This window comes from Paenochrobactrum glaciei, assembly GCF_039522165.1.
GTDB lineage: Bacteria > Pseudomonadota > Alphaproteobacteria > Rhizobiales > Rhizobiaceae > Paenochrobactrum > Paenochrobactrum glaciei.
The window spans coordinates 458,718-660,728 of the sequence record NZ_BAAADE010000002.1; the positions used below are offsets into that span (position 1 = coordinate 458,718).

A 202,011-nucleotide genomic window follows, 5' to 3' on the forward strand; every position below is an offset into this window, starting at 1 on the left:
CATTTTCTGGGAAACGCGCCCGGGGATAGAAATAAACGAAGGTTTTGAAAGCCCATGACGGCAAGTTCTAAATTGTTTGGCGCCGCATCAGCGATCGCCATGTCCGTGGCTCTGGCAGCCTCAGGTTCTGCGGTTGTGTCACTGGCATCCGTTGCGAGTGCTCAGGCAGCCGTAGCCAGCCGTATTGATGTTCGCGGCAATCAGCGCGTTGACGCGCAGACCATCCGTGACAATGTCAATATCCGTCCGGGTAAAGCTTACACCAGTGCAGATGTGGACGAGGCTGTGAAGCGCCTGTTCGGTATGGGCTTGTTCTCCGATGTGAGAATCACCCAGTCCGGTGGCGCTCTGGTTGTTCATGTCAGTGAATATGCCGTCGTTAACAATGTTCTCTTCCAGGGTAACAAAAAGGTCAAAGATGCGCAGCTGGAACGTGCCGTTCAGTTGAAGCCACGCAGTGCTTTCGATCCTGCTATCATGGAAAATGATCGCGACGCGATTAAGGCCGCTTATGGTCATGTTGGTCGTAGCGATGTTACTGTTAATGCTCGTACAGTTGATCTGGGTAGCGGTCGCGTAAACGTTGTTTATGAAATTGCTGAAGGCTCGCGCACCAAGATTGCGAATATCAACTTCGTCGGCAATAATGCTTATGGTGAGCGTCGTCTGCGCGATATCATCTCGACCAAGCGTTCAAACCCATTGTCATGGCTGACCCGTAGCGACATTTATGATGAAGGTCGCTTGCAGGCGGATGAAGAAGCACTGCGTCGCTTCTACTACAACCGTGGTTATGCGGATTTCCGCGTTCTGTCTTCGGAAGCTGTGCTTGACGAAGCAACGAACGAATACACCATCACCATTAATGTTGATGAAGGTCAGCGTTATACATTCGGTGATGTGCAGATTGAAAGCACAGTGGACGGCGTTGAACCTGAAGCACTCAACGGTTTGATTGCAACCCGTTCAGGCCGCAACTATAGTGCAAAAGATATCGAAAAGACTGTTGAAGCGATCACAGATCGAGTTGCCAGCAGCGGTTATGCTTTTGCCAAGGTTGAGCCGCGCGGTGATCGTAACTTCGATAATCATACAATTTCCGTGGTTTACAATGTTGAACAGGGCCAGCGTGCTTATGTTGAACGTATTGAAATCCGCGGCAATGATAAAACCCGTGATTATGTTATCCGGCGTGAATTTGATCTGAATGAAGGCGATGCTTTCAATCAGGCTATGATCCAGCGTGCAAAACGTCGTCTTGAAGGTTTGGATTTCTTCCAGTCCGTTAACATCTCCACCGCTCAGGGCTCAGAGCCTGATCAGGTTGTGCTGATTGTTGATGTGATGGAAAAGTCGACCGGTGAGTTCTCCATTGGTGCAGGTTATGCGACCGGTGGCGGTACACCTGGTGCATCCGTTGAAGGTTCTGTAACCGAGCGTAACTTCCTCGGTCGTGGTCAGTATATCCGTTTTGGTGCCGGTATCGGTCAGAACGATATGCGTAACTACAACTTCTCCTTCACCGAGCCTTATTTCCTTGGCAACCGTATCTCTGCCGGTTTTGATGTTTTCCGTCGTAGTCACCGCGTTGATCGCGACTATGATGTGACACAAACTGGTGGTTCGATCCGCTTTGGTCTGCCAATTACTGATAATTTCTCTGCCGGTATTGCTTATAATCTGGTTGAGGAAAAATATAAGCTTGATAAAAAGAAGCTGGCCGCTGGTGATTACGCGCCGGCTCTTGCAGAAGCTGCTGAGTATAGCCCATGGTTGCGCTCATCGATCAGCTACTCGCTGGTTTATGATAGCATCGACAATAAACAAAACCCGCGTGATGGTATCTTTGCTCGCTTCACACAGGAATTTGCCGGTCTTGGTGGTGATGCGAAGTTCTTGAAGACAACTGCTGATGCAAAATACTATCAGACCTTGCATGAAGATGCTGACCTGATCGGTATGTTGGGCGTTGGTGGTGGTTACATCCATGCTTTCAAAAATGATGGCGTGCGCATGTTTGACCTGTTCAAAAATGATCAGGATTTGATCCGCGGCTTCAAATATAACAGCATGGGGCCTTATCAAGAGGCTTCGAATGGTAGCGGAGAGCGTTACTGGCTTGGTGGTACAACCTACCTGAAGGCAACTGCTGAATTGCAGTTCCCGATGCCGGTTATCCCGGAAAGCTTCGGTATTCGTGGCGCATTGTTTGCTGATGCCGCAATGCTTTATGGGTCTAAAGGTAGTGGTAAGGTTGAAGGCGATGACAAGAAGATTCGTTCTTCTGTTGGTCTCAGCCTGATGTGGGCTTCACCATTTGGCCCGCTGCGCTTTGACTATGCTGTACCAACTTCCAAGGCTTCTTCGGATAAAGTACAGAACTTTAACTTTGGTATCTCGAGCAAGTTCTGATCGATTTGCCTTCTCCCGGAACCATATGGAGCCGGGAGAGAAAGTGTTTTGATGGCAGATCCTGTTTTCTTCCCACTTGATCGTCCCGTAACAATCGGTGACGCTGCTGAATTAACCGGTGCTAAACTGCATAATGTGCAGTTGGCATCGCGTTTTTTTGCGCGCCTTGCTTCTATTGATAATGCTTCAGCGGATGCTGTGGTGTTTGCTGAGGGGCGCAAGAATGCACCTCAGCTGAATGCTTTAAATGCTGCCGGTGTGTTCTGCACCGAAGATATGGTATCTTCTGTTCCATCTGGTGTTGCAGCTCTGATCATCAGGCATCCGCATCGTGCATTTGCACAGCTGGGTCGTAAATTATTTCCCGCATCTTCATTCCCTGAGCCATGGATGGGTGAGGCAGGTATTTCGTCTTGTGCCAATATTCATGCCACTGCTGTGATCGAAGATGGCGCTACCATCGAGGCAGGCGCTGTTATCGGTAAAGGTGTAACTGTCGGCACAGGGTCGCGCATTTGTGCAACAGCCGTTATTGGTGCCAATTGTCAGATCGGGCGTCATACATATATCGCGCCGGGTGTTTCTGTGCAGTGCGCTTTCATCGGCAATCATGTGATCTTACATCCGGGTGTGCGTGTGGGGCAGGATGGTTTCGGCTATCTGCCGGGGCCCGCTGGTCTTGAAAAAGTGCCGCAGCTTGGGCGCGTGATCATTCAGGATCATGTGGAAGTTGGTGCTAATACCACGATTGATCGTGGCTCTTTGAGCGATACCATCCTTGGTGAAGGCACAAAAATCGATAATCTGGTGCAAATTGCACATAATGTAAAAATTGGTCGTTACTGTGTCGTAGCGGCGCATTGCGGGATTTCCGGCAGCGTTACGATTGGTGATATGACCATGCTGGGCGGACGTGTGGGCCTGGCAGACCATCTGACTATCGGATCGAATGTGCAGATCGCCGCAGCAAGTGGTGTAATGCGCGATATACCGGATGGCGAGAAATGGGGCGGTTTTCCTGCCCGACCTATCAAGCAGTGGTTCCGCGAAGTGGCAACCCTGCGCAGCTTTGGACAACCTAAGAAGGAGCAATCCTCTGATGACTGAGATCAACGAGGTTAAGCTTGAAGCGGCAGATATTCACCAAGTTTTGAATGCACTGCCGCATCGTTATCCGTTTTTGATGATTGATCGCATTATTAATATCAACGGTGACCAGTCGGCTACCGGTGTTAAAAATGTGACCATTAATGAACCGCATTTTATGGGGCATTTCCCAGAAAAGCCGGTAATGCCGGGCGTTTTGATCATTGAAGCAATGGCGCAGACCGCAGGAGCAATTGTTGTTCTTGCTAATGGTCAGGGCCGTCCTGGTCTGGTTTATTTCATGACCATCGACAATGCCAAGTTCCGCAAGCCTGTTGTGCCGGGTGATCAACTTTTATTGCACGTCAATAAGTTGAAACAACGCGGCAACATCTCTAGATACCAGTGTATTGCTGAAGTTGACGGTGTCAAAGTCGCAGAAGCAGAAGTTTCTGCAATGACCCATGTCCCAGACGGGAAAGAGTAAAACATATGGCCGAGACCATTATTCACCCAACCGCACTCGTTGAGGATGGAGCACAGCTAGGCGCTGGCGTATCTGTCGGGCCTTTCTGCCACATCCAGTCAGGTGCGGTTATCGGTGATGGTTCTCAATTGATGAGCCACGTTGTGGTGACCGGTGCCACAAGACTTGGTGCTCAGGCACAGGTTTTCCCGCATGCTGTACTCGGTTGTGAGCCGCAAAACGGTAAACATACCGGTGGCCCGACCACATTGGAAATCGGTACCCATTGCACGATCCGCGAAGGCGTGACCATGCATTGTGGTTCTGATACCAGCCGTGGTCGCACCATTGTCGGTGATCACTGCACATTCTTGGCTTATGCGCATGTTGCCCATGACTGCATTGTCGAAGACCATGTAACATTTGCCAATAATGTGATGGTTGGCGGTCACTGCGAAATTGGCCATCGTGCCATTTTAGGTGGCGGCTCTGCTGTGCATCAGTTCACCCGTATCGGCCACCACGCTTTTGTGGGCGGTATGGCTGCGGTTGCCGGTGATGTTATCCCATTTGGCATGGTCATTGGTGTTCATGCACATTTGGGTGGCCTGAACATTATTGGTATGAAGCGTTCCGGCATGGACAGAAAAGAAATTCATGCTGTTCGTCATGCGTCACGTATGTTGTTCGATCGCACAAAACCTGTGCAGGATCGCGCTAATGACGTGAAACTTGCTTATGCTAACTCTAAAGCAGTAGCTGATCTGATTGATTTTGTGACAGCAGATTCAAAGCGTGCTTTCTGTACGCCTCTGATCAAGTCAGCAAAAACCGCCCGTGAGGATAACGGTGGCGAGCAATAATCGTCATTCGATAGCAAATCAATCCGTTTCCCCTCGCACTGCGATTATCGCGGGAAACGGACTGTTACCGATTGAAGTTGCAAAATCTTTAGCTGCCAGCGGCAATGCGCCGTTTATCTTTGCCCTGCGAGGCGAAGCAGCACCTGAATTGTATCAATTTGAGCATCAGGAACTTTCAATCGTCGAATTTGCAAAGTTCATCAAGACGATGAAAGCGCATAATATCCCACAGGTTATTTTAGCAGGTGGTGTGCTTAATCGTCCGCATTTATCTGATTTGCGCTTTGATATGCCGACTTTGCGCGCGTTGCCGAAAGTGATCGGCGCATTGGGCAAGGGCGATGACGCATTGCTGCGTGCTTTTATCCGCTTGCTTGAAGATTATGATATTAAGGTGATCGGTGCACATGAGATTGTGCCTGATTTACTGTCGCCAATGCCCGCACAAAGTTTGACCAAGGCACGTCCTGACAAGCGTGAACAGCATAATATTCAGCTTGGCGCTGAGGCTGCGCGTTTGCTGGGTGATCTTGATGTCGGGCAGGGCGGCGTTGCTGTTGGTGGCCGTGTGGTGGCGCTGGAAGGCGCAGAAGGCACTGATCTGATGCTGATCCGTGTGGCTGAGCTTCGTGCATCAGGGCGTATTCCGCCGCGTGGTGGTGTGTTGGTAAAATGCGCCAAACCTTCGCAGGAAGAGCGTGCTGATTTGCCAGCCATTGGTATCCACACCGTAATCAATGCTGATAAAGCCGGCTTGGCAGGAATTGCAGTTGAAGCAGGGCGCAGTTTTATGCTTGGCTATCACGAGACGATAGTCGAGGCCAATAAACGTGGCCTGTTTATTGAGACATTTGTTCGAGCACCCGTTGAGTGAGGTCTGAAGCTGATGAGCAAGCCGGTGATTACCCGTCCGCAATCGCAACACACACCTCTCAAGATTGCAATTGTTGCAGGTGAAGAATCAGGTGATCTACTTGGTGCTGATCTGATTGATGCACTGCGTTTGCAAACAGATCGTCTGGTGGACATCGTTGGTGTTGGCGGCGTACATTTGCAAGAGCGCGGCCTGAAAACGCTGTTTAATCCGCATGAAATATCGCTGATGGGGCTGGGCGCAGTTTTAAAAAATCTGCCGAAACTGATCATGCGTATTCGCCAGACCGCAAAAGCAATTGTCGCTGAAAAGCCTGATTGTCTAGTGATCATTGATAGTCCGGATTTTACGCATCGCGTTGCTAAGAAAGTGCGCCTTTCCGATCCGTCGATTCCAATTATCAAATATATCGCGCCAACCGTTTGGGCATGGCGACCGCGCCGCGCCAAAGAAATGCGCGACTATATTGACCATGTGCTAACGATTTTGCCGTTTGAAGTGGATGTGCTTAAAAAACTGCATGGGCCGGAAGCAACTTATGTTGGTCATCGTTTGGCAGGATTGCAGCCGATCTTGGATGCGCGTGAGAAACAGAAGAAGCGCGGCGTCCTGAAGGATGCCACAGCACCACGGCAGGTTTTGATTTTGCCAGGTTCACGTCGTTCTGAAATTCAGGGTCTGATGCCGGTTTTTGGCGAAGCACTGAAAGAACTAGCGCTACGCTTTGAAAGCATTGAGGCGATTTTGCCGACCTTGCCGCATCTGGAAGAGATGGTGCGGGAGCAGTCCAAAAACTGGCCGGTAAAACCTAAAATTGTTGTTGGTGATGAAGCCAAATATCTGGCTTTTTCGGAAAGTGATGCCGCACTTGCCGCATCTGGCACAGTGTCACTGGAACTGGCTTTGGCACAGGTGCCGACAGTGCTGGCCTATAAAACGGATTGGTTCGCACGGCAGTTTTTATTGCCGCGTATTACCATCTGGAGTGCAGCGCTGCCGAACATCATCACGGATGAACCAATTTTGCCGGAATATTTCGACCATTATATGCGGCCGGGTGCTTTGGCACGGCAATTGCAGCGCTTGCTGATTGACGGGCCTGCTCGTGAGGCGCAAATCAAGGGCTTTGAAGAGGTTGCCGAACTGATGGCGACAGATCAGCCATCGGGTGAACTGGCGGCCTCTGTGGTGCTTAAATTGGCAACGGCCAGACAAAACGCTTAAGAGTAAAAAATAAGCCGCACTGACAATCAGCGCGGCTTTTCTACATTTATATAAGACGGCCTGTTCCCACTGGCCTCTAATGTTTTTTAATCAGGCTTCGTCTGCCGGTGCTGCATTGAGCAGACCATAGCGTTCTTCACCGATTTTACCGAGCAGTTCCAATTGTGTTTCGAGGAAGTCGATATGGCCTTCCTCGTCTTTCAGAAGCTCGTCAAAAAGCTGCTTGGTGACATAGTCGCCAAGCTGATCGCAGATTTCACGTGATTTTTTGTAGGATGTACGGGCATCAATTTCGCCCTGCAAATCGCATTCCAGCACTTCCTTGACATTTTGACCGATGCGCAGTGGTGCTACCGACTGAAGGTTTGGATGGCCTTCAAGGAAAATGATGCGTTCAATAATACGATCCGCATGTTGCATTTCTTCGATGGATTCTTCGCGTTCTTTTTTTGCAAGACGCGCATAGCCCCAATCGTCAAGTAAGCGGTAATGCAGCCAATATTGGTTGACTGCGCCGAGTTCCAGAAACAGTGCCTCGTTAAGCCGCTCGATGACCTGTGGTTCGCCCTTCATGCTTTATTCTCCCAAATTTTTCACGCAAGGATCTGACTTGATCAATGAACAATATGACATTCTCATCATTCTGATTATGACGAAGATGATATTCTTCAGTGACCTTTATGATCGTTTCTATGACATTTGGGAAGCACCCGCTGCACCGACCGCGGCGAGACATCGCATGGTAAATAGTTGAAGGCACAATCAAGCGCCAGCAATCTTCGTCCAGAAGTTCAATAATTGTATCTTCAATTTGTTTTTGAGTAATAAAGTTGCAGTGGCATACAAGCATTTTACAGCGCTCCTTCAGCAAAGGTCAGCTGTTCATTCATGCTGATGTGATTATAGACTGCTGTGTAAGCGAATTTTACATTTCGCTTTGCAAAAACAACGCTGCTTTTATTAATCAGCGCGCTATTTATATTATTATCAGAATTTGAACCAATCATTGGTTCCTCCAATAGCTCAGGGTAAAGGCCTGAATATTAAAGGTTGAACTAAATTTAGATCATATATGCAAAATTAATGTAAAAATTGTCAAATGCTATGATTTTGAATTGTTCTAAAAAACAATGACTTAGAATAAATCTAAAGATGAGTTAAATGCCCATATTAATGGAGAAATTTGGCTTTTGGGAAGATTTTTCAGCTGAAATCAGCCCTTGGTTTATTCATGTGGTATTTTGCCTCACAGGCGCAGATCAGCATAAAAGACAGCATTTTTAACAATGTGCAGACGCATTTTGTAGGCTGATCACTCGGCTAAAGGCGCATTATCGATGTCGGAGCTGTCTTCCGGCAGATCGAGAATAGGAGCGCCACAGCGGCGATACATAAAATCAGTAGCAAGGTCTTTAAGGCCATTGGCAAAGTGCCATTCGCGATGGGCAATTTCATCAACGCCCATGCACCACTTGATCTCGTCTTGAGACAAGCCGTAATTGGTCTCGAGAAAGGAGAGGGCATAATCAATGCCTTCCTCACAGGCGTCGGTTTCACAAAAGCCGCCATCGCGCGCTAAGAGTTCAAGCGACTGTGTACCGAGCTTTTCCACATAAGGGCGGATCATAAAGGGGGCTGCACCTAAGACTGCAATGACAACTAAACCGCCGATAATGATTTTGACAGGTCTTTGCATAGGGGCTCTTTCAAAGGCGGTGACGGATGAGGTGTGAAAGCTTTTACGGACAGAGACTAACGCTAGTTATTAAAAGTGTTCTTAACAGGGATGTGCGTTAAAACTGGTTGATCTTTTATTTTCAGGCGCATGATTTGTTGATTTTATTTGACTGATACGTAAAAGGAAGTTCTGCTGATTGTGAGCAATAAGTTTCGTCAGCTATTGTGATTTTGATAGGAAGGTCAAGGTTTGCATCGCGAATATTATACCATTACCGAATTAACGCGTGAATTTGGTATTTCGACGCGAACCTTGCGTTTTTATGAAGATGAAGGCTTGCTGCAACCGGAACGACGAGGGCGCACCCGATTGTTTCGCCCTGCCGACCGGCATTTGCTGCGGCAGATTTTGCGTGGGAAGCGGCTTGGATTTTCAATTGCTGAAATCCGCGACATTATTCGTATGTATAGCGAGCCGCCATCCGATATCGAGCAGCTGAAGTTGTTGGTCAGACATGTGAATGAAAAACGTGATGAACTGACGCAAAAGCGCCGTGATATTGAAGAAACGCTCAGCGAATTGGAGCGGATTGAAGAAATCTGCATTGAGCGTATTGCGGAGCTTGGTGTTTCGACCTGAAATTATTCAGACGCTGGCAGCATTTTGACCGAGCAGAGTTGTGCACTCTCCTGCAATGACTGGTTCAGTTCTTCCGTTATCGCGCCGTTATAAATCTGCTTGGCGATATTTTTGTTCTGAAGGTCATCGGTAACACAAGCGCAGAACTGCGCGCATAATTGCGGATCACCTTCCAGCGCGCAATTGGTCTGGCAAGCTTGCATAAAAGCGCGTTCCGGCCCTGCTGGCGGCACAATAAAAGTGATACCGTAAATGATTGCCATCAGCACAGGCTGGTGGATCAGATAAAAGGCCAGACTATGTTTTCCGATAAAGGTAAGCGGTTTGGCAATTTGTGCCTCTTTGGCAGAGCTTTGCAGCCACGCACTTAGATTAAAAGTCTGACACAGTTTGGCAAGTGCGATACCGGTGAGCACAGCGCTCAACCAAGGAAAGAGCGGCACATAATCATTGGATAATGGTGTGATGGTGCCAAGGCCGATAAAGCCAAGCAACGGCGCGTTAAAGAAATCTGATCTGGCATAATCAGGTGCGATAAAGATCAGCAAGGCAACGACCAGAATAAGCACTGCTGGCAAGCGCAAAAACAGCAAGCCCAGCACACTGGCCAATGCAATTTGATGCAAAATACCAAAAAAGATAAATGAATCGGGTGATGTATAATATGTCAGGCCGGTGATTGCGGCTGCCGCAATGACAATCATTGCAAGGCGTTTGCCAAATGAGTGCCAGCGGATAGCTTTGCCATGCGCCAGATAAAGGCTGAAGCCGACGAGAATCAAAAAGCTGCTGGCAATCAGGCGGGCAAAGAGTTTCCAGCCGCCATGCGCTGTGGTGCCCGGATCCATATAGCCAAAGAATTCCAGATCCCAGCCGGTATGATAAATCGCCATTGCAATGAGGGCGAGGCCACGGGCAATATCAATACGGTTGAGGCGGGAGGAAGAAATATTGGCACTCATGATCAAAAATGAACCGCCTTGGCAAGCTACAGGAAAAAAATCTGTTTATCCGTAGCACAACATGGAGTGGCAGATAAAGAGTGCGGTCTGTCTGTTGAGCTTTGCTGGTTGACACATTTATTGGCTGCATAAAAAAGCCCCCGAACTGGTCGGGGGCTTTTTGTTTTTAAACTTATTTGCGTTTTGCAACAGGCACGTAATCGCGTTCTGCTGCACCAGTGTAAAGCTGGCGCGGACGACCGATTTTCTGCTGTGGATCTTCGATCATTTCTTTCCACTGTGCGACCCAGCCAACTGTACGGGCAAGAGCGAAAAGCACGGTGAACATTTCGGTCGGGAAGCCGAGAGCCTTCAGCGTAATACCGGAGTAGAAATCGATATTCGGGTAGAGCTTCTTCTCGATGAAATATTCGTCGGTCAGAGCAATGCGTTCCAGTTCCATCGCTACGTCGAGCAACGGATCATCTTTGATGCCAAGCTCTGCCAGCACTTCATGCGTGGTTTTCTGCATGATTTTAGCGCGTGGATCGTAGTTTTTGTAAACGCGGTGACCAAAGCCCATCAGACGGAACGGATCGTTCTTGTCTTTTGCTTTCGCAATATATTCAGGGATACGGTCAACAGTGCCGATTTCAGCAAGCATGTTCAGTGCTGCTTCGTTGGCGCCGCCATGTGCAGGACCCCAGAGACAGGCTACACCAGCTGCGATACATGCAAACGGGTTGGCACCTGAAGAACCGGCCAGACGCACTGTCGAGGTCGATGCGTTCTGTTCGTGATCGGCATGCAGGATGAAAATACGATCCATTGCACGGGCAAGCACAGGGTTAACCTTGTAATCTTCACAAGGAACCGCAAAGCACATGTGCAGGAAGTTTGAAGCAAAATCGAGATCGTTTTTCGGATAAACGAATGGCTGACCGATGTGGTATTTATAAGCCATTGCAGCCAGTGTCGGCATTTTTGCGATCAGGCGGATGGAAGCAACCATGCGCTGATGTGGGTCGGTAATGTCTGTTGAGTCGTGGTAGAAGGCGGACATTGCGCCGACGCAACCGACCATTACGGCCATTGGGTGGGCATCACGGCGGAAGCCGGTGAAGAAGCGTGTCATCTGCTCATGGAGCATTGTGTGACGGGTAACACGGTAGTCAAAATCGGCTTTTTGTGCCTGTGTCGGCAGTTCGCCGTAAAGAAGAAGGTAGCAGGTTTCTAAGAAGTCGCCGTTTTCGGCTAATTGATCAATCGGATAGCCCCGATAGAGAAGAACGCCTTCATCACCATCAATATAGGTGATTTTGGATTCACATGATGCGGTAGAAGTAAAGCCCGGATCGTATGTGAAGGAATTTGCATTCTTATATAACGGACCGATATCGACAACATTTGGACCAACGGTGCCCGCTCGCACCGGCAGCTCAAAGGTTTTTCCGTCGAGGGTAAAACTAGCTGTCTTGTCAGACATCGGTATTCCTTTCATGTCCACTATTGCTTTTGCGCCGCTTGGGTACGGCAAGTATTCAAGCAGATTTAGTGCATGTTTGTCCAATTATCACTTAGTCTGCCGTGTGAATAACTGGCCGCCAAACTATCCCAAAGTACCAATGTTGCAATGCTAAAAAGCTACAACTTCAGCAAGTTTTCGTGTTTGGCGGCAAATTTTTAAAACTTAAACGATTTGATCGCGAATTCGGCCCAATGCTTCTTCGCGTCCAAGCACTTCCAGCACATCAAAAACGCCTGGCGATGTGGATTTACCCACTAAAGCTGCACGTAAAGGTTGTGCAACCTTGCCAAGTTTGAGGTTTTTTTCTTCTGCAAATGCGCGTGCAGTAGAATCAAGTGCTGCGGCAGTCCACTCAGTTGTTGCTTCCAGTGCCGGCAAAACATCTTTAAGAAGAGCGCGGCCTTCATCATTAAGAATGGTTGCGGCTTTTTCATCCAGTGTGAGCGGACGCTGTGCAAACAAGAATTGTGCGCCATCCATCAGCTCAACCAATGTCTTGGCGCGATCTTTCAGACCCGGCATGGCCGCCAAAAGCTGTGCACGTTTTGTGTCATCGAGAGCGGCAAGCATTGCTTCGCCACCTTCAAAATAACCGAGTGTGTCGATCAGCGTGTTGGCCAGCTCTTCGCTGTCGCGTGCACGGATATATTGGCCGTTGATGGCTTCCAGTTTCTGGAAGTCAAAGCGTGCTGCACCTTTATTGATGTCGACAATGTCAAACCATTCGATCATCTGTGCAATCGACATGATTTCATCGTCGCCATGGCTCCAGCCAAGACGGGCAAGATAATTGCAAAGCGCATCCGGCAGATAGCCCATGGCGCGGTAAGCATCGACACCCAAAGCACCATGACGCTTGGAAAGCTTCGCACCATCGGCACCATGAATGAGCGGAATATGGGACATGGACGGAACGTCCCAGCCCATTGCATTATAAATGACAGTCTGGCGTGCCGCATTGGTGAGGTGATCATCACCACGGATGATGTGGGTGACGCCCATATCATGGTCATCAACAACAACAGCGTGCATATAGGTTGGTGTGCCGTCCGAACGCAGAATAATGAAATCATCCAGATCTTTGTTTGGGAAGCGCACTTCGCCCTGAACCGCATCATCAACGAGGGTTTCGCCGGTTTGCGGTGCTTTAATACGGATAACCGGTTTTACGCCTTCAGGCGCTTCATCGGCAGAGCGATCTCTCCAGCGGCCGTCATAACGTGGCGGACGACCTTCTGAACGCGCCAGTTCGCGCATCGCATCCAGTTCTTCCGGCGTGGCATAGCAATAATAAGCCTTGTCGTTGGCAACCAGCTCTTCTGCGACTTCACGGTGACGCGGGGCACGTTCAAACTGGGAAATGGCTTCGCCTTCCCATGTCAGACCGAGCCATGTCAGACCGTCCAGAATGGCGGCTGTGGCGGCATCGGTTGAACGCTCACGGTCGGTGTCTTCAATACGCAGCAGCATCTTGCCGCCACGGTTTTTGGCATAGAGCCAGTTGAAGAGTGCAGTGCGTGCACCGCCGATATGCAAATAACCGGTAGGGGATGGTGCAAAGCGGGTAATAACAGGCTTGGACATGACAGCTCCGCTGTAATTTTTTATCAACAAATAGCACAATGACGGGCAATTTGCTGCATGGTAATTATATTTCTTGTAAAACTCAGATCCAGATTTCAGCGCTGGTCAAAGCGCATATCAGAATAGGACTTCGGTTTTTTATAAAGCTCATGTAGCATAGGCAGCATCGTGTGCAAGTGTGCCGGTCAAGTTTTTATAAAAGAGTGCGTTACATGGTGGGGGCTGTGTATGGGGAGTAGGGGGACTGAGCCGGGGGGCGAATACTGATCAAGATAGGGCGATTACGCCAGATATTGATGAACGTGCGCTGTTAAAAGAGCTGTACGGAAACCCGTCTTATTCGCCTTTTTTACCTGACCCTGCAATTTACAATCATCCGCTTGAAACGCCACAGGCTGAGCCGTTTGAAACTCATACTGAAACCGGATTTCAGGCACGCATACAAACCTATCTTATTCAATTGCAATTGGCGTTGCAGGCCGAGCGCGAACGGGGCACCGGTTTTTTACTGCTGCCGGTTAGCGCCGGTGCCGGTGTCATTACCTATTTTACCAGAGCGCAGGAAACCGGCTGGCTACCGCTGCTCTTGGCCTTATGTCTTCTGGGCGTCGTGCGCTGGTGGCTGCGAGAGCGCTATTACTGGTCGTCAATTGTTCTGCTGGCGATCTTTTTTCAACTTGGAATGCTTGGCGGCAAGTTTGAAACATGGCGTTATTCTACGGCTATGGTCGGCTCCGATGTTACAACACGGCTCACTGGACGCGTTGTCGGTTTGGAAGCGCAATATAGCGGCGGCTGGCGGTTGACGATTGATGTATTGTCGACGCAGCGACCCGTTTTGCGCTATGCGCCTGAGCGGTTGCGTATGACAGCCCGTGATATTCCGGCGCAAACCGAAATAGGTTCAACACTCACCGGTCTGGTGCGGTTGCGTCCGCATTCAGGGCCGGTCAGACCTGGCAATTATGATTTTGCTTTTAATGGCTTTTTTAAAGGCAATGGCGGTAATGGTTTTTATCTCGGCACCCCATCCTTGGCGGAAAGCAGCAGCATTGATGGGGTGGAGGCAGCCTTATCTTATGCGATTGCCACACTCAGACATATTGTCGGCAGTCGTGTCACCAGTGTGGTGAGCGGGGAGGACGGGGCAATTGCAGCCGCACTCATTTCGGGGCAGCGCGATGGTATAAGCGAACACACGAATGAGGCACTGCGCAATTCCGGTCTTGCGCATGTATTGTCGATTTCGGGTCTTCATCTGGCTTTGGCCGCAGGGGTGGTGATTATCGGCTTTCGCATGATCGCCAGCCTGTTTCCTTCCTTTGCGGCACGTCATCCAATTAAAAAATATGCTGCTACGGCTGCTTTGTTCAGCTCTGCTTTTTATTTGGCGCTTTCGGGAGCCGATGTGGCAGCGCAGCGCAGTTTTGTAATGATTATGGTGATGCTGGTCGCATTACTGTTTGACCGTGCCGCACTCAGTATCCGCAATCTGGCAATTGCTGCGTTGATTGCTTTCATCAGTGCGCCGCATGAAGTATTGGGGCCAAGTTTTCAAATGTCATTTTCGGCAACCGCCGGATTGATTGCAGCTTTTGCATGGTGGAGTGATCGAAATTCGACACTTTACAATCAGGGAAAACGCCAGAAACGCAAACAAGCTTCACGGATTAAAAAATGGCTGGTACCGGTTGTAGCAACGGCTGCCACCTCTATCGTTGCAGGTGTGGCAAGCGGCATATATTCAGCCTATCATTTTAATAATACAGCGCCTTTTGGCTTGCTTGGCAATGTGCTTTCGATGCCGGTTATTTCGATCATCATCATGCCATTTGCAGTTTTAAGCCTGTTGTTGATGCCGTTGCAGCTGGATTGGTTGCCATTGCAGATCATGGGGCTTGGTGTTTGGGCGATGCGCCAGATTGCCGAATTTGTTTCTTCCATCGCACCAGCAGGCAATCCGGGTATTATTTCATCCGGCGCGATTTTAAGCTGGACCATCGGGCTGGTGATTGCGGTAATTTGTACAACACGTCTACGTGCCGTTTCGCTCATTTTCGTGCTGGCTGGTTTTGTATTTTATTATAGTGAAACTGACCCTGATATTATCATTGCTGAAGATGCAAAACTGTTAGCCGTGCGTCTTGCCGATGGCTCCTTGGCAGTGAACCGCCCGCGTTCATCAAAATTCACCATTCAAAACTGGGCAAAAGCCTATGATGCTCATGCCATTGTGCCGCCGGTGATCGCTGGTTCGAAGAAGAATGGCATTTATCGTGAGGATGCATTTTATTGTGAGGATAAAGTCTGCTCAATCACGCTGAAAGACGGGCGTATGCTTAGTTATACCGATGAACCGGCAGCGGTGGAATTTGCCTGTAATATCGGCGATGTGGTGGTGTTAGCTGTTGCGGGTAAAGAGCTTAAATGTCCGACTGATGGCAAGCTTATTGTGACACGGCGTGATTTAGCGTTGAAAGGCTCTTTGGAAGTAAGGCTTGGTTCACAAAGTGCCGGTTCACACACGATACGAAAATCAATCTCTGCAGGACAGTCTGTTACGCCGGTTTTTGAGCCAGCCTATGAACGGGGCTTCGATCCCGATAATGAATTTTTAGAAGATGATGTCGAGGTGGCACTGACAGATATAAGCAAAGACATGAAAGCGCTTGAAAATGCACATAGTGCTGCTGATGCCAGTAATACGCTAATCTCGGCCACCGATGCTGGTAATGCGCTAATCTCGGTCACGGTGCCAGCTAGTATGGCAGATGCTGCAAGATCGCTGCACTATAATGACCGGCTGATATATTCAGTTGGCGAGCCACAACGCCCTTGGCATCTCTATCGCCTCTATTCGCGTGCTGCGCGTGGCCTTGCTGATTATGTGGCACCTAAAAAAGCAAAAACTGCACAAAAACCTTAGCAATAAGGGGGGGGACAGATAGCGCTAAGAACAATCATTTATCGTATGAATAAAAGGCGCACATTATTACCACATGCTTTGAATGAGGCTTTAAAAGCCCATGCAATTGGCGCTCATAATCTAGTTTTTGTAATGGAACAGCATCTATCTGTACTTCTCGCCAGCCAAAGAAAAATGATTGGTTGGCTGGCTCCGATATTCTCATCATGATTTGTTGGTCGGATTAATAGCGGCGTATTAATCCGACCAGTTTGCCCTGAACCTGTACGCGATCAGGGCCAAAAATTCTGGTTTCATAGGCAGGGTTAGCCGCTTCCAATGCAATGGATGCGCCTTTTCGGCGAAAACGCTTTAGCGTCGCTTCTTCATCATCCACCAGTGCCACAACAATTTCCCCCGGATTGGCGGTGTCGCCACGGCGGATCAATACTGTGTCGCCTTCAAAAATTCCGGCCTCGATCATCGAGTCGCCTTTAACTTCCAGCGCATAATGCTCGCCTGAGCCGATCATATCCATCGGCAAGCTAATTGTGCGGGTCTGGTTTTGAATGGCAGAGATCGGCACACCGGCTGCAATACGCCCCATAACAGGCACGGAGATCGTGTCATTATTATCGGCTGCAATATTAACAGGAGCTGTTTCAGCTTTAGCAGGCGTAGCAGGTTTGCCCAAACTACCTTCAATCACGCTTGGCGAAAACTTTTTTTGGCTGTTTAGCCCCGGTGCAATAGAATCCGGCAGACGGATGACTTCCAATGCTCTGGCACGGTTTGGCAGTCGGCGGATAAACCCGCGTTCTTCCAATGCGGTGATCAGGCGATGGATACCTGATTTGGAGGCTAAATCCAGCGCGTCCTTCATTTCATCAAACGAGGGAGGAATACCGACTTCCTTTAAACGCTCGTGAATGAAAAGGAGTAATTCATGCTGCTTGCGGGTCAACATACGCTAAAGCCCCCAGAGTTAAGAATCAATTTAAAAAACAAATGCAGAACAAACACTATCTGTTCCAGTCTTGTTCTGCAAGTGTCTCGCTATATTATTTTATTGAAGTAAATATTGTGTGCTTGCGGAACGATAAAATTTGGTTTAGAACAAAATAAGAACTTGATATTTTGTGCCATATCTCTTGTGGAAACAGGCGATAAATGGTGCATCTTGCATTGGATGAGATGTGCTAAATCATTGGCGGCTGTTATCTGTAGCAGTCAACCAATAGAAGATAAGGTGGAGTTAAGCGCATGGCAGGTAGTGTCAACAAGGTTATTCTGGTCGGCAATCTTGGTGCGGATCCGGAAGTAAGACGTATGAGCTCCGGTGACCCTGTCGTTAATTTGCGTATTGCGACTTCTGAAAGCTGGCGCGACCGTCAGTCCGGTGAGCGCCGCGAAAAGACCGAGTGGCACAGCGTCGTTATTTTTAACGAAAATCTGGCGAAAGTTGCCGAGCAATATCTGAAAAAGGGCGCCAAGGTTTATCTTGAAGGTGCTTTGCAGACCCGCAAATGGCAGGATCAGAACGGTAATGAACGCTATACGACTGAAATCGTATTGCAGAAATTCCGTGGTGAATTGCAGATGCTTGACAGCCGCGGTGAAGGCGGTGGACAGGGACGCTCTTTTGAGGGCGGCGGTCGTTCGCAGATGTCTGATTATTCCGGCGGTGGTTCATCGGGCGGTTCGGATTTCGGTAACTCAGGACCTTCATCAGGCGGTGGTTTCTCACGCGATCTGGATGATGAAATTCCGTTTTAATGCAAAAAATCTGATAAAAACGGGCAATTAATTGCTGTTTTTGTGTCAGATTTTGCATAAATAATTAAGAAAATGCGCAAGTTTTGATGAAACTTGCGCATTTTTTTGTGTTTTTTGAATTATCGCTGGTCAATTGAGTGTTGTTTTTTGATGAATGTCGACTTTAAAAAAATTAAAAAAATGCAATCTGTTTGCTATTCGTCAATGTTCTGCGTTTAAAATGGCTGTGGATGAATGGAGTTTTCTCGATTCCATAATAAGTCTATGCGCTTGCAAATAAGCCGGAAAGCCTGTGCGCTGAGGGAAGTTTGATGATTAAGAAAGTGATGATCGTTGAGGATAATGAGCTGAACATGAAGCTCTTTCGCGATCTCATAGAAGCCCATGGCTATGAAACTATCCGCACCCGCAACGGGCTTGAGGCGCTGGATCTGGCGCGTGAGCATCGTCCGAACCTGATTTTGATGGATATTCAGTTGCCGGAAGTTTCAGGTCTTGAAGTGACCAAATGGCTCAAGGATGATGAAGAGCTGAAGGTCATTCCTGTTATTGCCGTCACTGCTTTTGCGATGAAGGGCGATGAAGAGCGCATCAGACAGGGTGGCTGTGAAGCTTATATTTCCAAACCGATTTCAGTGCCGCGTTTTATCGAGACAATTAAATCTTATTTAGGCGACGCTTAAAACTGGTCTTAAAAAATAGCGCTGCGGTTTTTTTAAGCTAAGAAATGCGATAAAATCTAACGCAAGACCAGAATTTTACAGCTTGCACCCGCATCAATGGCAGGTGCATTGGCTTCTCTGATAATCAGCGCATTGGCGCGCGCCAACATTCCAAGCATGGACGAATCCTGCACGGGCAGGGGATGGACAATAAGATCGCCTTGATCGTCAAGGATATATTCCGCACGCACATAATCACGGCGATGATCATTTTCCGGCATATGGGTTGAGAGCGTGGCTTTGCGGATATCGGCGCGATAGGTGCGGCCAGTTAATTTGGCTATCAATGGCACTAAAAACAAATGCCCGCAAACCATGCTGGAAACCGGATTGCCCGGCAGACCAAGCACATGGATAATACGGCCATTGGCGGCAGTCAGACTACCATGCATCAGCGGCTTGCCCGGACGCATGGCAATTTTCCAGAAATCCAGCTTCATGCCGCAGGCGGTAAGTGCTTTATGCACCAGATCATGATCACCGACAGAGGCACCGCCAAGCGTTACCAGCACATCGACGTTATCATTCATCGCCTGTTTGATGGCGGCGATGATTAAATCTGTCTGATCCGGCACAATGCCTAAATCAATCGCCGTTGCATCTTGTGCACGCACCAGTTCGGCAATGCCGCTGGAATTGGATGAAATGATCTGGTCTTCTGCCGGAATTTGGCCAGGTGCGACAAGCTCGTCACCGGTTGCCAGAATGGCCACGCGCGGGCGGCAGGTGACTTGCAGCTTGGCATTGCCGCTGGCGGCTGCGAGCGCTAATGCTGCGGCATCAAGCTTGCGCCCGGCAGGCAATAATTCTTCGCCGAGTTTGAAATCAAGACCGGCGCGGCGAATATGTTTGTGTTTGATGATCTCGCCGCTGACTTCGATCATGTCGCCATTGCGGATGACATTTTCCTGAATGACAACACTATCGGCATCTGCTGGCACCGGTGCACCGGTGAAAATGCGGATGGCTTCACCTTCAGCAATTTGTCCAAGATAGCGTTTACCTGCTGCGGCTTCACCGATCACACGAAATGTCGTTGGATAGCTGCCATCTTTATTGGCGCGCACCGCATAACCATCCATAGCGGAGGCATCAAAAGGCGATTGCAGATAATGGGCAACCATAGGCGCGGCGAGGGTGCGCCCGCCTGCCTGATCGATAGAAACTGTTTCACTTGGTCCCGTTTGGACATTTTCAGTCAGGCGCTGCAAGGCCTCATCAACGGGTAAAAGTGCCATTTTTATTTGTCCTTGGAGGATGCGAACCAGTCACCGGATTTGCCGCCGTGTTTTTCAACAAGACGGATGTTTTGAATGGTCATGTCTTTATCGACGGCTTTCGCCATATCGTAAATGGTGAGGCAGGTGACAGAAGCTGCGGTGAGTGCTTCCATTTCAACGCCAGTGCGGCCTTTAAGGCGCGCACTCGCCGTTACTTTCAAGCCGGGCAGGCTTTCATCCGCTTCGATTTCAATGCCGACTTTGGTGAGCATCAACGGATGGCAAAGCGGAATGAGGTCAGCGGTTTTTTTAGCGGCCATAATACCGGCAATGCGTGCTGTTGCCAGCACATCGCCTTTGGCTGCATTGCCGGAAAGTATAAGAGCAAGCGTTTCTGGCTGCATGATAATGGAGGCTTCGGCGACAGCTAAACGCTCGGTTTCCTGCTTGTCGCCGACATCGACCATATGGGCATGTCCGGATTGATCAAGATGGGTCAGCTTGCTCATGGTTTTTTACTTCAGGCTGTCTGGCCGGTCAGAAGGGTGCGTGTTGCGGAGCTCACATCCTGCTGACGCATCAGGCTTTCACCGATCAGGAAAGTTTCGATGCCTGATTTTTGCAGACGCAGGCAATCTTCATGGGTGAAGATACCGCTTTCGCCAACCAGCAGATAATCATCCGGCACCATAGTTGAAAGACGTTCGCTGACTGCCAGATCCACTTCGAAATTGCGCAAATTACGGTTGTTAACACCGAGCATCTTCGACTGCAATTTGAGCGCACGTTCCATCTCAGCTTCGTCATGCACTTCAATCAAGGCATCCATGCCGAGCGAGAAAGCGGCCTGTTCAAGTTCTGCGGCCAGTTGATCATCAACACTTGCCATAATGATGAGAATGCAATCAGCACCCCAGCTGCGTGCTTCATAAACCTGATATGTATCAAAGAGAAAATCCTTGCGCAGCGCTGGCAGTGAGCAGGCATTGCGTGCCGCTGTCAAAAACTCAGGCGCACCCTGAAATGAAGGTGTGTCGGTGAGAACGGACAAGCAAGCCGCGCCACCTTCTTCATAGGCTTTGGCCAGCAATGGCGGGTCAAAATCCGGACGGATCAGACCTTTGGACGGGCTGGCTTTTTTAATTTCTGCAATCAGGCCAAATTGCTTGTTGGCTTTCTTTTGCAGCAAAGCATTCAGAAAGCCGCGTGTCGGCTGCTGATCAGCAATTTTGGCTTTAAGTTCGCTAAGCGGGATTTGAGCTTTGGCAGCTGCAATTTCTTCGCGCTTATAGGCTTCAATTTTCTTTAAGATATCAGTGCTCATACCGTATCCTTATTCCGCTTGCTCATTGGAAACCTGAACGAGCTTATTCAAGACATTCAGTGCTGCACCGCTGTCGATGGAAAGGGCTGCTTGCTCAACGCCTTCTTTCAGGTCTTTCGCTTTGCCAGCGATAAGAAGGGCGGCACCTGCATTCATCAGCACGATATCGCGATAGGCATTTTTTGCGCCTTTAAGCACTTCACGCAATGCTTGCGCATTATAAGCGCCGTCGCCGCCTTTCAGTTCAGCCGGTTCTGCACGGCGGATACCGACATCTTCAGGGCTGATTTCAAAGCTGCGGATGATACCATCTTCCAGCGCACTGACATGGGTGATGCCGGTGGTGGTAATTTCATCAAGGCCGTCACCATAGACAACCCATGCGCGTTCAGAGCCCAGCTCTTTCAGCACATGTGCCAATGGCTCTACCCATTCCTGTGCATAAACACCAACAAGCTGACGTTTGACATGGGCAGGGTTGGAGAGGGGGCCAAGCAGGTTGAAAATCGTACGGGTGCCAAGTTCCACCCGTGACGGGCCGACATGGCGCATGGATGAGTGATGGTTAGGCGCAAACATAAAGCCCAAGCCCGCTTCATAAATGCAGCGGCTGATGAGATCGGCATCTGCTTCAATATTAACGCCAAGTGCCAGCAGCGCATCTGCTGCACCTGAGCGCGAGGAAAGCGCACGATTGCCGTGTTTAGCAACAGGAATACCGGCACCTGCAACCACAAAGGCCGAGCAGGAAGACACATTGTAAGAGCCGGACTGATCGCCGCCGGTGCCAACAATATCAATGGCATTGTCGGGCGCTTTGACTTCTGTAACGCGCGACATCATCGAGGAAACTGCACCGCTGATTTCCGGTACTGTTTCACCGCGTACACGCAATGCCATCAAAAAGGCACCGATCTGAGAGGGCGTTGCACGCCCTGTCATCATAATATCGAAAGCTTGCTTAGATTGTTGCGAATTCAGCTGTGTGCCAAGTGCGACTTTTGCAATGAAGTCTTTAAAATCAACCATAGCCACCCCTAAAATGCCATCGCATTGTTGATCGCGGTCTGGTTCACTTTAACCGGATATTGTTTTTGCAATTCGGCAATAAGCTGTGTCAGCAGGTCATCAGACAAGCCATTGGCAGCAGCTTTACGGCGATCTTCAGTGATTGATTCTGCGCTGATACCGGCAGGCTCAACCACATCGGTTACTTTAAACAAGATCTGTGCATCATTGTTTGGTGTCGCGGCAGTGCCGATATGGCCATTGGCGCCACGGAAAACTGCTGCAACGGCAGCCGAGCCAAGCTCGATATCATTGGTAGAACGGGTCACACCTCGCTTGGTGTTTTTCTCTAAGCCCAGTTCTTCAGCCAGCGCTTCCAGCGTGTTGCCGTCCTGAACTTTTTTCTTCAGTTCATCGGTTTTGGCAATCAGATTCTTGATCGCTTCATCGGCCTTCCATGCTTCAACGAGCTTGTCCTTTACCTCATCAAGGGTGCGGTCGCGGGCTGCGATGATGTCGTCAGCCTGATACCAGAGGAAGCCGTTGGTGCCGATGGAAAGCGAGTCATTATCGATGCCTTTGTCGGTCTGGAACAGGTTGGAGATGAGCTGTGCCTGTAACGGTAAATTCTCAACCGGCTTTTCGCTCATATCATTGCCTTCGGCATCGATGGCATCAACGGTTACAGCCTTGAGGCCAGCCTTAGTTGCGGCTTCAGCTAAAGGTACGCCGTTGGAAATATCTTCTTCCAGCTGATCGCGCACATTGGAAATAGCGGTGGCAGCAATGGTCGTTGCGATGCTCAAGCGGATTTCCTGCTCAACTTCTGCAAGCGGCTTGGTGTGTGCGGCATCAATATCGGTCACACGCAGGATAACAGGGCCAAAAGCACCTTTCACCACATCGCTGGCCTGATCTTTGCTCAAACCAAAGGCGGCTTCTGCGAGAACCGGATCAGGCAGGGCAGATTTTTCAAAAGTGCCGAGCTTGATGTCTGCGGCCGATTTGTCGAGTTCTTTGGCCAGATCATCGAAGCTCATGCCGTTTTTAAGCTTTTCGGCTGCGGCATTGGCGGCAGATTCATCAGCAAAACTCAGCTGTTCGATGGCACGCTTTTCAGTGGTTGAATAGCGGCTCTGGTTCTTTTCGTAATAGTCGCTGATTTCTTCAGGGGTTATCTGGCTTGGATCAGCAATATCGGATGGCTCCAGCTTAACGTAAGTCAGCTTGCGATATTCAGGTGCAGCATATTGGGCTTTATTGGTTTCAAAATAAGCCTTCAGCGCATCAGCTGACGGAGCGGCGATATCTTCTGCTTTTTCGGGCTGAATGGTGATGTAATCAAGGTCACGGCTTTCACCTTCATAAAGGGCGAGCGCTTTCAGCAATGTATCAGGAACGCTCATGCCGTCGGTGACAGCTTCAACGATCTGCTGACGGCGCGCAACCTGTGTGCGGCTGTCTAGATAATCCTGAGCACGAATATTGGATTGACGCATCACTGCATCAAATTGTGCAGGGCTGAAGCGGCCGGACGCATCATGGAAGGACGGATCACTGGCAACCAGACGGGCGATTCCGTCTTTAGTGATTCCCAAATTCATCTGGCGGGCTTCTTCATCCAGCACAACGCCGGCGGCCAGCTGCGAGATGACCTGACTTTCCACACCCAGTGCCTGAGCCTGTTCTTTGGTCAGGCGCTGCTGGAATTGCTGCGACAGACGCATCATCTGCTGTTCATAGGTAAAACGGTATTCAACCGCGCTAACCTCGGACTTTCCGGCACTTAATGCAGCGGATCCGCTCATGTCTTCACGGAAAATATCGGCGATACCCCAAGCGGCAAAGCTTAAGACGAGCATACCAAGCAATAGTTTTGCAATCCAGGTTTGAGTGGCGGCGCGCAAGCTGTCGAGCATGGAGGTACCTTTTATTAATTGAAAGCGTTAGTTCCAGATGTATGGGAATAGCCCTAAGCATAGGCGCGATGCAAGGACTCATTGAAAGGAAAGCTGCTTTCTTGACCGGTTAATGTGCACTCTTTAAGTGTTGCATTCGCGTGTGAATTTGTTAGTCAGGTGCAAATTCATAAAAACCGTCCGCCTGCGTTCATAAAAATAAAGCGCGACGACACGGTGGTAGAGCATGGCGAGGAGAAGCGCATGACACCGGGAATTCGCCCTTTAGTAGCGGGCAATTGGAAAATGAACGGCACAGGGGAATCCCTGACCGAATTGCGTGCGATTGCTGCGGGCTTAAGCTCTGACTATGGCCGCAAGCTTGATGCTGTTATCTGCGTTCCGGCAACTTTGCTTTCACGAGCAGCTGAAACTCTTGAAGGCGAAAGCGTTGGTCTTGGTGGTGAAGATTGCCATATGGCGCAATCGGGTGCTCATACAGGCGATGTTTCTGCACTCATGCTGAAAGATGCCGGTGCAAGCCATGTGATTGTCGGCCACTCTGAGCGCCGCACGGATCACCGTGAAACCAATGAAATGGTGAAGGCAAAGACCTTGGCTGCATGGCAGGCGGGTTTGGTTGCCATTGTTTGTGTTGGTGAAACCGCCGATCAGCGCCACGCAGAAACCACATTGGATGTGGTGGGTGAGCAGCTTGCAAATTCATTGCCGGATGGTGTGAGTGCTGAAAATACCATTATTGCTTATGAGCCTGTCTGGGCAATCGGTACTGGTCTGACACCAACCGTACAGGATGTGCGCACAGTGCACGCCTTTATGCGCGAGACATTGATTGAGCGTTTTGGTGCGCAGGGCGCGCATATGCGCTTGCTCTATGGTGGCTCGGTCAAACCTGCCAATTCTGTTGAATTACTGGGTGTGGCTGATGTTGACGGCGCTTTGGTTGGCGGTGCCAGCCTGAAAGCGGCTGATTTTCTGGCAATTTGCGAGGCCTATCGCAGCCTGTAAAATGAGCGGTTGATTGATCCGCCCCCTTTAAAAGCGCCGGGATGTGTTATAGATATATAGTCACTATATAACTTGGCGCTGATAAGGCTTGCTAAATGGGGGTTGGATTATTCTCCAATACCGTGTAGAGAGCCGCGACGTATTAAGACCGCGATCTATAAAGAAAGCAGACCAGATTCCATGCAGCATGTACTCATTGTCATTCATCTACTGATTGTTATCGCGCTTGTCGGCGTTGTGCTTATCCAGCGTTCTGAGGGCGGCGGGCTCGGTATTGGCGGCGGTTCCGGCTTCATGACCGCGCGTGGCGCAGGAAATGCGCTCACACGTATGACAACGATTCTTGCGGCTGCTTTCTTCGCAACATCGCTGGTTCTCGGCATTATGGCTAATTACGGCGAACGCCCGACAGACATTTTAAACCGTATTCCGGCAGCGGGCGGGCAGGCACCGGCAGCGGGCGAGGGCTCAACCGGCGGCGGCATTCTCAACCAGTTGGGCGGCGCATCATCGCGCGGCGAAACACCGGCTCCGGCAACAGAAGATGTACCGGCAGCACCAGCTAATCCGGTTCCAAGCTCACAGTAAGTTTTTACTTTAAAGCTTTTGAAGTCTTTAAATCCCGATCTCTTTGAGGTCGGGATTTTTGTTTGTGAGCGTTATTGCAAATTCTTGGCAGTTAAGAGTGTATCGTGCTTCATCGTAACCATAGCAGTCACCCTAACATTTTATATTTTTACGCATGTCTTTAACCCAAAACCGGTGCCTACTTTTGGGAGGCATGCTTTAGTGTTGCAACCATGCCATAGCGGGCATGAAAACATGCTGTGGATAAAATCCACCTGTTGAGTATGACAAGTTGATGTCGTAATCACAGATCAAAGACGGGCATGAGTTGATGTGCTGTCGCCCTCACGTTTTGGGTTTATTTTCGGGAAATTCAAATGTTTTTACGCCATATCATTCTCGCTGGTATTGCAGGACTTTGCATGGCAATGCCTGTGCAGGCTGCGCCGAACGATGCTGCTCCGGCAGGTAAGACCTATGTATCGCAGGCAGAAAAGTATAAGATTGCGCCACGTTTTCATGCGCAGACTGTTGCTTTCAGCGGCTACAAGCCGGGCACAATCGTTGTCGATCCGAAAAACTATTTCCTTTACCTCGTAGAGACCTCAACCACTGCACGCCGTTATGGCATTGCTGTTGGTAAAGTCGGTCTTGAATTTAAAGGCACCGGCACCATCAACGCAAAGCGTGAATGGCCGCGTTGGATTCCAACCAAAGAAATGGTTCAGCGCAACCCAGCCCATTACGGCCGCTTCAAAAACGGTATGGATGGCGGACCAAGCAACCCGCTCGGTTCCCGTGCGCTTTATTTGTTCCAGGGCAACAAAGACACCTATATCCGTATTCACGGCACAGTGCAGCCTTGGACAATCGGCAGTGCCGCTTCAAACGGCTGCTTCCGTATGTTGAATGAAGATGTGCTCGATCTTTATGAGCGCGTTAATCTTGGCACAGAAGTTGTGGTGCTTTGATTGAGATTATAAGGCGCTGACAAGCCGGGCGCAGGCCCGGCTTTTTTGTGTTTTATTATGGCCATTTGAAATGGCACGCAAACCGCTTCTATGTTTGATTATAACGGGTTAACCGGCATGGCAGAAGAGGCGGGGAGTATAAGAACTGGGCTGGAAAGTTGTCGGTTATTTAACAACCGGATTTTCTCATTTTAATTTATTCCGTCCGCCAATGCGTGAAGATGCGTGAGCGGCAAAAAATGAGCTTGTGGTTTTGCCTCTTTATAACGGGGAAAAACCAACTATTTTATATAGGACTTCATTTTTTAGTGGCGGAATCAGTCAGGAGAGTCTAACGACATAAGCCCATGGCGCGATATGTTTTCATCACAGGCGGCGTGGTTTCTTCCCTTGGAAAAGGCATTGCCGCAGCAGCATTGGCTGCACTCCTTCAGGCACGTGGATACCGCGTGCGGATTCGTAAACTCGACCCTTATCTGAACGTCGATCCGGGCACGATGTCCCCTTACCAGCATGGTGAGGTGTTTGTGACCGATGATGGTGCAGAGACAGATCTTGATCTGGGTCATTACGAGCGGTTCACCGGTCAGCCTGCTACCAAGCAGGACAATATTACGACTGGTCGTATCTACCGCAATATCATCGAAAAAGAACGCCGCGGCGATTATCTCGGTGCGACAGTTCAGGTTATTCCTCATGTCACGGATGAAATTAAAAACTTCATCACCTCTGGCAATGACGAATATGATTTTGTTCTTTGTGAAATCGGCGGAACGGTTGGCGATATTGAAGCCATGCCGTTTCTGGAAGCAATCCGTCAGCTGGGCAATGAATTGCCACGCGGAATGGCGGTTTATATTCACCTGACCCTGATGCCGTATATTCCAACGGCCGGTGAGTTGAAGACCAAACCGACACAGCACTCTGTTAAAGAACTGCGTTCTATCGGTATTGCTCCTGATGTTCTGCTTATCCGTGCAGACCGTCCGATTCCGGAAAATGAACGCCGCAAGCTGTCCTTGTTCTGTAATGTGCGCGAAAGTGCCGTTATTCAGGCGCTTGACGTCAAGTCTATCTATGATGTGCCGGTGGCTTATCATAATGAAGGCTTTGACGCGGAAGTGTTGCGTGCATTCGGCATTGATCCGGCACCTAAGCCGCAGATCGAGCGCTGGGAAGAAGTCTCCCGTCTTATCCATAATCCGGAAGGCGAGGTTACGATTGCAGTTGTTGGTAAATATACCGAGCTGAAAGATGCTTATAAATCTCTGATTGAAGCATTGCAGCATGGCGGTATGGCTAACAAGGTACGCGTTAATCTTGAATGGATTGAAGCGGAAGTCTTTGAAGGCGAAGATCCTGCTCCGCATTTGGAAAAAGTTCACGGCATTTTGGTGCCAGGTGGCTTTGGCGAACGTGGTGCGGAAGGCAAGATCAAAGCAGCTAAATTTGCCCGCGAACGCAAGGTGCCTTATTTCGGCATTTGCTTTGGCATGCAGATGGCTTGCATTGAAGCTGCCCGCAATCTGGCTGGTATTGAAGACGCTTCTTCAACAGAATTTGGCCCGACCAAAGAACCTGTTGTTGGCTTGATGACCGAATGGCTGAAGGGCGATCTGCTCGAAAAACGCAGCCAGTCCGGTGATCTGGGCGGTACGATGCGCCTTGGTGCATATGAGTCGGAGCTGAAAGCCGGAACGCGTATTGCTGAGATTTATGGCGATACCACCATTTCCGAGCGTCACCGTCACCGTTACGAAGTCAATGTCGATTATAAAGATCGTCTTGAACAGTGCGGTTTGGTGTTCTCAGGTCTTTCACCGGATGGCGTTCTGCCTGAAACCGTTGAATATGCCGATCATCCGTGGTTCATCGGTGTGCAATATCACCCCGAATTGAAATCACGTCCGTTCGAACCGCATCCATTGTTTGCGTCCTTCATTGCCGCAGCATTGGAACAGAGCCGGATGGTCTGATCGCAAATGTGTGATTGCCTGATGTAAAAATCAAAAGAAGCGCCATATGTGATAAACAGTGGCGCTTTTTTATATGGTCACTGAGGTTTATAGTGAGACAAGTTTTGTGCCGGATTCTATCCGGCTGCGGGCAAGCTTTGAGCGACCCAACTCTATGATAATGAAGGTTGAGCAACCATGACGACAGCAAATTCGATTATTCGCGTAGGCAATGTGACTTTTGGCAATGATCAGCCATTGGCGCTGATTGCCGGGCCTTGCCAGATGGAAAGCCGTCAGCATGCGTTTGACATGGCAGGACGATTGAAAGAGCAGACCGACAAGCTTGGGATTGGTCTGGTTTATAAATCCAGCTTTGATAAAGCCAACCGTACATCATTAAACGGCAAGCGCGGTATTGGCCTTGAAACAGCGATGGAAGTATTCGCTGATCTGAAAAAAGAATATAATTTTCCAGTACTGACCGACGTTCACACCGAAGAACAATGTGCGCTGGTGGCTGATGTCATCGACGTTTTACAAATTCCTGCTTTCCTATGCCGACAGACAGATTTGCTGATTGCAGCTGCTAAAACCGGCTGTGTCGTCAATGTTAAAAAAGGCCAGTTTCTGGCGCCGTGGGACATGAAAAATGTGCTGGCGAAAGTGACCGAAAGCGGCAATCCAAATGTGATGTCCTGTGAACGCGGTGCATCATTTGGTTATAATACGCTGGTGTCTGACATGCGCTCGCTGCCGATTATGGCAGGCTTTGGTTCGCCGGTTATTTTTGATGCAACCCATTCCGTGCAGCAGCCGGGAGGTCAGGGTGGTTCATCTGGTGGTCAGCGCGAATTTGTTGAAACATTGGCGCGCGCCGCTGTTGCCGTTGGCGTTGCAGGTCTTTTCATCGAGACCCATGAAGACCCGGACAATGCGCCGTCAGATGGCCCGAATATGGTGCAGATCGACAATATGCCGGCTTTGCTGGAAACTTTGATGGCCTTTGATCGCTTGTCCAAAGGTTTGTGACCTTCAGGCTATATAAATTGAGAGTTTTGCCCTGTGGAAGGGTGCGGTAATGTTTTACACGCACCCGCAGTTGGCATAAGTAGAATGGGTAAATCGGATGGGCTGTAAGGTGCATTCGAGGCGAGTTTCTTGAGAAAGCATGACTGATCGGGATATCAGCCATGCCGGTGGTTTGAAAAAGTGGAAGGACGAAGTCTGTATGACTGCGATTATTGATATTGTCGGCCGCGAGATTCTGGATAGCCGTGGCAATCCGACTGTTGAAGTTGATGTGTTGCTGGAAGATGGCGCGTTTGGCCGTGCAGCAGTTCCTTCCGGTGCATCCACCGGTGCGCATGAAGCGGTTGAACTGCGCGATGGCGGCAGCCGTTATTTGGGTAAAGGCGTTGAAAAGGCCGTTGCTGCGGTTAATGGTCAGATTTTCGACGTGCTGGCTGGCATGGATGCCGAAAACCAGATCCATATTGATCAGACTTTGATTGACCTCGACGGCACTGCCAATAAGAGCAATCTGGGTGCCAATGCGATCCTCGGCGTTTCCATGGCTGTTGCCAAGGCTGCTGCGCAGTCTTGCGACCTGCCGCTTTACCGCTATGTCGGTGGTGCTAATGCCCACATTCTGCCGGTGCCGATGATGAACATCATCAATGGTGGCGCACATGCAGACAATCCGATTGATTTTCAGGAATTCATGATTCTGCCGGTTGGCGCGAATTCGATGCGCGAAGCTGTGCGTTATGGCGCAGAAGTGTTCCACACTTTGAAGAAGCGTCTGAAAGATGCCGGCCACAACACCAATGTGGGCGATGAAGGCGGTTTTGCGCCTAATCTGCTTTCTGCTGAAGCTGCACTTGATTTCGTTATGGAATCCATCGTTCAGGCTGGTTTCAAGCCGGGTGAAGAAATCGCTATCGGTCTTGATTGCGCTGCAACTGAATTCTTCAAGGGCGGCAATTACGTCTATGAAGGCGAAGGCATCAGCCGTGATCCGCGCGCGCAAGCTGAATATCTGGCCAAGCTCGTTGGCGATTACCCGATCGTAACCATTGAAGATGGTATGAGCGAAGACGACTGGGAAGGTTGGAAATACCTGACCGAACTCGTCGGCACCAAAACCCAGCTCGTTGGCGATGATCTCTTCGTGACCAACTCCGCACGTCTGCGTGACGGTATCAAGATGGGCGTTGCCAATTCGATTCTCGTCAAAGTAAACCAGATCGGTACTTTGAGCGAAACTTTGGATGCCGTTGAAACCGCTCATAAGGCTGGTTACACCGCTGTGATGTCACACCGCTCCGGTGAAACAGAAGATTCCACCATTGCGGATCTGGCTGTTGCAACCAATTGCGGCCAGATCAAAACCGGTTCGCTGGCGCGTTCAGACCGTACCGCAAAATATAACCAGCTCATCCGCATCGAGGAAGAACTGGGCTTGCAGGCACGTTATGCCGGACGTTCAGCACTGAAATTCCTTTAATGGATTTGAAGCGCAGTGAGGCTTTCGCCTTACTGCACTGAAATATGAAAGCGGGGCAGCAATGCTCCGCTTTTTTGTTTTTACGGGTTTTGTGGCAGGCTGTGTGGCAGGCGTCCGTCACACTGTGTTTAATAAAGTTTTGCTTGTGTTGCCTTTGAGTAAGGCTCTGTTAAGCAAAATAATGTTTATTAGTACGATCAGAATGCGGGTGTATGGCGTGGGTGCTTGTGTTGGCTGTCACGCGGCCGTTTACTGAACTGCTGCCATTGTATCGGCGGCACTGCTTAAGTTGCGCGTAAAATGAGTAATCGGGCTTTTTAAGATGTTTCGACGGAAACTTAAAAAGGCTCAAAGGATGTGTTGAGTATGTGGACCAAGCAAAAGCGTAAGTCTATTCGCGGACGATTTGTGTTGCCGTTACTGGCCATTGCTTTCCTGTCTTATTTTGGTTTCCACGCCTATCACGGCGAATATGGCATCGATTCAAGTGCGCGCTTGCAGCAGCAGGTTGCTCTCTTAAACGCACAACTTGAAGAGCTGACCATTGAGCGTCAAGCAATGGAAAAACGCGTCTCGCTTTTGCGTGATGGCTCCATTGAAAAGGATATGCTTGACGAACAGGCACGACGAGCGCTTAATCTCTCCCATGAAAACGAACTGACAATAATTATTTCTCGTGAAGATGCGTCTGATTAACTGAAATCCGGTTAATAGTCTTTTTAATGAGTGAAATTAAAGACTTAATAACATAGCTGCTATGCCCCTGTTGCATATTGTAACTTGTTTGACAGCCGTTTAAGGTTATTTCAGTAAGACAATAGGGAGCAAATTATGGCATCGAGGTCTAACAAGGCGCCTGTGACCAAAACACAGTCGGCTTCAAACACTGCACCTAAGACCCCCAAGCCTGCTGATTTCACTAAAGAACAGGAAATGAGCAGCTACCGCGAAATGTTGTTGATTCGACGTTTCGAAGAAAAAGCTGGACAGCTTTATGGTATGGGTCTGATCGGTGGTTTCTGCCATCTCTATATCGGACAGGAAGCTGTCGTTGTTGGTATGCAGATGGCACAGAAGGAAGGTGATCAGGTTATCACCGCCTATCGTGATCATGGACATATGCTGGCAACAGGCATGAGCGCCCGCGGCGTGATGGCTGAACTGACCGGACGTCGTGGCGGCTTGTCGAAAGGCAAGGGCGGCTCGATGCACATGTTCTCGAAAGAGAAGCATTTCTATGGCGGCCACGGTATCGTTGGTGCGCAGGTTCCGTTGGGCGCAGGTCTGGCCTTTGCCAACCGTTATCGCGGCAATGACAATGTATCTCTGACTTATTTCGGCGACGGCGCTTCCAATCAGGGGCAGGTCTACGAAACATTCAACATGGCAAAGCTTTGGAATTTGCCGGTTGTCTTCATCATTGAAAATAACCGCTATGCAATGGGTACATCAGTGACCCGTTCTTCTGCGGAAACAGACTTCTCCAAGCGCGGTTCATCTTTCAACATCCCTGGTATTCAGGTTGATGGTATGGATGTGCGTGCAGTAAATGCAGCTGCTGAAATGGCGCTCGAATGGGCACGTTCCGGCAAAGGCCCGATCATTCTTGATATGCAGACCTACCGCTATCGCGGTCACTCCATGTCCGATCCGGCAAAATATCGCTCAAAAGAAGAAGTTCAGAAGGTACGTGCCGAGCACGACCCTATTGAACAGGTCAGACAGCGTTTGCTCGATAAGGGCTGGGCGACCGAAGAAGAGCTGAAAAATATCGATAAGGAAGTGCGTGAGATCGTTGCCGATTCGGCTGATTTTGCGACGCACGATCCGGAGCCGGAAGTGTCCGAGCTCTACACAGATATTTTGCTTTGATTCGAGGAAGGTGTAGAAATGCCTGTAGAAATTCTCATGCCCGCCCTTTCTCCGACAATGGAAGAAGGCAAGCTCTCCAAATGGTTGGTTAAAGAAGGCGATAAAGTTACCTCCGGTGACATTCTGGCCGAAATTGAAACTGACAAGGCAACAATGGAAGTTGAAGCTGTTGACGAAGGTACCATTGGCAAGCTCGTGGTTGCTGAAGGCACCGAAGGCGTCAAGGTTAACTCCGTGATTGCTGTTCTGCTTGGTGACGGCGAAAGCGCTACTGATGCAAGTGCATCTGCTGCTCCTGCGGCCAGCGCTCCGGCTGAAGCGCCTGCTGCTGATGCGTCTGCAAAAGAAAGTGCACCTGCAACACCGAAGGCACCTGTTTTGGATGTCGCCAATGATCCGGACATTCCGGCCGGCACCAAAATGGTTTCGACCACTGTGCGTGAAGCATTGCGCGATGCAATGGCTGAAGAAATGCGCCGTGACCCTAACGTCTTTGTTATGGGTGAAGAAGTTGCTGAATATCAGGGTGCTTATAAAGTAACTCAAGGTCTTCTCGACGAATTCGGTGACAAGCGCGTTGTTGATACACCAATTACCGAACACGGCTTTGCCGGTATCGGTGTCGGTGCAGCATTTGCCGGTCTTCGTCCGATCGTTGAATTCATGACCTTCAACTTTGCTATGCAGGCAATTGACCAGATCGTAAACTCTGCTGCCAAGACACTTTATATGTCCGGTGGTCAGATGGGTGCGCCGATGGTGTTCCGCGGCCCATCCGGTGCTGCTGCTCGCGTTGGTGCTCAGCACTCCCAGTGCTATGCAGCATGGTACAGCCATATTCCGGGTCTTAAAGTTGTCATGCCTTATTCGGCAGCAGACGCTAAAGGCTTGCTGAAAGCGGCTATCCGCGATCCAAATCCGGTTGTATTTTTGGAAAACGAAATTCTCTACGGTCAGCATTTTGATGTGCCGGATATGGAAGATTTCGTATTGCCAATCGGTAAGGCCCGCATCCACAAAGTGGGTAGCGATGCAACGATCGTATCCTTTGGTATTGGTATGACCTATGCGATTAAAGCTGCTGAACAGCTGGCCGCAGAAGGGATTGATGTGGAGATCATTGATCTGCGCACCATCCGTCCGATGGATATTCCGACCGTGATTGAATCGGTCAAGAAGACCGGTCGTCTGGTAACGGTTGAAGAAGGCTTCCCGCAGTCATCCGTTGGTACAGAAATTGCCGCCCGCGTTATGCAGCAGGCATTTGATTATCTCGATGCGCCAATCATGACCATCGCAGGTAAAGACGTGCCAATGCCATATGCGGCGAATTTGGAAAAACTGGCTCTGCCAAGCGTGGCGGAAGTTGTCGAGGCGGTGAAAGCCGTCACATACACCGCCTGAGGAGGCTCTTAGGACATGCCGATTAAAATCACCATGCCTGCGCTTTCCCCAACCATGGAAGAGGGCAACCTCTCCAAATGGCTGGTTAAGGAAGGCGACAAGGTATCGTCCGGCGATGTAATCGCCGAGATCGAAACCGACAAAGCAACGATGGAAGTCGAAGCTGTTGATGAAGGTGTTGTGGCCAAACTGATGGTTCCGGCCGGCACTGAAGGTGTGAAGGTCAATGCAGTTATCGCAATCCTTGCCGAAGAAGGTGAAGATGTAGCTGAAGCTGCTAAGGGCGGCGATGCTGCGCCAGCAGCAGCCCCAGCCTCGGCACCGGCCCAAGCACAGGCAGCAACTCCGGCGGCGACTCCGGCTCCGAAAGCAGAAGCACCAAAGGCTGAAGCTGCGCCCGTAGCTGCCGCACCTGCATCGACCGGCGACCGCGTGTTTGCTTCACCGCTTGCACGCCGCATTGCTAAAGATGCCGGTCTGGATATTGCTGGCGTGACCGGTACTGGTCCGCGTGGCCGTATCATTCAGAAGGACGTGGAAAAAGCGCTGAGCTCCGGTGCAACTAAAGCACCAAGTGCTGCTCAGGCACCTGTTGCAGCCGCTGTTCCGCAGGGCATGTCAGATGAAACCGTTCTCAAATTGTTTGAGGAGGGTTCATATGAGGTGGTTCCGCATGACGGTATGCGTAAGGTTATTGCGCGCCGCCTGATGGAATCGAAGCTGACAGTTCCGCATTTCTATCTGACTATTGATTGTAATCTGGATGCATTGCTTAGCTTGCGCAGTGAAATCAACGCGTCGGCACCTCTCGTGAAAACCGAGAAGGGCGAAGTGCCTGCTTACAAGCTTTCGGTCAATGATATGGTTATCAAGGCAACTGCACTTGCGCTGCGCGATGTGCCGGATGCCAACGTATCATGGACTGACAGCGGCATGATCGTGCACAAGCAGTCTGATGTTGGTGTTGCGGTTTCCATTCCGGGCGGTCTGATTACTCCGATCGTTCGTAATGCAGAAAGCAAAACCCTGTCGGTCATTTCCAACGAAATGAAAGATATGGCCAAGCGCGCTCGTGATCGCAAGCTGAAGCCTGAAGAATATCAGGGCGGCACCACTTCGGTGTCAAACCTTGGTATGTTCGGCGTGAAAGACTTTGCGGCCATCATCAATCCGCCACATGCAACAATCTTTGCAGTGGGCGCTGGTGAACAGCGTGCAATCGTTGAAAATGGCGAAGTGAAAGTGGCAACTGTCATGTCCGTGACATTGTCAACCGATCACCGCGCCGTTGACGGTGCATTGGCTGCCGAACTTGCTCAGGCCTTCAAGCGCCGCATCGAAAATCCGATGGGCATGCTGGTATAAGCATTAAAATCAGTGCTGCGCTTTGGGATAGCTCTCAAAGCGCAACACCGGAGACGCTTTGATGACACAACATATTTCCATCCGTCCGGCGCATAAACGTGATGCGGCAGAGATCGCCATTCTGGTTGATCTGTCGTCGCATGGCTTTGCCAGCTGGATCTGGAACAGGGCTGTGTTGAACGGCGAAGCGGATACGCCATTGGAATATGGTGCATGGGCGCTGGCACAGGCAGGATCAGAAGGTTGGGAAAACACCGCTATTGCGGAAATTGACCACGAAACCGCCGGTCTTTCAGTTGGCTATACGATTGAAGCCGGTATTTTGGATCAGGAAGCTGATCATCCGGTTTTTGCGCCTTTGCTGCAATTGCAACAGCAAATGATCGGTCATCGTTTTATTGACAGTGTGGGCGTTTATAAACGCTTCCGTGGCAAGGGACTTGGCCGTTTGCTGGTGACATATGAGATTGAACAGGCTGAAAAACAGGGCAATCATGCCGTCAGCCTGATTACGGAAAGCCACAATCATGCGGCACTTTCCCTCTATAAATCGATGAATTTCAAGGAAGTCAGCAGGCTCGCTCACGTGCCGCACTTCGAAGATTGTAACAAACACGACTGGGTGTTTTTAACCCGCAGCGTGATGTGAACAAAGGCAGGAACGATATGGCCGACATTTATGATGTGATTGTTATCGGATCTGGCCCTGGCGGCTATGTAACTGCGATCCGCGCAGCTCAGTTGGGGTTGAAAACCGCAATCGTTGAGCGCGAACATTTGGCAGGTATTTGCTCCAACTGGGGTTGTATTCCGACCAAAGCATTGCTGCGCTCTGCTGAAGTGAAGCATCTGGCCGATCACGCCAAGAATTATGGCCTCAATATTGAAGGCACAGTGACCGCCGATATTAAAGCTGTTGTTGCCCGTTCACGCGGCATTGCCGAGCGTATGAATGGTGGCGTTGGTTTCTTGATGAAGAAAAACAAGATTGATGTCATCTGGGGTGAAGCAAAGCTCGTCAAAGCCGGTGAAATCTCTGTTTCCAAAATGACAAAAGCTGCCATGCAGCCACAAGCGCCACAGCCTAAAAATACTTTGGGCGAAGGCACTTATAAAGCTAAGAACATCATTGTTGCGACAGGTGCCCGTCCGCGTGCACTGCCGGGCATTGAGCCGGATGGCAAGCTAATCTGGACTTATTTTGAAGCGCTGATCCCGCAGGAACTGCCAAAAACCATGCTGGTAATGGGTTCTGGTGCAATCGGTATCGAATTTGCCTCCTTCTATCATGATATGGGCGTTGATGTGACAGTGGTTGAGCTGATGTCACAGATCATGCCGGTTGAAGATATTGAAATCTCGACTTTTGCCCGCAAGCGTCTTGAAAAGCGCGGCCTTAAAATCATCACCGATGCCAAAGTGTCGAAGGTTGAGAAGGGCGCCAATAATGTGACCGCTCACATCGAAACCAAGGATGGTAAAGTGCAGACACTTACCGTTGACCGGATGATTTCGGCTGTTGGTGTTCAGGGCAATATCGAAAATATCGGCCTTGAGCAGCTCGGCGTGAAAACTGACCGAGGTTGCGTGGTGATTGATGCTTATGGCAAAACCAATGTTGATGGCATTTATGCGATCGGCGACGTAGCTGGCCCGCCAATGCTCGCCCATAAAGCCGAGCATGAAGGCGTGATCTGCGTTGAGAAAATTGCTGGTCTGCCAAATGTGCATCCGCTTGATAAGAGCATGATCCCGGGCTGCACCTATTGTAACCCGCAGGTGGCATCGGTTGGTCTGACAGAAGCCAAAGCCAAAGAGCAGGGCTACGATATCCGCGTTGGCCGCTATCAGTTCGTGGCCAATGGTAAGGCTGTTGCGCTGGGTGAAGATCAGGGCATGGTAAAAACCATCTTTGACAAGAAAACCGGTCAGCTGCTTGGCGCACACATGGTTGGTGCGGAAGTAACCGAACTGATTCAGGGCTTCGTAATTGCGATGAACCTGGAAACCACTGAAGAAGAGCTGATGCACTCCGTCTTCCCGCATCCGACCATTTCGGAAGTGATGAAGGAAAGCGTGCTTGATGCCTATGGCAAAGTGTTGAACGCTTAAAAAGTGAGGAGAAGCGCTATTCCGCTGATCAAAAACGGCCATCCGTGGCGTGCTATGGCATGGCCGGTATTGAAATGGGCAACAGTTATCGGGGTGCTACTTGGCTTTGGTGCCGGCACCTTGAGTATGTTGTCCGGCAATATTATATCGATTAACGGGACAGCGATTTCCGGTTGGTACGGCGTTTGGTCGCTGACCCTAGCGCTCGGAATTGCCGGTTTTCTTTTTGGTCTGATCGGCGCATTACTGGTGCGTGCGGTTGGTATCGCCGCCGAAAAGTAAGGAGAAACCATTGGAAAATCAATTAGTTGTCTTTGATGGCTATGGTTTCTTCGGCACGCTGCTGATTGGCTTTCTGGCCGGGTATATCGCCAATAAAGCGATGAAGCGAAACTATGGATTCCTGATCAGTATTCTGTTAGGGATCGCCGGAGCATTTGTAGGGACGGCACTTGCGCAAGCCTTGTCTTTCAAGGTTTGGGGCTTTGCCAGCAATCTGATTGCCGCGACCGCAGGTGCCATCATTATTCTTTGGGTGTTTGACCTGTTGAACGGAAAACGGTCAAAATAAGAGGACAGGCAGGGTTTAAGTTATGGTTACAGTTCTTGATACGGTTGCCAGAGACATGCGTCCGCGCCACCCTGAGAAGGCGCATCGGCCGGATAATGCAATTCTTAAAAAACCGGATTGGATCCGCGTTAAAGCGCCTGTCACCAAAGGTTATAATGAAACACGCGAGATTGTCCGCTCGCACAAGCTGGTAACGGTTTGTGAAGAAGCAGGTTGCCCGAATATCGGCGAATGCTGGGATAAAAAACACGCAACTTTCATGATTATGGGTGAAATCTGCACCCGTGCCTGCGCTTTCTGTAACGTTGCGACCGGTATCCCAACCGCGCTCGACAAGAACGAACCTGCAAGCGTTGCCAAGGCCGTGAAAGAAATGGGCTTGAAGCATGTGGTAATCACGTCTGTTGACCGTGATGATCTGGCAGATGGCGGTGCACAGCATTTTGCTGAAGTGATCCATGCCATCCGTGAAGCAGCGCCCGGCACAACAATTGAAATTCTGACACCCGATTTCCTGCGCAAAGAAGGCGCCTTGGAAGTGGTCGTCAAAGCACGTCCTGATGTGTTCAATCACAATCTGGAAACTGTGCCGTCGAAATATCTGAAAGTGCGTCCGGGTGCGCGTTATTTCCATTCCATCCGCTTGCTTCAGCGCGTTAAGGAACTGGATCCGACCATTTTCACCAAATCCGGCATTATGGTTGGCTTGGGTGAAGAGCGTAACGAAATCCTGCAATTGATGGATGATTTGCGTTCAGCCGATGTGGATTTCATGACCATCGGTCAGTATTTGCAGCCAACCCGCAAGCACCATCCGGTTATTCGTTTTGTGAAGCCTGATGAGTTCAAGTCATTTGAAACCATTGGCCGCACCAAAGGCTTCCTGCTGGTTGCCTCAAGCCCGCTGACCCGTTCCTCGCACCATGCGGGTGACGATTTTGCAAAACTGAAAGCCGCGCGTGAAGCGCAGGTGATGGCACGGGCATAAGAACCGCATGCCGAGTTTTACCAATACACGGCGCGTTGCGCATCGCGCCGAAAACATGTTCAAGCTGGTTGCGGATGTGGAAAGCTATCCGCAATTTCTGCCGATGTGTGAAGCGCTGACCATCCGCTCGCGCAAAGAGCGTGACAGCAAAACACTGCTGATCGCTGATATGACGGTCGGCTATAAACTCATCCGTGAAACATTCACCAGTCAGGTTTTATTAAAACCCGACGACAATGTGATTGAAGTGAAATATATCGACGGGCCATTCCGCTATCTTGATAATCGCTGGACGTTTATTCCGGCTGAGGGTGGGGAAGCGTGCGATGTCGAGTTTTTCATCGATTATGAGTTTAAGAGCCGTACATTGGGGCTTTTAATGGGCTCGATGTTTGATCTGGCATTCCGTAAATTTTCGGAAGCATTTGAAAAACGCGCGGATCAGATTTTTAAAGCCTGATCCGCTTTAATTTTGACTGATATTTTCCAAAATCAAATCAAGTGCTGTAAGCACAGTTAAGTGCCGGATTTCTGCGCGCGTTTTGTCCGCTCCAAAACGGCATTCACGATGCAGGACTGTGCTTTTCCTGCGCAGAGCGCTGGCAATATGCACAAGGCCGACAGGCTTTGCATCCGAGCCGCCGCCCGGGCCTGCAACGCCAGTTACCGCCACGCTGACAGATGCTTTAGATTGTTGCAGCGCACCTTGCGCCATGGCAAGAGCGACTTCTTTGGAAACGGCACCTTTGTCATTAATGAGTGCGGCGGGAACGCCAATCATTGTGGTTTTAGCCGCATTGGAATAGGTGATAAAGCCGCGATCCACCACATCGGATGATCCGGCAATATCCGTGAGGCTCGCTATAATCATGCCGCCTGTGCAAGATTCAGCCGTTGCCACCATGAAACCTGCCTTACGGCAGGCTTCCAGCACTTCATTTGCTTTTACCTCAGCGATGAGTTCGCTCATAAAACATCCTCATGAGCTGGCACTTCACCCGGATAGACAACAGTTGCAGTCACAATCGCAGCAATACCTTCACCACGGCCTAAAAAGCCGAGCTTTTCATTGGTGGTGGCTTTGACCGAAATACGATCAGCACTGATATTGAGAATTTGAGCGAGGCTTTTCGTCATGGCAGGGCGGTGCGGGCCAATCTTTGGTTCTTCGCAGATCAGCGTCACATCGGTATTGGTGATGCGGCCACCGGCTTCACGCACTAGCTTCACAGCAAATTCGAGAAAAATATGCGAAGCGGCACCCTTCCACTGCGGCTCGGATGGCGGAAAATGTGTGCCAATATCGCCGGCGCCACGGGTGGCAAGCAGCGCATCAGTGAGCGCATGAAAGCCGACATCAGCATCGGAATGGCCGGAGAGCTTTTTATCAAACGGAATTTCAACGCCGCATAAAGTGACAAAGTCACCTTCTTCAAAGGCATGCACATCGTAGCCATTGCCGGTGCGCACATCCGGGAAGAAGCTTGGCGCATTGTTTAAGCGCTGATTGGCCATTTCAATATCCTTTGCCCATGTCAGTTTGGTGTTGTCGGCAGAGCCTTCAATAATGGTAACAGCCAGCCCATGCCATTCGGCAATGGCGGCATCATCGGTAAAATCAGTTAAACCCGCTTTGAGCGCTTTGCTATGGGCTTCAAAAATCGGCGCATAAGGGAATGCTTGCGGGGTTTGTGCGGCATAGAGACCGGCGCGTGGCACAGTTTTTTGTACCATACCATCGGTGTCTGCCTGCTTGAGTGTGTCTGATACAGCAAGGGCTGGTAATACACCGCTTGATGGCTGCAAATTGCTGATGATGCGGCCAAGCAAATCCAAAGTTACAAACGGGCGCACACCATCATGAATCATCACATAATCAGGCTTGTCTTCAGCCAGTGCCAAAAGGCCAAGCTGGGTGGATTCCTGACGGGTCGGGCCGCCGGTGACAACCAGAATGCGCGGATCTGTAATAGGGCAGGCCGCCTGATAAAGCGCTTTATCATCAGCATGGATGACAATGACAATTTTGGAGAGGGCATCACATTGCAAAAATGTTGCAAGCGTGCGCATCAAAACTGCCTGATTGCCGATGCGGCGATATTGCTTCGGGCCTTCAACGCTTTGTCCGGCGCGTTCCCCGCGTCCGGCAGCGACGATCACTGCTGCTGTCTTCAAAGTTGCATTGCCTTCAATTAAATTAAGCCTTAAGAGCGATTTAAAGCTTAGAGAGAAAAAATGCCAGCCAAGGAATGTATTTAGGCACATAAGTGTGGGTGTTTTATTGCGTTTGGATCGTGTATTGCTTAAATAATAGGCAGTTTTAAAACTGCCCAAATAACAGGCACTCCTAAAGATAAGTGACAACAGGCAAGAATGACACTCCTTAATCAACCCATTTCGATTGCAGGCGTTGAGCTGCCGAACCGCGTGTTCTTGGCGCCGATGTCGGGTGTGTCGGATTTGCCGTTTCGCCGCCGTGCGGCGGCTGCCGGTGCCGGTGTGGTGGTGTCGGAGATGGTGGCCAGTGCTGAACTGTGCGCCCGCCATTCTGAAAGCATGTTACGCCTTAATGGCGAGGGGCTTGGTACGCATGTGGTGCAGCTGGCCGGACGTGAAGCCCATTGGATGGGCGAGGCCGCTAAAATTGCTGAAGGCGAAGGCGCAGACATTATTGATATCAATATGGGTTGCCCTGCCAAAAAGGTGACAGGTGGTTATTCCGGCTCGGCGCTGATGCGTGATCTTGATCATGCCATGACGCTGGTGGAAGCAACGGTGAATGCCGTGAACGTGCCGGTGACATTAAAAATGCGTCTCGGCTGGGATGAAAACAGCATCAATGCGCCGGAATTGGCAAAGCGGGCGGAAGCTGCCGGCATTGCGATGATTACCGTGCATGGGCGCACCCGCAATCAGTTTTATGAAGGCCATGCCGATTGGGATGCTATTGCGGCGGTGCGGGCAGAAATCAAACTGCCACTGGTTGCCAATGGAGATGTGGGCACGACAGCGGATGCGCAGGAGATTTTGCGTCGCTCTGGCGCTGATGCGGTGATGGTGGGGCGCGCAAGTTATGGTCAGCCTTGGCTGGCAGGGGCTATTGCTGCCGATGCGCCACAGCATTTTTCTGATAAAAACGAAATTTTATCATATATTATAATGCATTATGAGGACATGCTGAAGCATTATGGCGACCGCACCGGCATTCGTCATTCGCGCAAGCATCTGGGCTGGTATCTGGATCGCCATATTGGTGCTCAGCTCCTTCCGGCAGATCGCGCCAGCATTATGACCCTGACTGATCCGCACCAAGTCATTGCGTTGCTCACCGAGATTTTCAATAAAACCGCTGATATGGCGGCTTGAAATGGACGCAGTGCCATTAAGCTTGCTCGTACTTGATAGCCTTAATCAGGCGATTATCGTGCTGAATAAGCAAAATCATATTATCTATGCCAATCTGGAGGCAGAAGTTTTCTTCAAAACCGGTGCGGCGATGTTGCGCCGTCAGGAACTGGCACAGCTTTTGCCTGTGGGTTCGCCGCTGATTGCGATGGTGGAACAATCGCGCGCGCGTGATGTTCCGTGTCAGGAGTATAGGCTCGATCTTTCATCGCCGCGGCTGGGTGATGATAAAATCACCGATATTTATATGCGTCCTCTCGTGGAAATGCCGGGGCATATGCTGCTGGTTTTTAAAGAAAAGACCTTGGCTGAGAAAATCGAGCGGCAATTATCCTATCGGGGTGCGGCGCAATCGGTGTCGGGTCTGGCTTCTATGCTGGCACATGAAATTAAAAACCCGCTTTCAGGTATTCGTGGTGCGGCGCAATTGCTGGAAACTGTGGTGGAGCCTTCCGATCAGCCGCTGACTGTGCTGATCCGCGATGAGGCTGACCGGATAGTTAAACTGGTTGATCGGATGGAGATTTTTTCCGACGAGCGACCGGTGGAAAAAGAGCCGGTGAATATTCATAATATTCTAAGCCATGTGCGCGCATTGGCGGTGCATGGCTTTGGCAAGTCTATCGATTTTATCGAGGATTATGATCCCTCATTGCCGCCGGTTCTGGCCAACCGCGATCAGCTTGTGCAGGTGGTTTTAAATCTGGTTAAAAACGCTGCCGAGGCGATTGGCAAGCGCACGGACGGTGAGATCATTTTAAAAAGCGCTTACAAGCCTGGTTTGCATTTTGTACGCACAGAGCAGCAGCAAAAAGTCTCACTGCCGTTGGAAATTACTGTCAGCGATAATGGTGGTGGTGTGCCAGCTGATATGCTGCCGCATTTGTTTGATCCTTTTATAACCGGCAAAACCAATGGTTCTGGTTTGGGGCTGGCGCTGGTGGCAAAGATCGTGCGTGAACATGGTGGCGTGATTGAATGTGATAGCCAAAACGGGCGCACTCTATTCCGCATGCTTATGCCGATGTGGACGGGTGAGATGGGACAAACGGACAGGTCGGGGAGTGCGAGATGACCAGCAAAGATCAGTTGAACACGATTATTGTGGCTGATGATGATGGTGCGATCCGAACCGTTTTGAACCATGCGCTTACCCGTGCCGGTTACCGCGTTTTATTGGCGGAAAATGCGGCAGCACTTTGGCAATTTATGCTGGCCGGTGAGGGCGGCTTGGTTATCACCGATGTAGTGATGCCGGATGAGAATGTGTTTGATGTTATTCCGCGCATTAAAACCCTGCGGCCTGATTTGCCGATTGTGGTGATGAGTGCGCAAAACACCTTCATGACGGCAGTGCAGGCCAATGAGGCAGGCGCATATGAATATTTGCCCAAACCATTTGATCTCAATGAATTGTTGCAGGTGGTTGAACGTGCCTTAGCGATGAAGGCACAAAAATTAAGCGCTAATACGCCTGATGATCTGGCTGAACCCATGCCGCTCGTTGGTCGTTCGCAAGCCATGCAGGATGTTTACCGCGTTGTTGCGCGGATGATGGGTTCTGATCTGACCGTGTTGATTACCGGTCAATCTGGTACGGGGAAGGAACTGATTGCCCGTGCCCTGCATGATTATGGGCGCCGTGCCAAAGCACCGTTTGTGGCGGTCAATATGGCGGCTATTCCGCGTGATCTGATCGAATCGGAATTGTTTGGTCATGAAAAAGGTGCGTTTACCGGCGCTTTTCAACGCGCCAGCGGTCGTTTTGAACAAGCGGAAGGCGGCACGTTATTTCTGGATGAAATCGGCGATATGCCGATGGAAGCGCAAACGCGGCTGTTACGCGTGTTGCAGCAGGGCGAATATACGAGTGTGGGCGGTCATAAGCCGATCAAAACCAATGTGCGCATTGTGGCGGCAACCAATCAGAACCTAACCCAATTGATGAGCCGTAATCTGTTCCGTGAAGACCTTTATTACCGGCTGAATGTGGTGCCGCTTAAAATTCCGAGCCTGCGTGAGCGGTGTGAGGATATACCCGATCTGATCCGGCATTTTTTCCGTTTAGGGCGTGCACAAAATCTTGAAGAAAAGCAGATTTCACCCAAAGCGATGGAACTTCTGCAACAGCATAGTTGGCCGGGCAATGTGCGCGAACTGGAAAATCTGGTGCGCCGCCTGAGTGTGCTTTATCCGCAAAATGAAATCGGCGAGGATGTCATTAAAGCTGAATTGAGTGTCGGCTTTGAAGGGCAGGGTATCAGCGCTTTTGCGGGCAATGCAGGGCTGGCAGCAAGTGAAGTTGATTTCACAACTCTGCTGGAACATCACATGCAGGCTTTGTTTGATCAGGGTTTGCCGGAAAGCGGTCTTTATCAGCGCATTATTGAAGAGGTGGAGCGGCCATTGATTGCCGCCTGCCTGCTGGCAACACGCGGCAACCAGATTAAGGCGGCAGATGTATTGGGGCTTAACCGCAATACATTGCGCAAAAAAATCCGTGATCTGAACGTGGATATTTATCGTGAGAATGGCTCAGAGTGATTTTTTAAGGTCGTTTTTGGGTAAGACCGGCTCTGTTTAATAGAATCATTCTGAAAACAGCCCCACGCATTCATGATGATTCGTGCAGTGCGTGCGGAATACGCGCTTGCAAAAAATTGCTGCATCCACAGGGGATATTTTGCAAAAATAATCAAAAACGCAGTTCATTTTAGAATTTTGAACAAACTGTCATTTAAGGGGTTGCGTTTTGATTATGTTAATCCTATAAAAACAGTGTCATTAAGAGGTTTTTGCGTAACTCCTTGTAAAGCAAGGGGATTATGCATTTACCTCATTTTGCAATGCGAATATTGCATAGGATTTGAATATCACTTCGGTGGAATTTGGACAAAAAAAAGCAAGGCTTTCGCCTTGCTATTAAATTCGCGCCCGATCTGTACCCGTTTCCGGTGGCAGCGTAATTCGCGCCTAGATCAATCCTCCCAAGACTTTGACCGCGTAGTAAGAGTAGTTTGTTCTACTCTCTCAGTTGTATTTAGAAATTAACCTACATTTCAATGTTTGTCACGGAAAATCTTTAGTCGCGTCACATTTTAGACATGATTAAATTATGTTGAGCCCTATATACAGGATATTAGTGACAGCTTAAATTCTGTCTATTCTGATAGTTGATCGGCTTTATAAGCATAGAGCCAGTCCAGATCGCTGAGCAGGGATTCAGGTGAGCGCAACTTGAAAACCAGATTACGCGCAATGGCGACAGCACCGCTGGCATTATAAGCAAATTTATTGAAAGCGCCCCGTTTGGCGACAGACTGAATACGTTTCAATCGTGTGGAATTATAAGTGCTTAGCGCCTGCGGCCAGAGATTTTGGTTCAAGGGCAAGTACGCAGCAAGGCTGAAGGCGTCTTCAATCGCCATAGCAGCCCCTTGCGCAGCGAAAGGCGTAACGGCATGAGATGCGTCACCCAGCAGCACAAAGCGGTTGCTGACGACGAAATGCGGTTCTGCCATCTGAAAGAGCGGCCAATATGTCCACTGTTTGTTTTGCGCGATAATATCCCGAATAGCCGGATGCCAGTTTTGATATTCGGATGTTAGTTTTTGATGGTCGCCTGATTTGTCCCAACTTTTATCGCTGACCTGACCGCGGGTAATGGCGACAAAATTATAAGCGCTGCCGGCTTTGACCGGATAGGCGATAAAATGCCGGTCAGCTCCAAGCCATGCAGAGACGGCAGTTTGCTGGTTGATGGCTTGTAGAAAGCTTTGCGGCAGACCGGCTTTTTCAACGCTTAAGCGCCATGCTATATGGCCGCTGAATTCCGGTGCCGGTAAGGGTGAGCGTAGTTTAGACCATACGCCATCGCAACCAAGCAGCAGAGCGCCGTCATACTGCTCGTCTAAGCCATTATGAAGGACGGTGAGGCTGATGCCATTGCTATGTTCTTGAAATTGCACCGCTTCGCAGCCAAGCCGGATACTGATATCGGGATTGTCCTGACAGGTGCTTAAAAGAGCCGATTGTAAATCGGCGCGGTGGCATACAACATAAGGCGCACCCCATCGATGCACTGCCGCATCCAACGACATAGATGTCAGCGTTTTGGCGCTTTTGCCATCTTTGAGCAGGAGCGCTTGTGGTGTCACGGCTAAAGGTGTGAGTTTTTCCATCACGCCAAGGCGCTGAAGCAGCCTTGTGGCATTTGGCGCCAGTTGCAGACCGGCACCAATTTCTGAAAATTCAGCCGCTTTATCAAAAAGACAAACAGAAAAACCCTTATTCGCAAAAGCCAGTGCTGCTGTCAGACCGGCAACGCCGCCACCAGCGATGAGAACGGTTGGTTTTGCAGTGTTTTTCATTTTTGTTGTCGTTGCTGTTTAAGCAACCTTTGCTGTGTCGCTCACATAGGCGCAGCCAGCCGGCACAGTGGTGGTTGCATCAAGCTTGCTGTTGTAGCGGTAATGTGTGGAGCAATAAGGGCATACGGCCTCTGCCTCTGCACCCATATCGATAAACACATGCGGATGATCAAATGGCGGATTAGCGCCAACGCACATAAATTCCTTAACACCGATTTCAATAGCACGATGGCCGTCGCTGTTTTGAAAGTGAGGGATGATATGATCGGACATTGATAGCTCCGTTGCTTTAACCACGGTAATTAAAAAGTCTGTTGTTTGCCTGTAACCCGCCTGTAGCTTGGCTGCAACCAGCTTGACTTGTTTTGAGAAGCGATTTTATCTCTTCTAACTATTATTTGTCATTTTTGCTATAAAACTGTCATATGAAATGTCCATAGGTTGCAAACAATACCCAAATCAGGTTGCAACGGGATGGTTAGATCATGAATGATACGGCAGTGATGCAAAATTCGGAGCTGGAAATGGTGAATTCTGCTGAGGTCGTCGTTGCGGAAGAGCCGGTTTCTCTGGCGCATAGTCCGGCGAGATTCGTGAACCGGGAATTTTCCTGGTTACAGTTTAATCATCGGGTGCTGGAAGAAGCCTCAAATAAACGCCAGCCTCTGCTGGAACGGGTGCGTTTTCTTTCTATTTCTGCCGCCAATCTGGATGAGTTTTTCATGGTGCGCATTGCAGGTCTTGCAGCGCAGGTGCGTGAAGGCGTGGTGACACGTACGCCCGATGGCCGCACGCCGGAAGAACAGCTTGATTTTATTTTGTGCGAAGTGGGCAAATTGCAGCATGCGCAGCAGGTCTGCTTGTCAAACCTGCGTCAGGAATTGCTGGCGGAAAAAATCGAGATCGTCCGTCCTAATGCGATGACCAAAAAAGAACAGAAATGGCTTGAAACCCATTTTCAGGAAACCATTTTTCCGGTTCTCACCCCACTGTCGATTGATCCGGCGCATCCGTTTCCGTTCATTCCGAATTTGGGCTTTTCTATTGCGTTGCAACTGAGCCGCCAAAAAGATAAGCGCAATATGACCGCTTTGTTGCGTTTGCCGATTGCATTGAAGCGCTTCATCCAGTTACCGAATGAAAAAAGCCATCGTTTCGTGACTTTGGAAGATACGGTGAGCTTGTTTATTGGCAAACTGTTTCCGGGTTATGAAGTGGCTGAAGCGGGAACATTCCGCATCATTCGCGACAGCGATATTGAATTGCAGGAAGAAGCGGAAGATCTGGTGCGCTTGTTTGAAAGCGCTTTGAAACGCCGCCGCCATGGCGAAGTGATCCGCATCGAGTTTGATTCCGATATTTCCGAAAATTTGCGCGATCTGGTGGCGACCGAACTGGGTGTCTCGCAAAAGCGTGTCAGCGTTCTGGAAGGGTTGTTGGCACTCAATACTATTTCGGAGCTCATCAATGTTCCGCGTAATGATTTGAAATTCGTTACTTATAATCCGCGTTTCCCTGAGCGTATTCGTGAGCATGGCGGCAATTGCATGGCCGCTATTCGTGAAAAAGATATTATTGTTCATCATCCTTATGAGTCTTTTGATGTGGTGGTGCAGTTTCTGCGCCAAGCGGCACAAGACCCGGATGTGCTAGCGATCAAACAAACGCTTTACCGTACCTCCAATGACAGCCCGATTGTGCGTGCTTTGATTGATGCGGCGGAGGCCGGAAAATCAGTAACGGCTTTGGTTGAACTGAAAGCCCGCTTTGACGAAGAAGCCAATATTCGCTGGGCGCGTGATATGGAACGTGCTGGTGTGCAGGTGGTTTTCGGCTTTATTGACTGGAAAACGCACTCAAAAATGTCGCTGGTGGTGCGCCGTGAAAACCAGAAATTGCGCACCTATGTGCATCTGGGCACCGGCAATTATCATCCGGTAACCGCTAAAGTTTATACGGATTTGTCGTTTTTCACCTCTGATCCGGTGATCGCCGGTGATGTTGCCAATATTTTCAACTTCATCACCGGTTATACGCAGCCATCCGACGAGATGCAGATTGCGATTTCACCGCTGACCTTGCGTGGCCGTATTCTCAAGCATATTGAAGATGAGATTACTCACGCCAAAGCAGGGCGCAAAGGCTCGATCTGGATGAAGATGAACTCGCTGGTTGATCCGCAAATCATCGATGCGCTTTATCGTGCCAGCACGGCGGGCGTTGAGATTGAGCTGGTGGTGCGCGGCATTTGCTGTCTGCGTCCGGGTGTGCCGGGTCTATCTGAAAATATCCGCGCCAAGTCGATTGTCGGTCGCTTTTTGGAGCATAGCCGGATATTCTGTTTCGGTAATGGTCATGAGCTGCCGTCCGAACACGCGATCGTTTATATTGGCTCGGCTGATATGATGCCGCGCAATCTGGATCGTCGTGTCGAGACCTTGGTGCCGATTACCAATCCGACCGTTCATCAGCAGATTTTATCGCAGATCATGCTGGCAAATGTTGTCGATAATCAGCAAAGCTATGAGTTGCTGGCTGATGGCACATCACGCCGGATAGAAACAGCAGAGGGTGAAGAAGCCTTCAATGCACAGGAATATTTTATGACGAATCCGAGCCTTTCCGGCCGTGGCAAGTCGCTTAAATCTTCTGCACCGCGCTTGATTGCGCTGCGAAAACGGGCACAAGCCGCACAAGCTGCCCAAACCGAAAGAACCTCAAGCTAATGTCCAACCCTCCGTCTGCTCAAGGTCGCCTCAAAGGCTTACGTCCGGTTGCCGTTATTGATATTGGCTCCAACTCTGTCCGTGTTGTGGTTTATGAAGGGGTAGTGCGGTCGCCGACCGTATTGTTCAACGAAAAAATCCTCTGCGGACTGGGTAAAGGCTTGGCCAAAACAGGGCGGCTGAACGACAAGTCGGTTGAAGATGCCTTGCGGGCGCTGAAACGGTTTCGCGCTTTGGCCGAACAGGCCGGCGCGATTTCGCTGCATGTGATTGCGACAGCGGCGGCGCGTGAAGCGGAAAACGGGCCGGATTTTATTGCGCAGGCAGAGGCTATTTTAGGCCGTCATATTGAAGTGCTGAGCGGCAAGGAAGAGGCGACCTATTCGGCAGATGGGGTGATTTCGGGTTTTTATAATCCGCATGGCATCACCGGTGACTTAGGCGGTGGTTCGCTGGAACTGGTGCAGGTAAGCGGCCATGATATTGGTGAAGGCATTACGCTGCCGCTGGGTGGTTTGCGTTTGCAGGATATGTCAAATGACAATCTGGAAGAGGCGGCCAAAATTGCCCGCTCGCATTTAAGCAAAGCGGATTTGCTCAAAAAGGCGCAAGGCCAGATTTTCTATGCGGTTGGGGGAACATGGCGTAACCTTGCCAAGCTTTATATGACATCGAAAAAATATCCGCTCAATGTCATGCATGGCTATGAAATTCCGCTGAAAGAAGCGCAGACCTTTTTAACGCGGGTGGCCAAAGGCGATGTTGATAAAATGCGCGGCATTGAAGCGGTTTCAAAAAACCGTCGTCAATTGCTGGCCTTTGGTGCGACAGTGCTTTTGGAAGTCTTGCGCCGCATGAAGCCGTCAAAGATTGTTTTTTCGGCGCTTGGTGTGCGTGAAGGCTATCTTTATTCGCTTTTGCCGAAGAATGAGCAAAGGCTTGATCCGCTATTGGCTTCAGCCGAAGAACTCGCCATTTTGCGTTCGCGTTCGCCGCGCCATGCGCGTGAGCTTGCAGCATGGACAACCATGTCGCTTAAAGCGCTTGGATATGATGAAACCGAAGACGAGGGGCGCTATCGGCAAGCCGCCTGTTTGCTGGCAGATATCAGCTGGCGCGCACATCCTGATTATCGCGGTTCGCAGGCTTTAAACATTATCGCGCATAGTTCCTTTGGCGGCATTGATCATGCGGGGCGCTCATTTATGGCGCTTGCCAATTATTATCGCCATGAAGGCTTGGTCGATGATGATGTGGCACCGGAAATTCTCACCCTTGCTACGCCGCGCTTACGTGAACGTGCGCGTTTGCTGGGTGCGTTGCTGCGTGTGGTTTATTTGTTGTCAGCTTCGATGCCGGGCGTTATTCCGCGGCTCTATTGGGTTGGCAGTGGCGATGAATATGCACTGATGGTGCCGGCTGATCTGGCTGATCTTGTTTCCGACCGCCCGATTGGCCGTTTGCAGCAATTGGCTAAAGTGACAGGCAAGAAACTGTCATATGAAATAGAAGTCGAACTCGACAAAGCCGATTAGAGTATAATTTTGAAATATGAGAGCGACCTTTGTGTGCCAAGTCTGGCACACGGTGTTTTAATGAAAAAGCCGCATCAAGATGCGGCTTTTTTCATAATCCGATTGCTTGATTAAAAATCAAGATTCAACGGTGGTGATGCTACGGTTTTCAAACTTGATGCTGAGTTTACCATTAATCAGATCAAGGGCTTTCTGGCCGAAAACCTCACGACGCCAGCCGCTTAAAGCTGCCACTTTGGCTTTTTCGCCTTCGCTGGCAATTTTGTCGATATCATCCGAATTGGCAACGATTTTAGCCGCAACGCCATGTTTTTCGGTGGTGAGTTTTAACAGCACTTTAAGAAGATCGGCCGCCGCAGCAGAACCTTCCTGCGAATGGGTTTGCTTTGGCAATTTCGGCAGCTCTTCTTTAGGAATTGCCAGCGCTGTTTGAATAGCAACCAGCAGACTTGCGCCTTGTGCTGAGCGTTCCCAACCCTTTGGAATGGTACGCAAACGGCCCAAGGCTTCCAGATCACGCGGCTGTTGCTGGGCAATTTCGCCGATAGCGTCATCCTTGATGACACGGCCACGCGGCACATTACGTTCACGCGCTTCACGTTCACGCCATGCAGCAACCGATTTCAAAATGGCCAGTTCCATTGGCTTGCGCACGCGATATTTAACGCGCTTCCACGCATCATCAGGATGGAGATCATAGGTTTCAACGGCAGTTAGAATTGCCATTTCTTCCTTGACCCAATCACTGCGACCGTCTTTTTCAAGCTGTTCTTTCAGATGCAGATAAACATCGCGCAAATGCGTGACATCAGCCAGCGCATAATCAAGCTGCTTGTCGGTCAGCGGGCGACGGCGCCAGTCGGTAAAGCGTGAGGTTTTGTCAATATGAGCACCGGTGACTTTGGAAACCAGTGCGTCATAAGAAATGGCATCACCAAAGCCGCAAACCATCGCGGCAACTTGTGAATCAAACACCGGCTCAGGGATGAGATTACCCAAATGATAGATGATTTCGATGTCCTGGCGCGCGGCATGAAAGACTTTGACAATGTCTTTATTGCCCATCAGCTTGAAAAATGAACTCAAATCCAGACCGGGCGCCAGAGCATCCACCAAAGCGGTTGCATCCGGCGAGGCCATCTGGATCAGGCACAGTTCTGGCCAGAAGGTTGTTTCACGGATAAATTCCGTATCAACTGTGACGAAATTAGATTTCGACAGTGCTTCAATTGCCTCTTCGAGGTCTTGCGTGGTGGTGATCAGTGTCATGACATTTTCTATAAAGAAAGCGGCGTGCTTTGTCGCGCCTGTTTGTATAAAAATGGTGTATTATGCACTTTATAAGGTAAAACTGCTCAACTTCACAAGGTAAGATAAGCACTGCGCACTTGACAAAAGTGAGCCAAAATGCGCTTGTCCGATAGAATTTGCAGCCTCTTGCCTGCACAGAGTTTTTTATATTTAAAAGGCAGACATCATGCACCCTTATCGCAGCCATACCTGCGCAGCCCTTCGTAAAGAGGATGTTGGTTCCAACGTCCGTTTGTCCGGCTGGGTTCATCGCGTCCGAGACCATGGCGGGATTCTTTTTATCGATCTTCGTGATCATTATGGTCTGACCCAGATTGTAGCCGATCCTGAATCACCTGCATTTAAAGTCGCGGAAACCGTACGCGGCGAGTGGGTTATCCGTGTGGATGGTGAAGTTGTTGCTCGTGCAGACGATGCAGTAAATGAAAATCTGCCAACCGGTGCTATTGAAATTGTTGCCACCAATATCGAAGTTCTGGCCGCTGCCAAAGAGCTGCCATTGCCGGTATTCGGTGAACCTGACTATCCGGAAGATATTCGTCTGAAATACCGCTTCCTCGATTTGCGCCGCGAAACGCTGCACAAAAACATGATGAAGCGCAGCAAGATCATTGCTTCGATGCGCCGTCATATGAACGAGCTCGGCTTCAACGAATTTTCGACACCGATTCTGACCGCTTCTTCACCGGAAGGCGCACGCGACTTCCTCGTGCCGAGCCGTCTGCATGAAGGTGAGTTTTACGCTCTGCCACAGGCACCGCAGCAGTATAAGCAGCTGTTGATGGTTGCAGGTTTTGACCGTTACTTCCAGGTCGCACCGTGCTTCCGCGATGAAGACCCGCGTGCTGACCGTTTCTACGGTGAATTCTACCAGCTCGATCTGGAAATGAGCTTTGTAACTCAGGAAGAAATCTGGGATACAATGGAACCTGTGATGCGCGGCATTTTCGAAGAATTTGCTGAAGGCAAGCCGGTTACACAGAAATTCCGTCGTATTGCTTATGATGATGCTATCCGCACCTATGGTTCGGATAAGCCTGATTTGCGTAACCCGATCGAAATTCAGCAGGTAACTGAACATTTTGCCGGTTCCGGCTTTAAAGTTTTCGCCAATATGATTGCCAACGACCCTAAAGTGGAAGTTTGGGCAATTCCTGCGAAAACCGGTGGTTCACGTGCATTCTGTGATCGTATGAACTCATGGGCGCAGGGCGAAGGCCAGCCGGGTCTTGGCTACATCTTCTGGCGTAAAGAAGGCGACAAGCTGGAAGGCGCTGGTCCGATTGCTAAAAACATCGGCGAAGAACGTACCGAAGCAATCCGCGTTCAGATGGGCCTTGGTGATGGTGATGCCTGCTTCTTCGTGGCTGGCGACCCTGCTAAGTTCTATTCCTTCGCAGGTGCTGCCCGCACACGCGCTGGTGAAGAACTGAACCTCGTTGACCGTGATCGTTTTGAACTGGCCTGGATCATCGATTTCCCGTTCTACGAATGGGACGAAGACAATAAGAAGCTCGACTTCGCGCACAACCCGTTCTCCATGCCGCAGGGCGGTTTGGATGCATTGGAAAACCAAGATCCGCTCAGCATTAAAGCTTACCAGTATGATCTGGTCTGTAACGGTTATGAGCTGGCTTCGGGTTCGATCCGTAACCAGTTGCCGGAAGTTATGGTCAAAGCCTTTGAAAAAGTGGGCTTGAGCCAGCAGGATGTTGAAGAGCGCTTTGGTGGCCTCTACCGCGCGTTCCAGTATGGCGCACCTCCGCATGGTGGTATGGCTGCTGGTATCGACCGCGTTGTAATGCTGCTTTGCGGCGTGCAGAACCTGCGTGAAATTGCGCTGTTCCCGATGAACCAGCAGGCTGTTGATTTGCTGATGGGTGCACCTGCACCAGCAACACCGGCACAGCTGCGCGATCTGCATATCCGCCTCAATCCTGCTCAGAAGAACTGATTGTAAACAATTGTTTTTACAAAATAAAATGGCCGCGTAAGCGGCCATTTTTTTATGAATAATATTTAGATTAAAAAAACCTCCGCTTAAGAAAGCGGAGGTTTTTGTTTTTGACAGATTAGTCGTTAGCCGAGATCGAAACTTTGAGAAGCTGGATGATCTTGGTCGGATCAATCGTTGCTGTTGCAACGAGGGAAGCGATCGAAACAGCTTTGTCCGGTGAAGCCTTCAGGGTGAAGGACTTTGGATCGTCAAAGTATTTTTCTGCTGCAACTTTTACGCTTTCAGCAAATTCAGGATTGTTCAGCTGCATAGCCATCAAAGGCACGAGCATCTTAGCCTGTTCGCGCAGCATCTGCGGTTCAGTGCCCTGCTGCTGTGCGTAGAAGTCAAACAATTTGTTAGTCAGCGACTGGTCTTCAAAGCGGATGGTAAGGTCTTTGATGGTCAGCTGTTCGGCAAGGCCGAGCAGGGCAAGGCCGCTTGCTGCATCATCAGTACCGGCTTCCAGCATTGTTTCCTGTGTTTTCTGCACAGCTTCAACAAATGCCAGATCATAGCCGCCGATTTCACTGGTCAGGGACAGCTTACCGAGGTCTTTGATGTCTGCATCAAATTTGTCGAGAGTAGCAACGCCGGTTTCCGGCAACCATGTACCATTGGAAGCAATCGTTGCATTCAGCTCATTCATGCCGAAATCAGGCATGCTGCTGTCTTTTTCGATGTTTTCCAAGTTCATGTGAATGCGGCCGACATTCCAGCTATAGTCGATCTTTTTGCCGTCTTTGTTGCTGAAAGTGGCCTCAATGCCTTCCATCAGCAGGCTTACATCATCTTCACCGATGATTTCGAGCTTTTTGATGTGGGCTGTGTCATAGAATGACATTTTGTCGAGAGCGGATTTTGCATTTTCAGCAGGCACGGTGAAACCGGTTGAGCTGACACCTTCGATAACCAGTTTGCCGGTTTTCTTGCCTTCGTCCTGCAGGTCAGCAGACATGTCAGGAATAATCAGCTCGCCAATGCGGTAGCCGCCATCTTTGGTTTCTTCGACATTCTTCAAAGTGACATCGCCAACTTCGAAAGTTTCATCCGGCAGGGCGGTCATGGCAACTTTAACGCCGCGCAGCTGCACAGCCGAAGCATCGCCTTCAGCAGCGGTGTAGCTGATTTCCGCGCCTTGCTTGGAGTAAAGGGATTTGATGCGTTCAGCGACAGCATTTGCATCCAGTGCAAATGCCGACGTGCTCATCAGCAATGAAGCCGCAGTGGCTGAAATAAAATATTTCATTTTCATTTTTATTGACCTGTTAATATTGGAAGGATGTCAAAGTCAAATTGTTTGATAGTAACTTATTTACTTTTTTCCTACTCATAAATTAGGATGAGTTGTTAACTGTCGTGATTTTTGACAATTCCGGCCATAGAACATGAAGTTAGAAACAGATTTATGACTTTAAACTGTTGGCTTGATCGGTTCTTGACTTGCCGTCGAATCGCCTAATTGGTATTCATTTCACATGGGAAAAAGTTTGATTCCGCCTGGTGGCGGCGATAATCACATTGAGCCGGTTAATTTAAAATCAGCTCTGGAAGAGCGGTATCTCGCTTATGCACTGTCCACGATCATGCATCGTGCGCTGCCGGATGTGCGCGACGGTTTGAAACCCGTCCATCGGCGCATTATCCACGCTATGCGCTTGCTGCGTCTCAATCCTGATCAGGCCTATGCAAAATGCGCCCGTATTGTCGGTGACGTGATGGGTAAATTCCATCCGCACGGTGATGCGTCGATTTATGATGCCTTGGTGCGTCTGGCGCAGGATTTTGCTGTGCGCTATCCGTTGGTGGACGGGCAGGGCAACTTCGGTAACATCGACGGCGATAATGCGGCGGCGATGCGTTATACCGAAGCGCGTATGACGGAAGTGGCAACACTTCTGATGGAAGGCATTCAGGAAAATGCCATCGACTTCCGCCCGACCTATAATGAAGAAGATGAAGAGCCGATTGTTTTGCCCGGCGCTTTTCCAAATCTTCTGGCCAACGGCTCGTCCGGTATTGCTGTTGGTATGGCGACATCCATTCCGCCGCATAATGTGGCTGAGCTTTGCTCGTCGGCGCTTTATCTGATTAACCATCCTGATGCTTCTGTTGAAGATCTGATGACTACGCAAGAACAGTGGGAAGCGATCAAACAGGAAGCTGTGACTGATCCTGATGCTTTGCTGAAAACCAAAGTGCGCGGGCCGGATTTTCCGACCGGCGGTGTATTGGTTGAAACGCCAGACAATATTCTGGAAGCCTATCGCACCGGACGCGGCGCCTTCCGCACCCGTGCGAAATGGGAAAAGGAAGAGGGTAATCGCGGCACTTGGGTGATTGTGGTTACTGAAATTCCGTATCAGGTGCAAAAGTCGCGCTTGATTGAGAAGATCGCCGAACTTTTGATCGCCAAAAAGCTGCCGCTTCTTGACGATGTGCGCGATGAATCTGCGGAAGATATCCGGCTTGTGCTGGAGCCTAAGAACCGCACGGTTGATCCGGAATTATTGATGGAATCACTGTTCAAGCTCACCGAGCTTGAAAGCCGGTTCTCGCTCAATCTCAACGTGCTGTCGCATGGTAAAGTGCCGAATGTGCTTTCTCTTGACGGTGTGCTGCGTGAGTGGCTTGAGCACCGCAAAGAGGTGCTGATCCGACGCTCAGAATATCGTAAAGCCGAGATTGAAAGACGCCTTGAAGTTTTGGGCGGCTATCTGGTCGCTTATCTCAATCTGGATGAAGTGATCCGGATTATCCGCGAGGAAGATGAGCCGAAACAAGAGTTGATGCGCACTTTTGAGCTCAGCGATTTGCAGGCTGAATCGATCCTCAACATGCGGTTGCGCTCTTTACGCAAACTCGAAGAGTTTGAAATCCGTAAAGAACATGACGGCTTGTCAAAGGAGAAAAAAGAGATTGAAGAGCTGCTCGCTTCCGGCACCAAGCAATGGAAGAAGATCAGCAGCGAGATCAAAGCCGTTCGTGAGAAATATGGTCCTAAAACTCTGTTAGGGGCGCGCCGTACGCATTTTGCTGAAGCGCCAAGCCATGATCTGCAAGATATTCAGCAGGCGATGATCGAGAAAGAACCGGTCACCATTGTGGTTTCTGAAAAAGGCTGGTTGCGTGCAATGAAGGGGCATTTGCCGGATTTCAGCACGCTGGCTTTTAAGGAAGGTGACAAGCTGAAGCTGGCTTTCCATGCGGAAACGACAGACAAGATCTTGTTCTTCACCACTGGCGGTAAGTTCTACACGCTGGGTGCCAATACGCTGCCGGGTGGACGTGGTCACGGTGATCCGATCCGTATTCTGGTGGATATGGAAAATGATCAGGATATTCTGACCGCTTTTGTGCATGATCCTTCGGCTAAATTGCTGCTGTCATCGCATTTGGGCTATGGTTTCATCATTCCTGAAAGCGATACGGTTGCTAATACCCGTAAGGGCAGACAGATTATGAATGTCAAAGCGCCGGATGAAGCAAAAATCTGCATGCGCGTTGAAGGCGATCATGTGGCTGTTATCGGTGAAAACCGCAAAATGGTGGTCTTCCCGATGAGCGAAATTCCGGAACTGACCCGCGGTAAGGGCGTTCGGTTGCAGCGCTATAAGGATGGCGGCGTATCCGACATTCGTGGCTTTGCGATGGATGCTGGTTTGTCATGGCAGGATTCTGCCGGACGTACCTTCACCCGCTCCAAGGAAGAGCTGCTTGAATGGATGGGCGCGCGTGCCACTGCCGGTCGTGTGGTGCCGAAAGGTTTCCCGCGTTCAGGCAAGTTCTGATCGGCTGGCAATAAAAATTGAAAAAGCGGGATATGGCGACATGTCCCGCTTTTTTTATATGTCTGCTCAGGCGAAGGCTTTTCGGCGAGCCCGATGTTTGCGCAATTGCCATGTGGAATGGCTGAGCAATGCAGTGATCATGATTGCGCCGCCTGTAAGCGTGGCGGTGCTTGGCACTTCCTGAAAGATCATCCAGACCCAGATCGGCGCTAAAATTGTCTCAAGCAGATAGAACATCGCAACTTCCGGCCCTGAGAGATAGCGCGGGCCGGTGGCAAGACAGATGAAGGCAACGGGCAAAATCAGTGCGCCATCAAGTGCGATCCATTTGACATCATTGATCTGATAGCCGGTTTTCGTCACAACGAAATAGAGGGCGACCGCGCAGGGCAGGCAGGTGGCGATAATGGCGGCAAGCCCCATCTCTTTACTGGTGGTGCGGCTGATCGTAATGGCTGAGGCAAGGCAGGTGGTTGCCAGAAGAGCTACCATGTCGCCGAACCAGCCACCGGAAGAAACGCCATCACTGACGATAATCAGCACGCCGATAACCATAAAAAACATTGTAATAAAAGTGGCGCGGCTTGGGCGTTCTTTTAAAAATACCCAGCCTAAAATGGCCGAAACCATCGGGTTGAGCGCAAGGATGAAAACCAGATTGGCGGTTGAGGTATTAAACACTGCGGTGACAAAACAAGTGGCGGAAAGGCCATAGAGCAGGGCAACGATAATGCCGGTTTTGCCGGGTATTAATGTTTGTTTTTTGCCGGTCAGCAATGACCAGACAGCCCAGATGACAAGGCTTGCGATAAAGGTGAGGCCTGCGCGCACCATAATGACCGACCATGCATTGCCGTCGGCCAGTTTGATCAGTGGAATATCAACCGTTAAAAATAAACCGCCTATCGCGGTGATGAGCAAACCTTTGACATGATTGCCACTCTTCTGAACTGAGCCAGACAAATCTCCCCCTCATGTTTTTTTATGGGTCTTGCGCCCTTTGTTTTATGCGTTGGATCGCATGTTTTTTAACTTATTCCACGCGCTCCCAGCCGCGCGGTCCTAATTGCTCCTGCGGGCGAAAACGGATTTTATATTCCATTTTACGTGAACCATTAACCCAATAACCGAGATAAACATGCGGCAGCCCATATTGGCGCGCACGCTGTAAATGGTCGAGGATCATATAAGTGCCAAGCGAGCGTGTGTGCAGCTCCGGTTTATAGAAGGAATAAACCATCGAAAGACCGTCGGTGAGCACATCGGTGAGGGCAACGGCAATCAGCTCGCCTTCACCTTTGCCGGTGATGAAACTGTCAGGGCCACGGCGGCGATATTCAATCACTTTGGTGTTCACATGGGTGTCTTCCACCATCATGGTGTAATCTTGCACCGACATGCCGGACATGCCGCCATCGCGGTGGCGGGCTTCAAGATATTCATGAAATAAAGAATATTGATCGCTATTGCTAACAGCGCCATTAACAGTGCCAACCAGATCGCTGTTATTTTGCCATATACGCTTCATCGAACGGTTCATTTTGAACTCGTCGGTAATAATGCGCACGGATACACAGGCCTGACAATTTTCACATACAGGGCGATAGGCAATATTTTGCGAGCGACGAAAGCCGCCTTGCGTCAGAAGATCATTGATCTCAGATGCTTTGGAGCCGGTTAAATGCGTAAAGACCTTACGCTCGACCTTATCTTCCAAATAAGGGCAAGGGGCGGGAGCCGTCAGAAAAAACTGCGGTGTGTTCTGGATATGCTGGGTCATGCATTAACCGTGATAAATGCCAGGACTGAAATCATCATGGTCGCCTGTTCTTAAGATAAGTTCACCCTAATTTATTATTATATTATAATAAGATATGCGGATTCGTTGATGCTCATGCTCCGCATGCACTCATGTGCTTAGAATGATACGACTATTTAAAAGGTCAAGTAGGAATTATTGCTTAGGCTTTTGCAATATGCGTTTATTGCCTTTAACGCAGACCTAACCTGTCGGAACGGACAACCACTGTGCCAAGCAAAAGATCGTGCAAAGTGCGTTTGCGATCAAGAAACAGGGTGGCAAACAGAATCAGTGGCGTCAGAACGGTATTGAGTGCCCAGAACAAAACGCTATGCACGATAGCCAGCATGCCGTCAACGCGCTGACCATCAAGGCGCATCAGGCGGATATTCATGGCGCGCATGCCAAGAGTTGCCTGCTGCTGACCGCCCATCGTATAAGCGATATAGCTCAGTGCAACCAGCGGGAAGATGATGGCGTAAAGCATCCAGCCAAGGCCGAGTGTTAACACACCCAAAATGGCAATGATGATTGCAGCCGGAATGGTAAGCATGAAAATAATGGCATAATCGATCAGAAAAGCGAAAATTCTGCGCGTACGCACGCCGTCGAATAAAGCGTAATTCGTCAGCTGTGTATCCTGCATGTCATTTCTGTATGTCTGGTAAGACATTGGCCATCTCTCATTAAAAAACAGCCGCACCAAATCGTACGGCTGTTTAAAGATGGTTTGTTTATGTGCCTTTTTCAAGGGAAGCAGTAAAAGTGCGGTTTTATTCACGCATCCGATTATTTGCCGATATGCCAGCCCTGATGAATTTTCTCAGCAGCTTCAAAGGCATAATAGGTCAAAATACCGTCGCAGCCTGCACGTTTAAAAGCCATCAGGCTTTCCATCATGGCTGCTTCTTCATTGATCCAGCCATTGCGGCCTGCGGCTTTGATCATCGAATATTCGCCGGATACCTGATAGGCAAAAGTCGGCACATGGAATGTGCTTTTCAGACGATGGATGATGTCGAGATATGGCAGACCCGGCTTGACCATCAGCATATCTGCGCCTTCCATCAGATCCTGCTCGGCTTCGCGCACGGCTTCGTCGGTGTTGGCCGGTGAAATGTAATAGGTTTTCTTATCACCCTTCAAAAGGCCAAGCGTGCCGATCGCATCACGATATGGGCCATAGAAAGCGGAGGCGAATTTGGTGGCATAAGACAGGATTGGAATATCCTGAAAACCGTTGGCATCAAGCGCATCACGGATAAGACCGATACGGCCATCCATCATATCGGAAGGGGCGATAATGTCCGTGCCGGCTTCAGCCTGCGCCAGTGCGCCGCGCACAATCATTTCCGCCGATTCATCATTGACGATAATACCGTCGCGCAAGATACCGTCGTGACCATGAGTGGTGAAGGGATCAAGAGCTGCATCGGTGATGATGCCCAGTTCCGGCACTTCTTTTTTAATCGCACGGATGGCGCGGTTAATCAGATTGTCCGGATCAGCTATATAGCTGCCATCGTCTGATTTAACATCGGCGCTTTCACGCGGAAAAGGAGCAATGGCCGGAATACCAAGTTTGGCTGCTTTTTCTGCCATGCGTACGGCCATATCTACAGAATAGCGCGAAACGCCCGGCATGGCTTCAATCGGTTCTTCAACCTTTTCGCCGCCGGTGAGGAAAAAAGGCAAAATCAGATCATCGACCGACAGATGATTTTCCTGCACCATACGACGCGACCAGCCGGTTTTACGCATACGGCGCAAACGGCGGCCTTGCGTGGTCTCATCAATGGCTTGGGTGGTTGCGGATGGTGTCTTCATGGAAGCGGGTTTAGTCATTATCGGTCCCCCTGTAGATGATGGGATACAATGTCAAACTGCTGCAAAAATCATTTGCGAGGTCATTTTGGCGTGAAAAAACAATAAAAAGAACCGGCCAAATTCTTGAAGAAGAGCGAGTCCGGTTCAATTGCCCCTTGCTTATCATGGGAAAACTGCATTATCCAAGAATAATATTTTTAGCGGCATTGGCACAGTAAAGTTTGCTTTTTACTCCCGCAGTTTAAATCATGAGAGGAAGAAATGCAGATTAACTTTGGCGCAGATGATCAAATCCTCTTTGAACAGCACGGAACAATCGGACTGATCCGGTTAACGCGACCTAAATCGCTGAACGCGCTTACCCATGAAATGATCAAAGCCATCCGACGCGCTTTGCAGGCGTGGAAAGATGATCAGTCTGTTACGGCTGTTTTGATTGAAGGCGAGGGGCGCGCTTTTTGTGCCGGCGGCGATGTGGTTGAGGTTTATCATCTTGGTCGTCAGGGCACATATGAATTTCAGATGTTTGCCGACGAATATAGCATGAATGCAGAGATTGCAGCTTTTCCGAAGCCTTATATCTCGCTGCTGGACGGCATTACGATGGGCGGTGGCGCTGGTGTTTCTGTGCATGGCACACACCGCATTGTGACGGAAAACACTAAATTTGCGATGCCTGAATCAGCAATCGGCTTTTTCACCGATGTGGGGGCGAGTGCATTTTTGCCGCCGTTGGAAGGGCATTTTGGCACTTATCTGGCCTTAACCGGTAATATCATCCTCTGGGGCGATTGCTTGCAAAGCGGCATCGCCACCCATGCGATGAAAAGCGAGCAGGTGGCGGAGTTCCGCCGTGTGTTGTTTGCTACCGGTGATATTGATCAGGCATTGGTGCATCTTGAATATCCGGATTTTGAAACATCTGTTGATGATCGTGCACTCATTGCTGATTGTTTTGGCCATGATACTTTGGCGGCTTGTTTGTCGGCTTTGAAAGATGCAGCCACGACAAGCTCATTTGCTGCCAGCGCTTTGGACGTACTTGCCAAGCGTTCGCCAACCAGTGTGGCGGTTATTTTTGAACAAATGAAACGGGCAAAGTCGCTTTCATTCAAAGAGCGTATGCAGATGGAATATCGCCTTGCTTGCAATATGATCGAAAAGCCTGATTTTTATGAAGGTGTGCGGGCAGCATTGGTTGAAAAAGGTACGCAGCCAGTTTGGACACCTGCAAACCTTGATGATGTGAGCCCCGACATGGTCAGCCATTATTTTTCACCCTTGAGCCACGGGGAACTTGAGCTTTGATGCACGAAGAAACATTGCGCCAGAGTTTGCGCCCGACAATGGCTGAAACAGGCTTGCTTTGGTTCATCCGTCTGCTGGCAATATATTCAATTGCGTGCGGTCTTTATTACTGGGTGCGCTTGATCGGTGTTTATCCGGGGCTGTTATGGCGCTTTGATCTGATGCCATGGCAATGGCAGACCGCTTTTGTTGGTCTTGCAATTTTGTTTCCGGTGGCTGCAACGGGGCTGTGGTTGCGCGCGGCCTGGGGACCGGTGATCTGGTTTGTCGCTGCAAGCATAGAAATCGGCATTTATAGTTATTGGGCGCGGATGTTTGAATACAGGCCGGAGATCGTTGCTGTTAATGTTGCCTGTATTTTGCTTTATATTGTTTTACGTGGCATTTTGTTCTGGCAAAAAAGACAGCAGAATAATTTCCGTTTTACCGATTAAGGTTGATCTACGCTAATGTGGTGTCACTATGTGTCAGATTTGCAACAAATTGCGGGCACATGAAGATAGAAGGCACCTGAGCGGGGTTTGCGCGTTGTTACTGCTTGAAACCTGCATGACAGACATTAATAAGCCATAAAATAAAGCCTAGCATAAAACCTGTGGTTTATACTTATATCTTGGCTAAAGTGGCGGGTCTGACAGGCTTTTAAAAGCTGCTGTGAGCTTCGGGAATTGAGCAATGTTTAAATCAGGCATGAAATCAGGAAAGAGTACCGCTATGTCTCAACTGGACAGACGTATGTTTTTGCGCGGTGCCGCAAGCCTTGGCGCGGCAGGTCTCGGGCTTTCAATGGCCGGAACATCCGCTTTTGCGCAAAATGCTCTTAATGATATTATTTCCGCTCCGCGCCGTGGCAACTGGGATGACCAGTTTGATGCCCGCGCCAGCACCAGCAGCCAGCAGCAAGTTGCAACCAATCAGCCGGTGATGAGCCCGCAGACGGTTTCTTATGTGCAAAATGCGATTGCTGAATATGGCAATATTGCCATGCAGGGCGGCTGGCCGCAGGTGCCGGGCAATGCCAAGCTGAAACTGGGGGTGAGTGATCCGGCAGTTTCCGTTTTGCGCAAGCGCTTGATGATTACCGGTGATCTGCCGCAGAGTGCTGGTCTGTCCGGCTCTTTCGACTCTTATGTGGATGCAGGTGTCAAACGCTTCCAGTCGCGTCATGGCCTGCCTGCTGATGGTGTGATGGGGCAATTTACCTATTCTGCCATGAATATTCCGGTGGATGTGCGCCTTGGTCAGTTGCAGACCAACCTTAGCCGTTTGAACGAGATTGCTAATGTGAATGCACAGCGCTTCGTGATGGTCAATATTCCGGCCGCACTGATTGAAGCCAACGAAAATGGCCGTGTTTCGCAGCGTCATACAGCTGTGGTCGGTAAGATTGATCGTCAGACCCCGTTGCTGGTGTCTAAAATCCACGAAGTTATTCTTAATCCGTTCTGGACAGCGCCGAAGTCGATTATCCTCAAGGATATCATTCCGGTGATGCGTAAAGACCCGACCTATCTGACGCGCAACAAAATCCGTCTTTATGATGCGCAGGGACAGGAAGTGCCGCCTGAGAGCGTTGACTGGAACACGGATGAGGCCGTGCGCCTGATGTTCCGTCAGGATCCGGGCAAGATCAACGCCATGTCCTCGACCAAAATCAACTTCCATAACAGCCATGCTGTTTATATGCATGACACGCCGCAGCAGAGCTATTTCAACAAGATGATGCGCTTTGACTCGTCCGGTTGTGTGCGCGTGCAGAATGTGCGCGATCTGGATGTGTGGCTGTTGAAAAATACGGCTGGCTGGGATCGTCAGACCATCGAGAACACCATCAAGTCGGGTGAAAACCGTCCGATCCAGCTTGCTGATCCGGTTCCGCTGCATTTTGTCTATGTATCGGCATGGTCAACCGGTGACGGCGTGGTGCAGTTCCGCGATGATATTTACAAGATGGATGGTGCGGCAGAACTGGCAATCGGCACTGATGCCTGATTTTTCTGAGCAAAATTGATCAAATCAAAGCCTGTGTGAGAATAAGTCGCACAGGCTTTTTTGTTTCTTTTGTCGGAAACCCGCTTTTCGTGCGCCTTTGCATTGGCGCTTGTCGGGCAAATATGATAATCCGCGCTCTTAACTACCAAGCAGCTTTGATCGGCAACCGGAGGGATTCAAACCATGTCGCAGGCAAATCTAGATGCTTTTTTCAACAAGCCACTTGAAGAAGTTGATCCGGATATTTTTGGTGCAATTCGCAACGAACTTGGCCGTCAGCGCCATGAAATCGAGCTGATTGCTTCGGAAAATATCGTTTCACGCGCAGTTCTTGAAGCGCAGGGTTCAATTCTGACCAACAAATACGCCGAAGGCTATCCGGGCAAGCGCTATTATGGCGGCTGCCAATATGTTGACGTGGTTGAAGAACTGGCAATTGAACGTGCGAAAAAGCTGTTCAATGTTGAATATGTCAACGTACAGCCAAACTCCGGCAGCCAGATGAATCAGGCCGTTTTCCTCGCGCTGTTGCAGCCGGGTGATACATTCATGGGTCTGGATCTGAATTCCGGCGGTCACTTGACCCACGGTTCACCGGTTAACATGTCCGGTAAATGGTTCAATGTTGTTTCCTATGGTGTGAGCGAAGAAGATCACCTGATCGATATGGATGAAGTTGAGCGTATTGCACGCGAAACCAAGCCTAAGCTGATCCTTGCTGGTGGTACTGCTTATTCCCGCGTTTGGGACTGGGAGCGCTTCCGCAAAATCGCTGATGAAATCGGCGCATATCTGATGGTTGATATGGCGCATATTGCTGGTCTCGTTGCTGGTGGCCAGCATCCGTCACCAGTGCCGCATGCGCATGTTTGCACCACCACTACGCATAAATCCCTGCGTGGCCCGCGTGGCGGCATGATCATGACCAATGATGCTGATCTGGCCAAGAAGTTTAACATGGCTGTTTTCCCTGGTCTTCAGGGCGGTCCGCTGATGCACGTCATTGCCGGTAAGGCGATTGCATTGGGCGAAGCTTTGCAGCCTGAATTTAAAACCTATGCCAAGAACGTGGTCGACAATGCCCGCACTTTGGCAAAGGCTTTGCAGGGCAGCGGTCTTGATATCGTTTCTGGTGGCACCGACAACCATTTGATGCTTGTTGACCTGCGCCCTAAAAATGCAACCGGTAAGCGCGCAGAAGCAGCTCTTGGCCGTGCCAACATAACGTGCAACAAAAACGGTATCCCTTTCGATCCTGAGAAGCCTTTTGTAACATCCGGTATTCGTCTGGGTACGCCGGCTGGTACAACCCGCGGCTTTGGCGCAGCAGAATTTACCGAAATCGGTAATCTGATCGGCGAAGTACTGGATGGTTTGAAAGCCTCCAACTCGGATGAAGGCAATGCCGCCGTTGAAGAAGCGGTCAAGAACAAGGTTGTCAGCCTGACCGACCGCTTCCCGATGTATGGTTATCAGGGCTAAATGCTCAGGTAATTGTCTAAGTTTGAACCCTGCGTGATCAACCGGTTGCGCAGGGTTTTTCTTCTCCACATTATTTTACCGCTTTGATTATGTGCTTCTCAGGTGATCGGTTATCTTGGGAGACCAGAATCACAATCAGCCTTCATGCTGAGCGGTTATGAAAGTTGCCCATGCGCTGTCCTTTTTGCCAGTCTGATGACACTCAGGTTAAAGATTCCCGCCCAGCAGAGGATGGTGCCGTTATTCGCCGCCGTCGTGTCTGTCCGGTTTGTGCGGGGCGTTTTACCACCTTTGAGCGCGTCCAGTTGCGCGATCTGATGGTGCTGAAAAAGAGTGGCCGTAAAGTGCCGTTTGACCGCGATAAGCTTACCCGTTCCATTCAGGTGGCTTTGCGTAAACGCGATGCTGACCCGGAACGGGTGGAACGTGCGATTTCAGGTATTGTGCGCCAGCTTGAAAGCTCAGGCGAGGCGGAAATTCACTCGGATGAAATTGGCCGTCTGGCGATGGATGCTTTGAAGGGCATTGATGATATTGCCTATATCCGTTTTGCTTCTGTCTATCGCAATTTCAGTGAAGCACATGATTTCCATAATGTGATTGACGAGTTGAATGATGATGCTCCGGCAGCAACTGCTGTCAAGCAAACGGACGATTAAATGCCGGATCGTGAAGGGCTTCATCGAGATGAAATTACGGCGCAGGATTTGCGCTTTATGGCGGCGGCGATTCGTTATTCGCGGCGCAATCTTGGGTTGACCTCCACCAATCCGTCAGTCGGAACCTTGATTGTCAAAGATAATGGTTTTGGCCCTGTTATCATCGGGCGCGGTGTTACCGCTCTTGGTGGCCGCCCGCATGCCGAGCGCGAAGCTTTGGCGCAAGCGGGCGAAAATGCGCGCGGTGCCACAGCCTATGTCACGCTGGAGCCATGCGCCCATCATGGCAAAACACCACCTTGTGCCGAGGCGCTGATCAGTGCTGGCATTGCCCGTGTGGTTGCCGCAGCCAATGATCCCGATGATCGGGTGAGCGGCAAAGGCTATGCGATGTTGCGTGCAGCGGGCATTGAGGTGCAGGAAAATGTGCTTGGGAGTGTCGCTGCCAATCAACTTGCAGGTTACCTCATTCGTTCTTTTAAAAAACGACCGGAAGTTACTGTAAAATTAGCACTTTCTGATGATTATTTCATCGGTATCCGTGGTTCCGGACAGGTGGCAATTACCGGTTCGGTTGCGCGTTCGCAAAGCCATTTGATGCGCGCGGAAACTGATGCCATTTTAATCGGCATTGCAACGGCGCTGGAAGATGATCCGGAACTCACCTGCCGGTTGGATGGGATGGCGCATCGCTCGCCAATCCGCATTGTACTGGATAGTGCATTGCGCTTGCCACTTGCCTCAAAGCTGGTGCAGACGGCGGGACACGTACCTTTATGGATTGCCTGCGGCGTTGATGTGCCGCTTGAAAAACGCATTCAATATCAAAATGCCGGATGTCATATTATTGCAACCGATACGAGCGATGGTCAGATTGCCTTGCCGGAATTGCTTAATGATTTAGGTGAGCTGGGCGTTGCCACTTTGCTAGTGGAAGGAGGGGCTGCCATTGCTGCTTCATTCTTACGTGAAGGCTTGGCAGATCGTCTGGCGCTTTTTGAAGCGCCGGTTAAAATTGGTGCAGATGGTATTCCTGTTGAGGGTTTACAACACTATATAGACACTGAATTTACGCAAATACGCAGTGCTGATTTTGGCGCTGATTATTATTCAGAATATGTGAGGAAGTCCTGATGTTTACGGGTATTGTCACAGATGTGGGCAAAATTGGTCGTGTTAAGCCTTTGAACGAAGGCGTTTTGCTGCGCATTGAAACCGCCTATGATCCGTCCGAGATTGATCTGGGGGCTTCCATTGCCTGTTCCGGCGTCTGCCTGACTGTGGTTGCGTTGCCTGAAAAGGGCAGTAATGCCCGTTGGTTTGAAGTGGAAGCATGGGAAGAGGCGCTGCGTCTGACCACGATTTCTGAATGGAAAACCGGCACTCCGATCAATCTTGAGCGTTCATTGAAGCTTGGCGATGAAATGGGCGGTCATCTGGTTTCTGGCCATGTTGATGGCAAAGCGGAAATTATTGCATGTGAAGAAGAAGGCGATGCCGTTCGCTTCACATTGCGTGCGCCTGAAGCCTTGGCACCATTTATTGCGCAAAAGGGTTCCGTGGCGCTGGATGGTACATCTTTGACCGTCAATGGTGTTGATGGTAATGAATTTGACGTGCTTTTGATCCGTCATTCGCTGTCCGTAACCACTTGGGGGACACGCAAAGTGGGCGATATGATAAATATTGAGATAGATCAGCTTGCTCGTTACGCTGCACGTCTTGCGCAATTCTCAAAATCGGCTTAGAGCCTGTTTGAAATATGATGCAGCCCATATCGGGCTTGCAGGATAAAGAGATGAACGTATCCCGAAAACTGTAAAGCGGTTTTCGGGATACGTGCGTTTTTGTTTAAAAAGAGCATTTAAGTGATTTCACAGGAACACGAAATGCTCTAGCAAATATGGTATGCTGTTTTTCAGCATGGGTTATAATGAGATTTTACAAGAAACTTTGGAGCGCGAATTAATGACATCCTCGAATGATGGGCAACCTGTAGCCTCCGCTCCGCGTACAGCAAACAAGCGCGGCGTAGCGCGTCTGGCCGCCGTGCAGGCACTTTATCAAATGGATGTGGCCGGAACGGGTATTTCGGAAGTTGTTGCCGAATACGAAGCTTTCCGTTTGGGCAAAGAAGTGGATGGCACGCAATATCTGGATGCCGATCCGCAATGGTTCCGCGCAATTCTGGCCGGTGTTGTTGCCGAGCAGCGCGTGATTGATCCGATGATCCATGAAGCACTGAATGAAGACTGGCCGCTGTCACGTCTTGATTCCACTTTGCGTGCAATTTTGCGTGCCGGCATCTGGGAATTGAAAACTCGCAAAGATGTGCCGACTGCGGTAATCGTTTCGGAATATGTCGATATTGCCAAGGCTTTTTATGGCGAAGAAGAACCAAAGCTGACCAATGCGGTGCTGGATCGTCTGGCCTTTACACTGCGCGGTGAAAGCCGTGGTGCGGCTGGCCGCAATAAACGATAATGATCCCTGCTGCCGGTTTTGACAGCTGGCAGCATTGGCCTCAGGCCGGTTTCAACTTCAGCTTGACCTTTAGGTATAAGTTCCGCATCTTTCATGTGTAACGGCATGTGAAAGATGCTGAATGATGGGTTGGAACAAGGTTTTGTCTTTTAAGCTCACATTTCAAATCCATTAATCAATTGGTGATCCGGCAAGGCTTCATCAGCAAGGCACTCTCATGCCGATAAACCGATCCGCTTAAAGGGGAACGGATCGCAAAGAAATGGGAGTTAGCTTAATGGAAGTTGGCATAGGGGTTCTTCTTCTTGTTATCGCATGCGGCTTATTTTCAGTGGTTTATGCCGTATTTGCGACCCGTTCAGTTCTTGCCGCAGATCAGGGCAATGCCCGCATGCAGCAAATTGCCGGTGCCATTCGTGAAGGCGCGCAGGCCTATCTGACACGACAATATACAACAATTGCGATTGTAGGTGCTGTGGTCTTTCTGGCTGCATGGTATTTACTTTCGATCACGGCAGCTATCGGTTTTTTGATCGGTGCTGTGCTTTCAGGCGTAACCGGTTTTATCGGCATGCATGTCTCGGTGCGTGCCAATGTGCGCACGGCACAGGCTGCTTCGTTCAGTTTGGCGAGCGGCTTGGAGCTTGCCTTTAAGTCCGGTGCTATTACCGGCATGCTGGTGGCAGGTTTGGCGCTGCTTGGCGTTTCACTTTATTATTTCGTGCTGACTTATTATCTGGGCTATGCGCCATCAGATCGCGTGGTGATTGATGCGCTCGTATCCCTTGGCTTTGGTGCTTCACTGATTTCCATTTTCGCACGGTTGGGCGGTGGTATTTTCACCAAAGGTGCTGATGTCGGCGGCGATCTGGTCGGTAAGGTGGAAGCAGGTATTCCGGAAGATGATCCGCGTAATCCGGCAACAATTGCTGATAATGTCGGCGATAATGTCGGCGATTGTGCCGGTATGGCCGCTGATTTGTTTGAAACCTATGCGGTGACGGTTGTTGCCACCATGGTGCTGGCAGCAATTTTTTTTGGCGGTAATGCTGAGCTTTCAACCATCATGCTTTATCCGCTGGCTATTTGCGGTGTCTGCGTTTTAACATCCATTGCCGGTACATTTTTTGTCAAACTTGGCGTGTCGGGCTCCATTATGGGCGCGCTTTATAAAGGGCTGATTGCCACCGGTATTCTGTCAATTATCGGTATTGCCGTTGCCAATATGCTGACGATTGGTTGGGGCGAGGTGGGTACGGTAGGCGGCCTTGTGATTACCGGCACCAATTTGTTTATCTGTGGTGTTATTGGTTTGGTCGTCACTGGGCTGATTGTGCTGATCACGGAATATTATACCGGCACCAATAAAAGGCCGGTCAATTCCATTGCGCAAGCCTCTGTCAGTGGTCACGGCACCAATGTCATTCAAGGTTTGGCGGTATCATTAGAGGCAACGGCTTTGCCGGCCTTGGTGATTGTCGGCGGGATTATCGCCACCTATCAGCTGGCAGGGCTTTTCGGCACGGCAATTGCGGTGACAGCCATGCTCGGCATTGCCGGAATGATTGTGGCACTTGATGCATTCGGGCCTGTTACGGACAATGCCGGTGGTATTGCCGAAATGTCCGGCCTTGATGGTGAAGTGCGCAAGGCTACCGATGCACTGGATGCGGTGGGGAACACAACCAAAGCTGTGACCAAGGGTTATGCGATTGGTTCGGCAGGGCTTGGTGCCTTGGTGCTCTTTGCAGCCTATTCCAATGATTTGGCGTATTTTGCCGCGCATGGTGAGCAATATCCGTATTTTGCCAATATGGGCGAAGTGTCGTTTGATCTTTCCAACCCTTATGTGGTGGCAGGGCTGATCTTCGGCGGGCTTATTCCTTATCTCTTTGGCGGGATGGCAATGACGGCTGTCGGACGTGCTGCCGCGTCAGTTGTGCATGAGGTGCGCCGTCAGTTCCGTGAGCAACCGGGCATTATGACCGGTGAGGAGCGGCCAGATTATGCGCGCGCGGTGGATATTTTAACCAAAGCCGCCATCCGCGAAATGATCCTGCCGTCATTATTGCCGGTGCTGGCACCATTGGTGGTTTATTTTGGCGTGTTGTTGATTTCCGGCTCGAAGTCAGCAGCTTTTGCAGCACTTGGTGCTTCTTTGCTGGGTGTGATCGTCAATGGCTTGTTTGTGGCCATCTCCATGACATCAGGGGGCGGAGCATGGGACAATGCCAAGAAAAGCTTTGAGGACGGCTTTACCGATCAAGACGGTGTGCTGCACTTGAAAGGATCGGAAGCGCATAAAGCATCGGTTACCGGTGATACGGTGGGCGATCCTTATAAGGATACGGCAGGGCCTGCGGTTAATCCGGCAATCAAGATCACCAATATTGTGGCGCTCTTGCTGCTGGCAGTGCTGGCGCATTCTGTGTGATTGATAATCGAACAATAAAAAACCCCGCCGAAAAGCGGGGTTTTTTATGCATGTTATTTCACACCTATCACATACCCGGAAGAGAGGTAGGCGCTTTACCCACACCTTGAATAATCTGGCTGAGGAAGGTCTGATCCTTACCACCAGTCGGTGTCGTGCGGGAAATGAAATCAAACAGCTTGCCATCCTGAAGGCCATAATTGGCGATCTGGCTGACTTTACCGTCTTTATCAAAGTAAATCGCCAGAATCTGACGGTCGGTCACTTTAGGTGGCATGAACTGGGCTGCGCGATAACGCTTTTGTGAAATATAATAGAATACTTCATTATCGAATGTCGCGGTGGAAGACGGAGTTCCCATCGCCATCAAAACCTGCTCACGGCTGGAACCTACCGGAATGGAATCGAGTGCCTCTTTATCGAGCACATAGCCTTCGGTCATTATTTCAGACGGGTTCAGGGTTGATGCGGTATTACATCCTGCTAAACCTGCTGATAAGAGAACCACAGTGCTAGCAAGCATCGCGCCTCTTGTTCGGGGGCTTGTAAAAAATCGCTGCAACAATGACATCTCCATGATCTAAATCAGGGCGGCTCTTTCGCCGTTGAAAGAACTTCGGTAAACCACCTTGCAACTGGATGCAATAAGAACGGTCGTCAGATTATGATTCTTCAACTTTTTCGACGTAAATCGAAGGCTAATGAAGCCATTACGCTGCATATTTATGAAAATATTGTGATGGCAGCACGTCAAAAATATTTTTATGCACAGTTTCAAGTGCCCGACACACCGCTCGGACGCTATGAAATGTTGTCATTACATTTGTTTTTGACGCTTCACCGGCTCAAATCTGATGGTGTTGAAAATAAAGTGCTGGCTGCATTGGGACAGGATCTGGCCGACGAGTTCTTTAAAGACATCGATCATTCACTGCGTGAATTCGGCATTGGTGACCAATCTGTACCAAAACGCATGAAAAAACTGGCGCGGATGTTTTATGGTCGGGTTGCCTCTTATGGCATTGCGCTTGATTCTCATGATCGGGCGGCACTCAGTGCTGCTTTGGCACGCAATATTCAGCCTGATCTTGAAAACTGGCCGCAAGCAGACGATCTTTGCACATATGTGTTTGCGAGCCGTGATCATTTGTCAAAATTACAGGATCAGGATATTGCAGCAGGCAGATTAACATTTTTGAACGCGGAAGATTTAACTTCGACCGTGCAAATTGAGACAGCGTAATGCAAGAAGCAGTTTTGAGTTTTCCGGTTTCGGTACAGCATGTGCCGCATAAAGGCATTGAAGTAACACTGAAAAGTGACGACAGAGAGCGTGAAGCCTTGGCCGAATCTCATGGTCTGGAAAAGGTTTTGAGCTTTTCTGCCGATTTTATCATTACGCCATGGAAAAAGAGCGGCATTAAAATTCGCGGTAAAATTCAGGCGCAGATCGTGCAGTCCTGTGTTGCTACATTGGAACCAATCGAGAATCAGATTGATGAAGATGTGGAAATTGTACTGGTGCCGGAACATTCACGCCTTGCCCGGATTCCGGTGGATGAGAGCGGTGAAATGCTCATTTCTGCCGATGGCCCTGATATTCCGGAAACATTTTCCGGCGATAAAATTGATATTGGCGCGATTGCTGAAGAGTTCTTTGATCTGGCAATTGATCCTTATCCGCGAAAAAGTGATTTGGCTGATTCTGTGGTTGTTACAGTTGGCGAAACTGAAGACGCGGCCGATAATGGTGTTGTTTCACCATTTGCAAACCTTGCGAATTGGCAGAAGAAGGACTGATTTAAGCTATTTGCCAAATTTCAGTTGTACGGCTGAATAAAAAAGCTATTTTCGCCTAAATCTTGAAGCTTAACCGCTGATTTTTGTAAAAAAGCTATACGAGCAACAGGGACCTCACAGGACAATCCAGAGTGATAAGAATTTCAATTGACGCCATGGGTGGCGATTTTGGCCCTGAAGTAGTCATACCCGGAGCGGCAATAGCGCTTGAGCGTCATCCGGATATCCGCTTTGTAATTTATGGTCTGGCAGATCGGGTTGAGCCGATTTTGGCCAAATACCCTAAGCTTCAGGCCGCATCCGAGTTTCGCGTCAGTGAAATGGCTGTGCGTATGGACGACAAGCCGGGACAGGCTTTGCGTAACGGACGTGGTAAGTCTTCGATGTGGCAGGCTCTTGAAGCCGTCAAAGACGGTGAGGCGGATGCCTGCGTGTCTGCCGGTAATACCGGCGCGCTGATGGCGATGTCCAAATTTTGCCTGCGTATGATGCCACAGATTGAACGTCCGGCAATTGCGGCGATCTGGCCGAATTCGCGCGGCGAGGGCATTGTGCTTGATGTTGGCGCAACCATTGGCGCGGATGCACCGCAGCTGGTGAATTATGCCGTTATGGGTGCCGGTATGGCGCGCGCGCTTTTTGAAGTGAAGCGCCCGACGGTTGGCCTTTTGAATGTGGGTGTTGAGGATGTGAAGGGTCTTGATGAAATCAAGGAAGCCGGACAGATCCTGCGTGACACTCCGTTGGAAGGCTTTGAATATTACGGCTTTGTTGAAGGTAATGACATTGGCAGCGGCACGGTTGACGTGGTGGTGACCGAAGGTTTTACCGGCAATATTGCATTGAAAACCGCTGAAGGCACAGCGCGCCAGATTGCAAATCTGCTGCGTCAGGCCATGAGCCGCACATGGCTTGCCAAGATCGGCTATTTATTTGCCAAAGGTGCATTTGATCGCCTGCGCGAAAAAATGGATCCGAACAAGGTCAATGGCGGCGTGTTTCTGGGGCTCAATGGTGTTGTGATTAAAAGTCACGGTAGCGCCAATGCGGATGGCATCGCTGCTGCCATCGAGGTGGGCTATGATATGGTGCGTAATAAACTTTTAGAGAAAATTACCGCCGACATGTCGCATTTTCAGCATAGTGCTCCGATAAATGAAAATAAAGAAGAGACGGCACTTTCTGATGAAAATCAGGCGTAATAGCCCGCATTTAATGTAAGAAACTTGGCGTTTTTCATAAAGAATGCTAGCTGAGAACAGTTGGTTTTTTGTGAAAAACGCATATGGGCTTTCTAGCCTCTGACTTAATGATAAGCGCTCCCCGTCTGGGGTGTCGATGTCTTGGAAAATGGAAAAAGCGATGATTAGATCTGTCGTTAAGGGTATCGGAACCGCACTGCCGGAGCGTATCGTTAAGAATTCTGATTTGGAAGGTATGGTTGAAACGTCGGATGAGTGGATTGTGCAGCGCACAGGCATTCGTCAGCGCCATATTGCCAATGAAAATGAAACAACGGTTTCGCTCGGTGCTGCTGCGGCGCGTGCGGCATTGGAAAATGCTGGACTGACACCTGATGATATTGATCTGATCGTGGTCGCAACTTCGACCCCGAATAATACATTTCCGGCAAGTGCTGTCGAAATTCAAAAAGAACTCGGTATGACGCATGGTTTTGCATTTGATATGCAGGCCGTTTGCTCCGGTTTCATTTATGCGATCAGCACGGCTGATCTTTATATCCGTGGCGGTATGGCACAGCGCGTACTGGTCATTGGTGCGGAAACCTTCTCGCGTATTCTCGACTGGAATGACCGCAGCACCTGCGTTCTTTTTGGTGATGGCGCAGGCGCGATTGTGCTCGAAGCCGGCGATGGCAAAGGCTTGACCTCTGACCGCGGTATTTTGTCAGCCAATTTGCGCTCCGATGGTTCGCATAAGCACAAGCTTTTTGTTGATGGTGGCCCTTCAACCACGCAGACCGTTGGTCATTTGCGCATGGAAGGCCGCGAAGTTTTCAAACATGCTGTTGGCATGATCACTGATGTGATCGAGGCTTCTTTTGAAGAAACCGGCCTGACTGCTGATGATATTGACTGGTTTGTGCCGCATCAGGCGAATAAACGCATTATCGATGCCTCGGCTAAAAAATTGAATATTGCTGAAGAAAAAGTTGTTATCACTGTTGATCAGCATGGCAATACATCTGCTGCATCCGTACCGCTTGCTCTTGGCGCAGCCGTTAAAGACGGCCGTATCAAGGAAGGTGATCTGGTGCTTTTGGAGGCAATGGGCGGCGGCTTTACTTGGGGCGCAGTGCTGCTTCGCTGGTAACTTCAGCATTTTAAATTAAGTCGCGTGAAAAAGGCTGCTTGACCGAAACCATTTTATTTGTGTAACCTGCTGTCAGTTAAGGATAATATTAGTCCAACGCTAACCAGGTAGGTTCCGTCATGGGGGGTAAGACAGTCACACGCGCAGACTTGGCAGAGGCTGTTTACCGTAAGGTAGGTCTCTCGCGCACAGAGTCAGCAGCACTTGTTGAGATGATTCTCGATGAAGTGTGTGATGCTATTGTGAATGGAGAGACCGTCAAGCTGTCATCTTTTGCCACTTTTCAGGTGCGTGAGAAGAATGAGCGTATTGGCCGTAATCCGAAAACCGGTGAAGAAGTTCCAATTTTGCCGCGCCGGGTTATGACCTTCAAGGCTTCCAATGTCTTGAAACAGCGCATTCTTGAAGAACATCAGAAGAGAAGCAAACAGGCGTCTCACGCCGAATAATCAGCTGCAATCGATAATGCTCCTTTAACAGTCAGCTTAAATGCTTGCCTGTAAATAGCTGATATTGCATGTTCATTATATAAGTGATTCGTACGGTTTTCCGCGCTGAGACGACTATTCGTTTCAGCATTCGGCTGCCGTCATGTATAATGATAATTCTGAAACTTTGTGATTTGTTGCAAACACAAAGCAGAGACAAACTGTAATATCAGAAGGGGCAGTATATGGATAAAGGTCCAGATGCTTTCAGGACAATCAGTGAAGTTGCTGATGATCTTGATTTGCCGCAGCATGTTTTGCGCTTTTGGGAAACGCGGTTTACACAGATCAAGCCTTTAAAGCGCGGTGGCGGTCGTCGTTATTACCGCCCGCTTGACGTTGAATTGCTCAAAGGCATCCGTCATCTGCTTTATGATCAGGGCTATACGATTAAAGGCGTTCAAAAGCTTTTACGTGAAAATAATGTGCAGTTCATCATTGCGCTCGGCAATGGTGATGTGGCTGCTATTGATGCGATTACCAAGCAAAAACAGGCTGAAGCCAGCCGTCATGCCGAAGCTGATGCATTTGATGAAACATCATTTCCTTCCGGCATCAAAGCGCCGGCTGCACCGCGCAAACTCTTTGGCTTGTTGAAAGGTGAGGAATCCGGCCCTGTGGGTGCGGATGATCGCCGTGCATCAAAAGATAATCGCAGCCTGTTGCAGGAAGCTTTATTTGACTTGCTGGAATGCAAACGCCTGCTGGATCAGGTGCGCTAAAGCATGTCTCCCAAAGGGCTATGCTCTGCGGTGAAGATAAAAATAAGCGTGAGCAATTCGAAACTGCAAAATGGCAGCACGCTTTAAGCTTTGAGTGAAAGCTATTTAAAGTTCTGAAACAGCCTTAAGCTTTGTTTGAAAGAGCAGCTTAAGGCTCTTTTTATGGAGTGATGAGCATGAGTGATGAAGTTATCGTCAGAGACAGCAATGGCACCCAGATCAATGAAGGTGATTCCGTCACCTTGATTAAAGATCTGAAAGTGAAAGGCACCTCGGAAACCATCAAGCGCGGTACATTGGTTAAAAATGTTCGCCTTAACGGTAATCCGGGCGAAGTGGAATGCAATACCAAGCAGGTTAAAGGTTTGGTGCTGAAGACCGAGTTTTTGAAGAAAGCCTGAGGCTTTTAATTGAATCCAAAAAAGGGCATTTGCGGTTGGCGCAAATGCCCTTTTTGTTTTTGTATTATGTGGCTTTCAAATTTCAGCTTTCGCCGAAGACAGTACGGAATGTTTTAGCCAAAGCCACGTCTAGATCATCCATCGTGACCGGCAGGCCGAGATCCACCAAACTGGTCACGCCGTGTTCGGTGACGCCGCAAGGCACAATACCGCCGAAATTTTCAAGCTCTGGTTCAACATTGAGCGCAATGCCATGAAAACTGACCCAGCGGCGAAGACGAATACCGATAGCGGCAATTTTATCTTCTGACATGGCACCATTGGCAAGGCGTGGTTTTTCAGGGCGCGTGACCCAAACGCCGACGCGATCTTCGCGGCGTTCGCCTTTGACATTAAATTCAGCCAATGTCTGAATAATCCATTCTTCCAGCGCGGCCACAAAGGCGCGCACGTCTTCACGGCGGCGCTTTAAATCAAGCATGACATATACAACACGCTGACCGGGGCCATGATAGGTATATTCGCCTCCGCGTCCGGTTTCATAAACCGGAAAGCGATCAGGGGTGAGAAGGTCGGAAGCATTGGCACTGGTGCCTCCGGTATAAAGGGGCGGATGCTCAAGCAACCAAACCAGTTCCGGCGCACCATTATCGCGGATGTCTTTCACCCGCTCTTCCATGAAATTCAGCGCATATTCGTAATCCGTCAATCCCTCAGCTACAAGCCACTCGACCGGCCGGATATCGTCCGTCTGGGCGTGAAAATACGTATTGAGATGATCGCGGGAAAAATCAGACATAGAAAAGCTCGGTTATAAATGCGGGTATTGAACTTTCATTATGGGGTTTGAAAGTAGCAATTGTTAGATGGCAATTTGCCTCTGCCTGTCAGCTACAAATGAAAACCCCAAAAGATAAAAGGCTGCGTTTTGAAACGCAGCCTTTTGTTTTTAAAACCCAATTTGGTTTATTCGGCAGCTTCAACGCCGTTCATATAGTTCGGGAACCAGCCTTCATAGGCAGTTTTCAGCGCATCGACTGAAACCTTGCAGGCATCACCGAAGCTAAGCTCTGTGCCGCCTACGGTGCCGAGGATACGGAACGGAATGCCTGAACCTTCTGCATTGAGTGCCAGAAGTTTGGCAGTTTCAGCAGAGGTTGAAACAACATAACGTGCCTGATCTTCACCAAACATCAGTGCATGGCGTGCGCCTTCACCGAGTTCGATGCTTGCACCTTTGCCGGATTTGATTGCCATTTCAGCAACTGCCAATGCCAAACCACCGTCAGACAGATCGTGACAAGCTGTTACCTGATCATTGCGGATAGCAGAGCGAACGAAATCGCCGTTGCGCTTTTCAATGCTCAAATCAACAGATGGAGGCGGGCCATCGGCACGGTCAAACAGATCGCGCAAGTAGATCGACTGGCCAAGATGCGTACCATCACCACCGAGCAGGATCAGCACATCGCCATCCTGCATGCCGCCGATTTTAGCCATCTGTTTCCAATCAGGAATGAGGCCGACACCAGCAATGGTTGGGGTAGGCAGGATCGCCTGACCATTGGTTTCGTTGTAAAGCGACACATTACCGGAAACGATCGGGAAACCGAGCGTGCGGCATGCTTCACCGATACCTTCAATGGCTTTAACCAGCTGACCCATCACGTCCGGCTTTTCAGGGTTGCCGAAGTTGAGGTTGTCGGTGGAAGCCAAAGGCTCTGCACCAACAGCGGTTAGGTTACGCCAGCATTCTGCAACAGCCTGCTTGCCGCCTTCAAACGGATCAGCTTCGCAATAACGCGGTGTGACGTCTGATGAGAAAGCAAGTGCTTTGGTTTCATGGCCGTCAACGCGGATCACACCAGCATCACCACCAGGAATTTGCAAGGAATTGCCCTGAATGATGGTGTCGAACTGTTCGTAAACCCAGCGACGTGAAGACTGATCGGCAGAGCCTACCAGTTTCAAAAGCGCATCGGCATAATCTTCAACTTCCGGAACAGAAGCAAGGCTCAGCGGTGCATGACGGCCTGGTTCTTTCCATGGACGATCATATTCAGGTGCTTCATCGCCGAGTTCTTTAATCGGCAGATTAGCAACTTCAACGCCCTGATGGAGAACGCGGAAGCGCAGATCATCAGTGGTTTTACCAACGATTGCAAAATCCAGACCCCATTTAACGAAAATGGCTTCTGCTTCTTCTGCCTTTTCAGGTTTCAGAACCATCAGCATGCGTTCCTGACTTTCAGAAAGCATCATTTCGTAAGCGGTCATGTTTTCTTCGCGCACAGGCACATGATCAAGGATCAGTTCGATGCCGAGGTCGCCTTTGGCGCCCATTTCGACAGCTGAACAGGTAAGACCTGCCGCACCCATATCCTGAATAGCGATAACCGCACCGGATGCCATCAGCTCAAGGCAAGCCTCGAGCAGGCATTTTTCAGTAAACGGATCACCAACCTGAACGGTTGGGCGCTTTTCGTCAATGGTTTCATCGAATTCAGCCGATGCCATTGTCGCGCCGCCCACACCGTCACGACCGGTTTTCGCACCCAGATAAACAACCGGCAGGCCAACGCCTTCAGCTTTTGAGTAGAAAATCGCGTCGGTTTTCGCCAGACCAGCAGCAAATGCGTTGACGAGGATATTGTCGTTATAACGCTTGTCGAAATCGACTTCACCGCCAACAGTCGGCACGCCGAATGCATTGCCGTAACCGCCAACACCGGAAACAACACCGGAAACGAGGTGGCGGGTTTTTGGATGGGATGGCTCACCAAAGCGCAGCGCATTCATGGCTGCAACCGGACGCGCACCCATGGTGAAAACGTCACGCAAAATACCGCCAACACCTGTTGCCGCGCCCTGATAAGGCTCGATATAGGATGGATGGTTGTGGCTTTCCATCTTGAAAACGATGCAGTCGCCATCGCCGATATCAACAACACCGGCGTTTTCGCCAGGGCCCTGAATGACGCGCGGGCCGGTTGTCGGCAGCGTACGCAGCCATTTTTTAGATGATTTATAAGAGCAGTGCTCATTCCACATGGCAGAGAAAATGCCAAGCTCTGTATAGCTTGGCTCACGGCCGATAAGACCGAGAATGCGCTGATATTCATCCGGCTTCAAGCCGTGCGCTTCGATCAGTTCTGGCGTGATTGCCTGATTGTTTGTGATATTGGATGAGGAATTGGTCATGGAAACAGAAAACCCACCGAAAATCTAGTGTTTCAAGCGGCTTCTTTACCGCAAGTTGATGAGGAGTGCGAGTATAAAAAGCCTGAATTTCAGGCTTTACCGCGGTTTATTCAGGAACATTGTTTTTGCCCTTCAGCCCAAAGCTTTACATCATGGGCAATTTTTGAACCGACGGGTTGCCCCATCATTGGTCCGAAAACTTGAATCTTGGCCGGATTGCCTTCCGCCTGCACAACGAGCAGCGGGCGGGCAGTCGGGTTTTTAACCGGCACTAATAAAAAGCGCGGCCGGCCGGAAAAAGAATTGAGTTCTGCGGCCATTTTATAGGCGCGGAAATCAGCATTCTTTGTTTTGAACCAGCAAGCGGTGGCTGCCTGGCTCATCATCTCCATCGTCGGCAGAGCCGATTGCGAGGAGGTGAGTGTTAAAGGGCCAGGGCCCGGCTGGCGGGCTGACTGGCAGGACGATAAGAACAATAAAGCTGACAGACCCAAGGCTGTCGCGAGATGAAACTTGAACAAATGCGGGCTCCGCCAGCTTATAAAATTCTAGGCCAGATGTGGTTTAAAGGCGACGAGACCGTCATGCATTTCATTCCAGACGGTGGCAAGCGCATCGTCCTGACGGGCATTTTGCGCATAGGCGTCAAATTTCGGATAATCGTCAAAGAGTGTCGGGCAATTGCTCAGCTTTTTGATCGGCTCCAGAAAGAAGCGGATCGGCAGCAACCAGCAATCAGCAAGCGTTGCATGGTCGCCAAGCGCATAAGCTTCCCCTGTCATGCGTTCTTCGAGGATGGCAAGGCCACGTTTCATGACAGCGATTTGCGCGTCAATCTTCTGCTGACGATCAGCAGCATCTGCGGGCAATTTGAAGATATTGAGAGCTGGTACAAGCACTTCGAGTTCTGCCATGCGCGCTATTAAGCGTGTGAGGGCGCGGTCTTTCGGGTCTTGCGGCAGCAATGGGATATCGGTAAATTTTTCTTCCAGATATTCCGCAATGATGATGGCTTCAAAAAGTGATGTGCCGGAACCTGTAACCAGCACCGGTACGCGCTGTACCGGTGTGATATCAGCGATCAGCTCCTGAAACGGGTAGGGCAGATCGATCAGTTTAAGCGGAATATTTTTCAGATAAGCAGTGGCGCGGATTGCCGCTGCATAAGGAGAAAGTGGCCGGGAATAGAGTTTCATGGGTCGCAGTCTCCTTAATGCTTGAGCGCTTTGATGGTGCGTTTTAACACTTACACCGTTTCAAACGAAAACAAGTTTATCTGATCTGAAAGACGGTTTACGTCAATCAGGCAGCCAGTCCGAGGGCACCAGCAAATAATGCACGTCCGTCATTACCGCCATGTGCTGCTTCGATCAGGTTTTCCGGATGCGGCATCATGCCGAGCACGTTGCCGCGTTCGTTCATAATACCTGCGATATTGTTGACAGAGCCGTTCGGGTTCGTGCCTTCCGCATAGCGGAAGAGAACCTGACCATTGTCTTCCAAACGCTTCAATGTTTCTGCGTCAGCAAAGTAATTGCCGTCATGGTGGGCAACAGGGCAGCGAATGATCTGACCGGCCTGATAACCACGGGTGAACACGGAAGTGGCATTAGCAACTTCGAGTTTAACTTCACGGCAGACAAATTTCAGCGATGTGTTGCGCATCAATGCGCCTGGCAGCAGACCTGCTTCGAGCAGAATCTGGAAGCCGTTGCACACGCCCATAACTTTGACGCCTTTTTCAGCTTTTTCACGCACAGCCTGCATAACAGGCATACGTGCAGCAATGGCGCCGCAACGCAGATAGTCACCGTAAGAAAAGCCACCCGGAATGACGATGAGATCAACATCATCAGGGATGCTTGTATCAGTCTGCCAGACAGTGACAGGTGCCTGACCGGTGATCTTTGTTAAAGCGGCAATCATATCGCGGTCGCGATTGAGGCCCGGAAGGAGAATGACAGCGGATTTCATGACACCAATCGTCCTATTGTTCATATAACAAAAGTGAAAAGACCGGCTTGGGAATATCCCAAGCGATCTGATCAATGGTCAGAGAATAGTGATACTATAATCTTCGATGACGGTATTGGCGAGAAGCTTTTCGCACATCGCTTTGAGGTTGGTTTCTGCGGCAGCTTTATCAGCGCCTTCCAGTTCAACATCAAAAACCTTGCCCTGACGGACAGAGTTGACGCCATCAAAACCAAGGCTGCCCAATGCGCCAACAATTGCTTTGCCCTGAGGGTCGAGAACGCCGTTTTTTAATGTAACGGTGACACGTGCTTTGATCACTGTTTTATCCTGTAAAAAAGATTGCCGTAAAAGCTGTTTTAGAAATCATAGAGCCCGCCTGATGTTTTCAAGACGGGCTTTATGAGATTTTATTTCACCAGAACGGGGCCGGACGGACGCGATGGCTCATTTTCATTCATGATGCCAAGGCGACGGGCGACTTCCTGATAGGCTTCAACCAAACCACCCATATCGCGGCGGAAACGGTCTTTGTCCATCTTTTCATTGGTGTTGATGTCCCATAGGCGGGCGGAATCCGGTGAGATTTCGTCCGCAATGACGATGCGCATCAGTTCGCCTTCCCAGAGGCGGCCACATTCGATCTTGAAGTCCACCAGCTGGATGCCGATGCCAAGAAATAGGCCGGTGAGGAAATCATTGGCGCGGATTGCGAGCGTCATAATATCATCGAGTTCCTGCGGGCTTGCCCAGCCGAACGCGGTGATGTGTTCTTCAGATACCATCGGATCATCAAGCGCATCGGCTTTATAATAGAACTCAACGATGGAACGCGGTAAAACTGTGCCTTCTTCAAGGCCAAGGCGTTTGGCCAGAGAACCGGCAGCCACATTGCGAACCACAACTTCCAAAGGAACGATTTCAACTTCCCGGATCAGCTGCTCACGCATGTTGAGGCGCTTGATAAAGTGGGTAGGGATGTTGATCCGGTTCAAAAGCTGAAAAATATGCTCGGAAATACGATTGTTCAGCACACCTTTGCCATCAATAACTTCGTGTTTCTTGTTATTGAACGCAGTGGCATCATCTTTGAAAAACTGGATGAGAGTACCTGGCTCAGGTCCTTCATAAAGAATCTTGGCCTTACCCTCGTAAATACGGCGGCGACGGTTCATGGTTTTTCCTGGATATGGAAATCTGTGATGCGCGGTATATAAGTTCCGCAGTGTATGCGCGCTACCTATAGCAAATTAACGATTTTAACAATGGCGCATTGGGCGGATTGTTAAAATTTAATGAATAAGCGGTGATCTGTCGCGAGGAAAAATCGGGCGGGTGCTATGCCTCTTTGTTTTCCGTGTTAAAAGCAGACATAGTATTTTGCATTCTATGCGTGTTGAAGAGGCTTCATGTTTTTCAGTCTGTCTAAAATCATCTGGCTCTTCATGCAGCCTTTGTCGGTGCTGCTGGTTTTGTGCGCCTTTTGTGTTGTTGCGCTTTATTGCGGCTGGAAAGCTTTGGCGATAGTGTCGATGCTAATAGCTTGTTTTATCATTATATTATGCGGCTTTACTACTTTGGGTTCTGTGCTGCTTAATCCTTTGGAGGAGCGCTTTCAGCGCCCGCAGGAGCTGCCCGAAAATATTGACGGGATCATTGTTCTTGGCGGCTATATGAGCGGTGAAGTTAATGCGGCGCGCGGTGGCACAGAGCTTAACAGTGCCGGAGACCGTATTGTGGAAACCATGCGGTTTTCTAAACATTTTCGCGATGCAAAAATTGTAGTGACAGGTGGTGAGGGTACATATTTTAGCCGCTCAATACCAGATGCCGAGAGTACGCGTGCGCTTTTCAAGGCATTTCAGGTCGATGACAGCAATGTGGTTTATGAGGCGCAATCACGCAATACGATTGAAAATGCACAAATGACTTATGATCTGGTCAAGCCGGAAAAAGGGCAGAACTGGCTGTTGATTACCTCAGCCTATCATATGCCACGTTCGGTCGGGGTTTTTAGAAAGGCGGGTTTTGATGTCATCGCCTGGCCGGTTGATTATAAAACCGTGCCGGATACCCAATTCCGTTTTTATTTTCAAAATGCCAATGAGGCGTTTTCACGAAGCTCAACCGCATTTCATGAGTGGTTGGGTTTGGTTATTTATTGGTGGAACGGCAAGATAGATCGACTGTTTCCGCAGCCATAGATGGCTTATTTTTGCCGTATTAATTACAGTTTTATTAATGTGAGTTAAAAATTAAATATATGATTTTATTTATCTATTCGCTGTCAATTCATGTTTGTGCATAGCTTGCACCACATTTATGCCTTAAACAGCGATTGCGTAAAACATATGCCCGTTCTATAGAAGGGGCAGAAATTTTATTCAGCAGAAAAGATGCGCATAAAAATGGACGAAACTGTTCAAAAATCTTGCTGGGGCGTTGCTCTTTGGGGTGCCGTAGCTTTGTTCTCAGTTATTATTTTGGCCTATTTATTTTCAGTTTAAATTTTTTATAAAAAGCGGGCGCTTGGCAATATGATGCCAGCGCCCGTTTTTTTGTGCCTGCGAGTGATCGAATCGCTCGAAACTAATCTTTATTAATAAATGATAAATCTGTGAGTTTGCGGTTTGAATTGTCGCTAAGGGATTCTCAAATCGTTAATAGTTCGTTACTTTAGTCCCACAAGATTCGCTACGACTTGCGAGAATATGGGATACAAAGACTATGGCACAGGCATCAAGCGCGGCTCGTGAGCCTTCAATGGAAGAAATCCTCGCTTCTATCCGTCGTATTATCGAGGATAGCGATGTGACACGGCAGGACCCGGCAGAAACGGCGCAGGCAGAAAAACCTGCTATGCGTAATGAGCCTGTCACGCGTGGTGAAGTTGCCCCGTTTCGTCGTCCTAATGCGGAAATGCCTGAACAAGTTGCACCTGTTGCGCCAGCCGCATCTGCTGCTGCACCTGTTCGCAATTACGAGCGCCCTTTATTGCAGGAAAAGCCGGTGAGCGCACCGGTCGCCAAGCCTGATGCTGTACGCAGCTCCGTGATGACTGCGGTGTCTGCTGCGATTGAACAGCCGGAACAGCCAAATGCTGACGCTCCGGTGCTGGATGGCAATATGAGCCTGCGCGGTTCATTTGATATGGATCAGGAAACCGCTGATTATGTGGCGGTTAAGCCGGTTCCGGCCAATGATGCTGCTAAAACTGCGAAAAACACTGTCGAGGCTCAGCCTGAAATGAAGGCTGGGGTCGCTGATTTCAACATCAGAGAGAAAGTCGAGCAGAGCGTGGAAAATGATATCCATAAGATTATCTCGGAAATGATGGAAAAGCAGCCGGAAGTAGCTCCTGAAGAGGCGGCAGCTAAACCGGCAGCCCCTTTGGCATCGGCTTCAACCAAGCAACAGGTTTCGGCGTCTTTTGAACAATTGTCGGAAGCTGTGCGTCAGGAGCGTATCCGCTCGCTGGAAGAGCAGGCGGAAGCGCTCTTGCGTCCGATGCTGCAAAACTGGCTGGATGAAAATCTGCCAAGCATGGTTGAGCGTCTTGTGCGTGAAGAAATTGAACGCATGGTTCGCGGTGACCAGTACTGATTTATAAAGATAAGTTGGAATGCGTTAATCCCGTCATTATATATGGCGGGATTATTGTTTTTTGACACAAAACCCATGGCGGTTTAAGAGGTCAATCAAAGTGACTCTCATTTAGGCTTGCTTATTGAGTGAAGGCGGCAAACTGCTGAATTAATCTTCATTCTTTGCACAACGACCGGACAGTTTGATGCTAGAAAAAACATATGATGCAGCGGCAACAGAGCCGAAAATTGCAGAGCGATGGGAAGAGGCAGGCGCATTTAAAGCGGGTGCCGGTGCGAAAGAAGGCGCGGAGCCGTTTACAATTGTTATTCCGCCGCCAAATGTCACCGGTTCTTTGCATATGGGCCATGCGCTGAACAACACGATTCAGGATATTCTGGTTCGTTTTGAACGTATGCGCGGCAAAAATGTGCTGTGGCAGCCAGGCTTCGACCACGCGGGTATTGCAACGCAGATGGTTGTTGAGCGTCAGCTGGCTGAGCGTAAAGAGCCCAACCGTCATGCGATGGGACGTGAAAAGTTCGTTGAACGCATCTGGCAGTGGAAGAATGAATCCGGTGGTATGATTTCCAATCAGCTGCGCCGTCTTGGGGCATCTTGCGATTGGTCACGTGAACGCTTCACCATGGATGAAGGTCTTTCCAAAGCGGTTCTGGAAGTGTTTGTAACCCTTCACCGCGAAGGCTTGATTTATAAAGACAAGCGTCTGGTTAACTGGGATCCGAAATTGCTGACCGCGATTTCCGATCTGGAAGTTGAACAACGCGAGATTAAAGGCAATTTGTGGCACTTCCGCTATCCGCTGGAAGGCGTGACTTTTAACGCGGAAGATCCAAGCACCTATATCGTTGTTGCTACAACGCGTCCTGAAACCATGCTGGGCGATAGCGGTGTTGCGGTTAATCCGGAAGATGAACGCTATCAGGCACGTATCGGCAAGTCCGTTATTCTGCCGCTGGTTGGCCGTGCTATTCCGATTGTCGGTGATGATTATGCTGATCCGGAAGCCGGTTCCGGTGCGGTTAAAATTACGCCTGCGCATGATTTCAACGACTTTGAAGTTGGCAAGCGCAATGATCTGCGCAAAATCAACATCATGGCGCCTGATGCCACCATCTGCCTGAAAGATAATGAAGACTTTCTGGAAGGTGTGGCTGCCAGCGCCACGCTTGATGCATTGATTGCTGAGCTTGACGGTCAGGACAGATTTGCTGTTCGCAAGGCCATTGTTGCCAAGATGGAAGAGGGCGGCTATCTCGAGAAAATCGAAGATCACACCCATATGGTTCCACATGGCGACCGTGGTGGCGTGCCGATTGAGCCGCTTTTGACCGATCAGTGGTATGTTAATGCGGCCGAAATGGCCAAGCCTGCGATCGACAGCGTTCGTGAAGGACGCACTGCGATCGTACCGAAAACATGGGAAAAGACCTATTATGACTGGATGGAAAACATTCAGCCATGGTGTATTTCCCGTCAATTGTGGTGGGGACACCAAATCCCTGCATGGTATGGCCCGGATGGCGAAATTTTCGTTGAGAAAAGCGAAGCAGAAGCATTGGCTTCGGCAGAAAAGCATTATGGCAAGCCGACTGAACTGACCCGTGATCCGGACGTTCTGGACACATGGTTCTCGTCTGCTTTGTGGCCGTTCTCGACCCTTGGCTGGCCCGACAAAACACCGGAACTGGAAACCTATTACCAGACCGACGTTTTGGTGACCGGTTTTGATATTATCTTCTTCTGGGTTGCCAGAATGATGATGATGGGTCTTCATTTCATGGATGAAGAACCGTTCCACACCGTTTATGTTCATGCGCTGGTGCGTGATAAAAACGGCGCGAAAATGTCGAAGTCCAAAGGCAATGTCATTGATCCGCTGGAACTGATTGACGAATATGGTGCAGATGCGCTGCGCTTTACGCTGGCTATTATGGCGGCACAGGGACGTGATGTTAAGCTCGACCCTGCACGTATTGCCGGTTACCGCAATTTCGGCACCAAGCTGTGGAATGCGACCCGTTTTGCGCAGATGAACGGCGTGAAGGCAGATAAAAACTTCAAGCCGGAACAGGCAAAACTGGCGGTTAACCGTTGGATTTTGACTGAACTGACACAGGCCGCTAACGCCATCACTGCCGGTATTACCAGCTATCGCTTCAATGAAGCGGCTTCGGCTGCTTACCGCTTTGTCTGGAACCAGTTCTGTGACTGGTATCTGGAATTGCTCAAACCAATTTTCATGGGCGATGATGAAGCTGAAAAAGCGGAAGCACAGGCCTGTGCGGCTTATTGCCTTGACGAAATCTATCGTCTGCTGCATCCGTTTATGCCGTTCATGACCGAAGAGCTTTGGGCTCTGACCGCCGGTGAAGGGACTGAGCGCGACAGCGTGTTGGCTTTGGCTCAGTGGCCGGAATTGTCTTTTGAAGATAATGAAGCTGCAACCGACGTTAACTGGCTGATTGATCTGGTGAATGGTATCCGTTCGGTTCGCTCTGAAATGAACGTACCGCCATCAGCTAAGGCGCCATTGATTGTGCTGGAAGCCAATGCACAGACCAAAGAGCGTTTTGAGCGTCACGATGCGGCGATCAAACGTCTGGCACGCGTGGAAAATGTTGAATTTTCTGATGCAGCGCCAAAAGGTTCGGCACAGCTGGTTATCGGTGAAGCAACGGCATGTATGCCGCTTGGCAGCCTGATTGACCTGAGTGCGGAAACTGCCCGCCTGACCAAAGAAGCCGGCAAGATCGATGCAGAAATGCAGAAGATTAATGCCAAGCTTTCGAATGAAAAATTTGTTGCCAATGCACGCGAAGACGTAGTGGCAGCAGAACGTGCCCGTCTTGTTGAATTGCAGGAAGCCGCGGAAAAAGTGGCACTGGCACAAAAACGTATTCAGGAAGCTGGCTAAGCTGCTCTGAAAATTTAATAAGCCCGCGATGCAACTTTGTGGAATTGCATCGCGGGTATTTTTTTGTCTATTTTTAGCTGTTGATTTTAATTCGTTGTTTTAATTGTGTGATTTATTGCCTCATCTACAACTAAAGTTTGAAAGTCAGGAGACTCTCATTCATGGTGCACTGGGGAATTTATAAAAATATGCCGGTTACGGGACAGAACCGCAGGGAACATATATGTGCAAGATAATAACTAGAACGGCAAAGACTTCACCTGTCCTGCTGGTAACGCTTCTGGGCGGAACATTTTTTGCACACGCAGGTGGCTTTGAGCGCAGCTCGCAAGATTTCGATATTTTGTTTGAAGAGGGTAATCTGGTGGAAAGCGGCGCGACTTTTGTGGCGCCTCAACGCAAGTTAAAAAATATCAGACCAACCACCACCGACTTACCGCTTGTTGCTAATGATACAGTCAATGAGGGCAAATCCTACTGGGTTCCCAAGGTTTCAGCACGTCTACAGCTTGCTGATGATGTGGCATGTGCGGCGCAATATCGCCAGCCTTGGGGCATTGTCATGGACGTCGGCAAAGATACTTTGCGTGCCTATAGTTCAATTGAACAAGAAATTTCATCACATGATATTGGTGTGAATTGTTCTTATCGTATCGAGGCTGGTGAGAAGGGATTTGTTCGTCTGCTTGGCGGGTTGAGCTATCAGGAGCTAAGCGGCTATCAGACCAAAATGCTGCGTAACCAGGCAATCGCAACTTTGGACGTTGACGGGCGCTCCTGGGGCTGGCGATTGGGCGCTGCTTATGAAGTGCCGGAGTTGGCCTTACGCGCCAGCGTGGTTTATCAATCCAAGGTCAAATATGATTTGAGCGGTACGATTGAGGGCGTGATACCTCAGACATTGAATGTTGGTTCCGATGTAAGCCTGCCGCAATCTGTCGAGTTCAAATTTCAAACTGGCATTGCCCAAGACTGGATAGCGCTGGCATCGGTGAAGTGGACGGACTGGAAAAGCATTCAAGTTGTGCCCTTTGCGCTCAAGGAGGCCGTTCCGATTTATGGGCTTCCTATCGGTCGGGTGATGAGCTCACTTGATCTATATTTCCGCGATGGCTGGACAGTCACCGGCGGTGTTGCGCATAAATTCAACGACCAATGGTCGGGTGCAGCAACCGTGACATGGGACAGAGGCACGACAACGGGATGGACATCGCAGACTGATGTCTGGTTGTTCGGGGCAGGCGCTAATTACAAAGCAACCGATCATCTTGATATTAAGCTTTCCGGCGCTTTGGGCCTTCTGAAATCCGGTGTCTTTCACGATAAAATCAGCACCAGTGATTTTGGCACGGATTTGGTCAAAGCATTTTCTGTCGCGGCCAAGCTGAAGTTTTAGAGCAGGGCTGTAACATAGAGCAGGTATAAAAAAGCCTCCGGTTTGATCAAAACCGGAGGCTTTTGATTGGAAAAGCGTAAAGCCTATTGGGCTGGCTTTGGCGCTTCTTCAGTTGCAGGTGCGGCAGCCTTTGCCTGTGCGGCAAGGGTTTCGCCAACACCAACAGCCAGATCACGGCCAATGCCGTTCTGCCAGATGCCGGCAGCTTTGATCACTTCACGGGTGACAATCGGGCCTTCTGCAATGAGTTTCTTGCCGCTTTCTGAATTGTAGAAAGTTGCAATAGCTTCAAGGTCAGCCTGCGAGAACGAATTTGCATAGGCGCGGGCGGCTTCTGTTTCCAGATCAGCGCGGCGTGCTGCCAGTGCAATAGCTTTATCATCAACGGTTTTGGTGATGAGTTCTTCGAGGTTTGGATCTTTCTGGATCAGTTCTGCTTTCAGCGATGCAGCAGCCTGTGGCAAAATAGCATCGAACTGCTCTGTTGCGCCAATGGCAGCAATCGCAGAACGCGCAGCATTCAGATGTGCTTCTGAAACGTCCTGAGCATTTGCTCCTTGTAAACCTGCCAGAATACCAAGCGCAGCCAATGGCGCTATCAGACGGTGTAAGCCTGTTGTCTGGTTCATAAGGTCGTCACTCCGTAATTTAAATTTTAGACGGTTTAATTGTCCGGATACCATCAGCGCCCGCTATAATAGTGGTTTCCGAAAGTCCGATGAAAAGTCCGTGCTCCACAACACCCGGAATGGCGAAGAGAGCGTCTGATAATGCTTTTGAATCGGGAATGCGGCCAAAAGATGCATCAATGATGTAATGACCGCCATCAGTCACAAAAGTTTTTCCGTCTTTCTGACGTAAAACCAATGCGCCGCTCAAACCGAGTTCGCTGGCTGCTTTTTCGATGGCGCGGGTTGTTGCGCCCAGACCAAAGCTGTTGACTTCAATCGGCAGCGGAAAGCGGCCCAATGTGTCAACCAGTTTGCTTTCATCTGCAATGACGATCATGGCATCCGAAGCAGCTGCTACGATTTTTTCGCGCAGCAAGGCACCGCCGCCGCCTTTGATGAGTGTCAGTGCAGCATCAACTTCGTCAGCGCCGTCAATGGTCAGGTCAAGATGCGGTGTTTCTTCCAGCGTGGTGAGCGGAATATTCAGCTCTTTGCAAAGTGCAGCTGTACGCTCTGAAGTCGGCACACCGATGACTTTAAATCCGTTGGCAGTTTTTTCACCCAGCAGACGAACAAATTCTTCTGCGGTTGAACCCGTGCCGATTCCAAGACGCATACCATCTTTGACATGTGTCAAAGCTTCTGCTGCGGCCGCGATCTTAAGTCGACGGGCTTCATCCATAGTTACATTCCTTTTGAGAGCTGCCCTTTGTGAGAGCCGTAAGGATTCTCGATATTTTGAAGCTTACATTTAGCATGGACTGATCAAGAGACAAAAGCACATATTCACTTTGTTTTGAAAATGCTTATCGAAGTTTTTAAAAAATGGCCGCTATTTGAAAAATAATGACCGAAGTTTTGAATAAGTTAAGCAAAAAACAGATTTTATCGTTTTATTTGCTAACATCCGATATTGGGAACGAATCCGGCTTGAGAGCAGGGCGCTCATCGGCTAGGCATAGAAATGAATTTGATCACCACTATCGGATATATGAATGTTGAAACCTATAATAGTCTTTGACCTTGACGGCACTTTGGTCGACACGGCAACAGATCTTCTGGAAAGTCTCAATCATTGTCTTGATGTGGGAGGATTACAGCAAGCCGATCCGGTTTCATTGCGTCGCTATGTGGGCTTGGGCGCACGCGTGATGATCGAGCGCGCTTATCAGGCGCAGCAAAAACAACTGAAATCTGATCAATTGGATCAGCTGGTTGCTGTTTTTCTGGAACATTACGCGCAGAATATGCCGGGTAAAGCCAGAATTTTTGATGGTGCTATTGAAGCATTGGATCGTTTTGCCAGCCGCGGTTATCTTCTGGCTATCTGCACCAATAAATTTGAAGGGCTGGCAGTCAAATTATTAGACGGTTTGAACCTATCTGATCGTTTTGGAGCTATCAGCGGTTCCGATAGTTTTGCTTTTCGTAAGCCTGATCCGCGCCATCTGACACAAACGATTGCAGCTGCCGGTGGCGATGCCGACCGCGCCGTAATGATTGGTGACAGCCGCACCGATATTGATACGGCTAAAGCTGCCGGTATCCCTGTAGTAGCAGTGGATTTTGGTTATACGGATGTGCCGGTTAATGTTTTAGGCCCAAGCCGGATTATTTCGCATTATGACGAGCTGACCATTTCAATGGTTGAGCAACTGACCGGCGCGGTAATGCCGCGCTGATTGTTACATTTTACCTTTAAGTTCCGGCCTTGTTTGCAAGGCATAAAAAAGAGGCGTTTCAAACGCCTCTTTTTTATTATTCATTGTTGCTTCAAGCTTAGTTACCAGCTTTAGCTTTGTCCTGTTCAGCCTTCATCTTGGCTTCGAACTCTTTCTGACGCTTCTGAACTGCATCTTGCAATTCTTTCTGACGTTCTTCGAGTTCGTTCTGCTGCAAGCCCGGGCCTGTCAGGGCATCGGAGAAGCCGCTGAGCGAAACGGAAATCGGGTTTGGCTGATTCTGGAAGTTGACCGAAGTCAGAACCATTTTGCCGCCTTTTTTGAATGAATTTACCAATTCATCAGTCAAAGGTGCTTCAGCGATGCAGCGATCCGGGAAGCAGATGCCGTATTCGACCTTAACTGCTTTGTTGTTGTCAATCTGGAGACCAACACCAGCAGGAATCAGACGTCCGGTCGGAACCGAAACCTGAAAGATTTTGCGGTTAATCTTACCTTTGATTTCGATCAGATTAACGGCGGTCAGCAGCTGGCCGGAATTGGCGGTTACGATATTCTGCGTGTTGCAGATGTCGTTTTCTTCCTGCTTGGAGCAAACCTTGAACCAGCCTTCAGGAGGCTGCTGGGCAGAAGCCGGCATGGATGAAGCTGCAAGCAAAGCGAACACGCCAGCCAGTGCAGATGAGGCCGCGATCGTCTTTTTGCTGGACATGATCAACAGGTTCCTTTCAACGCTTTCGTTTTGGGCTTTAATCCCGATTACCCCTTTCAGGGCGGTCAGCTATTGCTTAAACATCTGCAAACTCAATTGTTTAAAAATGAGGCGAGAGCGTGACCAATATGCTTAATGTTGTGTTACACTGACTTATCGGTGTAATCCAGAGGCCGTTTAAGCACAATTCATTGCAATTGTTAAAAAAATCACATTCGTTTGCGAATGTCACTCTATTGACACGCTTTTTAAAGACCAAAAGCCTTAACTTATGCATGATTGTTTACGAATCGTTCTGGTGCAAAAAATATCTACCGGAGCTTATGTCAGGTGAATTTGATGATGATTAAAACGATAACCTATTCCGCTTTGCTGACGGCGGCAGTCTCATTGAATCTGACTACATTGACGAGGGCTGAGCCATCCCACTCGCTTGCGATGCATGGTACAGCGGCACTGCCAAGTGATTACGCGTATTTTCCATATGTGAACCCCGATGCGCCGAAAGGCGGGCAGGTGCGCTATGGTGTTGTGGGTACTTTCGACAGCCTTAATCCGTTTGTCTTGAAAAGCATGCGCACCACGGCGCGCGGCCTTTTTATGGATGGTGATTTCGGCAATCTTGTTTTTGAAAGCCTGATGCAGCGTTCACGCGATGAAGCTTTTGCGCTTTACGGACTTTTGGCTGAAAAAGTCGAAACGGATGAAGAGCGCCACTGGGTGGAATTCACGCTTAACCCGCAAGCCAAATGGTCGGACGGCCAGCCGGTGACGGTTGAAGACGTGATCTTTACCTATGAGGTGCTGACCGAAAAAGGACGTCCGCCCTATAGCAGCCGGATGAGTCGCATCGAGAAAATTGAAAAAACGGGCGAGCGTAAAGTGCGCTTTACCTTCAATGATAAATCCGATCGCGAATTCCCGTTATTGATTGCGTCGACCATGCCGGTTTTGCCAAAACATGCCATTGAAATGGATAGTTTTGGCAATGCTTCGCTCAAAGCACCTGTTGGCAGCGGGCCTTATAAAGTAGCGCATGTTTCCCCCGGTCAGTCGATTATTTATGAGCGCGACACGAATTACTGGGCGAAAGATCTGCCGGTCAAACGTGGCTTTGATAATTTCGACAAGATCAGCATTGAATATTTCCGCAATGAAACGGCCTTGTTTGAAGCCTTTAAAAAAGGCGTGGTTGATGTTTTTCTTGAGGGCAACCCGACCCGTTGGCAGACATCATATAATTTTCCGGCCGTGAATGACGGTCGTATTATCAAAGCCGGATTTACGCGCGGTATCCCGGTAAATTTGTTAGGTTTTACCTTTAATACGCGTCGCGAAATCTTTGCAGATCCACAGGTTCGCCATGCTTTGAGCCTGTTATTTGATTTTGAATGGGCTAATCGCAGCCTGTTTTCAGATCAATACCGGCGCACCGAAGGTTACTGGTTTGGCTCCAGCCTTTCCGCAGTTGGCGTTAAGGCTGATGAGCGCGAACGGGCATTGCTTGCCCCTTTTAAAAATGCAGTGCGCAGTGATGTGATGGAAGGCAAATGGCATGCTTCGAGAACGGATGGCAGCGGTCATGACCGTAAACTTGTCCGTGAAGCGATGCGCCTGCTGAAAAAAGCCGGCTATCGATTTGAAAAGGGCAAGGCTATCGGCAAAGATGGCAAGCCGTTTGAATTTGAAATTATGACCCGCTCGGTGGATGAGGAAAAAGTCTCGCTCGCCTTCAAGCGTAATCTGGAGCGGCTCGGCATTCAGGTGGTTGTGCGTACAGTTGATGATGCCCAATATCAGCACCGGATGCAGACTTTTGACTATGATATGCTGCTTGGTGCATTGACCGGAACGCTGGCACCAGGCAATGAGCAGTGGAACCGTTGGGGCAGTGCCTCACGCGATGCTCAAGGCAGTTTCAACTATGCCGGTGCTGCCGATCCGGCGATTGATGCGATGATTGAAGCTATGCTTGCTGCGCGTGAACAGGAAGATTTTGTCAGCGCTGTGCGTGCGATGGATCGGGTGTTGATTTCAGGTGATTATTACATCCCGCTTTATCACTTGCCACAGCAATGGGTGGCGCATTGGGGGCGGGTTAAATATCCTGAAAAGACCTCGCTTTTCGGCTATCAGCTGCCTGCATGGTGGGCTGAAGATGCCCAGAAATAAGTGATGCAAATGAAAAGGCCTTGGAAAGATATTTCCAAGGCCCTTTTTTAATTGGCGATCAGTGATTTGACACCGTCAGCCACGAATTGCACCGCAAGGGCTGCGAGAATGACACCGAGAAGTCGGGTGAGAATTGAGCGACCGGTTTCGCCTAAAAAACGATCTACGCGCTCTGCCAGCAAAAGCGTGACATAGGTAATGACCATACAGGCCAGAATCACCAGAATGAGCATTGAGCGCTCAACGGGGGCGTGAAAGCCGTCTGAGAGCAGGATGACAGCCGAAATAGCGCCGGGCCCTGCAATCAGCGGAATAGCAAGCGGGAAGGCGGCGATATTGTGGATGTGATCTTTGGTGATGGCAACTTCAGCGCTTTTTTCTTTGCGCTCGGTGCGTTTTTCAAAAATCATTTCAAACGCAATCCAGAACAGGAGCAGGCCACCGGCCACGCGGAATGCGCCGATGCTGATGCCAAAGAGGCTCATGATCTGTGCGCCTGCTATGGCAAAGATGGTGAGCAGGATGAAACCGATAATGGTTGCACGTTTGGCAACTTGATTGCGCGCTTGCCGGTTCATGCCCGGTGTCAGCGCTAAAAACAATGGAGCTAATCCGGGAGGGTCAATTGTTACAAGCAGTGTGACCAGAGCACTCAAAATTGTATCAATGAAACCCATGGGGTCTTAGTCCTCCGGTTGAAGTCACGACTCAAATTGTTAAAGTAACGCTTATGTTAGCTTAGTTGCCGCTGCAGGTCGATGAACTGCCTTTTCGACTATAGAATGAAGTTTGGACATATCCTGTGGAAAGGTGATTGGCGCATAACTTCTTGTGCCGGGGTTGAATTGTGAATATCTTTCAAAGTGTTGAATTTCATTCACATTTCAGTAGTCGCAAAAAGCAGGTAAATTGGTGTTTTGCGAGTTTTTCCTATATAAGTTGTGTTTACCGATTCTGTTAAGAAAGACCTTTGAATAGTGTCAAATCTAACTCCGCCACCCGGTTCAGATGATGCCAATGGTCCAATTGGGCCGAGCGGTATTGAACCGATTTCAATCGTTGAGGAAATGCAGCGTTCCTATCTCGATTACGCAATGAGCGTTATCGTGAGTCGCGCGCTTCCTGATGTGCGCGACGGGCTGAAGCCTGTTCATCGTCGTATTATGCATGCGATGAATGAAATGGGGCTCGCCTGGAACAAACCATATCGTAAATCCGCCGGTGTCGTCGGTGAGGTTATGGGTAAGTATCACCCGCATGGTGATGCTTCTATCTATGACGCACTCGTCCGTATGGCGCAGGATTTCTCGCTCCGCGAGCCGTTGATCAACGGGCAGGGGAACTTTGGTTCCATTGACGGTGATCCGCCGGCTGCGATGCGTTATACTGAGTGCCGTCTGCAAAAAGTTTCTGAATATTTGCTGGCCGATATCGATAAAGATACGGTTGATTTTCAGGACAACTATGATGGCCGAGAACACGAACCGCGCGTTCTGCCAGCCCGTTTTCCAAACCTTCTGGTCAACGGTTCCGGCGGTATTGCTGTTGGTATGGCGACCAATATTCCGCCGCATAATCTGGGTGAAATTATCGATGGCTGCGTTGCGCTGATCGATAATCCGGAAATCAGCCTTGAAGAAATGATGGAAATCATTCCGGGCCCTGACTTCCCGACGGGCGGTATCATTCTTGGTCGTTCCGGCATTCATTCAGCCTACAGCACAGGCCGCGGCTCTGTGATCATGCGTGGTCGCACTGCTATTGAACCGATGCGTGGTGATCGCGAAGCTATTGTTATCACCGAAGTTCCTTATCAGGTGAATAAGGCTTCGATGATTGAAAAAATGGCTGAATTGGTGCGCGATAAGCGTATCGAAGGCATTTCTGATCTGCGTGACGAATCTGATCGTGACGGCTACCGCGTTGTGGTGGAGCTGAAGCGCGATGCTGTTGCTGATGTGGTGCTGAACCAGCTGTTCCGTTACACCCCGCTGCAAACGTCATTTGGCTGCAACATGGTTGCGCTGAATGGTGGTAAGCCAGAACTGATGGTTCTGCTTGATATGCTGCGCGCATTTGTGTCCTTCCGTGAAGAAGTTGTCACCCGCCGCACCAAGTTCCTGCTCAATAAAGCCCGCGAACGCGCCCATGTCTTGGTTGGTTTGGCGATTGCTGTTGCCAATATTGACGAGATTATTGCGCTGATCCGCCGTGCGCCGGATCCGACAACTGCACGTGAGCAGTTGATGGAACGCCGTTGGCCTGCGGCTGATGTGGCACCACTGATCCGTTTGATCGATGATCCGCGTCATAAGATCAACGAAGACAGCACTTACAATCTGTCGGAAGAGCAGGCGCGTGCAATTCTTGAATTGCGCTTGCAGCGTCTGACCGCTTTGGGTCGTGATGAAATTGCCGATGAACTGAACAAAATCGGCGAAGAAATCCGCGATTATCTCGACATTCTGGCCTCGCGTGAACGCGTGATGACCATTGTGAAGGATGAGCTTAAGGCTGTTCATGACGAATTTGCTACCCCACGCCGCACCGAGCTTGGTGCCGGTGGCGCTGAAATGGACGATGAAGACCTGATCGCACGTGAAGATATGGTGGTGACTGTCAGTCACGCCGGTTATATCAAGCGCGTGCCATTGGCCACTTATCGTGCGCAGCGCCGTGGCGGCAAGGGTCGTTCCGGCATGACAACGCGCGATGAAGATTCGGTCACACGTCTCTTCGTTGCCAATACGCATACGCCTGTTCTGTTCTTCTCTTCACGCGGTATCGTTTATAAAGAGAAGGTCTGGCGCTTGCCGATCGGTACGCCGCAATCACGCGGTAAAGCGCTGATCAATATGCTGCCATTGCAGCAGGGCGAACGTATCACCACCATTATGCCATTGCCTGAGGATGAAGATTCATGGGCAAATCTGGACGTGATGTTTGCAACCACGCGCGGTACTGTGCGTCGTAACAAGCTGAGCGACTTTGTTCAGGTTAATCGCAATGGTAAAATTGCGATGAAACTGGAAGATGACGGCGACGAAATCCTCTCAGTCGATACATGTACCGAGTTTGACGATGTGCTTCTGACAGCGGCTGGCGGCCAGTGTATCCGCTTCCCTGTTACTGATGTGCGTGTCTTTGCCGGACGTAATTCGATCGGTGTTCGCGGTATCAATATGGCTGAGGGCGATCGCATTATTTCGATGGCAATTCTTGGTCACGTCGATGCAACGCCGGCTGAGCGTACTGCCTATCTGAAACGTGTCATTGCGGAACGTAGAAATGCGGCCGGTGATGATGTTGAAGATGTGGTGGCACTGGAAGAGGGCGTCGAAGATACAGAGCTTAATGATGAGCGCTTTGAAGAGCTGAAAGCCCGCGAGCAGACTGTTTTGACGGTTAGTGAGTTTGGTTACGGCAAGCGTTCTTCATCTTATGAATTCCGTATTTCAGGCCGTGGCGGTAAGGGTATCCGCGCAACCGATACATCGAAAACTGATGAAATCGGCAAGCTGATTGCTCTGTTCCCGGTTGAGCCAAGCGATCAGATTCTGTTGGTTTCTGATGGTGGACAGCTGATCCGCGTACCGGTTGAAGGTATTCGTATTGCCGGACGTTCCACTAAGGGTGTGACGATTTTCAACACAGCCGATGGTGAGAAGGTCGTTTCTGTCGAGCGCATTTCCGAAACGGAAAGCGACGATGAAGATGAGGGCGATGTTGCAGTTGAAGGTGGTGAGGGCGCACAGGCAAGTGCTCCTGAAGCGTCTCAACCGGCACCGGACGCCGAATAAAGTAATAAACTAAAAAAGAAGGGCGGTGCTTTAAAAGCGCCGCCCTTTTTAAATGCCAAGACTGGAGGGAATTGGCTGTTTCATCGGAATTAAAATCTTGTCAATTCTTACGAATTGAATTTAATATTATGTTTAAAATCAATAGTTTATTTTGTTTTTCTTATAATGCGATTCATGCAGAATTATGTGTTTAAGGGTGGTGAGTGCAGCTGGGGCAAGATGACTTAAAAGTGGGGGCTTTTATGCATTGCTTGCCAGTAAAAAGCGCCATTCGATTTGTTCTGACGCTTGGATGCACGTTCTTCCAGCAGCAAAATAATTGCTGAGGCTGCCATTGCGATCATCATGGATAAAGCGAGTAGAAAAATCATCATCTCAGTTTCCTTTCATCAGAGAAACGCAGAAACTGACAATTGGTTTCATTGTGGTTGCAATTATTTTTAAAATAATGCGAAGAAAGATTTTTGTATCTTTTCGAAAATACAAATTTTAAAAGTGCTGACCATTTCAGTAAGGCTTGTGAATTTTGATTGAAACCGTGCTGCAATTGCAGGATAGATTTGTTTTTCCTTATTCGGCATGTTGAAAATGATGCGCAAAAAGGTTAGCTGACAGATATGACAACAGCGATTTATGCGGGCTCATTTGACCCGGTCACCAATGGCCATATGGATGTTTTGAAAGGGGCGTTGCGTCTTTCTGAGCATGTTATTGTTGCCATCGGCATTCACCCCGGAAAAAAACCGCTTTTCACTTTTGAAGAGCGCGTATCGCTGATTGAGCAAGCCGTTTCCGAAATGCTCGGAAAAGAGGCTGTTTCACATATTTCTGTTATTTCATTTGATGGTCTGGTGATTGATGCTGCGCGCAAACATAATGCACAATTGATGATGCGTGGTTTGCGTGATGGTACTGATCTTGATTATGAAATGCAGATGGCCGGCATGAACGGCATTATGGCACCGGACCTGCAGACGGTTTTTTTACCGGCTGACCCGGCTGTTCGAACGATTACTGCCACATTGGTTCGTCAAATTGCAGCGATGAAGGGTGATATCACACCTTTTGTACCCGCTTGCGTGGCAAGTGCTTTAAAAGCCAAATTCAAATCCTGACATCAGGGAGACCCTTAATATGTCATTTCTGCATTCGGCTCTGGCCGCAACAACCCTCATGGCTATGGCGTTTTCATCGTCAATCAATGCCCATGCGGCAGATCCGGAAAATACTGTTGTCCTGACCCTGAAGGACGGCGATGTAGCGATTGAACTGAACCCTGATGTTGCACCAAAACATGTTGAGCAGATCAAAAAGCTCGTACGTGAAGGCGCTTATGACGGTGTTGCATTTCACCGCGTTATTCCGGGTTTCATGGCTCAGACCGGCGATGTGAAGTTCGGTAATCTGGACAAGAATTACAACGCAAATCGCGTTGGTACCGGCGGTTCGCAATATGCTGATATTCCGGCTGAGTTTTCGGATAAGCCATTTGTGCGCGGCACAGTCGGCATGGCGCGCAGCCAGAACCCAAACTCCGCCAATTCACAGTTCTTCATCATGTTCAATGAAGGTTCCTTCCTGAACGGCCAATATACGGTCATTGGTGAAGTTACCAGCGGCATGGAAGCTGTCGATAAGATAAAGAAGGGTAATGAAGCTGATAATGGTTCAGTTGATAACCCGGACAAGATCGTCAAAGCGATTGTTTTGAGCGACCGTAAATAAGACCTGTGCGGCCAATTTGTTTGGCCGCATCTCTTTAAAGAGTTTTGCCGCTGATACAGAGTTTGCATAAAAAGCGGCCAAGATAAAACGAACAGGAGAGGCCAGATGGCTTACAAAGATCCAGAAAACACGCTCATTCTCGAAACCACCAAAGGTAATGTAGCGATTGAGCTGTTCCCAGATTTGGCACCTGGCCATGTTGCACGTATCAAGGAACTGGCACGCGAAGGCGCTTATGACGGCGTTGTTTTCCATCGCGTTATCAATGATTTCATGGCGCAGACCGGCGACGTGAAGTTCGGTAAGCAGGGGGGCGCAAGCTTCAATCCGGCACGCGCCGGTATGGGCGGCTCTGACAAGCCGGACCTGAAAGCTGAGTTCTCGAATGTAAACCACAAGCGTGGTACAGCTTCGATGGCACGCAGCCAGAACCCGAACTCCGCGAACTCGCAGTTCTTCATCTGCTTGGCAGATGCCCCTTGGCTCGACCGTCAGTACTCCGTATGGGGTCAGGTTGTAGAAGGTATGGATGTTGTTGATCTGATCAAAAAGGGCGAGCCTGTTGTTGATCCGGACAGCATCGTATCGGCTAAAATTGCTGCCGACGTTAAATAAGCCCGCATTGGATAAATGTGGCATTAAATAAGAATTGAATAAAAAATACTGGATGGCTCCGGCAGTTGCTTTATAAGCACTGCCGGAGCCGTTTCTTTTTTGATGTTGTTTGGATGAAAAATAATGCGCGTTGACCTGTTTGATTTTGACCTTCCGGAGCAGAATATTGCACTGCGCCCAATGGAGCCGCGTGATCATGCGCGTTTGCTTCATGTGCAGCCGGATCAGGATGAAGCGAATAATTTGCAGGATTTGCGCGTTGATGGTCTGGTTGATTTATTGCAAGCAGGCGACGCTCTGGTTTTCAATGATACAAAAGTTATTCCGGCACAGCTTGAAGGTGTGCGTGAGCGTGATGGTAATGTGGCGCAGGTCAGTGCAACATTGCATATGCGTGTAGGTCCTGATCGCTGGAAGGCGTTTTTGCGTCCCTCAAAGCGCGTCAAGCAAGGAGAGCGTATTCGTTTTGGCCATAAGGGCGAAGCTTGCAGTCATGGCACTTTGGAAGCGGTGGTTGAAGAAAAAAGCGAGAGCGGCGAAGCGCTGTTGGTATTTGACTATTCCGGTGTGTTTCTTGATGAGGCGATTGCACTGGTCGGCCATATTCCGCTGCCGCCTTATATTGCCTCCAAGCGCCCTGAAGATGAGCGTGATCTGACGGATTATCAGACCGTTTATGCACGCGAAAAGGGTGCGGTTGCAGCGCCGACCGCCGGATTGCATTTTACACCTGAGCTGTTGGAAAAGCTGAAAGAGCGCGGTGTTGAACAGCATTTTGTGACGCTGCATGTGGGGGCGGGTACATTTTTGCCGGTTAAAACCGATGATACGGCTGACCATAAAATGCACTCCGAAATCGGTTATGTGTCGCAGGAAACTGCTGACGCATTAAATGCAGTTCATGCGCGTGGCGGACGGGTTATTTGCGTTGGCACCACTTCTTTGCGCCTGATCGAAAGTGCGGCAACCGAAGACGGGAAAATCCAGCCTTGGTCTGGTGCGACCGATATTTTTATTACCCCCGGCTATAAGTTCAGAGCCGTTGATTTGTTGATGACCAACTTCCATCTGCCGCGCTCGACATTGTTTATGCTGGTTTCAGCTTTTGCCGGTATGGATATGATGCATCAGGCCTATAAACATGCGATTGAAAACGGCTATCGCTTTTATTCTTATGGCGATGCAAGCTTGCTGAAGCGCGCTTGAGAAGCTTTAGGCTTTGGTACTTTCAAACCATTTGTAAATGCGGTATGGCGTGATTTATGACAAGCGAAAATTTTAATTTTAAAGTTCTGGCTCGTGACGGCAATGCCCGTCAGGGCGAAGTTTCCATGCCGCGCGGTACCGTGCGTACCCCTGCATTTATGCCTGTGGGAACGGCTGGCACCGTGAAAGCCATGTATATGGATCAGGTGAAGGATTTGGGCGCGGATATTATCCTCGGCAATACCTATCATCTGATGCTGCGTCCGGGTGCTGAACGTGTTGCCCGCCTTGGCGGCTTGCATGAATTTGGCGGCTGGAAAGGCCCGATTCTCACCGATTCCGGTGGTTTTCAGGTGATGTCGCTGGCCAAATTGCGTAAATTAAACGAGCAGGGTGTGACCTTCCGTTCGCATATTGATGGTCGCGCTTACGAAATGTCGCCGGAACGTTCCATTGAAATTCAGGGCTTGCTGGATAGTGATATTCAGATGCAGCTTGATGAATGTGTGGCGCTGCCTGCTAAAACCAGCGAAATTGAACGCGCAATGGAATTATCATTGCGCTGGGCTGAGCGCTGCAAGGTTGCCTTTGGTGATCAGCCGGGCAAAGCAATGTTTGGCATTGTGCAGGGTGGCGATGATCAGCGCTTGCGCGAGCGTTCTGCTCAGGCACTCAAAGACATGGATTTGAAGGGCTATTCGGTTGGTGGTCTGGCTGTGGGTGAACCACAGGAAGTCATGCTGGATATGCTGGAAGTTGTCTGTCCGATTTTGCCAGCCGACAAGCCGCGTTATCTGATGGGGGTTGGTACGCCTGATGATATTTTGAAGTCGGTTGCCCGCGGTATTGATATGTTTGACTGTGTTATGCCGACCCGCGCCGGACGTCATGGTCTGGTCTTTACCCGTTTTGGTAAAATCAATTTGCGCAATGCGCGTCACGCTGATGACCATCGTCCGCTTGACCCTGAATCAGCTTGTCCGGCTGCGCGTGATTACAGCCGCGCTTACCTGCATCATCTGGTTAAATCCGGCGAAACACTGGGCTCCATGTTGCTGACATGGAACAATCTTTCCTATTATCAGGACCTGATGAAGGGTATTCGTGCTGCTATTGCTGAGGGACGTTTTGCCGAATTTTCTGTTTTAACTACAGAAGCATGGGCTAAGGGTGATATTCCTGCGCTCTGATTAGTCGTCAACTGATGTATATTAATAATAAGGCAGTAGTGTTTGCGAAAATGGTGCTGCCTTATTTCTTTTTTAAAATATAGCTATCGTCAAAATTATCACATTTCTGTGAACTTAAGCATTGTGACATCATATATATTGATGACCATCATATTATTATTTGAATAAAATTACAGATGTTCTTTTGCTTAACTCTATGACGATAAAGCACAATAGTCAGAAGATAGCGTCTTTTATTTTACTCTTTTTTAATCTATTCTCCGCGCAACGTTTAGGCCGGTAAAATCGGCCGGATCGCACAAGTTATGCGCACATGTTTTAAAATAAAAACCAATGTACTTGCTTATTCTCAGCCAGTGACCCTTCGGATGGTTTCGGACAAGTAAGTGCGCCAAAGCACATCGGGAGTGCTAAAAGTCGATGATTAAACGCCTGTTACTGGCAATTGTATTTCTGGCAATCGTTGTTGGCGGTCTTGTTGGATTTAATCTTTTCCGTTCGAAAATGATTGCGGATTTCTTCGCAAATATGCCGCAGAAAACCATGACCGTCTCAACAATTACAGTGGAACCAGCTGTCTGGACACCAGGGCTTGAGGCTATCGGCTCGGTCAATGCGTCGGAAGGTGTTGATCTGACATTTGAAGTGGCTGGTGTGGTTGATAAAATCAAGTTTAAAGCCAATGAAAAAGTCCAAAAAGGACAGGTCTTGGTACAGCTTGATGATAGTATTCAGGTGGCTGATCTGGCTGCTGCTAAGGCCTCTGCCGTTTTAAGCGACCAGAACCTGAAGCGCGCACAGACATTGCGTACACAAGGTGTTGGTGCTGTTTCCAATGTGGATAGCGCTTCGGCATCATCTGAATCTGCCCGTGCGCAGGTGGCAAAGCTAGAGGCTGTGTTGAAGCAAAAAACACTTATTGCGCCATTTACCGGCACAATGGGTATCTCCAAAGTGGATGTCGGCCAATATGTAACACCAGGTCTGGCAATCGCTACTTTGCAGAATATGGACACAATGCGGGTTGATTTTACTGTAACCGAACAGTCGATCAATTTGCTCAAGCTCGGCCAGACTATTCATATTTATCCAACCAAGGGTGAAGAATTTACCGGTAAAATCACTGGTATTGATCCGAAAATCGATCCTTCAACCCGTCTGGTTTCAGTGCGTGGTGAGATTGAAAATGTAAACGGTCAGCTTAATCCGGGTCAATTTGTGCAGGTTTCTGTGCAATTGCCGGAAGAAGGCAACATTATCGCTGTTCCGCAAACCGCTGTGGTTTCAAGCCTTTATGGTGACTATGTCTTTGTTGTGCGTCCGGTGAAAACCGAAGGTGCGGCTGCTGATGCAGATGTAAAAGAAACACTGGCTGTTGATCAGGTTTTCGTACAGCTTGGCCGCAAGGTTAAAGGTGTTGTTGAAATCACTAAGGGCATTCAGGACGGCGACATTATTGTTTCGGCGGGGCAGAACAGACTTTCACCGAAGATGCATGTCGTGATCGACAATACTGTCAATCCTGCCAATCCGGCAACAGCGCAATAGGCGGGCCAGATGAGCTTTTCTGATATCTTTATTAGGCGACCGGTTCTGGCGACGGTAACGTCGCTATTGATCCTCTTGCTCGGTGCGCAAGGGATTTTCCAGCTGACCGTGCGTGAATATCCGAAAGTGGATGAAACTGTTATTACGGTTTCAACCGCTTATGCGGGTGCGAGTGCTGATCTTATTCAGGGCTTTATCACCGCGCCCATTGCACAGTCTGTCGCGACCACTGAAAATATTGACTATGTCACTTCATCCAGTAGCCCGTCATTGAGCACGGTGACTGTGCAGATGAAGCTTGGTGCCAATCCTGATGCAGCGCTGACGGAAGTGATTGCCAAGGTTAATCAGGTGCGCGGTAAGCTGCCGTCTGAATCCGATGATCCGGTGATAGTGAAGGGGACAGGGCAGAACTTTGCGACCATGTATCTGGCTGCACAAAACCCGAATATGACGGGTGAGCAGATCACAGAATATCTGGAACGTGTAATCCAGCCGCGTATGTCGACCATTGCCGGTGTTGCGGAAGCACAGATTCTTGGTGGTAAAGTTTACTCGATGCGCGTCTGGCTGGATCCGATCCAGATGGCGGCGCGCGGTATTACCGCTTCTGAAGTGCTGGGTGCGATTAAAGCTTCCAACTTCTTGTCGGCACCGGGTAAAACCAAAAACGAATATGTCGCCAGCTCCATCACCATGCAGTCTACCTTGCAGACACCTGAAACATTCGGTGCCATGCCGGTTAAAACGCGTGGCGATGATGTGGTGCGTCTGCGTGATATCGCTAAAGTTGAACTTGCTTCAAAAAGCAATGATACAATCGTTTCGTTTAACGGCAGCGAAGGTACTTTCTTGGGCGTAATGCCGACACCGGCTGCAAACCCGATTGATATGGCTAAGGCCGTTAACAAGGAACTGCCATCAATTCAGGCATCTTTGCCTGAAGGGATGACGATTGTACTGGTTTACGATGCGACCGAGCAGATCAGCTCATCTATCCGTGAAGTGTTTACCACGATTGCGGAAGCGATGCTGATCGTTGTTCTGGTGATTATCGTCTTCCTTGGTTCGTTCCGTTCGGTTCTGATCCCGATCGTCACTATTCCGATTTCGATGATCGGTGTGTGTTTCTTCCTTTATGTGCTTGGTTTCTCGATCAATCTCTTGTCACTGCTGGCGATGGTTCTTTCCATCGGTCTGGTGGTGGATGATGCGATTGTGGTTTTGGAAAATATCCACCGCCATATCGAGGAAGGCCTCAAGCCGATGGATGCTGCCTTCAAGGGTATGAAGGAAATTACCAGCTCCATTGTGGCGATGACGATTACATTGGCTGCGGTGTTTGCACCGCTTGGCTTTACCGGTGGTTTGACCGGCTCGCTGTTCCGTGAATTTGCTTTCACGCTGGCGGGGGCTGTGATTATTTCCGGTTTCGCTGCGCTGACCATTTCGCCAATGATGTGCGCACGCATGTTGAAACATGGTGAGCAGACACGTTTCCAGAAATTCATTGATCATTATTTTGGTCGTCTGGAAGCAGGCTATGAACGTCTGGTTTCAGGTTCGCTGAATTATCGTCCGGTGACATTGCTGATTACTGTGTCACTGGTGGCGCTCACAGGTTTCCTGTTCGTCAACACGTCCAGCGAATTGGCACCGGAAGAAGATTCAGGCGCCTTGTTCTCGATGTTTAATGCGCCGCAATATGCGACATCGGCCTATACTAACCTTTATGCCAAGCAGATTGATGAGCTGACGCAAGACTTGCCGGAATTGCAAACACGTTTCAATATTGTCGGCATGGGTGGCGGTACGACACAGGGTATTGCGCTTTGGGTTCTGGATGACTGGAAAGACAGAACACGTAGTCAGAAGGAAATTCAGACAGATCTGACCAACCGTATTGATAAAGTAGCTGGTGTGCAGGCGTTCATCTTTGCGCCGCCTTCATTGCCGGGTACTGGTGGCGGTCTGCCGATTTCTATCGCATTGCAGTCAACCGGTCCTTCTGATTTGGTTTTTGAAATCGCTGAAGAGATCAAAAATGCTGCTCAGGCTAAGGGCGAGTTCATTATCGTTCAAAACTCGCTTTCTTATAATGCACCGCAAACCACGGTTTCCATTGACCGTGACCGTGCAGCTGCATTGGGCTTGAATATTAGTGAAATTGGCTCAACCCTTGGTGTGCTGACCGCAGGGGCTTCCTTCGTGAAGTTTGACCGTGATTCACACAGCTATGATGTGATTACGCAGGTGCCTGATGAATACCGTGCCAACCCTGAAAAGCTGGGAGACTATTATGTTCGCAGTGCTTCAGGCGAAATGGTGCCGCTGTCAGCTGTCATCAATGTGTCGGAAAATGCCTCTCCTGCGGCGATTGAGCAGTTTAACCAGCTGAACTCCGCAACCATTTCCGCCTTGCCAATGCCCGGTGTTACAACCGGTCAGGGGCTGGCGACATTGCTGGAAGTTGCGCGTGACAAGATGCCGGAAGGTTTCTTCATCGACTATTCCGGTCAGTCTCGTCTTGAAGTGGAGCAGGGCAACACCATTGCGATTGCTTTCGGTTTGGCTGTTATCGTGATTTATCTGGTGCTGGCTGCGCAGTTTGAAAGCTTCCGCGATCCGCTGATCATTATGATGTCAGTGCCGTTGTCGATTTTCGGTGCGATGGTGCCTTTGAATCTGGGACTGGGTACGCTCAATATTTATACGCAGGTAGGGCTGATCACGCTGATCGGGTTGATTACCAAGCACGGTATTCTGATGGTGGAATTTGCCAATCAGCAGCGTGAACTTGGTCTTTCCCGCCGTGAAGCGATCATTAAGTCGGCTGAAACCCGTCTGCGTCCGATTTTGATGACAACCGCTGCTATGGCGCTTGGTGTTGTACCGTTGATTCTGGCGTCGGGTGCAGGTGCAGCCGCCCGTTATTCGATGGGCCTGGTGATCTTCACCGGTGTGACCGTTGGTACTGTCTTCACCCTGTTTGTGGTGCCGATGTTCTATACGTTCATTGCGAAAAAAGACGTAGTGCCAACAACGGAAAGTGCTGCAACAGGACATGAGAATACGGATGCTTCGCCGTCACAGGCTTAAGTGACCGGAATGTCAAAATATTAAGAAGGCGGGCTGGTTAAACAGCCCGCCTTTTTTGTTGCACATAAAAGTCATATTTTGGTGAGGGGCACTTGTATTGTCTTTCATGCAATCCATATGAAACACATGACACCTTTATCCGTTCTAGACCTTTCCCCAGTGCCTGCTGGCAGCACGCCGGCTCAGTCTCTGCGCAACACCGCAGAACTCGCACAACTTGCAGAAAAACTCGGCTACCATCGTTATTGGCTGGCCGAGCATCATAATATGCCGGGCATTGCCAGTGCCGCGACTTCCGTTGTCATTGGCCATGTGGCGTCGAAAACCAGTACTATCCGTGTGGGTGCTGGCGGCATTATGCTGCCCAACCACGCGCCATTGGTGGTAGCCGAACAGTTCGGTACGCTGGCCTCGCTCTATCCGGGCCGCATTGATCTAGGCCTTGGGCGCGCGCCCGGTACAGATCAATTTACTGCACATGCACTGCGCAGAAACCTCAACAGCGATGCCAATGCTTTTCCGCAGGATGTGGTGGAGCTGATGGGCTATTTCCGCCCCGTTGAAGAAGGTCAGCGGGTACAGGCAGTGCCGGGTGGTGGGCTTGATGTGCCGATCTGGATCTTGGGTTCCAGCCTTTTTGGTGCGCAATTAGCTGCGATGCTGGGCTTGCCTTATGCTTTTGCATCTCATTTTGCACCGGCAGATATGGAGCGCGCGATCGATATTTATCGTGAGCGTTTTGAACCGTCGGAATATCTCGATAAGCCATATGTTATGGTTGGCCTGAATGTGATTGCCGCCGACACAGATGAAGAAGCACAGTTTCTGTTCTCGTCACAATTGCAGGCTTTTGTGAATTTGCGCACCGGTAAGCCGGGGTTACTGCCGGCACCTGTTGAAGGCTATATGCAAAATCTGGACGCATCAGCGCAATCGGTGATCCAACATGCGCTTTCTTGTCGTGTTGTGGGGGATGCGGAAAGCGTTGGTGCTGGTATTCGCGATTTTGTCAAACGCACCGGCGTTGATGAATTGATGCTGACCGGCATGATCTATGATCATCAAAAGCGTATGCGTTCTTATGAAATTGCTGCGCAGTCTTATGCCAAAGTGTCTGCCGCTTCCTGATTGACTTCCGTTCCGCTGATTTCGGAGAGAAGCCAGTTTTTAAATGCCTTCACTGTTGGCGGTTGCTGACGGGTTTTGGGCGTTACAAAATAATAATGGCTAAGGCTTTTAATCTTATGTGGCCAGACAGCAACAAGTTGTCCGGCCGCAATTTCTGCATGGATCAAAAATTCAGGCATCAGAGCAATGCCAAGACCGGCAATGCAGGCCTGACTGACATTGGAAAACTGCTCAAATCGCATTGAACTATGCGGTGGCTGCTCAATGCCCAGTGTTTTAAACCAGTGTGCCCATGCATTGGGACGTGAAGCCAAATGGAAAAGCGGCATTTTAAGAAGATCAGCCGGATCATGCACGGGATGCGCCTGTAAAAATGCAGGGCTGCAAACCGGCAACACTGTTTCATCCATTAAAAACTCAAAATCAGCATCCGGCCAGTCAGGTTGGCCGATATGAATGGCGGCATCGAGTTTTTCTTTTTCGAAGTCCACTTTGCCAATACGGGTCGAAAAATTAAGAATAATATCAGGATATTGCGCGACAAAGCGCGGTATTTTCGGGATCAGCCAGCGTGTGCCGAAAGTGGGCAAAAGGGCTAAATTCAGCGTATTGCTGCCCATATGGCTCATCATGTTTAAGGATGCTGCGCGAATAGCAGCAAGGGCAGGCCGTATGGCTTGCAAATAGATGCGACCGGCCTCGGTTAAGGTAACCTGCCTGCTATTTCTCTCAAATAAAGCAATATTAAGCTGTGCTTCAAGAGCGGCAATCTGGCGGCTGACAGCTCCTTGCGTCAGGCTGAGTTCATCTGCCGCTTCAGAAAAACTTTCATAGCGGCTGACGGCATCAAATGCTGCCAATGCCTTGGTGGATGGGAGGAGCCGTCGCGATACTGATGTCATTCATCTATGATTAAACGGAATAGATGAATGAGTAAACATAGATTGCCGAAAATACTGACTGATTGCATAATCGGCTATTATTTTTGGAGAGGCAGGAACTATATGTCACGCGCAAGTTTTGTTTGGGATGATCCGTTATTGCTGGATGACCAATTGACTGAAGATGAACGGATGATCCGTGATTCAGCCAGAGGTTTTGCCGCTGATGTGCTGATGCCGCGTATTGAAAAAGCCTATATGGAAGAATCAACCGATCCGGAACTGTTCCGCATGATGGGGCAGGCTGGTTTGCTCGGTGTGACATTGCCGGAAGAATATGGCGCGGCCGATGCCAGCTATGTGGCTTACGGGCTGGTGGCGCGCGAAGTCGAACGTATTGATTCCGGTTATCGCTCGATGATGAGCGTACAGTCCTCCTTGGTGATTTACCCGATCTATGCTTATGGCTCTGATGAGCAGCGCAAGAAATATCTGCCGGGTTTGGTTTCCGGTGAATTGATCGGTTGCTTTGGTCTGACCGAGCCTGATGCGGGTTCTGATCCGGCAGGTATGAAAACCCGTGCCGAGAAAATTGATGGTGGTTATCGTCTGACCGGCACCAAAATGTGGATTTCCAATTCGCCGATTGCTGATATTTTTGTGGTCTGGGCGAAGTCTGCTGCACATGACAATCAGATCCGTGGTTTTGTGCTTGAAAAAGGCATGAAGGGGCTGTCTGCACCAAAAATTGGTGGCAAATTATCGCTGCGTGCGTCTATCACCGGTGAAGTGGTGATGGACGGTGTAGAAGTCGGAGAAGATGCATTGTTGCCGAATGTTTCTGGGCTGAAAGGGCCGTTTGGCTGCCTTAACCGCGCGCGCTACGGTATTTCATGGGGTGTGATGGGCGCGGCTGAAGATTGCTGGCATCGTGCGCGTCAATATGGACTTGATCGCAAGCAGTTTGGTAAGCCATTGGCCGGAACCCAACTTTATCAAAAGAAGCTGGCGGATATGATGACCGAAATTACCCTTGGTCTTCAGGCAAGCCTGCGGGTTGGTCGCCTGATGGATGAAGATCGCATGGCACCGGATATGATTTCGCTCATTAAGCGCAACAATTGTGGCAAAGCGCTCGATATTGCCCGTCATGCCCGTGATATGCACGGCGGTAATGGTATTCAGATTGAATATCATGTGATGCGCCACGCTCAAAACCTTGAAACCGTGAATACTTATGAAGGCACGCATGATGTTCATGCGCTGATTTTAGGCCGTGCGCAGACAGGTATTCAGGCTTTTTACTAAGTTTACCATGACCGGTTGGTGATTGTGCCCGCTCGCAACATTGCGGGCGGGCTTTTGTTTTAAAAGGGCGTTTGAGATGGAAAATACACCGCTGGCAGGGCTGAAAGTGATTGAGCTTGCCCGTATTTTGGCCGGCCCTTGGGTGGGGCAAACTTTGGCGGATTTGGGCGCTGATGTCATCAAGGTCGAAAGTCCTGAAGGTGATGATACGCGCACATGGGGGCCGCCTTATTTCGACGTTGAGGGCGAGCAATCAGCGGCTTATTTTCAAGGCTGCAATCGCGGTAAGCGTTCGGTTACTGCTGATTTCCGCAACGTACAAGGTCAGGAACTGGTGTGTGAATTGGTCAGTCAGGCCGATGTTTTGATTGAAAACTTCAAGCTTGGCGGCTTGGAAAAATACGGGCTTGATTATGAAAGCCTCAAGAAAATCAATCCGCGGCTGATTTATTGCTCGATTACGGGTTTCGGCCACGATGGGCCTTATGCGGAGCGGGCAGGTTATGACTTTATGATACAGGGCATGGCCGGTATTATGGATTTGACGGGCGAGCCGGATCGCGAGCCACAGAAAATCGGCGTGGCTTTTGCTGATATTTTTACCGGTCTTTATAGTGTGATTGCCATTCAGTCAGCACTGATGATGCGCGAGCGCACAGGTCATGGGCAACATATTGATATGGCCTTGTTTGATTGTATGACAGCTGTGCTGGCCAATCAGGGCATGAATTATCTTGCAACGGGCAAAGCACCAAAGCGCATGGGCAATGCGCATCCCAATATCGCGCCATATCAGACATTGCCGGTGTCTGATGGTTATTTCATCATAGCTTGTGGCAATGACGGACAATTTGCAAAATTGGCCAAACTGCTCGGACTTGATGGCGTGGCGGAAGATGAAAACTATGCCACCAATGCAGCGCGCGTTAAAAATCGCGCAAGTCTGACCGCCATGCTGGAAGAAAAAACGCGGGGCTGGAGCCGTGATGCTTTGTTAGCGGAGCTGGAAAAAGTAAAGGTTCCGGCGGGGCCGATTAATTCGGTTGCAGATGTTTTTAGCAATCCGCAATTTATCGCGCGCAATATGCAGATCAAGCCGCAAAATGTGCCGGGTTTGCGCACCCCGATCAAGTTTTCCGATGCTGTCTTAAGCCTCGATAAACGCTCACCCATGCTGGGTGAACATAATGCAGAAATTGCTGAGCTTCTTAAAAAGGGTAGTTGAAACAAAAAAGCGGCCTGAAATTCAGGCCGCTATAAAAAAACTAGTGATAGCTTGGTGCTTCTTCATCTTCGTCTTCATCAGGGTCGATGATGTCGGCAAGACCATATTCTTCAACATCGGCCAGAAACGCATCCCATGCTTCCTGATCGGTTTCAAACAGGTCTTCATAAACAAAAGAAATGTCATCTTCATCAATGACTTCCAGTGTCCAGCCGTCTTCCTCTTCAAGGCGATAAATATCGACCTGAACAGTAATGTCGTCTTCCGTAAATTGCTGGGACAAGGCGGAGAGAATGAGATTGGAATCTTGTTCGGTCATATCATTTTCCAAAAGCGGTTGTGAACGGTTGCATCTTTTAAAATGACTATAACATTTTGTTTATGTTTTATAAATTGATATTCGTGTTTTCTAAAGACTATATGACTGTCATCTTGTTGATGAGATGAAAAAAGCCGGAGCAATGAACGGCTCCGGCTCTTTGAAATTGCTGCATAAAATGACGGCTTGTGATTTGCCGACACAAAACAGATTATTTTTGTTTTATTTCTCAGGAAGTGCCTTGATGAAGGCTGAAACGACAGCTGCGGAATTTGCAGAAGCCAAGCCCATAAATGTGCCCATTTCGTTTTCGCCGTCACCGCCACCTGCAAGGTCGGAGAGCGAGCGGAAGGCGATGAATGGCACGCCATTGGTATCAGCAACATGTGCTACAGCGGCAGATTCCATATCCAGCACTGTGGCTTTAAAAGTGGCGAATGAGTATTCGCGGAAATCAGCATTATCGACAAATGCAGTGCCGGTCACACCATTGCCACCTACGTGAATGACAGGGGCTTTGGAGAGGCACTTATTTTCTGCGACGCAATCTTTCAGCTTCACTTCTGCGGCCACTTTAGTGGCTGTCTCCAGCAGTTTGCCATCGGCTTTGAACCAGAATTTCTTTTCCATCTGGCCGCCATCGCGTGCAACGCTCACTTCACGCGGGAAGATCATACCGTAATTTGGCAGCGTTGTTGGCATGAAGGAAGGGGTGGAGAATTTGCCGTCGGTTTCGCGTGCGAAAACTGCTTCGAGATATTGTCCCCATTGTTCCGGCACAATCACGTCACCGATATTGAGGGATGGGTCAACGCCACCGGCAATACCGGAAAAGACAATCGCATTGATGTTGAATTTGTCGATTGCCATCTGGGTTGTCATGGCTGCATTGACCATGCTGACACCGGAGAGGAAGAGCACGACATCCTTGCCCTCAATCTTGCCGGTCAGAAACTTGGTGCCGTTCAGTTCAATTTCCTGACGGTCATTGAGCTTTTCTTGCAGGACAATCCACTCGGGTTCAAAAGCCGACATCACCGCGATGCGTGATGTGTCATCAGCAAAAGCCGATGTGCTGACAGTCAGGGCGAGGAGCGCAGGAATAAACTTCATCTCAATGTCTCTTCATGAGTTGGTGCAGGTGATTATTATTGGCTGATAGTCGTGGTTGAAATCAAGCTTTAAGGCCGATGCCGTATTCTTATTGATACGCTTCATTTCAATTTAATGTTATTTAGAAATAAAAATACTCCCATAATATCAATATGATGGGAGTATTTTCTATAAAGTTAATTTAAATCCGAAAAGTCCGTATAAGATGGTTTCTTGCCGGATTTTTGTGCCGATTATTTATCGCCGAAAACGCGATTGAAAATCGTATCCACATGCTTGGTATGGTATGCAAGGTCGAACTTTTCGCGGATTTCTTCTTCGCTGAGAGCTGCGCGAACTTCTGCGTCAGCCAGCAATTCTTCCAGGAAATCTTTGCCCTGTTCCCAGACCTTCATCGCATTGCGCTGAACCAAACGGTATGAATCTTCGCGGCTGATACCAGCCTGTGTGAGAGCCAAAAGCACGCGCTGTGAATGAACAAGACCACGGAATTTGTTCATGTTGGCCATCATGTTTTCAGGATAGACCAGCAGCTTTTCAATCACGCCGGTGAGGCGTGCAAGTGCAAAATCAAGCGTGACTGTTGCGTCAGGGCCGATCATGCGCTCGACCGAAGAGTGCGAAATATCGCGCTCATGCCAGAGGGCGACATTCTCCATCGCAGGCAGTGCGAAAGAGCGAACCATGCGGGCAAGGCCGGTGAGGTTTTCGGTCAGTACAGGGTTGCGCTTATGTGGCATCGCTGATGAGCCCTTCTGGCCAGGTGAGAAATATTCCTCAGCTTCCAGAACTTCGGTGCGCTGCAAATGACGGACTTCAACAGCAAGGCGTTCAACCGATGAAGCAATAACGCCAAGGGTTGCAAAATACATCGCGTGACGGTCGCGCGGTATCACCTGCGTCGATACCGGCTCGGCCTTCATGCCAAGCGCTTTGGCGACATGTTCTTCAACGCGCGGATCGATATTGGCGAAGGTGCCGACTGCACCGGAGATGGCGCAAGTGGCAATTTCTTCACGCGCTGCAACGAGGCGCTCACGGCAGCGTTCAAATTCGGCATAGGCCAGCGCCATTTTGAGGCCGAATGTAATCGGCTCAGCGTGGATGCCATGGCTGCGGCCGATGGTGACGGTGTCTTTATGCTCATAGGCGCGGGTTTTAAGCGCTGCCAGCAGCTTGTCGAGGTCGGCAAGCAGTAAGTCGGAGGCGCGCATCAGCTGCACGTTAAAGCAGGTGTCCAGCACGTCTGACGAGGTCATGCCCTGATGGATGAAGCGTGAGTCAGGCCCCACAAATTCTGCCAGATGGGTGAGGAATGCAATCACATCATGCTTGGTGACAGCTTCGATTTCATCAATACGAGCGACATCAAACTTTGCCGCACCGCCTTTTTCCCAGATGGTTTTAGCGGATTCTTTCGGGATAACGCCGATTTCGGCCAATGCATCACAAGCATGGGCTTCAATTTCAAACCAAATGCGGAATTTGGTTTCCGGCGACCAGATGGCAACCATTTCAGGGCGGGAATAGCGCGGGATCATGTGCGTTTCCTAATGTGTACTCGACGAGAAAACCAGTTAGGGGAGTAACCGGCGGTTTTAAATGAAATCAGGCGGATATTGCTATCCGCCTGTGAGAATTCAATTAAGCGCGGCCTGTTTCCGCAGCCTTGCGGATGGCCTCGATATTGGCACGGTAACCTTCCAGATTGCCGGCCTTGTAAACAGAGGAGCCTGCGACAAGCGAATTGGCACCGGCTTTCGCAGCAGCGCCTGCATTGTCCGGCGTCACGCCGCCATCGATCTGCAAATCAATTGGACGATTGCCGATCAGTGCATTAACCTGAGCAATTTTTGGCAGCATCGAGGTGATGAACTTCTGACCGCCAAAGCCTGGATTAACTGTCATCACCAAAATGAGATCAACATCATCAATGATGTTTTCGAGCGCTGAAACAGATGTGCCCGGATTGAGCGCGACACCGGCTTTTTTGCCAAGACCACGAATGGCCTGCAATGAGCGGTGCAGGTGAGGGCCTGCTTCTGCATGAATGGTGATAATATCTGAACCGGCTTTGGCGAAGCCTTCAAGATAAGCATCGCAAGGCGCGATCATCAAATGAGTGTCAAACACGGCATCGGTGTGGGGACGAATAGCTTTGACCACGTCTGGGCCAAAAGTGATGTTAGGCACAAAATGACCATCCATCACATCAATATGGATCCAGTCCGCACCGGCGGTCACAACATCTTTGATTTCCTGACCAAGCTTGGAAAAGTCGGAAGCGAGAATAGAAGGTGCAATGATAATCGGGCGGGACATCAGATAATCCTTGTTTGAAAAGCCTTGATCAGGCTCTGTACCGTTGCTTTGGCGGTTAACATGCTATGTCTGTGCATACAAGCTTGTGTAAGGTCGCAGGACGCTTATCCGCCAGTTAACCCCAGAGTTAACCCCAGCGTTTATGGAACCACATCCACTGGCCGGGATATTCGCGTACCCATTCTTCAACTGTATCATTTAAAAGCTGTGCAGTCGCGGCAATATCTACCTGACCTTGCGTGTCGCGCGGCAATTCCATGCGCTCTTTCAGCTCCAAACGATAGCGCCCGCCGGGGAGCCTGATGCAGCGTGCCGGATAGACATCGCAATCATATTGGCGCGCTAGTTTGGCTAAAAGCGGATTGGTTTTAACCGGACGATCAAAGAATGTGCTCTCAACGCCGCGATGGAATTTTTGGTCAACCAAAACACCAACATTACCGCCATCGCCTAAAATACTGGCCAGAGACCATGCAGCACCAGCCTTGGAAGGCACAAGGTGCCCCATATTGGTGCGGCGTGCCTGAAGCACGCGCTTGGCGATATAGGGATTGTTTGGCGGACGGAAAAGCGCTGTGACATCCAATCCGTAAGTTGCCGCACAAATCGGCAGAAGTTCGAAATTGCCCGTATGCGCGGTGAAGAAAATATGTGGTTTCTTTTCATCGCGCAGACGTTCAAAAATCGGAATACCATCAACTTCGACTAAACCTTTTGTTGTCGCATTCGGGTCGAAGTCAAAAATGGCATCAAGGAAAATATATTCAGCAAACAGCCTTGCCATACTGTCCCACATTTCGCGGGCGATAGCCTGAACCTCATCTTCGGATTTTTCCGGATAAGCATGGCGCAAATTATCGACTGCCACTTTGTGACGTGGCGTCAAAGGGCCAATTATACGGGCAAACCATGCACAAAAGCGGATGGCCGCATTGGCAGGCAACAGCCGCAAAACCGCAAAAATCACGAAAATTATCTGCGCCAGCAGCCAGTAATTAAACTGTTTTAATTTCTGGCTGTAGCGAAAGGCAAGGAGTTTAAGCTTGAACATATTACTCAATAGTCAGGATAATCTTGCCGAATACGTCGCGGCCTTCCATGCGCTTGAGCGCGGTGTCGATTTCATCAAAACCAACAACGGTATCAATCACTGGTGATACAATGCCCTGTGCCATTTTTTGCATGGCATCGGCCATGTTTTCCATACGGCAACCAAATGAGCCGAGAAGCTTCAGCTGCTGCTGGAACAGCATCATCAGATTCATGCTTGTTGATACACCGGAGGTGGAGCCGCAAGTAACCAGACGACCGCCGCGCTTGAGGCTGAGCATCGAGCCTGCCCAAGTGTCTGCGCCCACATGTTCAAACACCACGTCGACGCCTTTTTTCTTGGTCAGCTTACGCATGACGCCTTCAAAGCGGTCTTCGCGGTAGTTGATGACGTGATCGGCACCAAGTGCCTTGGCTTTTTCGATTTTGTCGTTGGAGCCAACAGTGGTGTAAACGGTGCAGCCCATTTTTTTAGCCAGCTGAATAGCGGCAGTACCGATACCCGAACCACCGGCCTGAATGAGAATGGATTCACCCGGCTGCAATTTGGCATTGTCAAAAAGCATATGCTCAACGGTGCCAAAGGTAACAGGGGCAACAGCTGCACCAATGGCATCAACACCCGGAGGTGCAGGGATGAGAAGGCGGGCTGGCAAGTTTACTGCTTCACAGGCAAAACCATCAAGATGGAAACCATGAACGCCGGAGACATGTTCGCAAAGATTGTCGCGGCCTTCGCGGCAAGCTTTACAAAGGCCGCATGTGCGTGCGCCATAAATGGAAACGAGCTGACCTGGCAGCAAACCTGCAACGCCGGGGCCGATAGCTGATACAACGCCGGAAGCTTCTGCGCCGATTACGAGCGGCATCTTACGCTTGGCAAATGCCATGCCGCGCCAGCCCCAAACGTCGATATGGTTAAGCGCAACGGCTTTGATGTTGACGGTGACTTCACCCGCAGCTGGCGGGGGTGGAGGGGCCATATCGGTGATCTCAAGACGACGATCATCAAGAAGCTGCAAAGCGCGCATGAAATTATCCTCTAACCTTGGGCTTTAATTGTCCCAAAATAGTTTTTTGCCCCAAGTCTTTATGCTTTTATGGGCAAGATATTTGAAAGTTTAATCCCGGAAAGCATCTGCTTACCGGGATTTTATTTAAATTACGGTCAATGACAGCCGGATTTTACTTTGGTGCGGCTGTCAAAATAAGACTGGTATTCTGGCCACCAAAACCAAACGAGTTGGAAAGCACAGAAGTGACTTTGCTTTCGCGTTTCACATTCGGCACCACATCCAGCGGAATGGACGGGTCAGGATTGTCATAGTTGATGGTTGGCGGCAAAGTGCCGGTCTGGATCGTCAATAATGAGAAGACGGCTTCAATTGCACCAGCAGCTGTCAGCGCGTGACCGATCATCGACTTGTTGGATGAAACAGGAATATTTTCCATTCTGTCACCAAACACGGTTGAAAGCGCCAGATATTCCATCTTGTCATTTTCAGGTGTCGAAGTGCCGTGGGCATTGATGTAAGAAATCTGATCAATGGTCAGGCCGGCATCTGCCAATGCACCGCTTACAGTGCCGATTGCCGGTGAGGCGTCAGGCTTGGAGCGGGTGCGGTGGAAATCATCGGCTTTTTCGCCGCAACCAGCCAGAAGACCAAGCACTTTTGCACCGCGTGCAAGTGCTGATTCCAGCGATTCCATGACCAATGCGCCGGAGCCTTCAGCCATTGCAAAGCCGTCACGGTCTTTGGAAAACGGACGGGAGGCTTTTTCAGGAGCATCATTATGGGTGGAAAGGGCGGAAAGCAGCGAGAAGCGGATGAGCGCTTCTGCGGAAACCGAACCATCAGTACCGATTGCCAAAACACGGTCGCTTTCGCCGCGGCGAATAGCTTCTGCACCAAGCTGAATAGCTGTGGCACCGGATGCGCAAGCGGTGGACAGGGTGACCGGCAGGCCGCGTGTGCCAAAATGATTGGCCAGCTGCTCGGCAATATAGCCAAATTGGGTGGTGTTGAAGAATTCCTGCTGACGCTGATTGCGGCAAGCCTCCAGCAGCAATTGATAGCTGGCAGGCCCTTTGTCTTTTACGCTTGCATCAAGGGCAAAGCGGCTTTTCCAGTCCAGTTCAACCGGTGGCGCAGCCAAAAACATTGGGCCGCCAAAATTTGAGACAGAAAGACCGGACTGTGCAATGGCTTCTTCACCGGCAAGGCGTGCAAGCGCTTGTGAAAGAGCCGATGCGCCCACTTCGCTCTCGGTCAGAAAATCGACCGTACCGGCAAAACGGGTTTTGAGATTATCGGTTGGAAAACGATTGATCGCATGGATGCCGGATTTGCCGCTTGTCAGCGCATTCCAGTTATCCTGTTTGCCCTGACCAAGGGATGAAACAACACCGGCACCGGTGATTGCGACCAGAGGACGACCGAGGTGATCGAGATATTTTGTCATCATCCTCTTCCTTATGCTTTAACCAGTTTGGCAATGCCTTCAGCGCGTGAAGCGCCGATTGTAGTAGCAAGGGCAGAGGCAATGTCTGTCTGATCTGCCAGAGCTTTACCCTTCCAGACGCTCAATGCAGCCAAGGCAACAGTCAACGGGAACTGTGCTTCGCGCAAATGGCCGGTCAGGCTGGTGACATCCTGATGATTGATTTTTGCAGCTTCAAGGGCTGCTTTTTCAGCCGCAGTTGCCTGATGCGCACCTGATACACCGGAAATGGTGACATCGGCACTGCCTGCACGCGCCAGCATATCGCTGATCACTTCTTGCAGATCGCTGTCAGCGCGCTGAATTTGTGAGGTTAACACTTCTGCAATTTCGGCATAGGCGCGTGCATCACGCGCTTTGGCATGGGCTTCGCTTTCAAGCACGAGGAAGACGCCGCCGGAGCCGGAAATCATGCCGCCGCCTGCAGAACCTTCACGCGACCAGACCGGTGCCCAGCCATCATGTTTGAGCAGGCCGCCAAGTTCATGGCCGAGAATCATGTCGAAATGTTCGGCATTGTAAGAGCCGCCCACCAGCGCATGGGTGCTCTGACCAGAGCGGATGCGTGCAGCAGCGGTTTCAATCGCCGAAATACCGGAGCCTTCTTCCCCCATAAAGGTGCGGGAAGAACCGGTTACTTTGTGAACGATAGAAATATTTCCGGCGAGCAGATTGGAAAGCTGCGCCAGAAATAAGGTTGGCCGTAATTCCGTTGACAATTTGTCATTGAGCATCAGACCGCGGTTTTCATTCACGCGGCCTTCGTCCAAAATTTGAGTGTCAACGGAAATATCACGTTCGCCGCCACCAGCACCGACCACCATATCCATGGTCGCGCAAAGGTTCTCATTATCCTTGATACCGGCATCTTCCAGCGCAAGACCGGCAGCATAAGTGCCGAGCCTCTGCCATGTTTCCATCTGACGCTGATCGCTGCGCTTTGGAATTTGGCAATTCCAGTCAACTTCACCAAGCTTGTGCACCACATATGGCGCAAATTCAGTTGTTTCCAACTGCGGCTTTGTATCGGTTGAGCTGAAAGCATTCCAATGCGCTTCAAGACCTTCACCAAGGGAGGAAATGATGCCAATTCCGGTTATGAGAACTTTATTGCTTTGCATGGTGGCTTCGTATGATCTCCACGGCTGATAAGGCGTTTAAACGTAGGCTTCAGGCAATTAAGCCTTAGCAGCAACCAGTTCGTCGATTTTTGCGCAGAGGTTTTTCAGCACAAAATATTCTTCGGTCGGCGCTTTGCCTTCGTTTACTTCCTGAGTCCACTGTTCAAGCGGAATCTTGATGCCGAATGCTTTGTCGATTGCGAAAACGATATCAAGGAAATCGAGGCTGTCGATGCCCAGATCGTCAATCGTATGGCTTTCTGGAGTGATCGTATCGCGATCGATTTCACTGGTTTCGGCAATAATATCTGCGACTTTGTCAAAAGTTGAGGACAAGATCTGTTTCCTTTTTAGGCTTTTGCCTTCCGGCTTTACGAATTTTCGTTCGCAATATGCAAACATTTAACGCGTATGTAGCGCTTTTCTCAAAATAGGGAAAGCCTCAATACGCACCGGATCATACGGTTGGGTATAATCCGGTTTAACTATGTTCATTATAGCGCAGTTCATGCTCAGAGCATTTATAGTGTCTGTTGAGACATTAAAAATGCTCTCTTCATGGCTTGCGCATTTCATCTATCTGAAAACCGCTACATAGGCTTCAGGATGCGACCTATATAATTGCTGTTTAGCGAATTTGAAGCAAATTCTAATAAATTATGTCCTTTTTCGCGTGAATTTGATCTTTAGACAAATATAAATTGAACAAAGATGCAAAAGTGAGGCGCTTTAGGCGTTTATCTCATAAATAAATCGTGAGCTGTCTGCATTGGCATCAGTGCGCCACGACATTCCACAACGCGGGCTGCCACCTGATGCGCTTGTGCTGCGGCTTCCTCTGCTGTGGCACCTTTCAAACGGGCTGCCAGATAGCCACCATTAAAGCTGTCACCCGCGCCTGTTGTATCAATGGCATTGGCTTTGACGGATGGCACCAGCACCTGTTTGCCCTCAAACTGCACAATTGCCGGATCGGTGCCGTCTTTAACAATGATTTCCTTAACACCAAGACCTGTGAGGCGCGCAGCGCAAGCCTGACCATCCGCATCGCCGAAAAGTGCCTGTTCATCCGGCAATGTCGGCAGAGCAATATCACTGCTACGCATTGCTTGCGTGATTAATTCACGGGCAAGATTATGATCCGGCCACAGGGCGGGACGGAAATTAGGATCAAAAGCAATTTGCGCACCCTCAGCGCGGCATTGTTTGATGACCTCAAGGAAGGACTGGCGGTGTTCAGGCAAAATAATGGCCAAGGTGATGCCGGAAAAATAGATCATTTTCCGTGTTTTCAGGCTTTCCAGCAGATGGGCAGGATTTTCAGCCAGACGACGGGCAGCAGAATCATTACGCCAATAGGTGAAAGAACGCTCGGCTCCGGTCAGTGTGATGGCATAGAGGCCGGGGCGGGCACCTTTGATGATCGGGCTTTTATTGGTGGCAATGCCGTTTTCATTGAGAAAAGCCATTTGCTGGTTGGAAAAAGCATCATCGCCAAAGGCGGTAATATAATCGACAGCAAAATCAGGTTGCGTCAATGCGCGAACATACCAGGCCGTGTTTAACGTGTCGCCGGCAAATCCCATATGCCATTGCGTGTCGTTTTGGCCGGAAAGTTCGATCATACATTCACCGACAGAGGCAAAGCCGTGCATAATACTACCCTTTTGTATATGTAGTTTTCCCGATTATAATTTTGGATAAGCCTATAAGCGATTATTACACTGCTGTCACCTTCGTCAGCCTGTCTTATTTAATATGTAAAGGCATCCTTTAGAAAAGGAATCATTATGCGCTACGCTATTTATTTTACGCCTTCCTCCACGGATGCTTTGCTGAAAATTGCCAATAATTGGCTGGGGCGAAATGCTTTTACAGGCGAGGCGGTGCGTCGTCCCGCGATCAGTGGCCTGTCGGTTGAAGAGCTGGATAAGATGACGATGTCCGCGCGGCGTTATGGTTTTCATGCGACCATAAAAGCACCGTTTTATCTGGCACCTGATTACAAGGAAGATGATTTACTGCGCGCATTGATGCATTTCGCCTCCTCGCTTGCGCCGGTCACATTGCCGCGGTTGAAGATTACAGCGCTCGGCTCTTGTTTTGCTTTGATGCTGAAAGAACCGGTTCCGGCCTTGCAACAGCTGGCCAATGACACTGTGACAGCATTGGACAAGTTTCGTGCACCTTTAAGTGATGAGGATTTTGCCCGCAGAAACCCGCAATCACTTGCACCTGCTCAGTTGCGCAATCTGCAACAATGGGGCTATCCTTACGTATTCGACGAATTCCGGTTTCATATGACGCTGACGGATAAAATCGAAGAGCAGGACAGGCCAAAAATTGCCGGTATTTTAGATCATTTCTTCGCACCGGTTTTAACCGATAGTGTTGAGATTAATAATCTGGCTTTGTTTGTCGAACCGGAGCCGGGCGCGCCATTTGAAGTGCATTCTTTGCATCCATTGGCAAAAGTGAAGGTTTCGGCGCCTTTAGCAGGTCAGAGATAAGCTAAAGGCAATGGTTGGTTATTGAGCAGGATTGGATAGGATGACGGAAACTGTATTAAAAAATGCCCGGCTTATATTGGCTGATGAAATTGTGTCGGGAGCTGTACAGTTTCGAAATGGGGTGATTACGGATATTTCCAGCAATGGCAGTGCTGTTGGTGAAGATATGGTGGGGGATTATATCACGCCCGGGCTGGTGGAGCTTCATACCGACCATCTGGAAGGCCATTATGCGCCGCGCCCGAAAGTGCGCTGGAACCCGATTGCTGCCGTACAGGCGCATGATGCGCAGATTGCATCTTCAGGTATTACCACGGTTTTTGATGCGTTGCGCGTCGGGCTTGATGCGGAAACAGAAATCGGCATCGCGGATATGCGCAAACTGGCGCAAGCGATTAAGCAAGGCGTGCAGGACGAGCGTTTGCGCGCAGACCATTTTTTGCATTTGCGCTGCGAAGTATCAGCTGATGATTGCTTGGATGCGTTTCATTATTTCGACAATGAGCCGCTGGTGCGCCTTGCCTCGCTGATGGATCATGCCCCCGGTCAACGTCAATTTATGGATGTGGAGACTTATAAGGTCTATTACATGCGTAAGCTGAAAACGAGCGAAGAGGAATTTCGCCGTTATTGCAATAAGCGGATGGATGATTCTAAGCGTAATTCGGATAAAAACCGTAAAGCGCTTTCAGCACTCTGCCATGAGCGCAATATTATTTTGGCAAGCCATGATGATGCAACGCTTGCTCATGTGGAAGAAGCGGTGGAGCAGGGTATTCGTATTGCGGAATTCCCGACCACTCAGGTGGCTGCCGAAGCATCGAAAAAGGCTGGCCTGTCTGTGTTGATGGGCGCGCCGAATATTGTGCGCGGTGGTTCACATTCCGGCAATGTTGCTGCACGGGATTTGGCCAGCACCGGCAATCTGGATATTATTTCATCCGATTATATTCCTTCAAGCCTGATGCAATCGGCGTTTCATCTGACCCTTGATGTGCCGAGTGTATCTTTGCCGGAAGCCATGCGCATGATCAGCTATAACCCAGCGCAAAAGGTTGGTTTGACTGATCGCGGCGAGATTAAACTTGGCAAACGTGCCGATCTGGTGCGGGTCAAGCTGGTGGATAATATTCCGATTATCCGCACGGTTTGGCGCGAAGGTTCGCGTGTGATTTAAATCCGCTTAAAGCTTTAGCCTTTTGCGTTCGGATAATGCGGTTGTAAAACAGCGCTTAAATTTTATTGCTTTTGCTGCCCGCTTATAATGTGTATGAGCGGGCAGTTATTTTTGTTGTTATAATCTATATGCAGGCCAGACTGCCGGAGAAAACTGTGTCGTCAATAGCGCAATTATATCAGGCTCAATCAGCATCAGCATCGCAGAACTGGCCGCAAAACTGGCCACGTCTGTCGATCGCGCCGATGCTCGATTGGACTGACAGACATTGTCGTTTTTTTCATCGCATCCTGACTAAAAACACATTGCTTTATACTGAAATGGTAGTGGCTGATGCCGCTATTCACGGGCGTCGTGAGTTTTTGCTGGGCTTTGATGACACACAGCATCCGGTTGCTTTGCAGCTTGGTGGTTCTGATCCGAAAAAGCTGGCGGAAGCTGCCAAAATCGGTGCGGATTTTGGCTATGACGAGATTAATCTCAATGTGGGTTGCCCGTCTGATCGTGTACAGTCCGGCACATTTGGCGCTTGCCTGATGCAAACACCGGGTGTTGTCGCAGCTTGCGTCGCGGCGATGAAACAGGCAGTTTCTATTCCTGTGACGGTCAAATGCCGCATTGGTGTGGATGAGCAGGATACGGAAACAGCACTTGGCGAGCTGGCGCGGTTGACAATCGGTGAGGGCGTGGATGCTTTGTGGGTGCATGCGCGCAAAGCCTGGTTGCAAGGCCTGTCACCAAAAGAAAACCGTGATATTCCGCCTTTGGATTATGATCGCGTCTATCGCTTGAAACAGCAATATGGTGCGCAGTTTATCGGCATTAATGGCGGCATCAATAATTTGCAGGAAGGCTTGGAGCATCTGCAAGCAGTTGACGGGGTGATGATTGGTCGTGCGGCCTATCACAATCCGCTTTTGCTGAGAGAAGCTGATGCACTGCTTTATGGCGATGCGCATGAGCCGGTAAGCGATGCAGAACTCATTGATGCAATGTGTAACTATTGCGACAGGCATATCGCGTCAGGCGGTAAGCTCAATCAGGTCACACGTCATATGGTCGGGCTTTTTGCCGGACAGCCGAGTGCGCGTCGTTTCCGCCAGATATTATCTGTTGAAGCGCCAAAGGCCGGTGCGACCAGCGACGTGCTGCGCGCCGCCTATCAGGTGATTGTTGAGGCACGTGAAGAGGCCGAGGCGTATGAGTGCGGGCTGGGCGCTCTTAATCCAGCAGAATAAGCCTGTCGCCACGCACATTGAAACCATGCAAGGTTTCTAAAAAACTCATGCCAAGCAAGCTGCCGCGCATCATGTCGGGCTGGGTGACAAGCGCATGCACATTCTCGCGTTTGATATCGCCGATTTGTAATGTATCAAGGCGCGCATGTGCGGCTTTTGATGTGCCATTGGCGGTCATAATGGGCGCGGTGAAATTGAGGTTGTCGGTGTTAATGCCGGTTTTTTGTGCATCTTCATATGATAAAACGATTGAAGATGCGCCTGTATCTATCAGAAAATGCACATATTTTCCGTTTACCTTGCCGTTAACTTCAAAATGCCCGCCTGAGGATTTTGTTAAAGTTACGGTCAAAGTGCCATCATCGGACAAGCTGGAAATAGCGCTTGCCGGAATAAGCCCTGCCGTGACGCGACTGCCGATATCCTGCAATTCATAGCGATATTGATAACCGGCGACCAGTGCCAGAATGATCACCGCCCAGATCATCAATTGCCGTACGGAATCGACAAGACTGATGCCGGAACCAAGCAAGCCGGCAGCAAGTACAATGCCCCAAATGCCCATATAGGCAGCACGAGCAAAAGCATCATTATCATAGCCTGCGGTCATGCCGCTTTCATGATTGGAAACAAGCAGCAATGTGACCACTGCAATAGCTGCGATAATAATCCAGAGTAAACGACCCATCAGATATCTTTTGCCTGTAACTGTCTGTGGCGTGCCGGTAAGAGCGCCAGTACTTCTTCTTTATGGGCTGCACTCATTGTTGACCAGCGTGCAATTTCGTCCAATGTGCGGGCGCATCCCAGACACAGGCCTGTGTGAATATCCATATTGCAAACCAACACGCATGGCGACGGGGGCGATGAAATGGTTTGCTCCTGATTTGTGTGCATTGTTTCCATATTAAAAAGATGCGCATTTCACAGGCTAATAACAAGTGCCAATAATAGCGATAGGACGGTTATTTGTTGGGCAGCGCCAAGTACATCGCCGGTTTGTCCGCCAATTTTGGCAAGGCTTAAATGGGCAAAGCCCCAAAGGCTGAGGATCGCCACCAGCAAAGCAAAGAGAAATGTCGCGACACTGGCAATTATGGTGAAGCCTATGCCCAAGATTCCGACCCCGATAATGAGGGCTGTTTGAGTGGCCTCCAGCGAGGGGGCGCCAATCTTGTCCGATAAACCGCCGGAGCGTGCGGATGGAAGTTTATACCAGAGGCTCATCATGGCTGCGCGACTGGCTGCTTCAATGGCGATGATTGCCAGAGCTGCCGATTGCGCCCCTGATTTTTCAATGATCGTTGCCAAGAAGATGGTTTTAAGCCCAATCGTGCCGATAAGCGTAATGGCGGCAAAAGTGCCGATATGGGAATCTTTCATGATTTCCAGCCGGCGCGTCTGTGTTGAGCCGCCAAAGAAACCATCTGCTGTGTCGCCTAAGCCATCTTCATGCAAAGCACCAGTGATGAAGGCCAAGGTTAAAAAAGTGATGAGTGCCGCGCCCATTGGCGGTAAGCCCAGCTGGCTGGCAATGATTAAGCTCAAAGCACCGATTGCGCCCAGCACAGCACCGGCAAGCGGAAAAGCGTAAGCGTGATCCTGCAATGATTCGTCCGATCCGCCATACCAATGCGCCGGCAATGGCAGGCGGCTTAAAAAGCCGAGTGTATGGACGATAGAACGGCTGATCGTTGTTTTTGTCACGCAGCTTCTCCGGTCATTTTCAGGACGAATAGTCACTTTACCTCTATAGGCCGTTTGAAAATCGGCTTCAAAGGCTTATAGGAGATCAACAATAAAATTACATCCATCCTGTTTATTTCCCAAGAGCGACTGGACTGAAAGATTATGAGCACAAGCGGCCTGCCTTTTGATGATTTTCGTGAGCTGATCCGTAACCTGCCGGGGCCTAATGAAGATGCGGTTGCGCAGGTTAAAGCGCGCGAAGCACAACTTACCAAGCCTGCCGGTTCGCTGGGTCGTATGGAAGAGCTGGTGGAGTGGCTTGCAAGATGGAGCGGTTTGGGCAAACCGCAGGTTACACGTCCATTGGTAGCGGTTTTTGCCGGTAATCACGGTGTGACTGCGCAAAATATCACCCCTTATCCGGCAAGTGTCACCGCGCAGATGGTGGAAAACTTTGCTGCCGGTGGCGCTGCTATCAACCAGATTTGCATTGCATATGATCTGGGGCTCAAGGTTTTCGATCTGGCGCTGGAATATCCAACAGCTGACATCACTGTGGATGCAGCCATGGATGAGCGCAGCTGTGCCGCAACCATGGCTTTCGGCATGGAATCGATTGCTGGCGGCACCGATCTTTTGTGCGTTGGTGAAATGGGCATTGGCAATACAACCATTGCAGCGGCGATTGCCTGCGCCCTTTATGGCGGAACGGCTGAAGATTGGGCAGGTCCCGGCACGGGTTCAACCGGTGAGCTGATGGATCGCAAACTGGCCGCCATCAATAAGGCCATTGCGCTGCATCAGGATCATTTGAAAGATCCGCTGGAAGTGCTGCGTCGCTTGGGTGGTCGTGAAATTGCGGCAATGGCCGGCGCTATTCTGGCTGCACGCATGGAAAAAATTCCGGTTATCATTGATGGTTTTGTCGCAAGCTCTGCCGCTGCAATTTTGCATGCGCTTGACGCTTCAGCGATTGATCACTGCATGTTCGGTCATGTTTCTGCCGAGCCGGGTCATCGCCGTATGCTTGAAAAATTGGGCAAAAAACCATTGCTGGAAATGGAAATGCGCCTTGGTGAAGGCACCGGTGCTGCTTTGGCTGCCGGTATTGTGAAAGCTGCTGCTCTTAGCCATGCAGGTATGGCAACATTTGAACAAGCTGGCGTAACAAGTTCAAATTAATAGTAATTTCCTAATTAAAATGAAAAAAACCGGCTGATATTTCAGCCGGTTTTTTTAATGATCTGATCAGGAGTTTTCTTTATCGAGAACCATATAATCAAGCGGTAGCTCGGTGGTGTATTTGATCTGCTCCATCGCGAAGGAAGAGGAGACATCGCGGATTTCGATGCGGTTGATGAGGCGCTTATAGAAAGCGTCATAGGCAGCAATATCCGGCACAGCGACGCGCAAGAGGTAATCAATATCGCCGCTCATGCGGTAAAATTCGATCACTTCCGGAAATTCCTGCACCACTTCTGAAAAGCGCTTCAGCCATTCATTGCTGTGCGAATTGGTGCGAATGGAAACAAACACAGTCACACGGGCATTGATTTTAGCCGGATCAAGGATCGCAACGCGCCGTTTGATGATGCCGTCTTCTTCTAACTTCTGGATACGGCGCCAGCAAGGGGTGGTGGACAGCCCGACCTTTTTAGCAACATCTGCAACCGCAAGGGTTGCATCTTCTTGCAGCAAACGAAGAATTTTTCTGTCAAGCCTGTCCATGCGCTCAATTTCCCTTAAACGAAACCCATATTATCATTTGTGCAGTTTCTTTGAAACTTGATACTCTTATGGAGAGCATAAGGCAAAAAGAACAGCAAATAAATTCTACTATTCGCTATATATGTAGAACTTTAATCTGGATTTGGCAAAAGTTCAGCCGTGAGCTTTTGCAATTCGGGTAATAAGTCCCGCTCAAACCACGGATTGCGTTTCAGCCAGCCGCTATTGCGCCATGACGGATGAGGGATTGGCAGGATGCGGCGTCCGTTTCCGTCCGGCGCTTCAAAGAAGTCCCGCCAATGCAGAACTGTTTCGGTCAGTGATTTATGACGTCTTTTGCCTAAATGATAGTTTTGCGCATATTGACCGATAACAATGACGAGTTTGATCTGCGGCATCAGCGGAAAGATACGGTCATGCCAGACTTCTTTACATTCGCGGCGCGGTGGCAGATCGCCACCATTTTTATCATAGCCGGGAAAACAAAATCCCATCGGTATGATGGCAAAATGGTCAGGACTGTAAAAACTCTCACGGGTAACATTCAACCATTGGCGCAAGCGGTCGCCGGAGGGGTCGTTGAACGGAATGCCTGTATTATAGACACGCATGCCTGGAGCCTGACCGCAAATAGCAATGGGGGCAGTGGCGGAAATTGTGCATACAGGACGTGGTGGCATCGCCATGGCTGGCGGATAGCGTGGATTGTCATGGCAGAGGCGGCATTGCGCAATCTCATGCGATAGAGTTGTGATCAATTGCTGCTGGGTTTGTTTATTCATCAGTTCCATCGCTGTTGAATAATCTCTGATAGATTTGTTGGATTACGAGAATTAAACCTTTGAAATCGAAATAGGTTTCATCTGCTTCGTCATTTTCCTGCGTTGTATTTCGTTTGCGCCATTCTTGCGGGAGCTCAAATTCACCAGCCCAGATGCCGCGCTTATTGGCGCGTGCTTCATGTTCTTGCGCAGGATAATCATAATAGGAGACTGCGTGGCCTTCTTCGACGAGCCATTGATTGAGATCGGTTTGGCCAAGATAGCAGTTTGCCAAAAACCGTTTATATTTATCGCGTGCAGTGCTGGTGCAGTAAATGATCTGGCGCGCTGTTTTTTGCTGAAGTGCTTGTTTGGCGCTGACCCCGCAAGCTTGCTCTTGATTATCAATCCGGCAGGTCTGCTTCATCTCCGGCGCATCAATGCCTTTCAGGCGAAGGCGCTGTTGTTGCAGAATGATTGTGTCGCCATCAATGGTGGTGGCAATGCCTGTCCACTGTTGTGTTGAATCAGTTGTTTGCGGAATACGGCTGACAAGAAAAGCTATGCCGCTTAAAATGAGCATAGCAAAAAGCGTGTCAAGAATGAGCGGGCGGCGACGTTTTGATTTCAGTTGTTGTCGATGTGTGCGGGTAGGCGATTTACGACCATAAGGTGGTCTGGACATTACGCCTTACTCCGGCCAATGATGCTTTGCTAAATTTAGAACGAATATAGAACTCTTGCAATGGTATAATTTTAAAGTGAATCTTAAGGCTGTTGCTCTGACTAAGAGGGCGGGATAGGGATTATTTTAGAAGATGAGTGGCGTTATGATCAACGCTCAACCACTGAATTGATTATGGTTTTTATTGATGCAATTTTCAGATGCTGACCAGCAGGTTTTGATTGATATTATGCGTTGGCGGCGTGATGTCCGGCATTTCAAGCAGGATGCAGTGCCAGCGCATTTAATAGCGCAGTTGCAACGTGCCGTTCAGCTTGCGCCTTCTGTTGGCAATTCACGGCCATGGCGTATATTTATGGTGCAATCATCTGCAAGGCGCAGAGCTGTTTACGAAAATTTTCAGCAATCAAGTCAGAAGGCAGCCGGAATTTATGAGCCTGAGCGTCTGGCGCAATATGAAAAGCTTAAACTGGAAGCAATTCAGACTGCACCGGTACAATTGGCGATTTTTACGGATACCGACCCGACACAAGGCCACGGCTTAGGGCGGCAAACTTTGGCTTCAACTTTGGAGCAAAGCACGGCTATGGCGGTTCAAAACCTTAATCTGGTGGCGCGCGCTCATGGGCTTGGTGTGGGGATGGTGTCGATTTTAAATCCGGGTGCCATGGAACAGCTTTTTGAAGCGCCTGAAAGCTGGCGCTTCAGTTTTTATCTTTGCATCGGCTGGCCGGAATTTGAAAGCGATACGCCATTGTTGCATGAACTGGGCTGGCAGGAAAATATCGATCAAAACTGGATTGATATGTAATATTATTAGGTATTGCAGATGAAAAGGTGAGGGACTTAATTAAAATTCCTCAATCAAATCAAAGGTGATTTTAAGCCGCATATTGATGGGCGGCTTAAAAAGAAAATTTAATTTAACTTATTGTTTTGATTGCTTTTTCTCAATCCTTGGAAGGAGAGAATGGTGCGGTCGAGAAGACTCGAACTTCCACGGGTTGCCCCACAGCGACCTCAACGCTGCGCGTCTACCAATTCCGCCACGACCGCACTGTGTGGTAGAAACCGAACTGCTTCGGTGAGGGCGATTTAGCAAATCACTTATGACTGCACAAGCCCTATAATAAAATTATTGCAATTATTTTTGTAAAACATTGCTGCAATTACGCTTTTTGTGTTTCAGCGCCTTAAAAAGCCAGCATTTGCAGGGTTTGCAATCAGTGCTTTATATCTGACAAAAAACATCGGTTTTCCACAGATGGTGCTTTATAGGTTGTGATGCGTTGAGGTGAGACACTGTCAGGTTGATTTTTGGGTGAATCGATTATGTTTGTCCGAATCTAAGAATCTGACTTTTAAAGAAAAAAGACCCCGCCGATGAGGTGAGGTCTTTAAAAATCATTCTGATTTGATTGTTAAACGGGCTTTGCCGTCAATCAGGCTGACTTGCCTGTAAAAGCAGGAGCGCCTTTCCGTGTGGCAGGTAGGGCCGTTGCCTGCGACTTCCACATGCAGACAGAGCGCATCCTGATCACAATCAGTGGTAAGCGATATGACCTTTTGCAAATTGCCAGATGTTTCGCCCTTTTTCCATAATTGCTGACGCGAGCGTGACCAATAATGCGCAATGCCTGTTTCCAGCGTCAGGCTCAAGGCTTGCGCATTCATATGCGCGACCATCAAAATGCTGTTGTCGCGCGCATCACAGACTACAGCGGTAATGAGGCCATTACTATCGAAACGCGGTGCAAATGCAGCACCTTCTTCAATGTCATGTTTCGAGCAGCTGCTTTGGGGTTGAAATTCAACGCTCATGAGGTTCTCTTTATCTTAGCAATCAGGATGCGCGGATCAGGCTCATGAAACGAACCTGTTCGTTGACATTGTCGCGGAACTCACCGGTAAATGTGGTGGTAATGGTGCTGGAGCCTTGCTTGCGGATGCCGCGCATGGCCATGCACATATGTTCCGCCTCCAACAAAACAGCGACACCGCGCGGTTTTAAAATTGTCTGGATGGAGTTAGCGATCTGAGCGGTGATGTTTTCCTGAGTTTGCAGACGGCGGGCAAAAACCTCGACCGTGCGGGCAATTTTAGACAGGCCGACCACTTCGCCATCCGGCAGATAGGCTACATGAGCCTTGCCAATGATCGGCACCATATGGTGCTCACAATGGGAATGGAAGTTGATGTCTTTCACCAGCACCAGATCGTCATAACCGCCGACTTCTTCAAAAGTAGTGCCAAGAATATCTTCCGGATTTTCTTCATAGCCGGCAAAAAGCTCTTTGTAGGATTTGGCCACGCGTTTTGGAGTGTCGAGCAGGCCTTCACGGTCAGGATTTTCTCCTGCCCAGCGCAAGAGGGTGCGCACAGCTGCTTCTGCTTCTTCCTGTGACGGGCGCTGCACAGCTGCCATCACGTCACTGTTAAGTGTGTTATCGCGTGGATTATCCATTTTAAGTATCTCCCGTAGTCTCCTTCGTGGCCTGTGGCTTAGAGGAGACGAGTTGAACGGCAATACAAATTAAACCTGACACAGAGCCAAGTGTGTATTGGAAGGATTTTTGTCTCTCATTATAGTGAGAGCGGCTGTTTTCTTCGTGCTATTGCAAGCATGGCAGTTATTAGCTGAGATGCTTGAAAATTGCACGATAATTCTCGTGTGCCAGCTTAATCGCTGGCACAAGTTTTATCCGCTCATTATATAGTATGGAAACAGCATTTAAAAAGGCATAGCTTTATGATCTGTGCCTGATCGGGTTTGCGAGACAGAGTAAGCAATGATTGACGACCTTTATAATCAGCGGATTTTGGAATTTGCCGGTAGTATTTCCAAGACGGAGCGTCTGGAACAGCCGCAGGCGACAGCCAAAGCACATTCCAAATTATGCGGCTCGACAATTATTGTTGATCTTGATGTGACAGATGGAATTGTCAGCAATTTCGGGCAGGATGTGAAGGCCTGTGCTTTAGGGCAGGCGACGGCTTCGGTGATGGCACGCACAATTATTGGTGCGACACCGCAAGAGCTGAAGGCTTTACGTGAGTGCATGTATGAAATGCTGAAAAATAATGGCGAAGCACCACAAGATCGCTTCGATGATTTTAAGTATTTTGCGCCGGTGCGAGAGTATCGGGCGCGCCATGCCTCGACACTCTTAGTGTTTGATGCGGTGGTAGATTGTTTGACGCAGATTGAGCAGGCTGGCTGATGTGCGGCTGCGGTGATGATCATGCGCCCAAAACCAAGGCAGAGCGCAAGCCCTATCTGGGGCGGAATTTCAATGGTGCATGGCAGAAAACACCGGGGCGCTTGTTCGGCACCGGTTTTGTGCGGCTTTATCAGCTGACATTATCCGGCTTTATCGGCAATTCATGCCGCCATCTGCCGACTTGTTCAGAATATACCTATGAGGCCATTGCTCGTTATGGTTTGTGGAGCGGTGGCTGGATGGGGCTTTTTCGCGTGATGCGCTGTGGCCCCTTTGGCACTGATGGTTTTGATCCGGTGCCGCAAGTGATGCCGGAGGGCTATAGTTGGTATAAACCGTGGCGTTATTGGCTCATTGCCCGCAAAACCAAAGCGTGATGCGGCTTGAAAGCTTTACCTTGGCTGCAAAAAGATTTATGAGCTTGTGCAGACTGTAAAAAAATCGGGTTTTCTTAAATAAACCCTTCATTACAGCGAAGAATAACCAATTCAATGAAGACAACCACCCGCAATCGTTGGCGGGACTGGATAAGGACAAAATTATGTCGAATGTTGTTTCGTTAAAATTCCCTGATGGTTCTGTTCGTGAATATGACAGTGCCATGACCGGCGCGGAGCTGGCAGAATCAATCTCCAAATCACTGGCGAAAAAAGCTGTGGCCTATGTCATGGATGGCACCATTCGTGATCTGAGTGATCCACTGGGCGCGTCCGCTGATGTGGAAATTCTGACCCGCGAAGACCCGCGCGCGCTTGAGCTTATTCGGCATGATTGCGCTCATATCCTCGCAGAAGCTGTGCAAGAACTGTTTCCGGGTACACAGGTTACCATCGGCCCTGTGATCGAAAACGGTTTTTATTACGACTTTGCGCGCAACGAACCTTTTACACCGGATGATCTGCCGGTGATTGAAAAGAAGATGCGCGAAATTATCGGTCGCAATAAAGCGTTCAGCAAGCAGGTCTGGTCACGCGATAAAGCCAAGCAAGTTTTTGCCGATAAGGGTGAAAGCTATAAGGTTGAGCTGATCGACGCTATTCCGGAAGATCAGAACCTTAATATTTATTATCAGGGTGAAGACTGGTTTGACCTTTGCCGTGGCCCGCATATGGCGTCCACCGGTCAGGTTGGAACTGCTTTCAAACTGATGAAAGTGGCCGGTGCTTATTGGCGCGGTGACAGCAATAATCCGATGCTGACGCGTATTTACGGCACAGCCTTTGCCAGTGACAAAGACCTGCAAGCCTATCTGACGATGCTGGAAGAGGCTGAAAAGCGTGACCACCGTCGTCTGGGTCGTGAAATGGATCTGTTCCATTTTCAGGAAGAAGGTCCAGGCGTTGTGTTCTGGCATTCCAAAGGCTGGCGCATGTTCCAGACATTGGTCAGCTATATGCGCCGCCGTCTGGATACCCATGGCTATCAGGAAGTCAACGCGCCGCAGGTGCTTGATAAATCCCTTTGGGAAACATCAGGTCACTGGGGCTGGTATCGTGACAACATGTTCAAGGTAACTGTTGCCGGTGATGATACGGATGATGACCGCGTCTTTGCACTGAAGCCGATGAACTGTCCGGGTCACGTGCAGATTTTCAAACATGGTTTGAAATCTTACCGCGATCTGCCGATCCGTCTGGCCGAATTTGGGAATGTGCATCGCTATGAGCCATCAGGCGCTCTGCATGGTTTGATGCGTGTGCGCGGCTTTACGCAGGATGATGCGCATGTGTTCTGTACCGATGAACAATTGGCCGCAGAATGTCTTCGCATCAACGATCTGATCTTGTCTGTCTATAAAGACTTCGGTTTTGAAGGCATCACAATCAAATTGTCGACGCGCCCTGAAAAGCGTGTGGGTTCGGATGAGCTTTGGGATCGCGCAGAAGGCGTGATGATGGAAGTTCTGGAAACAATCAAAATCCAGTCTCCGGAAATCAAAACATCGATCTTTGAAGGTGAGGGCGCGTTCTACGGTCCTAAATTCGAATATACGCTGCGTGATGCGATTGGCCGTGAATGGCAGTGCGGGACAACACAGGTAGACTTCAACTTGCCTGAGCGTTTCGGTGCTTTCTATATCGGCAATGATTCCGAGAAGAAGCAGCCGGTGATGATCCACCGCGCAATCTGCGGCTCGATGGAGCGTTTCCTTGGTATTCTGATTGAAAACTTTGCCGGTCATATGCCTTTGTGGTTCGCGCCAATTCAGGTGGTTGTCGCAACCATTACATCTGACGCAGATGATTATGCGCGTGATGTGGCTGCAACGCTGAAAGCTGCCGGTTTGCAGGTCACAACCGATCTTCGCAATGAGAAGATCAACTATAAGGTTCGTGAACACTCACTGCAGAAGGTTCCGGTCATTTTGGTTTGCGGTAATCGCGAAGCAGAAGAACGCACGGTCAATATCCGACGTCTTGGTTCACGCGACCAGTCGTCTATGAGCCTTGATGAGGCTGTTGCGTCGCTGGTTCATGAAGCAACGCCACCGGATTTGCTGCGTTTGAAAAACAAAAACGCCTGATTAGGGCGTTTGCACTTTAAGTGCTGATATGAAATCACGGCATTGGCCGGACTTTAAAGGTCTGGTCGGTGTCGTGATTTTTTGTTGTGGTGACAAGACAGGTGGCCACAAAAATGTTACGGAAATATTTGGTCAAGCTCTGCTCTTCGCCATGATTTGGTGCCGAATTGAATTTATAGCTTTTTCAAAGTGCAACAATGATAACAAACCACGCTGTCCGGGTTCCCATTATCCGCAGATGTGGCTATGAAATTATGAGCTTTATATAGTTTTTTGCCTGATTCTTTGCCGAACAGGCTATTCTTTGATTGGTGGTTTTGATGCGTCTTTCGCAGTTCTTTTTGCCCATTCTTAAGGAAACACCTAAAGAGGCGGAAATCGTCTCGCACCGTTTGATGCTGCGCGCTGGTATGATCCGCCAGCAGTCTGCCGGCATCTATGCCTGGCTGCCTCTGGGTTTGAAAGTCCTTAACAAAGTTAATGCGATTATCCGCGAAGAGCAGAACCGCGCCGGTGGTAATGAAATTTTGATGCCGACGATTCAGTCTGCTGATCTTTGGCGTGAAAGCGGCCGTTATGACGCTTACGGCAAAGAAATGCTACGCATCAAAGACCGCTCAGACCGCGAAATGCTGTTTGGCCCGACCAATGAAGAAATGGTCACCGATATTTTCCGCTCATATGTGCGTTCTTATAAAGATCTGCCGCTTAACCTTTACCACATCCAGTGGAAGTTTCGCGATGAAGTGCGCCCTCGTTTTGGTGTGATGCGCTCACGCGAATTCCTGATGAAAGATGCTTATTCTTTCGACATCGATTATGAAGGCGCGAAAGCGGCTTATTATCGTATGTTCGTTTCCTATTTGCGCACTTTCTCCCGCATCGGTGTGCAGGTTGTGCCGATGCGCGCTGATACGGGTCCAATCGGTGGTGATCTCAGCCATGAATTCATCATTCTGGCTGAAACCGGCGAAAGTCAGGTTTTCTGTGATCGCGCTTATCTTGATCTGGAAGTGCCGGGTGCCGACATCAATTTCTTTGATGATGCAGCCATGGCTGCCATCGTTGACAAGTGGACTGCACCTTATGCTGCCACTGAAGAAATGCATGATGAAGCCGACTGGGCAAAGGTAGATACCGCCAATCAGGTTGCTGCACGCGGTATTGAAGTTGGTCATATCTTCCATTTCGGCACCAAATATTCCGAGCCAATGGGCGCTAAGGTTCAAGGCCCTGATGGTAAAGAACATCTGGTTTCGATGGGTTCTTACGGCATTGGCCCATCACGCGTTGTGGCTGCAACTATTGAAGCATCGCATGATGATGACGGTATTATCTGGCCTAAGGCTATCGCGCCGTTTGATGTTGGCATTGTCAACATGAAGCCGGGTGATGAAGCTTGTGATGATGTGTCTTCGCAGATTTACGAATCCTTGATCAATGCTGGTCTTGATCCGTTGCTGGATGACCGCGACGAGCGTGCGGGTGTTAAATTTGCAACCATGGATCTGATCGGTCTACCTTATCAGGTGATTGCAGGTCCGCGCAGTGTTGCCAATGGCGAAGTCGAAATTAAAACCCGTGCAACCGGCGAAAGACAGACCCTTTCCGTTGAAGCAGCGATTAATTTCCTGGTAGGTCAATAATGACAAAAACGGCGGCAGCACCTGCCAAACGCGTCGAAAATAAAGCATCAAATCTGGAGTCAAAACCGTTTTCGGTGTTTGAACGCATGATCGCTTGGCGCTATTTGCGAGCGCGCCGCCGCGAAACTTTTATCTCAGTGATTGCCGGTTTTTCCTTCACCGGCATCATGCTGGGCGTGGCAACCCTCATCATCGTTATGGCGGTGATGAATGGTTTCCGCAGTGAATTGCTGACCCGTATTCTGGGTATTAACGGCCATCTGATCATGCAGCCGATCGACCAGCCATTGGAAGATTATGCCGATCTGATCAAGCGTGTCGATGAGATCAAGGGCGTGAACTTTGCCATTCCTGTGGTGGAAGGTCAGGCACTGGTGCAGGGTAATGTCGGTGCCGGAACCGGCGCTTTGGTGCGCGGTCTTCGTGAGGAAGATATTGATAAGCTGGAACTGGTTGCTGAAAATATCCGTCAGGGCACATTGGAAGGCTTTGATGGTAGCAGCAGTGTGGCTATCGGTACGCGTATGGCGCAAAATCTCGGGTTGACCATTGGCGATAGTCTCAAAGTTATTTCGCCTGATGGGGATGTGACACCTTTTGGTGTGAACCCGCGGGTAAAATCCTATGACATTGCTGCGATTTTTGAAATCGGCATGTCGGAATATGATGCCTCGATTGTCTTAATGCCATTGAATGAAGCACAGCTTTTCTTCAATCAGGAGGGCCGTGTGCAATCGCTGGAAATCTTTGTCGATAATCCCGACAAGGTGGACGAGTTAAAGGCACCGGTTGAAGAAGTGGCCGCCAGACAGTTGCTGTTGACCGACTGGCGCCAGCGCAATCAGACATTCTTTTCAGCCCTTCAGGTTGAGCGCAATGTGATGTTCATGATCCTGACCCTGATTGTTCTTGTGGCGGCCTTGAATATTATTTCCGGTCTCATCATGCTGGTGAAGGATAAAGGGCGCGATATTGCTATTTTGCGTACTATGGGTGCCACGCGTGGTTCCGTGATGCGTATTTTCCTGATGACGGGCGCTGCTATCGGTTTTACCGGCACATTGGCAGGCGTGGTGTTGGGAGTAGTGATTACACTTAATGTGGAATCGATCCGCCAGTTTTTCTCATGGTTGTCAGGCACCACTTTGTTCAGCCCTGAACTTTATTTCCTGAGCCAGCTACCGGCCAAAATGGATCTGGGTGAAACACTCACAGTGATTATTATGGCTCTGGTTTTGTCTTTTGTTGCAACCATTCTTCCGGCATGGCGCGCTGCCAAGCTCGATCCTGTTGAAGCTCTGAGGTACGAATAATGGCTGCGGAACCGATTTTACGCCTTTCGGGTGTCAGCCGTGCCTATAAAGAAATTGACCGCGAATTGGTCATTCTGAAGGATGCGGAATTTACACTGAAGCGCGGCGAGATGGTGGCACTTGTGGCACCATCCGGCGCAGGTAAATCCACGCTTTTGCACACAGCAGGCTTGCTGGAGCGCCCAGATCATGGCGATGTGTTTCTCAATGGCCGCTCATGCTCTGAGCTGGGCGAGGGAGAGCGTACAGCCATTCGCCGCAATGATATTGGTTTTGTTTACCAGTTTCATCATTTGCTGCCGGAATTCTCAGCACTTGAAAATGTGATGATGCCGCAATTGATCCGTGGTTTGCCAAAGGCAGCTGCGGCAAGCCGTGCGCAGCAGCTACTTGATTATATGAAAGTGGGTAAGCGCGCATCGCACCGTCCGGCTGAATTATCAGGTGGTGAGCAGCAGCGTGTGGCAATTGCCCGTGCCGTGGCCAATGCGCCGCTTGTTCTGCTTGCAGATGAGCCAACCGGTAACCTTGATCCGCACACGTCTTCTTATGTGTTTGAGGCATTGGAAGCCCTTGTGCGTCAGTCTGGTTTGTCCGCTTTGATCGCTACGCATAATCATGAATTGGCACGCCGGATGGATCGGCGTGTGACTTTGCAAGATGGCAAGGTTATCGACGTTTAAGTCATTATTCGGCTTATATTTTTGTAAGATTGCAAGAGGGCTTTTGAGCCCTCTTTTTTTGTGCCTGTTATGGCTTGCAGCTATAAAACGCGCTTTTCCTTCCTTAAAGCTTCCTATGAAAATTTCATAAATCGTAAACTATGACTGGAACATAGGGGGTACAAGGCGCTTGACTTTAGAACAATAATGGAACAAATTAAAAACATAAGAGAACAAACAATGGAGTTTCCCGATGACGGATCTTATTCAGGATGTGATGTCTTTTATTTCGGTCAGCCTGTTCATTGCGACTTTCGCAATCTGGATCAGCGCAATCTGATGTCTGTTATAAGTCCTGCCTGTTGATAATCTGAGGTCGCCGTAACGGATGGCGCTCTCATGGGTTATGAAGCTGGACTTTCTGAACTTATTCTCCGACAGTCATTGTCATGATGGGGCTGTGAGAGTCGTCTTTGAGGTGATTTTTCTGCCCTTTTTAAAGCGCCCGTGATAGGGTGCGCAAAATGACGAATGAAGCATGGGCAAAGCTTAAGGCTTTGCTGCTTCGATGAAGCTCTGGGAATACATAAATGAGTGATGCGCAACATAATATGCCAGCTGCAACCAATGCTCAGGCACCTAAATTTGTGCATTTACGCGTCCACTCTGCCTATTCACTGCTTGAAGGTGCGTTGCAGGTTGGAAAAATTATTAAACATGCCATTGCCGATGATGCGCCTGCTATCGCGGTAACGGATACCAACAATCTCTTTGGTGCGCTGGAATTTGCGCAAAAAGCCTCCAAAGATGGTGTGCAGCCGATTATCGGTTGTCAGGTTGATATTTGCTTCGGCGATCATGTTGAAAATAGCCGCACCGCGAACCGTCGCGATGTGTTGGATCTGGCTCCTGTGGTTCTTTATGCCAGTACTGAAGAAGGCTATGCCAATATGGTGCGCCTTGTCAGCCGGTCATATTTGGAAACCGCCGATGGCGATCCGGTGCATGTCCGCTCGGAATGGCTGGCTGAATTGTCGGATGGGGTTATTCTGCTCACCGGCGGGCCATTAGGGCCGATTGGCAAGTCGATCAGTGCTGATCGTGAAGAACGGGCAGAACAGCGTCTGGCATTTTTGCGAGAGCATTTCGGCAACCGGCTGTATGTTGAGCTGCAAAGATTTGCCAATTATGACAAGGTATTGGAAGCCAAGACTGTTGAGCTCGCCTATAAATATGAATTGCCGCTTGTGGCAACCAATGAAGCTTTCTTCTTAAAATCAGAAGATTTTGAAGCCCATGATGCTTTGCTGGCTATCGCTGAAGGGCAGATCATTTCCAATGATGATCGTCGTCGCCTGACTGCGGATAATTATCTGAAATCGCAAAGTGAAATGGCAACGCTTTTTGCCGATTTGCCGGAAGCGATTGAAAATAGCATCGAGATTGCGCAGCGCTGTTCTTATTTTACGCAGACGCGCGCACCGATTTTGCCACGTTTTACCGGTGAGTCCGATGATCCGGAACTTGCATTGCAGGCAGAAGCGGATGAGCTTGCACGTCAGGCACGCGAAGGTTTGAAATTCCGCCTTGAAACAGCAGGGCTTGCTGAAGGTTATAGTGAAAAAGACTATGATGAGCGCTTGGAATATGAAATCGGCATCATTCAGCGCATGAAGTTTCCGGGCTACTTCCTGATCGTTGCCGACTTTATCAAATGGGCAAAGATGCAGGGCATTCCGGTCGGGCCTGGTCGTGGTTCGGGTGCGGGCTCGCTTGTGGCTTATGCACTTACCATTACCGATGTTGATCCGCTGCGCTTTTCCTTGCTTTTTGAGCGCTTTCTTAATCCGGATCGTGTGTCGATGCCGGACTTTGATATCGACTTTTGTCAGGATCGTCGTGAAGAAGTTATCCGTTATGTGCAGCGTAAATACGGGCGCGAGCAGGTAGCACAGATCATCACATTCGGTACGCTTCAGGCGCGCGCGGTATTGCGTGACGTGGGCCGAGTGCTGGAAATGCCTTATGGACAGGTTGATCGCCTGTGTAAATTGGTGCCGTCCAATCCTGCCAATCCGGTTTCGCTGGGACAGGCGATTGAAACCGAGCCGAAAATCAATGAAGAGCGTGAGCTGGAACCGGTTGTTGGCCGTTTGCTTGATATGGCGCTCAAACTGGAAGGGCTTTATCGCCACGCTTCCACTCACGCCGCCGGTATCGTGATTGGTGACCGCCCGCTCTCCGAGCTGGTGCCGATGTATCGTGATCCGCGTTCTGATATGCCGGTCACCCAGTTCAACATGAAATGGGTGGAGCAGGCCGGTCTTGTTAAGTTCGACTTTTTGGGTCTGAAAACTTTGACCGTTCTGGAAACAGCGGTCAAACTTGTTGCGCGCAAAGGCATTGAGATTGATTTGTCTCACCTGCCGCTTGATGACAAACCGACTTATGACATGCTTTCGCTAGGCGAAACGGTCGGCGTGTTTCAGGTGGAAAGTGCGGGGATGCGTAAGGCGCTGATTGGTATGCGTCCTGACCGTATCGAGGATGTGATTGCGCTTGTGGCGCTCTACCGTCCGGGGCCGATGGAAAATATTCCGACCTATAATGCGCGCAAACATGGTGAGGAAGAAATTGCCTCAATCCATCCGAAAATCGACTATCTGGTGAAGGAAACGCAAGGCGTTATCGTTTATCAGGAACAAGTGATGCAGATCGCGCAGGTCTTGTCGGGCTATTCGCTCGGTGAAGCGGATTTGTTGCGCCGCGCGATGGGTAAGAAAATCCGCGAGGAAATGGACAAGCAACGCGTCCGTTTCGTTGATGGTGCGATGGAAGGCGGGGTCGGTAAGGCGCAAGCCAATACGATTTTTGATCTTCTCGCTAAATTTGCTGACTATGGTTTTAACAAATCGCACGCTGCTGCTTATGCGATTGTGTCTTACCAGACCGCCTATATGAAGGCGCATCATCCGGTTGAGTTTCTCGCCGCCTCGATGACCTATGATATGTCCAATACGGACAAGCTCAACGATTTTCGTCGTGAAGCAAAACGCCTTGGCATTGAAGTGGTGCTGCCATCGGTGCAGACATCTTACCGCCCGTTTGAAGTGGGCGAAAATAAAATCTTCTATTCACTGGCCGCAATCAAAGGGGTTGGTGAAGCAGCGGTTGATCATATTGCTGAAGTGCGTGGCGATAAGCCATTTGAAGATCTGGAAGATTTCTGTGAGCGGATTGATCCGAAACTGGTTAATCGCCGCGTTTGGGAAAGCTTGATTAATGCGGGTGCTTTGGATTGCTTTGGCCATGATCGATCAGTTCTGAGTGCTGGTATGGATCGTGTCATGGGCTATGCGCAACGCACACAGGAAAATGCGCTGAGCGGCCAGTCGGATATTTTTGGACTGAGCGGCGCGCCAAAAGAAAAACTGCAATTGCCATCTGCTGCACCGTGGCTGCCGGCTGAAAAACTGCACCGTGAATTTCAGGCAGTGGGCTTCTATTTGTCAGCGCATCCGCTCGACGAATATAATGAAGTGCTGGCAAAAATGCGCGTGCAGAACTGGGCGGATTTTTCTGCTGCGGTTAAAAAAGGTGCTAATGCCGGTCGTTTGGCCGGTACGATTACCACTAAACAAGAGCGCAAAACCCGCACCGGCAACAAGATGGGCATTGTCGCATTGTCGGACGCTTCCGGCCAATATGAAGCGGTGTTGTTCTCGGAAGGTCTGGCGCAATATCGCGATCTGCTGGAAACCGGTAAATCTGTGGTGATTACGGTGGCCGCGGAAGACCGGCCTGAAGGGGTGGGTCTGCGCATCCAGACGGTTGTTTCACTGGAAGATGAAGCCTGCCGGATGCAAAAAGCGCTGCGGCTTTATTTGCGCAGTGCCGAAGCGCTCAAACATATTCAGCCGCATTTCACCACGCGTGGCGATGGACAGGTGAGTTTCATCGTCATTAAAGAAGACGGGCAGCGGGAAATTGAAATTGAATTGCCGCACCGCTACCGGGTGAGTCCGCAGGTTGCCAGCGCGATGAAATCCATTCAAGGCGTGGTGGATGTGGAGCTGATCCATTAATTTTTTCTGCTTTTTAATGCGGGATTTAGGGCAGTTTCTGCTGAATTGTTTGCATATGTTTCGCAAAACACAGTCACAGTTTTGCGAAACATGCTTTAATCATTGGAAAATGTACCAGAAGGTACTATGAGTGTGGCATCTTGTCATAAACAGAAAATGATTTTTCCAATGTCTGCCTTCACACAATCTGTCACCCAAGCCGTGGATGCAATGCGCGCATTGTTTCCTGAAACCCCTTTGCAGCACAATGATTTCTTGTCGAAAAAATATGGCGCGGAAATTTGGCTCAAGCGTGAAGATTTAACACCGGTTCGTTCATACAAGATTCGCGGCGCTTTTAATTTCATCAGCGCAGCCCTTGATAAAGTTGATGAAAACGCTGTTTTTGTTTGTGCTTCTGCCGGTAATCACGCGCAGGGCTTTGCTTTTGTTTGTCGTCATTTTGGCCGCAAGGGCGTTGTTTTCATGCCGGTCACCACACCGCAGCAGAAGATTGATAAAACCCGCACATTTGGCGGTGAATTTATCACTATTGTGCTGGTGGGGGATATTTTTGATGAATGCTATGCTGCCTCGCAGACCTATGCCCGCGAAAATAACGGCGTGATGGTGCCGCCCTTTGATGACGCAGCAATTATTGAGGGACAGGCCAGTGTGGCACATGAAATTTCTGCCCAATTGCCTGATGGTGTTAAGCCGGACATGGTTTTGCTGCCTGTTGGTGGTGGTGGTTTGTCTGCCGGTGTGACGCATTATTTGACTGATCTTGGCTGGCCGACAGCATTTTATTTTGTTGAGCCGGAAGGTGCATCAAGCTTGAAGGCAAGTCTGATTGCCGGTGAGCGCATCAAACTGAAAAAGGTCGATAACTTTGTTGATGGTGCGGCTGTTGCAGAGCTTGGTGCGGAAAACTTTAAATATTTGCAACAGTTTAGCGTTGATCAGGTGCTGACAGTGCCGGAAAACCGGCTATGCGCAACGATGATTGAAATGCTGAATGTGGAAGGCGTGGTGCTGGAACCAGCAGGTGCGCTTGGCATTGATGCGCTTAAAGGTTTTGACAAGGCGGAGCTGCGCGGCAAAAAAATCGTGATTGTCGTGTCGGGCGGTAATTTTGACTTTGAACGTCTGCCGGATGTGCGCGAGCGCGCCATGCGCTACAAAGGTTTGAAGAAATATTTCATCTTCCGCTTTCCGCAGCGCCCTGGCGCTTTGCGCACATTCCTTGATTTGCTGGGGCCTGATGATGACGTGGCGCGTTTTGAATATTTGAAAAAATCTGCGCGCAATTTTGGTTCTGTGCTGATCGGTATTGAAACCAAAGATGCTGAAAATTTTGACAGGTTGATTGAAAAATTTGATGCGTCGGGCTGGGCTTATGAAGATATTACCGACAATCAGGTTCTGGCTGATTTTATTATATAAGGAACGAATCCATTGAATTTTAAACGCATCGTGGTTTTAAAATCACGATGCGTTTTTTATTGAGCAATAAAAAAACCGGCTGATTTGCATCAGCCGGTTTTTGTGTTTTTAAGCTAACGTTTATTAGAGCGTGTCGCACTTAATTCTATCCACTGCGCTCGCTCTAATATTTTGTTTTCACGCATGTCTTCGTCCCAAAACCGGTGCCCACTTTTGGGAGACATGCTTTAGCTGCAACCGCTTGTCGCGCCGCAAGTGTCGCATTTCAGGCAGGTGCCGTTGCGCACCATGGTGAAATTCTGGCACTCGGAGCAGCTGTCGCCGGTATAGCCCTGCATCAGCGATTTCATACGTCGGTCAGCTTCCAGTTTCTTGGCAGAATTTGCGCTTTCGGCTTTTGCCGCAGCTGCATCGGCAGCCGCTTTGTCGGAAAACAATTCTGTCGCTGAAGGCTGTTCCGGTGTTGTTTCAACAGCCGGAATTGCGCGTTCTTCATAGTCACGCTTGAAAGCTGTTGCGCCATCGCTCACCAGACCAACTGTTGTCGTGCGTGATGTTGCAGTGGCAGTTGTTGTTGTGGTTTTCAGCGTCGTCACATTTGAAGTCTGGGTCGTCTGTGTACCAGCCGAACCTTTGGCTCCCGATGGATTACTGTCACCACTTACCAGTGTTGGCTTGTAGCCACGTGTCCAGCCGGTTGCCAGGAGATTGGTTTTACCTTCTTTGATGCCTTTACCCAAAGCGGTATTGCCAAAATCTGTGGTGTCAACATGTGCCAGATCATGACGGCCGAGATAGGAAACAGCCAATTCACGGAAGAGGTAATCCAGAATAGATGTTGCGTTTTTAATCGCATCATTGCCCTGAACGATACCGGCAGGCTCGAATTTGGTGAAAGTGAATGCTTCCACATATTCTTCCAAAGGTACGCCATATTGCAGGCCGAGTGAGACCGCGATGGCAAAATTGTTCATCATTGCACGGAAGGCAGCGCCTTCTTTATGCATGTCGATGAAGATTTCGCCCAAACGGCCATCGCCGAATTCACCAGTGCGCAGATAAACCTTATGGCCGCCAACCAGTGCCTTCTGGGTGTAACCCTGACGGCGGTTTGGCATTTTATCGCGTTCGTGAACAACCTTTTCGACCACTTTTTCAATGATGCGTTCGGTTACCTGAACGGCACGGGCTGCTGCCGGTGCTTCGATCAGGGTTTCGACTGCATCATCTTCGTCGTCTTCATCCGAAATCAGCGAAGCATTCAAAGGCTGTGACAGCTTGGAGCCATCACGATAAAGCGCATTGGCTTTCAGTGCCAGCTTCCATGAAAGCATGTAAGCATTCTTACAGTCTTCAACGGTTGCTTCATTCGGCATATTGATGGTTTTGGAGATCGCACCGGAGATGAATGGCTGTGAGGCAGCCATCATACGGATGTGACTTTCAACCGACAGATAACGCTTGCCGATCTTGCCGCAGGCATTGGCGCAATCAAAGACAGGGTAATGTTCTTCTTTGAGATATGGCGCACCTTCCAGCGTCATCGCTCCGCAAATATGGATATTGGCAGCTTCGATGTCTTTCTTGGAAAAACCAATGGCAGGCAGCATTTCAAACGAGAAATCGTTTAGCTGTTCGTCAGTGAGATTGAGCACATCTTTACAGAAGTCTTCGCCGAGCGTCCATTTGTTGAAAGCAAATTTGATGTCAAAGGCGCTCGCCAATGCAGCATTCAATGCTTCAATTTTCTCGTCGGTAAAGCCTTTGGCGCGCAATGTGGAAGGATTGACACCAGCTGCCTGATTAAAATTGCCGTGACCGACTGCATAAGCTTCGATTTCAGCGATCTGGTTTTCAGCATAGCCGAGTGTGCGCAATGCTTCCGGCACAGCACGGTTGATGATCTTGAAGTAACCGCCGCCGGCAAGCTTCTTGAACTTAACCAGTGCAAAGTCAGGTTCAATACCGGTGGTGTCGCAATCCATGACCAGACCAATAGTGCCGGTAGGCGCGATCACTGTGGCCTGCGCGTTGCGGTAGCCGTGCTTTTCACCAAGCTCCAGAGCCTTGTCCCAAGCTGCACGTGCATGGGTGATCATTGCTTCTTCAGGGCAATCTGCTGCAATGAGCGCAACCGGATTAACGGAGAGGCCTTCATAGCCTTCAGTTTCACCGTAAGCGGCACGGCGATGGTTGCGGATAACGCGCAGCATGTTTTCAGCATTTGGCTTATAAGACGGGAACGCGCCCAGTTCTTTAGCCATTTCAGCTGAAGTTGCATAAGAAATACCGGTCATGATGGCAGTCAAGGCACCGCCGATAGCGCGGCCTTTATCTGAATCATAAGGAATACCGGAGGTCATCAGCAAGCCGCCAATATTGGCAAAGCCTAAGCCCAATGTGCGATATTCGTATGAACGGGTCGCAATTTCCTTGGACGGGAACTGCGCCATCATCACCGAAATTTCAAGCACGATGGTCCACAGGCGGGCTGTGTGCTCATAAGCGCTGATATCGAATGTGCCATCTGCATTGCGGTAGGTCAAAAGGTTGATGGAAGCCAGATTACAGGCTGTATCATCAAGGAACATATATTCCGAGCAAGGATTGGATGCGCGGATCGGACCTTCGGCGGGGCAGGTGTGCCAATCATTCATGGTGGTGTTGTAGTGCAGACCCGGATCAGCTGATGCCCATGCTGCATAGCCGATTTTATCCCATAATTCGCGTGCTTTGAGGGTCTTGAGGGTGCTGCCGTCTTTGCGGGCAGTCAGGTTCCACTCGCCGTCATTTTCAACAGCGCGCAGGAACTCGTCTTTCAGCGAGACGGAGTTGTTGGAATTCTGGCCGGAAACAGTGAGATAGGCTTCTGAATCCCAATCGGTGTCGTAGGTCTTGAACTGAAGATCAGTGTAGCCCTGACGTGCAAACTGGATAACGCGGTTGACGTAGTTTTCAGGAACCTGATTTTTCTTGGCCAGCTTGATTTCACGCTTCAAGGCAGGGTTTTTGGCCGGATCAAAGCAATCATTATTGTCAGCCTCGCAATTGATGCAGGCTTTCATAATGGCGCTGAGATGTTGCTTGACGATTTTGGAACCGGTGACGAGGGCAGCAACTTTCTGCTCTTCTTTCACTTTCCAGTCGATATATTCTTCAATATCCGGATGGTCGACATCAACGACAACCATTTTGGCTGCACGGCGTGTGGTGCCGCCTGATTTGATCGCGCCCGCTGCACGGTCGCCGATCTTCAGGAAGCTCATCAGGCCGGACGAACGACCGCCGCCGGACAGGCTTTCACCTGCACCGCGCAAATGCGAGAAGTTGGAACCTGTGCCGGAACCATATTTAAACAGACGTGCTTCACGAACCCAAAGATCCATGATGCCGCCTTCATTGACGAGATCATCGGCAACGGACTGAATAAAGCAGGCATGTGGCTGCGGATGTTCGTAAGCGGATTTGGACTTGGTTAGTTTGCCGGTTTTCCAATCGACATAATAGTGACCCTGACCAGGGCCATCAATGCCGTATGCCCAATGTAGACCGGTGTTGAACCATTGCGGGGAGTTTGGCGCAACGCGCTGGGTTGCCAGCATGTAAGCCAGTTCATCGCGGAAAGCCAATGCGTCTTCTTCCTTGTTGAAGTAGCCGCCTTTCCAGCCCCAGTAAGTCCATGTGCCGGCCAAACGATCGAAAACCTGGCAAGCATCCATTTCAGAACCATAGCGCTCTGCTTCTGGCAATTCGGCCAAAGCTGCCTCATCGGCAACCGAACGCCACAACCATGACGGAACGGAGTTCTCTTCAACTTTTTTCAGCTTTGCAGGCACACCTGCTTTGCGGAAGTATTTTTGCGCCAGAATGTCAGCAGCAACCTGACTGAACTGCGCCGGAACATTGATATTCTCAAGACGGAACACAATTGAACCATCGGGATTTTTGATCTCACTGGTAGCAGTGCGAAACGCTATCTCTGCGTATGCCGATTGGCCTTCTTTGGTAAAACGACGCTCGATCTTCATCTGTCCCATCCAACTTCTTATGCACTATAGCAACTACATATAGTGCGGTTCGTGTGTCATGCGGTCTAAACAAGGGGCTAAGCCCGCTCGTAAAATTTAAGGTTTAAAACAAGTTCTGGTCATTGCCATTGACGGACTTTGACCAGCAATTAGTGATGGATTGCCACCTCTCAAAGCTTTGAGAGACAGGCGCATCCTCATTGTGAAAAACGTTTGAGCGCAAATGCGGTTGCAAACGGTTTTCATAATAAGCCATGCACTGTATGCGGAAAATGACTCGACACAGATGATTACATCAAATGGTGTCTAAATAGTTTACACATACTAGATGTTGTGTGTCTAGTGCGTTCTTTCACTAAAATGCCATATTGTTGCAAACGATATTTTTCTTTGCGCACAGCATAATGCAGACATAAAAAATCGTTTCGAGAACAGCGTTTTGCGGCGCTTATTGTCGATTGAAATTACATATGTCTGCGAAAGAACGGCCGGAAGAAGAAAACGCCCGGCAAATCACTGGATACCCAACTGACTTCTTATAAAGATGACTCGGCGCTCAGGGTCAAGCATTGGTTTAAATTAAACTAACATGCACTAGATATTGTGGATAGGTGTTTAAAAATGTGGATAGTGGGGAGAAGATAAAAAATGACGACAACGAGCTTGAAAATCAGGAAAGGTTGGAAATGAAGCCGGTTTAGCCAGCTTCATTTGTATTATTGTACATCTTAGTTGTCGGAAAGCGACACTTGTGGTGCAAAATTGTGAATGAGTTTTTTCAGTTCCGGTTCTTCAACGCGTTCGGCAGCCAGTTCCGGTGAGACCCATTCCAGAATGCGTTCACCGCGTTCGGGCCATTGATCCACCTGTTCGGTAAAAGCAACGGCATAAACCGCAACTGTAAAACTGCTGACGGCTTCAGGCGGCATATCATATTTTTGGTAATCATAAGTGCCGACAGGCACCGGATCAATCACGCCGCGGATACCAGCTTCTTCAAATGCTTCACGCATAGCGGTGCGCGCCAATGTGCGGCCTGTTTGCGGCCAGCCTTTAGGGATTATCCAGCGACCTGTGCCACGGCTGGTAATGGTAAGCAATTGCAGTTCACCATTTTCCACACGCCACACCAAAGCTGCCACTTGTTGCAAGCGACCGTTTGGCAGCAGGTTCTTTTTCTGAGTGGCGATACTATCTGGAGCAAGCAAGTTCATGGCGAATATTCTCTTTATTTTTATTGTGGGACGATTCGCTAAAATAACAATAGTCTGCTCGTTCCGTATCCTAATCGTAAATGACAGTTTTTTGCTGGCGCAAATCATCTCGCGCTTCAGTTAAAAACTGTTTTTCATATGTGAATATCATTGAAGAACATTCTCTTCAAATCAGTAATTGTGACGTTAAGTTATTAATATGGCTAAATTATAACGAGTGCCAGCGCCGGAACCCATCAATTTTGGTGGGAAAATGGACTGCTGATGTAATTTGCTCGCGGGCACATTATTATATATGCAGCAATGAGCAAAAAAATGTGGAGTTTGACTATGGCGACCTATGATTATGATCTGTTTGTTATCGGCGGCGGTTCCGGCGGCGTGCGGGCAGGGCGATTGGCGGGCGCTATGGGTAAGCGCGTCGGGCTTGCAGAAGAGTACCGCATGGGCGGCACCTGTGTTATCCGCGGATGCGTACCGAAAAAACTCTATGTTTATGCTTCACAATTTGGTGAAAGCTTTGAAGATGCTGCCGGTTATGGCTGGAGCGTGGGAACAAGCACATTTGACTGGCGCACACTTGTTGATGCGAAGGAAAAAGAAATCACGCGGCTGGAAGGTCTTTATCGTAAAGGTCTTGAAGGCTCAAAGGTTGAGATTTTTGCCAGCCGTGCAGAACTTGTTGATGCCCACACAATTGAACTGAAAAGTACCGGTCAGCGTGTGACGGCAGAGCGTATTTTGATTGCGACCGGCGGTCGCGTAAACCGCAACACCTCAATGCCTGGGCATGAATATTGCATCAGCTCTGATGAGGCTTTTGATTTGGCCGAACTGCCAAAATCCATTGTGATTGCAGGCGGTGGTTATATTGCAGTAGAATTTGCCAATATTTTCCACGGGCTTGGTGTTGAAACGACACTTGTTTACCGTGGTAAAGAAATTCTCTCGCGCTTCGATCATGATCTGCGTGTTCTCTTAAGCGAAGCAATGACTGCCAAAGGCATCCGCATTGTGACAGAAACCGTCTTTAATGCTGTGCGCAAAGAAGGTGATCGTCTGGCGGTTGAATTGTCCAATGGTGAAACGCTGATCGTGGATCAGGCTATGCTGGCAATTGGCCGCTTGCCGAATAGTGAAGGTGTTGGTCTTGATAAAGCTGGTGTGGCTTTAAGCAAAGGCGATCATGGTGCGGTGATTGTTGATGAATATTCTCGTACCTCGCAGCCGCATATTTATGCTGTTGGCGATGTGACCGACCGTGTGCAGCTGACACCTGTCGCCATTCATGAAGCCATGTGCTTCCTTGAAACGGTTTATAAAGACAATCCGACCCGTCCGGATCACGATCTTATTCCAACTGTTGTGTTCTCACAGCCGGAAATAGGCACTGTCGGCATGTCGGAAGATGAAGCGATCAAATCCTATCCGGAGATTGAAGTTTACCGTGCACATTTCCGCCCGATGAAAAATACGCTGTCGGGTCGTGCCGATAAAATGCTGATGAAGCTGGTGGTGGACGGCAAAAGCCGCAAAGTGCTTGGTGCTCATATTCTGGGACCAGATGCGGGTGAAATGGCACAGCTCATCGGTATTGCTTTAAAAGCAGGCGCTTCAAAGGATGATTTCGACCGCACAATGGCGGTGCATCCGTCGGCGGCAGAAGAGTTTGTCACCATGTATAACCCGACTTATCGGGTGGTGAACGGCGAGCGTATTTAAGGCAAAGCTAAAGCCTCAAAATATCAAGCTGTTACGAATTGCGCTGGTATATGTCGCGTCTTTAGACTATATCAGCACGATCACGCGTGCCCGAGGAGGAGCTTCGGGCTTTCGTGAAAGGAGGACTTGAGTTCGTAAAGGTTTACGAATTTTTATAACAGGTGTTAACATGACGAAGAACTGGACCCCACATTCCTGGAGAAACATGCCAATCAAGCAAGTGCCATCTTATCCGGATGCACAGGCATTGGCTGATGTCGAAAACCGTCTTCGTAGTTATCCACCCTTGGTTTTTGCAGGGGAAGCACGCAAGCTTAAAGAGCAGTTGGCAGATGTTGCCGAGGGACGTGCATTCTTGTTGCAGGGTGGCGATTGCGCAGAAAGTTTTGCTGAACATGGCGCGGATAATATCCGTGACTTTTTCCGCGTCTTTTTGCAAATGGCTGTCGTGCTTACTTTTGGTGCCTCCAAGCCGGTTGTAAAAGTTGGCCGTATTGCCGGACAATTCGCCAAGCCGCGCTCATCCGATTTTGAAACATTGGATAATGTTGAGCTGCCTTCATACCGCGGCGACATTATCAATGGTATTGGTTTTGACAGTGCATCGCGCATTCCTGATCCGATGCGTCAGGATATGGCTTACCGCCAGTCTGCCGCAACGCTCAACCTGTTACGCGCTTTTGCACAGGGTGGTTATGCCAATCTTGAAAACGTGCACCAGTGGATGCTCGGTTTTGTTGGCAACAGCCCTGCGGGCGAGCGTTATGCAGCCCTTGCCAATCGTATTTCTGATACGATGAACTTCATGAAGGCGATCGGCATTAATGCTGATGCACAGCGCAATCTGCGTGAAACTGATTTTTACACCAGCCATGAAGCATTGCTGCTTGGCTATGAAGAAGCACTGACCCGCGTGGATTCCACTTCCGGTGACTGGTATGGCACATCCGGCCATATGATCTGGATTGGTGACCGTACCCGTCAGGCTGATCATGCGCATATCGAATATTGCCGCGGTATTAAAAACCCGCTCGGTCTGAAATGCGGCCCGTCTTTGCAGCCGGATGATTTGCTGCGTCTGATTGATTTGCTCAATCCGGAAAACGAAGCTGGTCGTCTGACCCTCATTGCACGTTTTGGTTATGATAAAGTGGCTGACCATTTACCAAACCTTATCCGTGCTGTTGAGCGCGAAGGCCGCAAGGTTGTTTGGTCATGCGATCCGATGCATGGCAATACAATCAGTGCCGGTGGTTACAAGACCCGTCCGTTTGACCGCGTTCTGAAGGAAGTTGAAAACTTCTTTGCCATTCATCAGGCAGAAGGCACGCATCCGGGCGGTATTCATATCGAAATGACCGGTAAGAACGTAACCGAATGCACCGGTGGTGCGCGTGCAATTTCTGCTGATGATCTGTCTGATCGTTATCACACCCATTGCGACCCGCGCCTTAATGCTGATCAGGCGATTGAACTGGCATTCTTGCTGGCAGAGCTTCTGAAAAATGAACGCGACGCCAATCCGGTTGCCAGAGCGGCAAACGCTTAAAAATAAAGAAGAAAAGGCGGAAAATGAGTTTTCCGCCTTTTTTCTATTCTGATTATCCAGAGATTATCAGGTCTCATTTTAATTATCGGATTGGCAGAGCATAACTCTTTCGGGTAAAGGCCAGCTGAAATTTCGTAAACTTGGATATGAAATGCGTCGTATTTATCTGGCCTTCATCAATTCACTGAGAGCTCTCAATCATATGGCACGCCATGAAAAGGCTGTGCAGCAGGAATTGGTTTTATTGCTGCTTGCTTTGCCGGTGGCATTTTTTCTGGCGCCAAGCTTTTTGAGCTTTCTGGTGCTGATCGGCGCTGTTGTGCTGGTATTGCTGGTTGAAATTCTCAATACTGCGATTGAAGCAACCTGTGATGCTGTCACTACCGATTTTAACAAGAATATCCAGATTGCCAAAGATGCAGGCTCATTGGCTGTGCTGATTGCCATTATCGTTGCGGCAACCACTTGGGGATATATTCTTATCAATACATATTGGTTGTCATAACCATCATGACGGTATCTGCTTTTCAGCTAATCGCAGATGCTGACAATTGCATCAATGGCGCGCGCGGGGTAAAGATTTCTCATGAGTCATATTGATGAGAATCCTGCCATGTTGCGTATAGCCATTGCACAGCTCAATCCTGTTATGGGTGATATTGCCGGAAATCTGGCAAAAGCCCGCGCGGCGCGTGCGCAAGCCGCGAAAAGCGGCGCTGATCTTGTGCTGTTTACGGAAATGTTCATCAGCGGCTATTCGCCTGAAGATCTGGTGTTGCGTCCAAGTTTTGTTGCCGCTTGCGAGCTGGCGATAAAAGAGCTTGCTGCTGATACTGCAGATCAAGGGGCAGGTGTCGTTATCGGCACCCCGCTTTTGCGCGATGGTAAGCTTTATAACGCTGTTGTCGTTCTTGATGGCGGTGCGGTGCTAGCCGAACGCTTCAAGGTTGATTTGCCAAATTACGGTGAGTTTGACGAAAAGCGTGTTTTTGCCAGTGGTGACTTGCCGGGGCCGGTTAATTTTCGCGGTGTACGGCTTGGTATTCCGATTTGTGAAGATATTTGGGGCGATCTCGGCGTGGCCGAGACATTGGCTGAAAGCGGCGCAGAATTGCTGTTGGTGCCCAATGGTTCGCCATATCAGCGTGATAAATTAGATCTGCGTCATCAGGTTGTTTTACGACAGGTGATCGAAACCGGTCTGCCGCTGATTTATGCCAATCAGCTGGGCGGGCAGGATGAGCTTGTCTATGATGGCGGCTCGTTCATCTTTAATGCTGATCGTTCCCTTGCATTGCAAATGCCGCAGTTTAAAGAGGAAATCGCGGTGACTGAATGGTCGCGGGGCGAAGATGGCTGGCATTGCGCACAAAGTGACATTGCAACGCTGCCGCAAGATTTAGAAGCGGATTACACCGCCTGCATGTTGGGTTTGCGTGATTACGTCAATAAAAACGGCTTTAAGGATGTGATCCTCGGGCTTTCGGGCGGGGTGGATTCTGCCATTTGCGCAGCGATTGCTGTTGATGCACTTGGCGCTGAGCGTGTGCGCGGCATCATGCTTCCTTATCGTTATACCACGGAAGAATCCTTAAAAGACGCAGCCGATTGCGCTAAGGTGCTGGGCTGCCGCTATGATATCGTGCCGATTGCCGAGCCGGTTGAAGGCTTTTTGAGTGCATTGTCACCGCTCTTTGCCGGAACACAAAGCGATGTCACGGAGGAAAATCTGCAAAGCCGTGCGCGCGGCACCATATTGATGGCGCTTTCCAACAAATTTGGCTCAATGGTGATGACCACCGGCAATAAGTCAGAAATGGCTGTTGGTTACGCCACCCTTTATGGTGACATGAATGGCGGTTTTAATCCGATCAAGGATGTTTATAAAACCCGTGTCTATGCGCTGTGTGAGTGGCGCAACAAACATGTGCCTGCCACATCACTGGGGCATGCAGGTGAGGTGATACCGGTCAATATCATCACCAAAGTGCCGACTGCGGAACTGCGTGAAAACCAAACCGATCAAGACAGCCTGCCGCCATATCCGGAACTGGATGATATGCTGCAATGTCTCGTTGAAGGTGACATGAGTGTCAGCGAAATTGCGGCTCGCGGGCATGATGCGGCAGTGGTCAAGCGCATTGAGCATTTGGTGTATATTGCGGAATATAAGCGCCGGCAATCTGCACCGGGGGTAAAGATTACCTCGAAGAATTTTGGTCGTGATCGGCGTTATCCGATTACCAATCGCTATAGAGACGTTTTAGAAAAGTAAATTAAATGACTGTTACAGTGCGTTTTGCTCCGTCGCCGACGGGCTATATTCATATCGGAAATACGCGTCCTGCTTTGTTTAACTGGTTGTTTGCCCTGAAAAACGGCGGCAATTATGTTTTGCGTTATGACGACACCGACGTTGAGCGCTCCAAACAAGAATATTCGGAGGCAATCGCTATTGATCTTGATTGGCTGGGCATCAAGCCTTCACGCGTAGAATATCAGTCAAAGCGTTTTGATGTTTATCAGCGTGCAGTCGATAAATTAAAAGAAGCTGGACTTCTTTATGCTTGTTATGAAACAGCGGAAGAGCTGGAGCGTCGCCGTAAAATTCGCCTTACACGCCGCATGCCGCCTGTTTATGGCCGTGAAGCGTTGAAATTGACTGAAGAAGAAAAAGCCGCTTTTGAAGCTGAAGGCCGCAAGCCGCATTGGCGTTTCCTGCTGCCAAATTTTGCCGAAAATCCATTTGAAACCCAGCGCACGGAAGTGCATTGGGATGATTTGGTGCGCGGGCCTCAAACTGTTGATCTGGCTTCGATGTCTGATCCGGTGCTGGTGCGTGAAGACGGAACCTATCTCTATACGCTGCCATCTGTTGTTGATGATATTGATATGGGCATCACCCATATTATTCGCGGTGATGACCATGTCACCAATACCGGTGTGCAGATTGCGATTTTTGAAGCACTTGGCGCTAAGCCGCCGGTGTTTGGTCACCATAATTTGCTGACCACCGTATCGGGCGAAGGTTTGTCGAAGCGCAGCGGTGCATTGTCAATCGGCAGTCTGCGTGACAGCGGCTATGAGCCAATGGCGGTGGCTTCCTTGGCGGTGTTGATCGGTACATCTGAAAATGTGGTGCCTGTTGCAACAATGGCCGAGCTTGCGACAAAGGTTGATGCAGCTGCAACATCCAAATCCTCGGCAAAATTTGATCCGTCTGATCTGGATGCTTTAAATCGCGCTTTGATCCATCAATACACTTACGCCGATGTTGCTGATCGTTTGGCAGCGATGGGCATTGAAGGTGAGCAGGCAGAAAGCTTCTGGCTGCTTGTGCGTGGTAATCTTGAGCGCGTTGCCGATGCGGCTCTCTGGTGGCCGGTCGTGTTTGGTGATCTCAATGGCAAGCCTGAACTCTCCGATGAAGATCGTGATTTTGTGCGCGCGGCGTTTGAACTTTTGCCAGCTGAGCCATGGGACAACACCACATGGAAAACCTGGACAAAACAAGTGCAGGCTGAAACAGGACGCAAAGGCAAAACATTGTTCATGCCTCTGCGTCAGGTGCTGACACTTAAGGATTCGGGTCCTGAACTGGCAGAGCTGTTACCGCTGCTTGGCCGGGAAAGAACCCTGAGCCGATTACCCTGATCTTCGGATTTGGCTGATAGGGGCGTTCTGCCCCTGTCGCCACAGCTTTAGGATTTTGTGCAGCAGGCGCGAAATCCGTTTTTTGTATTTCTGTTTCCTGTTTTTTATTCAGGCTTTCCGGCGTAATTTCATGTGTGATTTTCACTGATGCCGGCGGCGTATAAACTTGATATTCCGCATCTTCCAATGGGTGTCGCATTAGCTTTTCAGGTGGCGCTTTGCTTTGTGCTGCTGACACTGCTTGTGTTTGCCGCTTGCTTTTGGTTTGCTGGCTTTTGAGCGTGATTTTCTCTCTTTGCCTTTTCGTTTTCAGCTTAGATGTCGGGTTGCTGAGAATAGCACAACCATTTGGCGACAATGACGGATGTTCAATCACGGCACCATGAATGACAGTCTGATAGATCGATGATTGATGGTGCAGGGCGCTGATTTCAGCTTCGATAGTTTGTGCCTTGGCTAAACTGTTTTTACAAATTTTTGAAAAGTGATCTGCTGTCAAAAATGGCGATCGGCAATTGTGAATGTGTAATGATTGTTGCACTTGAATAAGTGCCTGACGTTTTTGAATGATTTGATAATTTAACTGATTGGTTTCTTTTATCAGAATGTTCTTTTGAGTGGCTGTGCAACTGTTGATGCGGGTGGTTTGTGAGCAACCAGCTAAAAACATACTTATCGTGAAAAATATAAAAATAATAAAAAAGCGTACTGAAAGTCGTGAAGTATATTGCACGTCGATATTCCCCCAGAACGATGAACGAAATCTGGGGGAATATTTGCATAGTATAGTTAATCAACTACTAATAGTTGTATTTTACAACTATAGGTTTATTTTTGTGCGGCGCGCTGGGATGCCTCAACAACAGCAAGAGCTGTCATATTGACGATACCGCGTGAGGTGACCGATGGTGTCAGAATATGCGCCGGACGTGCCGCACCGAGCAGGATCGGGCCGACATGCAGAGCATCTGTCATCATCTTCACCACGTTCATGGTGATGTTGGCTGCATCCAAATTCGGGAATACCAATAAGTTGGCTTCGCCTTTCAGGCGTGAATTCGGGAAGACGCGATCACGCTGAATTTGCGACAGAGCCGCATCACCGTGCATTTCACCATCCACTTCGAGTTCCGGTGAAATCTGTTGCAGGATGTTGCAGGCTTTACGCATTTTCGCAGCACTTTCGGAATCGCGTGAGCCGAAGTTGGAATGCGAAAGCAGGGCAGCTTTTGGCTCAATGCCAAAGCGGCGGATTTCTTTTGCAGCCAAAATGGTCATTTCGGCGATTTCTTCTGCGGTCGGATCAATGTTCACATAAGTGTCAGTGAAGAACAAAGTCTGGCGCGGGGAAATCAGCAGGCTGAGTGTGGAGAGATCACGCAATGGTGCCTCAACGCCCAAAATCTGTTTCACCAGTGTCAGCTGGCGTTCAAAACGACCTTCCAAGCCACAAATCAGTGCATCTGCTTCATCACGCACGACTGCCAAGGCGGCAATCACGGTCGGGTTGGTGCGAACCAGTGCGCGTGCGGCTTCCGGTGTAATACCCTGACGACCAGTCAGCTTGTGCATCAGGTCAACATAGTCACGATAGCGCGGATCATCTTCCGGATTGATGATTTCAAAATCAACACCCGGACGGATTTTCAGTGCAAAGCGCTTCAGACGTGCTTCAATGACGCTTGGGCGACCAATCAGCGTTGGGATGGCAATGCCTTCTTCCAGCACAACCTGTGCTGCACGAAGTACGCGCTCATCTTCACCATTGGCATAGATCACGCGCTTTTTGCTGGCTGAACGGGACGCAGCAAAGACAGGCTTCATGATCAGGCCGGAGCGGAAGACATAACGGTTGAGCTTATCGATATAAGCTTCCATATCTTCAATCGGACGGGTGGCAACACCGGTTTCCATCGCAGCTTTTGCAACAGCCGGTGCAATACGCAGGATGAGGCGCGGATCAAATGGCGATGGAATAATATAGTCAGGGCCGAAGCTTGGTGTGTCGCCCGGATAGGCTTTCGCCGCTACATCGGACACTTCTTCGCGTGCCAGACCAGCAATCGCCATCACGGTTGCCATCTTCATTTCTTCATTGATGGCCGTTGCGCCAACATCCAATGCACCGCGGAAGATGTAAGGGAAGCAAAGAACGTTGTTAACCTGATTTGGATAGTCGGAGCGGCCGGTGCAGATAATGGCATCTTCTCGCACAGCGCGGGCAGCTTCCGGCATAATTTCCGGTGTCGGGTTGGCAAGCGCCATAATGAGCGGGTTTGGCGCCATTTGGCTGAGAAGTTCAGGCTTCAAAACACCTGCGGCTGAAAGGCCAAGGAATACGTCAGCGCCACCAATCACATCGGCAAGCGAGCGATGGTCGGTTTTTTGTGCGTAAACGGCTTTCCAGCGATCCATCAACGTGTTGCGGCCTTCATAAACGAGACCGTCAATATCATTGACCCAGATATTTTCACGCTTTGCGCCCATGGAAACCAGAAGGTTAAGGCAGGCAATCGCGGCAGCACCGGCACCGGATGTGACGATTTTAACATCACTCAGCTTTTTACCGGCAAGTTCCAGACCATTCATCACAGCCGCAGCAACGATAATTGCGGTGCCGTGCTGGTCATCATGGAAAACCGGAATATTCATTTTTTCACGAAGCTGTTCTTCAACTTCGAAACATTCCGGTGCTTTGATGTCTTCAAGATTGATGCCGCCGAAGGTCGGCTCCAATGCGCTGATCGTATCAACCATCTGATTGACTTTAAGCGCATCGATTTCGATATCGAATACATCAATATCAGCAAATTTTTTGAAGAGAACCGCTTTACCTTCCATCACTGGTTTGGAAGCAAGTGGCCCGATATTTCCAAGACCTAAAACCGCAGTACCGTTGGAGATAACCGCCACGAGATTGGCGCGAGCAGTAAAGTCGGCAGCCAGTGACGGGTCTTCCTGAATGGCGATACAAGGCGCTGCAACACCTGGCGAGTAAGCGAGCGCAAGGTCACGCTGGTTGCCTAAAGGTTTTGTTGCCTGAATTTCCAGCTTGCCCGGCTTAGGGTAGCGGTGGAAATAAAGTGCTGCTTCGTCGAAATCTGAACGGCCCGTTGGGGTTTTAGTCGTCATGTTCGTCTCGCTTTCATAATATTACTCTGGCAGCTATCCCGTTTCATATGCGTGGTCTGAAACTGACCGGGATCCGCTTTCTGCCTCGACGGTTTTTCCTCAATGACGGTCAAGGCAATATATCAGGGATTGCATGTGTGATTAGAGCCAGAATTGATAATCACCTTTAACGAATATTCATGTCACTTAAAGGTGATGATTTGTCGCCCAGTTGCGCGCGCCCTTTTGGCAAACACATATGAAGATATGTGTCCGGCTTATGATATGACGCAGACGGTGGCATCAGGAGTGCTCCGGTATTATTTGTAAAGTTCCACATCATGCAATAAAGCTTAAATCAGCATGCAGCAAGCATTGAGAGGTTATAATCATATCTTTATTGTAGGATTATCGTCGCTCCTATGACAGCCTTTTACTGTTATGCTAAATATGCATAAGAGATCAGTTGTATCTTGATCAAAATAACGCCAATTTTAAGCCACTTTTAAGGTTTTAGCGACTCGTATATAGAAAGCTGCATGTTGACCGACACTGTAAGTGATGCAAACAAACAGATGCGTGCCGCCCCTCAAATCAGCGTCACCAAACAGGAAAATGGCGCACTGCTTTGTTTAAGCGGTCGCTGGACGACTCATAGTGTCAATCAGATTGACCTTGCTATGCGTAAAATCGAGCGTTCGCAGCGTTCGGGCTTTTTCCAGATTGATATGAGCGATGTGCAGGGGCTGGATACAGCCGGTGCATGGCTGATTGAGCGTCTGCGTCAATCACTTGAAAGTGACAATGTACAGGTGGAAATTACCGGCTTGCAGGATAGCTGGCAGCCTTTGATGCTGGAAGTGGCAAAAGCCTATGCGCCGATTACGCAGCGCAAAAAGGATAAAAAAGATTTCTTTTTAACAACGTTCTTCGCCGCCATCGGTGAGGGCGTGTTTTCAATGTACAATGACTTTAAAATGTCGATGTATATTTTAGGCTCCACCATTCGTGGTTCGCAAATGAAGCAGGGGCGCGGCACTGGTATCAGTATGCCGGCGATTGTGCATCAGATGCACCGGATGGGCGTTGGTGCTATTCCTATTGTCATGTTGATGTCGACCATTGTAGGCGCGATTATTGCGCAGCAAGGTGCGTTTCAGCTGCGCTATTTCGGCGCCGAGATTTTCGTGGTCGATCTGGTCGGTATTCTGGTTTTACGTGAGCTGGGTGTTTTGCTGACAGCGATTATGATCGCAGGGCGCTCAGGCAGTGCGATTACTGCTGAAATCGGCTCGATGAAAATGCGTGAGGAAACGGACGCTTTGAAAGTGATGGGGCTTAATCCTGTCGGCGTTTTGGTTTTTCCGCGTCTTGTTGCGCTGGTGATTGTATTGCCGCTTTTAACGATCCTTGCTGATGTGGCAGCCCTATTGGGGGCTGGCGGCGTTGCATGGTTCTATTCCAATATTTCGCCGGAAGCTTTTGTTTCGCGTTTGCATGATGCCGTGGCTTTGAACACTTATTTTGCCGGTCTCATCAAAGCGCCTTTCATGGCGATGATCATTGGCATCATGGCTTCTGTTGAAGGCTTGAAAGTGGGCGGTAGTGCAGAGTCGCTGGGTCGCCGCGTGACCGCTTCGGTGGTCAAGTCAATTTTTGTGGTAATTGTGATTGATGGCTTGTTTGCCATGTTCTATGCAGCGATCGATTTTTAAGGTGGGGGTTGAATAAATCCGTGTTTTACATGGCCTAAGTGCCACAGTCTGTGGAATAATGGGTTTTTAATATTATCTATATTCGTAAAATACGACAGCTTGAGATAAAGATATTCTATGGAGCAGCAATATCACGATGAACAGAAAGCATATTCTTTGAGCGGTAAAGAGCGCGAGCCGATTATTTCTGTGCGTGATGTCACTGTGGCTTTTGGCAAAAACACTGTGCTGGATAAGCTCGACCTTGATATTTATCCGGGCGAAGTACTGGGCTTTATCGGGCCATCGGGTTCGGGTAAGTCGGTGTTGATGCGGGCGATTTTAGGGCTGACCCCTAAAAAATCCGGCAAAATTGAAGTGTTCGGACAAAGCCTTGATGGCTTGAATGAACGCTCCAAAATGGCTGTTGATATGCGTATGGGCGTTTTGTTCCAGCATGGTGCGCTGTTTTCTGCGCTGAATGTTATGGAAAATATTCAGGTGCCAATGCGTGAATATCTGGATTTGTCGCCAAAGCTGATGGACGAGCTGGCACGCGTTAAGATCGAGCTTGTTGGTTTGAAACCGGATACTGCGGAGAAATTTCCGTCTGAGCTTTCTGGTGGTATGATCAAGCGTGCAGCATTGGCGCGCTCATTGGCACTTGATCCGGATGTAGTGTTTCTTGATGAACCGACCTCTGGGCTTGATCCGATTGGGGCTGCAGAATTTGATGATTTGATTGCCAATTTGCGCGATACAATGGGACTGACTGTTTATATGGTTACGCATGACCTCGACAGTTTGTTTGCAATTTGTGACCGGATTGCGGTATTGGGCAATAAGAAAATTCTCGTCAGCGGCAGCATGGAAGAAATGCTGGAGTTTGATGATCCGTGGGTTAAATCTTATTTTCGTGGCAAGCGGGCGCGGCAGATTGATCTTTCCGCACCGAGCCGGCGCAAGCCCGGCACTTTCCGCTCGCAGGCAGGGTAAAATATGGAAACGAAAGCCAATTACGTTCTGGTGGGTGTTTTTACGCTGGTCGTCAGTCTTATTGCTTTCGGCTTTGTGTATTGGATTGCGCGCTATGGTGAAGCACGTGATTCACTGCCGCTGGAAATCAGAATTCCGGGCTCAGTCACAGGGTTGGCGCAAGGCAGTCAGGTTCTGTTCAACGGGATCAAAGTGGGCGATGTGCGCCGTCTCCATCTGGATGAAACCAATCCGGACATGGTGATTGTGCTGACACAGGTAAACTCCACCACGCCGATCACCCGTTCAACCGTTGCAACGCTTGGCTTTCAGGGGCTGACTGGTCAGGCTTATGTTGAGCTTAAAGGCGGGCGTCTGGATGAGCCTAATTTGCTGACCACCGCCAATGAGGGCGGCTATGTCGCGCGTATCAATGCCGATCCTTCCATCGTTAATAACTTGCTTGCTACGGCGCAGGATATTTTCGCCCGTGCCAATAGTGCGATTGGCGCTTTGGAAGGTTTCATTCAGGATGTGCGTGAGCCGCTGACTGATACGGTTAAAAATACTCGTACCTTCACCGATGCGCTTGCTAAAAATTCGGACATTGTTGAAAAGCTTGGTTCTAATGCTGAAGACATTCAGCTCATGATTAAAGATGCGCGTGAAATGATGGCGCGTTTGAATAATGCGTCTGTACGTGTTGAAGACATCATGAAGAAGGCTGACAATATGTTGTCGGCTGATGATAAAAACGGTGTCGTGGCGCAGCTTAATGCAACGCTTCAATCCATTCGTAAAACCTCGGACAGCCTGAACACACGTATGGCGCCGATTACCGATAATTTACAGCGCTTCTCAGGGCAGGGATTGCGTGATGTGCAGTCGGCTGTCAATGAAAGCCGCCGCTCGATCCAGCGTATTGAGCAGGCTATTACGGATCTTGAGAAAAATCCGCAGCGTATTATTTTTGGCGGTCAGGGTAATGTGCCGCAATATGACGGGAGATCACGTCGATGAGTATGTTTGATGTCAAGCTCCTGCGTGGTGCAAAACTTGGCCTGATGGTTGCGGGTCTTGGCGGTTTGCTGGCCTCTTGTGGCACAACAACGCCGCTTGATACCTATAGTTTGAGTGCGCCGCGTCCGGCAGTAACGGCCAAAAGCCGTAAATCTGTGCAGCTGCTGGTGGCCGCTCCGACTGCTTTGAAAGCGCTCGATAGCGAGAATATTGTGGTCAATCCGGCATCCGGTTCCATCGCTTATCTGAGCGGTGCGCAATGGGGTGATCGTCTGCCGAATATCATCCAGTCACGTTTAGTGCAGAGCTATGAAAATACCGGTCTGCTTGGTGGCGTAGGGCGCCCTGGTGATGGTTTGGCCATCAATTATCAGGTGCTGACCGATGTTCGTGAGTTTGGCATCCACGCCTCTACATCGCCGCAAACCGCTGTGGTGGAGCTGGCTGTAAAGCTGATGGATGATAAGAATGGCAATGTCCGTGCCACCAGAGTGTTCCGCAATGTGGTTGCGGTGCAGGGCAGCGGCAATGCTGCTTATCTCAAGGCACTGGATCAGGCATTTGAGAAAACCGCAGCTGAAATCGTCAGCTGGACATTTTCTGCAATGTAATCAATTGCGTATAAGTGCTTTTAAAAGCCATCCTGCGGGGTGGCTTTTTTATTGGACAGAATCAGGGAGAAAAATATTGCAGCAATGATTCTTGTGTGCTGGTTTTCGCATGAAATTCACATACGGATATGTGTCAGATAAAACATCTGATCATTATCTTTGGCAGTGACAATTTGGAAATTTACAGGAGATAATCTCAACTGCTGTTTTTAAAATGGCGCGAGTGACGGGGCTCGAACCCGCGACCTCCGGCGTGACAGGCCGGCACTCTAACCAACTGAGCTACACCCGCGCATTTTAAAAGAGGCTTTCAATTTGAAGGCCTTAGCTGTTTAGCATTGCTGCTGAACATGTGTGGTTGTTTAATGTTATATATTGCATTCGTCAATGCTGTATTTTGCACAATATGACAAAAGTTTTAATTGCCCACAGGCTAATCATTCACAACGCGCTTAAATTGTCGGAAAATGGCATGAAAAGGGAGTTTTCCCTTTTCAAATTGCCTTTGCGATTGGTTTAAGCATTTGAAACTGCGGCAATAATGCCCAATTCACGCTTATTTATAAACCAGAACCGGAATCGGGCTCATCTGCAAAACTTCGTTGGTCTGGCTGCCTAAAAGCTTTCTGACAACGCCACGTCGGCCATGCGAAGCCATAATAATCAAATCGCAGCCCAATTGATCAGCTGTATCAACAATGGCCGTGGCGGCAGAGACTTCTGAAATATGGCGGGTTGCCATGACAATCCCCGAAACCGCAGCAATCTCGCGTGCTTCTTCAAGAATCTGGGTCGCAGCCTCTTCGATGCTTTTATCGTAATCATCGCTATCAAGCGGTGCATTTTGCCAAGCAACAGAAAAGCTTGAAAGCGAATAGGGGATGGTAACTGTGAGCACCGTCAGCTCGCACTTGTGCTGCTTTGCCAGTTCGACCGCATATTTGATGCTTTTATTGGAGGTTTCCGAGCCGTCAGCTGCGACTAAAATATGCTTAAACATTCAATCCCCTTTGGTGTGATGTTCATGCTTTAAGCGTTTTGCATTGGCATGACATTGATCGGAATCAAGCTCTTCAGAATGTGAGATATTTAAAAGCCGCTTTTCTTGGCTTGCTGCCAGAGTGCTTCCATTTCTTCCAGATCGGATTGCTCCGGTGATGAGCCGTTTTGTTTGAGGCTTTTCTCAATATAGTGAAAACGATTGAGAAATTTGTCATTGGCGCGCATCAGGGCAATTTCCGGATCGATATTTAAATGACGGCCAAGATTGACCATCGCAAATAGCAAATCACCATATTCTTCTTCGATATGGTTTTGATTGGCAGAAAGTTTTGCCTGTTTCAGTTCTGCGATTTCTTCTTCAATCTTTGCCAGTATAGGTTCCGGCTCGCTCCAATCAAAACCGACCTTGGCGGCTTTCAATTGCAGCTTCAAAGCGCGCAAAAGTGCAGGGAAGGCGCGCGGAATATCATCAAGATAGCCATTTTCTTCCAATGTCGGCAGACCGGCTTTAGCGCGGCGTGCCTCACGTTCGGCTTTTTCTTCCTGCTTGATGCGGCCCCATGCACCCTTGGCCATGCCGGCACTGCGTGCTTCCTCATCGCCAAACACATGCGGATGACGGCGGATCATTTTATGCGTGATAGCCTGTACTACATCGGCAAAGTTGAACGAGCCTTCTTCTTCGGCAATGCGTGCGTGGAACACCACTTGCAGCAGCAAATCGCCAAGCTCTTCACGCAAGTCATCTTTGTCCTGCCGCTCGATGGCATCCAGCACTTCATAGACTTCTTCAAGCGTATAAGGAGCAATGGTTTCGAAACTTTGTTCGACATCCCACGGGCAGCCGGTTTCAGGATCGCGTAAGGCTGCCATAATTTCAAGCAGCCGTTCAATTTTGCCGGAAGGTTGCAAAATAAACTCCAAATCTATCCGTTGCGATACTATTCGATTCTTAATATGTCTATCATGGTTGGGCACGGCTTTATGTGTTTTTTGACGTGTTCTTTTAATTTCATAAAAAAGAACAATATAACATAAAAGCCACTGTTTATAAGCGGCTGAAAAGGCCCCGGAAAGGCGAAAATCATGGCTGTTATGGTGACCGGTGGTGCCGGTTATATAGGATCACACACATGTGTCGAGCTGTTGGAAGCTGGCTATGATGTGGTGGTGGTTGATAATTTTGATAATAGTCATCCGGACGTGTTGCGCCGCGTGGAGGAAATCACCGGACGAACATTGTTTCGCGAAGCTGGTGATGTGCGTGACCGCACGTTCTTGGAACAGGTTTTAAAGCGCCATAAATGTGATGCAGTGATGCATTTTGCCGGACTGAAATCAGTTGCAGAATCGACTGAGAAACCATTGCATTATTATGATTGCAATGTGGTCGGCACTATCCGCTTACTTGAAGCAATGCGCTCAGTTGATGTGAAAAAGATAGTCTTTAGCTCATCGGCAACCGTTTATGGTGAACCGGAGCAATTGCCTTTTAATGAAGATCACCGGTTGGCGCCGGCAAATACCTATGGTCGTAGTAAACTCGTTGTTGAAGATATTTTGCGCGATATTCATCGCGGTAATAAAAACTGGCATATTGCAATTTTGCGTTATTTCAATCCGGTTGGTGCGCATGAAAGTGGTTTGATTGGTGAAGACCCGAAAGGTATACCTAACAATCTGATGCCACTGATTGCACAGGTTGCCAGTGGCAAACGTGAAAAACTGATGATTTGGGGAAGTGATTATCCGACCCGTGATGGTACGGGCGTGCGTGATTATATCCATGTTGAAGATGTGGCTAAAGGCCATGTGCGGGCACTGAAAAAGCTGGCTGAACCGCAATGTCTGACACTTAATCTGGGTTCAGGGCAGGGTTATAGTGTTTTTGAGGTGATCAGAGCTTTTGAAACGGTGACTGGTCAGATAATCCCTTATGAGATTGCGGAACGCAGAGCCGGTGATATTGCTGAATATTATGCAGATCCGACACAAGCCAACGAAATATTGAACTGGACAGCGCAAAAAACGCTTTCTGAAATGTGCCAGGACATGTGGAACTGGCAATCTAAAAACGTTGTATAATTATTGAGTTAATCTCAAAAAAAGCGCGACTATGCGGGTGCGGATCATCCGTTTAAAGGAAATTTTGATGACAATGAATAATGAAACCCCTGCGGCTTTTGATGAAGAAGCGCTGGAAGAAGCTTATGATCGCGCTTTAAGACTTGAAAAAGCAGGTGATTTTGAAGCGGCCAGTCTGGCCTATCAAGAAGTTCTCAAAATTGATCCGTCCGATCATGGTGGCGCAGCCGTGCGCCTTGCCAGTATGGGCAAGGGCGAAGTGCCTCCAAAGGCACCAGATGCTTATGTCGCAACATTGTTTGACCAGCATGCGGATATGTTTGACACGATTTTGGTCGATCAGCTTGGTTATGATGTGCCGTTGCAATTGCGCGAAGTGTTGCTGGGGCTGGATGAAGACTGCAATTTCACGCGAATGCTTGATTTGGGTTGCGGCACCGGTCTTTCCGCTGATGCGCTCGACGATATGGCTGATCATAAAACCGGCGTTGATTTGTCGGAAAACATGATCGAAATCGCTTATGAGAAAGGCGATTATGACGAGCTTTTTGTCAGTGAAGTCGTGCTGTTTTTGCAAAAGACGACCGCAGATAACTGGGATTTGATTGTTGCAACTGATGTACTGCCTTATATGGGGGCGTTGGAGGCTTTCTTTGCCGGCTTGAAAGCGCGCATCAATAAAGGTGGCATGATCGCTTTTTCATCTGAAACACAATCGCAGGACGTTTTTCAGGGGCGTGATTTCATGGTTGGCGCTTATCAGCGCTTTGCACATGCCGAGAGCTATCTGCGCAAGCTGATGGAGGTCAATGGCTTTGAGTGTCTGGCTTGCGAAAATATTACGGTGCGCCACGAACAAGGCCATCCAGTGCCAGGACAATTGATCGTCGCACGGGCGCTTTGACGGCACTTTGACGCTGTATGGTTGAACTTTGGGCTAATAATACGTATCTGGTCAAACAAGATAACAAGTTTGACCGGATAATGGCCGGATAATTTTAAAAGTTTGAGGCAAGTAATGACGAAGATTACTTATATCACTGCGGAAGGCACTCCCTATGAGGTGGAGAGCCCGAATGGCTCCAGCGTTATGGAAGCGGCAATTCGCAATGGTATTCCGGGGATTGATGCTGATTGCGGCGGTGCATGCGCCTGCGCTACCTGTCACGTTTATGTGGATGATGCATGGCTTGAGGTCGTTGGCGAACCTGACGCGATGGAAGAGGATATGCTGGATTTTGCCTATGATGTGCAGCCGAATTCCCGTCTGTCTTGCCAGATCAGAGTTCGTGATGAAATCAATGGTCTTGTTGTGCGGTTGCCTGAACGTCAGGGTTAAGTTATTTCATTGAATAAATAAAAAAGCCGGAGTGCGTTTAACACTCCGGCTTTTTTTATGTCTGTTATATCAATGCTTAAATGTCGAGCTTGTCGGCAAACTCGGCATTTTCCTGAATGAAGCGGAAGCGGGCTTCCGGCTTGGTGCCCATCAGATCATCAACTGTTGCTTTTGTTGCTTCTTCAATGCTGTGATCAATCTCAACGCGCAAGAGTGTGCGTTTGGCCGGATCCATCGTCGTTTCCTTCAACTGCTCAGCGCGCATTTCGCCCAAGCCTTTAAAGCGACCGATTTCAACTTTGCCACGGCTGCTGAAATGTGTCCGCAGCAACTCATCCTTATGGGCATCATCACGCGCATAAGCCGTTTTGCCGCCTTGGCTCAAACGGTAAAGCGGCGGAACAGCCAAATAGAGATGGCCGTTGCTGATGAGATCAGGCATTTCCTGATAGAAGAAGGTAATCAGTAGCGAAGCAATGTGTGCACCATCCACGTCAGCATCCGTCATGATGATGATGCGGTCATAGCGCAAATCTTCTTCGCGGTATTTGGAGCGTGTGCCACAACCAAGCGCTTGAATAATATCTGCAATCTGTTGGTTTGCAGTGAGCTTGTCACGTCCGGCGCTGGCGACGTTGAGAATTTTACCACGCAGTGGCAAAATTGCCTGATTGGTACGGTTACGTGCCTGTTTGGCTGAACCGCCCGCGGAATCACCCTCAACGATGAAGAGTTCGGCATTATCTGCCGAGTTTTGTGAACAGTCGGCAAGTTTACCCGGCAGACGCAGTTTGCGCACGGCCGTTTTGCGATTGACTTCTTTTTCCTGACGACGGCGCAGACGTTCTTCCGCGCGCTCAATCACCCAATCCAGCAGCTTGGAAGCTTCTTGCGGGGAGGCCGCCAGCCAATGGTCAAACGGATCACGAATGGCATTTTCAACAATGCGCTGTGCTTCAACCGTTGCAAGCTTGTCTTTCGTCTGACCGACAAATTCCGGCTCACGAATAAACACCGAAAGCATCGCAGCAGCTGAGGTCATTACGTCATCAGTGGTAATGACAGAAGCGCGCTTGTTGTTGGTCAGCTCTGCATAGGCTTTCAGGCCGCGTGTGAGCGCGATACGAAGCCCTGCTTCATGCGTGCCGCCATCGCCGGTCGGGATCGTATTACAATAGGAATGGACGAACGCATCGCCGCCATACCAGCTAACAGCCCATTCCATCGCACCGTGACGGCCTTGCGCCTCGGTTTTACCGGCAAAAATTTCGCGCGTGACCTGAAAGTCTTTGCCCAGAGTGGTGGCGAGATAGTCCTTCAATCCGCCCGGGAAATGGAAGACGGCCTTTTCAGGTGTATCCTGTTTCGGGTCGAGAAGTGACGGGTCACAGCTCCAGCGGATTTCAACGCCGCCAAACAAATAGGCTTTCGAGCGCGCCATGCGATAAATGCGCGTCGGGTCAAATTTGGCATTTTTGCCGAAAATATCCGGATCAGGATGGAAACGCAGACGTGTTCCACGGCGGTTATGCACTTCGCCGAGCTCTTCCAGCCCGCCTTGCGGAATACCGCGTGAGAAGCACTGGCGGTACAGACGGCGATTACGCGCGACTTCCACTTCCAGCACATCGGAAAGCGCATTCACAACCGACACACCAACGCCATGCAAACCGCCGGATGTTTCATAGGCCTTGCCATCAAACTTACCACCGGCATGCAGCTTGGTCATGATGACTTCAAGCGTGGATTTTCCCGGAACCTGCGGGTGATTGTCGATCGGAATACCACGACCATTATCGCTGACCGACAAGAAACCATCAGCATCAAGGCTGACTTCGATAAAATTGGCGTGTCCCGCAACGGCCTCGTCCATCGAGTTGTCGATGACTTCAGCAAAGAGATGGTGCATCGCCTTTTCGTCGGTGCCGCCGATATACATACCCGGGCGCAGACGTACCGGCTCCAAGCCTTCCAGAACACGGATGGCGGAGGCGTTATAATCACCATTATCAGCTGCAAGTGTTGCGCGCTTAAACGGCTCTTCCGGTGCGGGAGGGGGGGGGGCGGCGGAAACCGGCTTTGTTACTGTTGCGTCTTCAGCTGCAGGGGCAGGCGCCACAGCACTGACAGCCGGCGCAGCAGCGGTCAGCGCCTCGCTATCAGCTTTTGACGCTGTTTGCCTTTCACGGGCTTTACTCACAACACTTGAAAAAAGATCGTTGTTGTTGTCCATGTGCTTCGGTTCAGCCTATCTATTAAATATACCGCTTCAAGAGCTGCAAATTATTCGTCACTGTCTATTGTTTTGTAACATGAGCATTGATTTCAGCAATGCGTACTTTCGAATCACCCATATCATGCCATGCCAATTCATAAAAAGCGAATAAGGTTCGCTTTATGTTCTGTCGCATTCCCACCAAAACGTCAAGTTTTGCACGGACTTTTCACACACAAACCCTTTTGCGCTGATTGACAGCGGTCAAGGAATAAGAAAACGACTTTCAATGCGGGTGCATTAAAATGAAGAAATCCGGCATGTTTGAAATTACATGCCGGATTTTTGTTTATTTGATCAGATGCCTTAGAACCTTATGGCTTGGGCGCCTGATGCTGAGATGCAAACAGCTTGCCGCGTTCTGCAATCAGCATGCAGATGAAGCTGATAATGCCAAGAATGGTAAAGCCCAGTGCGATTGGTGTCGTGGTACCATCAAAGGATTGGCCGATGATGGCGCCCAACGTCGCGCCCACGGTTGTCTGGGTGAAGCCAAGCACCGACGATGCAGTTCCGGCAACAGCTCCCAACGGCTCCATCGCAAGCGCGTTGAAGTTCGAGGTGATCTGCCCGAACGAGAACATGATGACCATGTAAAGCGGCAAAAGCAGGAACAGCGGCACAGGCCCTTCAAAGCTCAATGACAACACGAACCACAACAAGCTGAAGCAGATAAAGACAAACAGCATTGTTTGTGAAATGCGGCGCATACCATAACGGCCGACAAAGCGTGAGTTGAGGAAGGAAGACAGCGCCATTGTGGCTGCGACAACCGCAAAAGCCAGCGGGAACAATTCACCCAGTTCATAAATGCCGACATAGATCTGCTGCGATGAGCCGATAAAGCCGAACAAAGTGCCTAGGATGAAGGATGTGCCGAGCATATAGAAAAAGGCCACACGGTTGGTCAGCACGAGGCTGAAGGACTGTGCAAGGCTTGTAATCGACAGTGAACGTCTTTTTTCTTCAGCCAGTGTTTCCGGCATGCGGAAATAAACCCACACCATTACTACCGCCGCTGAAACTGCCATAAAGACAAAAATCAGGTGCCATTCACCAAACAGCATGATGAACTGACCGGTTGCAGGTGCAATCACCGGCAGGATCATGAAGACCATCATAATCAGCGACATGACTTCGGCCATCTGACGGCCGCCGTAGAGGTCACGCACAATAGAAACGGCAATAACACGCGTACCTGCGGCACCAATGCCTTGTAAAACACGCAGCGCAATCAACATGGAAAAGCTGGTGGTGAAGGCGGACGCCAATGCGGTGACAATATAAATGCTTGTGCCGACAAAAAGTGGAATTCGTCTTCCGAAACGGTCACTCAATGGCCCGTAGAATAATTGCGAAACGCCTAAGCCCAGCAAATAAGCCGTAATGACGAATTGCCGATGGTTTTCAGATTCAACACCAAGGCTGGCACCAATTTCCTGTAGTCCCGGAAGCATGATGTCAATTGCCAGAGCGTTAATCGCCATAACCGCTGCAATCAGAGCAATAAATTCGCCACGACCGCGCATGCCGGTCGTTGGTTCGGAGTGACCCTGTTTTATATCAATTGGCAAAATACTCTCCTGTCTGCGGCATACATATGATCAACCCGAAATAGCACTTAAACCGTATTGTTTAAGTCTATCGTGCCCGTGAAATGCGGTTGGGTTGACCAGAAATTATCGTTTGACCCCCCGATCTTATGAATGACCAGTATAATCAAGCAATAATATTTTAAAAACATATTTCAATGATTGGTTGAATCAATTGAATAGTGAAATTAGGTCGTGAATAGCAACATCTGTATGAATGTGCATGTTCACGAGGTCGTGAAGATAAAGAAAACCTCAATATGACATTTAATAACACTGAGGCTGAAAAACAGCAAAGGTGCCGGAGACCGGCACCTTAAAACATTCATTGAAGAAGAATGATGGGAATCAGGCCGCTTTAATAGCGATGCCTTTTTCTTCAAAGAGCGCTTTCAGTTCACCGGACTGGAACATTTCACGGGTGATATCGCAACCGCCAATGAACTCACCTTTAACGTAAAGCTGAGGAATGGTTGGCCAGTTGGAATATTCTTTAATGCCGTTACGCATTTCGTCCGATGCCAACACGTTGATTCCTTTGTAATCAACGCCGATGTAATCCAGAATCTGTACAACCTGTCCGGAAAAACCGCACTGAGGGAAACCAGGCGTACCTTTCAGGAAAAGTACGACATCATTATTTTTTACTTCACTGTCAATAAGTTCGTTGATGCCGCTCATATTCTTCGTCCTTTTCTTTTTCCGCTCAATCAGCAGAAATTTCTGTCCGAATTGTCGGATGTGATCAAAAAATGATCAGGTCTGTTCGATGTTAAGCTGTAAAAACCACTTTTTTAAGTTCAATGCAACATTGTCTTAAACACTGCGGCAATTACAGCTCACATAGAAAGCTTCAGGCTTATACCTTTTCAGGCACACTTGTTTGCAAGGCGAGGGCGTGCAGTGCATTGCCCATATTGCCGCTTAAAGCTTCATAGACCATCTGATGTTGCTGTACGCGCGATTTACCACGGAAGCTTTCCGCAATAACTTCGGCGGCGTAATGATCACCATCTCCGGCAAGGTCACGGATCGTCACCTGTGCGTCAGGAATTCCGACGCGAATGAGTTTTTCGATCTCGTGAGCATCCATAGCCATGTTGTTCTCCGTCAATTCAAAGAATTAAACTGTAATTCGCATATTTGCTGATCAGATATGGGAATTAGGATTGATAATGACAATAAGCATGAGCCAAGGCAAGGCCTGCACCGGTTTATGGACGGGGCGGTTCTTTTGGTCGCGGCTGATGATTAATATCGGGGTGGGGAATTATAAAAAAAGCCACTCGTGAAGAGTGGCTTTTTAACGCTTTCAGGAACAAGATTACTTGATCTTGGTTTCCTTGAATTCAACGTGTTTTCTTACGACTGGGTCGTATTTAGTCTTTGTCATTTTTTCCGTCATCGTACGGCTGTTCTTCTTCGTTACGTAGAAGAAACCCGTATCTGCGGTTGACAAAAGCTTGATCTTGATCGTGTTAGCCTTAGCCATTTCGCTATACCTGCTCTTTTAAAATTGAAACCGCCAGCGATTCCGGCGACTTCACCCGGTAGCGGAAATTCGGCGCGACACTACGAAAAACCAGAGAAAAGTCAACCCCGCTTATTGAATCTCATCAAACGTATTGCAGCAATAATGGCATATCCGGCAAAAAAGATGCCCAGAACGAGCGGAAAACCGTTTACGCCCACCACATCCATGCCAATACCGACCAGCTGAGGGCCGGTTAGCATGCCGATTGCATAGCAAAAAACGAAGGCCGCATTGGCTGATGCAAGCTCACGTCCTTTGAGGGAAGAGCCCAGATGGGCAAGGCCGATCGTGTAAAGACCTGCGACAACACCGCCCCATAAGAAAAGGCAAATAGCCAGCAAATACCAGTTGCCGAGTAAAAATGGCATGCCAATCATTCCGCCAAGGCCGGTGACTGCGCAAAAGAGCAATAGCTTGCGTCTGTCCGAAATACGGTCACTGACGAGGCCAAGCGGAATTTGCATCATCACGTTGCCAAGGCCGATAATGGTCAGCAGCAGGGCTGTGTCGCCTTCCGGGTAGCCGATTTTAGCGCCAAAGACCGGAAAGAGTGCAAGGCCGCCGGTTTCCACCGCACCAAAGACAAAAACGGCCATTGTGGCGGTGGGGACAGTGAAGATGAAAGGCAGAAAAGGTACATGTTCGCCTTCTTCAAAATCAGGACTGTCACGCCATGCGATCAGCACGGGAATGATAGCGAGCATGATAATGCAGAAGCCAACGCCAAACGGCATCATACCGGCACTGCCAATTCTTGAGAAGAGCCATGGCCCCAACGCAAAGCCCATCGCGAAGGAGGTGGCATAAAGACCAAGCACAAAGCCGCGCTTCTCCGGCGGTGCGGAGGCGTTGATCCAATATTCGGACAAGACAAACAGGACGGTGAGCGCAAAGTGCAAAATGACACGCAGCACAAACCACATCCAGATATCCTGGAAGAAATGGAAGCCGATAAAGGCAGCGCCACCAATCAGCAGCATGATAAAAATGGTGCGCACCACACCAAGCTTTGAGGCAATGGGGGAGGCAAGCGGTGCTGCGGCAATAGAGGCTAGGCCTGCAAAAGCCGTATTGGCACCAATGACAGTGGAGGAATAGCCACGGCTTTCCAGAAGTACGCTTAATAGCGGAATTCCTAAGCCGATGGCAGCGCCAACAGCACTGATTGTTGCAATGGCAGCGCCCAGCGAGCGCCAGTTGAAGATTACTGCTTCATCAGAGGGTGGCAGATTTGTCATTAATCAGATTACTTCACGCAGATAGCGACCATAACGGGGGCTATATTGCACCACCGGAATGGAGGCAGGCAATGATGACCTGTTATCGTCTAACAGTACTTGGGCATGTTTTAAAATAGATTCGGTAATTTCGAGAATATCAAGTTCAAGCGCCTGATTGAATGTAATCCAGCTCAAATCTTCCAGTTCACCACTGGGTTTCAACTGCTGAATGTGCAAATCCGGCAATGTGTCGCGAAAAGCCATGAAAAAACGGGTGTCAAAACGGCGCACATGATGCGGCGGCGTAATAGCACGCGCAAAATAACGCAGTTTGGAAAGATGGGGCAGATCGCCGGATTTTAAAAATTCACCCCAATCGGGATGATTGTGATCCGACACATTGGAATCATCAATGCGTGCCGGAGTGGAAAGACGCAAGCCGGTTTCTTCAAAGGTTTCACGAATCGCACATAAGCCTAAAGCACGCGCACGCCGCACTGACGGGCGCGAGCCCATACTTGCCAGAAGTTTGTTTTGATCTGTTTCTAAAAGTTCGGATGCAGCCGCAATGGAGCCGTCTTGCAGGTCGGTACGGCCACCGGGAAACACATATTTACCGGGCATGAAGGCGAGTTTGGCGTTGCGCCGCCCCATTAAAACGCGAGGTTGTGACTGCGAGCGGTCGATCAATAACAAAGAAGCAGCGTCTTTAGGGCGTTTTCTTAGGCCGGGCTTATCCGACACAGGTTTTTGCGGAAATGATTCTGCATAGCGCGGATTGTGATGAGACGCCGACATGAAATAACTGCCCTTTTAAACCACCCGTAAGCCGGAAAGCCGATGCTGCTTTGCTGCTCTGAGCATTTATTGCAACGGTTTCAAACAGATTTTACGTGCTTTCAAGAAAACGGCCAGCTTGAATGACAATGATTAAGCCGGCCGTTTGTTATTTTTGACAAGAGGAGAGGCGTTTTACGCGTCGCCTTTTTCTTCACCGCCGAAGCCGTGCATATAATTTGCCCATTGTAACCCGATGATGGAACCTTTGATCGGTTGCAGCATTGCGAGAGACAATAAAATAGTCAGGGGTGACCAGATGGCCAGGTGCACCAGCAGCGGCCATGTGGTCGATGCTTCCATGATCATTGCACCAGCAATGACAATATGGCCGACGATCACAACAGTTAGGTAGGCTGGCAGATCGTCAGCGCGCTGGGCACGATAATCTTCGCCGCAAACTGCACATGCATCGACGGATTTCAAATATTTACGGAAAAGTTTGCCTTCACCGCAATGGGGGCAGCGGCAAAGCATTCCACGCCACATGGCTTGCCCGAGCGAACGGGCAGGGCGTTGTGTATGTTCATGGTCACCGCCGAAAACCTGCGGTGGTTCAACTGTTTTTACCTGTAACGCGCTCATCAGCGACCTCTTTTTCGGCTGCCTGGAAATGCGGCTGAGGGACCGGATTTTCCACGGCTCATGCGACCTGCCCGTTTTGACTTATGGAAAGATTTTGTCGTTGTAGGCAGCGGACGCGGTTCAGAAACCATTTCAAAACGAAGCGCACCGGCAACCGGCAGTGCTTCGATAAGCTTCACATCCACAATATCGCCGAGCCGGTACCCTTTACCGCTGCGCTCACCCGCTACAGAATGATTAGCCTCGTCATATAAATAGTATTCATAACCTAAAGTTGAAATGGGAATAAAGCCATCTGCACCATATGTCGCAAGTGCTACAAACAATCCGGCTTTTGTTACGCCTGAAACGCGCCCCTGAAATGTGTCACCAATCTGGCCTGCCAGATGGTGCGCAATCAGGCGATCCACCGTTTCACGTTCTGCCAGCATGGCGCGGCGTTCCATTTGCGAAATCTCGGCGGCAATTTCTGCTAAACTTGCTTCTTCATGCGGCGTAATTCCGCCAGCACCCAAATGCAGCGAGCCAATAAGAGCGCGATGGACGATCAGATCGGCATAACGGCGGATTGGTGAGGTGAAATGCGCATATTTGTGTAAATTCAAGCCAAAATGGCCGATATTTTCAGGGCTGTATTCCGCCTGACTTTGCGAGCGCAACACCACCTGATTAACCAGCTCTTCGTGATCGGTATCTTTGACCTGAGACAGGATGCCGTTAAACTGGGCGGGTCTGAGTTCAGCACCGCGTGCAAGGCTGATATTGAGGCTGCGCAAAAATTCACGCAAACCTTCCTGCTTCGCCATGGACGGAGAATCATGGATGCGGAAAATCAAAGGCTGTTTTTTCTGCTCCAAGGTTTCGGCAGCAGAGACATTCGCCTGAATCATGCATTCCTCGATGAGCTTATGCGCATCAAGACGCTCAGGGATAATCACCTTGTCAACTTTGCCCTCAGGGGTGAGGAGGATTTTCTTTTCCGGCAGGTCAAGTTCAAGCGGCTGGCGATTGTCGCGGCCGCGCTTCATGACAAAATAGGCTTCCCACAGAGGCTTCAGCACGCTTTCCATGATTGGTGCTGTAACATCATCAGGTGCGCCATCAATGGCAGCCTGTGCTTGCCCATAGGCAAGATGTGCAGCCGAGCGCATCATCACGCGGTGGAATGTATGGGACTTTTTGCGACCCTCAGCGGTGAAAATCATCCGTGCCGCAAGTGCCGGACGATCTTCGCCCTCACGCAAAGAGCAAAGATTATTGGAAATACGTTCCGGCAACATAGGCACAACACGGTCTGGAAAATAGACCGAGTTACCACGGCGCAGAGCTTCTCTGTCCATTGGTGAGCCGGATGTCACATAGGCTGCCACATCGGCAATGGCGACATAGACAATATAACCGCCAAGATTATTCGGGTCTTCATCGCGCTCAGCATAGACTGCATCATCATGATCCTTGGCATCTGCCGGATCAATGGTGACAAGCGGGATGTTGCGCCAGTCTTCGCGTTTGCCCAGTTCCAGCGGTTTGCATTTTTCAGCTTGCTCCAGCACTTCTTCAGGGAAGACATGCGGAATATCATGCGCATGGATGGCAATCATCGAAAGCGCTTTTTCGCTGTCGAGCGCACCAACCACCTGCGAGACCTTGCCACGCGATGGGCCGAAACGCTTGGAACGAGTGACTTCAACCTCAACCAGATCACCGGCTTTTGCTTCGCCGATCTGATCTTTATCAATAAGCACTTCCGGTTGTTTTCTATCAACCGGCTCAAGACGCCAATCACCTTTTTCTGTCTGGCGCAAAACGCCAAGCACAGAATTTTCATGACGTTCTAAGCGTTTAATCAAACGCGCTGTAAAGCGAGGGCCGGAATTATCCGAGTTGCGGAAGATTTTCGCCATGATCCGGTCGCCAATGCCAACCGCAGGGCCTTTATCTTCACGGCTACGGCGAATGAGAACAAGCGGTGCTTTATTCTCATCATCTGCTGGCCAATCAGCAGGACGCGCCATCAGACCGCCATCGCTGTCGCGGCCTGTGATGTCGAGCACAGCAATGGACGGCATGGAGCCCGGACGTGACAATTTCTTGGAGCGCTTCTCCAATTCACCTTCATCGGTGAGGTCACGCAGAATGTCTTTCAGATGGATACGCGCATTGCCTTTAAGATTAAAAGCTTTGGCAATGTCGCGTTTACCGGCGCGATCAGGATTTTCTTCAATGAATTTGAGAATATCTTCACGCGTCGGCAAATAAGCAAGGCTTGTATCTGCCCGACCAGACTCATTCGAGCCTGATTTGGCTTTCGAGGCACGCCGTTCTGTACGCATAGATTTGCCCTTTTCGGGACTGGTGTGGGAGCGACGTGCCAATTTTTATTCCTCTTCAGCCGTTGCGGCTTTCTTTTTCGTCGTCGTTTTAGCTGCTGCCTTTGGCTTGGCAGCAGCTTTCGCCTTGGCCGGAGCTTTAGGCTTTGCTTCTGCTTTAGCCTTAGCCGGTGCTTTTTCTTTTGCAGCAGCTTTTTTAGCCGGAGCCTTCTTGGCCTTTGACTTGGATGAGCCAGCCTTGTCGGTAATCAGCTGCAAGGCTTCTTCTAAAGTCACGGTTGCCGGATCTTTGCCCTTTGGCAATGTGGCATTGATCTTGCCCCAATTGACATATGGGCCATAGCGTCCGTCACGCACAGTGATGGAGCCGCCATCCGGATGGTCGCCAAGTGTTGCCAAAGCCGCTGGTGTTGAGCGCGTGCGTCCGCCACCTTTGGAAGCTTTGTCAGCAAGAACGGAAACAGCGCGGTTGATGCCGATGGTGAAAACTTCATCGACATTTTCAACATTGGCATAGGTGCCGTCATGCATCACATAAGGACCATAACGACCAATACCGGCTGAAATCATTTTAGCCGTTTCAGGATGGACGCCGACATCGCGCGGCAAGGCGAGCAGTGCCAGCGCTTTTTCAAAATCAACCGTATCCAGCGTCCAGCCTTTCGGCAGGCTGGCGCGTTTGGCTTCTTTACCTTCGCCACGCTGCAAATAAGGGCCGAAACGACCCGTGCGCGCGGTGATGTCTTCCTGTGTTTCCGGATCCTGACCAAGCACTTTTGGTTCATTGGAACCATTGGCGCCATCAGCACCTTCTTCACCGCTGAACTGGCGGGTGAATTTACATTCAGGATAGTTGGAGCAACCAACAAAAGCGCCATATTTGCCAAGTTTCAGCGACAGCTGTCCAACACCGCAGGTCGGGCAGCTGCGCGGATCACTGCCATCGCCCCGATCAGGAAATGCCATTGGTGCCAAAGCTTCGTTAAGCGCATCCAGCACATTGGTGACGCGCAGTTCTTTGGTCCCGTCGATTGTGCCGGAGAAATCTGTCCAGAATTCACGCAGCACGTCTTTCCAAAGCAGTTTGCCATCGGAAATCAGATCGAGCTTTTCTTCCAGATCAGCCGTGAAATCATATTCCACATAGCGCTTGAAGAAGTTTTCCAAGAAGGCAGTTACCAGACGGCCTTTAGCTTCCGGAATAAGCTTACGTTTTTCAATCGTAATATATTCACGGTCACGCAAGGTTGCGAGGGTGGCTGCATAAGTGGAAGGGCGGCCGATGCCGAGCTCTTCCATCTTTTTGATGAGTGATGCTTCCGAATAGCGCGGAGGCGGCTCAGTGGAATGCTGGGTTGCATCAATGGTTTGACGCACCAGTTTTTCACCGGCAATAATTTCCGGCAGACGTGCGCTGTCTTCGTCTTCATCCTCTTCTTCGCGGTGATCCATATAGGCCGCCAGAAAGCCGTCAAAACGTGTGACAGAACCGGTTGCGCGCAGCATAGCAGCGCGGGAGCCGTTGGTGGCTTCAATATCAACGGTTGTGCGTTCAATATCAGCCGACTGCATCTGGGAGGCAATCGCACGCTTCCAGATCAGCTCATAAAGACGTGCCTGATCATCATCGAGATAACGGCGCATTTCTTTTGGATGGCGTGAGAAATCCGTCGGGCGGATTGCTTCGTGCGCTTCCTGAGCGTTTTTAGCTTTTGTCGAATAATAGCGTGGCTTCTCCGGTACATATTTGTCGGAGAAGGTTTTGCCGATAGCAGAGCGTGCGGCCTGAATTGCTTCCGGCGCCATCTGCACACCATCGGTACGCATATAAGTGATAAGACCGGTGGTTTCGCCGCCGATATCAATACCTTCATAAAGGCGCTGCGCTACCTGCATAGTGCGTGATGCACTAAAACCAAGCTGGCCGGATGCGGCCTGTTGCAGTGTCGAAGTGGTGAACGGAGGGCCCGGATTGCGCTTTGTCGGCTTTGCTTCAACGGATGCCGCTTTAAATTCAGCGCCTTCCAGCATGGTGCGGATAGCGGTTGCCTGCTCTTCATTTTTAATGTCGAGCTTGCCTAGGCGCTTGCCGTCCAGTGAGGTGAGGCGAGCGGTAAAATCATCGCTGCGCGGTGTTTGCAGCTTGCCGGCAATGCTCCAATATTCTTCACGAACGAAACGCTCGATTTCGTTTTCGCGGTCGCTGACGAGACGCAGTGCAACAGATTGCACACGGCCTGCCGAGCGGGCACCGGGCAGCTTGCGCCACAAAACCGGCGACAGATTGAAGCCAACGAGATAATCGAGTGCGCGGCGTGCCAGATAGGCATCCACCAGCGGCATGTCGATATCACGCGGATTAGCCATTGCATCCAGCACAGCCTTTTTGGTGATCGCGTTGAAAACAACGCGTTTGACCGGCTTGGAGCCAATGGCTTTTTTCTTATTTAAAACTTCCAGCACATGCCATGAAATGGCTTCCCCTTCGCGATCAGGGTCAGTTGCCAGAATGAGGCTGTCACTGTCTTTCAGTGCTTTGATAATATCAGCAAGCCGTTTGGAAGACTGACTGTCAACTTCCCACGACATTTCAAAATCTTCATCAGGGCGGACAGAGCCGTCTTTGGCAGGCAAATCGCGCACATGACCAAAGGATGCCAGAACTGTATAGTCTGACCCCAGATATTTATTGATAGTTTTAGCCTTGGCAGGCGATTCGACAACGACGACGTTCATTACAACAGCCTAAATTCCTGGTCCCCACAGTGTTTTTATGCACATGCCCGAATGGCGAGGGTTTCCCATCACATGAACAGCGCAGACCATTTGGTCAAGAGTGCGCCATGATTTTTATTCAAATTACAACCAATGGTTTTATATGTTGATAAGTACTAGTAACAAGAGTATTCAGATTAAAGCTTAAAAGAAAATGCGATATTATGTGCCATGCTTAAAATTATTTCAGACATGCAATTTTAAAATGACGGAGCGGGGGAGATAATGGGCGATGTACGATTTAACAAAATTGATATTCTGCAATATATTGAAGATATGCTGTGCAATATGCGGGTAATGGCAAAAAGCACAGACAGTCAGGTGTTGGTTTATTTGCTGGAAATGGCCGTTCTTGAAAGTCGCGATCAGATAAAGGCGCAAGAACAGCAATTGCAGTCTATGGGACGAATGGTCAATTAGGTATTGAATATCACTGTTTCAAGCTTAATTCATTCATTGACCGGTACCAAAGCCACATGGCCGTTGGGATAGCGCGTGAGTTGGCCTGCCAGATCAAGCTCCAGCAAAATCAGGAAAACCTGTGCAGCTTCAATGCCTGTATGGCGAATGATTTCATCCACAGAGACCGGAACAGGGCTTAGCAGACTGGTGATTTGCTCCCTGTCTTTATCTGAGGCTGGTGGCGTTGGTTTGACCGGCTCAGGTGTTACATGTTGCATTGAGGGTGACTGATAATTTTGCTCTGCTTCCTCAATTGTAAAACTTAGCTGACCGGTTGGTTGTGATAATGGACTGTCTTCACCTTGTCTGATGAGCTGCGGGGATAAAGCCTCGATAATGTCATTGGCTTCGGTCACCAGAAGCGCGCCGTGTTTAATCAGGTCATTAGTGCCGCCCGCCCGCGGATCAAGCGGGGAGCCGGGAACCGAAAATACCACGCGCCCCAATTCGCCTGCCATACGCGCTGTGATCAATGAGCCGGAACGTTTGGCAGCTTCCACAACGAGTAATCCGGATGAAAGAGCGGCGATGATTCGGTTGCGGCGCGGGAAATCTTGCGCGCGTGGCTCCCAGCCCAGCGGCATTTCACTGACTACTGCGCCGCCATTTTCTGGGATTTCATGATAAAGGCCAATGTTTTGTGGCGGATAAGGGCGGTCTATGCCGCCAGCCAGCACCGCAACCGTGCCTGTTTTCAAGCTATATTGATGGGCGTTCGCATCAATACCGCGCGCCAGACCGGAGATGATGGCAAATCCGGCCTTACCTAATTCAGCAGCTATTTGTTGCGTGAATCTTGCCCCTGCAATCGAGGCATTGCGCGAACCGACAATGCCAACGGGCGGCTTGGCAAAAACCGATAAATCACCTTTGACAGTGATTAAGGGGGGCGGAGCATCACAGTTCTTCAAATAGAGCGGATAATCCGGCTCACCCATGCCGATAAGCCGTGCGCCCAAACGCTCGACGGCTTCCATTTCGCGGCTGACCTGATCAAGGGAGGCGAGGCGGATGCGACGGTAAGCACCGCCGCGTCGGCTGAGTTCGGGAATCATTTCCAGTGCATTACTGGCAGAGCCGCAGTGTAAAATCAGATCCCGGAATGTGACAGGGCCGATATTCTCACTGCGGATAAGACGTAACCAATTCAGTCTTTGCTGGTCGGACAGGCGTATTCCATGGGATGAAACCGCCTGATTATTCATTTTTTAGCGCCGATCTTGCTTTCACTGCCATCAATCAGGCGGGTGATATTGGCGTGATGCTTGATAAAGATAAGGACGGTTAAAACACCCATCAGCATGGCCGTATAGATATTGCCCTGCAAATAAAGCGCAATCGGTGCAATGACACAGGCCACCAATGCGGAGAGAGATGAATAGCGGGTCAGAACTGCAATCAGCAGCCAGACTCCGGCAAAGATCAACGCAACCTGCCAAGCAAGTGCAATCAGCACGCCCAAATAAGTGGCAACGCCTTTGCCGCCTTTAAATCCAAGCCAGACCGGAAATGTGTGGCCTATAAAAGCGCCAAGCCCTGCTGCCAAGGCAGCATTGCCGCCAAAATAACTGGCAATCAGCACCGCCGCTGTGCCTTTCAGCATGTCACAAATTAAGGTGGCACCGGCGAGCTTTTTATTGCCGGTACGTAGCACATTGGTCGCACCGATATTACCGGAACCAATGGAGCGAACATCGCCAAGCCCTGCCATTTTGGTGAGCACAAGGCCAAAAGGAATGGAGCCCAGCAAATAGCCCAGGGCAAGAGCTGCAATAATTAAAAAAATGTGGGCCTCCCATGAGGTATTCTTATTATGTGCATCGCCCATATTGGCGCGATTGAATCGATGCAAGCCAGTTTACAGGCTATCTTGTTACGATAGCCTGTTTATTTTTTATATTACAGTTCGAAAACTGTTTTTCCAGCAACCATTGTTTGTAAGACACGTCCGGTTAAGCGCGCACCTTCAAAACAACTGTTTTTCGACAGTGAATGCAGATCTTTTTCATGCACAACCCAAGGCTCTTCCAGATCGACTACAATCAGATCTGCCGAAGCGCCCGGTTTGAGTGTGCCTGCATCAAGGCCGAAAATACGCGCTGGTGCGGTGGAAAGCACTTCTGTGAGACGCAGCAAGCTCAAATCTTCATTGTGATAAAGACGCAGAGCCGCTCCAAGCAATGTTTCAAGTCCGATTGCGCCGGCTTCCGCATCCGCAAATGGCAGGCGCTTGGTGTCAACATCCTGCGGGTCATGGGCAGAGACGATAATATCAATCGTGCCGTCCTTGATGGCTTCAATCATTGCCAAACGATCTTCTTCTTGTCGCAGCGGTGGCGACAGACGGAAGAATGTGCGGAACTCACCAATGTCATTTTCATTGAGTGACAAATGATTGATGGAAATACCAGCCGTTACATTAGCTGCATCCGCTTTGGCTTTACGAACCGCATTGGCCGACATTTCGCATGAAATCTGGCTGGCATGGTAAAAGCCTTTGGTGAGGGCAGCCAAGCGCAAATCACGCTCAAGCGGAATAAGTTCGGCTTCCCGCGGGGTGCCGGAAAGACCAAGCCAGCTGGCAAGCAAGCCTTCATTCATCACGCCACTGGCACCCAAATAGGGGTCACGCGCTTCACAGGAAATCACTGCATTGAAGTCACGGGCATAGGTGAGGGCACGACGCATTGTCTGGGTGTTGACAATCGTATTGCGGCCTTCGCTGAAAGCGACAGCGCCTGCGGCACGTAACAGGCCAAATTCGGTGAGTTCTTCACCTTTCAAGCCGCAAGTGATGGCTGCTGCCGGATATACATTCACAACTGCGGTGTCACGCGCTGTGCGCTTGACGAATTCAACCAGTGCCACATCATCAATCACCGGATCTGTATCCGGCATCATGATGAAGGAAGTAACACCACCTGCGGCGGCTGCACGGCTGGCAGAAGCAATCGTTTCACGATGTTCGGCACCAGGTTCGCCCACAAAAACGCGCGCATCAACGAGGCCGGGCAGAATAGTTTTGCCTTGCAGATCGATGGTTTCACAACCATCCGGTACGCCTTGATTACGGGCATCTGCGCCTGAAGCCAGAATCTTGCCGTCTTGTACAATAAGAGTGCCGGTTTCATCCATCTGACGGGATGGGTCAACGATACGGGCATTGGTAAAGCAAACCGGTTTCATCGATTTTCTCCCGTGCTTTGAGTGCGACGCGGATCAAGCAGGGCTTCCATAACAGCCATGCGCACTGCAACGCCCATTTCCACCTGATTTTGAATGGCGCTTTGCGGGCCATCTGCAACATCAGAGGCAATTTCAACACCACGGTTCATCGGGCCCGGATGCATGACCAGCGCGTCAGGCTTGGCATATTTTAGTTTTTCTTTATCAAGACCGTAAAAGCGGAAATATTCACGCACTGACGGCACAAAAGAACCAGCCATGCGCTCACGCTGCAAACGCAGCATCATCACGACATCGGCGTCTTTCAAACCTTCTTCCATGGAGTTGAAAACTTCAACGCCCATATTCGCAATGCCGGCCGGAAGAAGTGTTGACGGGGCAATCACACGCACACGGGCGCCCATGGTGTTGAGCAGCAAAATATTGGATCGCGCAACGCGCGAATGCAGCACATCGCCGCAAATCGCGACAATTAAGCGGCCGATTTTGCCTTTGGCACGGCGAATGGTGAGTGCATCAAGCAGGGCTTGGGTTGGATGTTCATGGGCACCGTCACCGGCATTGACTACCGAACAGCCGACTTTTTGGGCAAGAAGAGCAGCAGCACCGGCAGACGCATGGCGGATAACCAGAATATCCGGCTGCATTGCATTGAGCGTCATGGCTGTATCAATCAGTGTTTCCCCTTTTTTAACGGAGGAATTACCGACAGACATGTTCATAACGTCTGCACCCAAGCGCTTGCCTGCAAGCTCAAAGGAGGATTGCGTGCGCGTAGAAGCTTCAAAAAACAGATTGATCTGTGTTCTGCCGCGCAAGGTTGTTTTTTTCTTTTCAAACTGGCGTGAAACAGCCACTTCCTGATCAGCAAGATCAAGCAGGCAATCGATGTCCAGCGGCGATAGTCCCTTAATGCCAAGCAAATGGCGATGAGGGAACAGCGGGGAAACGTTTTGTGATGTCATGGCAAGTTATCCCTATAAGACGCTGTAAGGCGCGCCGCAAGCAGACTTATCGTGAGTCTACGTAAAAATCTTGAATTTAAAAAGTGAAGATGGTGCGAATGCATTGTTACAAGCAAAAAAGGCTCACTCAGAGCCTTTGAAAATTAGTTTGCTGCTGCGTGCAATAAAAAGAACTCGGATGACAAAGCTCAATTGGTTTCGACAATGAACATTCTTGCTTCCTGAGCCTGCATGCGTTCCAGCTTGATGGGCATGTATTTTTCGGAGTTATAAAAAGCTGTTGCTTCAGCAAGTGTGGGAAACTCAAAAATACCAGCCAGCGGGAGAGGTGTGTCATCGCCTTCAAGAACCTGCACTACGGGCCCGAAATGGACTATTTTTCCACCTGCATCATGCAGAGCTGCCTGGAAGCGTGGTGCAAGTGCTGCTTGTTTGGCGGGGTCTGTGACACGAAGATTGATATGAACATATGCTGGCATTGTTTTATCTCCATATTGTAAAATAATGTATATACAGTATTTATGTTCTCTTGAATTGTCGAGGCGATATAAATGAGTGAATGGGATTCTGCATCTTTGGAGAGAATTGCTTCTGAATGTCCTGCATTTCAGGCACGGGCAACGGCGCGTGCAATCACGCGTTATTATAATATATGTTTCAAACCATTTGGATTAACAGCTGAGCAGTTTGCTCTTTTAGTAGGTGCCGGTGCTCATAAAGACGCGACAGTGGTTCAGCTGGCAACAAGTGCAGGTGTTGATGCAACCACCCTTAGCCGTAATGTGCAGCATTTGGTGACACGCGGTCTGATATTTACGGAAGGCGGGCGGGGTCGTTTAGGCAAACGATTGAACCTGACCGATGCCGGACAGGCTTTAATGTCAGATGTTGTGCCGGTCTGGAAAGCGGCTAAACAAGAATTATCGCATCAAATGGGCGACGACAGATTATCTTCTGTGACGAAGGCAATGGCAGCGCTGACAAAAGCGCTCAGTTCGTTGTGACGTTTTTTGATCAAGCGGTCTTGAAATCTCTTGTCACTTATATCCGGTCGTGCATTGGTTGCGGCCGGAGCCGCAACCTTGATGACGAAAAATTAGAACATCCCAACGAAGGCTTAATCAGCCCATTCCGGTTCGGTGGTAAAGGCAATTGTCAACCAACGGTCAGGGCTTCGCTCGCCCAAGGCATCAGCCAGCTCATCGCGGATGGCATCCCATTCTTCCAGCTTCTTGGCTGGCCAGTCGGATGGCACAATAAAATAAAGCTCGATTTGAGTGCCGCGGCCAACTTTAGCGACATATGCACGGTAGGAGAGAAAGCCATAACGCTCGACAAATTCCTGCGCGACTGTTTCGGCATTTTCTTTCAGTTCGATCGGTGTGAATAAAAGCATGTCTGCCAGCGCTTGTCTGATGGTGGCAAACGGCATTGGTATAATAATAAGACATACAATTGTTAGTACGGCCGGATCGATATAGGGAAGCAACCAGTCCAGACTTGTGCCTTCTAGCATCATCCCGATCAAAAACGCGATAAAGAGCGCTGCGGTAATGCCTGCTGACATATACCATGCCTTGGCATCCAGCGCGACGAAATCTGATTGCAGTTTGCGGTTGGCGCGCATTTCCAGCCAGCCCATCAAAATACAAACCACCAAGGCAAAAGCTGCATAAAACACGGCATAGCTGAATTCGAGGTGTCTGCCACCCGACATTAAGCTGCCAATCGCATTAATCAGAGCATAGATAGAGACACCGGTGAGCATCAGGCCATTGAGGCCAAGCACCATTGGTTCCAGATGCCAGAAGCCCATGGTGAAACGGTCACGCAGTTTGCCGCTTGGTGGCTCGGGCAGGGTGGAGAGGCTGATCAATCTTGCGACAATTAATGCAAGACCACTAAGCGCTGCATCAATGAGCAGATAGACACCATCAAAGACAATAGAGAAGGAGCCTGCGAGCAGACCGAAAAGTACGCCGAATCCGGCCAAAAATATTGTAACAGTAATCGATGTTTTGAGAATGGATTGTTCGCTATGCAAAATTCACTCCGGCATTATGCAGTTCAAATAAAATTTAATTGTTTACAAACAGGGTATATTTTTAAAGTTGATCAGGATCAATGCGTGAACATCGTTTATAATATTGAATAGTTCTAAATCTCACGATAGTTTCACGCTAGAAGTGATCTGTTTTGCCCCTTTACGGAGTTGTTATGTCTACTCAGATGCAGATGTCGTTATTTCTGGGCTCCATCGCCTTTATGGTTATGGTCGGTTCTGGTTTTATTGTAATTCTGACGGTGCCTGCTTTGGCGAAGAGCCCGATCTATCCAATGATCATTCTGGCTGCCGTGAGTTTTGTTGTAACACCAATTATCGGCTGGTTTGTTGCCGGAAAAATCCAAAACCTTCAAAAGAAGTAAAACTTACCACGATGGTTTTAAAAAGGGCGCTTGTTTCAAGCGCCCTTTTTGTTTTTTCGAAGCATTTTTCAAAATTTTTTAGAATCGTACAGCTGTTACAGACGAATCTTTTGCAGGATTCGGCAAAGAGATTCGTGGAATCGATTAAAATGATGCGATTTCAATGGGCTACAGGAATCATTTTAGCAGGAAGTTTGACGGGGTGTGGATAAAATTCACAACCAATCAGTGTTTAAGTAATGTTTATGTCAATCATAGATAGGTGTTTTGGCGTGAAAAACGAAATAAAATGCGATTTCTTACGATTTCTGTTTTTTGGGTGTTGACCAATCCGAAAGTGCGCCTTATGTATCGGCCAACTTCTGAGGGAGACAACAACTTCTTCCACAAGGGAGCGCGTAGCTCAGCAGGTAGAGCAACTGACTTTTAATCAGTAGGTCCACGGTTCGAACCCGTGCGCGCTCACCATTCTAACAATGATTAGAATGGTTTAGCAGAAAGTGAAAAAATCCCGTTTTACAGTTGGTCATTCATTTTACACTTTGACCTCACTTCGTTCCCTTTCTGATTGCGTCAATAACATCCCCGCCAGCTAAATAATTCTTTCTAATTATCGTTTCACATTCCGATTTGGAATGACCTGATATCTCTGCAATCCGCTCAATATCCAATCCGTGCGCATATGCATAGGTAATCGCAGTTCCTCGTAAATCGTGAAAAGTCACCCCTGAGATTTCTAGACGCTTCATTTCTTTGCGGAAAGAAGTGTCAAAGCCTGATGATGTCCATACTTCACCAAAACTGTTTAGAAGTATGCGCGTTCTATTTTCTTCTTTAGCTTTTCGAAGGAGGGGGTTGATTTCGTCTGCCGGCTTGATTCTGACCCTTGCGCCTGTCTTGGCCTGTGTGATCCAAAGCAGGCCATCATTATACGCAAGTGTAGTTAGCCCGAGCACGTCACCTTTTCTCTGCATCGTCCATAGCGCGAGCCTTACAACGTCAGCCAGATGGGGCGCAGCTTGATGTAAAAACTTATTCACTTGGCTTGGCATCCATATGATGTCTTTACGGCTGGCTTTATGAAGCTTGCCGACCTTCTCTAGCGGATTTCGAATAATTATTTCACGGTTTTTAGCCCATGAAAGCATTCGCGCTAACACGGTTAGATGCAAATCGGCAGATCGAGGGGTGGCACTCATCTCGTCGCGCCAGTCCAAAAATAAGCGCCTTGCACCTCTCGCCTCTAATGCTGGAACGGGCAGGGTGCCAAATCTTACCAAAATCACGCCCATCATTCGCTCATAGTCACGTTTGGTTGAAGGGCTTAGTTTTTGATAGTCTGCACCAGATGTATATTCTTTGACGAGCCATGAAAGAGTTTGAGGCTTTGCTTCAGCCTTCTTTCTATCTTTTGTCAGCCGTACATATTCCTGAGTGAACGCAAGTGTGCCAGGCTTTGTTTTCATACGGGGGCCACCCCGCCAAGCATAAAAATAATAGCCAAGCTCACCAGTGGCGAGCTTAACTTTCACCTTATGCACTCCGACGAGATTTACCTTCATTCATCCACCGCGCGAGAGCGTTGTCTGGGCTGTCGCTTTCTTCATTTGTATCATTGTTTGTGATGCCGTGGAGAAACTCTATATCTCCTGATTTAAGTAGTCTTGCCGACATTCCAGTTTCAGCAGCAGCACGTGCCGCATCCATTATTTCAGCCTTTGAAAAAGTTCTAGCTCTACTCACTCCCCACCTCCTTGCGCTAAGGCTGCGCGGTCTATTAATCTTGCATGCCTGGGTGTTCGGACTGCAATTGCGCATTCTTCAACGAAGCCAATTTCAGGTGGCAATGTTACAGGGTCAGAATGTCGACGAGCTCTGACCAACCAACCATCGAAATCAATTCGCCAACCATTGAACCAGTTTAGTAGCACTGTGATCATAGCCCTTCCTCCGGTGTCGGGGCGGCGAGTTGGAGTGCCGACATCATGACTTCCTCGCATTCCGGATAATGGTTAGAGCTTGCTCTTCATCACCTGTTACGGCGAAGAGCGCTAAAGACACGCGGCAAGGGTCTATCCCGTGCTTGAGCCAGAAGGCGCGTTCATTCATTGAGTGCTGCTCGCGGTGCATTTCTGGCGACAGTGGTATTGTCCACCGGTCGTCTGGCTTTTCACCCATGCCGGTTTCATTCTTGCCGTATTGCGGGGCTGCATACCGGATATGTGCAGCTTCAACGCCATAAGCTCCGGTGATGATGCAGGGCAGGGTTCTTATCCATTTCAGGTGGGTTTCATCGTGTTTACGTGGCCGCTTCTGTCCTTTGGATGGTGAAGCGGTGAAAGCTGTGTCGTATCGAACTACTCGAAAGCCAGCCATTATTGCCCCCATTCAAACTTACCATTACGGTATGGGATGCCGCGCTCAATCGTCATGATGATAGCTTTGACCGAGTAAAGCTCGTTCTGTAGGTGGCTATATTTCTTTTTGTCGCGTTTGGCTTTTTCGATGGCGGCCGTTAGTTCGTCAGCTTTTTTATTAAGCGCTGGAAGTGGATCGTCATTGAAGCCAAACAGCTTGCGCAACTTTGAGATAAGGAAAGAAATAATCATGCCACTCTCCGGTCATCGTGAAAGGTGATGCTGTTTTCTGCGCCCCAAGCAAACATGAACTCAATCAGATCAGTCATTTCTTGTTTGCTGAGGTCTGATGATGATTGCCCGTAGGGAATGAAACCTTTGCCATCGAGTGACGGCAATAAACGGATTTCACGGCCGCAGGCATGCATGAAAATCACTTTCCACTCGTCTGTGGTGTAATCGGTTCCGCGTTTGCGCATGATTGCAGCTATGTCAGTGAGCATTGCCCACATACGATCATTTTGCGGTAATGTGCGCTTTGGCATTTTAAACTCAAGGCGCATGCCGTGCGGTGCTTGGCGTATCCAATTAATCGCTCTCTGAATGGCAAGATCATCAGATAGGATGTGCGTCCATCTGCTCATTCTGCTGCCTCCATCCTTGGTTCTTGTCCGTAGGCACGGATACGCTCTATCAACGCGGCTTTTTCATCATTGAAGCGGTCAATTTCGTCGGACATGGTTTTAATATATTCCTCGTCCCGATAGACCCGTACGATCAGCATCGGCAATCGCGGCCAATAAGATACGAAATCCCACCATTCACGCTCTGCAATCCATAAGTTGCCCTGCACTTGCGCCTTATGCTCTGGGGGAAGGCGGTTGCGTTCCAAGCGGTCAATCTGGATGCGTGGCAGCGCTGTTTTGATCTCCAAGCCGCCATCTGTGCCGATAAGGCTATCTGGGCTTGCGCCTTTATCACCATTGCGGATGAAGCCAACTTGATACGGTTCAACTGAGTTGATGAAGGCGTAAGTTTCACGCGCTTCATCTTCCATCAGCTTGCCGCGCTCCATATGCGGGGACGAGAAACTTTCCTCGATTTCACCGGTGATAACTTCACCGGCAAGTGTTCTCATATATTCAGAGCGTGTTTTACCTTCACCTTTTGCCATGACGGTTGAAAAGCGTGAGGCTGTTGGGATGCCGGCGCGAGCTTCAAACCATTCAGGCGAGCCTTGCACGATATCGTTGAATACCTGCATCATTGCGCCATCCGCTTCTTTTTTTCTTCAAGCAGATAAACAGCGTTTTCATAGTCTGCGGCCAGAATATCCGGCAGCGCTTCTACTTTGCCACGCTTGCAGAACTGCTCAATATCGGTGTCAGTTTCTTCAATCAGGCGAAGCAGGTTTTTCACTTGCTCTTTTGATATTGTTTCGGCATTTGCCAAACCTGACCTACGGCCATCATCATCATTGGCTATTGCAAGTCCAAAAGCCTGAATAAGTGAGTAGCGTTGCAAATAGGTAAGCGTTGAGCCAATGGCTTGAATGGCGTTCTTATTGCCGGTGTTGTCCGATGGTGCTGAAAGTGTGTTTTCTTCTGAGTGCCCGTCTACATGTTCAATGATGCAGGTCACCTCGGCACGGTTGTCTATCTGTCTTGTGCGGAAGCGATAAGAAAGACCGTGCTTGGTGATGACTGGATCAATTGCAGATGCGATGGCTGCAAAGTCAGCATATTTGGTGTTGTGACCATCACGATTTTTAACGATAGGGCGTAATTCAGCTTTCGCGCCGGCAATTGCTACTGAGAATGAGCGCTTTGCTTGCTCAGCTGCAAGTTCTTTACTTACAGCCAGCATTTCTTTGACTGAACCTAAGTCTGCTCCACCTTGAATAAGCTGATAAGCCATTTGCATGGGAGTTAAGGCAGCGCTGCTTTGGCTGGATGACTGCGCAGGTACTGTTTCAGTATGAATTTCAAGTGCTGCGCTCATGCTGCAAGCTCCTTATTGTCGACGAAATCAAGCGGGCTGATGCTGTACCAAAATCCTGCGGCCTCTAAGTGTCTCAGCGCCGCTTCAATGCCGTAGTTGATGCCTTGGCTAAAAAGATCATCAGGGGCGGCGGCTCCGCCCTCTGCTTCAATGGTTCGGTACAATTCACGCAGTTTTTGATTTTCTGCTGCATTCATGACAAATGCTCCGCCCAAATTAAAAATGAGGTGATGAAGAGAGAGACAGCAATGAATGCTGCAAAATCTTGGAGGAGGTCTTTCATTATGCGACCTCCCGCATTTTCATCAGGCAGTCAGAACCGATGAATTGTGCTTCTTCTGGTGTGATGTAAACGGAGCTTTGTTCACGCTTAGCCATGCGAAGCTGTGCGAAAGCCCGTGAAATGAATTTGCCGCGATGGCTGGCAGACATTGGTTTGCCTGAGTACGCCATCCACTTACGGATACCTTCCCATGCCATTTTCATGGCTTTTGACTGGGTAGAGTAATCGCGGGGGCGCTTTGCAGGCTGCACAGCATTCGTGGCAGTAACCTTTTGTGCGCCTGTTAAATCTATGTGTGCAATCTGCAAAGCTGAGGACATTTTTTAACTCCATCGTTTAGCGGATCGGCGGGTGCTTCTTCGCGCTGTTGTGATTGGAATTTAAATCCATATTATTTATATGTCAACAGTTATTTGGATTTAAATTCCATATCGATAATTGCGCTCGACAAGATTGCGAATCTTGGTATCAATGAACAAAAGGAGAACATTATGGGGGAATGTTTAGATCCCGAATACAAAACGTTTACGCTGCATGTCCGCTGTGAGAACTGTATGCGCGAAAGTTTTATGGGCGTGGCAGTGCCTAAAGCAGATGGTTCGCCGTCTGATGTTGATGAGCTTTTGGAAAGCGCAGTGTTGAATAACCTGCCATTCAAATGCAGCAAATGTCCGAGCTTAATCGGGAAGGTAATCGGAGCGAAGGAGGGGGCAGGGAAGCAATGAGTAAGCCAGTCACAACATTTATAATTATGCCGCCAGAGGATATTATGAGCGCTGTTAAGGCCGCAAAGGAGCGGTTTGAAGCGCATCTTGAAATGGAATTCTCAGGGTATGAATTTAAGATCGTCGATCCCGTAGAGGCTTTCGAAAGGCTGGACTTTGTAGTCATGCCGATAATGAATTATGAGGATGCCAACGGGGATAACAGGATGTGCGAAAAGCCCGAAGGCTGGCTCATGGAGAATATTTATAAATTTTGCCGAGGGTTCAACTTCTCGCCCGATAGAAGGTTGCTGCAGTAGCCCCTTGGAGCTGGCGGGCAAGGATGGGGCAAGGTCAGTTAAGTTTGATGGTTGGCCTCTACCCATGCCCTGAGAATTTTAAGCGAGACTGGCCCAATGTTGACGATTGTGCTTTGTCGAAGGCGTGTGAAGTCACACAGTTCCGGCTCCCAATCAGCTGGCATACAGCCGATTGGGTAATCAGGGCATTTAGTTTCCCAGATCGCATTCCTTATGCGGGTGTAGACTGATGCGCTATGGCAAAATGATTTAAGTGTTTTCTTCATACGAACATCATCACGACAATGCCGCCGATGATAACCAATATAAGCCCACCTATCAGCATAGGGATCAGCGTACTGCCTTGGTCACCGCCACTGGCCTGATCACCTGTAATGGTGACTTCATCGTGCTCGTCTTGCTGCTTAGCCATGACTGCCTCCATGAAAGGGCGTTCATGCAGTCTATTCCAAAAGGAAAGTTTGGCAAACGATATCGGTAGATATTGTGCTATAGTGATTTAGTGGTCAGCGGCTTTCATCTGAACGGGACTTACACGTTCAGGTGCGGGATTGGTTTCGTTGCTTTCCGGCGGCCTTCCTTGGCTGACTTCTGTCTTTTGGAGATGGGAGGTGAATAGCTATGATGATCAGAGATATGTCAGTTAATGAAATCACTGCAATGCTAGAAAGAGTTGAGATCGGGCATATTGCGTGCTCAGTTTCAAACCAGCCTTATGTCGTTCCAATTAGGTTCGTATATAATGGCGGGTATCTTTATGCGCTCACTACACTTGGCAAGAAAATGGAGATGATGCAGCTCAATCAGCATGTCTGTGTTAACTTCACCGAGGTTAAAGCTTCCAATGATTGGAAGAGCTTAGTTGTATCGGGCAGCTTTGAGAAAATACCAGCTTCTGATGATCCAGACAGCCTGTATTCGTTCGCGCATAAGGTTTTATCGCGTAGCGCTGAATGGTGGGTGCCTGCTTATACTCGGACGATTTTAAGGGGTGATGAGCGCCCGTTGGAGCCGGTTTACTTTAGGGTGTCAGTCGTGCAAACAAGCGGTCATGCAACCGAGAAATGACAACAAAAACATTCTCTTAGGAGGTGGTGTTTTATCAAATTAGGTTGGACTTATGTTCTGTGCTATAGTGCCTCTGTCTTCATTGGGTATCCCATAACGAAGGCGGAGGGATAAAACTATGTCATCCAATAATGTAATCACCCAGCTGTATTCTACGGATATTGCGATTATCAACGCCGCTCTTTTGCAGGTATGTACGGCTACACTAATTAAAATAGATAGTACTGAAGGCCAAGCATTGGCTAATTCGGCAATGCGCCAGTACTTGACTGGTAAATTTAACCAGAAAAAACTCGTAGATTATCTTCTAACTTCTATCAATATGACCGATAGATTGCAGAGGCGAGCTGAAAGAATTTCCGAAGGAAATACGGATAAGCCAACCGCAAATAGCTTAAATAAGCAACTAAGGCTTAGGTCAATTAGGCACAAGAAAAAATTGGCTTCCACTGGCTTTATTTAAGCTATGAAGCGAAGCCCCGCAATAACGGGGCTTCATATACGTATAATTTAATTGGTTTGAATTTTTTTCTTGTCCGGCTGCACTTGAGCCTTTGGCGCAACGTCTTTTTTCTTTATGCTGCTGCCACGAACTCGGCAAAAATATTCAGCTTGAGCGTGGGTAACCTGTAAATGTGACCCTTGTGATGTGACGCCATTTTTACACTCAATGACATAAACGCCATCATTTACGTGGATAGAGTAGGCGAAAGCCTGCGGCAAAGATGCAATCAATAATGCAGATGCGATAGCCAGTTTGGTAAGTTGTTTGCGTTTCATAATCGTTCCTCCCATTGAACTGATCTCAGATTACATTTGGGAGAGTGAACGCTCGCTGAATGGGCTGTTCAGGATTTAGTTAGGTATTTAGCCAAAGAAAAACCCCGCCGGAGCGGGGTGATATTTGTAGGTTTATCCACATGCTGTTTTAGGAGGAGTGTGAACTGTCACGCGTCCATGAGCACCCTCGTTTTTAGACAAATGAATATCAATGTTGAATCCAAGCGCAATTAGAAACCCAAGTAAGCGGTCTACACTAAAGCCGCCTAATCGTCCTCTTGTAATATTGGATACTTTTGCTTGATCTGTACCTAGCATTTGGGCTGCTTCTTTTTGCGTGAGCCCCCGAATTTCAATTAGGTCTGATATTTCAGACGCGATGGCTACTTTTAGCTCATCTCTTTCATTCAGCTGGATGTCTAGATCAGCAAATACATTCCCAGAGCCTTTAATGATTGGGGTGGTTTTATCCATCTGTTCCGACATTTTGTTTCTCCAAGGCAACTTTTTGCAGCTGAATGTAGTGTTGTTCTGCTGCTTTAAGGCGCTCCTTTATCAGGTTTATTTCTTTTTTTGGCGTAGCGATGCCACGTTTAGATTTTTTCTGGAAAGCATGTAGTACATAAACCGCATCTGAAAAGCGAATTGTATATACAGCTCTATAAGTGCCACCATCACCGTTAGAGATGACTTCTAATACACTTGCTCCACCAAACCCCACTAATGGTGTAACATTTACTGCTTTCCTTCCCTCCTGTGCGAGGTGAAGCGAAAAACCTATTTCTTGACGCACTTCAATTGGGAAGTCTCGTACCTCCTCAAGGGTTGCCCCCATCCAAAAAACATCTTTCACTTCTAAAATCCTTTACGATTTTTTATTAATTATGTTCCCCATCACGTCCTCCCTCACTGATGTGCATACAAGATATAATTATGCCAATTTTGGCATAATGTCAAGGTCTAGGAAAGTGGTTCAAGCGGCATATTAAGTGATATAGTCAGCTTACATCATCTCTTCAGCCATACCCACAGCATAAAGCAGAATAATCCTACCGATATCACACCCTCTATGGCGTACACCCAGCTCATTCAAAGCCCATCAGTTTAGCCGCGACCGCCGCGACAAAGATCAGCGGGAAGGCATAAGCGTCAGCTTATTATTCGCTCAACTGCATCAATGAGAGTTCTTGAAGCGTTAGATTAAGCTTCTGCTGATCCAGATCACGGCGGCGCTCGTATTCTTCGCGTTCCTGCTCATACGTTTTTGGATCTGGATTTGGATGCCGTTTAATGAGTTCCAGATGTTGTGTGTGACGCTCAACGTCTTCTTTCAAAGCTTTAATACGGCTTTCAAGGTATTCACGAATGTGCGACATGAAATTATCTCCCCCCAATTTATGCTTTTAAAACTCGATGTCGTTTACCACGCGCCTTACGATTGCGATGACTTCAACGCTCATCCCGCTATCTGTATCGTGGTCGCGCTCAATGACAATTGGCTTATAGTTTGAGTTCGTTGAACGTGGCGCGAAAACAGTGCGATCTTCGTAAAGCTCGATCTGTTTGATTGACCATTCGCGTGTATGCCCGCCGTCTCGGGTGCGCTCTACAACCACTACCATGCCATCACGTAAAGGCACTTCATGCGCTACATCGCTGTACGCAACGCATACAGCTCTGTCGCCGGACAGGATAGGGCGAGGCCTGAGGTCATTCATTGAATCGCCGGACACGTTGAATGCCATCTGGCGCGCATATGGGAATTTATCGTCACGTGGCACGGCTATTTCGACAGGTTCCGACTGGTCGAGTTCGTCAACTTCACGGAATGTCCCAGCTTCTACCGTGCCAACCACCCGAACAGTGGTTATGGCGGTTTGAACTACCGCGTCTACCGGTAGCTCTAATTCAATGCCATCACGGAGCCACAAGATTGGCCTATCAATTGTGTGGGCGAGCTTTTCAAGAATATTCCCACGAGGGTTGTCGATGTCGCCACGCAAATATTTATTGATGCTGTCGTACGTGATGCCAGAACGGCGCGATAACTCAGCCTTTGACCAGCCGAGTTCGGTAATTCTTTGATCTAATCTGTTCCACCATTTCATAGAGACTATCATATATGCGGATTTAAATTCCTGTTTGGATTTATTTTACCTTGTAATTGGATTTAAAATCCAATAAGATAAAACCATGAAAACCAACATTTCAATTAATGACATCATTAAAAAAGCGGGCGGCGCAGCATCAATTGCGCTTATGAGTAAAGGTGCTGTCAAAAAAGATGCGGTTTATAAATGGCCGTCAATTGGCATCCCTGACCGTCATTGGGCACCAATCATAAAGGCGACTGGTCTACAGGCGGCTGATTTATATCAGGCAAATTTAAACGCCCGAAAGACCAAGAAAGGTCGCGCAGCATGAGCCACGCGACCCTATCATTCAGTTTCATTTCACCGGCTTCCCCCGCCGGTGTTAAGGCCGAGGCGGTTACTCCCTCCCACTTTATCGTCTCGGCCACTTATTCCCGTCTTTTGGCGGTGTATTCGTGCGTGTCTGGCTTTGTTCAGAACACGCACAGCAATCTTACCAACTGGCTCCATTCATTGCCTCTCACTGTTTCGTTTGTCCCTCGCAAGGTCAAACTTAGCAAAGGAGTCACCCATGAACGTGGGCGTTTCAGCCAAGAACGTGGATATTTTAGCCACGAACGTGGATTTTTCAGCCAAGGAGCCGACGATGACTGATGTCGATATGGCCGCTTCTTTGCTGGATGAAATCATTGGTCAGCGCGGTGTCCGC

191 protein-coding genes, 3 tRNA genes and 1 pseudogene are annotated in these 202,011 nt (G+C 49.4%); 100 read left to right on the forward strand and 95 right to left on the reverse strand.

The annotated features are described in order from the left end of the window. Window positions 1–54: 54 nt before the first annotated feature. Genes bamA through lpxB form a run of 6 tightly spaced genes read left to right on the forward strand, consistent with a single transcriptional unit; the run spans window position 55 to window position 6,925 of the window. Window positions 55–2,412 (forward strand): outer membrane protein assembly factor BamA, encoded by a 2,358-nt coding sequence (gene bamA, locus ABDZ76_RS08575; RefSeq protein ID WP_343804349.1) that lies wholly within the window; start codon window positions 55–57, stop codon window positions 2,410–2,412. Between the two features lie 51 nt (window positions 2,413–2,463). Then, complete coding sequence (gene lpxD / locus ABDZ76_RS08580) at window positions 2,464–3,519, forward strand: UDP-3-O-(3-hydroxymyristoyl)glucosamine N-acyltransferase (RefSeq protein WP_343804351.1); 1,056 nt, start codon at window positions 2,464–2,466, stop codon at window positions 3,517–3,519. Beyond that, window positions 3,512–3,985, forward strand: coding sequence for a 3-hydroxyacyl-ACP dehydratase FabZ (fabZ, locus tag ABDZ76_RS08585; RefSeq protein ID WP_343804353.1), 474 nt, complete (start codon window positions 3,512–3,514; stop codon window positions 3,983–3,985). The genes lpxD and fabZ overlap by 8 nt, the downstream gene beginning before the upstream one ends. A gap of 5 nt (window positions 3,986–3,990) precedes the next feature. Beyond that, on the forward strand, window positions 3,991–4,827 hold the full coding sequence (gene lpxA / locus ABDZ76_RS08590; RefSeq protein WP_343804355.1) for an acyl-ACP--UDP-N-acetylglucosamine O-acyltransferase: 837 nt from the start codon (window positions 3,991–3,993) through the stop codon (window positions 4,825–4,827). After that, window positions 4,814–5,701 carry an LpxI family protein gene (locus tag ABDZ76_RS08595; RefSeq protein ID WP_343804357.1) on the forward strand — a complete coding sequence of 296 codons (888 nt, stop codon included), beginning with the start codon at window positions 4,814–4,816 and terminating at the stop codon, window positions 5,699–5,701. Before lpxA ends, ABDZ76_RS08595 begins: the two co-directional genes overlap by 14 nt. Window positions 5,702–5,713: 12 nt before the next feature. Beyond that, a complete protein-coding gene (gene lpxB, locus ABDZ76_RS08600) occupies window positions 5,714–6,925 on the forward strand; it encodes a lipid-A-disaccharide synthase (protein WP_343804359.1) in 1,212 nt (403 codons plus the stop codon). A 90-nt stretch (window positions 6,926–7,015) separates the two neighbouring features. On the opposite strand, the gene bfr is transcribed toward lpxB, so the two are convergent. The 4 genes from bfr to ABDZ76_RS08620 form a co-directional block, all read right to left on the reverse strand. Further along, complete coding sequence (gene bfr / locus ABDZ76_RS08605) at window positions 7,016–7,498, reverse strand: bacterioferritin (protein ID WP_343804361.1); 483 nt, start codon at window positions 7,496–7,498, stop codon at window positions 7,016–7,018. Beyond that, window positions 7,464–7,775: a (2Fe-2S)-binding protein gene (locus ABDZ76_RS08610; RefSeq protein WP_343804363.1), complete on the reverse strand. Its 312-nt coding sequence runs from the start codon at window positions 7,773–7,775 to the stop codon at window positions 7,464–7,466. Before ABDZ76_RS08610 ends, bfr begins: the two co-directional genes overlap by 35 nt. A gap of 1 nt (window position 7,776) precedes the next feature. Continuing rightward, on the reverse strand, window positions 7,777–7,932 hold the full coding sequence (locus tag ABDZ76_RS08615) for a hypothetical protein (RefSeq protein WP_343804365.1): 156 nt from the start codon (window positions 7,930–7,932) through the stop codon (window positions 7,777–7,779). 305 nt (window positions 7,933–8,237) lie between these two features. After that, window positions 8,238–8,621 carry a hypothetical protein gene (locus tag ABDZ76_RS08620; RefSeq protein ID WP_343804367.1) on the reverse strand — a complete coding sequence of 128 codons (384 nt, stop codon included), beginning with the start codon at window positions 8,619–8,621 and terminating at the stop codon, window positions 8,238–8,240. A gap of 231 nt (window positions 8,622–8,852) precedes the next feature. Between ABDZ76_RS08620 and ABDZ76_RS08625 the strand changes: the two genes are divergently transcribed. Then, entirely contained in the window at window positions 8,853–9,242 is a 390-nt protein-coding gene (locus tag ABDZ76_RS08625; RefSeq protein WP_343804369.1) for a MerR family transcriptional regulator, read from the forward strand. A 2-nt stretch (window positions 9,243–9,244) separates the two neighbouring features. Here the strand turns inward: ABDZ76_RS08625 and ABDZ76_RS08630 are convergent, their stop codons facing one another. From ABDZ76_RS08630 to gltX (ABDZ76_RS08640), 3 genes are all read right to left on the reverse strand, one after another. Next, window positions 9,245–10,204, reverse strand: a complete 960-nt coding sequence (locus ABDZ76_RS08630; protein WP_343804371.1) for a heparan-alpha-glucosaminide N-acetyltransferase — start codon at window positions 10,202–10,204, stop codon at window positions 9,245–9,247. 172 nt (window positions 10,205–10,376) lie between these two features. Next, window positions 10,377–11,669 (reverse strand): citrate synthase, encoded by a 1,293-nt coding sequence (gene gltA / locus ABDZ76_RS08635; protein WP_343804373.1) that lies wholly within the window; start codon window positions 11,667–11,669, stop codon window positions 10,377–10,379. Between the two features lie 204 nt (window positions 11,670–11,873). Then, window positions 11,874–13,295, reverse strand: coding sequence for a glutamate--tRNA ligase (gltX, locus tag ABDZ76_RS08640; protein WP_343804374.1), 1,422 nt, complete (start codon window positions 13,293–13,295; stop codon window positions 11,874–11,876). Window positions 13,296–13,767: 472 nt separating this feature from the next. Between gltX (ABDZ76_RS08640) and ABDZ76_RS08645 the strand changes: the two genes are divergently transcribed. After that, window positions 13,768–16,221, forward strand: a complete 2,454-nt coding sequence (locus ABDZ76_RS08645) for a ComEC/Rec2 family competence protein (RefSeq protein WP_343804375.1) — start codon at window positions 13,768–13,770, stop codon at window positions 16,219–16,221. Between the two features lie 223 nt (window positions 16,222–16,444). Here the strand turns inward: ABDZ76_RS08645 and lexA are convergent, their stop codons facing one another. Continuing rightward, complete coding sequence (gene lexA, locus ABDZ76_RS08650; RefSeq protein WP_343804377.1) at window positions 16,445–17,167, reverse strand: transcriptional repressor LexA; 723 nt, start codon at window positions 17,165–17,167, stop codon at window positions 16,445–16,447. A 296-nt stretch (window positions 17,168–17,463) separates the two neighbouring features. Here lexA and ABDZ76_RS08655 point away from each other — a divergent pair, with 296 nt between their 5' ends. Both ABDZ76_RS08655 and ABDZ76_RS08660 read left to right on the forward strand, forming a co-directional pair. Beyond that, window positions 17,464–17,976, forward strand: a complete 513-nt coding sequence (locus tag ABDZ76_RS08655; RefSeq protein WP_343804379.1) for a single-stranded DNA-binding protein — start codon at window positions 17,464–17,466, stop codon at window positions 17,974–17,976. Window positions 17,977–18,287: 311 nt separating this feature from the next. Further along, window positions 18,288–18,659, forward strand: coding sequence for a response regulator (locus tag ABDZ76_RS08660; RefSeq protein WP_184218521.1), 372 nt, complete (start codon window positions 18,288–18,290; stop codon window positions 18,657–18,659). 56 nt (window positions 18,660–18,715) lie between these two features. Here ABDZ76_RS08660 and ABDZ76_RS08665 read toward each other — a convergent pair whose 3' ends face one another. From ABDZ76_RS08665 to ABDZ76_RS08685, 5 genes are read right to left on the reverse strand one after another with little or no spacing between them, the layout of a single operon-like run. Further along, window positions 18,716–19,936: a molybdopterin molybdotransferase MoeA gene (locus ABDZ76_RS08665; protein ID WP_343804383.1), complete on the reverse strand. Its 1,221-nt coding sequence runs from the start codon at window positions 19,934–19,936 to the stop codon at window positions 18,716–18,718. Window positions 19,937–19,938: 2 nt separating this feature from the next. After that, window positions 19,939–20,427, reverse strand: a complete 489-nt coding sequence (gene moaC, locus ABDZ76_RS08670; protein WP_343804385.1) for a cyclic pyranopterin monophosphate synthase MoaC — start codon at window positions 20,425–20,427, stop codon at window positions 19,939–19,941. Window positions 20,428–20,438: 11 nt separating this feature from the next. Then, a complete protein-coding gene (gene trpC / locus ABDZ76_RS08675) occupies window positions 20,439–21,242 on the reverse strand; it encodes an indole-3-glycerol phosphate synthase TrpC (protein ID WP_343804387.1) in 804 nt (267 codons plus the stop codon). 9 nt (window positions 21,243–21,251) lie between these two features. Next, window positions 21,252–22,271 carry an anthranilate phosphoribosyltransferase gene (gene trpD / locus ABDZ76_RS08680; RefSeq protein WP_343804389.1) on the reverse strand — a complete coding sequence of 340 codons (1,020 nt, stop codon included), beginning with the start codon at window positions 22,269–22,271 and terminating at the stop codon, window positions 21,252–21,254. 8 nt (window positions 22,272–22,279) lie between these two features. Further along, window positions 22,280–24,169 carry a SurA N-terminal domain-containing protein gene (locus ABDZ76_RS08685; protein WP_343804391.1) on the reverse strand — a complete coding sequence of 630 codons (1,890 nt, stop codon included), beginning with the start codon at window positions 24,167–24,169 and terminating at the stop codon, window positions 22,280–22,282. Window positions 24,170–24,412: 243 nt separating this feature from the next. Between ABDZ76_RS08685 and tpiA the strand changes: the two genes are divergently transcribed. The 16 genes from tpiA to ABDZ76_RS08765 all read left to right on the forward strand — a co-directional run bounded on the left by tpiA (window position 24,413) and on the right by ABDZ76_RS08765 (window position 39,951). Further along, window positions 24,413–25,177 (forward strand): triose-phosphate isomerase, encoded by a 765-nt coding sequence (gene tpiA / locus ABDZ76_RS08690; protein ID WP_343804393.1) that lies wholly within the window; start codon window positions 24,413–24,415, stop codon window positions 25,175–25,177. Window positions 25,178–25,357: 180 nt separating this feature from the next. Beyond that, the gene (gene secG / locus ABDZ76_RS08695; protein ID WP_343804395.1) at window positions 25,358–25,765 is read left to right on the forward strand and encodes a preprotein translocase subunit SecG; all 408 of its coding nucleotides are present in this window, start codon (window positions 25,358–25,360) and stop codon (window positions 25,763–25,765) included. 407 nt (window positions 25,766–26,172) lie between these two features. Then, window positions 26,173–26,715 carry a L,D-transpeptidase gene (locus tag ABDZ76_RS08700; RefSeq protein WP_374844618.1) on the forward strand — a complete coding sequence of 181 codons (543 nt, stop codon included), beginning with the start codon at window positions 26,173–26,175 and terminating at the stop codon, window positions 26,713–26,715. Between the two features lie 347 nt (window positions 26,716–27,062). Then, entirely contained in the window at window positions 27,063–28,691 is a 1,629-nt protein-coding gene (pyrG, locus tag ABDZ76_RS08705) for a CTP synthase (protein ID WP_343804399.1), read from the forward strand. Between the two features lie 177 nt (window positions 28,692–28,868). Next, a complete protein-coding gene (kdsA, locus tag ABDZ76_RS08710) occupies window positions 28,869–29,702 on the forward strand; it encodes a 3-deoxy-8-phosphooctulonate synthase (RefSeq protein ID WP_343804401.1) in 834 nt (277 codons plus the stop codon). 199 nt (window positions 29,703–29,901) lie between these two features. Continuing rightward, window positions 29,902–31,179, forward strand: a complete 1,278-nt coding sequence (gene eno, locus ABDZ76_RS08715) for a phosphopyruvate hydratase (protein WP_343804750.1) — start codon at window positions 29,902–29,904, stop codon at window positions 31,177–31,179. A gap of 366 nt (window positions 31,180–31,545) precedes the next feature. After that, window positions 31,546–31,875: an FtsB family cell division protein gene (locus ABDZ76_RS08720; RefSeq protein ID WP_343804403.1), complete on the forward strand. Its 330-nt coding sequence runs from the start codon at window positions 31,546–31,548 to the stop codon at window positions 31,873–31,875. Between the two features lie 135 nt (window positions 31,876–32,010). Next, entirely contained in the window at window positions 32,011–33,051 is a 1,041-nt protein-coding gene (gene pdhA, locus ABDZ76_RS08725; RefSeq protein WP_343804406.1) for a pyruvate dehydrogenase (acetyl-transferring) E1 component subunit alpha, read from the forward strand. A gap of 18 nt (window positions 33,052–33,069) precedes the next feature. After that, window positions 33,070–34,455, forward strand: a complete 1,386-nt coding sequence (locus ABDZ76_RS08730) for a pyruvate dehydrogenase complex E1 component subunit beta (RefSeq protein ID WP_343804408.1) — start codon at window positions 33,070–33,072, stop codon at window positions 34,453–34,455. A 15-nt stretch (window positions 34,456–34,470) separates the two neighbouring features. Next, a complete protein-coding gene (locus tag ABDZ76_RS08735) occupies window positions 34,471–35,820 on the forward strand; it encodes a pyruvate dehydrogenase complex dihydrolipoamide acetyltransferase (protein WP_343804410.1) in 1,350 nt (449 codons plus the stop codon). A 61-nt stretch (window positions 35,821–35,881) separates the two neighbouring features. Continuing rightward, window positions 35,882–36,469, forward strand: a complete 588-nt coding sequence (locus ABDZ76_RS08740; protein WP_343804412.1) for a GNAT family N-acetyltransferase — start codon at window positions 35,882–35,884, stop codon at window positions 36,467–36,469. 17 nt (window positions 36,470–36,486) lie between these two features. Further along, on the forward strand, window positions 36,487–37,932 hold the full coding sequence (gene lpdA, locus ABDZ76_RS08745) for a dihydrolipoyl dehydrogenase (RefSeq protein WP_343804414.1): 1,446 nt from the start codon (window positions 36,487–36,489) through the stop codon (window positions 37,930–37,932). A 3-nt stretch (window positions 37,933–37,935) separates the two neighbouring features. Next, window positions 37,936–38,214, forward strand: coding sequence for a hypothetical protein (locus tag ABDZ76_RS17725; RefSeq protein ID WP_486298573.1), 279 nt, complete (start codon window positions 37,936–37,938; stop codon window positions 38,212–38,214). 10 nt (window positions 38,215–38,224) lie between these two features. Continuing rightward, window positions 38,225–38,503, forward strand: a complete 279-nt coding sequence (locus ABDZ76_RS08755) for a GlsB/YeaQ/YmgE family stress response membrane protein (RefSeq protein ID WP_343804416.1) — start codon at window positions 38,225–38,227, stop codon at window positions 38,501–38,503. Window positions 38,504–38,525: 22 nt separating this feature from the next. Continuing rightward, window positions 38,526–39,491, forward strand: a complete 966-nt coding sequence (gene lipA / locus ABDZ76_RS08760; protein WP_343804418.1) for a lipoyl synthase — start codon at window positions 38,526–38,528, stop codon at window positions 39,489–39,491. Window positions 39,492–39,498: 7 nt separating this feature from the next. After that, window positions 39,499–39,951, forward strand: coding sequence for a type II toxin-antitoxin system RatA family toxin (locus ABDZ76_RS08765; RefSeq protein WP_343804420.1), 453 nt, complete (start codon window positions 39,499–39,501; stop codon window positions 39,949–39,951). Window positions 39,952–39,957: 6 nt separating this feature from the next. Here ABDZ76_RS08765 and ABDZ76_RS08770 read toward each other — a convergent pair whose 3' ends face one another. Next, entirely contained in the window at window positions 39,958–40,461 is a 504-nt protein-coding gene (locus ABDZ76_RS08770; RefSeq protein WP_343804422.1) for a CinA family protein, read from the reverse strand. After that, on the reverse strand, window positions 40,458–41,756 hold the full coding sequence (locus tag ABDZ76_RS08775; protein WP_374844610.1) for a bifunctional 2-C-methyl-D-erythritol 4-phosphate cytidylyltransferase/2-C-methyl-D-erythritol 2,4-cyclodiphosphate synthase: 1,299 nt from the start codon (window positions 41,754–41,756) through the stop codon (window positions 40,458–40,460). Before ABDZ76_RS08775 ends, ABDZ76_RS08770 begins: the two co-directional genes overlap by 4 nt. Before the next feature lie 108 nt (window positions 41,757–41,864). Here ABDZ76_RS08775 and dusB point away from each other — a divergent pair, with 108 nt between their 5' ends. The 3 genes from dusB to ntrC are packed head-to-tail and all read left to right on the forward strand — an operon-like array spanning window position 41,865 to window position 45,440. Then, entirely contained in the window at window positions 41,865–42,857 is a 993-nt protein-coding gene (gene dusB / locus ABDZ76_RS08780) for a tRNA dihydrouridine synthase DusB (protein ID WP_343804424.1), read from the forward strand. A 1-nt stretch (window position 42,858) separates the two neighbouring features. Next, entirely contained in the window at window positions 42,859–43,971 is a 1,113-nt protein-coding gene (locus ABDZ76_RS08785) for a two-component system sensor histidine kinase NtrB (protein WP_343804426.1), read from the forward strand. Continuing rightward, window positions 43,968–45,440: a nitrogen regulation protein NR(I) gene (ntrC, locus tag ABDZ76_RS08790; RefSeq protein ID WP_343804428.1), complete on the forward strand. Its 1,473-nt coding sequence runs from the start codon at window positions 43,968–43,970 to the stop codon at window positions 45,438–45,440. The genes ABDZ76_RS08785 and ntrC overlap by 4 nt, the downstream gene beginning before the upstream one ends. Window positions 45,441–46,057: 617 nt before the next feature. On the opposite strand, the gene ABDZ76_RS08795 is transcribed toward ntrC, so the two are convergent. Then, entirely contained in the window at window positions 46,058–47,266 is a 1,209-nt protein-coding gene (locus ABDZ76_RS08795; protein ID WP_343804430.1) for an FAD-dependent monooxygenase, read from the reverse strand. Window positions 47,267–47,284: 18 nt separating this feature from the next. Next, window positions 47,285–47,539, reverse strand: a complete 255-nt coding sequence (locus tag ABDZ76_RS08800) for a zinc-finger domain-containing protein (protein ID WP_343804432.1) — start codon at window positions 47,537–47,539, stop codon at window positions 47,285–47,287. Window positions 47,540–47,790: 251 nt separating this feature from the next. Here ABDZ76_RS08800 and ABDZ76_RS08805 point away from each other — a divergent pair, with 251 nt between their 5' ends. Then, entirely contained in the window at window positions 47,791–49,992 is a 2,202-nt protein-coding gene (locus ABDZ76_RS08805; RefSeq protein ID WP_343804757.1) for an RNA degradosome polyphosphate kinase, read from the forward strand. Further along, entirely contained in the window at window positions 49,992–51,527 is a 1,536-nt protein-coding gene (ppx, locus tag ABDZ76_RS08810) for an exopolyphosphatase (protein WP_343804434.1), read from the forward strand. Before ABDZ76_RS08805 ends, ppx begins: the two co-directional genes overlap by 1 nt. A gap of 117 nt (window positions 51,528–51,644) precedes the next feature. Here the strand turns inward: ppx and rnd are convergent, their stop codons facing one another. Beyond that, a complete protein-coding gene (rnd, locus tag ABDZ76_RS08815; protein ID WP_343804436.1) occupies window positions 51,645–52,796 on the reverse strand; it encodes a ribonuclease D in 1,152 nt (383 codons plus the stop codon). A 208-nt stretch (window positions 52,797–53,004) separates the two neighbouring features. On the opposite strand from rnd, the gene aspS reads away from it, so the two are divergent. Then, window positions 53,005–54,792, forward strand: a complete 1,788-nt coding sequence (aspS, locus tag ABDZ76_RS08820; RefSeq protein ID WP_343804438.1) for an aspartate--tRNA ligase — start codon at window positions 53,005–53,007, stop codon at window positions 54,790–54,792. Window positions 54,793–54,910: 118 nt separating this feature from the next. Here the strand turns inward: aspS and ABDZ76_RS08825 are convergent, their stop codons facing one another. Next, entirely contained in the window at window positions 54,911–56,089 is a 1,179-nt protein-coding gene (locus tag ABDZ76_RS08825; RefSeq protein ID WP_343804440.1) for a hypothetical protein, read from the reverse strand. Window positions 56,090–56,312: 223 nt separating this feature from the next. Here ABDZ76_RS08825 and parC point away from each other — a divergent pair, with 223 nt between their 5' ends. Next, window positions 56,313–58,625, forward strand: a complete 2,313-nt coding sequence (parC, locus tag ABDZ76_RS08830; RefSeq protein ID WP_343804442.1) for a DNA topoisomerase IV subunit A — start codon at window positions 56,313–56,315, stop codon at window positions 58,623–58,625. 66 nt (window positions 58,626–58,691) lie between these two features. Here parC and ABDZ76_RS08835 read toward each other — a convergent pair whose 3' ends face one another. The 4 genes from ABDZ76_RS08835 to hemB form a co-directional block, all read right to left on the reverse strand. After that, window positions 58,692–59,588, reverse strand: coding sequence for a DMT family transporter (locus ABDZ76_RS08835; protein WP_343804446.1), 897 nt, complete (start codon window positions 59,586–59,588; stop codon window positions 58,692–58,694). A gap of 70 nt (window positions 59,589–59,658) precedes the next feature. Continuing rightward, the gene (locus ABDZ76_RS08840) at window positions 59,659–60,405 is read right to left on the reverse strand and encodes an arginyltransferase (protein ID WP_343804448.1); all 747 of its coding nucleotides are present in this window, start codon (window positions 60,403–60,405) and stop codon (window positions 59,659–59,661) included. Between the two features lie 211 nt (window positions 60,406–60,616). Further along, entirely contained in the window at window positions 60,617–61,072 is a 456-nt protein-coding gene (locus tag ABDZ76_RS08845) for an RDD family protein (RefSeq protein WP_374844609.1), read from the reverse strand. Window positions 61,073–61,215: 143 nt separating this feature from the next. Continuing rightward, complete coding sequence (gene hemB / locus ABDZ76_RS08850) at window positions 61,216–62,271, reverse strand: porphobilinogen synthase (protein ID WP_343804452.1); 1,056 nt, start codon at window positions 62,269–62,271, stop codon at window positions 61,216–61,218. Window positions 62,272–62,514: 243 nt separating this feature from the next. Between hemB and ABDZ76_RS08855 the strand changes: the two genes are divergently transcribed. From ABDZ76_RS08855 to ABDZ76_RS08895, 9 genes are all read left to right on the forward strand, one after another. After that, the gene (locus ABDZ76_RS08855) at window positions 62,515–63,561 is read left to right on the forward strand and encodes an enoyl-CoA hydratase/isomerase family protein (protein ID WP_343804454.1); all 1,047 of its coding nucleotides are present in this window, start codon (window positions 62,515–62,517) and stop codon (window positions 63,559–63,561) included. Then, complete coding sequence (locus ABDZ76_RS08860) at window positions 63,561–63,995, forward strand: DUF6163 family protein (RefSeq protein WP_343804759.1); 435 nt, start codon at window positions 63,561–63,563, stop codon at window positions 63,993–63,995. Before ABDZ76_RS08855 ends, ABDZ76_RS08860 begins: the two co-directional genes overlap by 1 nt. Window positions 63,996–64,251: 256 nt before the next feature. After that, complete coding sequence (locus ABDZ76_RS08865) at window positions 64,252–65,553, forward strand: L,D-transpeptidase family protein (protein ID WP_374844617.1); 1,302 nt, start codon at window positions 64,252–64,254, stop codon at window positions 65,551–65,553. A gap of 183 nt (window positions 65,554–65,736) precedes the next feature. Then, window positions 65,737–67,035 carry a serine hydroxymethyltransferase gene (gene glyA, locus ABDZ76_RS08870; RefSeq protein ID WP_343804458.1) on the forward strand — a complete coding sequence of 433 codons (1,299 nt, stop codon included), beginning with the start codon at window positions 65,737–65,739 and terminating at the stop codon, window positions 67,033–67,035. Window positions 67,036–67,205: 170 nt separating this feature from the next. Next, window positions 67,206–67,694: a transcriptional regulator NrdR gene (gene nrdR / locus ABDZ76_RS08875; protein WP_343804460.1), complete on the forward strand. Its 489-nt coding sequence runs from the start codon at window positions 67,206–67,208 to the stop codon at window positions 67,692–67,694. Beyond that, a complete protein-coding gene (gene ribD / locus ABDZ76_RS08880; protein WP_343804462.1) occupies window positions 67,695–68,828 on the forward strand; it encodes a bifunctional diaminohydroxyphosphoribosylaminopyrimidine deaminase/5-amino-6-(5-phosphoribosylamino)uracil reductase RibD in 1,134 nt (377 codons plus the stop codon). Then, window positions 68,828–69,442, forward strand: a complete 615-nt coding sequence (locus ABDZ76_RS08885; protein WP_343804464.1) for a riboflavin synthase — start codon at window positions 68,828–68,830, stop codon at window positions 69,440–69,442. The genes ribD and ABDZ76_RS08885 overlap by 1 nt, the downstream gene beginning before the upstream one ends. 220 nt (window positions 69,443–69,662) lie before the next feature. After that, a complete protein-coding gene (gene nusB / locus ABDZ76_RS08890) occupies window positions 69,663–70,178 on the forward strand; it encodes a transcription antitermination factor NusB (protein ID WP_343804761.1) in 516 nt (171 codons plus the stop codon). Window positions 70,179–70,455: 277 nt separating this feature from the next. Continuing rightward, entirely contained in the window at window positions 70,456–72,612 is a 2,157-nt protein-coding gene (locus ABDZ76_RS08895) for a sodium-translocating pyrophosphatase (protein WP_343804762.1), read from the forward strand. A gap of 67 nt (window positions 72,613–72,679) precedes the next feature. Here ABDZ76_RS08895 and ABDZ76_RS08900 read toward each other — a convergent pair whose 3' ends face one another. Further along, a complete protein-coding gene (locus ABDZ76_RS08900; RefSeq protein ID WP_343804466.1) occupies window positions 72,680–73,177 on the reverse strand; it encodes an outer membrane protein assembly factor BamE in 498 nt (165 codons plus the stop codon). A 99-nt stretch (window positions 73,178–73,276) separates the two neighbouring features. Between ABDZ76_RS08900 and ABDZ76_RS08905 the strand changes: the two genes are divergently transcribed. The 7 genes from ABDZ76_RS08905 to ABDZ76_RS08935 all read left to right on the forward strand — a co-directional run bounded on the left by ABDZ76_RS08905 (window position 73,277) and on the right by ABDZ76_RS08935 (window position 78,357). Continuing rightward, window positions 73,277–73,855: a ubiquinol-cytochrome C chaperone family protein gene (locus ABDZ76_RS08905; RefSeq protein ID WP_343804468.1), complete on the forward strand. Its 579-nt coding sequence runs from the start codon at window positions 73,277–73,279 to the stop codon at window positions 73,853–73,855. After that, the gene (locus ABDZ76_RS08910) at window positions 73,855–74,412 is read left to right on the forward strand and encodes a YceD family protein (protein WP_343804470.1); all 558 of its coding nucleotides are present in this window, start codon (window positions 73,855–73,857) and stop codon (window positions 74,410–74,412) included. Before ABDZ76_RS08905 ends, ABDZ76_RS08910 begins: the two co-directional genes overlap by 1 nt. A gap of 131 nt (window positions 74,413–74,543) precedes the next feature. Next, entirely contained in the window at window positions 74,544–75,614 is a 1,071-nt protein-coding gene (gene plsX / locus ABDZ76_RS08915) for a phosphate acyltransferase PlsX (RefSeq protein ID WP_343804472.1), read from the forward strand. A gap of 160 nt (window positions 75,615–75,774) precedes the next feature. Further along, a complete protein-coding gene (locus ABDZ76_RS08920) occupies window positions 75,775–76,746 on the forward strand; it encodes a beta-ketoacyl-ACP synthase III (protein ID WP_343804474.1) in 972 nt (323 codons plus the stop codon). 119 nt (window positions 76,747–76,865) lie between these two features. Next, window positions 76,866–77,195: an integration host factor subunit alpha gene (locus ABDZ76_RS08925; protein ID WP_343804476.1), complete on the forward strand. Its 330-nt coding sequence runs from the start codon at window positions 76,866–76,868 to the stop codon at window positions 77,193–77,195. 224 nt (window positions 77,196–77,419) lie between these two features. Beyond that, window positions 77,420–77,956, forward strand: coding sequence for a MerR family transcriptional regulator (locus tag ABDZ76_RS08930; RefSeq protein WP_343804478.1), 537 nt, complete (start codon window positions 77,420–77,422; stop codon window positions 77,954–77,956). A 176-nt stretch (window positions 77,957–78,132) separates the two neighbouring features. Then, a complete protein-coding gene (locus tag ABDZ76_RS08935) occupies window positions 78,133–78,357 on the forward strand; it encodes an alkylphosphonate utilization protein (protein ID WP_184218376.1) in 225 nt (74 codons plus the stop codon). Between the two features lie 82 nt (window positions 78,358–78,439). On the opposite strand, the gene lipB is transcribed toward ABDZ76_RS08935, so the two are convergent. The 7 genes from lipB to purC form a co-directional block, all read right to left on the reverse strand. Beyond that, entirely contained in the window at window positions 78,440–79,156 is a 717-nt protein-coding gene (gene lipB, locus ABDZ76_RS08940; RefSeq protein ID WP_374844608.1) for a lipoyl(octanoyl) transferase LipB, read from the reverse strand. A gap of 167 nt (window positions 79,157–79,323) precedes the next feature. Continuing rightward, a complete protein-coding gene (gene purL, locus ABDZ76_RS08945; RefSeq protein ID WP_343804481.1) occupies window positions 79,324–81,558 on the reverse strand; it encodes a phosphoribosylformylglycinamidine synthase subunit PurL in 2,235 nt (744 codons plus the stop codon). Between the two features lie 110 nt (window positions 81,559–81,668). Continuing rightward, complete coding sequence (locus tag ABDZ76_RS08950) at window positions 81,669–82,079, reverse strand: hypothetical protein (protein WP_343804483.1); 411 nt, start codon at window positions 82,077–82,079, stop codon at window positions 81,669–81,671. Between the two features lie 27 nt (window positions 82,080–82,106). Further along, window positions 82,107–82,754 carry a glutathione S-transferase family protein gene (locus ABDZ76_RS08955; RefSeq protein ID WP_343804485.1) on the reverse strand — a complete coding sequence of 216 codons (648 nt, stop codon included), beginning with the start codon at window positions 82,752–82,754 and terminating at the stop codon, window positions 82,107–82,109. 106 nt (window positions 82,755–82,860) lie between these two features. Beyond that, on the reverse strand, window positions 82,861–83,532 hold the full coding sequence (purQ, locus tag ABDZ76_RS08960; protein WP_343804487.1) for a phosphoribosylformylglycinamidine synthase subunit PurQ: 672 nt from the start codon (window positions 83,530–83,532) through the stop codon (window positions 82,861–82,863). Window positions 83,533–83,610: 78 nt separating this feature from the next. Further along, window positions 83,611–83,853: a phosphoribosylformylglycinamidine synthase subunit PurS gene (gene purS, locus ABDZ76_RS08965; RefSeq protein WP_343804489.1), complete on the reverse strand. Its 243-nt coding sequence runs from the start codon at window positions 83,851–83,853 to the stop codon at window positions 83,611–83,613. 89 nt (window positions 83,854–83,942) lie between these two features. Beyond that, complete coding sequence (purC, locus tag ABDZ76_RS08970) at window positions 83,943–84,707, reverse strand: phosphoribosylaminoimidazolesuccinocarboxamide synthase (protein ID WP_343804491.1); 765 nt, start codon at window positions 84,705–84,707, stop codon at window positions 83,943–83,945. Between the two features lie 234 nt (window positions 84,708–84,941). Between purC and ABDZ76_RS08975 the strand changes: the two genes are divergently transcribed. The 4 genes from ABDZ76_RS08975 (at window position 84,942) to ABDZ76_RS08990 (ending at window position 91,451) form a co-directional block, all read left to right on the forward strand. Next, window positions 84,942–85,736: a YdcF family protein gene (locus ABDZ76_RS08975; RefSeq protein ID WP_343804493.1), complete on the forward strand. Its 795-nt coding sequence runs from the start codon at window positions 84,942–84,944 to the stop codon at window positions 85,734–85,736. 523 nt (window positions 85,737–86,259) lie between these two features. Beyond that, window positions 86,260–87,135 (forward strand): DUF2497 domain-containing protein, encoded by an 876-nt coding sequence (locus tag ABDZ76_RS08980; RefSeq protein ID WP_343804495.1) that lies wholly within the window; start codon window positions 86,260–86,262, stop codon window positions 87,133–87,135. Between the two features lie 187 nt (window positions 87,136–87,322). Further along, window positions 87,323–90,055, forward strand: a complete 2,733-nt coding sequence (locus ABDZ76_RS08985; RefSeq protein ID WP_343804497.1) for a valine--tRNA ligase — start codon at window positions 87,323–87,325, stop codon at window positions 90,053–90,055. Between the two features lie 223 nt (window positions 90,056–90,278). Beyond that, entirely contained in the window at window positions 90,279–91,451 is a 1,173-nt protein-coding gene (locus tag ABDZ76_RS08990) for an OmpP1/FadL family transporter (protein WP_343804499.1), read from the forward strand. Window positions 91,452–91,534: 83 nt separating this feature from the next. On the opposite strand, the gene ABDZ76_RS08995 is transcribed toward ABDZ76_RS08990, so the two are convergent. Together ABDZ76_RS08995 and rpiA are read right to left on the reverse strand one after the other, a co-directional pair. Further along, the gene (locus ABDZ76_RS08995; protein ID WP_343804501.1) at window positions 91,535–92,080 is read right to left on the reverse strand and encodes a DUF2059 domain-containing protein; all 546 of its coding nucleotides are present in this window, start codon (window positions 92,078–92,080) and stop codon (window positions 91,535–91,537) included. Window positions 92,081–92,099: 19 nt separating this feature from the next. After that, entirely contained in the window at window positions 92,100–92,804 is a 705-nt protein-coding gene (gene rpiA / locus ABDZ76_RS09000; protein WP_343804503.1) for a ribose-5-phosphate isomerase RpiA, read from the reverse strand. 313 nt (window positions 92,805–93,117) lie between these two features. On the opposite strand from rpiA, the gene ABDZ76_RS09005 reads away from it, so the two are divergent. Continuing rightward, window positions 93,118–93,804 (forward strand): HAD family hydrolase, encoded by a 687-nt coding sequence (locus tag ABDZ76_RS09005; RefSeq protein ID WP_343804505.1) that lies wholly within the window; start codon window positions 93,118–93,120, stop codon window positions 93,802–93,804. A gap of 97 nt (window positions 93,805–93,901) precedes the next feature. Here the strand turns inward: ABDZ76_RS09005 and ABDZ76_RS09010 are convergent, their stop codons facing one another. Next, the gene (locus ABDZ76_RS09010) at window positions 93,902–94,516 is read right to left on the reverse strand and encodes an invasion associated locus B family protein (RefSeq protein ID WP_343804507.1); all 615 of its coding nucleotides are present in this window, start codon (window positions 94,514–94,516) and stop codon (window positions 93,902–93,904) included. A gap of 342 nt (window positions 94,517–94,858) precedes the next feature. On the opposite strand from ABDZ76_RS09010, the gene ABDZ76_RS09015 reads away from it, so the two are divergent. After that, window positions 94,859–96,688, forward strand: a complete 1,830-nt coding sequence (locus tag ABDZ76_RS09015) for an extracellular solute-binding protein (RefSeq protein ID WP_374844616.1) — start codon at window positions 94,859–94,861, stop codon at window positions 96,686–96,688. Window positions 96,689–96,735: 47 nt separating this feature from the next. Here the strand turns inward: ABDZ76_RS09015 and ABDZ76_RS09020 are convergent, their stop codons facing one another. Then, complete coding sequence (locus ABDZ76_RS09020; RefSeq protein ID WP_343804509.1) at window positions 96,736–97,365, reverse strand: MarC family protein; 630 nt, start codon at window positions 97,363–97,365, stop codon at window positions 96,736–96,738. A gap of 300 nt (window positions 97,366–97,665) precedes the next feature. Between ABDZ76_RS09020 and gyrA the strand changes: the two genes are divergently transcribed. Beyond that, entirely contained in the window at window positions 97,666–100,488 is a 2,823-nt protein-coding gene (gene gyrA / locus ABDZ76_RS09025; RefSeq protein WP_374844607.1) for a DNA gyrase subunit A, read from the forward strand. Window positions 100,489–100,712: 224 nt separating this feature from the next. On the opposite strand, the gene ABDZ76_RS09030 is transcribed toward gyrA, so the two are convergent. Continuing rightward, window positions 100,713–100,862 (reverse strand): hypothetical protein, encoded by a 150-nt coding sequence (locus ABDZ76_RS09030; RefSeq protein WP_343804511.1) that lies wholly within the window; start codon window positions 100,860–100,862, stop codon window positions 100,713–100,715. Window positions 100,863–101,105: 243 nt separating this feature from the next. On the opposite strand from ABDZ76_RS09030, the gene coaD reads away from it, so the two are divergent. The 8 genes from coaD (at window position 101,106) to ABDZ76_RS09070 (ending at window position 110,999) form a co-directional block, all read left to right on the forward strand. Beyond that, complete coding sequence (coaD, locus tag ABDZ76_RS09035; RefSeq protein ID WP_343804513.1) at window positions 101,106–101,603, forward strand: pantetheine-phosphate adenylyltransferase; 498 nt, start codon at window positions 101,106–101,108, stop codon at window positions 101,601–101,603. A 19-nt stretch (window positions 101,604–101,622) separates the two neighbouring features. Continuing rightward, window positions 101,623–102,213, forward strand: coding sequence for a peptidylprolyl isomerase (locus ABDZ76_RS09040; RefSeq protein ID WP_343804515.1), 591 nt, complete (start codon window positions 101,623–101,625; stop codon window positions 102,211–102,213). Window positions 102,214–102,318: 105 nt separating this feature from the next. After that, window positions 102,319–102,828, forward strand: a complete 510-nt coding sequence (locus ABDZ76_RS09045) for a peptidylprolyl isomerase (RefSeq protein WP_343804517.1) — start codon at window positions 102,319–102,321, stop codon at window positions 102,826–102,828. Between the two features lie 123 nt (window positions 102,829–102,951). After that, the gene (gene queA, locus ABDZ76_RS09050; protein ID WP_343804519.1) at window positions 102,952–104,034 is read left to right on the forward strand and encodes a tRNA preQ1(34) S-adenosylmethionine ribosyltransferase-isomerase QueA; all 1,083 of its coding nucleotides are present in this window, start codon (window positions 102,952–102,954) and stop codon (window positions 104,032–104,034) included. A 56-nt stretch (window positions 104,035–104,090) separates the two neighbouring features. Continuing rightward, the gene (tgt, locus tag ABDZ76_RS09055; protein ID WP_343804521.1) at window positions 104,091–105,224 is read left to right on the forward strand and encodes a tRNA guanosine(34) transglycosylase Tgt; all 1,134 of its coding nucleotides are present in this window, start codon (window positions 104,091–104,093) and stop codon (window positions 105,222–105,224) included. A gap of 420 nt (window positions 105,225–105,644) precedes the next feature. After that, a complete protein-coding gene (locus ABDZ76_RS09060) occupies window positions 105,645–106,772 on the forward strand; it encodes an efflux RND transporter periplasmic adaptor subunit (protein ID WP_343804523.1) in 1,128 nt (375 codons plus the stop codon). 9 nt (window positions 106,773–106,781) lie between these two features. Further along, entirely contained in the window at window positions 106,782–109,871 is a 3,090-nt protein-coding gene (locus ABDZ76_RS09065) for an efflux RND transporter permease subunit (protein ID WP_343804525.1), read from the forward strand. A gap of 126 nt (window positions 109,872–109,997) precedes the next feature. Next, complete coding sequence (locus tag ABDZ76_RS09070; protein WP_343804765.1) at window positions 109,998–110,999, forward strand: LLM class flavin-dependent oxidoreductase; 1,002 nt, start codon at window positions 109,998–110,000, stop codon at window positions 110,997–110,999. Here ABDZ76_RS09070 and gcvA read toward each other — a convergent pair. Continuing rightward, window positions 110,972–111,901 (reverse strand): transcriptional regulator GcvA, encoded by a 930-nt coding sequence (gene gcvA, locus ABDZ76_RS09075; RefSeq protein WP_343804527.1) that lies wholly within the window; start codon window positions 111,899–111,901, stop codon window positions 110,972–110,974. The genes ABDZ76_RS09070 and gcvA overlap by 28 nt on opposite strands. A gap of 102 nt (window positions 111,902–112,003) precedes the next feature. On the opposite strand from gcvA, the gene ABDZ76_RS09080 reads away from it, so the two are divergent. After that, entirely contained in the window at window positions 112,004–113,188 is a 1,185-nt protein-coding gene (locus ABDZ76_RS09080) for an acyl-CoA dehydrogenase (RefSeq protein ID WP_343804529.1), read from the forward strand. A 76-nt stretch (window positions 113,189–113,264) separates the two neighbouring features. Next, complete coding sequence (locus ABDZ76_RS09085) at window positions 113,265–114,413, forward strand: CaiB/BaiF CoA transferase family protein (RefSeq protein WP_343804531.1); 1,149 nt, start codon at window positions 113,265–113,267, stop codon at window positions 114,411–114,413. Window positions 114,414–114,453: 40 nt separating this feature from the next. Here the strand turns inward: ABDZ76_RS09085 and ABDZ76_RS09090 are convergent, their stop codons facing one another. The 10 genes from ABDZ76_RS09090 to ABDZ76_RS09135 form a co-directional block, all read right to left on the reverse strand. After that, window positions 114,454–114,732, reverse strand: a complete 279-nt coding sequence (locus ABDZ76_RS09090) for a hypothetical protein (protein ID WP_343804533.1) — start codon at window positions 114,730–114,732, stop codon at window positions 114,454–114,456. A gap of 222 nt (window positions 114,733–114,954) precedes the next feature. Next, a complete protein-coding gene (locus ABDZ76_RS09095; protein WP_343804535.1) occupies window positions 114,955–115,845 on the reverse strand; it encodes a 5'-methylthioadenosine/S-adenosylhomocysteine nucleosidase in 891 nt (296 codons plus the stop codon). 233 nt (window positions 115,846–116,078) lie between these two features. Continuing rightward, window positions 116,079–117,386 (reverse strand): adenylosuccinate lyase, encoded by a 1,308-nt coding sequence (gene purB / locus ABDZ76_RS09100; RefSeq protein ID WP_343804537.1) that lies wholly within the window; start codon window positions 117,384–117,386, stop codon window positions 116,079–116,081. A gap of 103 nt (window positions 117,387–117,489) precedes the next feature. Then, a complete protein-coding gene (gene rpe / locus ABDZ76_RS09105) occupies window positions 117,490–118,167 on the reverse strand; it encodes a ribulose-phosphate 3-epimerase (protein WP_343804539.1) in 678 nt (225 codons plus the stop codon). A gap of 127 nt (window positions 118,168–118,294) precedes the next feature. Continuing rightward, window positions 118,295–119,218 carry a lipid A biosynthesis lauroyl acyltransferase gene (locus ABDZ76_RS09110; protein WP_343804541.1) on the reverse strand — a complete coding sequence of 308 codons (924 nt, stop codon included), beginning with the start codon at window positions 119,216–119,218 and terminating at the stop codon, window positions 118,295–118,297. A gap of 1 nt (window position 119,219) precedes the next feature. Further along, window positions 119,220–120,248 (reverse strand): zinc-binding dehydrogenase, encoded by a 1,029-nt coding sequence (locus ABDZ76_RS09115; protein WP_343804543.1) that lies wholly within the window; start codon window positions 120,246–120,248, stop codon window positions 119,220–119,222. A 154-nt stretch (window positions 120,249–120,402) separates the two neighbouring features. After that, entirely contained in the window at window positions 120,403–121,680 is a 1,278-nt protein-coding gene (locus ABDZ76_RS09120; RefSeq protein ID WP_343804766.1) for a beta-ketoacyl-ACP synthase, read from the reverse strand. Between the two features lie 11 nt (window positions 121,681–121,691). After that, window positions 121,692–122,840 carry a beta-ketoacyl-ACP synthase gene (locus ABDZ76_RS09125; protein ID WP_343804545.1) on the reverse strand — a complete coding sequence of 383 codons (1,149 nt, stop codon included), beginning with the start codon at window positions 122,838–122,840 and terminating at the stop codon, window positions 121,692–121,694. A gap of 57 nt (window positions 122,841–122,897) precedes the next feature. Further along, complete coding sequence (locus tag ABDZ76_RS09130; protein WP_184218268.1) at window positions 122,898–123,176, reverse strand: acyl carrier protein; 279 nt, start codon at window positions 123,174–123,176, stop codon at window positions 122,898–122,900. A gap of 401 nt (window positions 123,177–123,577) precedes the next feature. After that, window positions 123,578–124,495: a sugar kinase gene (locus ABDZ76_RS09135; RefSeq protein WP_343804548.1), complete on the reverse strand. Its 918-nt coding sequence runs from the start codon at window positions 124,493–124,495 to the stop codon at window positions 123,578–123,580. Window positions 124,496–124,630: 135 nt separating this feature from the next. Here ABDZ76_RS09135 and ABDZ76_RS09140 point away from each other — a divergent pair, with 135 nt between their 5' ends. The 3 genes from ABDZ76_RS09140 (at window position 124,631) to dusA (ending at window position 127,765) form a co-directional block, all read left to right on the forward strand. Further along, on the forward strand, window positions 124,631–125,350 hold the full coding sequence (locus ABDZ76_RS09140; RefSeq protein ID WP_343804550.1) for a DUF1045 domain-containing protein: 720 nt from the start codon (window positions 124,631–124,633) through the stop codon (window positions 125,348–125,350). 40 nt (window positions 125,351–125,390) lie between these two features. Next, on the forward strand, window positions 125,391–126,527 hold the full coding sequence (locus ABDZ76_RS09145) for an alpha-D-ribose 1-methylphosphonate 5-triphosphate diphosphatase (RefSeq protein ID WP_343804552.1): 1,137 nt from the start codon (window positions 125,391–125,393) through the stop codon (window positions 126,525–126,527). 164 nt (window positions 126,528–126,691) lie between these two features. After that, entirely contained in the window at window positions 126,692–127,765 is a 1,074-nt protein-coding gene (dusA, locus tag ABDZ76_RS09150) for a tRNA dihydrouridine(20/20a) synthase DusA (RefSeq protein ID WP_343804768.1), read from the forward strand. On the opposite strand, the gene ABDZ76_RS09155 is transcribed toward dusA, so the two are convergent. Genes ABDZ76_RS09155 through cobS form a run of 3 tightly spaced genes read right to left on the reverse strand, consistent with a single transcriptional unit; the run spans window position 127,749 to window position 129,472 of the window. Continuing rightward, window positions 127,749–128,453, reverse strand: a complete 705-nt coding sequence (locus ABDZ76_RS09155) for a TIGR02281 family clan AA aspartic protease (protein WP_343804554.1) — start codon at window positions 128,451–128,453, stop codon at window positions 127,749–127,751. The genes dusA and ABDZ76_RS09155 overlap by 17 nt on opposite strands. Further along, a complete protein-coding gene (locus tag ABDZ76_RS09160) occupies window positions 128,453–128,662 on the reverse strand; it encodes a DUF1289 domain-containing protein (protein ID WP_343804556.1) in 210 nt (69 codons plus the stop codon). Before ABDZ76_RS09160 ends, ABDZ76_RS09155 begins: the two co-directional genes overlap by 1 nt. Before the next feature lie 27 nt (window positions 128,663–128,689). Then, on the reverse strand, window positions 128,690–129,472 hold the full coding sequence (gene cobS, locus ABDZ76_RS09165; RefSeq protein WP_343804558.1) for an adenosylcobinamide-GDP ribazoletransferase: 783 nt from the start codon (window positions 129,470–129,472) through the stop codon (window positions 128,690–128,692). A gap of 144 nt (window positions 129,473–129,616) precedes the next feature. Between cobS and cobT the strand changes: the two genes are divergently transcribed. Further along, window positions 129,617–130,636 (forward strand): nicotinate-nucleotide--dimethylbenzimidazole phosphoribosyltransferase, encoded by a 1,020-nt coding sequence (gene cobT / locus ABDZ76_RS09170; protein WP_343804560.1) that lies wholly within the window; start codon window positions 129,617–129,619, stop codon window positions 130,634–130,636. Between the two features lie 66 nt (window positions 130,637–130,702). Here the strand turns inward: cobT and ABDZ76_RS09175 are convergent, their stop codons facing one another. From ABDZ76_RS09175 to ABDZ76_RS09185, 3 genes are all read right to left on the reverse strand, one after another. Then, window positions 130,703–131,182, reverse strand: coding sequence for an Lrp/AsnC family transcriptional regulator (locus ABDZ76_RS09175; protein ID WP_343804562.1), 480 nt, complete (start codon window positions 131,180–131,182; stop codon window positions 130,703–130,705). Window positions 131,183–131,313: 131 nt separating this feature from the next. After that, window positions 131,314–131,973, reverse strand: coding sequence for a uracil-DNA glycosylase family protein (locus tag ABDZ76_RS09180; RefSeq protein WP_374844606.1), 660 nt, complete (start codon window positions 131,971–131,973; stop codon window positions 131,314–131,316). Next, window positions 131,957–132,628 (reverse strand): thermonuclease family protein, encoded by a 672-nt coding sequence (locus tag ABDZ76_RS09185; protein WP_343804566.1) that lies wholly within the window; start codon window positions 132,626–132,628, stop codon window positions 131,957–131,959. The genes ABDZ76_RS09180 and ABDZ76_RS09185 overlap by 17 nt, the downstream gene beginning before the upstream one ends. A 187-nt stretch (window positions 132,629–132,815) precedes the next feature. Here ABDZ76_RS09185 and bluB point away from each other — a divergent pair, with 187 nt between their 5' ends. Then, complete coding sequence (gene bluB, locus ABDZ76_RS09190) at window positions 132,816–133,439, forward strand: 5,6-dimethylbenzimidazole synthase (RefSeq protein ID WP_343804568.1); 624 nt, start codon at window positions 132,816–132,818, stop codon at window positions 133,437–133,439. A gap of 160 nt (window positions 133,440–133,599) precedes the next feature. Here the strand turns inward: bluB and ABDZ76_RS09195 are convergent. The 3 genes from ABDZ76_RS09195 to folE form a co-directional block, all read right to left on the reverse strand. Next, a tRNA-Leu gene (locus ABDZ76_RS09195) sits at window positions 133,600–133,684 on the reverse strand. A gap of 348 nt (window positions 133,685–134,032) precedes the next feature. Then, complete coding sequence (hisI, locus tag ABDZ76_RS09200) at window positions 134,033–134,449, reverse strand: phosphoribosyl-AMP cyclohydrolase (RefSeq protein WP_343804570.1); 417 nt, start codon at window positions 134,447–134,449, stop codon at window positions 134,033–134,035. Between the two features lie 22 nt (window positions 134,450–134,471). Then, window positions 134,472–135,053, reverse strand: a complete 582-nt coding sequence (gene folE / locus ABDZ76_RS09205) for a GTP cyclohydrolase I FolE (protein WP_374844615.1) — start codon at window positions 135,051–135,053, stop codon at window positions 134,472–134,474. Window positions 135,054–135,417: 364 nt separating this feature from the next. Between folE and ABDZ76_RS09210 the strand changes: the two genes are divergently transcribed. The 8 genes from ABDZ76_RS09210 (at window position 135,418) to ilvA (ending at window position 147,504) form a co-directional block, all read left to right on the forward strand. Further along, window positions 135,418–135,849, forward strand: coding sequence for an iron-sulfur cluster assembly scaffold protein (locus ABDZ76_RS09210; protein ID WP_343804574.1), 432 nt, complete (start codon window positions 135,418–135,420; stop codon window positions 135,847–135,849). Continuing rightward, the gene (gene yidD / locus ABDZ76_RS09215; RefSeq protein ID WP_343804576.1) at window positions 135,849–136,226 is read left to right on the forward strand and encodes a membrane protein insertion efficiency factor YidD; all 378 of its coding nucleotides are present in this window, start codon (window positions 135,849–135,851) and stop codon (window positions 136,224–136,226) included. The genes ABDZ76_RS09210 and yidD overlap by 1 nt, the downstream gene beginning before the upstream one ends. Window positions 136,227–136,390: 164 nt before the next feature. Next, window positions 136,391–138,373: a threonine--tRNA ligase gene (gene thrS / locus ABDZ76_RS09220; protein WP_343804578.1), complete on the forward strand. Its 1,983-nt coding sequence runs from the start codon at window positions 136,391–136,393 to the stop codon at window positions 138,371–138,373. 320 nt (window positions 138,374–138,693) lie between these two features. After that, the gene (proS, locus tag ABDZ76_RS09225; RefSeq protein WP_343804580.1) at window positions 138,694–140,019 is read left to right on the forward strand and encodes a proline--tRNA ligase; all 1,326 of its coding nucleotides are present in this window, start codon (window positions 138,694–138,696) and stop codon (window positions 140,017–140,019) included. Next, window positions 140,019–141,332 carry a lipoprotein-releasing ABC transporter permease subunit gene (locus tag ABDZ76_RS09230; protein WP_343804582.1) on the forward strand — a complete coding sequence of 438 codons (1,314 nt, stop codon included), beginning with the start codon at window positions 140,019–140,021 and terminating at the stop codon, window positions 141,330–141,332. The genes proS and ABDZ76_RS09230 overlap by 1 nt, the downstream gene beginning before the upstream one ends. Then, a complete protein-coding gene (locus ABDZ76_RS09235; RefSeq protein WP_343804583.1) occupies window positions 141,332–142,015 on the forward strand; it encodes an ABC transporter ATP-binding protein in 684 nt (227 codons plus the stop codon). The genes ABDZ76_RS09230 and ABDZ76_RS09235 overlap by 1 nt, the downstream gene beginning before the upstream one ends. 569 nt (window positions 142,016–142,584) lie before the next feature. After that, window positions 142,585–146,079 (forward strand): DNA polymerase III subunit alpha, encoded by a 3,495-nt coding sequence (gene dnaE / locus ABDZ76_RS09240; protein ID WP_343804585.1) that lies wholly within the window; start codon window positions 142,585–142,587, stop codon window positions 146,077–146,079. Between the two features lie 168 nt (window positions 146,080–146,247). Continuing rightward, window positions 146,248–147,504: a threonine ammonia-lyase IlvA gene (gene ilvA / locus ABDZ76_RS09245; RefSeq protein WP_343804587.1), complete on the forward strand. Its 1,257-nt coding sequence runs from the start codon at window positions 146,248–146,250 to the stop codon at window positions 147,502–147,504. Window positions 147,505–147,731: 227 nt separating this feature from the next. Here the strand turns inward: ilvA and ABDZ76_RS09250 are convergent, their stop codons facing one another. Both ABDZ76_RS09250 and ABDZ76_RS09255 read right to left on the reverse strand, forming a co-directional pair. Further along, complete coding sequence (locus ABDZ76_RS09250; protein WP_343804770.1) at window positions 147,732–151,532, reverse strand: vitamin B12-dependent ribonucleotide reductase; 3,801 nt, start codon at window positions 151,530–151,532, stop codon at window positions 147,732–147,734. 728 nt (window positions 151,533–152,260) lie between these two features. Continuing rightward, entirely contained in the window at window positions 152,261–152,746 is a 486-nt protein-coding gene (locus ABDZ76_RS09255; RefSeq protein ID WP_343804589.1) for an NUDIX hydrolase, read from the reverse strand. 330 nt (window positions 152,747–153,076) lie between these two features. Here ABDZ76_RS09255 and gor point away from each other — a divergent pair, with 330 nt between their 5' ends. The 5 genes from gor to gltX (ABDZ76_RS09280) all read left to right on the forward strand — a co-directional run bounded on the left by gor (window position 153,077) and on the right by gltX (ABDZ76_RS09280) (window position 159,671). Further along, window positions 153,077–154,468 carry a glutathione-disulfide reductase gene (gor, locus tag ABDZ76_RS09260; RefSeq protein ID WP_343804772.1) on the forward strand — a complete coding sequence of 464 codons (1,392 nt, stop codon included), beginning with the start codon at window positions 153,077–153,079 and terminating at the stop codon, window positions 154,466–154,468. A 169-nt stretch (window positions 154,469–154,637) separates the two neighbouring features. Beyond that, the gene (locus ABDZ76_RS09265; RefSeq protein ID WP_343804591.1) at window positions 154,638–156,017 is read left to right on the forward strand and encodes a class II 3-deoxy-7-phosphoheptulonate synthase; all 1,380 of its coding nucleotides are present in this window, start codon (window positions 154,638–154,640) and stop codon (window positions 156,015–156,017) included. Between the two features lie 151 nt (window positions 156,018–156,168). Next, on the forward strand, window positions 156,169–156,522 hold the full coding sequence (locus ABDZ76_RS09270; protein ID WP_343804593.1) for a diacylglycerol kinase: 354 nt from the start codon (window positions 156,169–156,171) through the stop codon (window positions 156,520–156,522). Between the two features lie 108 nt (window positions 156,523–156,630). Then, window positions 156,631–158,292 (forward strand): NAD+ synthase, encoded by a 1,662-nt coding sequence (locus ABDZ76_RS09275; protein WP_343804774.1) that lies wholly within the window; start codon window positions 156,631–156,633, stop codon window positions 158,290–158,292. 5 nt (window positions 158,293–158,297) lie between these two features. After that, complete coding sequence (gltX, locus tag ABDZ76_RS09280) at window positions 158,298–159,671, forward strand: glutamate--tRNA ligase (protein WP_343804595.1); 1,374 nt, start codon at window positions 158,298–158,300, stop codon at window positions 159,669–159,671. On the opposite strand, the gene ABDZ76_RS09285 is transcribed toward gltX (ABDZ76_RS09280), so the two are convergent. Together ABDZ76_RS09285 and ABDZ76_RS09290 are read right to left on the reverse strand one after the other, a co-directional pair. Continuing rightward, entirely contained in the window at window positions 159,595–160,404 is an 810-nt protein-coding gene (locus tag ABDZ76_RS09285) for a hypothetical protein (protein ID WP_343804597.1), read from the reverse strand. The genes gltX (ABDZ76_RS09280) and ABDZ76_RS09285 overlap by 77 nt on opposite strands. A 95-nt stretch (window positions 160,405–160,499) precedes the next feature. Continuing rightward, window positions 160,500–162,803 (reverse strand): NADP-dependent malic enzyme, encoded by a 2,304-nt coding sequence (locus tag ABDZ76_RS09290; RefSeq protein ID WP_343804599.1) that lies wholly within the window; start codon window positions 162,801–162,803, stop codon window positions 160,500–160,502. Between the two features lie 518 nt (window positions 162,804–163,321). On the opposite strand from ABDZ76_RS09290, the gene ABDZ76_RS09295 reads away from it, so the two are divergent. From ABDZ76_RS09295 to ABDZ76_RS09310, 4 genes are all read left to right on the forward strand, one after another. After that, complete coding sequence (locus tag ABDZ76_RS09295; protein ID WP_343804601.1) at window positions 163,322–164,497, forward strand: ABC transporter permease; 1,176 nt, start codon at window positions 163,322–163,324, stop codon at window positions 164,495–164,497. A 117-nt stretch (window positions 164,498–164,614) separates the two neighbouring features. After that, complete coding sequence (locus tag ABDZ76_RS09300; protein WP_343804603.1) at window positions 164,615–165,472, forward strand: ABC transporter ATP-binding protein; 858 nt, start codon at window positions 164,615–164,617, stop codon at window positions 165,470–165,472. A 3-nt stretch (window positions 165,473–165,475) separates the two neighbouring features. Next, on the forward strand, window positions 165,476–166,471 hold the full coding sequence (locus ABDZ76_RS09305) for an MlaD family protein (protein ID WP_343804605.1): 996 nt from the start codon (window positions 165,476–165,478) through the stop codon (window positions 166,469–166,471). A 2-nt stretch (window positions 166,472–166,473) separates the two neighbouring features. After that, on the forward strand, window positions 166,474–167,082 hold the full coding sequence (locus tag ABDZ76_RS09310) for an ABC-type transport auxiliary lipoprotein family protein (protein WP_374844614.1): 609 nt from the start codon (window positions 166,474–166,476) through the stop codon (window positions 167,080–167,082). Window positions 167,083–167,297: 215 nt separating this feature from the next. On the opposite strand, the gene ABDZ76_RS09315 is transcribed toward ABDZ76_RS09310, so the two are convergent. From ABDZ76_RS09315 to mazG, 3 genes are all read right to left on the reverse strand, one after another. After that, window positions 167,298–167,374, reverse strand: a tRNA-Asp gene (locus ABDZ76_RS09315). 264 nt (window positions 167,375–167,638) lie between these two features. Beyond that, complete coding sequence (locus tag ABDZ76_RS09320) at window positions 167,639–168,082, reverse strand: universal stress protein (protein WP_343804607.1); 444 nt, start codon at window positions 168,080–168,082, stop codon at window positions 167,639–167,641. Between the two features lie 89 nt (window positions 168,083–168,171). Next, window positions 168,172–168,996, reverse strand: coding sequence for a nucleoside triphosphate pyrophosphohydrolase (mazG, locus tag ABDZ76_RS09325; protein ID WP_343804778.1), 825 nt, complete (start codon window positions 168,994–168,996; stop codon window positions 168,172–168,174). 174 nt (window positions 168,997–169,170) lie between these two features. Here mazG and galE point away from each other — a divergent pair, with 174 nt between their 5' ends. From galE to ABDZ76_RS09340, 3 genes are all read left to right on the forward strand, one after another. Next, window positions 169,171–170,169 (forward strand): UDP-glucose 4-epimerase GalE, encoded by a 999-nt coding sequence (gene galE / locus ABDZ76_RS09330; protein WP_343804609.1) that lies wholly within the window; start codon window positions 169,171–169,173, stop codon window positions 170,167–170,169. 73 nt (window positions 170,170–170,242) lie between these two features. Continuing rightward, the gene (locus ABDZ76_RS09335) at window positions 170,243–171,073 is read left to right on the forward strand and encodes a class I SAM-dependent DNA methyltransferase (RefSeq protein WP_374844613.1); all 831 of its coding nucleotides are present in this window, start codon (window positions 170,243–170,245) and stop codon (window positions 171,071–171,073) included. 114 nt (window positions 171,074–171,187) lie between these two features. After that, window positions 171,188–171,508, forward strand: a complete 321-nt coding sequence (locus ABDZ76_RS09340) for a 2Fe-2S iron-sulfur cluster-binding protein (protein ID WP_343804613.1) — start codon at window positions 171,188–171,190, stop codon at window positions 171,506–171,508. A gap of 76 nt (window positions 171,509–171,584) precedes the next feature. Here the strand turns inward: ABDZ76_RS09340 and parE are convergent, their stop codons facing one another. The 10 genes from parE to topA form a co-directional block, all read right to left on the reverse strand. Further along, on the reverse strand, window positions 171,585–173,741 hold the full coding sequence (parE, locus tag ABDZ76_RS09345) for a DNA topoisomerase IV subunit B (protein ID WP_343804615.1): 2,157 nt from the start codon (window positions 173,739–173,741) through the stop codon (window positions 171,585–171,587). 356 nt (window positions 173,742–174,097) lie between these two features. Continuing rightward, a complete protein-coding gene (locus ABDZ76_RS09350) occupies window positions 174,098–175,357 on the reverse strand; it encodes a multidrug effflux MFS transporter (RefSeq protein WP_374844605.1) in 1,260 nt (419 codons plus the stop codon). Between the two features lie 366 nt (window positions 175,358–175,723). After that, window positions 175,724–176,056 carry a Grx4 family monothiol glutaredoxin gene (gene grxD / locus ABDZ76_RS09355; protein WP_184223204.1) on the reverse strand — a complete coding sequence of 111 codons (333 nt, stop codon included), beginning with the start codon at window positions 176,054–176,056 and terminating at the stop codon, window positions 175,724–175,726. 178 nt (window positions 176,057–176,234) lie between these two features. Then, complete coding sequence (locus ABDZ76_RS09360; protein ID WP_184223202.1) at window positions 176,235–176,474, reverse strand: BolA/IbaG family iron-sulfur metabolism protein; 240 nt, start codon at window positions 176,472–176,474, stop codon at window positions 176,235–176,237. 225 nt (window positions 176,475–176,699) lie between these two features. Next, complete coding sequence (gene rpmG / locus ABDZ76_RS09365; RefSeq protein WP_184223200.1) at window positions 176,700–176,867, reverse strand: 50S ribosomal protein L33; 168 nt, start codon at window positions 176,865–176,867, stop codon at window positions 176,700–176,702. Between the two features lie 101 nt (window positions 176,868–176,968). Further along, window positions 176,969–178,147: an MFS transporter gene (locus tag ABDZ76_RS09370; RefSeq protein WP_343804621.1), complete on the reverse strand. Its 1,179-nt coding sequence runs from the start codon at window positions 178,145–178,147 to the stop codon at window positions 176,969–176,971. A gap of 3 nt (window positions 178,148–178,150) precedes the next feature. Then, complete coding sequence (locus ABDZ76_RS09375; RefSeq protein ID WP_343804623.1) at window positions 178,151–178,927, reverse strand: NUDIX hydrolase; 777 nt, start codon at window positions 178,925–178,927, stop codon at window positions 178,151–178,153. Window positions 178,928–179,101: 174 nt separating this feature from the next. Beyond that, window positions 179,102–179,551, reverse strand: coding sequence for a DUF983 domain-containing protein (locus tag ABDZ76_RS09380; protein ID WP_343804625.1), 450 nt, complete (start codon window positions 179,549–179,551; stop codon window positions 179,102–179,104). Next, entirely contained in the window at window positions 179,551–181,926 is a 2,376-nt protein-coding gene (rnr, locus tag ABDZ76_RS09385) for a ribonuclease R (protein WP_343804627.1), read from the reverse strand. Before rnr ends, ABDZ76_RS09380 begins: the two co-directional genes overlap by 1 nt. Window positions 181,927–181,929: 3 nt before the next feature. Continuing rightward, a complete protein-coding gene (gene topA / locus ABDZ76_RS09390; RefSeq protein ID WP_343804629.1) occupies window positions 181,930–184,617 on the reverse strand; it encodes a type I DNA topoisomerase in 2,688 nt (895 codons plus the stop codon). A 264-nt stretch (window positions 184,618–184,881) separates the two neighbouring features. On the opposite strand from topA, the gene ABDZ76_RS09395 reads away from it, so the two are divergent. Next, a complete protein-coding gene (locus ABDZ76_RS09395) occupies window positions 184,882–185,076 on the forward strand; it encodes a hypothetical protein (protein WP_343804631.1) in 195 nt (64 codons plus the stop codon). A gap of 29 nt (window positions 185,077–185,105) precedes the next feature. On the opposite strand, the gene dprA is transcribed toward ABDZ76_RS09395, so the two are convergent. The 5 genes from dprA to ABDZ76_RS09420 form a co-directional block, all read right to left on the reverse strand. Next, entirely contained in the window at window positions 185,106–186,323 is a 1,218-nt protein-coding gene (dprA, locus tag ABDZ76_RS09400) for a DNA-processing protein DprA (protein WP_343804633.1), read from the reverse strand. Continuing rightward, window positions 186,320–186,946, reverse strand: coding sequence for a glycerol-3-phosphate 1-O-acyltransferase PlsY (plsY, locus tag ABDZ76_RS09405; RefSeq protein WP_343804782.1), 627 nt, complete (start codon window positions 186,944–186,946; stop codon window positions 186,320–186,322). The genes dprA and plsY overlap by 4 nt, the downstream gene beginning before the upstream one ends. Before the next feature lie 71 nt (window positions 186,947–187,017). Beyond that, a complete protein-coding gene (locus tag ABDZ76_RS09410) occupies window positions 187,018–188,304 on the reverse strand; it encodes a dihydroorotase (RefSeq protein WP_343804635.1) in 1,287 nt (428 codons plus the stop codon). Further along, the gene (locus tag ABDZ76_RS09415; RefSeq protein ID WP_343804637.1) at window positions 188,301–189,269 is read right to left on the reverse strand and encodes an aspartate carbamoyltransferase catalytic subunit; all 969 of its coding nucleotides are present in this window, start codon (window positions 189,267–189,269) and stop codon (window positions 188,301–188,303) included. The genes ABDZ76_RS09410 and ABDZ76_RS09415 overlap by 4 nt, the downstream gene beginning before the upstream one ends. Window positions 189,270–189,457: 188 nt before the next feature. After that, a complete protein-coding gene (locus ABDZ76_RS09420; RefSeq protein ID WP_343804639.1) occupies window positions 189,458–189,748 on the reverse strand; it encodes a DUF1330 domain-containing protein in 291 nt (96 codons plus the stop codon). A gap of 72 nt (window positions 189,749–189,820) precedes the next feature. On the opposite strand from ABDZ76_RS09420, the gene ABDZ76_RS09425 reads away from it, so the two are divergent. Then, window positions 189,821–190,273, forward strand: coding sequence for a MarR family winged helix-turn-helix transcriptional regulator (locus ABDZ76_RS09425; RefSeq protein WP_343804641.1), 453 nt, complete (start codon window positions 189,821–189,823; stop codon window positions 190,271–190,273). A 113-nt stretch (window positions 190,274–190,386) separates the two neighbouring features. Here the strand turns inward: ABDZ76_RS09425 and ABDZ76_RS09430 are convergent, their stop codons facing one another. Next, a complete protein-coding gene (locus ABDZ76_RS09430; RefSeq protein WP_343804643.1) occupies window positions 190,387–191,313 on the reverse strand; it encodes a cation diffusion facilitator family transporter in 927 nt (308 codons plus the stop codon). A gap of 173 nt (window positions 191,314–191,486) precedes the next feature. Between ABDZ76_RS09430 and ABDZ76_RS09435 the strand changes: the two genes are divergently transcribed. Then, entirely contained in the window at window positions 191,487–191,696 is a 210-nt protein-coding gene (locus tag ABDZ76_RS09435) for a hypothetical protein (protein ID WP_343804645.1), read from the forward strand. A gap of 392 nt (window positions 191,697–192,088) precedes the next feature. Next, window positions 192,089–192,164: transfer RNA gene (locus ABDZ76_RS09440), tRNA-Lys, on the forward strand. Between the two features lie 80 nt (window positions 192,165–192,244). Here the strand turns inward: ABDZ76_RS09440 and ABDZ76_RS09445 are convergent. The 9 genes from ABDZ76_RS09445 to ABDZ76_RS09485 all read right to left on the reverse strand — a co-directional run bounded on the left by ABDZ76_RS09445 (window position 192,245) and on the right by ABDZ76_RS09485 (window position 196,657). Further along, complete coding sequence (locus tag ABDZ76_RS09445) at window positions 192,245–193,258, reverse strand: tyrosine-type recombinase/integrase (protein ID WP_343804647.1); 1,014 nt, start codon at window positions 193,256–193,258, stop codon at window positions 192,245–192,247. After that, window positions 193,230–193,439, reverse strand: a complete 210-nt coding sequence (locus ABDZ76_RS09450; RefSeq protein ID WP_343804649.1) for a hypothetical protein — start codon at window positions 193,437–193,439, stop codon at window positions 193,230–193,232. Before ABDZ76_RS09450 ends, ABDZ76_RS09445 begins: the two co-directional genes overlap by 29 nt. Before the next feature lie 240 nt (window positions 193,440–193,679). Further along, complete coding sequence (locus ABDZ76_RS09455) at window positions 193,680–194,072, reverse strand: DUF968 domain-containing protein (protein WP_343804651.1); 393 nt, start codon at window positions 194,070–194,072, stop codon at window positions 193,680–193,682. Further along, a complete protein-coding gene (locus ABDZ76_RS09460) occupies window positions 194,072–194,305 on the reverse strand; it encodes a hypothetical protein (RefSeq protein WP_343804653.1) in 234 nt (77 codons plus the stop codon). Before ABDZ76_RS09460 ends, ABDZ76_RS09455 begins: the two co-directional genes overlap by 1 nt. Further along, window positions 194,302–194,697 carry a recombination protein NinB gene (locus ABDZ76_RS09465; RefSeq protein WP_343804655.1) on the reverse strand — a complete coding sequence of 132 codons (396 nt, stop codon included), beginning with the start codon at window positions 194,695–194,697 and terminating at the stop codon, window positions 194,302–194,304. The genes ABDZ76_RS09460 and ABDZ76_RS09465 overlap by 4 nt, the downstream gene beginning before the upstream one ends. Next, window positions 194,694–195,320, reverse strand: a complete 627-nt coding sequence (locus tag ABDZ76_RS09470; protein WP_343804657.1) for a lambda exonuclease family protein — start codon at window positions 195,318–195,320, stop codon at window positions 194,694–194,696. The genes ABDZ76_RS09465 and ABDZ76_RS09470 overlap by 4 nt, the downstream gene beginning before the upstream one ends. Further along, window positions 195,317–196,054, reverse strand: a complete 738-nt coding sequence (locus ABDZ76_RS09475; RefSeq protein ID WP_343804659.1) for an ERF family protein — start codon at window positions 196,052–196,054, stop codon at window positions 195,317–195,319. The genes ABDZ76_RS09470 and ABDZ76_RS09475 overlap by 4 nt, the downstream gene beginning before the upstream one ends. Continuing rightward, a complete protein-coding gene (locus ABDZ76_RS09480; protein ID WP_343804661.1) occupies window positions 196,051–196,251 on the reverse strand; it encodes a hypothetical protein in 201 nt (66 codons plus the stop codon). The genes ABDZ76_RS09475 and ABDZ76_RS09480 overlap by 4 nt, the downstream gene beginning before the upstream one ends. Window positions 196,252–196,336: 85 nt before the next feature. Continuing rightward, entirely contained in the window at window positions 196,337–196,657 is a 321-nt protein-coding gene (locus ABDZ76_RS09485) for a hypothetical protein (protein WP_343804663.1), read from the reverse strand. Window positions 196,658–196,750: 93 nt separating this feature from the next. On the opposite strand from ABDZ76_RS09485, the gene ABDZ76_RS09490 reads away from it, so the two are divergent. After that, window positions 196,751–197,062, forward strand: coding sequence for a hypothetical protein (locus ABDZ76_RS09490; protein ID WP_343804665.1), 312 nt, complete (start codon window positions 196,751–196,753; stop codon window positions 197,060–197,062). Further along, window positions 197,059–197,361, forward strand: a complete 303-nt coding sequence (locus tag ABDZ76_RS09495; protein ID WP_343804667.1) for a hypothetical protein — start codon at window positions 197,059–197,061, stop codon at window positions 197,359–197,361. The genes ABDZ76_RS09490 and ABDZ76_RS09495 overlap by 4 nt, the downstream gene beginning before the upstream one ends. A 262-nt stretch (window positions 197,362–197,623) precedes the next feature. Here the strand turns inward: ABDZ76_RS09495 and ABDZ76_RS09500 are convergent, their stop codons facing one another. Beyond that, window positions 197,624–197,773 (reverse strand): hypothetical protein, encoded by a 150-nt coding sequence (locus ABDZ76_RS09500; RefSeq protein WP_343804669.1) that lies wholly within the window; start codon window positions 197,771–197,773, stop codon window positions 197,624–197,626. A gap of 209 nt (window positions 197,774–197,982) precedes the next feature. Between ABDZ76_RS09500 and ABDZ76_RS09505 the strand changes: the two genes are divergently transcribed. Together ABDZ76_RS09505 and ABDZ76_RS09510 are read left to right on the forward strand one after the other, a co-directional pair. Then, window positions 197,983–198,429 carry a pyridoxamine 5'-phosphate oxidase family protein gene (locus ABDZ76_RS09505; RefSeq protein WP_343804671.1) on the forward strand — a complete coding sequence of 149 codons (447 nt, stop codon included), beginning with the start codon at window positions 197,983–197,985 and terminating at the stop codon, window positions 198,427–198,429. A 118-nt stretch (window positions 198,430–198,547) separates the two neighbouring features. Continuing rightward, the gene (locus ABDZ76_RS09510; protein ID WP_343804673.1) at window positions 198,548–198,892 is read left to right on the forward strand and encodes a hypothetical protein; all 345 of its coding nucleotides are present in this window, start codon (window positions 198,548–198,550) and stop codon (window positions 198,890–198,892) included. A gap of 47 nt (window positions 198,893–198,939) precedes the next feature. On the opposite strand, the gene ABDZ76_RS09515 is transcribed toward ABDZ76_RS09510, so the two are convergent. The 6 genes and pseudogenes from ABDZ76_RS09515 to ABDZ76_RS09540 form a co-directional block, all read right to left on the reverse strand. Next, entirely contained in the window at window positions 198,940–199,209 is a 270-nt protein-coding gene (locus ABDZ76_RS09515; protein WP_343804675.1) for a hypothetical protein, read from the reverse strand. A 132-nt stretch (window positions 199,210–199,341) separates the two neighbouring features. Continuing rightward, window positions 199,342–199,695: a helix-turn-helix domain-containing protein gene (locus ABDZ76_RS09520; protein ID WP_343804677.1), complete on the reverse strand. Its 354-nt coding sequence runs from the start codon at window positions 199,693–199,695 to the stop codon at window positions 199,342–199,344. Further along, window positions 199,676–200,062 carry a type II toxin-antitoxin system RelE/ParE family toxin gene (locus tag ABDZ76_RS09525; RefSeq protein ID WP_343804679.1) on the reverse strand — a complete coding sequence of 129 codons (387 nt, stop codon included), beginning with the start codon at window positions 200,060–200,062 and terminating at the stop codon, window positions 199,676–199,678. Before ABDZ76_RS09525 ends, ABDZ76_RS09520 begins: the two co-directional genes overlap by 20 nt. A gap of 304 nt (window positions 200,063–200,366) precedes the next feature. Further along, window positions 200,367–200,585 carry a hypothetical protein gene (locus tag ABDZ76_RS09530; RefSeq protein WP_343804681.1) on the reverse strand — a complete coding sequence of 73 codons (219 nt, stop codon included), beginning with the start codon at window positions 200,583–200,585 and terminating at the stop codon, window positions 200,367–200,369. A gap of 27 nt (window positions 200,586–200,612) precedes the next feature. Next, window positions 200,613–201,140: a S24 family peptidase gene (locus tag ABDZ76_RS09535; protein ID WP_343804784.1), complete on the reverse strand. Its 528-nt coding sequence runs from the start codon at window positions 201,138–201,140 to the stop codon at window positions 200,613–200,615. A 51-nt stretch (window positions 201,141–201,191) separates the two neighbouring features. Then, a pseudogene (locus tag ABDZ76_RS09540) lies at window positions 201,192–201,329 on the reverse strand (helix-turn-helix domain-containing protein); the annotation flags it as partial. A 73-nt stretch (window positions 201,330–201,402) separates the two neighbouring features. Here ABDZ76_RS09540 and ABDZ76_RS09545 point away from each other — a divergent pair. Next, window positions 201,403–201,633, forward strand: a complete 231-nt coding sequence (locus ABDZ76_RS09545) for a hypothetical protein (protein ID WP_343804683.1) — start codon at window positions 201,403–201,405, stop codon at window positions 201,631–201,633. Window positions 201,634–202,011 lie beyond the last annotated feature (378 nt).

Bases quoted from the DNA above. Each gene is read 5' to 3' on its own strand.
- bamA (WP_343804349.1), top strand. From the start codon at position 55: ATGACGGCAAGTTCTAAATTGTTTGGCGCCGCATCAGCGATCGCCATG.
- lpxD (WP_343804351.1), top strand. From the start codon at position 2,464: ATGGCAGATCCTGTTTTCTTCCCACTTGATCGTCCCGTAACAATCGGT.
- fabZ (WP_343804353.1), top strand. From the start codon at position 3,512: ATGACTGAGATCAACGAGGTTAAGCTTGAAGCGGCAGATATTCACCAA.
- lpxA (WP_343804355.1), top strand. From the start codon at position 3,991: ATGGCCGAGACCATTATTCACCCAACCGCACTCGTTGAGGATGGAGCA.
- lpxB (WP_343804359.1), top strand. From the start codon at position 5,714: ATGAGCAAGCCGGTGATTACCCGTCCGCAATCGCAACACACACCTCTC.
- bfr (WP_343804361.1), bottom strand. From the start codon at position 7,498: ATGAAGGGCGAACCACAGGTCATCGAGCGGCTTAACGAGGCACTGTTT.
- ABDZ76_RS08610 (WP_343804363.1), bottom strand. From the start codon at position 7,775: ATGCTTGTATGCCACTGCAACTTTATTACTCAAAAACAAATTGAAGAT.
- ABDZ76_RS08615 (WP_343804365.1), bottom strand. From the start codon at position 7,932: ATGATTGGTTCAAATTCTGATAATAATATAAATAGCGCGCTGATTAAT.
- ABDZ76_RS08620 (WP_343804367.1), bottom strand. From the start codon at position 8,621: ATGCAAAGACCTGTCAAAATCATTATCGGCGGTTTAGTTGTCATTGCA.
- ABDZ76_RS08630 (WP_343804371.1), bottom strand. From the start codon at position 10,204: ATGAGTGCCAATATTTCTTCCTCCCGCCTCAACCGTATTGATATTGCC.
- gltA (WP_343804373.1), bottom strand. From the start codon at position 11,669: ATGTCTGACAAGACAGCTAGTTTTACCCTCGACGGAAAAACCTTTGAG.
- gltX (WP_343804374.1), bottom strand. From the start codon at position 13,295: ATGTCCAAGCCTGTTATTACCCGCTTTGCACCATCCCCTACCGGTTAT.
- lexA (WP_343804377.1), bottom strand. From the start codon at position 17,167: ATGTTGACCCGCAAGCAGCATGAATTACTCCTTTTCATTCACGAGCGT.
- ABDZ76_RS08655 (WP_343804379.1), top strand. From the start codon at position 17,464: ATGGCAGGTAGTGTCAACAAGGTTATTCTGGTCGGCAATCTTGGTGCG.
- ABDZ76_RS08660 (WP_184218521.1), top strand. From the start codon at position 18,288: ATGATTAAGAAAGTGATGATCGTTGAGGATAATGAGCTGAACATGAAG.
- ABDZ76_RS08665 (WP_343804383.1), bottom strand. From the start codon at position 19,936: ATGGCACTTTTACCCGTTGATGAGGCCTTGCAGCGCCTGACTGAAAAT.
- moaC (WP_343804385.1), bottom strand. From the start codon at position 20,427: ATGAGCAAGCTGACCCATCTTGATCAATCCGGACATGCCCATATGGTC.
- trpC (WP_343804387.1), bottom strand. From the start codon at position 21,242: ATGAGCACTGATATCTTAAAGAAAATTGAAGCCTATAAGCGCGAAGAA.
- trpD (WP_343804389.1), bottom strand. From the start codon at position 22,271: ATGGTTGATTTTAAAGACTTCATTGCAAAAGTCGCACTTGGCACACAG.
- ABDZ76_RS08685 (WP_343804391.1), bottom strand. From the start codon at position 24,169: ATGCTCGACAGCTTGCGCGCCGCCACTCAAACCTGGATTGCAAAACTA.
- tpiA (WP_343804393.1), top strand. From the start codon at position 24,413: ATGACACCGGGAATTCGCCCTTTAGTAGCGGGCAATTGGAAAATGAAC.
- secG (WP_343804395.1), top strand. From the start codon at position 25,358: ATGCAGCATGTACTCATTGTCATTCATCTACTGATTGTTATCGCGCTT.
- ABDZ76_RS08700 (WP_374844618.1), top strand. From the start codon at position 26,173: ATGCCTGTGCAGGCTGCGCCGAACGATGCTGCTCCGGCAGGTAAGACC.
- pyrG (WP_343804399.1), top strand. From the start codon at position 27,063: ATGGCGCGATATGTTTTCATCACAGGCGGCGTGGTTTCTTCCCTTGGA.
- kdsA (WP_343804401.1), top strand. From the start codon at position 28,869: ATGACGACAGCAAATTCGATTATTCGCGTAGGCAATGTGACTTTTGGC.
- eno (WP_343804750.1), top strand. From the start codon at position 29,902: ATGACTGCGATTATTGATATTGTCGGCCGCGAGATTCTGGATAGCCGT.
- ABDZ76_RS08720 (WP_343804403.1), top strand. From the start codon at position 31,546: ATGTGGACCAAGCAAAAGCGTAAGTCTATTCGCGGACGATTTGTGTTG.
- pdhA (WP_343804406.1), top strand. From the start codon at position 32,011: ATGGCATCGAGGTCTAACAAGGCGCCTGTGACCAAAACACAGTCGGCT.
- ABDZ76_RS08730 (WP_343804408.1), top strand. From the start codon at position 33,070: ATGCCTGTAGAAATTCTCATGCCCGCCCTTTCTCCGACAATGGAAGAA.
- ABDZ76_RS08735 (WP_343804410.1), top strand. From the start codon at position 34,471: ATGCCGATTAAAATCACCATGCCTGCGCTTTCCCCAACCATGGAAGAG.
- ABDZ76_RS08740 (WP_343804412.1), top strand. From the start codon at position 35,882: ATGACACAACATATTTCCATCCGTCCGGCGCATAAACGTGATGCGGCA.
- lpdA (WP_343804414.1), top strand. From the start codon at position 36,487: ATGGCCGACATTTATGATGTGATTGTTATCGGATCTGGCCCTGGCGGC.
- lipA (WP_343804418.1), top strand. From the start codon at position 38,526: ATGGTTACAGTTCTTGATACGGTTGCCAGAGACATGCGTCCGCGCCAC.
- ABDZ76_RS08765 (WP_343804420.1), top strand. From the start codon at position 39,499: ATGCCGAGTTTTACCAATACACGGCGCGTTGCGCATCGCGCCGAAAAC.
- ABDZ76_RS08770 (WP_343804422.1), bottom strand. From the start codon at position 40,461: ATGAGCGAACTCATCGCTGAGGTAAAAGCAAATGAAGTGCTGGAAGCC.
- ABDZ76_RS08775 (WP_374844610.1), bottom strand. From the start codon at position 41,756: ATGTGCCTAAATACATTCCTTGGCTGGCATTTTTTCTCTCTAAGCTTT.
- dusB (WP_343804424.1), top strand. From the start codon at position 41,865: ATGACACTCCTTAATCAACCCATTTCGATTGCAGGCGTTGAGCTGCCG.
- ABDZ76_RS08785 (WP_343804426.1), top strand. From the start codon at position 42,859: ATGGACGCAGTGCCATTAAGCTTGCTCGTACTTGATAGCCTTAATCAG.
- ntrC (WP_343804428.1), top strand. From the start codon at position 43,968: ATGACCAGCAAAGATCAGTTGAACACGATTATTGTGGCTGATGATGAT.
- ABDZ76_RS08795 (WP_343804430.1), bottom strand. From the start codon at position 47,266: ATGAAAAACACTGCAAAACCAACCGTTCTCATCGCTGGTGGCGGCGTT.
- ABDZ76_RS08800 (WP_343804432.1), bottom strand. From the start codon at position 47,539: ATGTCCGATCATATCATCCCTCACTTTCAAAACAGCGACGGCCATCGT.
- ABDZ76_RS08805 (WP_343804757.1), top strand. From the start codon at position 47,791: ATGGTGAATTCTGCTGAGGTCGTCGTTGCGGAAGAGCCGGTTTCTCTG.
- ppx (WP_343804434.1), top strand. From the start codon at position 49,992: ATGTCCAACCCTCCGTCTGCTCAAGGTCGCCTCAAAGGCTTACGTCCG.
- rnd (WP_343804436.1), bottom strand. From the start codon at position 52,796: ATGACACTGATCACCACCACGCAAGACCTCGAAGAGGCAATTGAAGCA.
- aspS (WP_343804438.1), top strand. From the start codon at position 53,005: ATGCACCCTTATCGCAGCCATACCTGCGCAGCCCTTCGTAAAGAGGAT.
- ABDZ76_RS08825 (WP_343804440.1), bottom strand. From the start codon at position 56,089: ATGAAAATGAAATATTTTATTTCAGCCACTGCGGCTTCATTGCTGATG.
- parC (WP_343804442.1), top strand. From the start codon at position 56,313: ATGGGAAAAAGTTTGATTCCGCCTGGTGGCGGCGATAATCACATTGAG.
- ABDZ76_RS08840 (WP_343804448.1), bottom strand. From the start codon at position 60,405: ATGACCCAGCATATCCAGAACACACCGCAGTTTTTTCTGACGGCTCCC.
- ABDZ76_RS08845 (WP_374844609.1), bottom strand. From the start codon at position 61,072: ATGCAGGATACACAGCTGACGAATTACGCTTTATTCGACGGCGTGCGT.
- hemB (WP_343804452.1), bottom strand. From the start codon at position 62,271: ATGACTAAACCCGCTTCCATGAAGACACCATCCGCAACCACCCAAGCC.
- ABDZ76_RS08855 (WP_343804454.1), top strand. From the start codon at position 62,515: ATGCAGATTAACTTTGGCGCAGATGATCAAATCCTCTTTGAACAGCAC.
- ABDZ76_RS08860 (WP_343804759.1), top strand. From the start codon at position 63,561: ATGCACGAAGAAACATTGCGCCAGAGTTTGCGCCCGACAATGGCTGAA.
- ABDZ76_RS08865 (WP_374844617.1), top strand. From the start codon at position 64,252: ATGAAATCAGGAAAGAGTACCGCTATGTCTCAACTGGACAGACGTATG.
- glyA (WP_343804458.1), top strand. From the start codon at position 65,737: ATGTCGCAGGCAAATCTAGATGCTTTTTTCAACAAGCCACTTGAAGAA.
- nrdR (WP_343804460.1), top strand. From the start codon at position 67,206: ATGCGCTGTCCTTTTTGCCAGTCTGATGACACTCAGGTTAAAGATTCC.
- ribD (WP_343804462.1), top strand. From the start codon at position 67,695: ATGCCGGATCGTGAAGGGCTTCATCGAGATGAAATTACGGCGCAGGAT.
- ABDZ76_RS08885 (WP_343804464.1), top strand. From the start codon at position 68,828: ATGTTTACGGGTATTGTCACAGATGTGGGCAAAATTGGTCGTGTTAAG.
- nusB (WP_343804761.1), top strand. From the start codon at position 69,663: ATGACATCCTCGAATGATGGGCAACCTGTAGCCTCCGCTCCGCGTACA.
- ABDZ76_RS08895 (WP_343804762.1), top strand. From the start codon at position 70,456: ATGGAAGTTGGCATAGGGGTTCTTCTTCTTGTTATCGCATGCGGCTTA.
- ABDZ76_RS08905 (WP_343804468.1), top strand. From the start codon at position 73,277: ATGATTCTTCAACTTTTTCGACGTAAATCGAAGGCTAATGAAGCCATT.
- ABDZ76_RS08910 (WP_343804470.1), top strand. From the start codon at position 73,855: ATGCAAGAAGCAGTTTTGAGTTTTCCGGTTTCGGTACAGCATGTGCCG.
- ABDZ76_RS08920 (WP_343804474.1), top strand. From the start codon at position 75,775: ATGATTAGATCTGTCGTTAAGGGTATCGGAACCGCACTGCCGGAGCGT.
- ABDZ76_RS08925 (WP_343804476.1), top strand. From the start codon at position 76,866: ATGGGGGGTAAGACAGTCACACGCGCAGACTTGGCAGAGGCTGTTTAC.
- ABDZ76_RS08930 (WP_343804478.1), top strand. From the start codon at position 77,420: ATGGATAAAGGTCCAGATGCTTTCAGGACAATCAGTGAAGTTGCTGAT.
- ABDZ76_RS08935 (WP_184218376.1), top strand. From the start codon at position 78,133: ATGAGTGATGAAGTTATCGTCAGAGACAGCAATGGCACCCAGATCAAT.
- lipB (WP_374844608.1), bottom strand. From the start codon at position 79,156: ATGTCTGATTTTTCCCGCGATCATCTCAATACGTATTTTCACGCCCAG.
- purL (WP_343804481.1), bottom strand. From the start codon at position 81,558: ATGACCAATTCCTCATCCAATATCACAAACAATCAGGCAATCACGCCA.
- ABDZ76_RS08955 (WP_343804485.1), bottom strand. From the start codon at position 82,754: ATGAAACTCTATTCCCGGCCACTTTCTCCTTATGCAGCGGCAATCCGC.
- purQ (WP_343804487.1), bottom strand. From the start codon at position 83,532: ATGAAATCCGCTGTCATTCTCCTTCCGGGCCTCAATCGCGACCGCGAT.
- purC (WP_343804491.1), bottom strand. From the start codon at position 84,707: ATGAACCGTCGCCGCCGTATTTACGAGGGTAAGGCCAAGATTCTTTAT.
- ABDZ76_RS08975 (WP_343804493.1), top strand. From the start codon at position 84,942: ATGTTTTTCAGTCTGTCTAAAATCATCTGGCTCTTCATGCAGCCTTTG.
- ABDZ76_RS08980 (WP_343804495.1), top strand. From the start codon at position 86,260: ATGGCACAGGCATCAAGCGCGGCTCGTGAGCCTTCAATGGAAGAAATC.
- ABDZ76_RS08985 (WP_343804497.1), top strand. From the start codon at position 87,323: ATGCTAGAAAAAACATATGATGCAGCGGCAACAGAGCCGAAAATTGCA.
- ABDZ76_RS08990 (WP_343804499.1), top strand. From the start codon at position 90,279: ATGTGCAAGATAATAACTAGAACGGCAAAGACTTCACCTGTCCTGCTG.
- ABDZ76_RS08995 (WP_343804501.1), bottom strand. From the start codon at position 92,080: ATGAACCAGACAACAGGCTTACACCGTCTGATAGCGCCATTGGCTGCG.
- rpiA (WP_343804503.1), bottom strand. From the start codon at position 92,804: ATGGATGAAGCCCGTCGACTTAAGATCGCGGCCGCAGCAGAAGCTTTG.
- ABDZ76_RS09005 (WP_343804505.1), top strand. From the start codon at position 93,118: ATGTTGAAACCTATAATAGTCTTTGACCTTGACGGCACTTTGGTCGAC.
- ABDZ76_RS09010 (WP_343804507.1), bottom strand. From the start codon at position 94,516: ATGTCCAGCAAAAAGACGATCGCGGCCTCATCTGCACTGGCTGGCGTG.
- ABDZ76_RS09015 (WP_374844616.1), top strand. From the start codon at position 94,859: ATGATTAAAACGATAACCTATTCCGCTTTGCTGACGGCGGCAGTCTCA.
- ABDZ76_RS09020 (WP_343804509.1), bottom strand. From the start codon at position 97,365: ATGGGTTTCATTGATACAATTTTGAGTGCTCTGGTCACACTGCTTGTA.
- ABDZ76_RS09030 (WP_343804511.1), bottom strand. From the start codon at position 100,862: ATGATGATTTTTCTACTCGCTTTATCCATGATGATCGCAATGGCAGCC.
- coaD (WP_343804513.1), top strand. From the start codon at position 101,106: ATGACAACAGCGATTTATGCGGGCTCATTTGACCCGGTCACCAATGGC.
- ABDZ76_RS09040 (WP_343804515.1), top strand. From the start codon at position 101,623: ATGTCATTTCTGCATTCGGCTCTGGCCGCAACAACCCTCATGGCTATG.
- ABDZ76_RS09045 (WP_343804517.1), top strand. From the start codon at position 102,319: ATGGCTTACAAAGATCCAGAAAACACGCTCATTCTCGAAACCACCAAA.
- queA (WP_343804519.1), top strand. From the start codon at position 102,952: ATGCGCGTTGACCTGTTTGATTTTGACCTTCCGGAGCAGAATATTGCA.
- tgt (WP_343804521.1), top strand. From the start codon at position 104,091: ATGACAAGCGAAAATTTTAATTTTAAAGTTCTGGCTCGTGACGGCAAT.
- ABDZ76_RS09060 (WP_343804523.1), top strand. From the start codon at position 105,645: ATGATTAAACGCCTGTTACTGGCAATTGTATTTCTGGCAATCGTTGTT.
- ABDZ76_RS09065 (WP_343804525.1), top strand. From the start codon at position 106,782: ATGAGCTTTTCTGATATCTTTATTAGGCGACCGGTTCTGGCGACGGTA.
- ABDZ76_RS09070 (WP_343804765.1), top strand. From the start codon at position 109,998: ATGACACCTTTATCCGTTCTAGACCTTTCCCCAGTGCCTGCTGGCAGC.
- gcvA (WP_343804527.1), bottom strand. From the start codon at position 111,901: ATGACATCAGTATCGCGACGGCTCCTCCCATCCACCAAGGCATTGGCA.
- ABDZ76_RS09080 (WP_343804529.1), top strand. From the start codon at position 112,004: ATGTCACGCGCAAGTTTTGTTTGGGATGATCCGTTATTGCTGGATGAC.
- ABDZ76_RS09085 (WP_343804531.1), top strand. From the start codon at position 113,265: ATGGAAAATACACCGCTGGCAGGGCTGAAAGTGATTGAGCTTGCCCGT.
- ABDZ76_RS09090 (WP_343804533.1), bottom strand. From the start codon at position 114,732: ATGACCGAACAAGATTCCAATCTCATTCTCTCCGCCTTGTCCCAGCAA.
- ABDZ76_RS09095 (WP_343804535.1), bottom strand. From the start codon at position 115,845: ATGAAGTTTATTCCTGCGCTCCTCGCCCTGACTGTCAGCACATCGGCT.
- purB (WP_343804537.1), bottom strand. From the start codon at position 117,386: ATGATCCCGCGCTATTCCCGCCCTGAAATGGTTGCCATCTGGTCGCCG.
- rpe (WP_343804539.1), bottom strand. From the start codon at position 118,167: ATGTCCCGCCCGATTATCATTGCACCTTCTATTCTCGCTTCCGACTTT.
- ABDZ76_RS09110 (WP_343804541.1), bottom strand. From the start codon at position 119,218: ATGTTCAAGCTTAAACTCCTTGCCTTTCGCTACAGCCAGAAATTAAAA.
- ABDZ76_RS09115 (WP_343804543.1), bottom strand. From the start codon at position 120,248: ATGCGCGCTTTGCAGCTTCTTGATGATCGTCGTCTTGAGATCACCGAT.
- ABDZ76_RS09120 (WP_343804766.1), bottom strand. From the start codon at position 121,680: ATGACAAAATATCTCGATCACCTCGGTCGTCCTCTGGTCGCAATCACC.
- ABDZ76_RS09125 (WP_343804545.1), bottom strand. From the start codon at position 122,840: ATGCAAAGCAATAAAGTTCTCATAACCGGAATTGGCATCATTTCCTCC.
- ABDZ76_RS09135 (WP_343804548.1), bottom strand. From the start codon at position 124,495: ATGCACGGCTTTGCCTCTGTCGGTGAATGTATGATCGAACTTTCCGGC.
- ABDZ76_RS09140 (WP_343804550.1), top strand. From the start codon at position 124,631: ATGCGCTACGCTATTTATTTTACGCCTTCCTCCACGGATGCTTTGCTG.
- ABDZ76_RS09145 (WP_343804552.1), top strand. From the start codon at position 125,391: ATGACGGAAACTGTATTAAAAAATGCCCGGCTTATATTGGCTGATGAA.
- ABDZ76_RS09155 (WP_343804554.1), bottom strand. From the start codon at position 128,453: ATGGGTCGTTTACTCTGGATTATTATCGCAGCTATTGCAGTGGTCACA.
- ABDZ76_RS09160 (WP_343804556.1), bottom strand. From the start codon at position 128,662: ATGCACACAAATCAGGAGCAAACCATTTCATCGCCCCCGTCGCCATGC.
- cobT (WP_343804560.1), top strand. From the start codon at position 129,617: ATGAGCACAAGCGGCCTGCCTTTTGATGATTTTCGTGAGCTGATCCGT.
- ABDZ76_RS09175 (WP_343804562.1), bottom strand. From the start codon at position 131,182: ATGGACAGGCTTGACAGAAAAATTCTTCGTTTGCTGCAAGAAGATGCA.
- ABDZ76_RS09180 (WP_374844606.1), bottom strand. From the start codon at position 131,973: ATGGAACTGATGAATAAACAAACCCAGCAGCAATTGATCACAACTCTA.
- ABDZ76_RS09185 (WP_343804566.1), bottom strand. From the start codon at position 132,628: ATGTCCAGACCACCTTATGGTCGTAAATCGCCTACCCGCACACATCGA.
- bluB (WP_343804568.1), top strand. From the start codon at position 132,816: ATGCAATTTTCAGATGCTGACCAGCAGGTTTTGATTGATATTATGCGT.
- hisI (WP_343804570.1), bottom strand. From the start codon at position 134,449: ATGAGCGTTGAATTTCAACCCCAAAGCAGCTGCTCGAAACATGACATT.
- folE (WP_374844615.1), bottom strand. From the start codon at position 135,053: ATGGCAGCTGTGCAGCGCCCGTCACAGGAAGAAGCAGAAGCAGCTGTG.
- ABDZ76_RS09210 (WP_343804574.1), top strand. From the start codon at position 135,418: ATGATTGACGACCTTTATAATCAGCGGATTTTGGAATTTGCCGGTAGT.
- yidD (WP_343804576.1), top strand. From the start codon at position 135,849: ATGTGCGGCTGCGGTGATGATCATGCGCCCAAAACCAAGGCAGAGCGC.
- thrS (WP_343804578.1), top strand. From the start codon at position 136,391: ATGTCGAATGTTGTTTCGTTAAAATTCCCTGATGGTTCTGTTCGTGAA.
- proS (WP_343804580.1), top strand. From the start codon at position 138,694: ATGCGTCTTTCGCAGTTCTTTTTGCCCATTCTTAAGGAAACACCTAAA.
- ABDZ76_RS09230 (WP_343804582.1), top strand. From the start codon at position 140,019: ATGACAAAAACGGCGGCAGCACCTGCCAAACGCGTCGAAAATAAAGCA.
- ABDZ76_RS09235 (WP_343804583.1), top strand. From the start codon at position 141,332: ATGGCTGCGGAACCGATTTTACGCCTTTCGGGTGTCAGCCGTGCCTAT.
- dnaE (WP_343804585.1), top strand. From the start codon at position 142,585: ATGAGTGATGCGCAACATAATATGCCAGCTGCAACCAATGCTCAGGCA.
- ilvA (WP_343804587.1), top strand. From the start codon at position 146,248: ATGTCTGCCTTCACACAATCTGTCACCCAAGCCGTGGATGCAATGCGC.
- ABDZ76_RS09250 (WP_343804770.1), bottom strand. From the start codon at position 151,532: ATGAAGATCGAGCGTCGTTTTACCAAAGAAGGCCAATCGGCATACGCA.
- ABDZ76_RS09255 (WP_343804589.1), bottom strand. From the start codon at position 152,746: ATGAACTTGCTTGCTCCAGATAGTATCGCCACTCAGAAAAAGAACCTG.
- gor (WP_343804772.1), top strand. From the start codon at position 153,077: ATGGCGACCTATGATTATGATCTGTTTGTTATCGGCGGCGGTTCCGGC.
- ABDZ76_RS09265 (WP_343804591.1), top strand. From the start codon at position 154,638: ATGACGAAGAACTGGACCCCACATTCCTGGAGAAACATGCCAATCAAG.
- ABDZ76_RS09270 (WP_343804593.1), top strand. From the start codon at position 156,169: ATGCGTCGTATTTATCTGGCCTTCATCAATTCACTGAGAGCTCTCAAT.
- ABDZ76_RS09275 (WP_343804774.1), top strand. From the start codon at position 156,631: ATGTTGCGTATAGCCATTGCACAGCTCAATCCTGTTATGGGTGATATT.
- gltX (WP_343804595.1), top strand. From the start codon at position 158,298: ATGACTGTTACAGTGCGTTTTGCTCCGTCGCCGACGGGCTATATTCAT.
- ABDZ76_RS09290 (WP_343804599.1), bottom strand. From the start codon at position 162,803: ATGACGACTAAAACCCCAACGGGCCGTTCAGATTTCGACGAAGCAGCA.
- ABDZ76_RS09295 (WP_343804601.1), top strand. From the start codon at position 163,322: ATGTTGACCGACACTGTAAGTGATGCAAACAAACAGATGCGTGCCGCC.
- ABDZ76_RS09300 (WP_343804603.1), top strand. From the start codon at position 164,615: ATGGAGCAGCAATATCACGATGAACAGAAAGCATATTCTTTGAGCGGT.
- ABDZ76_RS09305 (WP_343804605.1), top strand. From the start codon at position 165,476: ATGGAAACGAAAGCCAATTACGTTCTGGTGGGTGTTTTTACGCTGGTC.
- ABDZ76_RS09310 (WP_374844614.1), top strand. From the start codon at position 166,474: ATGTTTGATGTCAAGCTCCTGCGTGGTGCAAAACTTGGCCTGATGGTT.
- ABDZ76_RS09320 (WP_343804607.1), bottom strand. From the start codon at position 168,082: ATGTTTAAGCATATTTTAGTCGCAGCTGACGGCTCGGAAACCTCCAAT.
- galE (WP_343804609.1), top strand. From the start codon at position 169,171: ATGGCTGTTATGGTGACCGGTGGTGCCGGTTATATAGGATCACACACA.
- ABDZ76_RS09335 (WP_374844613.1), top strand. From the start codon at position 170,243: ATGAATAATGAAACCCCTGCGGCTTTTGATGAAGAAGCGCTGGAAGAA.
- ABDZ76_RS09340 (WP_343804613.1), top strand. From the start codon at position 171,188: ATGACGAAGATTACTTATATCACTGCGGAAGGCACTCCCTATGAGGTG.
- parE (WP_343804615.1), bottom strand. From the start codon at position 173,741: ATGGACAACAACAACGATCTTTTTTCAAGTGTTGTGAGTAAAGCCCGT.
- grxD (WP_184223204.1), bottom strand. From the start codon at position 176,056: ATGAGCGGCATCAACGAACTTATTGACAGTGAAGTAAAAAATAATGAT.
- ABDZ76_RS09360 (WP_184223202.1), bottom strand. From the start codon at position 176,474: ATGGCTATGGATGCTCACGAGATCGAAAAACTCATTCGCGTCGGAATT.
- rpmG (WP_184223200.1), bottom strand. From the start codon at position 176,867: ATGGCTAAGGCTAACACGATCAAGATCAAGCTTTTGTCAACCGCAGAT.
- ABDZ76_RS09370 (WP_343804621.1), bottom strand. From the start codon at position 178,147: ATGACAAATCTGCCACCCTCTGATGAAGCAGTAATCTTCAACTGGCGC.
- ABDZ76_RS09375 (WP_343804623.1), bottom strand. From the start codon at position 178,927: ATGTCGGCGTCTCATCACAATCCGCGCTATGCAGAATCATTTCCGCAA.
- ABDZ76_RS09380 (WP_343804625.1), bottom strand. From the start codon at position 179,551: ATGAGCGCGTTACAGGTAAAAACAGTTGAACCACCGCAGGTTTTCGGC.
- topA (WP_343804629.1), bottom strand. From the start codon at position 184,617: ATGAACGTCGTCGTTGTCGAATCGCCTGCCAAGGCTAAAACTATCAAT.
- ABDZ76_RS09395 (WP_343804631.1), top strand. From the start codon at position 184,882: ATGGGCGATGTACGATTTAACAAAATTGATATTCTGCAATATATTGAA.
- dprA (WP_343804633.1), bottom strand. From the start codon at position 186,323: ATGAATAATCAGGCGGTTTCATCCCATGGAATACGCCTGTCCGACCAG.
- plsY (WP_343804782.1), bottom strand. From the start codon at position 186,946: ATGGGCGATGCACATAATAAGAATACCTCATGGGAGGCCCACATTTTT.
- ABDZ76_RS09410 (WP_343804635.1), bottom strand. From the start codon at position 188,304: ATGAAACCGGTTTGCTTTACCAATGCCCGTATCGTTGACCCATCCCGT.
- ABDZ76_RS09415 (WP_343804637.1), bottom strand. From the start codon at position 189,269: ATGACATCACAAAACGTTTCCCCGCTGTTCCCTCATCGCCATTTGCTT.
- ABDZ76_RS09420 (WP_343804639.1), bottom strand. From the start codon at position 189,748: ATGCCAGCATATGTTCATATCAATCTTCGTGTCACAGACCCCGCCAAA.
- ABDZ76_RS09425 (WP_343804641.1), top strand. From the start codon at position 189,821: ATGAGTGAATGGGATTCTGCATCTTTGGAGAGAATTGCTTCTGAATGT.
- ABDZ76_RS09435 (WP_343804645.1), top strand. From the start codon at position 191,487: ATGTCTACTCAGATGCAGATGTCGTTATTTCTGGGCTCCATCGCCTTT.
- ABDZ76_RS09445 (WP_343804647.1), bottom strand. From the start codon at position 193,258: ATGAAGGTAAATCTCGTCGGAGTGCATAAGGTGAAAGTTAAGCTCGCC.
- ABDZ76_RS09455 (WP_343804651.1), bottom strand. From the start codon at position 194,072: ATGGCTGGCTTTCGAGTAGTTCGATACGACACAGCTTTCACCGCTTCA.
- ABDZ76_RS09460 (WP_343804653.1), bottom strand. From the start codon at position 194,305: ATGATTATTTCTTTCCTTATCTCAAAGTTGCGCAAGCTGTTTGGCTTC.
- ABDZ76_RS09465 (WP_343804655.1), bottom strand. From the start codon at position 194,697: ATGAGCAGATGGACGCACATCCTATCTGATGATCTTGCCATTCAGAGA.
- ABDZ76_RS09470 (WP_343804657.1), bottom strand. From the start codon at position 195,320: ATGATGCAGGTATTCAACGATATCGTGCAAGGCTCGCCTGAATGGTTT.
- ABDZ76_RS09475 (WP_343804659.1), bottom strand. From the start codon at position 196,054: ATGAGCGCAGCACTTGAAATTCATACTGAAACAGTACCTGCGCAGTCA.
- ABDZ76_RS09480 (WP_343804661.1), bottom strand. From the start codon at position 196,251: ATGAATGCAGCAGAAAATCAAAAACTGCGTGAATTGTACCGAACCATT.
- ABDZ76_RS09485 (WP_343804663.1), bottom strand. From the start codon at position 196,657: ATGTCCTCAGCTTTGCAGATTGCACACATAGATTTAACAGGCGCACAA.
- ABDZ76_RS09495 (WP_343804667.1), top strand. From the start codon at position 197,059: ATGAGTAAGCCAGTCACAACATTTATAATTATGCCGCCAGAGGATATT.
- ABDZ76_RS09500 (WP_343804669.1), bottom strand. From the start codon at position 197,773: ATGGCTAAGCAGCAAGACGAGCACGATGAAGTCACCATTACAGGTGAT.
- ABDZ76_RS09505 (WP_343804671.1), top strand. From the start codon at position 197,983: ATGATGATCAGAGATATGTCAGTTAATGAAATCACTGCAATGCTAGAA.
- ABDZ76_RS09510 (WP_343804673.1), top strand. From the start codon at position 198,548: ATGTCATCCAATAATGTAATCACCCAGCTGTATTCTACGGATATTGCG.
- ABDZ76_RS09515 (WP_343804675.1), bottom strand. From the start codon at position 199,209: ATGAAACGCAAACAACTTACCAAACTGGCTATCGCATCTGCATTATTG.
- ABDZ76_RS09520 (WP_343804677.1), bottom strand. From the start codon at position 199,695: ATGTCGGAACAGATGGATAAAACCACCCCAATCATTAAAGGCTCTGGG.
- ABDZ76_RS09530 (WP_343804681.1), bottom strand. From the start codon at position 200,585: ATGTCGCACATTCGTGAATACCTTGAAAGCCGTATTAAAGCTTTGAAA.
- ABDZ76_RS09545 (WP_343804683.1), top strand. From the start codon at position 201,403: ATGAAAACCAACATTTCAATTAATGACATCATTAAAAAAGCGGGCGGC.